This window comes from Clostridium algoriphilum, from assembly GCF_020443705.1.
GTDB lineage: Bacteria > Bacillota > Clostridia > Clostridiales > Clostridiaceae > Clostridium_AD > Clostridium_AD algoriphilum.
In genome coordinates, this window is the sequence record NZ_JAIZZK010000001.1 from 1 (window position 1) to 230686 (window position 230686).

The 230686-nt window shown below is 30.0% G+C and carries 229 protein-coding genes, 2 pseudogenes and 1 riboswitch (1 of these 232 cut by a window edge); of the genes and pseudogenes, 203 read left to right on the forward strand and 28 right to left on the reverse strand.

Annotated elements, in window-relative coordinates:
- From fliK to LGK95_RS00105, 21 genes are all read left to right on the forward strand, one after another.
- Positions 1-1435: flagellar hook-length control protein FliK (gene fliK, locus LGK95_RS00005; protein WP_226120874.1), on the forward strand; the 1435-nt coding region annotated here is incomplete at its 5' end.
- Between the two features lie 40 nt (positions 1436-1475).
- Positions 1476-2138: a flagellar hook capping FlgD N-terminal domain-containing protein gene (locus LGK95_RS00010; protein WP_226120876.1), complete on the forward strand. Its 663-nt coding sequence runs from the start codon at positions 1476-1478 to the stop codon at positions 2136-2138.
- A 37-nt stretch (positions 2139-2175) separates the two neighbouring features.
- A complete protein-coding gene (locus tag LGK95_RS00015; protein ID WP_226120878.1) occupies positions 2176-2595 on the forward strand; it encodes a TIGR02530 family flagellar biosynthesis protein in 420 nt (139 codons plus the stop codon).
- A gap of 110 nt (positions 2596-2705) precedes the next feature.
- A complete protein-coding gene (locus LGK95_RS00020) occupies positions 2706-3704 on the forward strand; it encodes a flagellar hook-basal body complex protein (protein WP_226120888.1) in 999 nt (332 codons plus the stop codon).
- Positions 3705-3816: 112 nt separating this feature from the next.
- A complete protein-coding gene (locus LGK95_RS00025) occupies positions 3817-4008 on the forward strand; it encodes a flagellar FlbD family protein (protein WP_226120890.1) in 192 nt (63 codons plus the stop codon).
- 11 nt (positions 4009-4019) lie between these two features.
- Positions 4020-4832: a motility protein A gene (locus tag LGK95_RS00030; protein WP_226120892.1), complete on the forward strand. Its 813-nt coding sequence runs from the start codon at positions 4020-4022 to the stop codon at positions 4830-4832.
- Positions 4825-5577 (forward strand): flagellar motor protein MotB, encoded by a 753-nt coding sequence (locus LGK95_RS00035; protein ID WP_226120893.1) that lies wholly within the window; start codon positions 4825-4827, stop codon positions 5575-5577. The genes LGK95_RS00030 and LGK95_RS00035 overlap by 8 nt, the downstream gene beginning before the upstream one ends.
- The gene (locus LGK95_RS00040; protein WP_226120895.1) at positions 5574-6026 is read left to right on the forward strand and encodes a flagellar basal body-associated FliL family protein; all 453 of its coding nucleotides are present in this window, start codon (positions 5574-5576) and stop codon (positions 6024-6026) included. Before LGK95_RS00035 ends, LGK95_RS00040 begins: the two co-directional genes overlap by 4 nt.
- A 4-nt stretch (positions 6027-6030) precedes the next feature.
- The gene (gene fliO, locus LGK95_RS00045) at positions 6031-6399 is read left to right on the forward strand and encodes a flagellar biosynthetic protein FliO (RefSeq protein ID WP_226120897.1); all 369 of its coding nucleotides are present in this window, start codon (positions 6031-6033) and stop codon (positions 6397-6399) included.
- Positions 6383-7213, forward strand: coding sequence for a flagellar type III secretion system pore protein FliP (locus LGK95_RS00050; protein ID WP_226120900.1), 831 nt, complete (start codon positions 6383-6385; stop codon positions 7211-7213). Before fliO ends, LGK95_RS00050 begins: the two co-directional genes overlap by 17 nt.
- A gap of 10 nt (positions 7214-7223) precedes the next feature.
- A complete protein-coding gene (gene fliQ / locus LGK95_RS00055) occupies positions 7224-7493 on the forward strand; it encodes a flagellar biosynthesis protein FliQ (RefSeq protein WP_226120902.1) in 270 nt (89 codons plus the stop codon).
- 11 nt (positions 7494-7504) lie between these two features.
- A complete protein-coding gene (locus tag LGK95_RS00060) occupies positions 7505-9343 on the forward strand; it encodes a fused FliR family export protein/FlhB family type III secretion system protein (RefSeq protein WP_226120904.1) in 1839 nt (612 codons plus the stop codon).
- Between the two features lie 3 nt (positions 9344-9346).
- A complete protein-coding gene (gene flhA / locus LGK95_RS00065; protein ID WP_226120906.1) occupies positions 9347-11422 on the forward strand; it encodes a flagellar biosynthesis protein FlhA in 2076 nt (691 codons plus the stop codon).
- On the forward strand, positions 11419-12609 hold the full coding sequence (gene flhF, locus LGK95_RS00070; RefSeq protein WP_226120908.1) for a flagellar biosynthesis protein FlhF: 1191 nt from the start codon (positions 11419-11421) through the stop codon (positions 12607-12609). Before flhA ends, flhF begins: the two co-directional genes overlap by 4 nt.
- Positions 12603-13466: a MinD/ParA family protein gene (locus LGK95_RS00075; protein WP_226120909.1), complete on the forward strand. Its 864-nt coding sequence runs from the start codon at positions 12603-12605 to the stop codon at positions 13464-13466. The genes flhF and LGK95_RS00075 overlap by 7 nt, the downstream gene beginning before the upstream one ends.
- A 13-nt stretch (positions 13467-13479) precedes the next feature.
- Entirely contained in the window at positions 13480-14124 is a 645-nt protein-coding gene (locus LGK95_RS00080) for a flagellar brake protein (protein ID WP_226120911.1), read from the forward strand.
- Positions 14125-14135: 11 nt separating this feature from the next.
- On the forward strand, positions 14136-14867 hold the full coding sequence (locus tag LGK95_RS00085; RefSeq protein WP_226120913.1) for a FliA/WhiG family RNA polymerase sigma factor: 732 nt from the start codon (positions 14136-14138) through the stop codon (positions 14865-14867).
- 48 nt (positions 14868-14915) lie between these two features.
- Entirely contained in the window at positions 14916-15392 is a 477-nt protein-coding gene (locus tag LGK95_RS00090) for a DUF6115 domain-containing protein (RefSeq protein ID WP_226120915.1), read from the forward strand.
- A gap of 196 nt (positions 15393-15588) precedes the next feature.
- On the forward strand, positions 15589-16371 hold the full coding sequence (locus LGK95_RS00095; protein WP_226120917.1) for a flagellar hook-basal body complex protein: 783 nt from the start codon (positions 15589-15591) through the stop codon (positions 16369-16371).
- A gap of 31 nt (positions 16372-16402) precedes the next feature.
- The gene (locus tag LGK95_RS00100; protein ID WP_226120919.1) at positions 16403-17200 is read left to right on the forward strand and encodes a flagellar hook-basal body complex protein; all 798 of its coding nucleotides are present in this window, start codon (positions 16403-16405) and stop codon (positions 17198-17200) included.
- Between the two features lie 151 nt (positions 17201-17351).
- Positions 17352-18113, forward strand: a complete 762-nt coding sequence (locus tag LGK95_RS00105) for a hypothetical protein (protein ID WP_226120921.1) — start codon at positions 17352-17354, stop codon at positions 18111-18113.
- A gap of 93 nt (positions 18114-18206) precedes the next feature.
- Here LGK95_RS00105 and LGK95_RS00110 read toward each other — a convergent pair whose 3' ends face one another.
- Complete coding sequence (locus LGK95_RS00110) at positions 18207-19850, reverse strand: putative manganese-dependent inorganic diphosphatase (RefSeq protein WP_226120923.1); 1644 nt, start codon at positions 19848-19850, stop codon at positions 18207-18209.
- A gap of 299 nt (positions 19851-20149) precedes the next feature.
- Between LGK95_RS00110 and LGK95_RS00115 the strand changes: the two genes are divergently transcribed.
- Entirely contained in the window at positions 20150-22756 is a 2607-nt protein-coding gene (locus LGK95_RS00115) for a calcium-translocating P-type ATPase, PMCA-type (protein WP_226120925.1), read from the forward strand.
- A 49-nt stretch (positions 22757-22805) separates the two neighbouring features.
- Here LGK95_RS00115 and LGK95_RS00120 read toward each other — a convergent pair whose 3' ends face one another.
- Positions 22806-23219, reverse strand: coding sequence for a hypothetical protein (locus LGK95_RS00120; protein WP_226120927.1), 414 nt, complete (start codon positions 23217-23219; stop codon positions 22806-22808).
- 246 nt (positions 23220-23465) lie between these two features.
- On the opposite strand from LGK95_RS00120, the gene LGK95_RS00125 reads away from it, so the two are divergent.
- Positions 23466-25763, forward strand: a complete 2298-nt coding sequence (locus LGK95_RS00125; protein WP_226120929.1) for an AAA family ATPase — start codon at positions 23466-23468, stop codon at positions 25761-25763.
- Between the two features lie 282 nt (positions 25764-26045).
- Here the strand turns inward: LGK95_RS00125 and ychF are convergent, their stop codons facing one another.
- Positions 26046-27143, reverse strand: coding sequence for a redox-regulated ATPase YchF (ychF, locus tag LGK95_RS00130; RefSeq protein ID WP_226120931.1), 1098 nt, complete (start codon positions 27141-27143; stop codon positions 26046-26048).
- A 307-nt stretch (positions 27144-27450) separates the two neighbouring features.
- Between ychF and mraZ the strand changes: the two genes are divergently transcribed.
- From mraZ to LGK95_RS00250, 24 genes are all read left to right on the forward strand, one after another.
- Positions 27451-27879, forward strand: coding sequence for a division/cell wall cluster transcriptional repressor MraZ (mraZ, locus tag LGK95_RS00135; protein WP_226120933.1), 429 nt, complete (start codon positions 27451-27453; stop codon positions 27877-27879).
- 13 nt (positions 27880-27892) lie between these two features.
- Positions 27893-28825 carry a 16S rRNA (cytosine(1402)-N(4))-methyltransferase RsmH gene (gene rsmH, locus LGK95_RS00140; RefSeq protein WP_226120935.1) on the forward strand — a complete coding sequence of 311 codons (933 nt, stop codon included), beginning with the start codon at positions 27893-27895 and terminating at the stop codon, positions 28823-28825.
- Positions 28826-28852: 27 nt separating this feature from the next.
- Entirely contained in the window at positions 28853-29338 is a 486-nt protein-coding gene (locus LGK95_RS00145) for a cell division protein FtsL (RefSeq protein WP_226120937.1), read from the forward strand.
- 54 nt (positions 29339-29392) lie between these two features.
- Entirely contained in the window at positions 29393-31588 is a 2196-nt protein-coding gene (locus LGK95_RS00150) for a stage V sporulation protein D (protein WP_226120939.1), read from the forward strand.
- A gap of 242 nt (positions 31589-31830) precedes the next feature.
- Positions 31831-33276: a UDP-N-acetylmuramoyl-L-alanyl-D-glutamate--2,6-diaminopimelate ligase gene (locus LGK95_RS00155; RefSeq protein WP_226120941.1), complete on the forward strand. Its 1446-nt coding sequence runs from the start codon at positions 31831-31833 to the stop codon at positions 33274-33276.
- Positions 33277-34674, forward strand: coding sequence for a UDP-N-acetylmuramoyl-tripeptide--D-alanyl-D-alanine ligase (locus tag LGK95_RS00160; RefSeq protein ID WP_226120943.1), 1398 nt, complete (start codon positions 33277-33279; stop codon positions 34672-34674).
- A complete protein-coding gene (mraY, locus tag LGK95_RS00165) occupies positions 34671-35627 on the forward strand; it encodes a phospho-N-acetylmuramoyl-pentapeptide-transferase (protein WP_226120945.1) in 957 nt (318 codons plus the stop codon). Before LGK95_RS00160 ends, mraY begins: the two co-directional genes overlap by 4 nt.
- A gap of 17 nt (positions 35628-35644) precedes the next feature.
- Positions 35645-36751: a stage V sporulation protein E gene (gene spoVE / locus LGK95_RS00170; protein WP_226120947.1), complete on the forward strand. Its 1107-nt coding sequence runs from the start codon at positions 35645-35647 to the stop codon at positions 36749-36751.
- A gap of 271 nt (positions 36752-37022) precedes the next feature.
- A complete protein-coding gene (locus LGK95_RS00175; RefSeq protein WP_226120949.1) occupies positions 37023-37832 on the forward strand; it encodes a cell division protein FtsQ/DivIB in 810 nt (269 codons plus the stop codon).
- 51 nt (positions 37833-37883) lie between these two features.
- Positions 37884-38603: a DUF881 domain-containing protein gene (locus tag LGK95_RS00180; RefSeq protein ID WP_226120951.1), complete on the forward strand. Its 720-nt coding sequence runs from the start codon at positions 37884-37886 to the stop codon at positions 38601-38603.
- Positions 38604-38613: 10 nt separating this feature from the next.
- The gene (locus LGK95_RS00185; protein ID WP_226120953.1) at positions 38614-38952 is read left to right on the forward strand and encodes a small basic family protein; all 339 of its coding nucleotides are present in this window, start codon (positions 38614-38616) and stop codon (positions 38950-38952) included.
- A gap of 12 nt (positions 38953-38964) precedes the next feature.
- A complete protein-coding gene (locus LGK95_RS00190; protein ID WP_226120955.1) occupies positions 38965-39675 on the forward strand; it encodes a DUF881 domain-containing protein in 711 nt (236 codons plus the stop codon).
- Positions 39676-39799: 124 nt separating this feature from the next.
- The gene (locus LGK95_RS00195) at positions 39800-40462 is read left to right on the forward strand and encodes a YggS family pyridoxal phosphate-dependent enzyme (RefSeq protein ID WP_226120957.1); all 663 of its coding nucleotides are present in this window, start codon (positions 39800-39802) and stop codon (positions 40460-40462) included.
- An 11-nt stretch (positions 40463-40473) separates the two neighbouring features.
- The gene (locus LGK95_RS00200; RefSeq protein WP_226120959.1) at positions 40474-40920 is read left to right on the forward strand and encodes a cell division protein SepF; all 447 of its coding nucleotides are present in this window, start codon (positions 40474-40476) and stop codon (positions 40918-40920) included.
- Between the two features lie 84 nt (positions 40921-41004).
- Positions 41005-41256, forward strand: coding sequence for a YggT family protein (locus tag LGK95_RS00205; RefSeq protein WP_226120961.1), 252 nt, complete (start codon positions 41005-41007; stop codon positions 41254-41256).
- Between the two features lie 24 nt (positions 41257-41280).
- Positions 41281-42054: a YlmH family RNA-binding protein gene (locus LGK95_RS00210; RefSeq protein WP_226120963.1), complete on the forward strand. Its 774-nt coding sequence runs from the start codon at positions 41281-41283 to the stop codon at positions 42052-42054.
- Between the two features lie 18 nt (positions 42055-42072).
- Positions 42073-42684, forward strand: coding sequence for a DivIVA domain-containing protein (locus tag LGK95_RS00215; RefSeq protein WP_226120965.1), 612 nt, complete (start codon positions 42073-42075; stop codon positions 42682-42684).
- Between the two features lie 111 nt (positions 42685-42795).
- Positions 42796-43491, forward strand: a complete 696-nt coding sequence (locus tag LGK95_RS00220) for a 5'-methylthioadenosine/adenosylhomocysteine nucleosidase (RefSeq protein ID WP_226120967.1) — start codon at positions 42796-42798, stop codon at positions 43489-43491.
- 173 nt (positions 43492-43664) lie between these two features.
- On the forward strand, positions 43665-44264 hold the full coding sequence (locus LGK95_RS00225; protein WP_226120969.1) for a TraR/DksA C4-type zinc finger protein: 600 nt from the start codon (positions 43665-43667) through the stop codon (positions 44262-44264).
- Positions 44265-44459: 195 nt separating this feature from the next.
- On the forward strand, positions 44460-44906 hold the full coding sequence (gene lspA, locus LGK95_RS00230; protein WP_226120971.1) for a signal peptidase II: 447 nt from the start codon (positions 44460-44462) through the stop codon (positions 44904-44906).
- Positions 44907-45818 carry an RluA family pseudouridine synthase gene (locus LGK95_RS00235; RefSeq protein WP_226120973.1) on the forward strand — a complete coding sequence of 304 codons (912 nt, stop codon included), beginning with the start codon at positions 44907-44909 and terminating at the stop codon, positions 45816-45818.
- Between the two features lie 187 nt (positions 45819-46005).
- A complete protein-coding gene (pyrR, locus tag LGK95_RS00240) occupies positions 46006-46542 on the forward strand; it encodes a bifunctional pyr operon transcriptional regulator/uracil phosphoribosyltransferase PyrR (protein WP_226120975.1) in 537 nt (178 codons plus the stop codon).
- 39 nt (positions 46543-46581) lie between these two features.
- Complete coding sequence (gene uraA, locus LGK95_RS00245; RefSeq protein WP_226120977.1) at positions 46582-47865, forward strand: uracil permease; 1284 nt, start codon at positions 46582-46584, stop codon at positions 47863-47865.
- 168 nt (positions 47866-48033) lie between these two features.
- Positions 48034-49173 (forward strand): THUMP domain-containing class I SAM-dependent RNA methyltransferase, encoded by a 1140-nt coding sequence (locus LGK95_RS00250; protein WP_226120978.1) that lies wholly within the window; start codon positions 48034-48036, stop codon positions 49171-49173.
- Between the two features lie 1028 nt (positions 49174-50201).
- On the opposite strand, the gene LGK95_RS00255 is transcribed toward LGK95_RS00250, so the two are convergent.
- Positions 50202-51935: an Rqc2 family fibronectin-binding protein gene (locus LGK95_RS00255; RefSeq protein WP_226120980.1), complete on the reverse strand. Its 1734-nt coding sequence runs from the start codon at positions 51933-51935 to the stop codon at positions 50202-50204.
- Between the two features lie 174 nt (positions 51936-52109).
- Here LGK95_RS00255 and dapF point away from each other — a divergent pair, with 174 nt between their 5' ends.
- The 41 genes and pseudogenes from dapF (at position 52110) to scpB (ending at position 87326) form a co-directional block, all read left to right on the forward strand.
- The gene (gene dapF / locus LGK95_RS00260) at positions 52110-52931 is read left to right on the forward strand and encodes a diaminopimelate epimerase (RefSeq protein WP_226121731.1); all 822 of its coding nucleotides are present in this window, start codon (positions 52110-52112) and stop codon (positions 52929-52931) included.
- A gap of 155 nt (positions 52932-53086) precedes the next feature.
- The gene (locus LGK95_RS00265) at positions 53087-54766 is read left to right on the forward strand and encodes a GspE/PulE family protein (RefSeq protein WP_226120982.1); all 1680 of its coding nucleotides are present in this window, start codon (positions 53087-53089) and stop codon (positions 54764-54766) included.
- Positions 54767-54815: 49 nt separating this feature from the next.
- Positions 54816-56012 carry a type II secretion system F family protein gene (locus LGK95_RS00270; protein WP_226120984.1) on the forward strand — a complete coding sequence of 399 codons (1197 nt, stop codon included), beginning with the start codon at positions 54816-54818 and terminating at the stop codon, positions 56010-56012.
- A 40-nt stretch (positions 56013-56052) separates the two neighbouring features.
- Positions 56053-56112 (forward strand): annotated as a pseudogene (locus tag LGK95_RS22730) (prepilin-type N-terminal cleavage/methylation domain-containing protein); the annotation flags it as partial.
- A gap of 39 nt (positions 56113-56151) precedes the next feature.
- Entirely contained in the window at positions 56152-56496 is a 345-nt protein-coding gene (locus LGK95_RS00280; protein ID WP_226121778.1) for a hypothetical protein, read from the forward strand.
- A complete protein-coding gene (locus LGK95_RS00285; protein ID WP_226120986.1) occupies positions 56477-56923 on the forward strand; it encodes a type II secretion system protein in 447 nt (148 codons plus the stop codon). The genes LGK95_RS00280 and LGK95_RS00285 overlap by 20 nt, the downstream gene beginning before the upstream one ends.
- Positions 56920-57378: a type II secretion system protein gene (locus LGK95_RS00290; protein ID WP_226120988.1), complete on the forward strand. Its 459-nt coding sequence runs from the start codon at positions 56920-56922 to the stop codon at positions 57376-57378. Before LGK95_RS00285 ends, LGK95_RS00290 begins: the two co-directional genes overlap by 4 nt.
- A complete protein-coding gene (locus tag LGK95_RS00295) occupies positions 57368-57799 on the forward strand; it encodes a hypothetical protein (protein WP_226120990.1) in 432 nt (143 codons plus the stop codon). Before LGK95_RS00290 ends, LGK95_RS00295 begins: the two co-directional genes overlap by 11 nt.
- A 26-nt stretch (positions 57800-57825) precedes the next feature.
- Entirely contained in the window at positions 57826-58602 is a 777-nt protein-coding gene (locus LGK95_RS00300) for a type IV pilus biogenesis protein PilM (RefSeq protein ID WP_226120992.1), read from the forward strand.
- An 8-nt stretch (positions 58603-58610) separates the two neighbouring features.
- The gene (locus LGK95_RS00305; protein ID WP_226120994.1) at positions 58611-59072 is read left to right on the forward strand and encodes a hypothetical protein; all 462 of its coding nucleotides are present in this window, start codon (positions 58611-58613) and stop codon (positions 59070-59072) included.
- A gap of 2 nt (positions 59073-59074) precedes the next feature.
- The gene (locus tag LGK95_RS00310) at positions 59075-59515 is read left to right on the forward strand and encodes a hypothetical protein (protein ID WP_226120996.1); all 441 of its coding nucleotides are present in this window, start codon (positions 59075-59077) and stop codon (positions 59513-59515) included.
- A gap of 626 nt (positions 59516-60141) precedes the next feature.
- A complete protein-coding gene (gene efp / locus LGK95_RS00315; RefSeq protein ID WP_226120998.1) occupies positions 60142-60699 on the forward strand; it encodes an elongation factor P in 558 nt (185 codons plus the stop codon).
- A 164-nt stretch (positions 60700-60863) separates the two neighbouring features.
- Complete coding sequence (spoIIIAA, locus tag LGK95_RS00320; protein WP_226121000.1) at positions 60864-61784, forward strand: stage III sporulation protein AA; 921 nt, start codon at positions 60864-60866, stop codon at positions 61782-61784.
- A 1-nt stretch (position 61785) separates the two neighbouring features.
- Positions 61786-62304 carry a stage III sporulation protein SpoIIIAB gene (spoIIIAB, locus tag LGK95_RS00325; RefSeq protein ID WP_226121002.1) on the forward strand — a complete coding sequence of 173 codons (519 nt, stop codon included), beginning with the start codon at positions 61786-61788 and terminating at the stop codon, positions 62302-62304.
- A gap of 13 nt (positions 62305-62317) precedes the next feature.
- Positions 62318-62515: a stage III sporulation protein AC gene (spoIIIAC, locus tag LGK95_RS00330; RefSeq protein ID WP_226121004.1), complete on the forward strand. Its 198-nt coding sequence runs from the start codon at positions 62318-62320 to the stop codon at positions 62513-62515.
- Positions 62516-62590: 75 nt separating this feature from the next.
- Positions 62591-62974 (forward strand): stage III sporulation protein AD, encoded by a 384-nt coding sequence (spoIIIAD, locus tag LGK95_RS00335; RefSeq protein WP_226121006.1) that lies wholly within the window; start codon positions 62591-62593, stop codon positions 62972-62974.
- Between the two features lie 46 nt (positions 62975-63020).
- A complete protein-coding gene (gene spoIIIAE / locus LGK95_RS00340; protein WP_226121008.1) occupies positions 63021-64178 on the forward strand; it encodes a stage III sporulation protein AE in 1158 nt (385 codons plus the stop codon).
- Positions 64179-64245: 67 nt separating this feature from the next.
- Positions 64246-64839, forward strand: a complete 594-nt coding sequence (gene spoIIIAF / locus LGK95_RS00345; RefSeq protein ID WP_226121010.1) for a stage III sporulation protein AF — start codon at positions 64246-64248, stop codon at positions 64837-64839.
- 50 nt (positions 64840-64889) lie between these two features.
- Entirely contained in the window at positions 64890-65540 is a 651-nt protein-coding gene (gene spoIIIAG, locus LGK95_RS00350) for a stage III sporulation protein AG (protein WP_226121012.1), read from the forward strand.
- Between the two features lie 38 nt (positions 65541-65578).
- A complete protein-coding gene (locus tag LGK95_RS00355; protein WP_226121014.1) occupies positions 65579-66091 on the forward strand; it encodes a SpoIIIAH-like family protein in 513 nt (170 codons plus the stop codon).
- 81 nt (positions 66092-66172) lie between these two features.
- Positions 66173-66562: an Asp23/Gls24 family envelope stress response protein gene (locus tag LGK95_RS00360; protein WP_226121016.1), complete on the forward strand. Its 390-nt coding sequence runs from the start codon at positions 66173-66175 to the stop codon at positions 66560-66562.
- Between the two features lie 97 nt (positions 66563-66659).
- A complete protein-coding gene (nusB, locus tag LGK95_RS00365; protein WP_226121018.1) occupies positions 66660-67055 on the forward strand; it encodes a transcription antitermination factor NusB in 396 nt (131 codons plus the stop codon).
- A 225-nt stretch (positions 67056-67280) separates the two neighbouring features.
- Complete coding sequence (locus tag LGK95_RS00370; RefSeq protein ID WP_226121020.1) at positions 67281-68129, forward strand: bifunctional 5,10-methylenetetrahydrofolate dehydrogenase/5,10-methenyltetrahydrofolate cyclohydrolase; 849 nt, start codon at positions 67281-67283, stop codon at positions 68127-68129.
- Positions 68119-69324 carry an exodeoxyribonuclease VII large subunit gene (gene xseA / locus LGK95_RS00375; protein WP_226121022.1) on the forward strand — a complete coding sequence of 402 codons (1206 nt, stop codon included), beginning with the start codon at positions 68119-68121 and terminating at the stop codon, positions 69322-69324. The genes LGK95_RS00370 and xseA overlap by 11 nt, the downstream gene beginning before the upstream one ends.
- Positions 69324-69557, forward strand: coding sequence for an exodeoxyribonuclease VII small subunit (locus tag LGK95_RS00380; protein ID WP_226121024.1), 234 nt, complete (start codon positions 69324-69326; stop codon positions 69555-69557). Before xseA ends, LGK95_RS00380 begins: the two co-directional genes overlap by 1 nt.
- 29 nt (positions 69558-69586) lie before the next feature.
- Entirely contained in the window at positions 69587-70456 is an 870-nt protein-coding gene (locus LGK95_RS00385) for a polyprenyl synthetase family protein (protein WP_226121026.1), read from the forward strand.
- 158 nt (positions 70457-70614) lie between these two features.
- Positions 70615-72477 carry a 1-deoxy-D-xylulose-5-phosphate synthase gene (gene dxs, locus LGK95_RS00390; RefSeq protein ID WP_226121028.1) on the forward strand — a complete coding sequence of 621 codons (1863 nt, stop codon included), beginning with the start codon at positions 70615-70617 and terminating at the stop codon, positions 72475-72477.
- Positions 72478-72510: 33 nt separating this feature from the next.
- Positions 72511-73320 carry a TlyA family RNA methyltransferase gene (locus LGK95_RS00395; protein ID WP_226121733.1) on the forward strand — a complete coding sequence of 270 codons (810 nt, stop codon included), beginning with the start codon at positions 72511-72513 and terminating at the stop codon, positions 73318-73320.
- A gap of 61 nt (positions 73321-73381) precedes the next feature.
- The gene (locus tag LGK95_RS00400; protein WP_226121030.1) at positions 73382-74263 is read left to right on the forward strand and encodes an NAD(+)/NADH kinase; all 882 of its coding nucleotides are present in this window, start codon (positions 73382-73384) and stop codon (positions 74261-74263) included.
- Positions 74232-74684, forward strand: coding sequence for an arginine repressor (locus tag LGK95_RS00405; protein ID WP_226121032.1), 453 nt, complete (start codon positions 74232-74234; stop codon positions 74682-74684). The genes LGK95_RS00400 and LGK95_RS00405 overlap by 32 nt, the downstream gene beginning before the upstream one ends.
- Positions 74685-74695: 11 nt before the next feature.
- A complete protein-coding gene (gene recN, locus LGK95_RS00410) occupies positions 74696-76384 on the forward strand; it encodes a DNA repair protein RecN (RefSeq protein ID WP_226121034.1) in 1689 nt (562 codons plus the stop codon).
- 418 nt (positions 76385-76802) lie between these two features.
- Positions 76803-78029, forward strand: coding sequence for a SpoIVB peptidase (gene spoIVB / locus LGK95_RS00415; protein ID WP_226121036.1), 1227 nt, complete (start codon positions 76803-76805; stop codon positions 78027-78029).
- A 204-nt stretch (positions 78030-78233) separates the two neighbouring features.
- Positions 78234-79052, forward strand: coding sequence for a sporulation transcription factor Spo0A (gene spo0A / locus LGK95_RS00420; protein WP_226121038.1), 819 nt, complete (start codon positions 78234-78236; stop codon positions 79050-79052).
- A 137-nt stretch (positions 79053-79189) separates the two neighbouring features.
- Entirely contained in the window at positions 79190-79927 is a 738-nt protein-coding gene (locus LGK95_RS00425) for a tyrosine-type recombinase/integrase (RefSeq protein WP_226121040.1), read from the forward strand.
- Between the two features lie 228 nt (positions 79928-80155).
- Entirely contained in the window at positions 80156-81052 is an 897-nt protein-coding gene (locus LGK95_RS00430; protein ID WP_226121042.1) for a GNAT family N-acetyltransferase, read from the forward strand.
- A 416-nt stretch (positions 81053-81468) separates the two neighbouring features.
- On the forward strand, positions 81469-81678 hold the full coding sequence (locus LGK95_RS00435) for a hypothetical protein (RefSeq protein WP_226121044.1): 210 nt from the start codon (positions 81469-81471) through the stop codon (positions 81676-81678).
- 799 nt (positions 81679-82477) lie between these two features.
- Positions 82478-83128 (forward strand): stage II sporulation protein M, encoded by a 651-nt coding sequence (gene spoIIM, locus LGK95_RS00440; RefSeq protein WP_226121046.1) that lies wholly within the window; start codon positions 82478-82480, stop codon positions 83126-83128.
- A 269-nt stretch (positions 83129-83397) separates the two neighbouring features.
- Positions 83398-84276: a tyrosine recombinase gene (locus tag LGK95_RS00445; RefSeq protein WP_226121048.1), complete on the forward strand. Its 879-nt coding sequence runs from the start codon at positions 83398-83400 to the stop codon at positions 84274-84276.
- Positions 84277-84550: 274 nt separating this feature from the next.
- On the forward strand, positions 84551-85732 hold the full coding sequence (locus LGK95_RS00450; RefSeq protein WP_404814383.1) for a D-alanyl-D-alanine carboxypeptidase family protein: 1182 nt from the start codon (positions 84551-84553) through the stop codon (positions 85730-85732).
- A gap of 249 nt (positions 85733-85981) precedes the next feature.
- Positions 85982-86722, forward strand: coding sequence for a segregation/condensation protein A (locus tag LGK95_RS00455; protein WP_226121050.1), 741 nt, complete (start codon positions 85982-85984; stop codon positions 86720-86722).
- Between the two features lies 1 nt (position 86723).
- Positions 86724-87326 (forward strand): SMC-Scp complex subunit ScpB, encoded by a 603-nt coding sequence (scpB, locus tag LGK95_RS00460; RefSeq protein ID WP_226121052.1) that lies wholly within the window; start codon positions 86724-86726, stop codon positions 87324-87326.
- 118 nt (positions 87327-87444) lie between these two features.
- Here the strand turns inward: scpB and ytfJ are convergent, their stop codons facing one another.
- Both ytfJ and LGK95_RS00470 read right to left on the reverse strand, forming a co-directional pair.
- Positions 87445-87885, reverse strand: coding sequence for a GerW family sporulation protein (gene ytfJ, locus LGK95_RS00465; protein ID WP_226121054.1), 441 nt, complete (start codon positions 87883-87885; stop codon positions 87445-87447).
- Positions 87878-88450 carry a DUF2953 domain-containing protein gene (locus tag LGK95_RS00470; protein ID WP_226121056.1) on the reverse strand — a complete coding sequence of 191 codons (573 nt, stop codon included), beginning with the start codon at positions 88448-88450 and terminating at the stop codon, positions 87878-87880. Before LGK95_RS00470 ends, ytfJ begins: the two co-directional genes overlap by 8 nt.
- A gap of 142 nt (positions 88451-88592) precedes the next feature.
- Here LGK95_RS00470 and LGK95_RS00475 point away from each other — a divergent pair, with 142 nt between their 5' ends.
- Positions 88593-89720 carry a D-alanyl-D-alanine carboxypeptidase family protein gene (locus LGK95_RS00475; protein WP_226121058.1) on the forward strand — a complete coding sequence of 376 codons (1128 nt, stop codon included), beginning with the start codon at positions 88593-88595 and terminating at the stop codon, positions 89718-89720.
- A 303-nt stretch (positions 89721-90023) separates the two neighbouring features.
- Here LGK95_RS00475 and LGK95_RS00480 read toward each other — a convergent pair whose 3' ends face one another.
- Positions 90024-91622: a recombinase family protein gene (locus tag LGK95_RS00480; protein ID WP_226121060.1), complete on the reverse strand. Its 1599-nt coding sequence runs from the start codon at positions 91620-91622 to the stop codon at positions 90024-90026.
- A 233-nt stretch (positions 91623-91855) separates the two neighbouring features.
- Here LGK95_RS00480 and LGK95_RS00485 point away from each other — a divergent pair, with 233 nt between their 5' ends.
- Positions 91856-92008 carry a hypothetical protein gene (locus tag LGK95_RS00485; protein WP_226121061.1) on the forward strand — a complete coding sequence of 51 codons (153 nt, stop codon included), beginning with the start codon at positions 91856-91858 and terminating at the stop codon, positions 92006-92008.
- 208 nt (positions 92009-92216) lie between these two features.
- Positions 92217-94535 carry an ATP-dependent Clp protease ATP-binding subunit gene (locus LGK95_RS00490; protein ID WP_226121064.1) on the forward strand — a complete coding sequence of 773 codons (2319 nt, stop codon included), beginning with the start codon at positions 92217-92219 and terminating at the stop codon, positions 94533-94535.
- A 50-nt stretch (positions 94536-94585) separates the two neighbouring features.
- Here LGK95_RS00490 and LGK95_RS00495 read toward each other — a convergent pair whose 3' ends face one another.
- Positions 94586-95245, reverse strand: coding sequence for a phosphatase PAP2 family protein (locus LGK95_RS00495; RefSeq protein ID WP_226121066.1), 660 nt, complete (start codon positions 95243-95245; stop codon positions 94586-94588).
- A 130-nt stretch (positions 95246-95375) separates the two neighbouring features.
- Here LGK95_RS00495 and LGK95_RS00500 point away from each other — a divergent pair, with 130 nt between their 5' ends.
- Genes LGK95_RS00500 through LGK95_RS00510 form a run of 3 tightly spaced genes read left to right on the forward strand, consistent with a single transcriptional unit; the run spans position 95376 to position 98106 of the window.
- Positions 95376-96359: a sulfide/dihydroorotate dehydrogenase-like FAD/NAD-binding protein gene (locus tag LGK95_RS00500; protein WP_226121068.1), complete on the forward strand. Its 984-nt coding sequence runs from the start codon at positions 95376-95378 to the stop codon at positions 96357-96359.
- Positions 96356-97633, forward strand: a complete 1278-nt coding sequence (locus LGK95_RS00505; protein ID WP_226121070.1) for an FAD-dependent oxidoreductase — start codon at positions 96356-96358, stop codon at positions 97631-97633. Before LGK95_RS00500 ends, LGK95_RS00505 begins: the two co-directional genes overlap by 4 nt.
- A 50-nt stretch (positions 97634-97683) precedes the next feature.
- Complete coding sequence (locus tag LGK95_RS00510; protein WP_226121071.1) at positions 97684-98106, forward strand: putative ABC transporter permease; 423 nt, start codon at positions 97684-97686, stop codon at positions 98104-98106.
- Between the two features lie 185 nt (positions 98107-98291).
- Here LGK95_RS00510 and LGK95_RS00515 read toward each other — a convergent pair whose 3' ends face one another.
- Positions 98292-98477: a hypothetical protein gene (locus LGK95_RS00515; RefSeq protein ID WP_226121073.1), complete on the reverse strand. Its 186-nt coding sequence runs from the start codon at positions 98475-98477 to the stop codon at positions 98292-98294.
- A gap of 150 nt (positions 98478-98627) precedes the next feature.
- On the opposite strand from LGK95_RS00515, the gene LGK95_RS00520 reads away from it, so the two are divergent.
- From LGK95_RS00520 to LGK95_RS00620, 21 genes are all read left to right on the forward strand, one after another.
- Entirely contained in the window at positions 98628-98789 is a 162-nt protein-coding gene (locus tag LGK95_RS00520) for a hypothetical protein (RefSeq protein ID WP_226121075.1), read from the forward strand.
- Positions 98790-99023: 234 nt separating this feature from the next.
- Positions 99024-99224 (forward strand): hypothetical protein, encoded by a 201-nt coding sequence (locus LGK95_RS00525; protein WP_226121077.1) that lies wholly within the window; start codon positions 99024-99026, stop codon positions 99222-99224.
- Positions 99225-99409: 185 nt separating this feature from the next.
- Positions 99410-100408 carry an asparaginase gene (locus LGK95_RS00530; protein ID WP_226121079.1) on the forward strand — a complete coding sequence of 333 codons (999 nt, stop codon included), beginning with the start codon at positions 99410-99412 and terminating at the stop codon, positions 100406-100408.
- A gap of 157 nt (positions 100409-100565) precedes the next feature.
- On the forward strand, positions 100566-101987 hold the full coding sequence (locus tag LGK95_RS00535) for an NCS2 family permease (RefSeq protein WP_226121081.1): 1422 nt from the start codon (positions 100566-100568) through the stop codon (positions 101985-101987).
- Positions 101988-102149: 162 nt separating this feature from the next.
- Positions 102150-103304 (forward strand): aminotransferase class I/II-fold pyridoxal phosphate-dependent enzyme, encoded by a 1155-nt coding sequence (locus tag LGK95_RS00540; RefSeq protein WP_226121083.1) that lies wholly within the window; start codon positions 102150-102152, stop codon positions 103302-103304.
- A gap of 382 nt (positions 103305-103686) precedes the next feature.
- The gene (locus tag LGK95_RS00545; protein WP_226121085.1) at positions 103687-104565 is read left to right on the forward strand and encodes a YicC/YloC family endoribonuclease; all 879 of its coding nucleotides are present in this window, start codon (positions 103687-103689) and stop codon (positions 104563-104565) included.
- A 14-nt stretch (positions 104566-104579) separates the two neighbouring features.
- On the forward strand, positions 104580-104852 hold the full coding sequence (remA, locus tag LGK95_RS00550) for an extracellular matrix/biofilm regulator RemA (RefSeq protein WP_216305432.1): 273 nt from the start codon (positions 104580-104582) through the stop codon (positions 104850-104852).
- Positions 104852-105463: a guanylate kinase gene (gene gmk / locus LGK95_RS00555; RefSeq protein ID WP_226121087.1), complete on the forward strand. Its 612-nt coding sequence runs from the start codon at positions 104852-104854 to the stop codon at positions 105461-105463. Before remA ends, gmk begins: the two co-directional genes overlap by 1 nt.
- A complete protein-coding gene (gene rpoZ, locus LGK95_RS00560) occupies positions 105456-105674 on the forward strand; it encodes a DNA-directed RNA polymerase subunit omega (protein WP_226121089.1) in 219 nt (72 codons plus the stop codon). The genes gmk and rpoZ overlap by 8 nt, the downstream gene beginning before the upstream one ends.
- Before the next feature lies 1 nt (position 105675).
- Positions 105676-106866: a bifunctional phosphopantothenoylcysteine decarboxylase/phosphopantothenate--cysteine ligase CoaBC gene (gene coaBC, locus LGK95_RS00565; RefSeq protein ID WP_226121091.1), complete on the forward strand. Its 1191-nt coding sequence runs from the start codon at positions 105676-105678 to the stop codon at positions 106864-106866.
- A gap of 49 nt (positions 106867-106915) precedes the next feature.
- Positions 106916-109117 (forward strand): primosomal protein N', encoded by a 2202-nt coding sequence (gene priA / locus LGK95_RS00570; protein WP_226121093.1) that lies wholly within the window; start codon positions 106916-106918, stop codon positions 109115-109117.
- Positions 109118-109175: 58 nt separating this feature from the next.
- Entirely contained in the window at positions 109176-109628 is a 453-nt protein-coding gene (gene def, locus LGK95_RS00575) for a peptide deformylase (RefSeq protein WP_226121095.1), read from the forward strand.
- 1 nt (position 109629) lies between these two features.
- The gene (fmt, locus tag LGK95_RS00580) at positions 109630-110559 is read left to right on the forward strand and encodes a methionyl-tRNA formyltransferase (RefSeq protein ID WP_226121097.1); all 930 of its coding nucleotides are present in this window, start codon (positions 109630-109632) and stop codon (positions 110557-110559) included.
- 30 nt (positions 110560-110589) lie between these two features.
- Positions 110590-111918, forward strand: a complete 1329-nt coding sequence (gene rsmB / locus LGK95_RS00585) for a 16S rRNA (cytosine(967)-C(5))-methyltransferase RsmB (RefSeq protein ID WP_226121099.1) — start codon at positions 110590-110592, stop codon at positions 111916-111918.
- Between the two features lie 30 nt (positions 111919-111948).
- A complete protein-coding gene (rlmN, locus tag LGK95_RS00590) occupies positions 111949-112995 on the forward strand; it encodes a 23S rRNA (adenine(2503)-C(2))-methyltransferase RlmN (RefSeq protein ID WP_226121101.1) in 1047 nt (348 codons plus the stop codon).
- A 2-nt stretch (positions 112996-112997) separates the two neighbouring features.
- Positions 112998-113744: a Stp1/IreP family PP2C-type Ser/Thr phosphatase gene (locus LGK95_RS00595; protein WP_226121103.1), complete on the forward strand. Its 747-nt coding sequence runs from the start codon at positions 112998-113000 to the stop codon at positions 113742-113744.
- Positions 113719-115782 (forward strand): Stk1 family PASTA domain-containing Ser/Thr kinase, encoded by a 2064-nt coding sequence (pknB, locus tag LGK95_RS00600; protein ID WP_226121105.1) that lies wholly within the window; start codon positions 113719-113721, stop codon positions 115780-115782. The genes LGK95_RS00595 and pknB overlap by 26 nt, the downstream gene beginning before the upstream one ends.
- A 59-nt stretch (positions 115783-115841) precedes the next feature.
- Positions 115842-116711, forward strand: coding sequence for a ribosome small subunit-dependent GTPase A (gene rsgA / locus LGK95_RS00605; RefSeq protein WP_226121107.1), 870 nt, complete (start codon positions 115842-115844; stop codon positions 116709-116711).
- Positions 116708-117358, forward strand: coding sequence for a ribulose-phosphate 3-epimerase (rpe, locus tag LGK95_RS00610; RefSeq protein ID WP_226121109.1), 651 nt, complete (start codon positions 116708-116710; stop codon positions 117356-117358). The genes rsgA and rpe overlap by 4 nt, the downstream gene beginning before the upstream one ends.
- 1 nt (position 117359) lies before the next feature.
- Positions 117360-117995, forward strand: coding sequence for a thiamine diphosphokinase (locus tag LGK95_RS00615; RefSeq protein ID WP_226121111.1), 636 nt, complete (start codon positions 117360-117362; stop codon positions 117993-117995).
- A gap of 120 nt (positions 117996-118115) precedes the next feature.
- Positions 118116-118286, forward strand: coding sequence for a hypothetical protein (locus tag LGK95_RS00620; protein WP_226121113.1), 171 nt, complete (start codon positions 118116-118118; stop codon positions 118284-118286).
- A 478-nt stretch (positions 118287-118764) separates the two neighbouring features.
- Here LGK95_RS00620 and rpmB read toward each other — a convergent pair whose 3' ends face one another.
- A complete protein-coding gene (gene rpmB / locus LGK95_RS00625; protein ID WP_216149825.1) occupies positions 118765-118956 on the reverse strand; it encodes a 50S ribosomal protein L28 in 192 nt (63 codons plus the stop codon).
- Between the two features lie 196 nt (positions 118957-119152).
- Between rpmB and LGK95_RS00630 the strand changes: the two genes are divergently transcribed.
- The 6 genes from LGK95_RS00630 (at position 119153) to LGK95_RS00655 (ending at position 125000) form a co-directional block, all read left to right on the forward strand.
- Positions 119153-119503 (forward strand): Asp23/Gls24 family envelope stress response protein, encoded by a 351-nt coding sequence (locus tag LGK95_RS00630; RefSeq protein WP_226121115.1) that lies wholly within the window; start codon positions 119153-119155, stop codon positions 119501-119503.
- A 13-nt stretch (positions 119504-119516) separates the two neighbouring features.
- Complete coding sequence (locus LGK95_RS00635; protein WP_226121116.1) at positions 119517-121169, forward strand: DAK2 domain-containing protein; 1653 nt, start codon at positions 119517-119519, stop codon at positions 121167-121169.
- A 77-nt stretch (positions 121170-121246) separates the two neighbouring features.
- Positions 121247-123301: an ATP-dependent DNA helicase RecG gene (gene recG, locus LGK95_RS00640; protein WP_226121118.1), complete on the forward strand. Its 2055-nt coding sequence runs from the start codon at positions 121247-121249 to the stop codon at positions 123299-123301.
- A gap of 76 nt (positions 123302-123377) precedes the next feature.
- Positions 123378-123941, forward strand: a complete 564-nt coding sequence (gene rsmD / locus LGK95_RS00645) for a 16S rRNA (guanine(966)-N(2))-methyltransferase RsmD (protein ID WP_226121120.1) — start codon at positions 123378-123380, stop codon at positions 123939-123941.
- A 39-nt stretch (positions 123942-123980) separates the two neighbouring features.
- Complete coding sequence (gene coaD, locus LGK95_RS00650) at positions 123981-124463, forward strand: pantetheine-phosphate adenylyltransferase (protein ID WP_226121122.1); 483 nt, start codon at positions 123981-123983, stop codon at positions 124461-124463.
- A 12-nt stretch (positions 124464-124475) separates the two neighbouring features.
- Positions 124476-125000 carry an ATPase gene (locus LGK95_RS00655; RefSeq protein ID WP_226121124.1) on the forward strand — a complete coding sequence of 175 codons (525 nt, stop codon included), beginning with the start codon at positions 124476-124478 and terminating at the stop codon, positions 124998-125000.
- On the opposite strand, the gene ylbJ is transcribed toward LGK95_RS00655, so the two are convergent.
- Together ylbJ and LGK95_RS00665 are read right to left on the reverse strand one after the other, a co-directional pair.
- Positions 124983-126158, reverse strand: a complete 1176-nt coding sequence (gene ylbJ / locus LGK95_RS00660; protein WP_226121126.1) for a sporulation integral membrane protein YlbJ — start codon at positions 126156-126158, stop codon at positions 124983-124985. The genes LGK95_RS00655 and ylbJ overlap by 18 nt on opposite strands.
- 126 nt (positions 126159-126284) lie before the next feature.
- Complete coding sequence (locus tag LGK95_RS00665; protein ID WP_226121128.1) at positions 126285-127508, reverse strand: nucleotidyltransferase; 1224 nt, start codon at positions 127506-127508, stop codon at positions 126285-126287.
- Positions 127509-127791: 283 nt separating this feature from the next.
- Here LGK95_RS00665 and pta point away from each other — a divergent pair, with 283 nt between their 5' ends.
- The 20 genes from pta (at position 127792) to LGK95_RS00765 (ending at position 145861) form a co-directional block, all read left to right on the forward strand.
- Positions 127792-128793 (forward strand): phosphate acetyltransferase, encoded by a 1002-nt coding sequence (gene pta / locus LGK95_RS00670; protein WP_226121130.1) that lies wholly within the window; start codon positions 127792-127794, stop codon positions 128791-128793.
- 46 nt (positions 128794-128839) lie between these two features.
- Positions 128840-130033, forward strand: a complete 1194-nt coding sequence (locus LGK95_RS00675) for an acetate/propionate family kinase (protein ID WP_226121132.1) — start codon at positions 128840-128842, stop codon at positions 130031-130033.
- Positions 130034-130240: 207 nt separating this feature from the next.
- Positions 130241-130741 carry a YceD family protein gene (locus LGK95_RS00680; RefSeq protein WP_226121135.1) on the forward strand — a complete coding sequence of 167 codons (501 nt, stop codon included), beginning with the start codon at positions 130241-130243 and terminating at the stop codon, positions 130739-130741.
- A gap of 12 nt (positions 130742-130753) precedes the next feature.
- Positions 130754-130939 (forward strand): 50S ribosomal protein L32, encoded by a 186-nt coding sequence (rpmF, locus tag LGK95_RS00685; protein ID WP_071613246.1) that lies wholly within the window; start codon positions 130754-130756, stop codon positions 130937-130939.
- A gap of 188 nt (positions 130940-131127) precedes the next feature.
- Positions 131128-132135 (forward strand): phosphate acyltransferase PlsX, encoded by a 1008-nt coding sequence (plsX, locus tag LGK95_RS00690; protein WP_226121137.1) that lies wholly within the window; start codon positions 131128-131130, stop codon positions 132133-132135.
- A 56-nt stretch (positions 132136-132191) separates the two neighbouring features.
- Entirely contained in the window at positions 132192-132425 is a 234-nt protein-coding gene (acpP, locus tag LGK95_RS00695; RefSeq protein ID WP_226121737.1) for an acyl carrier protein, read from the forward strand.
- Positions 132426-132648: 223 nt separating this feature from the next.
- Positions 132649-133350, forward strand: a complete 702-nt coding sequence (rnc, locus tag LGK95_RS00700; RefSeq protein ID WP_404814385.1) for a ribonuclease III — start codon at positions 132649-132651, stop codon at positions 133348-133350.
- The gene (locus LGK95_RS00705) at positions 133343-134434 is read left to right on the forward strand and encodes an elongator complex protein 3 (RefSeq protein ID WP_226121140.1); all 1092 of its coding nucleotides are present in this window, start codon (positions 133343-133345) and stop codon (positions 134432-134434) included. The genes rnc and LGK95_RS00705 overlap by 8 nt, the downstream gene beginning before the upstream one ends.
- Positions 134435-134676: 242 nt before the next feature.
- Positions 134677-138231 (forward strand): chromosome segregation protein SMC, encoded by a 3555-nt coding sequence (gene smc, locus LGK95_RS00710; protein ID WP_226121141.1) that lies wholly within the window; start codon positions 134677-134679, stop codon positions 138229-138231.
- Between the two features lie 53 nt (positions 138232-138284).
- Positions 138285-139196 (forward strand): signal recognition particle-docking protein FtsY, encoded by a 912-nt coding sequence (ftsY, locus tag LGK95_RS00715; RefSeq protein ID WP_226121143.1) that lies wholly within the window; start codon positions 138285-138287, stop codon positions 139194-139196.
- Positions 139197-139306: 110 nt separating this feature from the next.
- Complete coding sequence (locus tag LGK95_RS00720; RefSeq protein WP_226121145.1) at positions 139307-139654, forward strand: putative DNA-binding protein; 348 nt, start codon at positions 139307-139309, stop codon at positions 139652-139654.
- A gap of 10 nt (positions 139655-139664) precedes the next feature.
- Positions 139665-141014, forward strand: coding sequence for a signal recognition particle protein (ffh, locus tag LGK95_RS00725; protein WP_226121147.1), 1350 nt, complete (start codon positions 139665-139667; stop codon positions 141012-141014).
- Positions 141015-141063: 49 nt separating this feature from the next.
- Complete coding sequence (gene rpsP, locus LGK95_RS00730) at positions 141064-141306, forward strand: 30S ribosomal protein S16 (protein ID WP_226121149.1); 243 nt, start codon at positions 141064-141066, stop codon at positions 141304-141306.
- Between the two features lie 33 nt (positions 141307-141339).
- Positions 141340-141567 carry a KH domain-containing protein gene (locus LGK95_RS00735; RefSeq protein ID WP_226121152.1) on the forward strand — a complete coding sequence of 76 codons (228 nt, stop codon included), beginning with the start codon at positions 141340-141342 and terminating at the stop codon, positions 141565-141567.
- Positions 141568-141649: 82 nt separating this feature from the next.
- Complete coding sequence (gene rimM, locus LGK95_RS00740) at positions 141650-142141, forward strand: ribosome maturation factor RimM (RefSeq protein ID WP_226121154.1); 492 nt, start codon at positions 141650-141652, stop codon at positions 142139-142141.
- Positions 142138-142899, forward strand: a complete 762-nt coding sequence (gene trmD, locus LGK95_RS00745; RefSeq protein WP_226121739.1) for a tRNA (guanosine(37)-N1)-methyltransferase TrmD — start codon at positions 142138-142140, stop codon at positions 142897-142899. Before rimM ends, trmD begins: the two co-directional genes overlap by 4 nt.
- 135 nt (positions 142900-143034) lie before the next feature.
- The gene (gene rplS / locus LGK95_RS00750; protein ID WP_226121156.1) at positions 143035-143382 is read left to right on the forward strand and encodes a 50S ribosomal protein L19; all 348 of its coding nucleotides are present in this window, start codon (positions 143035-143037) and stop codon (positions 143380-143382) included.
- Positions 143383-143529: 147 nt separating this feature from the next.
- The gene (lepB, locus tag LGK95_RS00755; protein WP_226121158.1) at positions 143530-144042 is read left to right on the forward strand and encodes a signal peptidase I; all 513 of its coding nucleotides are present in this window, start codon (positions 143530-143532) and stop codon (positions 144040-144042) included.
- Between the two features lie 7 nt (positions 144043-144049).
- Complete coding sequence (gene ylqF / locus LGK95_RS00760; RefSeq protein ID WP_226121742.1) at positions 144050-144901, forward strand: ribosome biogenesis GTPase YlqF; 852 nt, start codon at positions 144050-144052, stop codon at positions 144899-144901.
- A 180-nt stretch (positions 144902-145081) separates the two neighbouring features.
- On the forward strand, positions 145082-145861 hold the full coding sequence (locus tag LGK95_RS00765) for a ribonuclease HII (protein ID WP_226121744.1): 780 nt from the start codon (positions 145082-145084) through the stop codon (positions 145859-145861).
- A 68-nt stretch (positions 145862-145929) separates the two neighbouring features.
- On the opposite strand, the gene LGK95_RS00770 is transcribed toward LGK95_RS00765, so the two are convergent.
- Positions 145930-146298: a YraN family protein gene (locus LGK95_RS00770; RefSeq protein WP_226121160.1), complete on the reverse strand. Its 369-nt coding sequence runs from the start codon at positions 146296-146298 to the stop codon at positions 145930-145932.
- Between the two features lie 182 nt (positions 146299-146480).
- Here LGK95_RS00770 and LGK95_RS00775 point away from each other — a divergent pair, with 182 nt between their 5' ends.
- The 41 genes from LGK95_RS00775 (at position 146481) to msrA (ending at position 193119) form a co-directional block, all read left to right on the forward strand.
- Complete coding sequence (locus tag LGK95_RS00775; RefSeq protein ID WP_226121746.1) at positions 146481-148061, forward strand: YifB family Mg chelatase-like AAA ATPase; 1581 nt, start codon at positions 146481-146483, stop codon at positions 148059-148061.
- A 42-nt stretch (positions 148062-148103) separates the two neighbouring features.
- A complete protein-coding gene (locus LGK95_RS22620) occupies positions 148104-148307 on the forward strand; it encodes a hypothetical protein (RefSeq protein ID WP_319001878.1) in 204 nt (67 codons plus the stop codon).
- 21 nt (positions 148308-148328) lie between these two features.
- Complete coding sequence (gene dprA / locus LGK95_RS00780) at positions 148329-149186, forward strand: DNA-processing protein DprA (RefSeq protein ID WP_404814391.1); 858 nt, start codon at positions 148329-148331, stop codon at positions 149184-149186.
- A 46-nt stretch (positions 149187-149232) separates the two neighbouring features.
- On the forward strand, positions 149233-151332 hold the full coding sequence (gene topA, locus LGK95_RS00785) for a type I DNA topoisomerase (RefSeq protein WP_226121163.1): 2100 nt from the start codon (positions 149233-149235) through the stop codon (positions 151330-151332).
- A gap of 225 nt (positions 151333-151557) precedes the next feature.
- On the forward strand, positions 151558-152334 hold the full coding sequence (gene codY / locus LGK95_RS00790) for a GTP-sensing pleiotropic transcriptional regulator CodY (RefSeq protein WP_226121756.1): 777 nt from the start codon (positions 151558-151560) through the stop codon (positions 152332-152334).
- Positions 152335-152603: 269 nt separating this feature from the next.
- Positions 152604-153305: a 30S ribosomal protein S2 gene (rpsB, locus tag LGK95_RS00795; protein ID WP_226121165.1), complete on the forward strand. Its 702-nt coding sequence runs from the start codon at positions 152604-152606 to the stop codon at positions 153303-153305.
- A 120-nt stretch (positions 153306-153425) separates the two neighbouring features.
- Positions 153426-154346, forward strand: coding sequence for a translation elongation factor Ts (gene tsf, locus LGK95_RS00800; RefSeq protein WP_226121167.1), 921 nt, complete (start codon positions 153426-153428; stop codon positions 154344-154346).
- 87 nt (positions 154347-154433) lie between these two features.
- Positions 154434-155153, forward strand: a complete 720-nt coding sequence (gene pyrH, locus LGK95_RS00805; protein WP_226121169.1) for a UMP kinase — start codon at positions 154434-154436, stop codon at positions 155151-155153.
- A gap of 24 nt (positions 155154-155177) precedes the next feature.
- Positions 155178-155735 (forward strand): ribosome recycling factor, encoded by a 558-nt coding sequence (gene frr, locus LGK95_RS00810; protein WP_226121171.1) that lies wholly within the window; start codon positions 155178-155180, stop codon positions 155733-155735.
- 144 nt (positions 155736-155879) lie between these two features.
- Positions 155880-156584 carry an isoprenyl transferase gene (locus LGK95_RS00815; protein ID WP_404814392.1) on the forward strand — a complete coding sequence of 235 codons (705 nt, stop codon included), beginning with the start codon at positions 155880-155882 and terminating at the stop codon, positions 156582-156584.
- Between the two features lie 11 nt (positions 156585-156595).
- Positions 156596-157402, forward strand: a complete 807-nt coding sequence (locus tag LGK95_RS00820) for a phosphatidate cytidylyltransferase (protein ID WP_226121175.1) — start codon at positions 156596-156598, stop codon at positions 157400-157402.
- Between the two features lie 459 nt (positions 157403-157861).
- Positions 157862-159022, forward strand: coding sequence for a 1-deoxy-D-xylulose-5-phosphate reductoisomerase (locus LGK95_RS00825; RefSeq protein ID WP_226121177.1), 1161 nt, complete (start codon positions 157862-157864; stop codon positions 159020-159022).
- A 14-nt stretch (positions 159023-159036) separates the two neighbouring features.
- The gene (rseP, locus tag LGK95_RS00830) at positions 159037-160086 is read left to right on the forward strand and encodes an RIP metalloprotease RseP (protein ID WP_226121179.1); all 1050 of its coding nucleotides are present in this window, start codon (positions 159037-159039) and stop codon (positions 160084-160086) included.
- Between the two features lie 12 nt (positions 160087-160098).
- Positions 160099-161157: a flavodoxin-dependent (E)-4-hydroxy-3-methylbut-2-enyl-diphosphate synthase gene (gene ispG, locus LGK95_RS00835; RefSeq protein WP_226121181.1), complete on the forward strand. Its 1059-nt coding sequence runs from the start codon at positions 160099-160101 to the stop codon at positions 161155-161157.
- A gap of 23 nt (positions 161158-161180) precedes the next feature.
- Positions 161181-165515: a PolC-type DNA polymerase III gene (locus tag LGK95_RS00840; RefSeq protein ID WP_404814387.1), complete on the forward strand. Its 4335-nt coding sequence runs from the start codon at positions 161181-161183 to the stop codon at positions 165513-165515.
- Between the two features lie 204 nt (positions 165516-165719).
- Positions 165720-166181 (forward strand): ribosome maturation factor RimP, encoded by a 462-nt coding sequence (rimP, locus tag LGK95_RS00845; RefSeq protein ID WP_226121183.1) that lies wholly within the window; start codon positions 165720-165722, stop codon positions 166179-166181.
- A gap of 14 nt (positions 166182-166195) precedes the next feature.
- Positions 166196-167347 carry a transcription termination factor NusA gene (nusA, locus tag LGK95_RS00850; RefSeq protein ID WP_226121185.1) on the forward strand — a complete coding sequence of 384 codons (1152 nt, stop codon included), beginning with the start codon at positions 166196-166198 and terminating at the stop codon, positions 167345-167347.
- 10 nt (positions 167348-167357) lie between these two features.
- Entirely contained in the window at positions 167358-167642 is a 285-nt protein-coding gene (rnpM, locus tag LGK95_RS00855; RefSeq protein ID WP_226121188.1) for an RNase P modulator RnpM, read from the forward strand.
- Positions 167632-167946 carry a ribosomal L7Ae/L30e/S12e/Gadd45 family protein gene (locus LGK95_RS00860; RefSeq protein ID WP_226121758.1) on the forward strand — a complete coding sequence of 105 codons (315 nt, stop codon included), beginning with the start codon at positions 167632-167634 and terminating at the stop codon, positions 167944-167946. Before rnpM ends, LGK95_RS00860 begins: the two co-directional genes overlap by 11 nt.
- Before the next feature lie 23 nt (positions 167947-167969).
- A complete protein-coding gene (infB, locus tag LGK95_RS00865; protein ID WP_226121190.1) occupies positions 167970-170045 on the forward strand; it encodes a translation initiation factor IF-2 in 2076 nt (691 codons plus the stop codon).
- A gap of 21 nt (positions 170046-170066) precedes the next feature.
- Positions 170067-170474 (forward strand): 30S ribosome-binding factor RbfA, encoded by a 408-nt coding sequence (rbfA, locus tag LGK95_RS00870; protein ID WP_226121192.1) that lies wholly within the window; start codon positions 170067-170069, stop codon positions 170472-170474.
- Positions 170464-171426, forward strand: coding sequence for a DHH family phosphoesterase (locus LGK95_RS00875; protein WP_226121760.1), 963 nt, complete (start codon positions 170464-170466; stop codon positions 171424-171426). The genes rbfA and LGK95_RS00875 overlap by 11 nt, the downstream gene beginning before the upstream one ends.
- Positions 171423-172292, forward strand: coding sequence for a tRNA pseudouridine(55) synthase TruB (gene truB, locus LGK95_RS00880; RefSeq protein ID WP_226121194.1), 870 nt, complete (start codon positions 171423-171425; stop codon positions 172290-172292). The genes LGK95_RS00875 and truB overlap by 4 nt, the downstream gene beginning before the upstream one ends.
- A 13-nt stretch (positions 172293-172305) precedes the next feature.
- Entirely contained in the window at positions 172306-173223 is a 918-nt protein-coding gene (locus tag LGK95_RS00885) for a bifunctional riboflavin kinase/FAD synthetase (protein WP_226121197.1), read from the forward strand.
- A 138-nt stretch (positions 173224-173361) separates the two neighbouring features.
- Positions 173362-173625, forward strand: a complete 264-nt coding sequence (gene rpsO, locus LGK95_RS00890) for a 30S ribosomal protein S15 (protein ID WP_226121199.1) — start codon at positions 173362-173364, stop codon at positions 173623-173625.
- 94 nt (positions 173626-173719) lie between these two features.
- Positions 173720-175840: a polyribonucleotide nucleotidyltransferase gene (locus LGK95_RS00895; protein ID WP_226121201.1), complete on the forward strand. Its 2121-nt coding sequence runs from the start codon at positions 173720-173722 to the stop codon at positions 175838-175840.
- A gap of 95 nt (positions 175841-175935) precedes the next feature.
- Positions 175936-177210, forward strand: coding sequence for a M16 family metallopeptidase (locus LGK95_RS00900; RefSeq protein WP_226121203.1), 1275 nt, complete (start codon positions 175936-175938; stop codon positions 177208-177210).
- An 85-nt stretch (positions 177211-177295) separates the two neighbouring features.
- Positions 177296-177571 (forward strand): YlmC/YmxH family sporulation protein, encoded by a 276-nt coding sequence (locus LGK95_RS00905; RefSeq protein WP_226121205.1) that lies wholly within the window; start codon positions 177296-177298, stop codon positions 177569-177571.
- Positions 177572-177586: 15 nt separating this feature from the next.
- Positions 177587-178777 (forward strand): aspartate kinase, encoded by a 1191-nt coding sequence (gene dapG, locus LGK95_RS00910; protein ID WP_226121207.1) that lies wholly within the window; start codon positions 177587-177589, stop codon positions 178775-178777.
- A gap of 50 nt (positions 178778-178827) precedes the next feature.
- Positions 178828-179541, forward strand: a complete 714-nt coding sequence (locus LGK95_RS00915) for a ClpP family protease (RefSeq protein ID WP_404814389.1) — start codon at positions 178828-178830, stop codon at positions 179539-179541.
- A 182-nt stretch (positions 179542-179723) separates the two neighbouring features.
- Complete coding sequence (locus LGK95_RS00920; RefSeq protein ID WP_226121211.1) at positions 179724-182039, forward strand: FtsK/SpoIIIE family DNA translocase; 2316 nt, start codon at positions 179724-179726, stop codon at positions 182037-182039.
- A gap of 189 nt (positions 182040-182228) precedes the next feature.
- The gene (rimO, locus tag LGK95_RS00925) at positions 182229-183566 is read left to right on the forward strand and encodes a 30S ribosomal protein S12 methylthiotransferase RimO (protein WP_226121213.1); all 1338 of its coding nucleotides are present in this window, start codon (positions 182229-182231) and stop codon (positions 183564-183566) included.
- Positions 183550-184095: a CDP-diacylglycerol--glycerol-3-phosphate 3-phosphatidyltransferase gene (gene pgsA / locus LGK95_RS00930; protein WP_226121216.1), complete on the forward strand. Its 546-nt coding sequence runs from the start codon at positions 183550-183552 to the stop codon at positions 184093-184095. Before rimO ends, pgsA begins: the two co-directional genes overlap by 17 nt.
- 158 nt (positions 184096-184253) lie before the next feature.
- On the forward strand, positions 184254-185309 hold the full coding sequence (gene recA, locus LGK95_RS00935; RefSeq protein ID WP_226121218.1) for a recombinase RecA: 1056 nt from the start codon (positions 184254-184256) through the stop codon (positions 185307-185309).
- Between the two features lie 363 nt (positions 185310-185672).
- Complete coding sequence (gene rny / locus LGK95_RS00940) at positions 185673-187229, forward strand: ribonuclease Y (protein ID WP_226121220.1); 1557 nt, start codon at positions 185673-185675, stop codon at positions 187227-187229.
- Positions 187230-187475: 246 nt separating this feature from the next.
- The gene (locus LGK95_RS00945; RefSeq protein WP_226121222.1) at positions 187476-188666 is read left to right on the forward strand and encodes a pyridoxal phosphate-dependent aminotransferase; all 1191 of its coding nucleotides are present in this window, start codon (positions 187476-187478) and stop codon (positions 188664-188666) included.
- 95 nt (positions 188667-188761) lie between these two features.
- Positions 188762-189022: an HPr family phosphocarrier protein gene (locus tag LGK95_RS00950; RefSeq protein WP_226121224.1), complete on the forward strand. Its 261-nt coding sequence runs from the start codon at positions 188762-188764 to the stop codon at positions 189020-189022.
- 104 nt (positions 189023-189126) lie between these two features.
- Positions 189127-190104 carry a tyrosine-type recombinase/integrase gene (locus tag LGK95_RS00955; protein WP_226121226.1) on the forward strand — a complete coding sequence of 326 codons (978 nt, stop codon included), beginning with the start codon at positions 189127-189129 and terminating at the stop codon, positions 190102-190104.
- 512 nt (positions 190105-190616) lie between these two features.
- Positions 190617-191861 (forward strand): UV DNA damage repair endonuclease UvsE, encoded by a 1245-nt coding sequence (uvsE, locus tag LGK95_RS00960; protein WP_226121228.1) that lies wholly within the window; start codon positions 190617-190619, stop codon positions 191859-191861.
- Positions 191862-192171: 310 nt separating this feature from the next.
- Complete coding sequence (locus LGK95_RS00965; protein ID WP_226121230.1) at positions 192172-192501, forward strand: single-stranded DNA-binding protein; 330 nt, start codon at positions 192172-192174, stop codon at positions 192499-192501.
- 141 nt (positions 192502-192642) lie between these two features.
- Complete coding sequence (msrA, locus tag LGK95_RS00970) at positions 192643-193119, forward strand: peptide-methionine (S)-S-oxide reductase MsrA (protein ID WP_226121232.1); 477 nt, start codon at positions 192643-192645, stop codon at positions 193117-193119.
- Positions 193120-193207: 88 nt separating this feature from the next.
- On the opposite strand, the gene LGK95_RS00975 is transcribed toward msrA, so the two are convergent.
- Positions 193208-194308 carry an iron-containing alcohol dehydrogenase family protein gene (locus LGK95_RS00975; RefSeq protein WP_226121234.1) on the reverse strand — a complete coding sequence of 367 codons (1101 nt, stop codon included), beginning with the start codon at positions 194306-194308 and terminating at the stop codon, positions 193208-193210.
- A 373-nt stretch (positions 194309-194681) separates the two neighbouring features.
- Here LGK95_RS00975 and LGK95_RS00980 point away from each other — a divergent pair, with 373 nt between their 5' ends.
- From LGK95_RS00980 to LGK95_RS01010, 7 genes and pseudogenes are all read left to right on the forward strand, one after another.
- Positions 194682-195392: a pseudouridine synthase gene (locus LGK95_RS00980; RefSeq protein WP_226121236.1), complete on the forward strand. Its 711-nt coding sequence runs from the start codon at positions 194682-194684 to the stop codon at positions 195390-195392.
- A 200-nt stretch (positions 195393-195592) separates the two neighbouring features.
- Complete coding sequence (locus LGK95_RS00985) at positions 195593-196474, forward strand: MurR/RpiR family transcriptional regulator (protein WP_226121238.1); 882 nt, start codon at positions 195593-195595, stop codon at positions 196472-196474.
- Between the two features lie 382 nt (positions 196475-196856).
- Positions 196857-198083, forward strand: coding sequence for a BaiN/RdsA family NAD(P)/FAD-dependent oxidoreductase (locus LGK95_RS00990; RefSeq protein ID WP_226121240.1), 1227 nt, complete (start codon positions 196857-196859; stop codon positions 198081-198083).
- 42 nt (positions 198084-198125) lie between these two features.
- A complete protein-coding gene (cmk, locus tag LGK95_RS00995) occupies positions 198126-198800 on the forward strand; it encodes a (d)CMP kinase (protein WP_226121242.1) in 675 nt (224 codons plus the stop codon).
- A gap of 28 nt (positions 198801-198828) precedes the next feature.
- Positions 198829-199665 (forward strand): annotated as a pseudogene (locus LGK95_RS01000) (4-hydroxy-3-methylbut-2-enyl diphosphate reductase); the annotation flags it as partial.
- Positions 199666-199913: 248 nt separating this feature from the next.
- On the forward strand, positions 199914-200972 hold the full coding sequence (locus tag LGK95_RS01005; protein ID WP_226121244.1) for a CotS family spore coat protein: 1059 nt from the start codon (positions 199914-199916) through the stop codon (positions 200970-200972).
- A 109-nt stretch (positions 200973-201081) separates the two neighbouring features.
- On the forward strand, positions 201082-201951 hold the full coding sequence (locus LGK95_RS01010; protein WP_226121246.1) for a GNAT family N-acetyltransferase: 870 nt from the start codon (positions 201082-201084) through the stop codon (positions 201949-201951).
- Between the two features lie 48 nt (positions 201952-201999).
- On the opposite strand, the gene LGK95_RS01015 is transcribed toward LGK95_RS01010, so the two are convergent.
- Both LGK95_RS01015 and LGK95_RS01020 read right to left on the reverse strand, forming a co-directional pair.
- Entirely contained in the window at positions 202000-203199 is a 1200-nt protein-coding gene (locus tag LGK95_RS01015) for a pyridoxal phosphate-dependent aminotransferase (RefSeq protein ID WP_226121248.1), read from the reverse strand.
- Between the two features lie 29 nt (positions 203200-203228).
- Positions 203229-203387 carry a hypothetical protein gene (locus tag LGK95_RS01020; protein WP_226121250.1) on the reverse strand — a complete coding sequence of 53 codons (159 nt, stop codon included), beginning with the start codon at positions 203385-203387 and terminating at the stop codon, positions 203229-203231.
- 287 nt (positions 203388-203674) lie between these two features.
- On the opposite strand from LGK95_RS01020, the gene miaB reads away from it, so the two are divergent.
- From miaB to LGK95_RS01075, 11 genes are all read left to right on the forward strand, one after another.
- A complete protein-coding gene (gene miaB, locus LGK95_RS01025) occupies positions 203675-205012 on the forward strand; it encodes a tRNA (N6-isopentenyl adenosine(37)-C2)-methylthiotransferase MiaB (RefSeq protein ID WP_226121252.1) in 1338 nt (445 codons plus the stop codon).
- A 74-nt stretch (positions 205013-205086) separates the two neighbouring features.
- Complete coding sequence (gene mutS / locus LGK95_RS01030; RefSeq protein WP_226121254.1) at positions 205087-207777, forward strand: DNA mismatch repair protein MutS; 2691 nt, start codon at positions 205087-205089, stop codon at positions 207775-207777.
- 64 nt (positions 207778-207841) lie between these two features.
- Positions 207842-209770, forward strand: coding sequence for a DNA mismatch repair endonuclease MutL (gene mutL, locus LGK95_RS01035; protein ID WP_226121256.1), 1929 nt, complete (start codon positions 207842-207844; stop codon positions 209768-209770).
- Between the two features lie 14 nt (positions 209771-209784).
- Positions 209785-210735 (forward strand): tRNA (adenosine(37)-N6)-dimethylallyltransferase MiaA, encoded by a 951-nt coding sequence (gene miaA / locus LGK95_RS01040; protein WP_226121258.1) that lies wholly within the window; start codon positions 209785-209787, stop codon positions 210733-210735.
- Positions 210736-210763: 28 nt separating this feature from the next.
- Positions 210764-210997 (forward strand): RNA chaperone Hfq, encoded by a 234-nt coding sequence (hfq, locus tag LGK95_RS01045; protein ID WP_226121260.1) that lies wholly within the window; start codon positions 210764-210766, stop codon positions 210995-210997.
- 463 nt (positions 210998-211460) lie between these two features.
- Positions 211461-212354: an MYG1 family protein gene (locus tag LGK95_RS01050; protein WP_226121262.1), complete on the forward strand. Its 894-nt coding sequence runs from the start codon at positions 211461-211463 to the stop codon at positions 212352-212354.
- 701 nt (positions 212355-213055) lie between these two features.
- A complete protein-coding gene (locus tag LGK95_RS01055; protein WP_226121264.1) occupies positions 213056-214279 on the forward strand; it encodes a Zn-dependent hydrolase in 1224 nt (407 codons plus the stop codon).
- A gap of 71 nt (positions 214280-214350) precedes the next feature.
- Positions 214351-214995, forward strand: coding sequence for an SLC5/6 family protein (locus LGK95_RS01060; protein WP_226121267.1), 645 nt, complete (start codon positions 214351-214353; stop codon positions 214993-214995).
- A gap of 362 nt (positions 214996-215357) precedes the next feature.
- On the forward strand, positions 215358-216533 hold the full coding sequence (locus LGK95_RS01065) for an ATP-binding protein (RefSeq protein ID WP_226121269.1): 1176 nt from the start codon (positions 215358-215360) through the stop codon (positions 216531-216533).
- Entirely contained in the window at positions 216523-218142 is a 1620-nt protein-coding gene (locus LGK95_RS01070; protein WP_226121271.1) for an ORC-CDC6 family AAA ATPase, read from the forward strand. Before LGK95_RS01065 ends, LGK95_RS01070 begins: the two co-directional genes overlap by 11 nt.
- 151 nt (positions 218143-218293) lie before the next feature.
- Positions 218294-219574, forward strand: coding sequence for a methionine gamma-lyase family protein (locus LGK95_RS01075; RefSeq protein WP_226121273.1), 1281 nt, complete (start codon positions 218294-218296; stop codon positions 219572-219574).
- Positions 219575-219706: 132 nt separating this feature from the next.
- On the opposite strand, the gene lexA is transcribed toward LGK95_RS01075, so the two are convergent.
- Positions 219707-220315, reverse strand: coding sequence for a transcriptional repressor LexA (gene lexA / locus LGK95_RS01080; protein ID WP_226121275.1), 609 nt, complete (start codon positions 220313-220315; stop codon positions 219707-219709).
- Positions 220316-220521: 206 nt separating this feature from the next.
- Here lexA and LGK95_RS01085 point away from each other — a divergent pair, with 206 nt between their 5' ends.
- The gene (locus tag LGK95_RS01085; RefSeq protein WP_226121277.1) at positions 220522-220989 is read left to right on the forward strand and encodes a hypothetical protein; all 468 of its coding nucleotides are present in this window, start codon (positions 220522-220524) and stop codon (positions 220987-220989) included.
- A gap of 75 nt (positions 220990-221064) precedes the next feature.
- Here the strand turns inward: LGK95_RS01085 and LGK95_RS01090 are convergent, their stop codons facing one another.
- The gene (locus LGK95_RS01090; RefSeq protein WP_226121279.1) at positions 221065-222066 is read right to left on the reverse strand and encodes a tyrosine recombinase XerC; all 1002 of its coding nucleotides are present in this window, start codon (positions 222064-222066) and stop codon (positions 221065-221067) included.
- A 240-nt stretch (positions 222067-222306) separates the two neighbouring features.
- The gene (gene purB / locus LGK95_RS01095; protein ID WP_226121281.1) at positions 222307-223737 is read right to left on the reverse strand and encodes an adenylosuccinate lyase; all 1431 of its coding nucleotides are present in this window, start codon (positions 223735-223737) and stop codon (positions 222307-222309) included.
- A gap of 245 nt (positions 223738-223982) precedes the next feature.
- Here purB and LGK95_RS01100 point away from each other — a divergent pair, with 245 nt between their 5' ends.
- Positions 223983-224189 carry a DUF378 domain-containing protein gene (locus tag LGK95_RS01100; protein WP_226121284.1) on the forward strand — a complete coding sequence of 69 codons (207 nt, stop codon included), beginning with the start codon at positions 223983-223985 and terminating at the stop codon, positions 224187-224189.
- A gap of 90 nt (positions 224190-224279) precedes the next feature.
- On the opposite strand, the gene LGK95_RS01105 is transcribed toward LGK95_RS01100, so the two are convergent.
- From LGK95_RS01105 to LGK95_RS01130, 6 genes are all read right to left on the reverse strand, one after another.
- On the reverse strand, positions 224280-224618 hold the full coding sequence (locus tag LGK95_RS01105; protein ID WP_226121286.1) for an MGMT family protein: 339 nt from the start codon (positions 224616-224618) through the stop codon (positions 224280-224282).
- 60 nt (positions 224619-224678) lie between these two features.
- On the reverse strand, positions 224679-225194 hold the full coding sequence (locus LGK95_RS01110; RefSeq protein ID WP_226121288.1) for an NUDIX hydrolase: 516 nt from the start codon (positions 225192-225194) through the stop codon (positions 224679-224681).
- A 50-nt stretch (positions 225195-225244) separates the two neighbouring features.
- Positions 225245-225757 carry a GNAT family N-acetyltransferase gene (locus tag LGK95_RS01115; RefSeq protein ID WP_226121290.1) on the reverse strand — a complete coding sequence of 171 codons (513 nt, stop codon included), beginning with the start codon at positions 225755-225757 and terminating at the stop codon, positions 225245-225247.
- 95 nt (positions 225758-225852) lie between these two features.
- Positions 225853-226413: a recombinase family protein gene (locus LGK95_RS01120; RefSeq protein WP_226121292.1), complete on the reverse strand. Its 561-nt coding sequence runs from the start codon at positions 226411-226413 to the stop codon at positions 225853-225855.
- A 441-nt stretch (positions 226414-226854) separates the two neighbouring features.
- Positions 226855-227319, reverse strand: coding sequence for a HEAT repeat domain-containing protein (locus tag LGK95_RS01125; RefSeq protein WP_226121294.1), 465 nt, complete (start codon positions 227317-227319; stop codon positions 226855-226857).
- Between the two features lie 318 nt (positions 227320-227637).
- On the reverse strand, positions 227638-227832 hold the full coding sequence (locus LGK95_RS01130; RefSeq protein WP_226121296.1) for a helix-turn-helix domain-containing protein: 195 nt from the start codon (positions 227830-227832) through the stop codon (positions 227638-227640).
- 212 nt (positions 227833-228044) lie between these two features.
- A riboswitch (guanidine-I (ykkC/yxkD leader) is annotated at positions 228045-228140 on the reverse strand.
- 122 nt (positions 228141-228262) lie between these two features.
- Between LGK95_RS01130 and LGK95_RS22285 the strand changes: the two genes are divergently transcribed.
- On the forward strand, positions 228263-228394 hold the full coding sequence (locus tag LGK95_RS22285) for a hypothetical protein (RefSeq protein ID WP_264174434.1): 132 nt from the start codon (positions 228263-228265) through the stop codon (positions 228392-228394).
- A gap of 143 nt (positions 228395-228537) precedes the next feature.
- Here LGK95_RS22285 and LGK95_RS01135 read toward each other — a convergent pair whose 3' ends face one another.
- From LGK95_RS01135 to LGK95_RS01145, 3 genes are all read right to left on the reverse strand, one after another.
- The gene (locus tag LGK95_RS01135) at positions 228538-229347 is read right to left on the reverse strand and encodes a nitroreductase family protein (RefSeq protein WP_226121298.1); all 810 of its coding nucleotides are present in this window, start codon (positions 229345-229347) and stop codon (positions 228538-228540) included.
- Positions 229348-229665: 318 nt separating this feature from the next.
- Positions 229666-229866 carry a hypothetical protein gene (locus tag LGK95_RS01140; protein WP_226121301.1) on the reverse strand — a complete coding sequence of 67 codons (201 nt, stop codon included), beginning with the start codon at positions 229864-229866 and terminating at the stop codon, positions 229666-229668.
- A gap of 514 nt (positions 229867-230380) precedes the next feature.
- Positions 230381-230686 carry the 3' end of a carbohydrate-binding protein gene (locus LGK95_RS01145; protein ID WP_226121303.1) on the reverse strand. The gene runs 1665 nt beyond the window's last position, so only the last 306 of its 1971 coding nucleotides appear in the window; the start codon falls outside the window, past its right edge; its stop codon occupies positions 230381-230383.

Sequence of the window (230686 nt, forward strand, 5' to 3'; positions counted from 1 at the left end):
AGAAAGAGCAACCACCACTAATAATGGCAAAAATGAACTTGATTCTATTAACTTGGAACAATTGGTAGGAGTAGAAAAATTACAACCTGAGACGAAAACCTTGCTAAAAAACAACCTTAATGAAATAGTAGATTTAATTGAAAAATCAAAAAATAATAATGAGACTTCGCCAAAAATACTTGATGTACTACAGAAACTAACTACTCAAGTTAATGAGGTAAAGGGAGAATTAAGCTTATTAAAAGTAGTTAATGAAAACCCCACAGTGGAAGATAAACCCTCTGTAGATTTGAATAAATCTTTAGATAACAATAAATTAAGATCCAAGGTAATAAATTTTGTAGAGGTAGCTAATGATGTTTTAAAACAAAATACAGAGAAACCGTCAGAACAATTGGTAGGAAATGATAAATCTATTGAAGAAGTGGTGCAAATTCAGAAAGTATTACAAGCTTTGAGCTTTATGCTTCAAAGTGTAGAAAAAGCGATCATTACTAATAATGGCAAAAACAAACTTAATTTAATTAATTTGGAGCAATTGGTAGGAGTAGAAAAGTTACCACCTGAGACGAAAACATTGCTGAACAATAGAATTATTGAAATAGTAAATTTGGTTCAAAAATCGAGAGGTAATGATGGTTCTTCTACTCAAATAATTGATGTGATACAGAATTTAACTACTGAAGTACAGGATGTAAAAGGTGATTTGAAATCATTAAAAGTTATCAATTATCAAACTTTTAGTGGAAGTAATGATGATAAATCGATAAAGCATAGAACAAAGACGATCTCTGAAATTACTCCTATAAATCTAAAACAGAGCTCAAGTGATGCACGGCAAGATAACAAATCTTCAGGAAATAAATCTTTCGAGGATAAATTTCTTAATAATTTGATTGGTCAAGATAAAGATGAAACGAAAATATCAAAAGTAGTTAATTTTATGAGTCAATTTGAAGTTGTAAAGACTGTAGATACAACTAAAGTAGGAATGTCTAATATAACAATTAATAAAAACAATTTTGAAGTAGACGTAATTAAAAATATAGAATTTATGGAAATTAATAATATTAAGGATTTAATAGTAAAAATGAATCCTAAGGAACTTGGAGAAATAACAATTAAGCTTACTATGGAAAGTGGAATCATGAAGGCCAATATTTCTGCTCAAAATAAGGACACCTATAATTTGCTAAATCATAATATTCAAGATATAAGTGATAGGTTGAAAAATATGGATATTAAAATCCATAGCTTAGATGTAAATATATATGAGGATTCAACATTTTTTAGTAAGGATTCCAGTGGGAGAAATAACAATTCCAGACAAAATAATAACTCAAAAACAAATACTGATTTAACTGATTTAGAAGAAGATATTTCTATAACTAATAAGTATGTTATAGAGGAAAATCAGGTGAATAAATTTGTTTAATTATCTACAAATACAAATAAGAGTTTAAGGGGTGATAAAAATGGCAACTGCTGTGACGACCGCTTCAAATGCAGAACAGGCAAGTTTAGCTAGGGCAACTAGCAGAGGAACCGCTATTGTAAAGAAAGGGGATGGACTGGACCAAAATTCATTTTTAAAAATACTTTCATCGGAACTTTCAAACCAAGATCCAACTAATGCTAAGGACGGTACAGAATTTGTAGCTCAAATGGCACAATTTGCATCTATGGAACAAATGAGCAATTTAAATAGCACCATGACTTTCGCAAGCTCATCATCTTTAGTGGGTAAGTTGGTAGCTTTTAGTAGTTATGATGATAAAGGAGTACAATATGGAGGCACTGTCCAGGCAGTTTATAAAGATTCAGGGGCAACCTATATAGCTGTAAAATTGGCAGATGGGAGTACAAAAGATTTCCCGGCTGATACTTTATCAGATGTTATAGATGTGCCTGATACTAAATTAGAGTCTTCAAGTGTTAATACTGCATTCGCGGCGGCTATAGGTTTAATGAGTAAACAAGTTGAGACTTCAGCTTTAACTGATGGCAAAAAATATTCAGGAACTGTTAAGAGTATATCAAAAGACGCTAATGGGATTAAGTTAACTATTTCTTATCAAGAAAATGACGCAGAGGTCACTAAGGATATAAGTTATGATGACATTTCAAAAGTAAGTTGAAAAAGTAATTAATTAAGATGGTAAGGTGATGCTAAATATGTCTTATAGAGTGGTGAACGGTAAACTATACTCAACTGGCGACTTTATTGAGTATTCGAATGTAGACTCTCAAAATAAAAGGGATAAAGTTAATAAAGAAGAAACCGCTAATAAGGAAAAAAGTACCTTTAACAAAATTTTAGATATAAAGATAAGAAAAGAAGAATGTTTTACCATATCTTCTCATGCAGCGCAAAGGCTTAATAGTCGTAACATTGATTTTAATGATGATGATATGAAAAAGATTAATGAAGGAATAAATATGGCAGATAGTAAAGGTGTGAAACAATCTTTAATATTATATAAGGATGTGGCCTTGATTACCAGTATTAAAAATAGAACTGTAATCACCGCGATGGACAAAAACGAAAGGCAAGGAAAAATAATAACAAATATAGATAGTGTAGTTATGATATAGGCCGGACCTTTATAGGGAGCCTAACTTTGTGGAAGGATAGAAGCAAAGTGATAAATAAAAAATTATAATTACAGTTTAGCTATAGTAAATAAAAAAATGGAGGTTTTATTATGTTAAGATCATTTTATTCTGGGGTAAGTGGATTGAAGGTAAATCAGGTGAAATTGGATGTTATAGGAAATAATATCGCTAATGTAGGAACTACAGCATTTAAAAGTTCAAGAGTTAGATTTAAAGATATGGTAAGTCAAAATGTTAATGAAGCTGGAGCTCCAGGAACAAGTTTAGGTGGAGTGAACGCAAAGCAAGTAGGGCTTGGAGTACAAGTTTCAGGAATAGATACTATGGTAGGGCAAGGTATGATGCAACCAACATCTAGAAATCTCGATGTTGCTATGGATGGTCAAGGGTATTTAATGGTTGCTAGGGGTCCTCTAAATGGTGAAGTAACTCTAAAGGATGATACAATTGATACAACTGCAGCCAGTACACTTGATGTTTCATATACAAGAGATGGAGCGTTAATACGAGATGATGCTGGTCACTTATTAACTTCAGATGGAGCTAGGGTTATGGGGTATTCTATAGCTGGCAATACATCATATGATGTCACTACTGGTTTACCTACTATAACATTTGTAGATGCAAATGGTACCATTGTTCCAGCGGCAGATACGGATAAACTTATTCCATTATCAATACCTGATTCAATAGAACTTGCTGATGGTTCATTACAGAGAATAACAACTTTTTCTATAGAAAAGAATGGAGAAATTAAAGCTAATTTACAGAATGGTTCTGTAGCTGTAATTGGACAGATTGCTATGGCATCATTCAGTAATCCCGAAGGCCTAAAAAAAATAGGTAATAACTTATTTGAAAATACGGCTAATTCAGGAGTGCCTGTTGTTAGATCAGGAACTGGAGCAACCACTGATAATAGCAGTGGATACGGTGATATGCTTCAAGGAATGCTTGAAATGTCAAATGTTGATCTTGCTGAGCAGTTTACAGATATGATAATTGCACAAAGAGCTTTCCAGGCATCAGGTAAATCAATTACTACAGGAGATGAAATATTACAGGAACTTATAGGCCTAAAGAGATAGTATAAAAATCAATATATAATTGAAATTTGTAGTAAGTTTCAAATGCCTTAAGTATTTGAGACTTACCAAATTTTTTCAACCTTAAACTACATAGCAAATCATAGGAGGGCCCATGATAAGACTTACAGGTTTTAACAAAAAAGAATTTATCTTAAATGCTGAAGTTATAGAAAAAATAGAAATGATGCCAGAAACATTAATAACTTTAGTAAATGGGAAGAAATATATTGTCATCGAGGATACAGAAGAAGTAATTGAAAAAGTAGTAAGGTATAAAAAGAGGATATTTACTGGTGAGTTTTAGGGGGTAGCAATATGAAAAAGCATGATTTTTTGACCACTATTGGGATTGTAGTAGGGACTGGTTTAACGGTATGGGGAATGGCATCTGGTGGAACTAATTTAAAAATCTTTTATGATTTTGCTTCAATCCTAATTACTGTAGGTGGATCCTTTGCAGCACTGCTTATAGCTTACCCGATTTCAGCCATGAAGAGAATAACAAATGTTATTTTTCAGTCATTTAAAGAAAGTACATCATCTAGTACAGAGATTATTGAAACCTTTAAAAATTTATCCCAAAAGGCAAGAAAAGAGGGACTTTTATCTCTTGAAGATGAAATGGATGTATTAACTAATGAATTTTTAAAAAAAGGGCTTCAAATGGTGGTTGATGGATTAGAACCTGAAATAATAAAGGAAATTATGGAACTTGAAATTGATGAAATGGAAAGGCGTCATACGGATGGAGCCAACATGTTAAAAGCATGGGCAGCTTATGCTCCTGCATTTGGAATGATTGGAACCCTTGTAGGACTTATTCAAATGCTTGCAAATTTAAGTGACTCATCAGCATTAGCTTCTGGTATGGGCAAGGCATTAATAACCACTTTCTACGGTGCATTACTTGCAAACTTAGTATTAGTTCCTATGGCACAAAATCTAAATTATAAATCAAGCATTGAAGTAAATAGTTGTGAAATGATAATTAATGGAATACTTGCAATTCAATTAGGAGTAAATCCAAGAATTATTGAAGAAAAATTGACATCTTATTTATCTCCTCCTGAGCGACTTAAATTTATTGAAAATAAAGTCAAGGAGGCTGAGGTGACAGAGAATGTCTAGGAAAAAAAAAGTTAAAGAAGAGATGAGAACGGATGCTTGGATTGCTACATTTGCTGATACCATGACACTGCTTCTAACTTTCTTTGTATTATTATATTCTTTTTCCACAGTTGATGCAGCTAAGTTTAAGCAAATTGCATCCTCACTTCAATCGGTATTAACTGGTGAGAGTGGAAAGAGTGTTTTGGAGACAAGTGTTAAGAGTGGAGAAACACCACTAGTGGGTGAGGGTGTAACAACTACAACTACAACTACAACTACAACCTCAAACACTAATACTGAGGACATTTATAAAAAGGTGCAAAATTTTATAAAAAACAAAAAACTTGAAGCTACAGTAATAATAAAAAGTGATGATAGGGGAGTTATTATTCAACTTAGAGAAAATATTATATTTAAAAGTGGAAATGCAGAAATTATAGATAAGAGTAAATCGGTGCTAAGTTCAATAAATGCTTTAATAGCTACTTTTCCAAATGATATTGTAATAGAGGGTCATACAGATAACATACCAATTAGTAATGCAAAGTATAAAAATAATTGGCAATTATCTTCTGATAGAGCACTTTCAGTACTTGAATATTTTGTAACAAGTAAAGGTCAAACTCATCCTGAACGATTTAAATCAATTGCGTACGGTCAATACCAACCTATTGTGGCTAATAATAGTGATAAAAACAGAGCTTTAAATAGAAGAGTAAATATTTTAATTGTTGCAGATCAAAAGGGGGACAATACAAAATGAGTGAAAAACCAAAAAAAAAGAATAGTTTTAAATTAGTTATTATAGTCCTATTATTATTAATTGTAGTTGGTGGTGGAGCCTTCGCTGGCATGTATATTCTTGGTAACAAGTCGGAAGCTGCAACCACAAAAACTGTGGCAGTTACTGAGTCTAATTATTCCTTAGATGAATTCGTAGTAAATCTTTTAGACGACGGTGGATTACTGTATATAAAAGTTACTGTTTATATTGGATATGAAGAAAATGAAAAACTAGCTGTAGAACTTGAGACAGAAAAGCCAGTTATTAGAGATATAGTTAATAGCTATCTTAGGACAAAGAAAAATGCAGACTTTACTTCAACGGGTCTTGTTACAATAAAGAGTGATTTAATAACTAGAATAAATCCAGTTTTAACAAAAGGAAAAATATCGCATATATATTTTAATAATATAGTAATTAGCAGGTGATAAAATGATAGATGGACAATTTCTGATATTGATGTTTAAAATAATAATATTTTTACCTTTTACGTTATTTATATTATATTTATCTTTAAGGTATGGTGGCAGTAAGCTCCGTAAATTACAAGATGGTAGATATATGAAGGTACTAGATAGAATTTCTTTATCTAAGGAAAATAGTATTGTAGTTGTAAAAATTGGTGATAAAGCATATGCAATGTCATCAAGTACAAAGGAAATTAAGACCTTGTTTGAATTACCTAAAGAAGAAATTCTTCATATTGAGAGCATTAAAGAGCTACCTCAGTATGAAGATATGAAGGAACTATTTAAAAAACATATTTTGAAAAAGGAAGTTAAAGATGAAAAGAAAAAATAAAAACTTGTTTATTTTTGCTTTGGTTATGGTAATTATGGGGATAGCTACATTAAGGGTAGTAAATGCGGCTCCACAGACACTACCAATACCTAAAATTAATATCTCAGTTGATAATGCAAATACGCCAAAAGAATATGTTGATAATATTAAGCTATTAATGCTTCTTACAGTACTTACTCTATTACCATCAATACTTATAATGACAACAAGTTTTGTAAGAATAATTATAGTGTTATCACTATTTAAAAATGCTATAGGTGTTCAGCAAGCGATACCTAAAGAAGTTATAATTGGACTTGCCTTATTTCTAACATTTTTTACTATGGCGCCAACATTTGCAAAAGTTAACAGTGAGGCATTAACTCCTTATATGAACAATAAAATAACTCAGCAGGTAGCCATCGATAAAGGGTCCAAGCCCATGAGAGATTTTATGTTAAGGCAGACCAGGGCAAAGGATTTAAAACTTTTTTTGGATGTGGGAAAACTACAAGATACAGTTAAAAATGAAGTTGATTCAAAGGGTAAAGTAGTACTTACAAATGGAAAACCTAAACTTACCTACGATAAGGTGCCTTTATATGCGGTTGTTCCGTCTTTTATAATAAGTGAGCTAAGGCGAGCTTTTGAAATGGGATTTTTGCTATTTATTCCTTTTATTATAATAGATATAGTTACAGGTAGTATTCTTATGGCTATGGGAATGATGATGTTACCACCAGTTATGATTTCGCTTCCATTTAAATTATTATTATTCATTATGGTTGATGGTTGGAATCTATTGGTAAAATCTTTAATTATGAGTTTTAGTTGAGGTGAAATAAATGACAGAGAATATTGTATTAACCGTAGTAAAAGATGCTATTTCAACTGCATTGTTAGTATCAGCTCCTGTTTTACTAGTAGTGACTGTTGTAGGACTAATAATAAGTATATTTCAAGCTACTACTCAAATTCAAGAGCAAACACTGACCTTTGTGCCGAAATTAGTCGCCGCAGCACTAATTGGCTTATTAATGGGAAGTTGGATGCTCCACTTAATGGTTGATTTTACAACTAGAATTTTTGAACTTATTGCTAATATGGGAGGTTAGGTGGAATTGCATTGACTAATGCTACTTATTATTTAGGATTTATAATGGTATTTTTAAGAATATCATCATTCTTTATAGGTATACCAGTTTTCTTTCCTAAGTCTGCTCCTGCAATGGTTAAAGTTGGATTTTGCTTTTTATTCACTTTTATTATTTTACCAGGAGTTAATTATGGGAATGTAAATTTAATTGCAAATAACGCAACCCTCATTATATTTTGTATATCGGAGGTTGTGACAGGTCTAACACTTGGATATATAACTAAATTTTGCTTTTACTCAGCACAAATGGCTGGGCAACTTATGGATTTTCAAATTGGATTTTCTATGATGAGCATGTTTGATCCAATATCTAATGAGAATGTTACTTTGCTTGGAACATTGCTTTACAGAATTAGTCTAGTAATGTTCTTAGTTGTAGATGGTCATCATATGTTAATTAGGGCTATTATAGATTCATTTAATTCTGTTGAAATTGGAAAGTTTATACTTAGTCAACAAACAGCTATGATGATGCTGAAAATTTTTATAGAATTCTTTACACTTGGATTAAAAATAGCAATACCTATTATATTAATAATTATAATAACAGATTTAAGTATAGGGTTAGTATCAAGAACTGTACCACAGTTAAATGTTATGATTTTAGGTATGCCAATAAAAATATTAATAGGACTCAGTTGCTTCTCTTTAGTATTGCCAGCTGTTTTAAATTTAATAGTAAATTCTTTTTATACTATTCCAGATATAATTAAAGGATTTTACAAAGTAATACCTTTACTAATTTTTATTTCAGCAGATAGTGGAGAGAAGACAGAAGATGCTACTCCTAAGAAGAAAAGTGAATCAAAGAAAAAAGGGCAAGTAGCAAAAAGTAAGGAGTTATCGTCTACTGTTACATTGTTAACAGTAACAATGCTTATGATTACGTTAGGTGCGTATACTCTAGATAATTTAAAAAGCGTTTTAATTCTTTTCTTAAATAACTATTTAAATTTTACGCTTACAGAGTATACTTTTAAAACTGTGCTTCTTGTATCACTCATGAAATTCGGACTTATAATTTTACCAATCATGGTTCCTATTATGATAATGGGAGTTGTTGCAAGTTTAATGCAATCTGGTTTTATATTTACAAATGATCCACTAAAACCTGATTTGAAAAAACTAGATCCTATTAGTGGATTTAAGAAAATTTTTTCTATGAGATCAGTAGTTGATCTAATAAAAAATTTAGCTATAGTTACTACTATATCAATTATTGCTTATAACTTCATTAAGAGTAATTATTTAGATATTATGACATATGGAAGTTTAAAGATAGAAGCAATACTCGGAGTATTTGGAAGTTTAGTTGTAGATATATTTTTTAAGATTAGTATAGTTATGCTTATAATATCTATAATTGATTTTGCGTATCAGAAGTACAAGCATAACAAAGAACTAAAAATGAGTATGCAAGAAATCAAAGAAGAATACAAGCAACAAGAAGGAGACCCGCAAATCAAATCAAAAATCAGGCAAAAACAAAGAGAAATGGCATCGAGTAGAATGATGCAGGATGTACCTGATGCAACGGTTGTCATTACCAATCCGACTCATATAGCTATTGCTATAAAATATGAGCAGGGAGGGGAAGGAGCCCCTATTGTTGTCGCTATTGGTGCAGATAATGTGGCTATACGAATTAAAGAGATAGCAAGTGGAAATGATATCCCAATTATTGAAAACAAACCTTTAGCTAGGTTAATATATAAGGAATTAGATATAGGATCCGAAATTCCAGCAGATATGTATCAAGTCGTAGCAGAAATACTAGCATTGGTATATAAGCTTAAGAAAAAAAAGTAAAGGATGATATTTGTGGCTGAAAAAGCAAAGTTTAACATAAAAAGTAATTTAGATGTTTTAGTTGCATTTGGTGTAATAGCGATAGTTTTAATGATTATAATTCCATTACCACCAGCACTTCTTGATGTAATAATTGCATTTAACATTACACTCGCAGTTATAATTTTATTATTAACAATGTTTACAACAGAAGTTTTGCAATTTTCAGTTTTCCCAACATTGTTGCTTATCACAACACTTTTAAGATTAGCATTAAATATATCATCTACAAGGCTAGTATTAACACAGGCTTATGCAGGTGATATAATTGAGGCTTTTGGTGAATTTGTTGTTGGAGGTAATTACGTTGTTGGAATAATTATTTTTTTAATAATAATCATTATACAATTTGTAGTTATTACGAATGGTGCTGGTAGAGTTTCAGAGGTTTCTGCTAGATTTACACTAGACGCGATGCCTGGTAAGCAGATGAGTATTGATGCTGATCTGAATGCAGGTGTTATAACTGAAGAACAGGCAAGAGAGAGAAGAACGAAACTACAGGATGAAGCAAGTTTTTATGGAGCTATGGATGGAGCGTCCAAGTTCGTAAAGGGAGATGCAATAGCGGGCATTATTATTACTATGATTAATATTTTTGGTGGAATAATTATAGGAGCTGTAATGCTTAAAATGCCAATTGCAACAGCTGCAACTACTTATGTTAGGTTAACAGTAGGAGACGGTCTTGTAAGTCAGATTCCAGCACTTTTAATATCAACTGCATCTGGTATTTTAGTTACTAGATCTGGTAGCAATGTAAATTTAGGAAGTCAAATAACAAGTCAGCTTACAGCATTTCCAAAAGTTATTGCTTTAGCATCAGTTGTATTATTAGTTTTGGCTGCAATACCAGGTATGCCTCATGTAGTTTTTATAATGTTATCGCTTGGAATGGCAACTAGTGCTTATTTCTTAAATAAAGATGAGAAAGATCAAAAGATACTACAAACAGAAAGTGAAGAACAAGAATCTTATGAAACAGAAAATAGGGAACCTGAGAACGTAATGAATTTAATTTCTGTAGAGCCTATGGAAATAGAAATAGGATATGGATTAATACCACTTGCAGATGAAGCTACAGGAGGAGATTTATTACAAAGAATTGCTTCTGTAAGAAGACAATGTGCTTTAGAGATGGGAATTGTTGTTCAGCCAATTAGAATCAAAGATAACTTGCAACTTAAAACAAATGAGTATGTAGTTAAAATTCGTGGTACTGTAATAATTAAGGGTGAGTTAATGCCAAGTATGCTCCTATGCATTGACCCAAGTTCTGAGGATATAACTATTCAAGGTATTAATACTATTGAACCAACATTTGGATTACCTGCAGTTTGGATAAATAATGATCAAAGAGAAGATGCTGAAATCAAGGGGTTAACAGTGGTAGACCCAACTACAGTAATGGTAACTCATTTAACAGAAACTATTAAAAATCATGCTTTTGAGTTATTAGGTAGACAGGAAACTAAGATACTTATAGATTCGGTAAAAGAGAAATATGATACCGTAGTGGATGAACTAGTACCAGATCTTATGACTATCGGTGAAGTTCAGAAGGTTCTCCAGAGTTTGCTTAAAGAAAAAGTAGCTATAAAGGACATGGTGACAATACTCGAGTCTCTAGCAGATAATGCTAGAATAACTAAGGATACAGAAGTACTAACAGAATATGTGCGTTTTTCATTGGGACGAAGTATTTGTAATGGACTAGTTGATGAGAATGGTAGCATGACTATCATTACTTTGTCACCAGATGTTGAAAATGTTATTTCAAGCAACATTCAAAAATCCATACAAGGTTCTTTTCCAGCAGTAGATCCAGAAACTACAGGAAAGATACTTAACTCTATCAAGAGTAACATTAACACGATTTATTTTCATAATAACCAACCAGTCATTTTAGTTTCTCCGAAAATAAGACCAGCGTTTAGACGATTAATTGAAATGGTATTCCCTAGCGTTTGCGTACTTTCTCTTAATGAAATACCAAATGAGGTTGAGATTAAAACTGAAGGAGTTGTGACTCTACAATGATTATAAAGAGATATATAGTCAATGGCATGAACGAAGCCATGACTAGGATAAGGTATGAACTAGGTGTTGATGCTGTTATTATAAGTCAAAGAAAAATCCGTAGACCAGGAATAAAAGGTTTATTTACAAGTAAGATTATTGAAGTAACAGCTGCGGTTGAAAATGAAATAGTTAACCAAGAGCAAAATGTCGTAAGTCGTGGAGTAGTGAGTAGTATAGAAGCAATTAACAAAGTTGTAGAACATGAAAATACAATTAAAGATAACGAGAGAAAATCTCAAGAACAAAACAAGGTAGTACATAGCGAGTCTGAAAATGTGAAGCAAAAAAGTGAAACACAAAGTAATAATTGCTCAGAAAGCATAATGAGTGAAATGATGAAAATGAAAACTATGATTAGCGAGCTTGCAGATGTTAATAGGCCTGATAAACTTAAAAGCGATATAGAAAAAATATTAGAAGAAAATGATGTTGATAGTGAAAATATAAAAAACATAATAAACAAGGTTAAAAACATTGACTTAGAGGTCAGTGAATTGGAAAAGTTGAAAATGGTATTAAAAGATATGATAAATGTTAGTAGCCCAAAATTAGAAGGTAGAATAGTGCTTGTTGGTCCAACAGGTGTAGGGAAAACTACAACCATAGCAAAACTTGCTGGAAAGCTAGCTCTAGTTGAGAAAAAGAAAGTAGGACTTATAACTGTAGATACTTACAGGATTGGTGCAGTAGAGCAGTTAAAAACTTATGCAGACATTATGAACATTCCTTTCAAAGTTGTATATAATATGAATGATATGGAAAATGCAATAGAGAGCATGAGTGAATGCGAAGTAGTATTAATTGATACTACAGGAAGAAGTAGTAAAAATAGAATGCAAATTGCTGAACTTAGAACATTTGTGGAAAAGGCTGACACGAAAAATATTCAATTAGTGCTAAGTGCTACAACGAAAAATAGTGACATTAAATATATTATTGAAGGATATCAGATTTTACATTATAATAGTATAATAGTAACTAAATTAGATGAAACTTCCACATATGGTTCCATTCTTAACATATTAGAAAGTGCTAAAATACCGATTAGTTTTGTATCAACTGGTCAAAATGTACCCGATGATATTAAAGAGTTGTCTGCAGATAGAATTGTTAGTCTTATATTAGGAGAGGATGCTATATGTTAGATCAAGCACAAAGATTAAGGCAAATGGCAGTGGAAAATGCTGATAACATAGTACCTAATAAGCCTAGAATAATAACTGTTACTTCTGGTAAAGGTGGGGTAGGTAAAAGCAATATAGTTGTTAATTTATCTATAGCACTACAAAAGATGGGTAAGAAAGTTATGATTTTTGATGCAGATATAGGAATGGGAAATGATGATATTCTAATGGGATGTTCGTCGAAATATAATGTATTTGATGTTATATGTAAAGGGAAAGAAATTGAGGAAGTTGTTTTAACTGGACCTTTTGGTGTTAAACTTCTTCCAGGTGGATCAGCCCTTACACAAGTTGAAGATTTAACAGAAATTCAAAGAGATATATTTTTAAATAAGCTTACAGCTTTAACGGGGCTTGATTATATAATAATGGACACTGGGGCTGGTGTAAATAAAAGCGTTTTGGGATTCATCGCTTGTTGTGAGGATTTAGTAATAGTAACAACACCAGAACCTACGTCACTCACCGATGCGTATAGTTTACTCAAGGCTGTTAACCATTTTAATATTAAAAATTCTGCGAAAGTTATAATAAATAGATCCTTAGATAACAATGAAGCTAATTTAACTTTTAATAAATTTAATAATGTTGTTACTAAATTTCTAAATATGAAATTAGAATATTTAGGTAAGATCGGTGAGGATAAGAAACTAGCTTATGCAGTAAGAGCGCAACAACCTGTAATTGTAAGTTATCCTAATTCTGAGGCAGCGAAGGACATAAACAGTATAGCAGGTAAAATTGAAGGAATGAAAGATGAATATAGTGGCATGGGAGTAGAGGGGTTATTTAAAAGAATTTTCAGCATCTTTTCATAAGGGGTTGGGGAAATTGATTAAAGTTGATTTTAAGGTAAATAAAAAATTAGAAATATTAATTGACGAAAGATATTTTAATAGCAACATACAAGATGAAACAGAGAGCTATATAGCAATTAGTATCCCTATTAATTCAGGAGAATATCTTCCATTGTCAAATGGCGTTATTATAGATGTAATTTATTATGAGGAAGAAAATCTATATAAATTTAAGTCAACAGTTATAGGACGTAAATTTGAAAATATACCTATGTTACTTATATCAAAACCAAAGGAAATTAAAAAAATACAGAGAAGAAAATATGTTAGAGTACCATTAATAAAAACTGTTAAGTACAAAAATATTAAGCGCGAGCAAAAAACTAATCCTAAAACAATAGATGTGAGTCAATATTTAAAAGCTGTACTAGTTGACTTAAGTGGTAGTGGTATGAAGGTAAAGATATCTGAAGAGATAAAGCTTAATGATTTTCTTGTGGTCTCATTATTAGTTAATGATGAAGACATAATTATAGTGGGTAAGGTAATGAGAATTATAAAAGATATTGATAGTAGGTTTATTTGTGGCCTGAGCCTTGATTCTATAGATAACTCAACTAGGGAAAAAATTATTAAATATATTTTTAAGCTTATGAGAGAGCAATTGAAAAAAGTATAGGGAGGCGTCATATGTCCATAGCTAAACCAACTGATCTACACGAGAAAATTGTAAAAAAACATATACCTTTAGTTAAATATATTGCATCTAGGGTAATAATTGGTAAAACTAAATATGTTGAATATGAAGATTTAATTAGTTATGGCATGCTAGGACTTATGGATGCTTTAGGAAAATTTGATTCAACTAAAGGTATGAAATTTTCAAGTTACGCATCAATAAGAATAAAAGGTGCTATGATTGATGAACTAAGGCGTAATAGCCCTATTTCAAAGGGCGCTATGGATAAACTTAATAGGTACAATGAGGCTATAGAGAGACTTCAGAAACGTCTCTATAAAGAACCAACAACTATTGAAATCGCAAAAGAATTGGGAATTACACTTGCTGAAGTAAGTGATATTGAGAACAATATAAATTATATATCCATAGTTTCACTTGAAGATTTAATATTTTCTGACGACGATGACATGCCACTTAGCGGCACAATTAAAGATGACAGGAGTCCAAGTCCAGAAAAGGCCCTCGAGGAAAAAGAGCAAATAGAGTATTTGGTTTTGGGGCTTGAAAACCTTAAGGAGAAGGACAAGTTGGTTTTAACCCTATACTATTATGAAGGTCTTACATTAAAGGAAATAGGAAGCATTTTAAGTGTGTCTGAATCACGAGTTTGTCAACTACACAGCAGGGCCCTTGTAAACCTAAGGAAAGCCCTAGTAAAACTTAAATATGATTTAGATTAAAATCATCTAATAAGGATGATGCAATTTATAAAATTTGGAGTGGATTATATGACCGGTTTGTTAATTTTTATTGGATTAATTCTTATAATACTTAATGTCTTAGCAATAAAAAAGCAGAATAAGTCCTTTAATGGAGTGCTTGGGAATGCTATGGGAAATATACATGATAATGATATTATAATAGGAGAACTTAGACGAGAGTTTTCTGAAAACATCTTGGAACTTCAAAGTGAACTAATGAAATTAAAAGAGGACATAGAAAGAAATAATAAAACAATTAAAAGAGCTGAACTGACCCAGGATAAAGGTGAAAATAAAATTATTATAGAAGAAAATAATGATGATATAATTATGGATAAGCCTAGTATTATAAGTCCTATTGAAGAACCACGAAATGCTACTAGCCAAAAGGTTGATGAGATAAAAAGGCTATTTTGTGAGGGCTTATCATTAGATGAAATTTCAGAAATATTGCATTTGGGTAAGGGGGAAGTACTATTAATAAAGAATTTATACATAAAATAAAAAATTTAATAGACTTTCTAAGTGATAGAAAACTTCTAATAGGTATAGGAATAGGGTTAATTTTGGCTTGTATTATATTAAGCGGTGCCAAGATAAATTATGAAATGAGTAAAGGTAAAACTGAGATTAAGGCTAGGGGATATGGCATGCGCTATCCTGATGAAATGCCAATAATAACTAATAAGGACGTGGGGAAATGATTAGAGGTCTTTATACTGCAGTAACTGGAATGATAACTGGAGAAGCTAAACAAAGTATAGTAACTAACAATATAGCAAATGCAAATACAAACGGTTTTAAAAGCGATAACCTTTCTATTAAAAAATTTGATGATGTGTTGATACAAAACTATGATAAAATCGTAAATGGTAAAAATACTAAGAATACTATTGGATCATTAAGTATGGGAAGTAAAATAGATGACTTAAACACGTATTTTGGTCAAGGCCTTCTTCAAGCAACGGATAAAACTACGGATTTTGCAATAGATGGAAGTGGTTTTTTTACAGTGCAAAGAAATGATGGCATTACTACAAAAGATTATTATACTAGAAGTGGTGATTTTCATGTTGATGGAAGTGGATATTTAGTAACTGATAGCGGAGACAAGGTTTTAGGTAAAGATAAAGCAACAAATGCATTAGGACCCATTTATGTTGGTGATGGTAAACTCCAAGTAGATAATAGCGGAAATGTATCGGTTAACGGTGTGAGTCAATATAAATTCGCAACAGTAGATTTTAGTGATTATAAGACCATTAAAAAAGTTGGAGATAATTTGTATGATGCAGCGAGTCCTATGCAAAACCAAAATATTACTGTTAAACAAAATTCATTAGAAAAATCTAATGTTAATGTTTCAGCTGAGATGGTAAATATGATGACAATTACAAGAAACTTTGAAAGTAATCAAAAAGTTATACAGGCTATTGATGAGACTTTAGGAAAAGCAGTAAATGAAGTAGGCACGGTGAAATAAAACATATAAATGAAGGAGGGGAAGCATTAAAATGTTAAGACTTTTATGGAATACTCAAAGTTCTATGGCAGCCCAACAGGAAAAGTTAGATGCTATATCAAATAATATTGCTAATGCAAATACTAATGGATACAAGAAACTTGATGCAAATTTTAAAGATCTTGTTTACGAGACACTTGATAGAAAAGGATATCCAGTAACTTCTAGTGCTGCAAGTAAAACGGCATTGCAAAATGGTACTGGAACTCGCATAGGTGAATGGACAAGAGATACTACGCAAGGTCAGCTCACACAGTCAAGCCTTCCAACTGATTTAGCTATAGACGGCAGCGGATATTTTGAAGTAATTCAGGCGGATAATAGCAAGGCTTATACAAGAGCAGGTAATTTTCTTACAGATGCAAGTGGAACTATAGTTGATGATAAGGGAAATAGATTAAGCATACTTGATGGTCAGGGTAATAATATTAATAAGGTGAATGGATCTTATAAATTTGATAAGAACAATTTTCAAGTTGATGTAGATGGGATCGTATCTATAAAACAAGGTAATACGTCAATGTCTGTTGGAAAAATAAAAATATCAAATGCTATAGGAGATAATTCAATGATATCTATAGGAGATAATTTATTTGCGCCCAAGTTAGGTGCGACTATGGTACAAAGTAAAGATTATTCAGTCATGCAAGGGTACTTAGAGCAATCCAATGTTGATATTGCAACAGAGATGACAGAGATGCTAGTAACTCAGAGAGCTTTTCAGCTTAGTTCAACTACTCTAAAAACTGCAGACGAAATGTGGCAAATGGCGAATAATCTACAAAAATAGATTTATTGTTCTCTATTCTTAAGATAGATGTACTTATATTGGTATGTCTATTTTATATTGTAAAATAATAATCAAAAATAGTTTTAATTAAAGAGTATTTCTCATATATTATTAGTAAAGTACATAATAATATGATCTAGGAGGAATAAAAATGGGGATAGGATATTTAGTTGGATGTTTACTTAGTATATTACTTTGGAAATTAGATAGGCAAAGATTATTTAACATTATTAATTTAAAAATAAAGAAGAAAATTGAAAATATATATGTGTTACAATTTTTATATTTTTTCGTAGCAATTTTTATATATATTGGGCTTGTTTTAATAAAAGATAATCAAGTATATAATGCAATCACCGCTTTTATGGTAATAGATATAAGTAATACAGAGAGAAAAAATCTAAATCACACTGAGAAAAAGCATTTTTATGATACTATATCAACTATATCTAGAGCACTCATATGCGGGTTCATTACTCCATTATTCTATATTGCAATACTTGGTAATGGTGCAGGAATTATATTTACATTGCTCTACAATTTAGGGATGGATGAGGATTTAAATATAATAAGTAAAATTGTATCTATTGCCAGCATAATTCCATCAGTAATTGCAGAATTATTTCTATATACAATTTATATCTTTAGAAATCGAAATTTAAGGGTGAAATTTAAAGGGGATTACATAAGTAATCTATGGAGAATACCTCTTCTTAACGTAGATATCTTAGCTGCTTATACAGAGTCTGTTAACTTTTACTCCTATTATAATGGGGATAATATGCATCATCTAAAGAGTTATGGTGATTACAGCAATAAAATTGATGATGTATGTATTAAGGATTATTTAAGTATAAGTTACTCTATTTGTTTTATAGTTTTCACTATATTTGTAGTCTTACAATTATTATAAAAAATTGATATAGTTGTATTAATAGCAATAAGAGTAATAAAAAAACAAAGCATATACTCCTGGGATGTATATGCTCTGTTTTATATAAAAAAATTATTTTATTTTGTTCATTGCAACTGTAATAGGTGGTATAACTTGTTTTTTTCTTGAAACAAGACCTGGAACATATACACCACTATTAGTTAGAGTAACATTAAAGGCTTTTGATATAATCTCTTTATGTTCCCCTGCAGCTATTAATACTGAACCTCCATTTAATATATCAGTTAGCATTAATAAAACCAATGCAAAACCATTTTCTTTGGCTTTTTTATTCATTAAATCTATCATGTCTTCTTTTAGTGAGTCGAAGCCTTCAATATACATTGTACCAACTTGTGATACTCCTACTTTAAAATTATTAAGGGTAAAAGTCTTAAAGTCTTGATAGAAAATTTCCTCAGCAGTTTTACCTTCTAAAGAGGTACCAGCTTTAAACATTTCCTTAGCAAACTCTTCCACATTTAAATCAGCAATTTGAGCTAATCTTTTTAATGTAAGTTCATCGACTAAAGTGGAGGTAGGAGATTTTAAAAGTAATGTATCAGATATAATTGCTGCACATAAAAGACCAGCAACACTTTTAGAAGGCCTAATACCATTTTCAAAGAATATGGTAGCGACTATTGTTGAAGTGCTTCCTACAGGTTCATTTCTAAAATATATAGGTTGTCCAGTTTGCACATCTGCAATTCTGTGATGGTCTATTATTTCTAATACATCAGAGTCTTCAAGCCCTTCCACAGATTGGGCTTTTTCATTATGATCAACTAGTATTACTTTTTTTCTGTTTTCTGATATTAAGTGGAATCTTGATATACTTCCAATAACTTTATTATCTTGATCAAGAACTGGATAACTTCTATATCTTGTCTCAATCATAATATGTTTTATGTCCTCAACAAAATCTTCTGAATTAAAACTAACAAGGTTTTTTGTGGTCATAACATAATGGATAGGGATGCTCTGAGTTATTAATCTAGAAGCTGTAAAAGTGTCAAAAGGGGTTAATATTATTGTGCATTTATTAGTTTTTGCAAGCTTAATAATTTCATCTGTTGGAGTATGATTACCTGTAATTATTAAAAGAGAAACCTTAGAACTAATTAACAAGTTTTGAGTATCGTCTCTATCCCCACAAATAGAAATATCACCAGCTTCAATTACAGATTTTGTACTATCAGGATGCATAGCAGCTACAACAATCTTTCCAGTTGTTTTAAAATCTCCTTCTGGTGTGTACAAGCATTTAGCTGATAGAGTATCTAGAATATTCTCAATTGGTGTATTACTTTTGGCAAGAATAGAATTATCCCAAATATCTAAATAGTTTGAAGCAAGATTTGAAACTGAAACAACGCCAGCCAATCTATTGTTTTCATCAATTACAGGTAGAGTTTTAATATTATTCCTTTTCATAATGGACCATGCCATTTTCAAAGAAATTTGTGGTGAAATAGGGGCCACAATGTCAATGTCTAAATCAGAAATTTGAGTTTTAACCGTAGTTATAAGCTCTGGTTCCTCTACATTAAAGTAATTAAGAATAAATTGTGTTTCACGATTAACTTCACCAAGTCTTATAGGTACAGCACAAATTTTTCCAGTCTTATTTTTAAACTCTGCATAGGAAATAGCAGCGCAAATAGAATCAGTATCTGGATTTCTATGCCCAGTAATATAAATAATGTTTTTCAAGTATAAGCCTCCTAATATTCATCTGGGGTAGACAACAATTATTAATTATTATTATCTTTGTCATTTTCACTAACAATCATTATAGTATTAGTTTATATTCAAACTCCCATATTGTAAAGAAAAAACCAATGTTATTTAAAAAAATATACCATAAATAAAATAATATGCTATATTTTTTTCATATGTAAGGAGGCAAACACATATATTAGAAGAGTATAAAAATATAGCAACTTGAAAGAATCTGTACCACTTAAAAAAAGTTACTTATTCTTAGAAAAGTAAGGGGGGACATGTAAGTGATGAATGAACAAGTTTCAAATGATAATAAAAAGGATAAAAACAAGTCAAGGGGATTTGGGTATGACAGTAAGAACTCATCAAGAGGACTCACCAGTGCAGATGCCGAAAGTAGATTAAAAAAATATGGATTTAATAAACTAGAAAATAAAAAGAAAATAACTGCTATTCAAATATTTATTTCACAATTTAATGACTTTATTACATGGATATTAATTGCAGCGACTGTGCTTTCAGGCTTTATGGGAGAGAAAGCGGATGCTATAACTATATTTATTATAGTTATAATGAATGGAATATTAGGTTTTATTCAAGAATATAGAACTGAGCGCTCACTAGAGGCTCTTAGTAAACTAGCAGCACCAACTGCTAAAGTATTTAGAAATGATGGTGTACTTGTTATAAATGCAATATATTTGGTGCCAGGTGATTTAGTAATCTTAGAAAGTGGAGATAGAGTTCCTGCAGATTGCATTTTGACTGATGATAATAATGTAATGCTGGATGAATCATTACTTACTGGAGAATCTGCTGGAGTAAATAAAAGCGCTAAATCCAAGGATAACAACATTTTTATGGGAACCATAATCCTTACAGGTAAAGCTAAAGCAAAGGTTATTGCCACAGGCATGAGCACAGAAATGGGAAAAATAGCAGATATGCTTCATAGTATAGATAATGAGAAGTCTCCATTAAAAGAAAGATTGGCGCATCTTGGAAAGATACTGGTTATACTTTGTATAATAATTTGCTTAGTTGTAACTTTCATGGGTATTTGGCGTGGACAAGATAAGTATGAAATGTTCCTATTAGGAGTTAGCCTTGCAGTAGCTGCAATACCAGAGGGATTGACTGCTATCGTTACAGTAGCTTTAGCATTAGGAGTATCTAGAATGCTTAAAAGGAATGCATTAGTAAGAAAGTTACCAGCCGTTGAAACTTTAGGTTGTACTTCTGTAATATGTACTGATAAAACAGGTACTCTAACTGAAAACAATATGACAGTAAAAGCATTCTATTTTAATGGACAGGGTTACAATGTTGATAGTGATAAAATTCCATCAAATCTAGTGATGAAAAAAGCCTATACATATTGTAATGATTGTAATTACGATTTCAATGAAAAAAATATGGTGAAATGCTTATTTGGTGATCCTACGGAAACTGCATTAATTAAAGGACTTTTTAAGAACACAAAAGAACTTCAAGATTTTTTAAACAAATCTAGAAGGGTATATGAAATACCCTTTAATTCAACAAGAAAAATTATGTCAGTGGTTGTTAAAGAAAATGATAAGGAAACTTGCTATGTAAAGGGAGCTCCTGAGCGAGTTATAGAGAGTTGTAATTATATATTGGTTGATGGAGTGGTGCAGCCAATGCTTCCTAATTATAAAAGCAGACTCATAAGGGCTGTAGAGTCTATGTCTTATAAGGCATTAAGGTGTATTGCTTGTGCATATAAAGTGACTGGCATAGTGCATAATGATAGTCTGGAGAGTAATTTAATATTTATAGGCGTAGCGGGTATTATTGATCCTCCAAGAAAAGAAGTAAAAGAGGCAGTAATAAAGTGCAAAATCGCAGGAATAAAACCTGTAATGATAACAGGTGACCACAAAAATACAGCTTATGCTATTGGGAAAGATTTAGATATATGCAAATACCAAGAGGAAGTTATAACTGGAGATGAACTAGATAAATTAAGTGATAAGCAATTAGATAAAAAAATTGATGATTTAAGAATATTTGCAAGGGTAAGTCCAAAACACAAGTTAAGGATAGTTAAAGCTTTTAAGCATAAGAAACATATTGTTGCTATGACTGGAGATGGTGTAAATGATGCTCCAGCAATTAAAGAAGCAGATATTGGAATTGCTATGGGCATATCAGGAACAGATGTAACTAAGGAAGCGGCTTCTATGATTCTTTTAGATGACAATTTTGCAACTATTGTTTCAGCAGTTGAAGAAGGTCGAGTAATATATAATAATATAAGAAAGTTTATAAGGTATCTATTATCTTGTAACTTAGGTGAAGTACTTACCATGTTTTTAGCTTCACTGTTCTACTTAGATAATCCACTTCTTCCAATACAAATATTATTCGTAAATTTAGTTACTGATGGACTTCCAGCTATTGCTTTGGGTGTTGATCCTGCTGATACTGATATTATGCTAGAAAAACCTAGAGGAAAGAATGAGAGTGTATTTTCAAGAGGACTTACAGAAAAAATTATTATTAGGGGCTGCTTAATCGGTATTTGTACAATTCTAGCATTTATCGGTGGCAAATATTATGGTATGAGTATTGAAGCATGTAGAACACTAGCTCTTGGAACTTTAGTTTTATCTCAACTTATACATGTTTTTGAATGTAGATCAGAAAAACACTCTTTATTTGAAATTAACCCTTTTACAAATTTGTATTTAATTGGGGCAGTAGGTATATCCGTAATTATGTTACTTTGCATAGTGTATATTCCTTTTATGCAAAATGTATTTCACACTATACCACTTAATGCTGGTCAATGGTTAATAATTTTATTTTTCTCAGGTATTATCTCATTTATAAATAGTTTGTATTTATATCTAATGCACAAGCACTAGGAATTAATGTAAATAATAAAAGCTATATGACTAAGTCATATAGCTTTTATTATTTAAAACGTTTATCAGCTCTTACTCTTTGCACCTTTGGAGCATCGCCCTTCATTGGTACCAAGTCTTTTTTAGTAGTCATATTTCTAATGTTTACAATTTGAATTTGTTCTCTGTGTTCTTTACCTTTTTTGCCTTTCATACCTTGTATTATAACGGAATGACCTTGAAGCACAGATATAAAGTTAACTTTTTTAAACCAACGTTTTTTCTTAAATACACATCTAGCAATTGATTTGCTTCCGTCAGCCTTTACTAGGATAGTTACCAGTAATTTATAAAAAATTCCAAAATAATTTTTTTCCTCTACTTTGACGGATAGAACCCTACCTTGTGCTTGAGTAAGTCTATCACCATATCTTTTTAAATAAGCTTGTGTGTAACTATTGGTTAATTTATCTTTTAATCCCATCAGTATTACTCCTTTACAATAGAAATTATTAAATATAAAAATTCAATAAACCTATTATATCTTATGTAGTAATTTAACTCAAGTATTAATAAATGTATATTTTAATATTTATTAATAAAATTGTGTATAAAAAAATATTATACACAACTAATTTTATAAAATATTATTAACTCATAGCGATAATATTTGTACCCAATGTGTAATTTGAGAATATTAATATAATAAAGAATTGAAAGGAGGCGGAGTATGAATAGGGAATTAACTCTGAAGGATATTATATATGAATTTGATATTGAAAATATGGATAGGGTAGAATCGTTAGATTCTATGCCACAGTATTCTGATGTGATAGAAAATATTAAAACTGCCATGAGTATAGATGAAGAGGGTTTTAATGTATATTTAATAGACGATTTTTCAAAAGAATCACTTAAAGATATTATGAAATATGTAAATAAAATATTTGAGAATAAGAGCAAGCCTAAGGACATTTGTTATGTGTTATATGAGAATGAAAAATTTCCTAAGCCAATATTCGTAAGCAATGGGGGAGGCAATAAGCTAAAAGAGGCACTCGAGGATCTGCAGAACGAATATTTAGAGTGCACATTTCAATTTTATAATAATTCTACAAATATGGAAAAGGAAGAAATTCAGGAAAGCATCCAAAGGGAAAGAAATGAGCTAATAGGTAGTCTAATAGATACAGCAAAGGAAAAAGGTTTTGATATAAAATCCAATAATAGTGGATTTACCTTCATACCTTTAAGTAATGGCAAGGAAATGTCTGAGAACGAATATGACACATTAAATAAAGAAAGAAAAGAAAGTATTTTATTTACAGCAAGAATGTTAAAAGGTAAAGCTAAGGAAATATTAGAGCAGCTAAAAGATATCGAAGTTATGGATCTACAAAAAATAAAACAAATAATGGAAGAGTACTATACGAATGAAATGTATGATTTAAAACAAGAATATAAAAATATGTTTATAGAGGATAAAGTTGTACAAGATTATTTTGATATAGTATGTAGTGATATAGAAAACAAACTAGTTGACAATTATTCTTTAAGTTACGACGATGATGAGGAAAAGATAAATGATATTATCTGCAAATATATTGTAAATGTTATTGTAGACAATAGCAAAAATCAAATTCCACCAGTTATTTTTGAACAGGACCCAAATTTAGCAAACTTAATTGGTAATATAGAATATGAAAATCATAAAGGAGTTTATTCCACAGATATTGGGTTTATAAAGAGTGGTAGTTTGCTCAAAGCGAATGAAGGGTGTTTGGTAATTAGAATGAGTAATTTAATAAGTAATCCTTTAGCATACTATAACTTAAAAAAATCATTATTAACTGGTGAGGTAGATGTTGCGTGTACAAGTAGCCATTATGAGCTCATTGCCTTAAGCAACACATTAAAGCCAGAGCCTATACCAATTAAATCAAAAATAATTCTCATTGGTGATTATGAGACATACGATCTTCTTTATAACTATGACGAAGACTTTAGAAAAATTTTCACTATAAAAGCTGAATGTAACCAAGTACAGGATATAGATAATGAATTAAAGAGTTCTTTGGTGTTTGAAATAGATAAAATTTGTAGCGAAAACAATTTTAAGTTCCTTACAAAGGGAGCTATAAGAGAAGTTGCAAAGATTATGTCTAGGAAGACTCAGAGCAGAAAGAAAATATACTATGATATTCATGAAATAAACAAGTTATTAATATTAGCTAGCAATAAGGTTAATAAAGAAAATAAAGAAGAGATTAGTTTCGATGATATAATTGAAGTAGGTTATAAAAAAGACATTATGGAAAAGGAAATTCTAAACCACTATACTGAAAAGAAAATGCTTATTGACGTTACAAGTAGTAAAATTGGGCAAGTGAATGGACTTTCAGTAATTGATACAGGATATTTTAGCTTTGGTAAGCCAATAAAAATAACTTGCTGTTGTTACAAGGGAGCAGGTAACATTATAGATGTTCAGCAAGAGAGTAATATGAGTGGTAGTATCCATAGTAAATCTATTAATATACTAAAGGGTTATATGAGTACTATAAATGGTGGATTCACTAGGCTACCAGTTGATTTCCATTTAAGCTTTGAACAGATTTATGGTAAAATAGATGGGGACAGTGCATCGGTTGCAGAAATATTATGTATGCTATCAGCCCTAAGTAAAATTCCTATAAAGCAAAATATTGCCATGACAGGCTCAGTAAACCAATTTGGTGATGTTCAACCTATAGGAGGAGTAAATGATAAGATAGAAGGCTTCTTTGCAGCATGTAAAGCCATAGACACTATAAATGGCAAGGGAGTATTGATACCTTTATCTAATGCAGAAGATTTGGTTTTAAGTGAAGAAGTTGAAAGGGAAATACAAAATGGAAACTTTCATATATATACAATGACATCTATAGATGATGCAATCGGAGTATTAATGGGAGAGTCTGAATATAACTTTGAATCATTGATGGTAGTTATTACTAAGGAATTGAAAAAATATAGTAGTAGAAAATAATTAATAAGAATAATAAAATTGTTTTCATAGTATGTTAACAAAATTATATATTGTGTAAAATGCGTTTGAACAAACCTTAGCAATTCTTAATTTATTATATTTATGGATGCGTAAGAAAACCAAATGTTTGAGCGAGAGCGAGTTTGTAGGTTTTAGCATCTATAAATATAATAAATTTTAGAATTGCTTGGTGAAGTGAAAGCATTGGAGCAATATATAATTTTTGTTAACAAAGAATGAGAAAAAGCACAGATACTAATTTTATAGTATCTGTGCTTTTTTTTATACATTAAATCTAAAGTTAACTACATCACCATCTTGCATGATATATTCTTTTCCTTCAAGTCTATATTGTCCCTTTTCCTTAGCAACAGCTTCACTTTTGCATTCAACTAAATTATCATAAGAAACTATTTCAGCCCTTATAAAACCTCTTTCTATATCTGAGTGGATTTTACCTGCAGCTGCAGGGGCTTTGGTTCCAATGTGTATAGTCCATGCTCTTATTTCTTGAGGACCTGCAGTTAGGAAACTCATAAGTCCAAGTAGTTTATAGCTTGAGTGAATAAGTTTATCAAGGCCTGTTTCAGTAAGGCCATATTCTTGTAGAAGCTCCATTTTTTCATCATCCTCTAAAGCGGATAATTCTTCTTCGAGTCTTGCGCAAACTACAATTACTTCTGAATTTTCTCCAGCGGCAAAGTCAATAACCTTTTTAACCATATCATTTTCAGTATTACCAGACATTAGGTCATCTTCGCTAATGTTTGCAGCATATAATACTGGTTTCGATGTAATAAGGAAAAGACTGTTCACAAAAATAGTTTCTTCTTCGTTAAACTCTAGTGTCCTTGCTGGAAGGTTTGCTTCAAGGTGCTCCTTTATTTTTTCCATAAGTTCATATTCCATTTTAGCTATTTTGTCTCCAGAGCGTACAAGTTTTACTGACCTTTCCATTCTTCTTTCTAATACATCAAGGTCAGAAAAAATAAGCTCTAAGTTAATAGTATCTATATCCCTTAAAGGATCAACATTGCCATCTACATGTATGACATTTTCATCATCAAAACATCTTACAACATGAACAATAGACTCTACTTCCCTGATGTGAGCTAGAAACTTATTACCTAAGCCCTCTCCTTTACTTGCCCCTTTTACAAGACCAGCTATATCATAAAATTCAATTGCAGTATGAATTATCTTTTTACTATTATAAATAGCTTTAAGTACATCCAATCTTTTGTCAGGTACACTAACAACACCTATATTTGGTTCGATAGTACAAAATGGATAATTAGCAGATTCTGCGCCTGCTTTTGTTATTGCGTTAAATAATGTGCTTTTTCCTACGTTCGGTAAACCTACAATTCCTAGTTTCATATATATGTACATTCCTTTCATGCGTTTTAGATTATTAATCACTCCAAAATTATACCCTACATCTTATTGCATTTCAAGAAAGTAAATTAGAACAATGGTTTAGGTTTGAAACGTAGTGGATAATAATTGAATATTAGTAAATAAATTTAAATTTAGCGTTGTATTGATTGAATTAATTTAAAAAAATTTTGAAATTGGAGGAAAATAAGAAGGAATTTTCATTTTTCTATAGAATATTACTTAATAGTGGTTTAAAATGGATTAAAGTGGTTCAAAGTGGAGTGAATTTATAAGGTGGGGGAATATTATGTTTATTGGTGAATACCAACATGCCATTGATAGTAAAAACAGAATGATTATCCCCACCAAATTCAGAGATGGATTAGGCAGTGATTTTATATTGACTAAAGGTCTTGATGGATGCTTATACATATATACAAAGGCGGAATGGACGATAATGGAAGAAAAATTAAAAAAACTTCCATTAACTAGTAAAGATGCCAGAGCATTTGTTCGTTTTTTCTTCTCTGGAGCTAATGAAATAACCATTGATAAGCAGGGAAGAGCTTTAATACCACAAAATTTATGTGAATATGCTTCAATACAAAAGGAAATAGTAAGCATAGGAGTATCAACTAGAATAGAAATATGGGCTAAGGATAAATGGGATAAATATAATGAATCGGATATCGATTTTGACGAGATAGCAGAAAAAATGAGTGAATTAGGTATATAGAAGGAGAGAAAGTATGGAATTTAAACATGTATCAGTTTTGTTAAACGAGTGCCTTGATGCACTAGATATTAAAGAAGATGGAATTTATGTTGATTGTACACTAGGTGGTGCAGGGCATTCTTTAGAAATTTTAAAAAGATTATCCACTAAAGGACGGTTAATTGGAATCGACCAAGACGAGGACGCATTAAAAGCTGCCAAGGAAAAAATCAAAGAATATAACAATGTTACATATGTTCATGATAATTTTTATAACATTGATGTTATACTCGACAAATTAGGGATAGGTAAGGTTGATGGTATCTTTATGGATTTAGGGGTATCGTCATATCAGCTAGATAATGCAGAACGTGGCTTTAGCTACATGAGGGACGCCAATCTTGACATGAGAATGGATAGAAGTAAAGGTATAACTGCATATGATGTGGTAAATAACTACGAAGAGCAGCAGATAGCAGATGTTTTAAGAAACTATGGCGAAGAAAAATTTTCTAAAAGAATTGCTGGTTTCATAGTAGATAGAAGAAAAATTGAACCAATTAATACTACTTTGCAATTAGTGGATGTTATAGATGCAGCGATTCCTGCAAAGTTTAAGAGGGATGGGGGTCATCCAGCTAAAAGAACTTTCCAAGGAATAAGAATTGAAGTTAACGGAGAATTAAAAATCCTCAATAAAGCAATTGAGGATGGAATTCATAGACTTAATAGTGGTGGAAGAATGGCAATAATTACATTCCAGTCACTTGAAGATAGAATTGTTAAAGTTAAGTTTAAAGACTTAGAAGATCCATGTAAATGTCCGAAAGAGTTACCTATGTGTGTGTGTGGTAAAACACCGATTGTAAAACTTATAAGTAGAAAGCCGATAAGGGCAACAGAAGAAGAAGTGGAGATAAATTCAAGGAGTAGAAGTGCAAAATTGAGAGTGGCTGAAAAGATTTAGTTCTAAATTATGGGTGGGGTGAATAAAGTGATAATAGAAAAAAACAAGTTTCGAATGGATGGAAATACCGTTTTAGTGCCAGATGAACCATATAAAAAACGAAAGTATGAGGACTTAGAAAAATCACGATCACAGGTTGCGGACAGTAAAAAGCTTAGGCAAATAAAAAAGAAGAAAAGTGTTCTTACAAATATCGTTTTAGGTTTTGTTGTTGGCATAATTATTGTTGCTAGGTATTGTATAATTTACAATTATCAACAGGTAAATTCTAAAGCTAAAAATGAAATAGAAGTACTAAACAAAGAAAATGACTCATATGCAGTAGATCTAATCAAGTTTAGAAATATAAGCTATATAGAAGAAACAGCAACTAAAAGACTTCACATGGTTAAACCAAAGGTTAGTGATATACAATACCTAAATTTGAGTAAAAACAATTTACAATCAAAAGAAGACGACGGAGTGAAAACAAGTAACGATGTAGTCACTAAAATTAAAAATATTATATTTTAGGTAGTAATCAGTCCTACTATCTAATTTAGAGAGGACCATTAAGGGGGAACCATATTGGCAAGAGGAGAGTATAGAGACAAGGTATTAGTTAAACGTAGAATGTTGGTTGTCTTTTTCATACTTTTTCTTTTGTTTATTCTATTAGTTAGTAGGCTAAGCTACGTAATGATAGCTAAAGGAAAAGAGTATAAAGAAAAAGCTGTTTTGCAGTGGACAAGTGATGTTCGGATTGCACCCAAACGGGGACGAATATTAGATCGAAATGGAAAAGAATTAGCCATAAGTGCAAATGTCTTTAGAGTTGATTTAGATCTTAACTCATTACGAGAAACTATTAAAAAGAATAAGTTAACTATGAATGACATTGCGCCAGAACTCGCCACAATACTTGGAATGAAATCGAGTGAAGTTTTACCTATTTTAACTAAGACTAATTCAAAAGGAAAAGCAATTGGAGCAGCCATATTAAAGAGAAGAATAGATAAGGCTACATCTGATAAAATTAATGATTTCTCAAAAAAACATAATCTTCGTGGTATTGTTATTACTGGAGATACAAAAAGGTATTATCCTAATAATAATTTTTTAGCAAGTGTTCTAGGACATACTAATTCTGATGGAAATGGACTCACAGGTGTTGAACTTTATTACAATAAATTTCTATCGGGAGTACCTGGAATAAAGATCTCAGAAACTGACAGAAAAAGTGAAGAACTTCCTTATACAATATCTGATTATACAAAACCTATAGAGGGTAAAGATGTTGTGCTCACTATTGATGAGATGATTCAATATTTTTGTGAAAAGGCAGCATCGCAAGCTATGATTGATAATAAGGCAAATGCAGTTAGTATAATTGCAATGAATCCTAAAAATGGAGAAATATTAGGCATGGCTAACAAACCAGACTATAATCCTAATGATCCTTGGGATCTTAGTAAAACTTATGACGAAAATCAGAAGGTATGGAGAAACAGGGCAGTAAGTGATACTTTTGAGCCCGGGTCTATATTTAAAGTATTTACGTCAATAGCTGCTATGGAAGAAGGAGTAGTTAAGGAAGATGATAAATTCAACTGTACTGGAAGCACTGTAGTTGCAGGTAGAACAATTAAATGTTGGAAAACAACAGGGCATGGAGCTGAAAACTTTATAGACATACTAAAGAATTCATGTAATGTTGGATTTATGGAGTTAGGTAGAAGACTAGGACCGGAAAAACTAAATAAATATATTTCTCTGTTTGGGTTTGGTAAAAAAACTGGTATTGATTTAAATGGAGAAGCACTCGGGATAATTAGAAAAACTAAGGATATGACGGCACTAGATGTAGCAGTAACTTCATTTGGTCAAAGTAATACGCTGTCTTGCGTGCAGTATTTAACAGGCTTTAATGCTATAGCAAACGGAGGAAAACTTATTACTCCTCATGTCATGAAAGAGATAGTTGATTATGGAGATTCAAATACTAAAACCGTTCTACAAAAATATTCTAAATACAATGAGAAGCAAATAGTAGACGCGAAAACTTCAAAGCAACTGCGCAGTTACCTTGAACAAGTTGTAGAAAATGGTGGTGGCAAGAAGGCATTTATTGCAGGATACCATATTGCTGGAAAGACAGGAACTGCTCAAAAAATCAGTACAACAGGGCCTGGTTATGCACCACAAAAATATGTTTCATCATTCGCAGGAATGGCGCCTGCAAATGATCCCCAAATAACATTACTAATTAACATTGATGAACCAGACCCTTCTAATTACTATGGTGGCCAGATTGCAACAGTAGTTGGAAAACAAGTTTTTAATGATATTTTTAATTACTTAGCATTAAAATCTGATGCTTCTAGTGAGGAAGTTGGTAAAAGTTTACTTAAGGATATTATTGTACCAGAGGTAAGAGGTCTTAAAAAAATAGATGCAGAAAAATTATTAAAAGAAAACAGTCTAAAGTCAAAATTAAGTGCACAGGGAGAGACTATTACTGATATGACTCCAAAACCTGGATACACAGTTAAAGAAGGTAGTGAAATAATTTTGCACACTGGTGCGGTAAAGGAAGCCAGTAATATGGTCGTGGTTCCAAACATTAAAGGTAATAGTTCTGAAAATGCCAGTAAACTTTTAAATAGTCTTGGGCTAAAAGTTCAATTTATTGGTAGTGGAATAGTATCAGAACAAAGCTTAGAAGGAAAAGAAGTTAAAAAAGGAACTACGGTTACAGTTAATCTAGATGTTATAGCTGACTAGCTATTCATCATCACCTGCGGTGCTCAATATTAATGGCTTCAGCAGGAAATTTATATTCTTACTGAATGCTCAATTTTATTACAGGTTGTAGTACCTACTTTTAGAAATAAATGATATTCCTTCTGAAATGTAATTAAATATAGTGTATAATTATAAATTATGCACGTGATAATAAAAACCGACAGGACTCAGCATTTCTGAGCTGTCGGATTTATCATGTAAAAGGGTAAGGGAGTGATAATATGAAGTTAAGAAAAATAATGGAGAATATTAACTTTAATTTAATAAAGGGTGATATTGATATAGATGTAGAAAACATTCAATATGATTCAAGAAAGATTAAAAAAGGGGATATATTTTTCTGCATAGAAGGATATAATCTTGATGGGCATAAATACATACAAAATGCAATTGACAATGGTGCTGTTGCCATTGTATGCCAAAAGGGCATAGAAAACCACATAAATGCTACGGTGCTTAAGGTAGAAGAAAGCAGAAAGGCATTAGCTATAAGTGCATCTAATTACTATGAAAATCCAAGTCGAGGCATGAAAATGATAGGGGTTACAGGTACTAATGGTAAAACAACTTCAGTTTTTATGATTAAAGCTATTTTGGAAGAGCAAGGGTACAAGGTTGGGCTTATAGGAACTATAGCAAATTTTATTGGTGAAAAGAAAATTCATACAGAAAGAACAACTCCAGAATCACTTGAATTACATGAACTTTTTAAAGAAATGGTAGATTCTAAGGTGGATTATTGTGTTATGGAGGTCTCTTCTCACTCCCTAAGTTTAGACAGAGTCTATGGGATAGAATTTTGTGAAAGCATTTTTACAAATTTGACTCAAGATCATTTAGATTTTCATAAAACATTTGAGAATTATTTTAATGCAAAATTAAAGCTATTTAAGTATAGTAAAAGTTCTATAATTAACATAGATGATACATATGGTGTAAAAGCCTATAATTTAATTACAAAGAGTAAATTAAGCTATGGACTAAATAACAATGCAGATATTATGGCAACTGATATAAAAATGCATTCTAGGGGTAGCGAATTTATCGTGCAGTATAAAGACAACTCTTTTGAAATTAAATTAAACATACCAGGGAATTATAATATATACAATGCACTTGGATCTATTGCAGTTTGCCTAAATCAAGGCGTAGAAATATCTGCAATTAAAAAAGCTCTACAAAAGGTGCAAGTACTTGGACGTTGTGAACTTGTTGAGAATAACCATAACTTGGGATTTGAAATAATTTTAGACTATGCACATACTCCTGACGGACTAGAAAACATATTAAAAACTGTCAGGGAATTTACAAAGGGTAAACTTATATCCGTTTTTGGGTGTGGAGGAGATAGAGACAAAACAAAAAGAGCTATAATGGGCAAAATTGGAACTGATTTAAGTGATATTTCATTGATAACCTCTGACAATCCAAGAACAGAGGAACCAATGGAAATAATAAATGATGTAGTAAAAGGAATAGTAAGGCATAATTTTGAAATTATAGAGAATAGACGCGCAGCTATAAAAAGATCAATTGAGATTGCAAAAACAGGTGATGTAATTGTAATTGCAGGAAAAGGTCATGAGGACTATCAGGTGCTTAAAGAGAAAACAATACATTTTGATGAGCGAGAAGTTATTTCAGAAATAATAAAGGAGCAATTTTAAATGGAGTATATAAGTCTTGACGAGATACTTGAGGCAACTGGGGGAAAAATACTAATTGATGGTGAACAAACTTTATATAACAATGTATGTATAGATACGAGGATTATAAAAGATAAGGATATATTTATAGCAATTCAAGGTGAAAATTTTAATGCGAATGATTTCATAGTTGAAGCTAGTAATAAAGGAGCTTCAATTTGCATTATTGATGAAATAAAATATGATAAGGCGAAACTTAATACAAAAACATCTGTAATTAAGGTAGTGGACACTAAAAAGGCATTACTCAATCTTGCTAAATATTATATAAATAAACTAAACTTAAAAGTAGTAGGTATTACTGGCTCAACTGGCAAAACATCCACGAAAGATCTTGTTGCTGCAGTGCTTAGTGAAAAATTTAAAGTATTTAAAACATTAGGTAATTTTAATAATGAAATAGGACTTCCTATGATGATATTTAAGTTAGATAAAAGTTACGATGTTGCTGTACTTGAGATGGGTATGAGTGATTTTGGAGAAATTCATAACTTATGTGAGACTTCAAAACCTGATATTGCTATTATTACTAATATTGGAATGTCTCACCTTGAAAATCTTAAGACTAGAGAAAATATTTTAAAGGCTAAAATGGAGATAACTGATTATTTTAATAAAGACAAAGTTTTAATTGTAAATTCCGATAATGATTTATTAAAAGATATAAGTACATCAGACTATAAACTTATAAAAACAGGAATTGATTCAGAAGCAGATTTATTAGCATGCAATTTAAAGATTGACGAAAATAAAATAAACTTCAATGTACTTGACAAGAAAAGTTTAATAAAAGATATTATTGAGGTAAATATACCAGGACGTCATAACATATTGAATTCAATGCTTGCAGTAGCTTGCGCAAGAGAAATGGGTATGGAATATAATGAGATTGCTAAAGGATTTATAAGATTAGAAGCTACATCTATGCGCCTAGATATAACAAAAGGCGAAAAGTTTATAGTAATTAACGATTGTTATAACGCTAGTCCAGATTCAATGATAGCTGCAATAGACGTACTTTGTAATACTCATGGAAGTTCTAAAATCGCAATTCTTGGTACTATGAAGGAACTAGGAGATGGCGAATATAATGCACACAAACAAGTTGGCAAATATGCAAAATTTAAAAATATTGATCTATTAATTGCTCTAGGTGAATTTAATCAGGCATATAAAGAAGGATTTAACGATATAGATAAATATAGGAGTTTTAAAACCTATAAGGAGGTAGTTTCTTTTCTAGATGCGAAGATTGGAAAAAATGATGTTGTTTTAGTTAAAGCTTCAAGATATATGAAGCTTGAGAGTATAGTTAAACAATTAGAAAATTTAAATGCTAAAGAGGTGATAGAAAAATGAGTTTAATTATATATGCAGTTTTAATTGCATTTTTTTTATCGATTATACAAGGACCCTTTTTAATACCTATGTTACATAAGCTTAAGTTTGGTCAAAATATAAGAGCAGAAGGGCCTAAAAGTCATCTCAAAAAAGCGGGAACACCTACTATGGGTGGTATAATATTCATGATTTCAACAATAATTACTATGCTAATTATTGTAAGACATACTAGTGATGAAGCTATGATTGCAGTATATTGTTTTATTGCGTTTGGAATTATAGGGCTTATTGATGATATGCTAAAAACAGCACATAAAAAAAATGAAGGTCTTTCCTCTAAACATAAGATGCTGCTTTTAGTTATAGTAGCTGGTTTAATTGGTTATTATTATTCACTTAAGGCAGGAACGGACATAATGATACCATTTTCTAATAAGAGCATAGATTTAGGCATTTGGTATGTTCCTTTAGCTATTTTTTATTTTGCAGCAACAACAAATGCGGTTAATTTAACAGATGGTTTAGATGGATTGGCTACTTGTGTTACGATAGTAGTTATGACATTCTTTGCATTGGTTAGTAATATGATGTTTCATACTACTCTTGCAATATTCTGTGCTGCGCTTGCAGGTGCATTACTCGGATTTTTGAAATTTAATTCTTATAAAGCGCAAATTTTTATGGGAGATATGGGGTCCCTTGCACTTGGGGGTGCTGTAGCCGCAGTTGGTATGATACTAAAATCACCGATACTTGTTGCAATCGTTGGAGGGATATATGTTTTAGAGGCTCTATCTGTGATCATTCAAGTTTTAGGGTTTAAGGCTACAGGTAAGAGAGTATTTAAAATGGCTCCAATTCATCATCATTTTGAATTGAGTGGATGGAATGAAACTAAGATTGTCGCAGTATTCTCAATTGTAACAGTAATATTCTGTTTAATTGGATTTTTATCATTTACCTATAAGTGATGTAAGGAGGATGTAATATGAAAAAATACAAGGTTAAAATGGGACAATTAGATTTTGTATTATTCGCGACAATAATACTGCTTGTGTCCATTGGAGTAGTAATGGTCTATAGTGCCAGTTCATATTATGCTGCTTTCAAATTTAATGATCCAGAATTTTTTTTGAAAAAGCAATTATTGTGGGCATGTATTGGATGTATATTTATGGTCACAGCTATTAAAATTGATTACCATAGTATAAAAAAATATACTGGACTCATTATGCTAATTACTATAATATTATTATTGGCTGTGTTTGCATTCCCAGCAATTAACGGAGCTAAGAGATGGATTCAGTTAGGATCCGCATCCTTTCAACCATCAGAAATTGCAAAATATACTGTAGTATTGTTTATGGCTAAAAGTTTGGATAAAAAAGGTGAAAAAGTTAAAGAATTTTTAAAAGGGGTATGTCCATACTTATTAGTTTCAGGATTTTATGCAGGTTTAATCTTAGTTGGGAGAAATTTAAGTATTGCAGCGGTTATAATGATTGTAACTATGATTATTCTATTTGCTGTTGGAGCAAAATTCATGCATATTTTTGGTATAGGGGCAACGCTTGTTGCGGCAGTTGGTGCTGCAACAATACTTGAGCCTTATCGAATGGCGAGACTAATGAATTTCACAAATCCATTTAAGGATAGTCAGGGAGATGGGTATCAACTAGTTCAATCACTTCTCGCACTTGGGTCAGGAGGGATTACTGGGGCAGGTATTGGACAATCAAGACAAAAATGCCTTTATATACCTGAACCCCACACTGACTTTATCTTTGCAATAATTGGTGAAGAATTAGGACTAATCGGATGCGCCTTTATAATGTTATTATTTATAATTTTTGTATGGCGTGGTATTAAAACAGCAGTTACTGCTAAAGATATGTACGGTACCATTTTAGCTATTGGAATTACATCTGTTATAGCTATTCAAGCAGTTATAAATATCGCAGTAGTAACTGGATCAATGCCAGTAACAGGTGTGCCGTTACCATTCATAAGTTATGGTGGGTCTGCTCTGGTGTTCAATATGTTTGCAATGGGAATACTTTTAAATGTGTCAAGGCAAACCGTAAATAAAAATTAAAATTAAAGGCATGCATATATGCATGCCTATTTTTATGCTCTAATTTGAATTTTTATATTAAATTTTAATAATTTATAAAAAATACACTGAAATTGAGATGAAAATAATTAAATTAAGTGTTATTATATATAAGAAGCTAGTTTAAAACTAAATTGTATAAATAATGTGTGAATTTGTTTTACAGTAATATACATAATATGCAATATATATATATTACGTATATTAATATATAAACTGTGAATAATTAATTTTAATGAATGCGGGGAAGTGAATGAAGAAAAAAGGCGAGGATCTTATAAAAGGTAACTATATTATACAAAATAAAGAAAAGTTATTACATAAAAGAAAAAAAAATAAAAAAATAAGGGTTTTGATGTTATTAGTAATCATAATGATATCTACATTAATTACATTATGCATTAAGTTGCCTTATTTTAATATTACAAGCATTGAAATAACAGGAAATAATAATTCTTCTAAGGATGAAATATATGATACGGCGAAAGTTCACTTAGGAAGTAATATTTTATATGAAAATTTTAATGACAGTAAAAAGCAAATCATGAAAAATCCGTATATTGTAGGTGTAAAAGTTAAAAAAGGTCTTCCGAGTAAAATTACAATACAAGTACAGGAAAAAGTAGCAGTGTTTTATGGAAAAGTAAATAATGATTATTATATTTTAGATAACAATGGAATTCTACTTGAAAAAAGATCTAATATAAAAAACATGAATTTAGTGAAATTGATAGGCTTTAATTATCAAAAAACTGAAGTAGGCCAATTGGTTGGATCAAAGAATGATCGAAGAATTAATATTATAAAAGACATAACAAATATTATTAATGAATATAGGAAAGCTAATAGAGATAGTGATATAACAATGGTAGATGTAAGTAATGTGATAGATGTCAAGGTTTTCACAGGGGAGATGTGTATTAAGTTTGGAACAACTGATGATTTAAAAGACAAATTTAATAAAGCAATAAATATTATTACGCAACTTAAATATCAGGGTGCAAAGGGATATGTAGATGTTAGTTTTACAGGAAATCCAGTTGTCATTATAGAAAAAAAATAGAAGAAGATTTAACAATAATAATATCCCCGGATTTTAGCAAGGAGGAAATCTATGAAGAAGTTTAAATCCCAAGTATCCATTGGTATAATATGCGTATTGTTAGGGTTTATGTTATCTTACCAGTTTAAAATGATAAATAAACAAAGTTCAGCTGTTGAGCCTGATACAAATACGCCTGAAATTATAACTGAAAATGAGCAACTAAAAACAAGTAAGCAAGAAATGCAGAAAAAGATTGATGAGCTTGATGCTAAAACAAAAGAATATGAAAGTACTTCTGCTGGAAAAGATGAACAAAGTGGGGTAATATATAAAGAACTACAAGAGACAAGAATACTTACTGGAGGTACAGAAGTAGAAGGCCAAGGTATGACTATATATATTACTCCTAAGAGTAATATTTTTGGTAGTAGCTCTGAAGATCAGCTAATAAACGATACAGATTTAGTTCATATAGTAAATGAATTAAATGCGGCAGATGCTGAAGCAATTTCAATTAATGACATTAGGTTAACTTCTCGTAGTGGTATAAGAAATGCTGGAAATGCAATTATAATAAATGATGAAAAAATTTCTTATAACAAGAGAATTACTATTAAAGCAATTGGTAAAAATGACATATTGGAAAGTGCTATTAATTTTCCAGGGGCAATTTCACAAAGCCTCACTCAGACTTGCGATATAACTATGGAAAAATCGGACAAAGTTGTAATTCCTAAATACAACAAAACATACAATTTTGAGTTTGCTAAACCAATAGAAAAGAAATAGAGGTGATTAAATGGTTGCTTTTGTAGGATTGTTAATAGGTGTTATATTAGGGATTGTATGGAATGTTAATATTCCAGTTAAATTTTCTCCGTATATCTCTGTTGCAATTTTTGCGTGTCTAGATTCTGTTTTTGGCGCATTAAGAGGTTCAATATCTCATAATTTTCGCGCAGATATTTTTATATCAGGTTTTTTTGGAAACGCAGCGCTTGCCGTAGCAATGGTTTATTTAGGTGATAAATTAGGAATCCCAATTTATTTAGCTGCTGTTATTGTTTTCGGAGGAAGAATATTTAATAATTTTGCAATTATTAGACGCCTCCTAATAGACAAAACCAAGTCTCATTAATGAGGTGATTAAATGAAAAATAATGAAGCCACCATATTTGTTTTTATAGCTTCAATAATCATAGGGCTTCTTATAGCTATGAATATTGGGTTTGAAGGGAAAAAAAACTTTTTAGATGTAAAACAGTATGATGAAGCCTATAATGAGAGATCAAAGTTATATTCTGAACTGAACAATTTAAAAGAGCAATATTATACTACTAATGAAAAATTAACTAAATATACTAGTGGAGATGAAAAAAAATTACAAGTGGCCGAAGAAATTAAGAAAGAGATTAGTGACAATAACCTACTTCTAGGAAAAAGTGATGTGCAAGGCCCGGGTGTTAAAATAACATTAGAGGATGGTACAGACAATTTTGATGATTATCCTACTATGGATAGGTTAATTCATGATAATGATATTGTTCAAGTGATTAATGATCTTCGGAATGCTGGAGCAGAAGCAATTTCCATCAACGGTCAAAGGGTTGTTTACAATAATTATGGATTATGTGTGGGGTCTAATATTGATTTAAATGGTGTTAAAATAGTGCCTCCGTTCTACATTACTGCCGTAGGAAATGAAGATGTATTATATAATTATTTAACACTAGAACAAAATTATATAACTCAATTAAAGAGCAGACATGTTAAAATTAATATTGTAAAGGAAGCAAACATAAAAGTATTGGCGTATAATAGTGAATTTAGTAATAAGTACCTTAATTTAACTGGTAAATAGACTAATTTAATTAAAAATATATAAAAATTACGAAATAATGAAGGACTTTTATGGTTGATGAAGAATTAAAATATAAATGAATATAATAATTTGTAATTGATTTATACTAAGGAGGGACGGATAGTTGGCGATCGGTGAAGTTTATAATAATATAAAAAATAAAATTCCAGAAAACGTAACATTAATATGCGTTTCTAAGACTAGACAAATACATGAAATAAAAGAAGCATATGCATCTGGAGCCAGAGACTTTGGAGAGAACAAGGTTCAAGAATTAATGGAAAAGTATGATAACTTAAGTGGTGATATAAGATGGCACTTTATAGGACATTTACAAACAAATAAGGTGAAATATATAGTTGGTAAAGTTCATCTTATTCATTCTTTAGATAGTATACATTTATTGAAAGAAATAGAAAAACGTTATGCCGCTAAAGATGAAATTGCAAATGTATTAATTCAAATCAATATAGGAAAAGAAGCTACAAAAACCGGTATAGCTGTTGAAGACATAAGTCTTCTAATAGAAGCTTGTGAGGAATGCAACAATATAAAAATTAAAGGTCTAATGGCTACAATTCCAATTGGTAATGAGGAAAGCTGTAGAAAATACTTTACAGAGATGAAATCTATATTTGATAATTTAAAAACTTTTGAATATAAGAATGTTTCCATGGAATTTCTATCATTAGGTATGAGCAAAGATTATAAAATTGCTTTAGAAGCTGGAGCTAATATGATAAGACTTGGTGAGAGCATATTTGGGAATAGAGATTATAAGAAATAGGAGGTACTAAAATGGCTAGTAAAGTGTTAAACAAGGTTATGGGTTTTTTAGGAATGGCAGAAGAGGAAGAGGATGAAGTTAAAGAAATGGAGAATGATGATGAAAACATGGATATAGAATCATTAATGACCGCTAATAAAAAACAAAGTAAAGTAGTAAATATACATACATCAGCATCTACAAAGGTGGTAATAATAAAGCCAGACGATTTTGATGAGGCAACTACAATTAGTGATAACTTAAAATCTAGAAAAATAGTAGTAGTTAACACTACAGGACTAGATCCTACAACTGGGCAAAGATTATTAGATTTTGTCGGAGGAGTATGTTACGCATTATGTGGTGATCTTCAGCAAATAGAAAAAGGGGTATATATAATATCTCCATCGAATATAGAAGTAAATAATGATTTGAAAAATGAACTTAGCTCAAAAGGGATTTTTAACTGGAATAAATAATATATGTGTGGTTAAACGGAATTAGTATTAAAGTAAGGACAACTGTTTGGAATATAGCTTATTGAAATTTGGGAGGTAAAAAATTTGATTAGTTTAATTAACATGATTTTTAGTGTGCTTGAGTATGCAATAATTATTGAAGTGATTTTATCTTGGGTTTATGCTAACCGTACAAATCAATATATAGAACTATTACATAAAGTAACTAATCCACTTCTACAACCAGGTAGAAAGATTCAAGAAAGATATTTTAATAATACAATGGTAGATTTTTCACCAATCATAGCACTTGTTATTATAATGGTTTTAAGAAAAATTGTGTTTAGTATATTATAAACACTTAATTAAGGTAGGATTCAAATGAATAAAAATCAATTTTTAAATAGTGTGAATATTGAAGACAAAAATTTAATTTCAAACATATACAATAAAATACAAATAGCTGAAAATACAAATAAAATTATATATACTAATGATTTTTTACCTCCCGCTATATGGAATCAAGTATCAACTATATGCAAAAATTATGGAGTTGAATTATTTACAAACGGTGTATTTAAAGATGCAGACAGAAGAATGTTATCATTTTCTTCTGAAGGTGAACCTACAATATATCCTATAAATTTATTAAAGATTAGTAATAAATCTAAATTTAGCAAGGTAGATCACAAGGATTATTTAGGTTCAATAATGTCACTGGGAATTAAAAGAGAGAAATTAGGTGACCTAATAATTCAAGGTTCAACATGTTATGCACCAGTTTGTAATGATATTAGTAATTATATAATTGATAATTTAAACAAAATAAAGAATTGTCCATGCGAAGTAAGTCAATATGATTATACATTAAATGAAATTCCAGAAAGAAAATTTCTGGAAAAAATAGTGATATCTACATCATTTAGACTTGATAGCATGGTTTCAGCTGTTTGTAATATTTCAAGAAGCAATTCAGTCCAACTAATCTCTTCAGGTAAAATTTTAATAAATTATTTTCAATGTGAAAAAAAAGATAAAGTTATAAATAATAATGATATATTAACAATTAGAGGCTATGGGAAATTTATGGTTGCAGATATTATAGGAAGTACTCAAAAGGGTCGACTAAAAGTAATAATAAAGCAATACATTTAGGTAAGGGTGGGGGACAAAATGAGAATAACATCTATGGATATTAATAACAAAGAGTTTAAAAAAGGATTAAGGGGCTACAATGCTGATGAGGTTGATGAGTTTTTAGATAAGGTAGCTGAAGAATATGAAATTTTATACAAAGAAAACTCAACACTCAGAGAAAAAGCAAGTTTCTTAGAAGAAAAATTAGAACATCACGTTAAAATTGAAGCTACTATACAAAGTACATTAGTACTCGCTCAAAATGCAGCAGAACAGGCAAAATCCAGTGCTCAAAAGGAATCAGAACTTATTATTAAAAATGCAAATGATTCTTCTCAAAAATTATTAGATAAGTCTCATAATGATGTACTTAAAGTAAATGATGAATATGATAAAACTAAACAGGAATTTGCAAAATTTAGAACTAAGTTTAGAAATTTTATGAATTGCCAAATAGAGATGTTTGATGGTCTTGAAAATGATTATCTTAAAAGTAACAATGTTGGTAATGAAATTATTGAAAACACAATTGAGGGCGAAGCTGCTATTGATTTAGAGTATTCTGATTTAACACTCAAAAACATTGATGAAAAAGAATTTCATAACAATGATCTAGAAGGAATAAAAAGTTTTTTTGCAAAAGGGTAGAAACATAGAAATCTCACTCATTGGGTGAGATTTTTTATGCTGCAAACCTCGGATATTTAAACTAACAAACTAATAAATATTTTATAGAGCAGAGTAATTAGGAGGAAAAAAATGAACATAGGTATTATTGGAGCAATGGAAGAGGAAGTTGAATTTTTAACTAAAGCAATGGCTTTTGAAAGAAAAGAAATAAAGGCTAAAATGGAATTTAGTTTAGGAGTTATACATAATAAAAATATAATTATAGTTACTAGCGGCATTGGTAAAGTTAATGCAGCCATTTGTGCTCAAATATTAATTGATGATTTTAATGTTGACTACATTATAAATGTAGGTATTGCAGGTGGAACTAAGGAAAATATATACCCAGGAGATATTGTGATAGGTGATAATTTAGTGCAACATGATATAGATACTTCTGCATTTGGTTATAAATTGGGTCAGATTCCAAGATTAGATACATTTGAATTCAAATGTGATAAAAAACTAATTGAATACGCAAAAGAGTCATGTAAGGATATAAAAGGACACAATTATTTTTCGGGTAGAATAGTTTCAGGTGACCAATTCATTGCTAATAAAGAGAAAATAAAATGGCTTAATGATGAGTTTGATTGTTTAGCTTGTGAAATGGAAGGCGCAAGTATTGCACAAGTATGTTATTTAAACGAAACGCCATTTATTGTTATTAGATCAATATCTGATAATGCTAACAACGGGGCTGAAATGGATTATGAAAAATTCAAAGATATAGCTGTTACGAATTCTACAAATATATTAAACAATATGTTGAAATTAATTAAATAGTCCTTTAAATAGGTATAAAAATAACTATTTAAAGTTAGACATAATATTTTAAAATAAATTTTTTAATATTATTAAATAAGTGTAATAATATTCTTTCCATGAGAAAACATATTCATATAGAAGTTTTATTTGTTTAATATTACTACTATATTAAATATGGAGGAGTTGTTATCATGGAAAAGGAAAAAATACAATATTTTAAACAAAAATTGATAAATGAACAGATACGAGTACGTAATCTTATTAACCAAATGAAACAAAATGGAGTTATAGATTCTAACAGTGAAATGGCAACAGAATTATCCTTTTATGACAATCATCCGTCTGATTCTGCTACTGAACTATTTGACAAGGAAAAGGGAATTGCATTAAAAGGTAATGAGAAGTCAATGTTAAACAAGATTGAAGATGCCTTAAAAAGTATAGAAGATAATAGCTATGGTAAATGTAAGAGTTGTGGTAAAAGTATTAACGAGGATAGATTAGAATTTACACCTTATGCAGAAAACTGTATACAATGTCAAAAATCAATAGATGATTGTATACCAGCAGAGCATAATAACAGATGCGCAGAAGAAGATGTACTTGGTACATTTTTTAAATATAATGATGGCGATGTAGGTGTTGATCAAGAAGATACTTATCAGGCAGTAGAACGGTTTAATAAATTAGATGACATAGTTGAATTTTATGATGATGATGACAATGGCGGCTATGTTGAACCTATTGAGAAAATAAGTAATGAGCAATATAAAAATCAGTTACCAGATTAATAATGAAGCATCAAACATAATGAACAGTTCTACAAGTAATGTTTTAATTTAGTTAGACTAAGCAAAGTATATATTGCATAAAATTTTTAATTGAACTACAAATTATAGCAATATATACTTTGCTTATTTGGCATATTAAGATTTTAGCATATCTAGTTGTTATTTTTTTAATGTGCCTTAAACAGGAGGAAGGGTATGGAATTTTTAATTATATTTTTAGGCCTTATAGTAGATAGAGTAACTAAAATTTGGGCGCTGAGTTCTTTGCAGGAAACAAATGGAGTTATATTGATTAAAGACATTTTTAAATTAGAATATTTGGAGAATAGAGGAGCAGCTTTTGGAATATTACAAAACAAGTTGATATTGCTAGCTTTAGTTACGCTTCTAGTTATTGCGGGTATGATATATTATATTATTAAGTATAGGCCAAAATCAAAGTTTCTAAGGATAAGTTTTGCTTTAATTATAAGTGGAGCATTAGGAAATTTATATGATAGATTATTTTATAAATATGTTGTAGATTTTATTTTACTTCATTATAAGGAAATATATTATTTCCCCACATTTAACATAGCCGATAGCCTAGTAGTTGTGGGAACATTGATTTTGGCAATTTCTATAGTAAAGGATGAGATATAAATGGAAAATTTTGAATTTAAAGTTAATGAAAGTTCAGTTGGTACAAGATTAGATGTTTTTATAGCAAATGAGTTTGAAAACAAATCTCGAGCATATATTCAGAAAATAATTGAAGGTGAAACTGCTGCTGTAAATGGCAAATGTAGAAAAAGCAATTATAAATTAAAATTAGAGGATATAATTATATTACAAATTCCAGATCCTGTAGAGTTAAACGTAAAAGCAGAAGATATCCCATTAGACATTATATATGAAGATAGTGACGTAATTGTAATTAATAAACCACAGGATATGGTGGTTCACCCAGCTCCAGGGAATTATAGTGGAACATTAGTTAATGCACTCTTAAATCATTGCACAGACCTATCAGGCATCAATGGTGTACTTAGACCAGGCATAGTGCATAGAATTGATAAAGATACGTCTGGAGCCTTAGTTGTTGCTAAAAATGATATAGCACATAATTCACTTGCGGCGCAACTTAAAGATCATTCGATGACAAGAAGTTATTTAGCTCTTGTAGAAGGTATTATTAAAGATGATGAAGGTACAATTAATGAACCCATAGGAAGGCATCCTAAGGATAGGATAAAAATGGCAATAGTTGAAAGCGGTAAAAAAGCTATTACACACTTTAAAGTAATAGAACGATTTGATAAATATACATTAGTAGAATGTAACTTAGAAACAGGTCGGACTCATCAAATAAGAGTACATATGGCAAAGATAGGACACCCTTTAGTAGGTGATTTAATATATGGTTATAAAAAACAGAGTTTTAATTTGAAAGGTCAGGCTTTGCATGCAAAAAAGCTTGGATTTATACATCCAACTACTAATCAATATATGGAATTTGTATCACCATTACCAGCTTATTTTGAAAAATTATTAATTAAGTTGAAAATTAGTTGAGTAGGCGCACAATATGTGCTATTATGTTAGAAATATAATATTTATGCCTTTAAATGTTCCAGAGAGATCATAAGGATAAAGATAGCAATACTATGATAAATGTATAGTAAGCCTTTACCTTTTTGGTAAAGGCTTTTTAATATTCAGTCATTAAAATAAATAATTCTATTAATTAGGAGGTGAGAATATGGAATTCAAATCAGTGTTATTAGATGAAAAAGCAATAAAAAGAACACTTACACGAGTAGCACATGAAATTATTGAGAAGAATAAAGGAATAGAAAACATTATTTTTGTAGGAATAAAAAGAAGAGGGGTACCAATTGCTGAAAGAATAGCTCTTTTGATAGAAGAGATTGAGGGAATTAAGGTTCCAGTAAGTAGTGTAGACATTACTCTATATAGAGATGACCTTACATCATTAGACGATCAGCCAGTTATAAATAATATAAATCTAGGCATAGATGTGCGGGGTAAAAAAATAATTCTAGTTGACGATGTATTATATACTGGAAGAACTGCAAGGGCTGCAATTGACGCTATAATAGATAAGGGTAGACCTCAAATGATACAATTAGCTGTTCTAGTAGATAGAGGACACAGAGAGCTGCCAATTAGAGCTGATTATGTAGGTAAAAACATACCTACTTCAGGTAAAGAGATGATTTCTGTTGAACTTTCAGAAATAGATGAAAAAGATTCAGTAAGTATATATGAACTATGATCTTTTAATGTAGTCCAGAGAGACTAAAAGGAGGAACTAATGAAAAATTTTATAGATGTTGATGAAAAATTACCGATATTAAAGACCCTCCCATTAAGCTTCCAGCACTTATTTGCTATGGTGGGGGCCACAATACTAGTCCCAATGCTTACAGGTCTTAGTCCATCAATTGCGCTATTTTGTAGTGGTGTTGGAACTTTATTGTATATATTATGTACAAAAGCGAAGCTGCCAGCTTATGTGGGCTCATCCTTTGCGTTTATTGGACCAATGGGTGTTGCTACAAAGGCATATGGACAAAGTTCTATGCTATCAGGTATTATTGCTGCAGGATGTGTATATGTAATTGTAGCTTTAATTATAAAACTTATAGGGATTAAGTGGCTTGATAGACTTTTGCCACCAGTAGTTGTAGGTTCTGTTGTAATTGTAATAGGACTTAGTTTAGCAAGTGTTGCTATTAATTGGTCAGGTTTAAATGCTGAATTTACAACTCCAGCATTAGATGGTGTATCAAGAGCCACATGGATAATTATATCCATGACAACTTTAGTAACAGCAATAATTGGTACTATGTATTTTAAAGGATTCTTCGGAGTAGTACCAATTTTGATTGCGATGGTAGTTGGGTATGTGCTTTCTATAGTTTTGGGAGTAATTTCACCAGAAGTTCTAAGCAAGATAGGGTCCGCACAATTTATTAGATTGCCAAGTTTTGTTCTGCCTACTTTTAACATAAATGCTATTATGCTTATGGCACCAATAGCTTTCGTAACACTCGCTGAACATGTTGGACATGTATATGTTACAAGTAATGTAGTTGGTAAAGACTTTACAAAAGATCCAGGACTTCATAGATCAATTCTTGGAGACGGTATTGCAACAATGTTTGCGGGTTTAGTTGGTGGTCCACCGAATACAACTTATGGTGAAAACATTGGAGTTATGGCAATTACTAAGGTTTACAGTGTTTGGGTAATTGGAGGAGCAGCTATTATAGCAATTTTATTATCTTTTATTGGACCAGTTTCAGAGGTTATAGGTAATATTCCTTTACCTGTAATTGGAGGAGTAAGTGTTATGTTATTTGGAATAATTGCATCCTCTGGTTTTAGAATTTTTGTAGAAGATAAGGTTGATTTTAGTAAAAAAAGAAATTTAATAATTGCTTCAGTAATAATAGTTTTAGGAATTGGTGGAGGCGGTATTAAGTTCAAATTCGCAGGTGCACCAGTAGAGATTGCAGGGCTTGCTTTAGCGACCTTGGTTGGTATTATATTAAACTTAGTTTTACCACAATACAGTAAGTCGGGAGATAATTAATAAGTGATTTATAAATAAAATTATGATTTTAAGTGTCAGATGATTTCTGGCACTTTTTATTTGTTTTAAAGAAGTGTTATTTAATAATCCTAGACAATAATAACAAATAGAGATATTATAATATAAGTAATGTTTGTTATAAACATAAGAGAAATGGGAGAGATATATATGATGTATACTTTAATTGCCACTACGACATTTGGTTTAGAAGCGATTACAGCTAAAGAACTAAAAGCACTAGGGTATGAAAATTTAATTGTAGAAAATGGGAGTGTAACATTTGACGGAGACGAAATGGATATTGCTATATGTAATATTTGGTTAAGAACTGCAGAAAGGCTGTTTATCAAAATGGCTGAATTTACTGCTTTGTCTTTTGAAGAATTATTTCAAGGTACAAAAGCCGTAAATTGGGGTGATTTAATACCTGAAGATGGTAATATGCATATTATAGGTAAATCTGTAAAATCACAACTTCATAGTGTGCCAGATTGTCAAGGTATAGTAAAAAAGGCTGTAGTAGAGTCTATGAAGAAAAAATACGATAAAGAGTGGTTTTCAGAAGAAGGACCTGAGTATAAGATAGAAGTTGCAATTTTAAGAGACTTAGTGACCTTATCAATTGATACATCAGGTGTTGGACTACATAAGAGAGGATATAGAGAATATGCCGGCGAGGCACCACTTAAGGAAACTTTAGCTGCAGCCCTTGTCCTTATAAGTAAATGGGATAGCACAAGAGTTTTAGCAGATCCGCTTTGTGGTTCTGGAACAATAGCTATAGAAGCAGCTCTTATAGCTAAAAATATGGCTCCAGGAATAAATAGAAAGTTTGCAGCAGAGTCTTGGCCATCTATGGATAAAGACATTTGGGATCAAGTTCGAGAGGGTGCAAGACAAACTGTAAACAATAAAGAAGTTGAAATACTAGCTTCAGATATTGATGGAAGATTATTAAAGGTAGCAATAGATAATGCAGAAAAAGCAGGAGTTAAAGATTTTATAAAGTTTCAGAAAATACCAATGCAAACTTTTGAATCTAGGCAGAAATATGGAGTTATAATTACAAACCCACCTTATGGAGAAAGATTAGGAGAGGCAGAAGAAGTAAAAAAACTACATGTTGATCTTGGAGTAATGTATTCAAGCTTAAATGAATGGTCTTGCTTTGTTATAACATCGAACCGTGAATTTCAAAAAGAATTTGGAAAGAAAGCAGATAAAAACAGAAAGTTATATAATGGAAGATTATTATGTTATTATTACCAATATGTAAAAGAAATACCTAGGAAAAAGAAGGAAGACTAAAAGTGCATATGTGTGAAGGTTCTCCTTGACGTTACTTGCAATAAGAACTCGAGACGTGAAATTCAATTAATAAATTCTAATCTTTTTCCAATATAAATTTCTCTAGCACTCACATTCGCCTTCCTAGCTCAGGTTCGCTAGCCTGCCATCCTAGCAGGCTTACGAGAATTTTATATTGGAAAAAGAAGGATTTATAATTTGAATTTCAATGTTCCTTCGCTACTTATTGCAAGCAACTTCGGAGAAATCTCATACTATCATGCATGTGATTGTGGAAGGTCAAGGGATAGGGAGTTGCTATCCATCGGTTGGAAGGGTTATGAGAATTTCTCAATAAAGATAAGACAGGGGATATGTGTATAATACATATATCCCTTGTCTTATTTTTGGTTTATATTTCGGTGAATGAATTAGAAAAATAATTATATATTTTGATGAAAATAAGTCGCTAATATTTCTACTTTATATTTTGTATTGATAAATTTAATTTGTAATTTCCATATTTAAATATTTCATCTAAGAAGTCTACAATTTTAGCTTGAGTAGAGGCAGTTAATTTTAGCATATAGCAACCATCTCCGCTTATTCTATGAGATTCAGTTACTAATGAATTATTATTTATACCGTTTTTATTTGTATTTTAAATAATATATTTAAAGGAGTATAGAGATATTTGTAGAATAATTATTCAAATATGTTATGTAGTACTGGTATTTTATAGCGGGAAATAGAGAAATGGGAAAAATAGCACTATTAGTATAACTACATAATAGTATGACTTTCTCCAGAAGTGACTTGAAATAAGAAGAGCAGAAAAAATTGAAATTCCATTTAGAAATTCTTGTTTTGTAAATGGAAAATTCTCGTGAACCTGACAGGAAGTCAGGTTAGCGAACCCGAGACAGGACGTCGAGTGTGAGTGCCAAAGAATTTTTCATGAACAAAACACTAGAATTTCTTAATGAAATTTCATATTTAAGCTCTTATTTGAAGTCGCGCAGGAGAAAGTTATACAGATGCACTCTTTTTTATTCTATTCTTTCTAAAGTACTTTCGCTAGGAGTTATATACATAGTTTTGTTTGTTGAGTATATAACCATTCCGGGCTTAGCACCTGTTGGTTTCTTTACATTTCTAACCTGTGTATAGTCAACAGGTACACTAGAAGAGTTTTGTGACTTGCTATAAAATGCTGATAGGTTTCCAGCCTCGAGTAGCGTGCTTTCAGGTATATCACCTATATTTTTAATTATAACATGAGAGCCAGGTATATCCTTTGTGTGTAGCCACATATCATTTTTATTGGCAAGTTTTAGAGTTAACAAATCATTTTGAATATTATTTCTACCAACATAAATGTCTATTCCATCACTTGAAATAAAGTGCATTGGTTTAGTTGGCTTTGGTTTTTTCATTTTATTGTGTTTTTTTATTGTAATATATTCAGTTACTATTAATTCATTTTTAATATCTTCAATTCCATTATAGTTTTCTACATTTATTATGTTAGTGAGAACAGAATGGAGGTATTTTAACTCGTTTTTAGTAAGATTCATTTGAATTAATGCCATTTCTTCTGCTATCTTAAACTTATTATATTTTTTATAATAATATTGAACATTTTGTGAGGGCGTTTTATTTTCGTCAAGTTTAATTTTAACGTATTCACCATTTTCACTATAATAATTAACAACACTTGCAAATTTATCACCTTTTTTAAGTGAGTATATATTGGCAGTTAGGAGTTCACCGTTTAACTTAAAAGCACCTTTAGTGGTACAATCTTTTAAGGTTTGGGTAAGTATTCTAACTTTTTTATCACAACGATTTATATTGTTATTAACTATCTTTTGAAGGTTTGAGCTTTTAGCATTTAATCTATCATGTTTATCTTTGCGAAAATAGAAAGTTTCTATTAGTTTAGAGGGTGAATCATATTTTTCACAATCATAATCGTTTAAAGAGGTAAGCTTTATACAATGAAAATCTTTTAATTTATCATTCATAGCATAGGAAGCTAAAAAAACATTATCATGCATGTTTTTAAACGTGTCTACGGTAAATTCATAAATATTTTTAGCATGTTCTAAATCAAATTCAGTATTTTGCGCATTATATCTATAAACAAGTTCTGATGATAAGTTAGAACTTACTCCTGTGAATGTGCCCGTGAAAAACTTTTCACCAAATTGTATGTCTTTATCAGTTAGGTATTTATAAAATTCATCATAACTGAAATTAAAAGCATCTAGTTTTGTTGAAGCAGGAGGATATATATATTCTACGCCGGTATATAAAACACGATAACTGTTAACGTCTGAGCTAACATGCTTAATGCTATCCATAATTAAGTTATCACGAGTTCGAACTAAGCTAATGTTACTATGTCTACCCATTATTTCAATTATTAGCGAATATACACTGTCAAATCCTAATTCATCACTACTTTTAAAATCGATAACTAACAATCTGTCTGAATTTAGTTGCTTAACGTCTAAGACGGTGGCAGTATTTAAATATTTTCTTAGTACCATGCAGAATTTAGGTGCTTGTATTGGGTTTTGTTTATTAAACTCTGTCAAATGAATTCTTGGATAATTCGAGCTAGAACTTATTAATAACTTATAGACTATCCTATTCTTTTTAAAACTTAATATAACTTCATCTTTTTCTGGCTGGGTTACTTTATCTACTCTACAACCTACGATTATATCTTTTATTTCCCCAACGAGGCTAGATAAATAAATTCCATCTAATGCCATATTTATCATCCTTTCATTATGTTTAATCTTTATAAATCTTATTTATGCTTTGTAAATAAGACATTATATACTATACTACTATTAAGATGTATTATCATTAACAGTATACCATTAAAGAAAATTATTGAAAAGTCGAGGTATGCTGAAGCAAAGAGGAGGAGTTTTGTGGAAATTATAAATTTTACGAAAATGCAGGGAACGGGAAACGATTTTATTATTATTGATGATTTCGAGGAAAAATATAATAATTTAAAGGAATTAGCTAGCAAACTATGTGATAGGCATTTCGGAATAGGTGCTGATGGAATTTTAATGATAAGAAAAAGTAATATAGCAGATATACAGATGATTATTATTAATGCTGACGGTTCTTATGCATCTATGTGTGGTAATGGCATAAGGTGTTTTGCTAAATATGTATGGACGAAAAAATATGTATTAGGTGATAGTATGAAAATTGAAACTGGCGATGGTGTAAAGCTTGCTACTATTTGCGTTAAAGATGGAGTCGCTCAGGGTGTAACTATAAATATGGGGAAATACAGTTTTAATCCTTTAAGCATACCAGCACTCTCCACAACAGAAATAATAAATAGAAAACTAGAGAGTGATAATAGGGATTACTATATTACTTCCTTACTTATGGGGGTTCCACATACTATTGTTTTTGGAAAACTTAATGATTATGAAGTTTCTGAAGGGAAATTTATTGAGCGTCACGAGTTGTTTCCTGAAAATACAAATGTAAACTTTTGTGAAGTAGTAGATAAAAACATGATTAAGGTTAAAACCTGGGAAAGAGGTGCAGGGCCGACCTTAGCTTGTGGAACTGGTAGTTGCGCCTGCGTGGCAGCAGCCAATAGACTAGGGTACATAGGTGGAAAAGCAACAGTACAAGTTCCAGGTGGATTACTTAATATACAAATTGTTAAAGAAGAGGTTTTGATGGAAGGCCCAGCAGAAATTACGTTTGAGGGACAATTTTATATAAATTAAACTAAAGCAACTGTCTATTATAAATAGTACAGTTGCTTTTTTTATGCACTTTTTTTGCATAAATTGATTTAAAATGAATAAAATTTTTATTTTTGACAATGCTTACAAGTAGGATATCCATTGTATATTACACATATTAAGAAAGGTAAAATGATATGAAAAAAAAGTTACTCCAAGTATTATTAAATAAGAATTTAATTACATTGAAGAATTATAACGAAGTAAAAGAACTTTCACTTAAGAGAAGTTGCAGTGAAGAGCAAATAATTTTGCATGATACAAAAGTAGATGTATTTGAGCTTATAGAAATATTAGACAAAGATTTTAACATACCGTATATTGATCTAGAATCTATCTGCGTAAAAGATGAGGCATTTAATTTAATATCAAAAGAGGTAGCTAACAAATATAGCTTAATACCTTTTTATGATATGAATAATGAAGTACATGTGGCTTTTTCAAATCCATTTGAGGTAAGGGTTATTGATGAGCTGAAGTTTATAACAAACAGAAAGGTTAAAGTGTTCTTTGCTTTAGAGAGTCATATCTCAGAAGTTATTAAAAATTGCTATGGAAAACAAATTGTAAATGTGGCAGTTGAAGAAATGAAAAAGGAATATATGCTAGAGGATAAACAAAAAAATGAAGAGGTGCATTCAGTATTTTCTAGTGAAAATGCACCTGTAATAAGGATAACGAACTCCTTATTAAAACAGGCTGTAGATGCAGAAGCTAGTGACATTCACCTAGAGCCTTTTAAGCATTTTGCTATAATAAGAATGAGAGTAGACGGGATACTTAGCGAAATAAATCAAATTCCTAGTAATGTATATAAGTCCTTATGTACTAGGCTGAAAATTATGGCTAATATGGATATAGCAACTAAGTTAGTTCCTCTAGATGGAAAGATAACTGAAAATATAGATGGAATAGACTATGATTTCAGAGTTTCTTCGCTACCAACAATGTATGGAGAAAAAATAGTTATAAGAGTTTTATACAAAGTAGAGAGATTTATTAATTTAGATTCTTTAGGGTTTAGTTCTGATAAAGTTAATCTCTTAAGGGACATATTAAAGCTTTCGCATGGGATGATACTAGTCGCAGGACCTACAGGAAGTGGTAAATCAACAACATTATATGCTTTGTTAAACGAAATTAATAGCAAATGTAAGAACATTATTACTATAGAGGATCCAATTGAATATAATATGCCAAGAGTCAATCAGGTAAATGTTAATAACAAAGCGGGTCTTACATTCTCAAATGGATTAAGGAGCATTTTAAGGCAAGATCCTGATGTAATAATGATAGGAGAGATACGAGATGAGGAAACAGCACATATAGCGGTGAGAGCATCAATAACTGGCCATTTAGTCCTATCAACTCTTCATACTAATGGTGCAACTGCGTCTATTTCTAGGCTCATAGACATGGGTATTCCATCATATTTAGTTGCAGATTCTTTAGTTGTTGTATTAGCTCAGAGATTAGTAAGAAGATTATGCTCTTATTGTAAAACCGAATATAACATTACTCATGATAAGTTTGAGCATCTAGGATTTAAGAGGGGAGAAAAAACATATAAAGCATCGGGATGTAATAAGTGTAACGAAACTGGATATAAAGGTAGAACTGTGATATATGAATTATTAAAATTGGACGGGAATCATAAATCTATTATTGCAAGGAGTGGGATAAGTGACGAGCTGTGGAATTATTGCAATGAAAAGAAATCAAATCCCTTTATGGAGAGTTGTAGGGCTTCAGTGCTTAATGGTGTAACATCAATACAAGAATTTGAAAATGCTACTTATAGTTATAATATCAAATAAGGTGTCTAAAACATTAAGTTAATATGGCTAGGGATAGGTGAAATGTAACATGAGATATAAATATATAGCTAAAACATCGAATGGAGCTTCAATAAAGGGTAATTCTGAGAGCGATAGTATTGAAGAATTGGCATTAAAGTTACGTGAAAAAGAAATATACCTGCTAAAAGTAAAAAGTGAAAAAAACAGAACAGAGTTTTCCAGTAAACCTAGTCTAAAGACAATATCTATATTTTGCAAGCAATTTTCATTATGTATAAAATCGGGTATACCAATATGCGATATACTTGATTTGCTTTATGAGCAAATGTTACATAAATCTATAAGAAAGAGTCTGATTAGTATTAAAGAAAACGTACAAAAAGGTAATTCATTGTTTGCAAGTATGAAGAAGACTATAAATGTATATCCTGAGTTTATGATAAATATGATTTATTTGGGTGAAGAGAGCGGAAAACTTGATATAATCCTGGAAGAAATGTCTAAGTATTATGAAAAAGAACATAAACTATTAAAAAAATTTACTAATTCATTGATTTATCCTTGCACAGTATTTATAACATTAATGGTAGTATCATTGTTTTTGCTTATAAAGGTAATCCCTATATTCATAGAAAATTTAAATTCGATGGATGCAGATATTCCATTAATAACTAAACTTGTCTTAGGAAGTAGTAACTTTCTACGTAATAATTTGTTGTGGATTGCAATAATTTTTATAATTTCAGTGTTAGTTATTATAGAATATATTAAAACAGAAAGTGGGAAAATTGTATTTGATAAATTCAAATTTAAGTGTCCAATATTAGGTCAAGTATACAAACGTCTTATTTACACAAGGTTTTCTAGAGGACTCAATATATTACTAGGTAGTGGAGTAGGCCTTCTGAAAGCCTTTGAAATAATCAATGATGTTATTGGTGATAAATATTTTAAGTTAAAGCTTAAATCAGTTTTTAGTGATATAAAAAAAGGAGAGGATTTATCAAGTTCTATAAATGCAATGAACCTATTTCCACAATTTTTTGTAGCTATGATAAAAATAGGAGAAGAAACTGGTAATTTGGAAGGGATGTTTTTAACTGCAGCAGATATATTTTATGAAGATGCTCAGGAAAATGTGGAAAAAGCGACAGTACTATTAGAGCCAATACTGATAATATTTTTAGGAATTATGATTGGGACGATTATATTGGCAGTTATGCTACCTATGCTAAATGTTATGGATTCTGCAGGTAAGTTTTAATAAATTAAAGTGCAGTTAAATAAATAAGAAAGGTGAATATATGCGCAAAGGTTTTACATTAATTGAAATTGTTTTAGCTTTATCTATTATCAGTATAATAGGGGGATGCAGCGTTATTTCACTCAAGTATTATAAAACAGTGAAAAACAGGCTAGATGCAGATTATTATTGCAATGCTACGGTTAGTTTCATTAATAATTCCAAAGTGTATTGTAGAGAAAAGTCTCTTAGTGCAGTTGTAATTTTTGATACATCTAGGAATGAAATGAGACTAAAGTATGGAATGGATACTGTAAGTACACTATCATTTTTTAATAAAGTATCATTAGATCAAGTTTCAGGTAGACGAACTAATGGGGATATTGTTATAGATAATAAGGGGTATAGTAATGATGCATGCACAATAATTTTAAAGGATAATAATTCAGTAGATCATAAAATTACAATGAGAGTAGGTTCAGAATTTGTCAAAATCATTAAATAAAAAAGGATTTACATTAATAGAAGTGTTATGTAGTCTTGGAGTATTTTCAATTATTTTCATTTGCATAATGTCCTTTGATATAACGTCTTTAAATATGAAAAAAGATATTAAAACTACAAATAATAATGTATTAATAATGGAAGCTATAAAAAACAACATTATATATACTATGACATATGCAGAATTAGAAGGGTTAATAAAGGAAGAAAAAATTTATATAAACAGAGAATATATGACTTTTGATAAGATTAAAATTGGTGTTATGGATGCATTTTCAAGTCAGATGCCTGTGGCAAATCAGTATATTAAACTGAGCTTTGTAAAAGATGAGTTTATGGTTTATAAGTTAACACTTTCCTTATTTTCTGGAATACTAAATGATAAATCAGAATTACAGTGTAATTTCTATAAAGGTGACCATAAATGAAGAAGAAGGGTTTTACACTTATAGAAATAGTAATAGCCATGGGATTGGTATTTTTAATGGTTGGGATAGTAAATAGTTTGCTAAACTCTTATGTCAAAAGCTATAAAAATAGTGTAGTACAAAATAATGGGTTTAATTATTTAAATGAAGCTATATCAATAATAGAAAAAGAGCTTAATCAACATTCAGCTTCAGTAAAAACTGAAAACAATGTTATTAAAATAAATTATTTTGATGGAGAGAAAATAAACAATATAAAATGTATAAACAGTAATCTATATATTTTATATGGAACAAAATATGCACCACCCCTTGATAAGGGCACAAAGAGCGTAATTATAGATGATGTGAAAGAATTTGTAGCTATAAAAGAAGGGAAAATTATTTATATTAAGGTTGCTTGGTATAATGGTCAAAGTATTGAGAGGTGTTTGGTGATAGAAAATGCAAACTAAAAAGGGCTTTATATTAATTTATACTATTTTAGTAGGGCTTATCTGTTTAATTATTATGATGTATATATTTGATATACAAGTGTCAGAGATGAAATACTCTACCAGTACTAAAAAATATGTTTTAAATGAGGATAATTATCAAAAATACAAAGAATATCTAATGACTTTATTTTTTGATTACCTTAAAGAAAATAAGGAGCAAATAAAAGAAGGGGATACAAATAAGTTTTTTTATAATTCAACAGGCAATATCGTAAATTATGGAACATCAAATGTGGTTTATTCTAATAAAACCGAAGAGTTTATTTTTAAAACACCTGACGAAACCAGATTAACTAGAAATGATTATTACAAGTTAGAAGTTGTTGGTGAAAGCTTTAAGTTGATATTTGTAAAAACTGATTATACTTATAGTATTTGATTATGATTATAAATTAGGAGGTAAAAATGAAATTTAGAAAAAATATGCTTCTTGAGGTATCACCCCAAAGAATTGAAGGTATAGAATTCTCTAAGCAAACAATGTTAAGCAAAACCATAAATTTCCTTCAAAAAAATAAATATTACAAAGATATTTTGGATATAAAAGATTTTAAATTAGATATAAAAAATAAAAACTTATATATTCTTGTAGAAGGTGAAACAGTATATATTAAAATGGTAACATTGCCATTAGTTAAAAAATATCAAATTAATGATATCATTAAAAATGAATTAAGATATTATTACAAAGATATAGATCACATGGCATTTACCTATAAGTTAATAAAAGAGGATAAAATTAATATGGAGTTATTAGTTTTTTGCCTAAAGGGAAATAACTTAGATATTTTAGAAAATAGCATTGAAAATAACATTAATTTAAGAAAAATAAATCTAATTCAGTTTTGTTTTAAGGAGTATTGTTCTACTAAAATCAATGTAAAAAGCTATATATTAGTATTTTATTATAATAGTAATTTGTATTTTTTAATATGCAACAACAATGAAATTGTAGCTAATAATATTGTGAACATTGAGGAATTACATCAATTTGAATTCTCATACCTAATGAATAATTTTCTAGAACAGTATAATGATTATGTGAAATTGAGCGAAAAAATATATTATGTAAACATTAATGCACTAAATATTGATGAATTAGAGTATGTATCATTACCTCATCAAATATTAGATGAGGTAAGTCGGAAAGAATTGCTAAAATATATAATAATAAAAGGGTAGGGGATATGATGAAAAAAGCATTCATTCCTAATTGGTATATAGATAAAAAAAATCAACTAAGATATAAAAAATTTAAGATATGTATTGTAATAATGCTTATAGTAAATATTTTGTTGATGAGTTTTATATTAAATACATCCAATAAAGTAAAAAATATTGAAAGCGATATTGCACTTCAAAAAAAGAAGATTAATGTTGTAGAAGGTATTAAAAAAAGTAACATTGTTAAACAAGATGTTGTTATTATTGAAAGATATAATGAGCTCAGCAATTTTATGAAGCAAAACAATATAAATTACAATAATATTATTATAACAAAGACTGATTTAGAAATGGATATTGAAGCTAAAAATTATGAAGAATATATTACTGCAATAGGATGCATAGAAAATAACTATTCAATAAAAATACTAACTCCAAATAATAAAAATAAAGGTAACTTTAACTTTAAAGTTACAATAGGTGTATAAGAATGATTAAAAACAAAAATATTGTTTGGATATTAAGTATACTTATTATGTTTATTGCCATTTTATCAGTTAAACTTGTTTTTGTTAATAATAAGTTTATTACTTATAAAAATCAAGTCGTAATCAATGGTAATAATGCAAATAGTGTTACAGCAAGTAAGAGTCATAAGGTAAGTAAAAGTTTTGCTAGTGTAGATAAATATGGATATAGCGATATTTTAAAATGCATAAGTAGAATTAAAGGTTTTGAAGTTAATTCAATTAATATGTTGGAGAATGAGAAATGTAATGTTGGGATCAATTATAATGGAGATATAAAATTATTGTATACTTCTTTATGTTCGTTAAGTGAAGAGAGTAATTTTATAAACATAGATAAAATTGGTATTAGTAAAGATAGCAAAATTACTAATATGAGTATCAACTTTAAAAAGAATAAGTGATTTATAAAGATGTCTGCCTTTTGATAAAAAGCTGGACATCTTATTATTAATTATCAAGAAGTATGTATTATTTTGAGTATATAGTTAATAAATATACAAAATTATAGAAAAAATATATAATATTATTTGCAAAAATCATTAAGTTTTGATAAAATAACATTGTTCCACTGTAATGTTTATATTTAGTGTGGTTATAAAATATTTTTATTGTAAGCGATTCATTTGAAAATTTTAATCATAAATGGGCCAAGTTTAAGAATTCTTGGTAAAAAATAAAATAATATTATGGGAAGTTTACATTAAAAGAAGTAAACAATAAATATTGATGTAATTTGAAGTGCATCTTTTAAATATTTATGCAATAGAACATTTATAAAGATCAGTGTTATTAAAAAGTTGCATGGTCGTAATTAACGGTTTAAGTTTTCATGAGTATATTATAGTTATGAATGCTATAAAGAGTGAAATATAGCTTTATAAGGTTATTGCTACGCGTATTTACAAATTAACTCTAAATATATAACTAGATATGTAGTATATGTTTAGAAATTGGTATTAATTTACCAAGTAAGGTTATAATATAAATGGGTTAATTGAATTATTAATGAATTTTGGAGGGATACAAAATGATATCAGCGGGAGACATAAGAAAAGGAACTACATTTGATGAAGGTGGACAAGTTTACACCGTAATAGATTTTTTGCACGTAAAACCTGGTAAGGGTGCTGCATTTGTTAGAACTAAATTAAGAAACGTTATAAACTCAGGGGTTACAGAAAAAACATTTAACCCAACTACAAAATTACAAGAGGCAGTTATAGAAAGAAAAGAAATGCAATATTTATATGCAGCTGACGGACTATACTACTTCATGGATCAAGAAACTTTTGAACAAATACCACTTAACTACGAAAAAGTTGAAGATGCAATAAAATACTTAAAAGAAAATATGTTTGCTATAATAAAATTTTATAAGGATGAGGCTTTCTCAGTAGAAGCTCCAAACTTTGTAGAATTACTTATAACTAGTACTGAACCAGGTGTTAGAGGTAATACATCTTCAAGTGTAACAAAACCTGCAACTGTAGAAACAGGAGCAATAATTCAGGTTCCAATGTTTGTTAATGAAGGCGAAACCATAAGAATAGACACTAGAAATGGTGACTACATGCTAAGAGTATAAATTTTACAATTAAGAAGAACCGATATGGTTCTTTTTTTTTGTTCTTTTTTTGAGAAAAATACATATATTATGGAAATGAATCTGATTTAAATTAATATAATTTCGATTATATGGAATATTTCATGAGGTTGTAAAATACAAATTATATATGGGAGTGTGAAAAAATGTTAGTTACAAAAGATTTATTTGAAATACTACCTAAGGTTATTAGAAATAAATTGGAGCAGGTTGATAATTTACAACAACTTGAAGAGATTAGGATAAAAGTAAACAAGCCTATGTTTATTCACATTGGAAGTAGGGAGGAAATCTGGGACTATATTGCTTCGCCAGAGGATATAAAATACATAATGCAGAGGATTAGCAATTACTCAATATATGCGTTTGAAGACGAGATTAGACAGGGGTATATAACTATAAAAGGTGGACACAGAGTTGGATTATGTGGAATTTGTGTTATTGAAAACAATAGCATAAAAACTATTAAAGATATTTCATCTATAAACATAAGGGCATGTAAAGAAATCATTGGTTGTGCTGATAAAGTAATGCCTTATATTACTAATAATAATTCAGTTTACAATACAATAATTATATCGCCTCCGAAATGTGGCAAAACTACTTTGCTTAGAGATATATCGAGGCAAATATCTCAGGGAAATAAAAACAAAAATTTCCATGGCAAGAATGTTTCTGTAATTGATGAGAGGTCCGAAATCGCTGGTTCTTTTAAAGGGATACCTCAAATGGACGTGGGCATTCGCACTGATGTATTAGATAATTGCCCTAAGAGCCAGGGGATTATGATGGCAATTAGAAGCATGTCGCCTGATGTGATAGTTTGTGATGAAATTGGTACTCAAAAGGATATGGAAAGTGTACTAATGGCATTAAATTCTGGAATTAGTTTAATTACAACTATTCATGGCTTTGGAATTGAAGACTTGTATAAAAGAAATGTTTTTAAAGAAATTGTAGATAATTTCGTATTTACGAGGGGAATAGTGCTTAGCAATAAAAAAGGAATTGGAACAATAGAGTGTATTTATGATTTTACTAAAGGCATAGATGTGTGGAGGTCATAATATGATTAAAATAATCGGATGTATTGTGATATTAGGTGCATCAACTATGGCTGGATTTATATATAGTGAAAGATTAAAGTATAGAGTTTTTCAACTTAATGAAATCCAACGAGCAATATATCAGCTTCAAAATGAAATAACTTATGTACATTCTCTTTTGCCAGATGCTTTTAAAAGTATAGCAGATAAAAGCAAAGAGCCTATAAATGAACTTTTTGCCAAAACTAGTGAATTATTATCTGACAATGAATACGAAAATGTATATCAGGCTATGAATAGTGCAGTGGAGTTTGTAAAAAACAAATTATATTTAAACGCTGATGATATAAATGTTATTTTGGATTTATCTAAAACACTCGGAGAATCTGATATTCAAGGTCAAAATAGTATGTTTACACTTACCATAGCTAATTTAAAGAAGCAAATTAAAATATCAGAAGAATATATGATTAAAAACATAAAAATGTACAGATATTTAGGTTTTTCCTTTGGGGCAATGATTGTTATAGCATTAATTTAGGGGAGGTTTTCAAGTGTTAGATGTTAGTTTGCTATTTAAAATAGGGGCAACAGGTATTTTAATTATTATTATTGATAAAGTTTTAAAAAGTGGTGGCAAAGATGATATAGCTGTGGTTGCAAATTTAGCAGGAGTAATACTACTTCTTATGATGGTTATAAATTTAGTAAACAAGCTGTTTACTTCTGTGAAAACACTTTTTCAGTTTTAAGGCGAGTAAGATAACGATCCAAGAAGTGTTATCTTACTTTTAAAGATAATCACAGATGCAATCGAGGAGGAAATTATGGAAATAATTAAAATTGTTGCATTTGCTTTCATAGCATTATTTATTGTACTTATATTTAAAGGTAAAAGAGATGATCTAGCTATTCAAGTTAGTATTGTAGCAGGAATATTAATCTTTTTATTTATGGTAAACAAACTTACATTAATAATGAGCTTTTTACAGACACTAGCGAATAAAGCCAACATTGATGTTATATATTTAAACACAGTCTTTAAGATACTTGGCATTGCATATTTAGCTTCCTTTTGCAGTGAGATATGTAGGGATGCTGGCGAGAATAGTATTGCGGCTAAAGTTGAATTCTCTGGAAAAATATTAATACTAGCTTTAGCGATACCTATCTTAATGGCAGTTATGCAATCTATTTTAAAGATAATGTAGATGGTTAATATGAAAAAATATTACAAATCTAAATGTGAGGTATAATATGAAAAAAATAGGACTGATTTTAATATTTTTAATATGTTTAATATGTGTTCCTATGAGTGTACAAGCTACAGAAACAGGGAAAATAGGAGAAAAGCAGCAACAGGAAATAAGCAATTTATATGACTACATATCAAACGTGAAAACAAAGTATGAAATATTTAACGATATGGAACCAAAAACTTTTGTAGAACAATTTATAAAAACTGGACAAGGTGGGTTTAGTTTTAAGAATATCTCAAGTTATATTATCAAATACACATTTAAAGAAGTCATTGCATCTATGGAATTAATTGGAAGTCTCATGATTGTTGCTATTATCTGTGCACTGCTTAATAATCTTCAGAGTGCTTTTAGTAAAGAGAACTTGTCGAATATTGCTTATTTCGCATGTTATGGTGTGATGATTGTGATGATAACTAAAAGCTTTTATATAGTAGTAGAGCTTGCTAAAAATACTATTGTTAATATGTCTGATTTTATGGTAGCACTTATACCAGTACTCATGATGCTCCTAGCGAGTGTAGGAGGGTTTGCAGAAGCAACTTTACTGGACCCTGTAATAATGGGTTTTGCCACAGTAAGTTCCAAATTGTATGTAGATATTATTATACCTATAATATTTATGAGTTTCGTACTACAATTTGTTTCAAATATATCTAGTGATTATAAAATAAAAAATTTAACAAAGCTTTTAAAACAAGCTGCCCTTTGGATCCAGGGGATAGTTATGACGGTGTTTATTGCTGTAATTACATTAAGAAGCATAGCAGCAAAAACCCTAGATCAAGTTACTATAAAAACAGCAAAATTTGCAGTAGATACATTTGTTCCTGTAGTTGGAAAATGTTTATCTGATGCTATTTCAACTGTCGCGGGATACTCACTTCTTCTAAAAAATGCAATAAGTGGACTTGGGTTAATTATTCTTATAGTAATAGTATTACTTCCGATTATAAAACTGCTAATTATGGCTTTTTTATATAAAGCTACAGCTGCACTAATTGAACCGATAAGTGATAGCCGTACAGTAGATTGTATAAACTCAGTAGGAGATTCTATTTTACTTTTAATGTCATGTGTAATATCAGTAAGCGTAATGTTTTTTATAATGGTTGCAATAGTAGCCTCAACTGGAAAAGGAATAATATCAGGCTAGGAACTTAAAATGTTATTCACACTTAGCTTTAAAGCACTCGATTAATCATAAAGGAGGTGGTGATAATTTGATAGAACTATTGAAAGTATGGGTAACAAACATTACCATTGCTATATTTTTTATTACTGCAGTGGAGATGATTTTACCTGATAATAGTATTAAAAAATATGCAAAATTTGTGCTAGGATTAATGTTAATTGTGGTCATCATAAACCCTATAATGAAAATCTTTGATAAGAATTTTAATTTAAACACTTATTCAAGTAAAGCAACAAGCTACATGGAAGGAAGTAATTCTAAAGCAAATATTAAAGAGTATAAAAATATTAATATACAAAATACAACACAAAATTTTAAAAAGAATTTAGAGGCTCAGTGCATTACAAACTTAGAAGATGTATACCCAGATAATAAGTATAATGCCGAAATAAAAATTGTTTATGATAGTAAAAAGGGAGTATTTAATATTAATACTGTTGATATTGGAGTAGTGGACAAAGGGGTTAAAAGCATAAAAAATATAGATATTAATACATCAAGTGTAAGTACATCTAATAAGGAAATTTTACGCGATGAACAAGGAAACAAAATAAAGAATCTTTTAAGTACCAAATTAAAAATATCTAATGATGCGATTACTGTTTATAAATTATATTCATAAAACTTATGATTTATAGTTAGTATAAAAAATAAGAAAAGAGGGGGATTTTTATGAACAGTGATAATTTGCTCAGTAAACTTACTGAGTATATTAAGATAAAATTAAATGGTGGTAAGGAAAAGAATAAAACCGACAAAAGCAAAAAATCTGATAAGATACTAGGAAACTTGGTTTTAATGATATTGGTGGCAGTTGTGATAGTTTTAGCAAGTAGTTTCTTTAAAACACCCAAGGCAACGCCAACTGTCGCAACTGATACACAAAAGGCTACAGTCGCTACGAAAAGTACATCAACACAGACAAGTGATTATGAAACGGAGTTAGAAAACAACCTCAAAACAACACTAGAAGGAATAGACGGAGTTGGAAAGGTACAACTTATGATCTATTTTGCCAGTGGAGAAGAAAGTGTTCCTGCAGTAAATGTAAATGATTCTAAAAGTGTTACAGTAGAAAATGATACCACAGGAGGAAAAAGAAACATCTCACAAGATAATAACGGAAGTACCGTTGTTATGACGAATAATGGAACACAGAATGAACCATTAATTGTAAAAAAATACAAGCCTACTATTACTGGTGTATGTGTTGTTGCGCAGGGATCAGGTGAAAAAATTACTGAACTAAGGATTAGACAGGCAGTAATTGACTTATTTAATTTGTCTGAAGATAAAGTAAATGTATATCCTATGAATAAGTAGCATATAATTTCTGAGAAAGGTAGATGGGGGGAAATATTATGAATAAAAAACAGTCTGGTATAATTGTTACGTTGGTAGTACTTATTGTGTTTGCGGGGTATCTTGCAACAAAGGTGAATGGGCCATTGTATGTTAATGATGGTGACTTTAGTAGTGAGAAGAGTGCAATATCTTTAAAGGAAACCAAAACTGCTTCAACTGCTTCAACTTATTTTGTAGAAGCTAAATTATCAAGGGATCAAGAAAGTCAAAGAACTCTTCAAACAATTAAAACTTTAATTGACGATACGAACACTCCAAAAGCACAAAAAGCAACTGCTGCTACTCAATACTTAAACATATCAATGGCCTCACAAAATGAAACAGACATTGAACTTGCATTAAAAGCGCTAGGGTATAATGAAGCAATGTGCAGTATAGTAAATGACAAGGTACAAATATTAGTTAAATCTGATAAAAAACAACTTACAGAAGAACAGCTTCGGAGCATTAACGATGTTGTAATGAGCAAAACAAAATTAGAAAAAATTGAAGTTAAGATAAAAGAATAATATTTGTAAATAAAATATTTATCTGCTATACTAGATTTAGCATTGTCATGTTTTACCTAAGTTAAATAAGGGGGTACTAATATGGAAGATAAAATTTTAAACGAAACAGAAATCGGTGTTGTTAAGATATCTGAGGATGTGGTTAGTGTTATAGCGGGACTCGCTGTTGCTGAAATACAAGGAATCGTTGGAATGAGCGCTAGTCTAGTTGGTGGAATAACTCAAATATTAAGTGGAAAGAAGAATTTATCTAAAGGCGTTAAAGTCAATGTAGGAGAAAATAGTGCAATAATTGACTTACACGTTGTAGTTGAATATGGTGTTCAGATCCCAGAAGTAACAGAAAAGGCACAAATAAATGTAAAAAGATCTGTAGAGCTAATGACAGGCCTTACAGTATCAGCAGTAAATGTATATGTACAAAATGTTGTATTACCTAAAACAGAAAAGCTAGAGGAAATAGAAGCATAACAATAAACACCCTCTGTAATAGAGGGTGTTTATTGTTATGCTTGTTATTCTTATTTAAAATGTATGGATTATGATATGAAAATTAGGAGGATTACTAATGAATAGAAGAAAGTCAAGAGAAACAGCAATGAAATTACTTTTTGAAATGTCAATAAATAAAGAAAATTATGAGGATATAATTGAGAATTTTAAAGAGAACACAGATGTTGAGTTAAAAGATATTGATATGTCATATATTACTAAAGTGTTAGCAGGAGTTCATGATAATGGTAAGGAAATTGATAATAATATTGAAAAGCACTTAATTAAGTGGAAATTAGCTAGATTATCAAAAATGAATTTAGCTATCTTGAGAATATGTACATATGAAATATTGTTTGAGGAAGAAATACCAGGTAAAGTTTCTGTAAATGAGGGAATAGAACTTGCTAAGAAATATGGAGAAGATAGTTCACCGGCATTCATAAATGGTATTTTAGCGAAGATGATTTAAAAGTAATAGCTTAAGCAAATAACAATAAAATAACTAGTCAGTATGCTAGTCATTTTGCGTCATACTTCGTATAATGGAGACTCTTTAGTATAAACTATTAGGGAAACCTGACCCTTAGTCTGACGCAAGATGAAATAGCATCTTTGACTAGTTATTTTAGTTAAATTAAAGAGTGATTTTAGAAACACGTTAGTATATTATAATTGGTTAAAAGGAGAGATTAATTTGGGCATTAAAGTTAATGGTAAGGTAATAGTTGAAACATATAGAAATGAAATTAAATCATTTATAAAAGATGGGGTTAGTAAGGGACTTAGAGTGCCATCAATTAAAACTATATTAGTTGGTGAGGATGGTGGATCTTTGTCATATGTGAAAAGTCAAAACAACCTATGCAATAAACTAGGCATTTCTTATACTTGTATTCATTTGGATAAACATGCTAATCAAAAGGATATTGTAGATATAATAGAAAAATTTAATGAAGATGATAGTGTAGATGGGATAATTCTTCAATTACCACTTCCTAAAAACCTTGATGAAAAAGAAATTACTTCTAAAATTGCATATAATAAGGATATTGATGGATTAACTGATGTAAATTTGGGTAGATTTTATAAGGGAGAGAAAAGTTTTATTCCCTGCACTGCTTTAGGAGTCATTGAAATGATTAAAAATACTGGATGCGTAATTAAAGGTAAACACGCTGTTGTTATTGGTAGAAGCAATATTGTAGGAAAACCATCAGCGCAATTGCTGCTTAATGAGGATGCAACAGTTACTATATGTCACTCTAAAACTCTTAATTTAAAGGAAATTTGTAAAACAGCAGATATATTAGTTGCAGCAATAGGCAAACCAGGTTTTGTTAAGAGTGACTTTATTAAAGAGGGAGCAGTTGTTATAGATGTTGGGACTACAATGATTAATGATAAGGTTACTGGGGATGTATGTTTTGATGAGGTTATTGAGCATGCAAGTTATGTCACCCCAGTTCCAGGAGGAACGGGACTCATGACTACGACAATGTTAATTAAGAATGCTTGCTCCGCTTGGAGAGATAATGTTTATTAAAATACTTACAGTAACTGCTCTTAATGGGTACATAAAAAAAGTAATAGATAGTGACTTCATATTAAACAATGCTAACGTTAAAGGTGAATTATCTAATGTGAAATTACATTCTAGTGGACACATATACTTTTCATTAAAAGATGCTTTTGGAAAAATAAATTGCATAATGTTTAAATCACAAGCTCAAAAACTTACAATTACACCTAGAGATGGAATGAATGTTATCATTCGAGGAAAGGTTTCTGTTTATGAAAAGGGAGGAGCATATCAAATTTATTGTAACTCCATGGAGACGGATGGGGAAGGCCAATTATACTTAGCTTTTCAAAAATTGAAAGAGAAATTAGAAAAGGAAGGGCTATTTGATGGAGCTCATAAGAAGGAAATACCATTATTTCCAAAGAGAATAGGAATAATAACATCACAAACAGGGGCTGCAGTAAAAGATATTATCAATGTGGCTACAAGGCGCAATGCAAATGTCAACATGCTGATATACCCAGCACTTGTTCAAGGGATAAATGCTAGCGACGACGTTGCAAAAGGCATAAAATATTTTAATACATCAAAAAATGTAGATTTAATTATTATTGCAAGAGGTGGAGGCTCAATAGAAGAATTATGGGCATTCAATGAAGAAAGCTTAGCAAATGTAATATATTCTTCTAATATACCTATCATTACCGGAATCGGTCATGAAACAGATTTTACTATAGCAGATTTTGTAAGTGATCATAGAGCACCAACTCCTTCAGCTGCAGCAGAAATTGCTGTTAGAAATTTAAAGGACTTAAATAATGAAATAAGGTCGTTTAGAGAATTACTTTTAAGATCCATAAAATTTAAGGTAACTAAAGAATATAATAAAATTGAGTTACTAAATAAAACTCTTAAAATAAATAACCCTTTAAACTATGTAGTTAATCAATATACTTACATAGATAATTTGAAAGAAAACCTAAATTATAAATTTAATGCAATGATTTTACTTGAAAAGCAAAAATTATCAAAATTAAATGCTCTAATGCATGCACATAACCCTTTAAATGTATTAAATAAGGGGTACGCAGTATTGCAAAACAATGAAAATGAGGTTATTAGTGAAATAGAAACTTTAAAAAATATAAAAGAGATAAAAATCACATTAAAAGATGGTTGCGTGGGATTTAAATTGAGTGATTTGGAGGAATTTTAATGGCAAAGAAAAAAGAAACTTATGAAAACATGATGGTAAGGCTTGAAGAAATTGTAAACCTTATGGATGGAAATGAAGTTACACTAGAACAAACTATGATTAATTACGAAGAGGGTATAAAAATTTGTAATAGTTTATATAAAATTCTAAATGTTGCAGAAGGTAAAATAAAAATATTAACAGATGAAGGCGAAAAAGATTTCATGGCACTGACAGATGATGTTAAAAGTTAGTTAATATTATAGTGAAAAGAAGGGGTAAAGTGGATATAAAATTACTTAAAGAATCAGTAGAACAATGGATTATTAATTACTTTGATAATAAGTCAGAAATCAATAATAGAAATTTTGAAGCAATGATTTACAGTATAAATGTAGGAGGAAAAAGAGTTAGACCTATTTTAATGCTTCTTACATATGCTATGTACATGGAAGATTACAATGAGATAATGCCGTTTGCAGCAGCACTTGAAATGATTCATACGTATTCACTTATTCATGATGATCTGCCTTGCATGGACAATGATGATCTGCGACGTGGAAAACCTACAAATCACAAAATATACGGCGAGGCAATTGCAGTCCTTGCAGGAGATGGATTGTTAAATGAAGCAATGATAATAATGCTAAATCAATGTTCAGATGGGAACTTAAACAAAATCAAGGCAAGTGCTCTCATAGCCGAAGCTTCTGGAGCAGAGGGGATGATAGCAGGTCAAATTTGTGACATTTTAAGCGAAGGCATCATAATATCTGAGGAAGAACTTCTATATATGCATAGAAATAAAACAGGACAACTAATTAAATCGGCAATAGTATGTGGTGCTATACTAGGAAATGCCAATAATGATGATTTAGAAAAATTAAAACAGTATGGTGACAAATTAGGGTTAGCTTTTCAAATAAAGGATGATATATTAGATGTAGTTGGTGACGTTTCTGTTTTAGGTAAAAATGTGAAAAGTGACGAATGTAATAATAAAACAACTTTTATAACTATGTACGGGCTTGAAAAGTGCAAAAAAAAATGTAATGAATTAACGCAGGAGTGTTCCAATATATTAAATGAATTAAACTTAAATACAAAATACCTAGAAGAAATAACAGAATTTTTATTGAAAAGGGAATATTGAAAATAAGCTAGTATTATACAAGTTATATGTTGCCTCTAAAGTGCCATTAACTTGTTTCCGTAACAAAAATAGCTTTTGAATTAAATATTATTATATGATATAATATCCCCATAAATGTGGGTAAAAATAATATATTTAATAAAAGAGGATAGATATATATGAGTAAAATTATAGATGATTTCAATGATATAAATAAAGTGAAAAAAATGACGATAGAGGAATTGTATGAATTTTCAAAAGAAATTAGAGAGTTTCTAATTGACAAGGTGTCTAAAACTGGAGGTCACTTAGCTTCTAATTTAGGTGTAGTAGAATTAACATTAAGTTTATACAATGTGTTTAATTTAGATAAAGATAAAATAATTTGGGATGTAGGACATCAATCTTATGTACATAAAATTCTTACAGGTAGAAAAGATAAATTTGATTCGCTAAGAAGTTACGGTGGGTTAAGTGGTTTTCCTAAAAGAGAAGAAAGTAAATATGATATTTTTGAAGCAGGACATAGTAGCACTTCAATTTCAGCTGGACTCGGCATTGCTAGAGCCCGCGATTTACAAAAGGAAGATTATAATGTAATTTCAGTAATAGGTGATGGTGCACTTACAGGTGGCATGTCATTTGAAGCCTTAAATGATGTAGGATTTAGAAAAACAAAAATGATTATTGTTCTTAATGATAATCAAATGTCTATCTCTAAAAATGTTGGAGGTATATCTAAATATTTAAGCCAGTTTAGAATTGATCCAACTTATAATAGAATTAAAAAAGAAATAAATTCTACACTTAGAAAAATACCTAGTGTAGGTGGCGGAATGGTTACTTCAATTCAGAAACTCAAAAACGGAATTAAGCAGGTTGTTGTTCCAGGGATGTTGTTTGAGCATATGGGTATAAAATACTTAGGTCCTATAGATGGACATGATATTAAAGAAGTAAGCAAGGTTTTAAAACTAGCTAAACAAATAGATGGACCAGTAATTATTCATGTTATAACTAAAAAGGGAAAAGGATATAAATTTGCTGAAAAAGAACCTAATAAATTTCATGGGCCAGGACCATTTAATCCTTTAACTGGAGAGTTACGTGGTGCTCATAAAGCAAGTTACTCTGAAGCATTTGGGCAACAAATTATGAAACTTGCAAAGGAAAACAAGAATATAGTAGCAATTACAGCGGCTATGCCTCAAGGTACTGGGCTAGAAACGTTTTCGAAAGAGTTTCGTAATAGATTTTTTGATGTAGGAATTGCAGAGCAACATGCAGTTACTATGGCTGCAGGAATGGCATCGCAAGGATTGAAACCTATTTTTGCGGTTTACTCTACTTTTCTTCAACGAGCATATGATCAAATTTTACATGATGTTTGTCTACAAAAATTACCTGTTGTTTTTGCCATAGATAGGGCTGGCATAGTTGGTCAGGATGGGGAAACTCATCAAGGAGTATTTGACTTATCGTATTTGTCACATATACCTAATATGACGATTATGGCTCCAAAATGTATAAATGAACTTAAGACTATGCTAACTTTCGCAGTGGATCAAGATTACCCTATTGCTATTAGATACCCTAGGGGTGGGGATAATCCTAACGTTAAAATGACCCCAATTGAAAACTTTAAAAGAGGTAAATGGGAAACTCTATATAGTGGTGGTAAAATAGCATTTATAGCTACAGGTAAAATGGTTCAAAATGCTATTTTAGTTAGAGAAAGATTAAACAATATGGGAGTAGAAGCTACTGTAATTAATGCGTGTTTTATTAAACCAATTGATACATCACTAATTTCAGAGCTAGTTCATAAAAAGTATTCATTAGTAACCATAGAAGATAATCTTGTGCATGGAGGATTAGGTTCTTTAGTACTCGAATATGTAAATACACTCGAGGAAAGCTCAAAGGTTATTAACTTAGGATATAAAGATGAATTTATTCCAAACGGATCGGTTGACATATTATATAGATTACATAAGTTGGATGTAGATGGTATTTTTGAAAGTATTCTTAAATTAGTTTAGATAGTACATTGTAATGAATGTTGAGGAGTTTTTATATTGGAAAATAAAGAAAGATTAGATGTTATTGTAGTTAAAAAAGGAATAATATTTTCTAGAGAAAGAGCAAAAGAAAATATTATTTCTGGAAATATATTGGTTGATGGTATTGTGACTACTAAGTGTGGAAAAAAAGTAGACTCATTGTCTAAGATCGAATTTATTGGAGAAGATATCCCTTATGTAAGTAGGGGTGGTTTAAAGCTTGATAAAGCTATTAATCTATTTGGTATTGATCTTAAAGCAAAAACATGTATAGATATAGGAGCATCTACAGGTGGATTTACAGATTGCATGCTTCAACATGGAGCGTGTAGGGTATACTCTATAGATGTTGGAAAGAATCAATTAGATGCTAAGCTGAGAGGCGACCCACGGGTAGTGTCAATGGAAAAGACAAACATAAGGTATTTATGTGTAGATAGTATAGGAGAACTTGCCGACTTTGCTAGTATAGATGTATCATTTATATCACTTGAAAAAGTTATTCCAAATTTGCTTAACCTATTAAAAAATGAAGGTAGCGCCGTTGCTTTATTAAAGCCACAATTTGAAGTAGGCAAAGGTAAAGTGAATAAACAAGGTGTGGTTAAAAAACCTAGTGAACATGTTGAGGTAATAAATAAGGTCTTAAGCCTTCTAAAATGTCTTAATGTAAAGGTTGTTAATGTGAATTACTCATCACTAAAAGGACCTAATGGTAACATTGAATATTTGATTTATTTTACAAAATCTAAAGAGCAACATAAAGATTATAATGATGATATAAAAGAATTAGTTAGTGAAGCCCATTATAATTTAAATTAGGATTAGGGGGATATAACAATTAATAGTTGATATATGCTTTAGAAAGCGGCAAGGAGGAAATATGAAAAAGATTGGCATTAACATAAATACCACTAAAGATAAAGATGGAAAAACAATTAAGTATATAAAGAATATTGTTAATAAATATATTGATAATAATAATATATTCGTATTTAAAGATGCATTTGGCCTAGAAAATATTAAGTATAATGATTTAGATATTATTATTGCTTTAGGTGGAGATGGAACTATTTTAAGAACATCAAGAAATTTAAATAACTCCAATATACCAATTTTAGGAGTAAATATAGGTAATTTAGGTTTTCTTTCTAGTATTGAGCTATTAGAATTTGAAAACTCTATGAAAAGATTCATTGAAGATGATTATTATGTAGAAGATAGAATGATGATCAAATGTACTTTACCATGTCGAGGTGAAACTGAAGAATATACAGCTTTAAATGATATAGTTGTATCAAAAGGGACCCTTGCAAGAGTAGTTAAATATGAACTACACATAGATAATAAGTTTTACATCGATTTTACTGGTGATGGACTTATAATAGCTACGCCGACAGGTTCTACTGCATATTCATTATCAGCAGGTGGACCCATAATTTACCCTAATTTGGATGTTATAGCTTTAACACCTATATGTCCATTATCTTTATCTATGAGAACTATAGTTTTGGACGGTAAAAGTGATATATCTGTAAGTATAAAATGTGAACATGAGAGCATATTTTTGACGTTAGATGGTCAACGAGCAATAAAGCTAAATAGTTATGAAAAAATATTAGTAAGTGTCTCAAATAAAAAATGTAGATTGGTTAAATTCAATGATTATAATTATTTTGGCATTTTAAGACGAAAAATAATTTCTAGAACAACAGATTGTGAGGGAGAAAAAGATGAAAATTGCACGTCATGCAAAAATAATTGAGATTATTCAATCTAAGGAGGTTGAAACTCAAGAACAGTTAGCAGATGAACTAAAAAATAAGGGATTTCATATTACTCAAGCAACTGTGTCTAGAGACATAAAAGAACTAAAGTTAATTAAGGTTATGAATGCATACGGGACTCACAAGTATGCTACTAGTTCTCCAGGGGATACTTTCTTATCAAACAAATTAGTTAATATATTTTCTCAAACAGTTCTTTATGTTGACCATGTAGATAATTTTATAGTTTTAAAAACTATATCTGGAGCTGGAGCGGCAGCGGCAGAGGCTTTAGATTCCTTAAAATTCAATGGAATTGTAGGAACAATAGCTGGGGATAATACTGTTTTTATTTTAGTTAGAAAAGAAGAAGATACAAAGGAAATAATACAAAAAATAAAAAAAATGATTAATGAATAGGAGGAATAAGTATGCTCCTACAGTTAAATATTATGAATTTTGCCTTAATTGAAAAATTAAATATTAATTTCGAGCAGGGATTTAATGTACTTTCTGGTGAAACTGGAGCAGGAAAGTCAATTCTAATTGATGCGATAAATTATGTATTAGGAGGGAAATTCAATAAGAACTTAATTAGAACAGGGGAAGATAAAACTTATGTTGAGGCCATATTTACCATTGATACTACAAAAAATAAAAGTGTTTTAGATGAAATGGATATTGACTATGAAGATACGGTGATTATAAGTCGAGAAACATTTCAATCCGGTAAAAGCATTGCTAAAGTTAATGGTAAATCATTGCTTTTATCAAAAGTTAAACATATTAGTAAAAATTTATTAGATATTCATGGTCAACATGATAATCATAATTTATTAGATAAAGTTAATCATATATTTTATGTTGATTCATTTGGTACAAATAGGATACAAAAGGTTCTTGTGGGATATAATAAAAAATACACAAAGATGCTTATTATTAAAAATAGGATTATTAAATTAGAAGGCAATGAAGGTGAGAGAGAAAAAAGAATTGATTTTTTAAATTACCAGTTAGAAGAAATTAAAACTGTTAATCTTAAAATCGGTGAAGATGAAGAACTTTTGGAAAAATATGCGATAGTTAGTAATGCAGAAAATTTAGAAAAGCATTTATCAAAAAGTTATCAATTATTATATACTAGTGACGAAGAAAATACTTCAGTTTTTTATAATTTAGCTATGGCAATAAAAGAACTCAGAGGTATAGAAAAGCATATGGAAAAAATAAAGATAATTACAGATTCACTAGAAGAAAGTTATTTTAATATTGAGGAAAACATAGCAGATCTAAGAGATTTAAAAGAAACAATATATTATGATGAAAAAGAACTTGAACATATGAATAGTAGAATAAGTCTAATTAATAGTTGTAAAAAAAAATATGCTCCAACTATTGAAGAAATATATGAATATAAAGACAAAATTCAAATTGAATATGAAGAGTTAACTAATAGCACTGAAATAATTACCCGTTTAAAAAAAGAAAAGATAGAACTTGAGCTTGAGATGAAAATTATAGGAGATGAAATACACGAAATTAGATGCCTCACAGCAAAAAAGTTACAAGCTAAAATAAAAGAGGAACTAAATTACATCGGACTTGAAAAAAGTAAATTTTACATAGAAGTAAAACTTGAGGATCAATTTTACGAAAATGGTTGTGATAAAGTTCAATTTTGTATATCTACAAACCCAGGAGAACCGTTAAACCCATTAGAAGACATTGTGTCTGGAGGTGAGCTATCACGTATAATGCTTGCGCTTAAGACCGTATTTGTTGATAAGGATGAAATACCTACTGTTATATTTGATGAGATAGACACGGGTATTAGCGGTAGAATCGCTCAATGCGTTGCAGAGAAAATGTATTCGATATCGTTAAACCATCAAATTTTTTGTGTAACTCATTTACCTCAAATAGCTAGCATGGCGGATACAAATTATTTGATATCTAAGAATGTATTAAATGATAAGACATTTACAAACATTATAAAAATGAATGAAGAGGAAAAACAACATGAAATAGCAAGAATGATAGGTGGGGCACAAGTTACTAAATTAACCTTGGAAAATTCTAAAGAGATGATAAATATGGCAAAGAAACAGAAGAAAAGTTAATTTTTGTTTTTAGTATATTATAGTAATAAAAATATGTTTCATAGGGGAAAGTAAAGTCATCAATAAATTATTGATGGCTTTATTCTTTTGCCTTTTAAAAAAAAGAATTTGTGATAATTAAATATTTCTATAATTTATTAGTACATTACAGAAACAATTAAACAAAGTAAACTAAAAATAATTTTCTGAAATCAATTGTACATAACTTCAAGTTTGTAAAATCTATTATATATAATTTTAGAGTTTAAATTTATAAAAAAGTGAAAAATAATTGAGATATAGAAGAATTTTTTTAATTTATCATAATTTAGTTTTACATCTATATCTTTTACTTTTTTTGAATTATTGTTATAGCATAGTATGAGGAATTACGGGGTAAATTAAGGTCGTAACTATAAGAGAAAAGGAGGTAAAGCTTATGAAGAAGAAATTAAATATAATCTGTTGGATTACGACACCTCTGGTAATAATTGCTTTAAGTGCCTATTTTAAGGTAGAAAATAAATTCATCGGAATATTTGATAGAACAACGAAAAGTATATATTCTAGCAATTTTACAAAGGTAAAAGATGATAAAGTTAATATTCCCAACAAATCATATTTAATTAAAGAGAATAAAAGTGTAAAAGTTAATTTAAAAGGATTATTAGCAGTTCAATCAATACCACTTGCGAAAAATGATACAAAAATAATGGTTTATCCAGGAGGGCAACCGGTTGGCGTTAAACTTAATACTAAGGGTGTTTTAGTAGTAGCTTTATCTGATATTGAAGGTCTTAATGGTAAAACACCGAGTCCTGCTGCAAGTGGAGGAGTACAAATAGGGGATAGTATATTAAAAATTAATGATGTAGAAATAAATCATGCAGAGGATGTAACGAGGTCTATAAGTAAAAAGAAAAATTCAGAATTAATCCTGAAAGTTCAACGTAAAAATAATCCTAATTTTATAGATATAAAGGTTAAACCAACGATTGATTCTTCTGATGGAAAACCAAAAATCGGACTATGGGTACGTGATTCAACTGCGGGTGTTGGCACATTAACTTTATATGATGATAAAACTAAAAAATTTGCAGCTCTTGGGCATCCTATTACAGATGCAGATACTGGAACAACTCTTAATGTTAATAATGGAGTAATTATATCTTCTAATATTGTATCCATAAAAAAGGGAACAAGAGGATGTCCAGGAGAGTTAAGAGGTCTTTTTATAGATGAAAATAAAATAAAAGGACAGATAATTAAAAATACGGAATGTGGTATATTTGGAGATGGAACAAAGAGTCTAATTAATACTAGATTTAATAAGCCAATAGAAATAGGTCTACGAAATGAAATTAAAGAGGGGAAAGCGCAAATTTTAACTACAGTGAATGGTAGTGAACCAGAGTTATTTCAGATAGAAATACAAAAATTATTACCTCAAACCTCTTCTGGGTCAAAAAGTATGGTAATTAAAATTACAGATCCTAGGCTTTTAAAAATTACTGGAGGTATAGTTCAAGGGATGAGTGGTAGTCCGATAATTCAAAATAATAAAATTATTGGGGCAGTTACTCATGTTTTAATCAACAAACCAGATGTAGGATATGGAATATATATAGAATGGATGTTAAAAGATGCAGGTATTTTATCAAAATAACTAGTATTATTTAAAAAAAAGAGTTAAAATAGATATTAAGAGATAAGGATAGCATAAGCTATCCTTTATTTTATAAAAAATGATAAAAAATGATAAATAAATATTTATTTGTAATTTTTTTTTATATAAGAAGGAATTATTATTCTTTTGTCGAATTAATATATGTTAAGATATGGGAATTTATTTATAAAGGGGAGTTAATATATGGAAGAAGCTAGAATTAGTGTGCTCATTGCAGATGATAATAAAGAATTTTGCAATATATTGAATGATTATTTGTTAAGTCAAAGGGATATTATGGTTACAGGCATTGCAAAAGATGGAATAGAGGCTCTTAAGTTAATAAAAGAGAGAAAACCTGATTTAGTAGTATTAGATATAATAATGCCACATTTAGATGGCCTTGGAGTATTAGAAAGATTGGGAAGTATGGACCTTGATCCAATACCTAAAATTATAGTATTATCTGCAGTAGGGCAAGATAAAATAACTCAAAGGGCTATTGCTTTGGGAGCAGATTATTACGTAGTAAAACCCTTCGATATGGAGGTTTTTACAAAAAGAATAAGACAAATGTTTAACAATACAATTTCTAGTGATAGTAGTAAAAAATCAATTTCTTTTATTGATACAACTGAACCTAGAAAAAGTAATCGTAATGAACCAATGGACCTAGAAGCTGAAATTACAAACATAATTCATGAAATTGGAGTTCCAGCTCATATAAAGGGTTATATGTATCTTAGAGAGGCAATTACTATGGTAGTAAATGATATTGAACTTTTATCTGCAGTAACAAAAGAATTATATCCATCAATTGCTAAAAAATTCAATACTACTGCTAGTAGAGTTGAAAGAGCAATTAGGCATGCTATTGAAGTAGCATGGGGACGTGGCCAAGTTGAAACTATAAATAAAATTTTTGGTTATACTGTACATAATGCTAAAGGTAAACCAACTAATAGTGAATTTATAGCAATGGTTGCTGATAAGTTAAGATTACAAAATAGAGGGGCTTGTTAGCACTATCAATGGGTTGACGTGTATATACATCATACCATAAAACCAATAAATATCTTTTCAAATCAATAAACATATTATTTGTAATGCTACTAATCCTCCTTATTTGTTGAGTAAACATTTAAGGAGGATTTTTAATTATGTTTGAAATTGATTATCAAATTAGTGACTTCATGTCAAACTGTCAAATGAAAAATTTAACACAAAAGACTATGGCAACATATGAGGCGACTTTAAAACTTTTTGCAAGATACTTACAAGATAATTATATAATAACTGATGGTAAACTAGTTAAAGATGAAATGGTTAAGAAATACGTTTTATTTATTCTAGAGAGAGGAAAATATACTGTTTGTGCTAATGATAGCACTAAGGATAAAAGTAGACCATACAACAGAACGGATTACAAAAATAAAGTTTCAGCATCTACAATAAATAATTATTTAAGAAACCTAAAAGTGTTTTTCGATTACCTTAAGGAAGAAAAGGTAATCAAGAAAAGTCCAATGAATAATGTTAAATATTTAAAGAATGGGAGGAAACCTGTAGGGTTCATAACTGATGATGAATTTATTAGATTGCTCTTACTAATGGACACGTCCAAGTATCACGAATATAGAGATTATATTGTAATACAAATTTTATTTGATACTGGAATGAGAATAGGAGAGTGTCTGATGATTGACGTTTGTGATGTAGATGTTATAAAAAGGTCAATACTTTTACAGGAAGATAATACAAAAGGAAGAAAGAGTAGATATGTTTTCTTTTCTCCGAAAATGCAACAGGACATTAAGGCTTGGATAAAATATAAGGATAGATATGTAGAAAGCGACTTTTTGTTTCCAACCCATAGGGGAAGTGGCCTTCGTGGGTAAGGTATCTTCTTAAAATAGTGGTAATAGCACCATGGTTTGCGAATATTTATTTCAGTTTACAGAAGCAAGACACACAATGATTTAAAATTCAAAGATAAACATATATTTGACATATATGTTTATTTTGATTACATTATAAATTAATGGTACAATCTATGCATGTGTTGTTTCTCGCTCGTATTTAATTTGCGAAATAAAGGTTATTTATAATATGAAAGGAATAAAACTATGGAATATATGAATATTAATGGTGAAAAATATAATTTTATTATTGGAACTAGTGAAAACGATAAATATAGAATGAGCTTTAATGCTTTAACTCAGAAAACATTTGGATTTAGTTTTGAAGAATGGTTTCAAGACGGATACTGGAAAAATCAATACATACCCTATTCACTCATGGATGGAGATGTGGTTGTTTCCAATGTATCAGTTAATATAATGGATTTTGAAGTTTTTGGAAAAATAAAACGATATATTCAGTTAGGAACGGTGATGACTGATATTGCTTATAGAGATAAGGGATTGCTTCGAGTAATCCTGGAAAAAGTCATTGTGGAATGGCAAGATAAATGTGATTTGCTTTATCTATTTGCCAATGACTCTGTCCTTAATTTTTATCCCAAATTTGGTTTTACTAAATTGAACCAATATCAATGTACAAAATTAATAAGTAAAAAGGATAAAGACGGATTTGTGAAAAAATTAAATATGTCTGATGAATGCGACAGAGCGTTAGTGTATGATAAAGCAAATGTTCTATCTTCATTAGCCAAAATTTTTATATGTGGTAACGCAGAATTGATTATGTTTTACTGTACTTTGTTATTGAATGACAGTGTTTATTACATTCAAGATTATGATGCAGTTGTAATCGCAAATTTTGTTGAGGATACAATAGACGTATTAGGCGTTTTTTGCACAGAAGAAGTTTCTTTAGATAAAATACTCAATTATTTGGTAAATGAAAACATAAAAAGAGTGAAACTTTATTTTACACCAAAAGAAATAGATTCTTATATAATTACGCTACTAGAGGGAGAAGATACTTTATTTGTTCTAGGAAAGGATACAATGTTACTTGCAGATAATCAATTTATGTTTCCAAAGTTATCCCACACTTAATGGATAAATATTGAGCATAATGTGTTGTTATGTTAATTCTCTATCTTCTTATATTGTTCTACAACTACCCAAAATAATAACTACCAAGTTTATTATTTTGGGTAGTTATGTTTTGTAAAATAAGTGTAAAATATTATACATGGATATTGACACCTTCTTATATCATAAGTATATTTTAAATAATATTTTCTTATCATTATAATCTGTCATACTCCCATATTCTCATATCAGTATCTTGAACGCCTATATTAAGTTCTTCAGCATATTTTCTTATTATTTGACAAGTATGTCTAATGAAATTCCAATGGTGAAACAATGACCATTTATTTAGTATTATTGTATCAAGTAAAGAACAGATGATTTAAGATATTGCATCTATAGGGATTTAATATATTAGCAACAACATCAAACACGATATGCATAAAGCGAAAGATGAACTTGTTTGGGTTAAAGTTGTTAGTATTTTTCCAATTGCTACAAACAACACTAAAACTACACATGTAGTAAAATATTATAAAACTGAAGCTAATGAAGAGTATTGTTTATTTGAGTACGTTATGGATTGGAATAATGGCGGTACAGTAAATAATTTTTATGGAAATGAAACAAATTTACTTTTCAAATAGTTGTTATATTTATGCTCAAGATGTTACGGATTTAAATCGTTTTATATTATTTACAATGGGAAAAACAATTAAGATAAAAGTTGAAGAATTTATAAGCGAGCAGGAACAAAAGAATTATGAGGAGAACAAAATTTCAAGTAGATAAATAATGTATTATATAAATTAGTGAGGGGCTATATTTAAGAGTATCTATTAAGTTAGGTGCTTTTTTATGCTTAGAAATATTTGAGGATGATAATTTTCTAATGCAACATCTTCGTTTACTGCAACGTAGACCGCTTTTAAATCTTTTGCAATAGGATATACATTGCCTATTGCTTCCTTAATAAATAGATATTAGAACAATCAATTGATACCCTTTAAATCATTAACACATTCCCCTGAACCGTGGGTAGTATGGCTCCAATAAGCCTAATAACAATCAATGAGGAGTAACTCATACAATTGTGTGGAGGTATTTGCAAGCTGATCATCTGTAGCAGTTATGTATGATAACTACTAGTTGTAAGGTTGGATATAGACATTGTATCTTGTAGAATGTCTTGTGTATTATATAATTTACAAAAATATGAAAGTATCTAAAAAACTATGTGTTCATTAATGTTTAACTAAATGTGCATATAGCCATCGTTTTTATCATAAGTATGAATTAAGTTATAATATTTTTGTCATCATTATGTATGCTAAATTTTAACTCATATAAGATAAAGTTTAGCATATATATATTGTAGGTGATTTATTTAACATATTATGATTAGTTACTAAGAAAACAAAGGGATAAACAAAGGGGGATAAACTTATGTCATCTAATACATTAATAAGCAATATAAATAAACATATACAAGAAAATTTTTGGTTATATATTATAAGTATTCTTTGTGTATTTACAGGTATAATTTTAGGAATTTACAGTGTAAAATATATGGGACAGTCTGAAAGAAATGATTTGGTGAATTACTTGACAAATTTTGTTGATCCTTCAAATACAAGTGGAATTAGTTATAAATTAATATTCTTACAATCAATTAAGAATAATCTACCTGTGATCATTTTACTTTGGTTTTTAGGTTTAACTATAGTTGGGATACCAATAGTTATAATCATAGATTTATTAAAAGGATTTACTGTCGGATTTACATTTAGCTTCATGATAAGTGGGCTAGGGAAAAGTGGTATAGGAATTGCAATACTAGGGGTTCTTCCTCAAAACATAATTTATATTCCATGCATTGTTTTTGCATCTGTGGTCTCAATGGAATTTTCTATAATGCTGCTTAAAAACAAGTTTAATAAACAATGGACAAGTAGTACTTCTGGTAGAATATTATATTATAGTGTAATATTTATTATAATAATAGTTGTATTATTCATAGGGATTATTATAGAATCGTATATTGCACCATATTTTGTTAAAAATCTTATTAATAGTATGGGAAGCGTAAGTAAATGAAGAACAAGGATTTATTGCATTTTCTAATGCTAACAATAAAATGTTTTATTATTTTACTGGTAATTGGTATTTTAATGCCAAAAACAGTAGATTACTTGCTACAAAATTTAATTAGTAACACAAGAATTTACAAGAATAGTGTTCTAGTTTACAAATTAGTTGATAATAATTATAATTTAGTTTATAATTATATTCTTACATTCTATTTATTTTTTAGAGTATAACATATGTATAAATATTAAAATTCTCTATAATATAGGAGAAAAATTATGAATAAATTACTGACAATCTATATAGAAAATTTAACAGCTAATAAGTTAACCAAAAATACAGTTGAAGCATATACAAGGGATGTTAAACGTTTCATTAAGTTTTTGGAATGTAGAAATGAAAGTGTAGAACTCGCTGATTCTATAACAATTATGGCATATTCAGAGCAACTTAGAAAAGAAGGTTGTGCAAATAGTTCTATAGCAAGAAATATTGTTTCTGTTAGAAACTACTACAAATATCTTATAAAAAACGATTTTGCACAACATGACCCAACTGCCTATTTTTCTATTCCCAAAATCAAACGGAATATACCTCAAATTCTAACTATTAAAGAAATAGATGAGTTATTAAATCAACCCGATGGGATAACTGATAAAGGATGTAGAGACAAAGCAATGCTAGAACTAATGTATGCCACTGGCATAAAGGTTTCAGAACTCTTAAGTCTAACAATCTATGATATAAATTTAGAATTGCTATACATAAGGTGTAACAATGGTAAAAAAAATGAAAGAGTAATTCCTATAGGAACTCATGCGGTTAGTTGTCTGTCATTTTACTTAAAAATTAGAGCCAATATGAATGTACATAATCTAAGCTTGCTCTTTCTAAATATAAAAGGCGATAAGATGACAAGGCAAGGATTTTGGAAAATAATAAAAGAGTATGCTAAAATGACTAATATTCAAAAAACGATAAATTCATATACACTAAGACATTCGTTTGCCGTTCATTTATTGCAAAATGGTGCTGGTATATCTTCAGTTCAACAATTATTAGGTCACAATAGTATGTCTACAACCCAGATTTATTCTTCTGTAGTTAAAAAAAGTAAAATAGCAGAAATCTATAAGAATACTCATCCTAGAGCATAAGCTTATTTTATAGAAAGTCTTGTTATAGTGTTAGTTAGATATAAAAACATAAAAGTACTAAATATCAATAAAATATAAAAATAAAAATCCGCTTTCATTGATAATGAAAGCGGATTTTTATTTGTATTTTATGAATATAATAATTTTTTTATTTAATATAAATAAATAGTGATAATATTAATCTTTATTGGTAAAAATAATGTTATAAATTTTAAGCAATGCAGATAACATTAAAAATTGTTGTCTAGCGGAAAGGAAAACGAGGAGGATTTATATGAAAAGAAATTTTAAAAATGTGTTATGCTTAATTTTATCATTAATTTTTGCAACGCAGCTTTTTGGAATGACAGCTAAAGCAGAGGGAGAAACTAAGGATGATAAAGGGATTGTAGTAGATGCGAAATCAGCATTATTAATGGAGCCATCTAGTGGTAAAATAATATATGAAAAAAATTCCCATGAGAGATTTGCACCAGCATCAGTAACTAAAATAATGACTATGTTATTAGCAATGGAGGCTATAGATTCAGGTAAAATCAAATTACAAGACAAAATAACTGTAAGTGAAAATTCAAAGAAAATGGGTGGAAGCAGTATGATACTTGATACTGGAGAGGTTAGAACAGTGGAAGAAATCTTAAAAGGAATTGCAATTGCATCAGGAAATGATGCTGCAGTTGCAATGGCAGAATATTTAGGAGGTAGTGAAAGTAGTTTTGTAAATATGATGAATGAAAAATCAAAAAGCCTTAATATGAAAGATACTAATTTTAAAAACTGTACTGGGTTGCCTGCTGAAGGACATTATTCATCAGCGTATGATATATCAATTATGTCTAGAGAGTTACTAAAACATACTAAAATATTAAAGTATTCATCAACTTACATGGAAACTATATCAGAGGGTAGGAAAGCTCCAATAGGCCTTGTAAATCATAATAAGCTTGTCAGATTTTTTAATGGATGTGATGGACTTAAAACTGGTTTTACAAATGAGGCAAAATATTGTATATCTGCTACTGCAATGCGAAGCAATGTAAGAATGCTTGCAATAGTTATGGGTTCACCAACATATAAAATAAGAAATAACGATGCCAGTATGTTAATGAACTACGGGTTTTCTAAATTTGAAACTAAAAAATTAATAGTAAAAAATCAAGATTTAGAAAAAATAACTTTAAACAAAAAAGGTGATAAATTCCTTATAGCTAAAGCACAAGAAGATTTTCTTATAACTATTGAAAGAGGTAAAAAAAATAAAATAACTAAGAAGTTTGTTATAGCGCAGAATTTGAAAGAATATAAAAAGGATGCAACAATTGGATTTTGTGAAATATATAATGATAATAAATTATGTGGAAAGATAAGTATCTACAGTGATAGAAATATTAAAAAATCCGGGGTATGGGATAATTTAAAAAATAATTTTACAGAATTATTTGATAAAGCTATATAAAACCATAGCTTCTTTGCAAAAAAAATTGCTTAGAAGCTTTTTTTTTGTTGTTTTAAATATATAGAAAAATATACTTAATTAGTATAATTATCAAAACAACGGATTTAAACAATTATGTAAGTAACAAAACAACCTAAAATACTAACTAGTTATTTTTTAAAAGATGCATTATACTTAAAATAAGATAAATATAAAAAAACAAGATAATATAATATTTGCTTATAATTAATTGTTTAGGAGAGAGTGTACATGCCATTAAGTATAAAAGTAACTAATTTTGAAGGCCCATTTGATTTGTTATTACATCTTATTAAAAAAAATGAGATGAACATTTATGATATTAATATTGTAGAAATTACAAATCAGTATCTTGAATATCTTAAAAATATGAAGGAAATGGATTTAGAGGTGACGTCAGAATTTATTGTTATAGCTGCAACTTTAATTGAAATTAAATCAAAATATTTGTTGCCTAAACATAAAGAAGAGCATAACGAGGATGAAGAAAACGATGTGGAAAAGGAGTTATTAAATAAATTAATAGAATATAGAAAATATAAAGTCATAGCTGAAAATTTAAAGATGCTAGAGCAGGATGCAGGTATAATGATTAGTAAAAAACCTGAAATAATTGAAGAAGATAATAAAATCATAAAAGAAATAGATTTTCTTAAAAACATTACAATGATTGATTTGTATAATTCATATAATAATTTAATGCAAGAATACATAAATAAAATGAATACTAATAATATTATAGACAAGAAAATATTATTAGATGAATTCAAGATTGAAGATAAAATGGTTGAACTAAAGCATACTTTGGATTGTTTTGGTAAAGTACATTTTACAAAGTTAATTTATGGATATTCATCAAAGATAGAAGTTATTGTTACGTTCTTAGCATTACTTGAGTTAATTAAAATAAGGGGTGTAAGAGTAATTCAAGAAAGTAATTTTAAAGATATATATCTAGAAAGGGTAGATTAATATGAACGAATTTAATTTTAAGCAATTAGAGAGTGAAAAAGAATCAACTAAAATAAAATATTTTTCTATTATTGAATCCTTGTTGTTTGTTGCGGGAGACTTATTAAAGTTAACTGATATTGCAAGTATATTAGAGTGTAGCACTCCATTTACAAAAAAACTAATAAATGAGTTAAAAGAAAAGTATGAAGAAGAGTGTAGAGGAATTAAAATTATAGTAACAAATGATCAATATCAATTTGTTACAAAACCTTGCAATAGTGAATTTGTTCAAAAACTATTAAAGACAAATACTAGGCAATCGTTGTCTCAGGCTTCGCTTGAAACTTTGGCGATTATTGCATATAAACAACCAATTACGAGGGTTGAAATCGAGAATATAAGAGGTGTTAAAAGTGATAGGGCAGTTTATACCTTGTCAGAAAAAAAATTGATCGAAGAAAGTGGACGAAAAAATGTTCCAGGAAGGCCAATTATTTATGTTACCACAAATGAATTTCTTAAGCATTTTGACTTCCATAGTTTAGATGAAATGCCTTCTTTTGAAGAGTTCAATAAGACCAAATTACAACCGAATGTTGTTGATATCAATCAAACTGATTAATTGTTTTGAAAATCCATTACATATATATAACTATTAACCTCACTATAATAAAGGGTTTGTTAAAAACTCTCGTATGGTGGGGTTAATAGTTTTATTTTGAATTATTTAATTAGAAAAATTACTCGTCGCAATTTTCTTTTCCTTCACAATTTTCTTTTTCATCAGATGATGTATCTTTATTGGATTTATCTTTAAACATACCTTTAAGGATATCGAAAATTTGTGGTACAGTATCAACAATTTTATCATATGTATTTTGCTGATCTACAGACAATAATCTTATTGAATCATTTTTAACAACTAAAAATGCAACAGGTTTTACTGTGACTCCAGCTCCAGAACCACCACCAAAAGGATATTTATCACTTGAGTCAGAAGTTTTAATACTATTGAACTCACTACCACCTGATGCGAAACCAAAACATACTTTTGAAATAGGAATAATTGTAGTCCCGTCTACTGATTTTACAGGGTCCCCTACAATGGTGTTCACATCTATCATATCTTTTATACTTTCCATTGTGCTTTTCATTAAGTTTTCAATTGGATGATTATCCATGTACATTTCCTCCTTTATATTTCTTAAGATTAACTTTGTTATGTTTTATTTTTATAAGACAAAGACAGATTACAAATGTTATATTAATAATTTTTGCTAAATTGATGTAAATTATACTTGAAATTCCCATATTGAAATGATTTTTTTCAAAATGGGGGATAACTCTAAAATCCATGTTTTTAACTTTTACAAAATTTATTAAAATTTGATACAAAAGGCTATAAGTCGAGTGGATTAAGCCGTATAAGATTGCCACAAAGGCTGCATCATCAAATCCATATTCTAATTTAGTATTTAAAATTATTATTGGTTTAAATTTTAAATTCTTAATCTTATAAATAATCGATTCGATATCATTTAAAGACATAGATTCTAGAAAATTATATTTTGGCTCTGATACTAGATTATTTTTTAAGCCCAAGTTTAAAGGTTTCTTTTTCTTTAACTTTTTATTATATATGTAAATTTCCAAAACTTTGTTTGAGTATTTAAGAGTTATTTTAATAGGAATTGGAAATAATATAATTATTAGAGCTAAAAGAAACATGATAATATATTTAAACATCTTAACCTCCAAATCTATCTAATAATTGGTATTATACCCAAGTATTTATAAAAAAACCAACGAATTGGTATAATACTTGTTATTTGTATGTAATAAGAGGTTAAACTCAACAATTTAACAAAATTTTAAGAGAGGTGAAAATATGACAAAAAAATTCAAGGTATATTTATCATTATTTTTAGGTATGTTTTTGTTATTTACATCTTTAGTTCAAAATGTGTATGCTGATGATTTATATGTTAATGCAGTTAGTGCTATAGCATTAGATTGTGATTCAAAAATTGTATTGTATGAAAAAAATGCGTATACTCCAATTGAGATTGCAAGCACTACAAAAATAATTACGGCTCTTGTGGCAATTAAATGTGGAGATTTAAACAAAAAAATAACTATTTCAAAAAGAGCTGCAACTATACGTGGTTCAGAAATAGGATTGAAAGAAGGGGAAGTAATAACTCTCAGAGAGTTACTATACGGACTTTTGTTAAGGTCTGGAAATGATGCTGCAATTGCTATTGCGGAAGGAATTAGCGGGAGTGTAGATGAGTTTTTAAAGCTCATGAATGAATATGCTCTGGAAGTGGGGTTGTTAAATAGCCATTTTGAATCTCCTCATGGATTAGATAGTAGCAAACATTATTCCACAGCATATGATCTAGCTTTAATTACTGCTAAAGCTAAAGAAGTTAAATTTTTCAATGATATAGTAAGTTCTAAGGATATTAGTGCTACAGAAAATAACTTTAGTAGAAGTTATCATAATATAAATAAAATCTTATATCTTCTACCAAATTCAACAGGTGTAAAAACTGGGTTTACCGGAAAGGCAGGCAAATGTCTAGTAACTTCTGTTAAAATACAAAATAGGGATGTAATTATAATAACTTTAAACTGTACCCCTAGATGGAAGGAAACTGAGAAAATTAATAAGTATATTGAAAAAAATTATAAATATAAAAAATTAATAAGTAAAGGAGATGTTTTAGGCGAATTTAGTGTGAAAAATGGAATAGGTAATGTTGAAATGGTAAGCAAAAGAGATATTATAGTGCCTATAAAAAACAATCAAAAGATTGAAGTTAAAATTAAGAAACCTTTATATGAGGTTTATGCTCCTATAGATGACGGAGAAAACATAGGTAGGGCAGATATATATGCGAACAATAAACTTTTATTTACAGAAGCTCTGGTAACTAAAAAGAGGGTTAATAAGAAAAATAACTTTAGAATGAATTTTGATAAAATTAAAAATTTATTTGTTAAATACTAATAAAATATTATTCATTCTTATTTGAGTCATTAAGATATTTGAGATTACATCTCTTTTAAAAAAAGCATTTTAGTAACTCATTAAAATAGATTAATATATTAATCGTTATCCATAACATATGAAAGTATTAAATAAGATTTAAAGTATTATAACTAATTTGTAACAATATTGATATTTTGAAATATTTTAATAGTATAGTACTTTAGGAGGATAGGTTGATGAGTTATGAACCATACGATTGTATTGATGTAGGAAGTGAATTTTGTCCAAGATACACTAAACTGCGATAAGCAGTTTAGTGTTTTATTTTAAGGATAATAAATTAATATTTACTATCCCTTTATATCCATCCCAATAAATTTTGTCTACAACACTATTAATTATTAAACGTTTATCATTGAAATCTAAGAGATTAATTACTGATGAAAAACTATTTAAGGAATATAAAAATTTATTTACATTTGTTTTATTGTTTTTATATTTAAGGGAAATAGATTTTAAACTTTCATACTTAATTTTTAAATCCTCTAATTCAATTCCTAATTTGGAAATTTGAGGCCTTATATACTTTGATATTTCATTGTCTAATGATAACTGACTTACTAAAATATCTATCTGGGATTGTTTTATAGTAATTTGATCTGGTAAGTTATCTATTTCAGTTAACATTAAAGTATTTGTAGCTGTTTCCGATTTTATTTTATATAGTTCTTCGAGTAGAATGTGTTTGTCTATAGTAATACCTTTTAAATTATCTATAATTATCTTTTCAAGCTCATCTACTCGTATGTTAGGGTTTGTACATCGCAAGCCTTTTGAATAATCTTTTGTACTACAAACATAGTATTGAATTTTTTTATTGGTTTTTGCACTAATATGACCGTGTTTAACAATCATACTTTTACCACACTTAGAGCATTTTAAGGTTCCAGTTAGTAATGCGGCAGCTGAAGTTCCAAGCCTTGGAGCCTTGTTTTTATTAGCATCTAGTATCTTTTGAACATTAAGCCAACAAGAAGCATCAATAATGCCCTCATGAGTGGAAACCGCAGCTATCCATTCTGTTATGTCACGCCTAATTCTAGCACCCTTACTTTTATTATAAGTTAAGATACCATGTTTATCATCAGCTGTTCCCATTACATTCATACCAATAAAGCTAAGATGATTCAAAACATTATCATTTGCTCTAACATAGAGAGGATTTCTTAATATAAGCTGAATTCTTTTTTTATTAAAATCTACTCCATTTTTTGTTTTAATATTTTTACTGAAAATAAAAATAAAAACTTGACTGATAGATTTATATTGTAGATATTTGTTGTATATTAGTTTTACTACATCTAATTCATCTTTTACCTGCGATAGTGTGTACATAGTTTTCTCTTTGAACTGCGCATCTAAATAGGGTAACTTTTTACTTTCATAGCCCAGAGGGGTTTGACCACCTAGCCATCTTCCATTTTTGGCGAGTTCTAGCATATTGTCGCGAACTCGCTCACCGATAGTTTCTCTTTCAAGTTGAGCAAAAACAGAGGCAATATACATCATAGCGCGTCCCATAGGCGTTGAAGTATCAAATTGTTCATTAACACTTATAAAGCTTATATGCAGACTATCTAGTTCATTTATTAACGAAGTGAAATCAGAAATATTTCTACTAATTCTATCTAATCTATAACAGATAAGAACGTCAAATTTTTTTTGTTTTGCATCACTTAGCATTTTTTGGAATTGTGGTCTTTTTATATTTTTACCTGAGAAACCTTCATCTTCATATATTATAAATTTTTCAATGTTTAAATGACTCCCTTCACGTTTACATAACTCAATTTGATTAATTATAGATTCACCTTTTCCTGTAAATTTTGATTTTCTGGAGTATATAGCGGCAATTTTCAATTTATCTACTCCTTAATAATTAATGTTGAAGTCTATATATATCGTTTAAACTAATAAAAAATAGAAGTGTATATGTTATAAACTATAATATCTATTCCAATAAATATATGTATTTTGAAAAAAAAATATTACGCAAAATTTGTATATAACTAAATATAATGGCTGTATAAAAGTTTGGAACACTAAGTTTAAAGATGCATACTATAAAATAATAGCTGATTGGAGGACTATAAATGAAGGTAAACTCTATAATCCTTTTGAAATTAAATAAAAAAGAAGTAGAACTTTTAAATGAGCAATATACAAGGGATGTTGCAAAAATAATGTCTTCAGAGCTTTCACTGCAGGAAATAAACCAATTAATTGAACAGTTAACAATTAACTAAGGTTTATATAATATTAAATGTAGCACTATTATTCAAAATGGAATAAATGCACTACAGCAGAATAAAATATAAAGGGAAAGCTAAAAGATGATAACAAAATATATTTCAATAATCAAAAATGAACAATCTGAATATATTGGAACAAATCCTATTAAAAAATGATATACTATTATAATATTCAATACAACATTAAATGGAGATGATTTATATGAAGTTATGCGAAATATGTAAAAAAAATATAGCAATGATATTAACATCTAAAATTGAGAATGGAAAAACTGAAACTATAGGTTTATGTATAGAATGTGCCAAAAAGAGGGGAATCCCAGTTATGGATCAATTAATGCAGCAAGCTGGATTATCCTCAGAAGATATTGAAAGTTTAAATGAACAAATGGGAAATATGTTTAAAGACATGAATTTAGAAGATATGAATCTTGAAGAGCTAAATACAACAGACACAAATGTAGAAAATAGTGATGGAAAAAATATTATTGGTAATATTTTCAATGGATTATTTTCTGCTGAAGATAAAAATAGTGATTTTATAGAAGATGATATTGAGACTTCCTCAAAGATAAAAGAAACAAAAGAAGATAAATCAAAAAAGAACTGGTTTAAAAAGAAGAGAAAAAACTTAGATACATATGGAATAAACTTAACAGAAAAAGCTAACAAAAATGGTGTAGACAAGGTTGTTGGGAGATATAAAGAAATTGATCGTGTGGTACAGATTTTAAATAGAAGAAGTAAAAATAACCCTATATTAATTGGTGAAGCTGGTGTAGGTAAAACAGCTATCGCAGAGGGCCTTGCTGTAAGAATTGTAGAAAAACAAGTCCCAGAAAAATTATTTAATGCGGAAGTTTATCTACTTGACCTTACTGCAGTGGTTGCTGGCACACAATTCAGAGGACAATTTGAAAGCCGTATGAAGTCAATTATTGAAGAAGCTAAGGAAAGCGGAAATATTATATTAGTTATTGACGAGGTGCACAATATTATGGGCGCTGGTGAAGTTCAAGGTGGTGCAATGAATGCAGCTAATATATTAAAACCTGCTTTGTCAAAAGGGGAAATACAAGTTATTGGTGTAACAACCCTTGAGGAATATAGAAAATATATAGAAAAAGATGCTGCACTTGAGAGAAGATTTCAACCAGTCCTAGTTGAAGAACCTAGTATTGCTGAGACAATAGAAATATTAAAAGGAATACGAGGTTATTATGAAGAATATCATAAAGTTAAAATATCTGATGAAGTAATTGAGGAAGTTGTAAATTTATCGGAAAGATATATAACTGATAGATTTTTGCCAGATAAAGCAATTGATGTAATTGATGAAGCCGGTTCTAGAGCTAATTTAAAAAATAAAGGCCTGGTAGAACTTGCAGGATTAAAAGAGGAGTCAGTAAAAATTCAAACTGAGAAGAATGAGGCAGAGGATACTGGGAATTTTGAAAAAGCTGCTGAATATAGGACGAAGTTATGTAAAGTAAAAGAAGATATTAGTAAAACACAAAAAAAATGTAGTGATGTTCAAATTACTATAGAGGATATTGCTTTTGTAATTGAAACATGGACCAAAATCCCTATACAAAAGATTACAGAGAAAGAAGCAAAAAAATTATTAAATCTGGAAAGCAGGCTCCATAAACGAGTTATAGGTCAAAATGAAGCGATTAGGAGTTTGTCTAGAGCAATAAGGCGTAATCGTTCAGGGTTTAGAAAAAAGAAAAAACCATCTTCTTTTATATTTGTAGGACCAACAGGAGTTGGAAAAACAGAGCTAGTTAAAGCACTTTCTTGTGAGCTTTTTGGAAGTGAGGAAGCGCTAATTCGTATCGATATGTCTGAATATATGGAAAAGCATACAGTATCAAAATTAATTGGTGCACCACCAGGCTATATAGGGTATGATCAGGGTGGACAATTAACTGAAAAAGTACGAAGAAAGCCATACTCAGTAATTCTTTTAGATGAAATAGAGAAGGCTCATCCAGATGTATTTAACATGTTACTTCAGATTCTTGAAGATGGAATACTAACAGATAGTCAAGGTAGAACTGTTTTCTTTGAAAACACTGTAATTATTATGACATCTAATGCAGGCACTACGTTTAAAGCAAGTAGTATTGGTTTTGTACAAGGCGATTATGACATATTAGAGGCGCGTGTAAAGGATGCATTAAAAGAAGCATTTAAGCCTGAATTTTTGAATAGAGTAGACGAAATTATTGTGTTTACACCTCTTGAAAAGTTAGAACTTCGAAAAATAGTAGATTTAATGATTATGGAAGTAGTAGACGAGGTAAAAGAAAAGAAAATTACGTTGAATGTTTCAAAAGAAGTAGCTGACTTTATATTGAAAAAAGGATATGACGAGAAATATGGAGCAAGACCACTCAGAAGAACTATTCAAAAATATATTGAAGATGAGATTGCAGAGCATTATCTCCAAAATGAATTTAGCGAAGGGGCAGAGATATCTGTAGAACTAAAAGATAATAAAATAGTTATAATATAAAGTTCAAAAGCTGCTGAAGATTATTCAGCAGCTTTTGAACTTTATTTGTATCACTGTTCTATATTCTGTTTACTTACAGAATAGGATTTTTTGGAACTATAAAGTTTGTACTGCAGTTCAACATGGATGACTGAGTTGAGAATAACATCACATAAGAACATTGCAAATAAGATATCCATTATTACGTGCTGTTTAACAAATTCTGTAGATATAATAATAAGAAATCCTAGGATATTAACTGGAATTTTAATTGATTTTCTAGCATTAGTTGCATTAATGCCCTTAATAGCTAGGTATGCAGTTATAACATGTATGCTTGGAAAACAATTATATGGTTCATCGGAGTTATAAGTAAATAAGATTAGCTTTGAGAATATATCATTCCCTGTAACTATAGGCCTTGGAACAGTGGTTTGAAAAAAGTAATAAGTAATAAAAGCAGCAACATAACATAGGCATAAAGTAAGCATAATCTTATAATAAATTTTTCTGTTTTTAAAGCACAAATAAACAAAACAGAAGGCTAAGAAAAACCATAAAGTCATATATGGTATTATAAAAATCTTTATAAGTGGTAAAGATTTATCTAAATCGGTAGTAACATTATAAACTCCTCTTTGAGTATTATTTAGTGTCCAATAAAATAAATTAGAAAAAGGAATAGAACCAATAAGTATTAGCGGTAATAGTTTTTTAAATATATTTTTCAAGTCATCAGTCCTTTCTTCAAAGACTATTTTAACGGAAAATTACAATAGATACAATCATTTTTATAAAATATATTTATGATTATTATGTAATTATAACAAAAATTTAACAAATATCATAAACAATATACATATGCTTATCAAATATCGCAGTTTGGTGTCTCAATCATGTCCTTGCCATCTGGCAGAAACAGGAGACTGTATATTATGTTCACAGCTTGCAGGTGAAAATTTCTGCGATTGTGGTAATTGGAATGGAGTATGCATATATCAAGAATATGCTTCAAACAACTACAAAGCTAAAGAAAGTAGGAAATATTACAATTGCAAAATATTAGAGAAAAATAGATTTGAGGACAATGTTATTATATTTAAAGTAGAAGCAAGTGATAAATTGGTAAGTGAATTGGTTCAACCAGGAAGTTATATTTTTGCACGAAGGCCAGATACTGATACGAGGTTTGATACGCCAATATCAATAATGGATACTGATACGAAAAATAATACTATAACTATTGCTATAGAACTAAAAGGATCTAAAACAAAAGCATTAGATGTGTTAAAGTCAGGCGATGAACTGCTCGTAAAAGCACCATTTTGGAATGGCATTTTAGGACTGAAAAACATATCTACAATTAAGAATAGTAAATGCATAGTTGTAGCAAGAGGAATAGGGCAGGCACCAATGATACCACCGCTTAAGCATTTGCATGCAAATAACAATGAGATTATAGTTGTACTTGATAACTCCCCTTATAAAAACAGTTTTGTTAATGATTTTCTACAGAAATATGCATCAAAAATTATAGAGTGTAATACTATATGCCGTGGCATAATCACAGATGAATTTAAAAATACGTTGAATGATTTAATTAGTAATAATGATATTAGCTTAGTGCATTGTGATGCTACAGATATTTTAAATTATGAATTGATGAAGGTCGTAGAAGAGATAGATAAAAATATTAAATATTCTTGTTGTAATAATGCGAAAATGTGTTGTGGAGAAGGTATATGCGGATGTTGCACAAGAAAAAATAATGACCGTAAATTAAGGCGGCTCTGTAAAATGCAGACAGAACCTAAATATGTTTTAGAAGGGAGGAGAATATTTTGAAGGTTATCGTAATTGGTGGTGGATGGTCTGGTTGCAGCGCAGCAATCATAGCAAAAAAGGCTGGGGCAGAGGTTGTATTATATGAAAAAACAGATATGCTTTTAGGGCTTGGCAATGTAGGTGGTATCATGAGAAATAACGGAAGATATACTGCATCAGAAGAAATGATAGCACTCGGGGCAGGAGATTTAATACATTTGACTGACGAAAATAGTAGACATAAAAATATTGATTTTCCGGGGCATAAACATGCCTGGCTTTACGATGTAAACAAAATTGAACCAGCAGTAACAAATTATTTAAAAGCCATGGATATAGAAGTGAAAATTATTACAAGAGTAGTAGACGTTGAAAAAGAAGGTAATAAAATAAAAGGAATATATCTTTCAGATGGGGAGTATGTTGAAGCAGATGTATTCATAGAAACCACAGGTTCAACAGGTCCAATGGGTAACTGCTTAAAATATGGAAATGGATGTTCAATGTGTATTTTAAGATGTCCAGCGTTTGGGCCAAGAGTAAGCATAAGCTACAGAGCAGGAATTGAAGATCTAAAAGGAGAAAGAGAAGAAGATGTATATGGAGCTTTTAGCGGTTCTTGTAAATTAGCTAAGGATTCTTTAGCTGATGATGTTATAAAACAACTGGATGAAATAGGAGTAGTTGTATTAAAGGTTCCAAAAGAAGATGTAAATTTAGATAAACTTAAACTAAAGGTATGTCAGCAGTATGCTCTTAAAGAGTTTGCTGAAAATATGATCCTATTAGATACAGGTCATGCTAAATTAATGACTTCATATTACCCATTAGAAAAGTTGAGGAAAATTAAAGGGCTTGAAAATGCAAAATATATAGATCCGTATGCAGGGGGAAAGGGAAACTCCATAAGATACTTATCTGTAGCTCCAAGAGCAAACAATATGAAGGTTATAGGACTAGATAATTTGTTCTGTGCAGGTGAGAAGGCTGGTTTATTTGTAGGCCACACAGAAGCCATATTAACAGGGGCTTTGGCAGGTCACAATGCAATAAGAAACTATCTAGGAATGACTCTTTTGATATTACCAAGGTCACTAGCCGTTGGAGATATAATAGCTTATGCAAATGAAAAAATGAACTCTAAAAAAGGGCGAACAAACAGATATACCTTTGCGGGAGCGGAGTATTTTAAGAGAATGCAGGAACTAGGACTTTATACTTTGGATATAGATGAGATTAATGGAAAAGTGGAGAAATTAAATTTAACTAATATATTTAGTGAAAAACTTATATAGATTAAGAAAGTTAGTAGTATATTTTACAAGGTAATACACACAATACTCTTATGTGGAAAAGATTTATTATATATGGACTTTTAGGTCTATTGGCAGAAGTTTTGTGGAATGGTTTTGGAGCTATGCTTAAGGGTGATGTATTACTTAGGGGTACTACCTGTATCTGGATGTTTCCTATATATGGGCTTGCTATATTTCTTGAGCCTGTGCATTATAGGATAAAACATCTTCCGCTTATAGTTAGGGGAGGCATATATATGGTTCTTATATTTGCAGTAGAATTAATTAGCGGACTACTGCTTAGGTTGATCTTAGGTGAATGCCCTTGGAATTATGTAAATAATACATTGTCAATAGGCGGAATAATTACATTGAGTTATGCACCAGTATGGATTGCCTATGGGATTATGTTCGAAAAAATACACGATGTAATAATGCGAATTGAGAACAGTCTTAATGGTAATGTTAATTAGGGTTAGACTTTATACCCAATCTATAAAAACTCGATGTAATAAATTCAATGTAACAGTTACATTGAATTTATTACATCGAGTTTCATTTACTTATAATAATAATAAAAAAAGGTCAAACACTTATTATTTTTATTATAAGTACATTTCAAAATTATATATACATTAAATTATGATGTAAAAGTAAGTTAAAAGTAACCATATAACATTTTATAAGCATAGTAAAGTAATAATATAGCTAGAAAACCGACAATAATCCAAAAAAACATTAATTTATGATTGGATCTTTTCGGCTTTGGAGTGAAAATATCAACAATTTTATTAAGTGGTTCATTTATTTCTGAATGTATTATTTTTTCGAATTCTTTATTCATTCAATTCACCTCATCAATTATTTATTAATATATATATATTATTTATACATAAATTAATATACCATATATATATAAATTATAAGTGAAGATGATAGGTATAATAAATATTACATGTAGGGAAAATAATAAGGTGCAACAAAATAATTTAATTTGAAGGGAGTTTTAAAGATGCCGGATCATCAACATATTGGAGGTAGCAAAAATAGTAATATCGATGTTAAACGTGACAATAAAAGTAAACCTAAAAAAAGTAATGGAGATAAGAAAAACCCACCTTTGTATAAAAACTTTAATGGGGAAACACTTGATTAAATAATAAAATTATTGGCTAGTATTATATGTGTAAATAGTGTTTTCAAGAAGGACATTAGTTAAAGGAGGGATAAGTATATGCAAAAAGGTAAAAAAAGTGAAGTTAATAGTCAAGAAGTTAATATTGGAACTAAAAGAACAGTTGCTAGCGATAATCAAAAAGATATGAAAAAAAGAAAAAAATAAAATAAATTTTAAAAGTATACATCTATATATAGAAAAGGAGGTAATTTGATGGCAAATCAGGGAGAAAATTTTATGAATGAAGGTTATAAGATAATGAAGTTTGAACGTGATATTGATAAAGTTACTGGCCAGGAGATAGGAAAAATTGAAGTAAAGGCTTTAGATGGCCAAAGGAAGTATATAACTTTAGATGATAATGCTGCAGATGAGATAGAAAAAAACTTGTTCAAATATCTAAAAAGCAAATAATGCCAATAGATATTCTGTTGCATTCATAAACAATAATGTTGAATTAGTTATGATATAATAACAATAAAAAGTATTACAATTTTAAAAATAAGATATACTTATAACAATAGGTATATCTCATTTTTCGTTAATTTTAGTATAAGATATTATTTAACCGCATGATCGAGTTTTAGGAGGAATTATAAATGAAAAAAGTTGTGGTCATTTTTAATGGAGGCACTATTTCCATGACAGTTGATCCAAGAATAAGGGCAGCTGTACCAACTTTAAATGGAGAAGAAATAATGTCTATGGTTACAGGTATTGAAAATTATGCTGAGATAGAATCACATACATTTTCAAGTCTGCCAGGACCTCATGTGACACCTGAACTAATGATGGATTTGTCTAAGTATGTGCAAAGTTTTTTAAGTAGAGAGGATATATGCGGCGTTGTAGTAACCCATGGAACAGATAATCTTGAAGAAACAGCATATTTATTAGATATAACTATCAACAACCCAAAGCCTGTGATAGTTACAGGTTCAATGAGAAATAGTTCGGAACTAGGGTATGATGGACCAGCAAATTTATCAGCATCTATTTGTACTGCTATTTCAATGGAGGCACGTAATAGGGGGGTACTCGTGTGCTTAAATGATGAGCTTAATTGTGCTGGTGAGGTTACTAAATCACATTCAATGCACTTAAATACTTTTCAAAGCCCCGAGTTTGGCCCTATAGGGATTATAGATAATAATGAAGCAATATTCTATAGAGATAACTTAAAGAAAGGGCATATAATAACAGATATAATAGAAACTAGAGTAGATTTAATAAAAGTTTGTTCCGGTATGGATTCAAAATTAATTGATTTTTGCGTGAAGGAAGGCGCTAGAGGCATTGTTATTGAAGCTATGGGAAGAGGTAATATTCCACCTGAAATGGCAGAGGGGGTAAAAATAGCTATAAAAAAAGGTGTTGTGGTTGTTATGGTATCTAGATGCTTTGAAGGAAGAGTATTGGATTCTTATGGGTATCCTGGGGGAGGAAAAGAACTTAGAAATGCTGGAGTGATTTTTGGAGATAGCCTGCCAGGTCAAAAGGCTAGAATTAAACTTATGCTTGCACTCGCTAGTACAACAAATAAAGAAGAAATTGAATATATGTTTGAATGTGGAAGATATAAAAACCGAATTTCATAAGATGAATAGTAATAAATATTCGTGCTGATATTGACGTGAATGACGATTTAAGATATTATGTTTGTATAAAATTAAATGTCTATAATGGGTTTTCTAAAACCTAGTGCATTATTTTTGTATAACCAAGCTATCATAAAATACATAATTGGGGGTAAATATGAAATCATCAAAAGACAAAAAGAAAGATTCGATATTTGAGAGACTTTTTAAACTAAAAGAGAACAAAACGACAATTAAGACAGAAATACTTGCGGGTATAACAACATTTATAACCATGGCATATATTATATTTGTAAACCCTAATATCCTTAAATTTGCTGGTATGAATTTACCTGGGATAAAGGGAGATGGGGCAGCAGCTTTTAATGCCTTAAATGATCCAGTTGTAGCATCAGTTTTTGCAGCTACATGTCTTGCAGCGGCTGTAGGTACATTTGTAATGGCTTTCTATGCTAATTTGCCATTTGCACAGGCACCAGGTATGGGATTAAATGCATTCTTTACTTATAGTGTATGTTTAACACTCGGATATACATGGCAACAAGCATTGGCAGCAGTTCTTTTGTCGGGAATATTATTTATAATAATAACTCTTACATCAATTCGAGAAAAAATAGTAGATGCATTACCACAAAATTTAAAACTTGCTATTTCAGGTGGTATTGGTCTGTTTATAGCACTTATCGGTTTTAAAAGTGGTGGAATCATTGTAGGAAGTAAAGAAACTTTAGTAACATTCGGTAATCTTACAACTCCAAGCGCAATAGTAACTTTAATAGGCATAACTGTTACAGCAATACTTATGGCTAGGAAAGTAAAGGGATCTATCTTAATCGGAATTGTTATAACTGCAATGGTAGGGATTCCGTTAGGAATTACAAAACTTTCAGGCGTTCATGTATTTAGTGCGCCACCATCTCTTGCACCGACATTTATGCAGTTCGATTTTGCAGGTCTTTTAGGAGTAGGTGCTGCTAAGGGGATTTTTTCAGCAGTTATGAGTGTAGTAATGGTTGTAATAACCTTTAGTTTAGTAGATTTATTTGATACTATTGGAACACTTGTAGGAACAGCAACAAAAGCTAAGATGCTTGACGAGAATGGACGAGTATTACATATGAACAAGGCACTAATGTCAGATGCGTTAGCAACTACAGCAGGAGCAATTATGGGAACAAGTACTGTAGTAACCTATGTTGAATCTACAGCAGGAGTTTCTGAAGGTGGAAGAACAGGACTAACCTCCGCCACCGTAGGAGTGCTATTTTTATGTTCATTATTTTTCAGTGGACTTGTAGGAATAGTACCCCCTGAAGCTACTGCACCAGCACTTGTAATAGTTGGAGTGCTTATGATGAGTTCAGTAACAAAAATAAATTTTGAGGATTTTACAGAGGCACTTCCAGCATTCTTTACAATAGCAATAATGCCTTTTAGCTATAGTATAGCAAATGGAATAGCAGCAGGAATTATTTTTTATCCTATAGTAAAAATTGCAACGGGAAGGCGCAAGGAAGTAAGTCCTATAGTGTATGTATTAGCAGCATTATTTATTATTAGATTTATAATATTGCCTTAAATCACTAAATGTTTATGATACAATACAAGAATTAAACTAGCATCTATTTAATAGATATTTACAATATCTATTAAATAGATGTTTTTGTTTTTCTATAAAAAGTGTAACAAAGTTAATATTACTCGAATAAGATAATATAAAAATTATAAAAAGGGTGATATCATGAAAATAAATAATAGACTATCCAATATCGATGAATATCATTTTAAAAGTATTGATGACATAAAAAATAAAGCCATACTTTCTGGTAAAAAAATTATTGACTTAAGCATAGGAGATCCAGATTTAAGCGTTGATTCAAAAATAACAGATGCATTAATAGATGCGTTAAAAAACGAAAAATATCACAATTACCCTCCATATGATGGAATAATTGAACTAAAAGAAGCGGTTATAAAGTACTATAATGAGGTTTATTCTGTAAGCTTAAATTTAGATGAAGTAATAATCCTTATAGGGTCCAAAGAAGGTATAAGCAATGTAATCCCAGCTGTTTGTGATATAGGCGATTGTGTAATAGTGCCTGAACCTGCATACCCTGTTTACAGTATTTGTTCAAAGCTTTGGGGATGTATACCTTATACCGTCCCTTTAACGCAAAGCAATGGATATATGCCTAATCTTGATATTATTCCTGAAAATATAGTTAATAAATGCAAGCTGATGTTTATAAATTATCCCAATAATCCAACAGGGGCGGTAGCGAGTTGTGAGTTCTATAAGCGTATTATAAAGTTTTCTTATGATAATAATATTGTTTTATGTAATGATTCAGCATATAATGAAATAATTAAGGTAGATAAGAAAGCTATTAGCCTTATGCAATACGATGTAAAAAGGCAATGTGTGGAGTTTGGAACTTTATCTAAAACTTACAATATGACAGGATATAGAATAGGGTATGCTGTAGGTAATGCTAAAGTAATAAATGCTCTTTTAAAAATAAAAAGTAATTGTGACTCTGGTCAATTTATTCCAGTTCAAAAGGCCGCAATTGCTGCTCTTAATTTAGAACGTGATTATGTTCAGAATATAAGAAAAACATATGATGAAAGACGTGAAGTTGCTAAAAGTATTCTACTAGAAAAAAATATTGATTTTTTTGATACTGAGGCTACTTTTTATTTGTGGTGCAAAACACCTAAAAACTATACTACAAAGGAGTTTTGTGAAGAATTATTAATTAATAATGGAATTGTGGTTACTCCTGGAAATGTATTTGGGAAACTTGGATACGATTATTTCCGTATAGCATTGACTAAAGATAAGCTTATTATTGAAGAAGCTTTAAAATCTTTGAAAAAATGTGGTGATTAGTATTATTATTGGTATAATATAAACTATATAGGAAATATTTTATTATAAGTATAAATTTTTTTAAAATACATGGAATTAGAGTTTAACGACAGTTTAGAAGGAAAGTCTCCTACTTCTATAAGCGGGGGGATAACAATTGACAATTGTTATCCCCCCAGAGACATACAAGGAGGATACATACTATAACAAAGATAAAACTTCAGTAGGAGTATAAATCTTATTTTAAAGTCGTTAATATTGAGCAACTGTAGATTATAATTATACATTATTCTAAAAATAATCGTAATAAAAATGGAAACTTATAGTTTTAGCTTGAAACTTGGGTAATAGTTTATGTATAATTAATAGGGATTCACAATGAACATTGGAAGGATGCGATGTTATGATTAGGAGTATGACTGGGTTTGGGAGAGGAAACTCTGAAAAAGATGGTAAAAGCTTTACAATTGAAATTAAAAGTGTTAATCATAGATATTTTGAAACTAATATAAGAATGCCTAGAGTATTAATAGCTTTTGAAGACAAAATCAGAAAAATAATTGGTGAAAAAGTAAAAAGAGGGAAGCTTGATGTTTTTGTAACTCAAGGCAATTATGAAAAAGAAAATGTTGCAGCATATTTAAATGAAAAGTTAGCTGAGAGTTATATAAGTTGCTTTCAAATTTTAAGAGATAAATATAATCTAGCAGATGATATATCAGTTGGTACAATAGCTAGATTGCCTGAGGTAATAACGCTTAAACAAAAGGAAGAAGATGTTTCAGAAACCTTTGATCAGATTGAATTATCACTAACAAAGGCGCTTGAAGCTCTTCTTTTTATGAGAGAAAGAGAAGGCAAAAAATTACTAGAGGATGTAATGCACAAATGTGACTTAATTCATAGCTTGGTTGACAAAGTTAAAGAAAGAGCACCACTCGTTGTTTTTGAGTATAAGGCAAAACTAACTCAAAGGTTAAATACTCTGCATAAGGAAATTGATTTTGATGAAAGTAGAGTTGCTATGGAAATTGCAATATTTGCTGATAAAGTTGGAATAGATGAAGAAATTGTAAGATTAAATAGCCATATAGTTCAGATGAGGGAAACTTTAATATTAAATGAACCTGTTGGACGGAAACTTGATTTTATTATTCAAGAGATGAATCGAGAAACTAATACTATAGCCTCAAAAGCAAATGATTTAGAAATTTTAAATACAGTAATAAATATGAAAAGTGAAATAGAAAAAATTAGAGAACAAATACAAAACATAGAATAAACAGGAGGCAAATGATGAGTATAAAGTTGATAAACATAGGTTTTGGAAATATTGTTTCAGCAAATAGATTGGTAGCTATAGTCAGCCCTGAATCAGCTCCTATAAAAAGAATAATTCAAGAAGCAAGAGATAGAGGTATGCTAATTGATGCTACTTATGGAAGAAGAACCAGAGCAGTTATTATCACTGATAGTGATCATGTCATTTTATCAGCTGTTCAGCCTGAAACTGTTGCACATAGATTATCTGTTAAAGATGAGGAACATTTAGATGAGGTTGAAGAATAATGAAAAATAAAGGACAGCTAATTGTTATTTCAGGACCTTCCGGTGCCGGTAAAGGAACTGTATGTAAGGCACTTCTTGAAAAAAACGATTTTTGGATTTCGGTCTCCGCAACTACAAGAAGTCCAAGGAAAGCTGAAATAGACGGAATGAATTATTACTTTATAACTAAAGAAGAATTCCGAGAAAAAATTGAATCGAAAGATTTTCTTGAATACGCAGAGGTTTATGGAAACTGTTACGGTACTCCTAAATCTCAAGTTTTAAAAGTATTAGATGGTGGCCGCGATGTAATACTTGAAATAGATATCCAAGGTGCTCTTAATGTGAAAATGGCTTATCCAAGTGGTTTGTTTATTTTTATTCTTCCACCATCTATGGAGGAATTAAGAAATAGAATTACAAATAGGGGCAGTGAAACACCAGAGTCCCTAATTACAAGATTTACATCTGCTCATAAAGAAATTAGTTTTGTTTCAAAATATGATTATGCTGTTGTAAATGATACTGTAGATAATGCTTGTGACAAAATTCAAAGTATTATAATTGCAGAAAGATGTAGAGTAGATAGAATGAATGGAGATTTTCTAAAGGAGGAAATTAGTAATGAATAATGAAATGATTAGTCCATCAATAGTAAATTTATTAGAAAAAGTAGATAATAGGTATTCGTTGGTAGTAGCAACATCCAAAAGAGCAAGACAAATAATAGAGGGTCAAAGTCCACTTGTACATGTGGATTCTACGAAACCTGTTACAATAGCTATACATGAAATTTATGAAGGAGCTATTGTTGCAATTACTACAAAAGAGGGAATAAAATAGTATGGAAAATAGAAAGACAGTAGTTATTGGTGTAACAGGTGGAATTGCAGTATATAAGGCTCTAGATGTTATTAGTAAATTAAAAAAAGAAAATATTGAAGTGCATGTTATTATGACAAAGGCAGCTATTGAGTTTGTAAATCCAATAAGTTTTCAATCTCTTAGTCAAAACATTGTAATTCATGATATGTTTGAAGAGCCTAAAGCATGGGAAATACAACATATAGTGCTTGCAAAAAAAGCTGATTTATTTGTTATAGTTCCAGCGACTGCTAATGTAATTGGTAAAGTTGCAAATGGTATTGCAGACGATATGTTAACTACTACTATAATGGCAACAAAGGCACCAGTGATTTTTGCACCAGCAATGAATGTCAATATGTACAATAATCCTATACTCCAAAGTAATATCCAAAAGCTTAAGGAGTTTGGATATAATTTTATTAATCCAACATCCGGAAGACTCGCCTGTGGTGATATAGGAGAAGGAAAATTAGCACAAACAGAAGATATTTTTGAAATAATTATGAGTAATTTGTATTCAATAAAAGATATGATTGGAACTAAGGTTTTAGTTACGGCTGGGCCAACAATTGCACCTATTGACCCCGTAAGATATATAACAAATAGGTCTTCTGGAAAAATGGGATATGCAATCGCGAGAGAAGCAAGAGACCGTGGAGCAGTTGTAACTTTAATATCGGGTCCATGCAATGAAAAAGTACCTATTGGTGTAAGTATCATAAGAATAAATACTAATGAAGAGATGAGGGCAGCTGTATTAAACAATTATGAAGATACTAATATTGTTATAAAAGCAGCAGCTGTATCTGACTATAAGCCTAAAGTGTACAGTAATAATAAAATTAAAAAAAGTGAAAATGGTCTAAATTTAGAGTTTATACGAGATAATGACATTTTGAAAGAGTTAGGATTACATAAAAAGAATCAAATTTTAGTAGGCTTTGCAGCTGAAAGTAATGATCTACTGCAAAATGCTAAAGGTAAACTACTTAAGAAGAATTTGGATTATATAGTTGCTAATGACATAACAAAAGCAGACATTGGTTTTGGAACTGATGAGAATAAAGTGATTATTTTAAGCAAAGATAACGATCCAATAGCAATAGACAAAATGTCGAAGAAACAAATTGCTAGGGAGTTGTTTAATTTAATAAATAAAAAGCGCTAATGCGCTTTTTATTTATTAAAGAAAATTACAAAATTAAAAGGGTGATTAAGTGTATCAGTATGCTGGAGTTGTGGTGAATAACGATTCGGTTCAAGTGGATAAGGTTTTCACATATAAAATACCTATTAGTTTAATAGGCAGCGTTCTTTTAGGATTTAGAGTTAAAGTGCCGTTTGGTAGAGGAAACAGGACGATTGATGCTTTTGTTTTAGAATTGCGTGAGCAATGTGATAATGTGAATAATATTAAGGAAATAACAAGCATTTGTGATGATATGCCACTCCTTAAAATTACTGATATTGAACTTATTAAAATTATGAAAAAAAAGTATCTTTGTACATACTTAGAATGCATTAAAGTTATTATTCCAAGAGGAATAACAAAAGGTATAAAAAAGAAGACTGCTCAGGTATTGACAACACTAAAACAGCTAGAGGGAAAGTTTTTAAATGAACCTTATAAAAACATTTATGAGCTAATACAACAAAATAGTATGAAGTATAATAAAAATGAATTTAGCAAAATGTTTAATCAGTCATTGTCATCAACAAATACAATGATTAAATATGGATTTTTGGAGACCAAAGAGGTAATAATTAATAGGTATAGTGATAAAAACTATTCTAGCTATGAAGAAAAGATATTAAATGAGAATCAACAAAAATCAGTAGATATTATAATGAATTCTAAGTTAAAAAAATTTTTAATTTATGGAGTTACAGGTAGTGGAAAGACTGAGATATATATGAATTTGGTTAGTTATATGTTAAAAGACAATAAACAGTCTATAATTCTTATACCCGAAATATCTTTAACACCTCAAATGGTTGAAAGGTTTAAAGGCCGATTTGGACGTGACATAGCAGTTTTTCATAGTAGACTATCAGATGGTGAACGTTTTGACGAATGGATGAGAGTAAAGCTTGGAAATGTTAAAATTGCAATTGGGGCAAGATCAGCTATATTTTTACCTTTTGAAAATCTAGGATTAATTGTTATAGATGAGGAACATGAAGCAAGTTATAAGTCGGATAGGGACCCCAAATTTGATGCACGTGAAATAGCTTACATGAAATGTGAGCTAGAAAGTTGCAAACTAATATTGGGGTCAGCGACGCCCTCTATAGAAAGCTATTATAAAGCTAGTATAAATGAACTAAAGTTAATTACAATTAATGAGAGAGCTGATGGTGCAGCCATGCCTAAGGTAGAGATCGTTGATATGCGAGAAGAGCTTATGAATAACAATCGTTCTATATTTAGCAAGTCATTACATGAGGGTATAACTGAATCTCTAAGAAAAAACGAGCAAGTAATATTGTTTTTAAACAGAAGAGGTTTTTCAACCTTTGTCTCTTGCAGAAAATGTGGATACGTTTTTAAATGCAAAAAATGCGATATTTCACTAACTTATCACAATACATCTGAATACCTAACTTGTCATTATTGTGGTGAGAAAGAAAGAATAAGCAAAGTCTGCCCTAGTTGTGGCAGTAGTTATGTGAAATATTTTGGAGTCGGAACAGAAAAGATCGAGCAAGAAATTAATAGAATCTTTCCTAGTGCAAAAACTCTAAGAATGGATTTTGATACAACTCGAAAAAAAAATTCTTATGAATATATATATAATACTTTTAAAAACAAACAGGCAGATATCTTAATTGGAACTCAGATGGTTGCGAAAGGATTAGATTTTAAAAATGTTACTTTAGTAGGAGTAATTGCCGCAGATTTATCACTTAATTTACCAGATTATAGGGCCTTTGAACGGACATTTCAACTACTTACGCAAGTCTCAGGAAGGGCTGGTAGAGGCAGTAAGGAAGGGAATGTTGTCATTCAAACATATAGTGCAGATAATTTAACTATACAATATGCAGCACATAATGATTATGATAGTTTTTATAAAAATGAAATTATGATGAGAAAAGCTATGGATTATCCACCTTTTACAAGTATTTTAGTTATTAACATGAGTTCTGAAGATGAAAAATTGTTAATAAAAAGTATACAGAATGTTGGCGAAAATTTAAAATATAAGATTCAAAATGATGATAATATTACATTACTTGGGCCATGTCCTTGTGGGATTTCTAAGATTAAAAATTTCTACAGATGGCAAATTATCATTAAAGGAAATATTGAAGAAATAATTGCAGGCGAAATAAAGAATTTTGTTTATGAATCAGTTAAAAATGTTTATAATAGTATAAGGGTTAGCTTGGATATTAATCCTAGCAGCATGATTTAAAAGTATCGTAATAATTTAATACAGTAAAAATATTTATTTAATAACAGGGGGTTATGGTATGGCTATAAGAACAATTAGAATTTATGGAGATGACTTATTAAGAAAGAAAAGTAGAGTGGTAGACGATATTAACCAAAGAATTTTACTATTAATAAAAGATATGAAAGAAACTATGTATAATTCTAAGGGAATAGGACTTGCGGCACCACAGGTTGGAATTTTAAAAAGAATAGTAGTCATTGATATTGGAGAGGGAATAATAGCATTAATTAATCCAGAGATTGTAGAAATGCAAGGTTCACAAATTGCAAGTGAAGGTTGCTTAAGTATACCAGGAATGCAAAAGTCCGTAGATAGGCCTAATAATGTGAAAGTTAAGGCCCTGAACGAAAGTGGAGAAGAAATAGTTATCGACGGAGAAGGTCTTCTTGCAAGGGCGATTTGCCATGAAATTGATCATTTAGATGGCGTATTATTTATTGATAAAGCTATAGAGAGTGAGGAAGAATAATATGAATATAGTTTTTATGGGCACACCAGAATTTTCAGTACCTTCACTTTTAAAACTAATAAATGAATTTAATGTATCTGCTGTTTTTACTCAGCCTGATAGGCCAAAAGGAAGAGGAAAAAATTTAGCTATGTCGCCAGTTAAACAACTTGCAGTCACCCATAATATACCAGTATATCAACCCTTAAAACTTAGAAATAATGAGGAAATGATAGAAACAATTAAAGATTTAAAACCGGATTTTATTGTAGTGGTAGCCTTTGGTCAAATTCTTCCGAAAGAAGTATTGGATATTCCGAAATGTGGATGTGTAAATTTGCATGCATCACTCTTGCCTAAATATAGGGGTGCTGCTCCTATAGCTTGGTGTATAATTAATGGGGAAAGCAAAAGTGGTAATACAACAATGTTTATGGATGTAGGCCTTGATACAGGGGATATATTGTTAACAGAAGAAGTGAAGATTTCAAGTAGTATTACAGCGGGGGATTTGCACGATACTCTAATGACTAGCGGTGCGGAGCTTTTAGTTAAAACAATAAATGGAATAGTGAATAATGAAATAAAACCAATTAAACAAGAAAACAACTTAAGTACATATGCGTCTAAACTAGGAAAAGAAATGGCTAATATTAATTGGGAAAGTAGTAATGTTGATATTCACAATTTTATAAGAGGGTTAAATCCATCACCAATTGCATATACTCATTATAAGAATACTGTAATGAAAATATTTAAGTCAAGAGTTATAAATGAGCAATCAGATAAACAGATAGGAAGCATAATAGAAGTTTCAAAAGATGGAATTAAGGTAGCAACTGGTAATGGTGTTTTACTTATTGAAGAAATACAATTTCCAGGAAAAAAACCTTTAAAAGTGAAGAATTATATTATCGGGAATAAGATAAACGAAGGTGAAATTCTTATATAAATAAATCTAATGAAAAATTGAGGTTATATCATGAATAATAGTAGACTAGTAGCAATTATAGTTATAGAAAAAGTGTTGAATGAAAATGCATATTCGAATATTGTTTTAGGACTTGAACTTAACAAATCAGAATTAAGCGATAAAGATAAAGCACTAGTTACAGAAATAGTTTATGGTACGCTAAAATATAAATATACTATAGATAAAATATTGTGTAACTTTATTAAAAAGGGTATAGATAAATTAGATAGCTTTGTTTTAAATATACTAAGAATATCAGTTTATCAAATTAGATTTCTAGATAAAGTTCCGAGTTTTGCAGTGGTTAATGAGGCTGTAAATCTGACCAAAAAGAAAAGCAATATAGGAGCATCAAAACTTGTTAATGGTGTGCTTAGGAGTTATCTAAGAGACAATACCACAAAGTATTATAATGAAAAGGATAATATTGAAAGATTATGTTTTGAGTATTCATTTACTAAGGCTTTAGTTAAACTCTTCATAAAGCAATATGGACCTGAAATTGCTGAAAAAATTCTTGTGGGATTAAACTATAAACCTGATGTTACAGTTAGAGTTAATACTCTAAAATTAAGTTATAAAGAAATATGGGAAAAACTTATACAAAATGGGTATAATATAGAAGAAGGGTATGCATGTCCTGATGCAATTCGAATTATTAAAGGTAAAAATATAGAGAATAACCTTTTATTCAATGAAGGAAAAATAACAGTTCAGGATGAGAGCGCAATGCTTACAGCACATTCTATGAACCTTACGCCAAATTTATATGTCTTAGATCTTTGCAGTGCCCCAGGGGGGAAAACAACGCACATTGCAGAAATTATGGAGAATACAGGACATATTTCCGCATTTGATGTACATAAAAATAAATTATCATTAATTAAAGAAAATTTGAAGAGAATAGGAATTACAAATACTACTTGTGATGTTCGAGATGCTACGATTTATGATCCGAATTTATTTGAATGTGCAGATAGAGTTCTTATAGATGTACCTTGTTCTGGTCTTGGAATTATAAGAAAAAAACCTGAGATAAAGTGGAGCAAGCACATAAAGGACGTAGAAACTATAGTTGGTGTACAAAGGAAGATAATGGAGAATGCTTCTAAATACGTAAAAAAGGGTGGAGTGCTTGTATATTCAACGTGCACCCTTAATAAGGAAGAGAACGAAAAGAATATTGAATGGTTTATAGAGACTCATCCGGATTTTAAGATTGAGCCAGTATTTTATGGAGAACTAGATAATATAAACTATAATGATAGAGGATATGTTACTATATTTCCAAATGAATACATGGATGGATTTTTTATAACCAAAATTATAAAGTCATAGTGGTGTATAAAATGATAGTAGGTGTATAAAATGATTAATATATTAGATTTAGATTTAGTCGAATTAAAGCAATGGATGAAAGATAATGGTGAAAGCGAATTTAGAGCTAAGCAAGTATCGGACTGGATTTATAAGAACGTCTGGGAATTTGAAAATATGAACAATATTCCGAGGAGCATAAAAGAAAAGCTACAAAGTAATTTTTACATAGGAATACCTAAACTTATTGAAGAATATTCGTCAAAATTAAACGATACAAGGAAGTACTTATTTGAATTAGATGATGGTAATTTAATTGAATGCGTTATTATGAAATATAAACATGGGAATTCTATATGTATATCTACTCAAGTTGGGTGTAGAATGGGATGCAAGTTTTGCGCATCTACCATTGGAGGAATGATTAGAAACCTTACGACCGGAGAAATGCTATCTCAAATAATTAAATCACAGCAACTAATAGGGGAAAGAATTTCAAATGTAGTACTCATGGGAAGTGGGGAACCATTTGATAATTTTTATAATGTTATAAAATTTCTTGAACTAGTAAATTCACAAAATGGATTAAACATTGGTCAAAGGCATATAACTATTTCTACTTGTGGTATAGTACCGAAAATCAAAGAATTCGCTGATATTAATTTGCAAACGACACTTGCTATTTCACTTCATGCAGCTACAGATGAAATAAGAATGCAAAGTATGCCAATTGCAAATAAGTATTCTATTGCAGAAATTATGGATGCATCTAGGTACTATATAAATAAAACTAATAGGCGAATAACTTTTGAATATGCTCTTGTGAAGGGTCTTAATGACAGTTTGCAGGATGCAGAAAAGTTAAGTGTTCTATTAAAGGATATGTTATGCCATGTTAATTTAATTCCAGTTAATGAGATAAAAGAAAATGAATTAAAAAGGTCCTCGAATGAAGATGTTGCAGAGTTTAAGAGGGTACTTGAAACGAATAATATTCAGACAACAATAAGGCGAGAGATGGGACTAGATATTAATGCAGCGTGTGGTCAACTTAGGAGAAGCTACATTAAAAGTGGAAATTCAAATGAGGGGGTATAACAATGCTTGGGGTTTTATCAGATGTTGGAAATGTTAGAAAAACAAATGAAGACTCTGTTGGTTATTTTGAAAGTAGTGATTTCGATATTTATGCTGTAGCAGATGGTATGGGGGGGCATAATGCAGGAGAGGTTGCAAGTCAATTAGCTATTAAGGTTATAATAGAATATATAAAGAAAAATCACAATGACTTAGATTTAAAAAAAATACTTTCTGATGGAATAAAATGTGCCAATAAAGAGATTTTTGAGATGTCGAGTCAGAGTGATGCACTTAAAGGAATGGGTACAACTATAACAATTTGTTTTAAAAAACAAAACGAAATGGTTGTTGCTAATGTGGGTGACAGTAGTTGTTTTATTATTGATCAGAACAGAGAATTATTAAAAGTTACAAGAGACCATTCTTTAGTACAACAGCTTTTAGATAATGGTTCTATAACTGAAGAAAATGCTAGAACTCATCCAAATAAAAATATTATTACAAGGGCACTTGGAACAAATGAATTAGTAGAAGTTGACCTTTTTGATGTTGATTTGACTAATATAATTAAATGTATTTTATGCACAGATGGTCTTTCTAATGATGTGACTTATTCTGAGATGTATGATATTATTATTAAAAATGACAATGAAGCAAGTTGCAAAATGTTAGTGGATTTAAGCAAATCAAAGGGTGGACGCGATAACATATCAGTTATCGTATTTGAAGGAGAGTGCAGAGATGATAGGAACCATATTAGGGAGTAGATATGAACTCCTTGAAAAAATTGGAGAGGGCGGAATGGCAATAGTTTATAAAGCTAAATGTCGTTTGCTCAATCGTTATGTTGCTGTAAAAATTCTAAAAGAAGAATTCTCAAATAATATAACGTTTATGGATAAATTTAAAAAAGAAGCGTCATCTGTTGCTAGTCTTTCATCAAATAATATAGTTAATATATATGATGTTGGACATGAGGGAGATATTAATTATATTGTAATGGAATATATAGAAGGTAAAACTCTAAAGCAAATTATTGTTGAGAATGGTAGCATGGATTATGACCTCGTAATAGACTATGGTATGCAGATTGCAAAAGCACTTGAATGTGCTCATAAGAACAACATTATACATAGAGATATAAAACCACACAATATCTTAGTAACAGAAGATGGAACAGTTAAAGTTACGGATTTTGGTATAGCAAAAGCTGCAAGTTCTGTAACTATAACTAATACCAGCACAGTAATGGGCTCAGCTCATTATTTTTCTCCAGAACAAGCAAAAGCAAGTTTTGTAGATTGTAGAACTGATATATATTCTTTTGGAATAGTGCTTTATGAGATGGTTACAGGGAGAGTGCCTTATGATGCAGAAAGTCCTGTATCGGTAGCTTTAAAACATATACAAGAACCAGTTGTTCCACCTAAGCAAATAGATCCCAATGTGCCTGAAAATTTAAATAAATTAATATTAAAAGCAATAGAGAAAGAACCTATAAAAAGGTATCAAACAGCAAAAGAAATGTTTTTAGATTTACAGAGAATACAAAATAATAGTTCATATACTATAGCTTCAAACAGTAGTATGGATAATGAATACACGAGAGTTATGGCACCTGTAAATGTAGCTGATTATGAAAAAGAAAAAAAAGTAGAAGAAGTGGAAGAAGTGATCAAAACTCCAAAGACTAGAGCTAATAAAAAAAATAACAAATCGAAGATAATAGGTGCTGTTGCAATTATTTTGTTTATTGTTTTAGCTACTGCTTTAGGATTTATGGTTAAAAATTATTTATCAAGTAATAATAATGCCGCAGTTGCAGATAAAATATTGGTTCCTAAAATTATTGGTTTGGATAAGGCGAATGCAGAGGAACTAGTAGTGGAAAAAGGCTTAAATTTTGTCGTGGTTGCAGAAGAAGATAGCGATAAACCAAAAGGAGAAGTCATATTATGTTTCCCTGATGAGGGAACAGAAATAAAAGCTAATGGAGAAGTAAGAGTCAGAGTTAGCAAAGGACCAGCAAGCTTCAAAAATCCTTCTGTTAAAGGGCTTGATAAAGCTTCAGCTAGCGCTATTATAGAACAAAATGGATTAGTACTTGGTAGTGTTACTGAGGAGTACAGTGAATCCATTGCTAGTGGCATAGTTATAAGCCAAGATCCAGGTCAAGATGACTTGGTTCAAAAAGGTGATAAGGTAAATTTAGTAATAAGTAAAGGCGTAGAAATCAAGTATGCAAAGGTTCCAAATTTATATGGTCTATCTTTAAATGAAGCAGAACGAGTATTGCAAAGTACAAATTTAAAGTTAGGTAATCAAAAGAAAGTAGTAACTAGTGATAACTCACTGGAGGGTAAAATTTTCAATCAAAGCAATGCTGCAAATACGGAACTTCAAGAAGGTACTTCAGTAGGTGTCAGTTATTATACTTACGTTGAGCCAGCAAAAGAAACATTTAATGTTCCAAACTTTATAGGAATGACCGTTAAACAAGCAAAGGCCTCAGCGGTACAATCTGATGTAACCATATCAGTATCTGGTAGTGATAATGATATCATTGAATCACAAAGTAAGGCGTCAGGGACTAAAGCTGATGTCGGAGATACTATAACTTTAACATCTAAGTCTGTGGTAGCACCGACAACACCTGGAACTGGAACTGGAACTGGAACTGGTACTGGTACTGGAACTGGTACTGGAACTGGTACTGGAACTGGTACTGGTACTGATACTGATACTGATACTGATACTGGGACTAAAGTTCAAACCACTCCAACAACAGACGTAAAAAACAAATAATTATAACTTTTAAAATATGTTAACAAATATTAAGTCAAAGGTAAATGAAGGAGGAATCTATGCAAGGAGTAATCATAAAAGGTGTAGGCGGACTATATTTTGTAAAAGTTGAAGATAGGGTTATAGAATGTAAGGCTAGAGGAAAGTTCAGGTATACTGGGCTTGTCCCCGTTATTGGTGACAGAGTGGAAATAATGCTCGAGACGGATGTTAACAAAGGGGTAATTGAAAAGATTTTCACAAGGGATACAGAAATGGTACGACCAGCAGTTGCTAATGTTACTCAAGCTTTCGTAGTTTTCGCCTTTAAAAAACCTGACTTGAATATGGATTTGCTCAATAAATTTTTAGTGCTTTGTGAACACTATGGGTTAAAGATAGTCCTTTGTTTAAATAAATTAGATTTAGTTGATAAAATTGATGAGGACCTTATAAAAGAATTAAAAAGCGTTGGGTGTGATATAGTTTTCTTAAAAGCAAAAGAAGGTGATGGTCTTTGTGAGCTTAAGACAAAAATAAAAGATAATATTACAGTTTTTTGTGGACCCTCAGGAGTTGGAAAGTCAACTATACTCAATAGTTTACTTGGAAGAGAAGCTATGAAAACTGGAGATATAAGTAAAAAGTCACAGAAAGGTAAGCATACGACTAGGCATAGTGAGCTTATTGAATATGAGGAAGGTTTTTTGCTAGATACTCCAGGGTTTTCAGCGTTAAGTCTAGACTTTATAGAGAAAGAGAAACTACAAGATTGTTTTCCTGAATTTGAAAAACATAGATGTGAATGTAGATTTTCTAATTGTATGCATTATAAAGAACCTAATTGTAGCGTTAAGGAAGCAGTAGAAGCTAATGAAATTTATACTGACAGGTACAATTTTTATGTAAAAACATTAGAAGAAATTATTGCTAGGGGGAATAAAAAATGATAAAAATAGCACCATCTATACTTTCAGCAGATTTTTCAAGGTTAGGTGAACATATAAAAGAACTAGAGGCTTATGGCGCTGATATGATTCATATAGATGTTATGGATGGTATGTTTGTACCTAATATTTCTTTTGGTATTCCGGTTATTAAGAGCATTAGAAAACTTACAAAGTTGCCATTTGATGTACACCTTATGATAGAAGAACCATCAAGATATATTGAAGATTTTGTAAAAGCAGGAGCTGATATTATAACTGTTCATTATGAAACCGATAGGCATATTGACAGAACTATTAATTACATAAAAAGTTTTGGAGTTAAAGCAGCAGTTGCATTAAACCCGGCTACTCCTGTAGCATTAATAAAACATCTGATAAGTAATCTTGATATGGTACTTATTATGACAGTAAACCCTGGATTTGGGGGTCAAAAGTATATTGAATACTGCCTTGATAAAGTTAAAGAAGTAAGAACTCTTTCAGACAAATATAATAAGAAACTCTTAATTCAAGTAGATGGTGGAATCGATGAAGTAAATATCCGAGAAGTTGTTAGTGGTGGTGCTAATGTAATTGTAGCCGGATCAGCAGTATTTAAGAATGGAGAAATCGAAAAAAATATGAAAGCTTTAAGAGCTGCTATTTAGCATGAAGGTAATAATAATATCAGGAGGAAATCCGCCATCAAAGGAGCTACTCATAAGTGAAATTACAAAGGATACATTTATAATAGGAGCAGATAGTGGGGCTAATTGCTTATATTGCTATAATATAACGCCTAACTTGCTTGTTGGGGATTTTGATTCTATTGATACAAAGGTATTAGATTATTTCAAAATAAACAATTGTATCATAGATGTATATCCTACAGAAAAAGATTTTACTGATACTGAGATTGCAGTTAGAAAGGCTATAAGCATGAAGCCAAAAGAAATAGTACTCCTAGGGTGTACTGGTACTAGAGTTGATCATTTGCTCGGGAATATTGGTATGCTAAAGATATGCTTAGAAAACAGCCTTAATGCGTGCATGAAGGATGCAAATAATAATATTAGGTTAATTGACTCATCAACCTCTTTAAATGGCGTAGTGGGTGAGACATTCTCGGTACAATCATATGGTGATGAAATTATTGGATTAACAATTGTGGGTGCTAAATATCCTTTAGATAATTACAATTTAAAAATCGGGCAGAGTATATCTATTTCAAATGAGTTCTCAGTGCCGCTGGTTGAGCTTAAATTCGAATCTGGAACGCTTATGATAATATTACCATCAGATTAAAATTCATAAAAACTATTTTTTTATTGAGATTTTCAATAAAAAAATAGTTTTTTATTTTGGCAACATTATTGATATTCAATCATATAATAATATTGGAATACTTTTAGAGGGGAATAACTTATGAAAAGGTATTATAAGTTTTTTGGAAGGCAGTTTGGAATAATTATAGCGTGCTTAGGTATTGGAATTATAACCGTAGTGATAGTTCCATTTTGGTGGTGGATAATTGTTGTGGGAGGGGGAGTTGTTTATTTAGGTTTTACTATAATGAATCATAACAATCATTGTTAGCTGTATGCAGATAGATAGGGCGGGTTGAATAACAGTTTTTGAATTATAAGTAACGCTTATTTGGTAGGTCTTGTAATAATTTAATTATATATGAAGAATACTTAAATAGTTTAAATACATTATGTTTGGGAGGTATGTGAGATGAAAATTGTGGCTATTAAATTACCGAGATTTATGTCTCGAATAATTAGATTCTTTTTAAGAAAATAACATAGAAAAGCTCAAATTAGTTTATTATTTTTGCGAAATGTTAGAGTTTACACTCTAGTGTATTTATGTAAAAGGCATTTATAAAGAAATGATTTAAATAAAAAAATTAGCTTTTACAGCTGGATTTAAATAAAAAATGTAGCGTTTACAGCTGAATTTAAGTAAAAAATGCAGCGTTTATAGCTGAATTTAAATAAAAAATGTAGCTGGTTACAGCTGAATTTAAATAAAAAATGCAGCTGGTTACAGCTGCATCTTTATTTCTTAATTATATAGCACGTTGAACTTTACCTGAACGAAGACATCTAGTACATACATGTATAGATTTAGGCGTTCCGCTAACTATAGCTTTAACTTTTTGAATATTTGGAGCCCATTTTCTCTTTGATTCACGGTGTGAGTGACTATATTGACTACCTGAAACAACACCTTTATTGCATATCTCGCATTTTCTTGACAATGAAAACACCTCCTTAAGACTATGAAGAACAAAATCTTCTCAATTGAAACACGCATTATTGTAACATACATATTACTACTCTTGCAAGTCTATTGAGCAATTATAAGTACATAAAGCAATTATATAATAAAATTTCTTGAATAAATTAGTGTTATAATATAAAATAATCTATATAGCATTATAAGGAGGAATTACAATGAAAGGTAAGATTACAACCGAGAATGGTACTATATATTATTCAGAGGAAGCTTTAGCCAATATAGTTGGCATTTCTACAACGGAGTGTTATGGAGTTGTAGGCATGGCACTAAAAGATGCCAAGGATGGATTTTGGCAATTAATTAAGAGTGATGGATTAAATAAAGGGGTTAAAATTAACTCTAAAGAAAACAAACTATTTATTGAATTATATATAATAGTTGAATATGGAACCAAAATATCTATAATAGCAAATAATATAATACAAAAGATAAGATACAATGTTGAAAATTATACAGGACTAAAAGTTACAACAATAACAGTAAACGTCCAAGGTGTAAGGGTCTAAGGAGGTATATGCAGTGGAATACTTAAAAATAAACGGACAACACTTCCGTAATATGGTTATAAATGCATCGAATAGATTAGAATATGAAAAAGAATATGTAAATTCTCTAAATGTATTTCCAGTCCCAGATGGAGATACAGGCACTAATATGTCAATGACATTTAAGGCAGCAGTACTAGAAATTGAAAGCATGTCAACGGAGTCCATTGCTGAGATATCACAAAAATTAGCTAGAGGCGCGCTAATGGGTGCAAGAGGTAATTCAGGCGTTATATTATCACAAATATTTAGAGGCATTGGAAAAGGGTTAGAAGGCAAAGTAGAAGCTACTTCAGATGAATTCGCTAAAAGTATCCTAGAAGGTGCGAAGTTTGCATATAAGGCTGTTATGAGACCTACTGAAGGAACTATTTTAACTATTATTAAAGCGGCTGGTGAGAGTGCAGTAAAAAGCAGGGCGGCAAATGTAGTTACACTTATGCAGGAGGTTTGCAAACGTAGTGAGAGTATGCTTAATAAAACTCCAGATATGCTTCCAGCATTAAAACAGGCAAAAGTAGTTGATGCGGGTGGCATGGGCCTTTTAATATTATTTAAAGGAATGTATGAAGCCTTAAGCAATAATATGGAGGCTACAATTAATAAACTGGATAATAAAAGTACTAAAACAGAAACAACGTCATCTTCAATTTCAGATATACCGATAGATATAAAGTTTGGTTATTGTACTGAATTGTTAGTTATTGCTAAAAACGTTGATATAAATAAATTAAAGAAATATTTAGAAAAGCAAGGAGACTCAATGGTTGTGGTATCACAAGATGAGTTTCTTAAAATTCATATACACACAAATGACCCAGGGCTAGTGCTTTCAAAAGCAGTAACACTAGGCGAATTATTTAAAGTGAAGATAGAAAACATGAGAGAACAACATAGAAACCTATTAGGTATAGCTGACGAGGAAACTGAGAAAATCGAGGAAACGGTAAAGGAAAGTACTATTGAACCTAAAAAGTATGGATTTATATCTGTTGCACTTGGAGAAGGAATTAAGAATATTTTTGAAGATTTAGGTGTGGATGTTGTAATAGAGGGTGGGCAAACTATGAACCCTAGTATACAAGACATAGTAGATAGTGTTAATAAGATTAATGCTGAAAACATATTTATATTACCTAATAATAAAAATATACTTATGGCGGCGCTTCAGGCCGTTGAGTTGTCTGATAAAAATGTAATTGTTATTCCTTCTAAAACTATCCCACAAGGTATAACCGCTGTAACAATGTTTAATGCAGAAGTCAGTGTAGATGAAAATGAGAATATATTAAAAGAAGCAATAAAAAATGTTGCAACAGCTTCTGTAACATTTGCTGTTAAAGATACTGAATCTGATGGTAATATAATAAAGGAAGGAAATATACTAGGTTTAGTTGAACAGGATATTAAAGAAGTTGGAACAGATATTTATAAAGTTTGCGATGATATTATTGGCAGTATGATAACTAAGGACAGTGAGCTTATCACCATTTTCTATGGTGAAGATTGTATTTCAAGTAAAGTAGAAGAGTTTATCTCTACTTTGGTAAGTAAATATCCAGATATAGACATTCAATGTTATAATGGAAAACAACCATTATATTATTTTATTGCGTCAGTTGAATAAAAGCCTTAGGGCTTTTTTTCTTATATATTAATAATGAATAGAACTATTGTTAAAATATTTTTCTTGGAGTGGTATTTGTGAATACTTATAGTGATATAAAATATATAAAGGGTGTTGGGCCTAAAATGGCAGAAAACTTGAATAAGTGTGGAATTTTTAATGTATTAGATTTACTTTTATATTTTCCACGAGATTATGAGAATGTATCTGCTAATAAAAGCATTCTAGAATGCGCAGAAAGTGAAAAAATCATTGTAGAATGTTCGGTTTTAAATATACTAAAAGATGCTAGATTAAAAAACAATAAGACTCTTTCTACTATAGTTTTCTGCCAAGGAGATAACAAATTTAAAGGTAAATGGTTTAATCAAACATATGCAAAAAATAGCTTTAAAATCTCAAGTAATTATATTATTACAGGCAAAGTTAACATATTTAAGAATGAAATAACAATCATGAATCCTAAAATAGTAAAAAATACTTCTATGGATGCCAATACTTTTATGGATACAAATAAAATCATTGCTAAATATCCTATCAAAAACAATATTACAAATAACTTTTTTAACAAGATTATATCTGATGTGCTTTGTAATATTGAAATAACAGATAATTTGCCTAAATGGCTTGTGGAAAAGTACTGTTTTTGTTCTTTAAGTGATGCTACTCGTAATATACATAGTCCTAAGAGTACAGAACTCCTTAATGAAGCAAAGAAAAGACTTAAATTTCAGGAATTATTTACTTATTCATTAAAGATATTAATGTTAAAAGAGTTTATGAAAGATCATAATAATGGAATTCAATTTAAAATAGCTCCAGAACTTATAATTTTAAAGAAACAACTTCCATTTGAGCTAACAAAGGCACAAAGTAAAGTTGTAAGAGAAATCTTAATAGATCAAAAGAAAAATAAAGGAATGAATAGGTTGCTACAAGGTGATGTTGGAAGTGGTAAAACTATAGTTGCTATAATTACCATGTTTAATGTGGTAAAAAACGGTTATCAAGCAGCTATGATGGCACCAACTGAAATTCTAGCAAAGCAACATTATGAGGAAATTCAAAATGTATTAAGGGATTTCCAATTAAATATACAAATATTAAGTGGAAGCACAACAGCTAAAAACAAGCAATTAATTAAACAAGAGTTAAAAAATGGAACAATCGATATTATTGTTGGTACCCATGCACTTATTGAAGATAATGTAGAATTTAAAAACTTAGGCATGATTGTTACTGATGAGCAGCATAGATTTGGAGTATCACAAAGAAATAGATTTTCTAATAAAGGCAAAAATATTGATATTCTTGTAATGACAGCAACACCTATTCCAAGGACACTATCGTTATATTTATATGGTGATTTAGATGTATCTATTATAGATGAATTGCCACCTGGCAGGCAAATAATTGATACATCCTATGAAAGCTTGGCCTCTAGTAAAAAAGTCTATAAATTTGCTTTAGCCGAAATTATGAAGGGACGACAAGTGTATATTGTTTGTCCACTTGTGGAAGAAAATGAAGAAATGAAGTTAAGCTCAGTTGAAATGCTTTATGAGAAGTTAAAAAAAGATCAATTTAAATCAATAGAAATAGCAATGGTATATGGTAAAATGCCTAGCAAACTTAAAAATGAAATCATGGATAAATTTAAAGCCGGTGTAATAAAGGCATTAATTTCTACTACAGTAATTGAGGTTGGAGTAAATGTACCAAACGCAACTGTTATGATAATTGAAAACTCAGAAAGATTTGGCCTTGCACAACTCCATCAGCTTAGAGGAAGAGTAGGAAGGGGAAAGCATAAGTCTTATTGTATACTATTAGCTAACATCACAAACAATATAGTGAGAAGAAGATTAGAAATACTTATAAAAAGTAATGACGGCTTTTATATTGCTGAAGAAGATTTAAAAACCAGAGGTGCAGGAGAATTATTTGGAATAAAGCAGCATGGTGAATCAGGTCTAATTTTAGCAGATGTAATTGAAGACATTGATATTTTAAAACTGGCTAATAGCGAAGCAAAAAAGTTAATACAAAGTAAAAATATAGAAGACATGCGGCTAAAGAACGAAATAATAGAAAAAATCGAGCAAAGTTCTAGCTATATTTGTTTTAATTAAGAAAAAATATCTTTGTATAAATTATATATATATGTTAAAATATTATCGAAACTTGCTTAAATGGAGGAATATACATATGAGAATTATTGCAGGAAATGCAAAGGGAAGAAAGATATTGTCACCTGTGGGTATGGGAACAAGGCCTACACTTGATAGAATAAAAGAATCTATATTTAATATAATTCAAGATAGAACGCGTAATGCAGTAGTAGTAGATATGTTCTCAGGCACTGGTAGCTTGGGTCTTGAGGCAGCAAGCAGGGGTGCATCTATTAGCTATTTAATTGATATGGGTGATACAACTTTTGAGATGTTACAACAAAATGTGGATAATCTAAAGTTTAATGATAAATGTAAATGTTTAAAAGGTGACACATATAAATACATGCAACAGTTTGCAAATGAAGGGATTGTTTTTGATATAATTTTTATAGATCCACCATATGCAAAGGATATGATTCCACCTGCTATTGAAATTATTGCTAGCAATAATCTTTTAGACAAAGACGGAATAATTGTTTGTAAAATAGACTCTTCAGAAGAATTATACGAAGGGAATAGTATTATTCATCTTTCTGATTCAAGAAAATATGGTAACACTACGGTATTGTTTTATAAATACACAGAAGCTAATAATTAAATTTTATTAACTACCCTTAGAAAAATGTGGAGGCATAACATGAGAAAAGCAATTTGCCCTGGAAGTTTTGATCCGATAACAAATGGACATTTAGACATCATTAAGAGGGCGTCTAAAGTTTTTGAAGAATTAATAGTAGGAGTACTTGTTAATCCCGAGAAAAGATCTTTATTTACTGTTGATGAGAGAGTGGAACAAATAAAAAATGTATTAAAACATTTACCTAATGTACGCGTGAAGAAATTTAGTGGTTTACTTATTGAACTAATGAATAAAGAGGGTGCTGGGGTAATTCTGAAAGGACTCAGAAGTACATCAGATTTTGAATATGAGTTTCAAATGGCATCGCTCAATAACAAATTGGATCCAAGTAAGGAAACTGTATTTATGATGACAAATGCAAAATATTCCTATCTAAGTTCTTCTTCAGTTAAACAGGTAGCAATGCTTGGTGGATGTATTAAAGGGTTGGTGCCTGATGAGATTATTCCAGATATAGTTAGAAAAATTAATTCTAAATAGGGGGTGTGAAATATGGATGTTATTAAGCTTTTAGAATACCTTCAAGGGATTATTGAGAGCTCGTCTAAAATACCTGTTACAGGTAAGGCAGTTATAAATAAGAAAGAAATATTAGACATAATTGATCAAGTTATGAATCACTTGCCAGATGAGTTTAAGAAAGCACAGTGGATTAGTGATGAAAAAGAAAGAATTCTAGTTGATGCCAAAAAACAAGCTAAGATATTTGAAGAAGAGACAATTGATAAAATAAGAAGAAGAGTTGAAAAGCAAGACCTAGTTAAAGAAGCACAAACAAGGTCGGAAGAAATAATTGCCTCAGCTCAGAGAGATGCTAAAATTATGAGGCTCGGGGCTAAAGACTATGCGGATGAAATATTATCCCAATTAGACAAAGAAATTGAATTAAAAGGTCAAAAAATGGTTCATAAAATTAAAGGCGATGTTCAAGAATTTCTAATATCGTTACAAGGAGAAGTTACTGATACCACAACTTCAATTAGAGAGAATGTAAAAGAATTAAGAGGTATGAAATAGTTTAATTATTTTTATAAGAAATAGTGGGATAAATAAAATTATTAATATTAATATGTACAAATTGCTACTTTTATATGTGCTCATATTATTAAAAGTAAAAACAGATGAGGTATGTAGTAAAATATAATATAAAATTATTGTTATAATTGAAGAAATTATGGCTTGAATAAATTTTCTAGCAATGTATTTTTTTATAGAAACATTATATTTATAGGTATAGCTGTAAACTTGAGAAATGATAGATAGACCACTAAAAGCAATTAAAAAACTTAAAACTGGAAGTTTTACATATAGATTCGAGTTACTAGAGGATATTAAATAACATCCATTCGTCATCTCTAACATCCCGAGTAATATACCTTCTATAAAATTACCAGAAGATCCTAAAATTAAAGCTAATTTGTTAAGGACAATGTGAAATATTACATTGTCTTTAATCATTCCTGTTATAACAGAGAACACAACAATAAAACCACCTATATTTAAGGAATTTTTCATTGCGTCCTCAATACTGCTTTTTAAGACCTTTCCAATATTAGTACTTATTGGTTTGTTAGAAACATTACTACTTCTAAAATTCATTTTAAAAATAGAATTCTTTGAAGGAATAATAAAACCCATAAACATGCAAGAAAGAATATTCGATAGCAATAAAATATAACCAATTTTGCTACTAAACATCATAGATGTACCTATTGAACCTATAATAAACAGGGGGCTTGCATTAGAGGCAATATTTAGTAAACGTTCGCAGGTATTTAAATTGATTATGTTTTTTTCGTATAAATCGCAAGTGTATCGTGCCCCCAAAGGATAACCGCATAATATACTAACTAAAAGGGCAAAGTTACATTCTTTTGGTAGTTTTAATGGTCTACAAATTATATTTCCTAGTAATTTGGAATAAATATGAATGCCATTGTAGTTTATTATAATGTTTATGACGACTAAAAACGGGAAAAGTGAAGGAAAAATTGCATTGAAAAACAACTTTGCACCAGAAATAGTATATTTGATACACACATTTGGTGTTAATATTATCTGAAGAATTATAAGAGAACAAATTAATGTTATCGATAGATTTATCTTTAAAGTTTTGAATAGTTTAAACAATAATAATATTATAAAAATTAATGATATAACTAATAGAAATTTCAATGTTAAACCCCTTTCTAAAGCATTACTATATAAATATATTTGAATTTTTATAAACTTATGTATTGGAAACACTAATTTAAAATAAAAGTAAATACTACTATCATTTTATAATAGTAGTATTTATTTTTAATCCATAATTATAGGAGATATCAGATAATCACTATTATGATCTATATAACTATTTATAATGCTGTAAGCCCTTGTAGACTGCAAATCTAGCTGTAGAGTCTCACTGGATTCTTTAGGCATTTTAGTATAAAGTGGTATGTTACTGTTTGATTTTATAGATTTTAAAATTGATTTACCTTTTGAGTTAAAGCCTAGAACCCTAGCATAAGGACAAGGCAAAGATCTTAATTTTTTAGTATTAAAGCCATCAAATCCAATAAAGTATTGGCATAATATTCTGCTGATTCGGGTATAGGTATATCGTTTGCTTTTAATATCTTCAAGAGCACTTGAGTAGTTCAAATTATTTTGTAAGGATTTAATAATTCTATTATCAAGCCCCTCAGTAGCGTCCGGTAGATTTACTAAAGTGTTTTTGGATGTAGCTGATTTATATTTAATGTATGGGAACATAGATTCTTCAAATGTACATTTGCAATTTCTTGAATATAAATTTTGAATATCTGTTAACACCGAGTTTGGGATATGACCAATAAGTCTAGATAAAGAACCATTTTCTTTCAAAAATTTTCTTATAGCTGTAGAGCTTGAAAATTCATCATTTAAAATATTACCCTTATAAGAATCGCCTTTTCTTTTTAAGGTGTAGGGTCTAATAGAACTATGTAACTTGATTAAGCTTTTACAATACTCTATACCTAATATATTATTGGAAGAGTTTAAAAAATCACCCGACAGAAGGTTTGATATGTTCATGTTTGAATTATTTACATAATCATAAAGTGCTTTAGCTCTTGCTAAGGGATAAACAATGCCAACGGATAAATAATTTTTTAATAGAGATTTAAATTCAAATGGTTCATTAAGTAGTATATTGGCAATATTATAAATATCATTAATACCTCCATGTTCACTACCAAAACAAATATTATTAACTACTCCTAAGCTGTTTAGAAGACTCACAGCGCCACCTGAGAAAAATTCTGCAGAAGATACGCTGTAAACAGATGGTAACTCTATTACTAAATCTACTCCGTTGTTTATTGCCATTTTAGTTTTCGTCCATTTGTCTATACTTGATGGAATTCCTCGTTGAGCAAAATTACCACTCATAACGCCAATTAACACATCACAATTTGTAAGCTCTTTGGTTTTATTGATATGATACACATGACCGTTATGTAGTGGGTTATATTCGACAATTATACCGGTTATATTCATTTAATCACCTCATGAAGACTCATATTATTATATTTGTTTATGTATATTATATAATATAGAGCTAACTAATAAAAGTATATATATTTATTAAAAATGAAAAGAATATGTTTACTAAAAAACAAATATAATGTAAAGTGATAATATATATTATATAATACATAATATACATTAGAAAATATATATTATGTATAAATATCTTTTTTGTATTATGTTGAAATGTATTGGAAAGAAGTATATATTGTGAATATGTAAAATCTGGTATGAACTGAAAGGAGAAATAAACATGACATTTATAGAAAAAATATGTAAAAAGGCACAAGCAGATAAAAAGATAATAATACTTCCAGAAGGTGAGGAAGATAGAACTATAAAAGCTAGTGAAATCATTAAAAATAATTCATTAGCTGAAATTATATTAATAGGAGATTTAGGTATAATAAAAACAAAAGCAGCTAAATTGGGAGTTAATATTGAGGGTATAGAGATTGTAGATCCAAAAACCTCTAAGAAAACTGATGTTTATGCAAAAGAATTTTATGAGCTAAGAAAAAAGAAAGGAATGACCTTGGAAAAAGCTGTAGAGACAATGCAAGATTGTGTGTATTTTGCAACTATGATGCTTAAAATGGGGGAAGCCGATGGAATGGTATCAGGAGCAATACATTATACAGGAGATTTACTTAGGCCAGGAATGCAAATAATTAAAACCACACCAGGAATTAAAGTAGTTTCAAGTTTTTTTATAATGGAATTGCCCCACAATGAATATGGAGAAAATGGATTGCTTTTATTTGCAGATTCAGCTGTAAATATAAACCCTAATGCGGAAGAATTAGCAGCTATTGCAATAAGCACTGCAGATAATGCAAAAATGTTATGTGATTTTGAACCAAAGGTTGCAATGTTATCTTTTTCAACTATGGGAAGTGCAAAGCATGAACTGGTAGATAAAGTAGTAGAAGCTACTAAAATTGCAAAGAGTGTTAGACCTGATTTACAAATTGATGGAGAGCTTCAGTTAGATGCAGCAATAGTTGCAAGCGTTGCAAAACAAAAGGCGCCAGACAGTAAAGTAGCCGGAAATGCAAATGTTTTAGTGTTTCCTGACTTACAATCTGGAAATATTGGTTACAAATTGGTGCAAAGATTTGCTAACGCAAAGGCAATTGGACCAGTTTGTCAAGGATTTGCTAAACCTATAAATGATTTATCAAGAGGATGCAGTATTGAAGATATTGTTAATGTTGTTGCCGTGACTGCAGTTCAAGCTCAAATGCAGAAATAGTTTTATTTATTATAATAAATAACATATAATTAGGGGGCTAAATTTAGTGAAAGTATTAGTTGTAAATTGTGGAAGTTCATCGCTTAAGTATAGGTTAATAAACATGGAAAATGAGGAATCATTAGCACAAGGGCTAGTAGAACGAATATCAATAGATGGATCGAGCTTAACTCATAGTGCTAAGGGGCATAAATATGTAATTGAAGAGCCAATAAAAGATCATAAAGATGCAATTAAATTAATAATTGAAGCACTTTTAGATAAAGGGCATGGTGTTATCAAAGATTTATCGGAAATAGGTGCTGTTGGGCATAGAGTAGTTCATGGTGGAGAAAAGTACGCCAAATCAGTTATACTTAATGTAGAGGTAATGAAGGGCTTACAAGAATGTACAAAACTTGCACCTCTTCACAATCCAGCTAATTTGGATGGAATAAATGCTTGTAGTTTGTTAATGCCAAATACTCCAATGGTTGCAGTATTTGATACTGCATTCCACCAAACAATGCCAGAAGCTGCATATATATACCCACTTCCATATTATCTTTATACAGACTTAGGTATTAGAAAATATGGATTCCATGGAATGTCTCACAAATTTGTTTCAGCTAAAGCTGCAGACATGATGGGTAAAGACATAAAAAGTTTAAAATTGATTTCTTGCCATTTAGGAAATGGAGCAAGCGTCTGTGCTATAAAAAATGGCGAATCAATAGAAACAAGTATGGGATTTACTCCACTTGAAGGAATTGCTATGGGAACTAGATGTGGAAGTATAGATCCTGCTATATTAACTTATATAATGAAAGAACTGAACTTAACAATTGATGAAGCAAATGATATAATGAATAAAAAATCAGGTATTTTAGGTGTATCAGGAGTGAGCAATGATTTTAGGGATGTTGAAGCAGCTGCAATGAAAGATGGAAATAAAAGAGCACAACTCGCAATTGATATATTTTGCTATAAAGTTAAAACATTTATAGGGGCTTATGCTGCAGCAATGGGTGGGGTAGATGCAATAATATTTACTGCCGGCCTTGGTGAAAATTCTCCGCGTACAAGAGAAAGGATTTGTAATGGGCTCGAATTTTTGGGAGCACATATAGATAAGTCTAAGAATAATGTAGCGGGGAAAGATGCAGAATTAAGCAAGAAGGATTCAAAAATTAAGATATTAGTTATACTAACAAATGAAGAATTAGTAATTGCAAGAGACACAATGGAGCTTATAAAATAAATAAATGCTAATTTTTATGAGAAATAATTCTTGACTTTTTAGTGGATTGTTTATATAATAGTCTGTGTTTGATGTAAGTAAAAAACAATTTAGTTAGGAGGGACGCAGAAGCTTTGCTCGAGCTGTATAATATATTTATACAAGGTATAAAGATTTTCTTTATATGAGAAAAAACTAAATAATATTTGGTTTTTCAGAGTGGATAGTATGGTAATAGACGTTTCAGAATTATTTAGTGATAAAAAAAGAAGAAAAGAAATTCATTTAGATTTAGAAAAAGCTAAGTTTGGCTATGATAATGAATTTATTCAATTTTCTAAACCAGTTAAAATTAATTTAGTTTTAAAGTCTAATGGTGATGAAATAGATTTAACTGGAAATATTGATACAGAACTATTACTTGCTTGTTCTAGGTGTCTTGAGACCTTTTCTTATTCAATAAATATTGAATTACATGAAAGACTGTCTAAAACTCTAAAGAGTGAAGATGATGATATTATTTTTATTGAAAATGATAGATTAGATTTAAATGAAATTGTGGAAAATAATATCATTTCTATTCTGCCTATAAAAAGACTTTGTAATGAAGATTGTAAAGGCTTATGCCATCAGTGCGGTATCAATTTGAATCAAAGTACATGTAAATGTAAATTTGATGATATTGATCCAAGGTTGGCAAAATTAAAAAACTTGTTTTCAACTGATTAAGGAGGTGTTACAATGGGAAATCCTGCTAGAAAATTTTCTAAAGGTAGAAGAGATTCTCGAAGAGCGCAAACATTTAAACTTGGTTTACCAGGTATAGTTGAGTGTCCTCAATGCCACGATATGAAGCTTGCTCACAGAGTATGTAAAAACTGTGGATATTACAAAAATAGAGAAGTTGTTTCAATGGAACAAAAATAAAAAAAGAAAGTCGAAAGACTTTCTTTTTTTTATTTTTAAATGCATTTATAAACTTAAAATATAATTATATTTGTATTCTAGCATTATTAATACTAGAGATTTGTGTAATATGGTATATAATATAAATAAGATAAAATAAATGAAGATAAAATAATATATATAGGGCACATTTAAAGTGAGGGTTTAAGATGGTAGTTGTTGTAGATGGAATGGGTGGGGATTTTTCTCCAAATGCTGTTGTTGAAGGTTGTATTGCAGCTATAAAAGAATATGATATAAATATATTAATAACTGGACCTGAAGATTTAATTGGAGAAGAGTTAAAAAAATATAATTATGATAGTAACAAAATAAAAATTGTGGATGCTAAAGAAACTATTAGTCTAAGTGAACATCCTGTAATTGCCATTAAACGCAAGAAGGATTCTAGTTTAGTAAAAGCTTTAAATCTTGTGAAAAGTGGAGATGCAGATGCTATAATTTCAGCAGGAAGTACTGGTGCTTTTTTAGCAGGATGTACACTAATAGTAGGAAGAATAAAAGGTATTGATAGACCCGCCTTAGCACCGGTAGTTCCAGGTAAAAATAGGCCTTTTATGATAATTGATTGTGGTGCAAACTCAGAATGTAAACCTAATTATTTACTTCAGTTTGGAATAATGGGAAAAATATATTTTGAAAACATTCTAAAAATAGATAACCCATCTGTAGGTCTTGTGAATATAGGAGCTGAAGAAGAAAAGGGCAATGAACTTGCAAAATCAACACATAAATTACTAAAGCAGGCAAATTTAAATTTTGTAGGAAACGTGGAGGCTAGAGATATACCAACTGGAGACGTTAATGTTTTAGTTTGTGATGGATTTACAGGAAATGTAATTCTGAAATTATATGAAGGCACAGTTGCAAATATATTTGATTCATTAAAAATGGGAATAATGGGCTCTTTCAGGACTAAAATTGGAGGTGTCTTATTAAAACCAGTTTTTAGAAAATTTAAAAAGGACTTTGATTATAAAGAATATGGTGGAGCTGCTTTTTTAGGAGTAAATGGTATTTGTATAAAAGCTCATGGAAGTTCAGATGCGAAAGCTTTTAAAAATGCAATTAAACAGGCTACTATATTTTATGACAACAAGGTTGTAGAGAAATTAAAAAAGGAAATAGAGAAACTATCTGTGCAAGAAAAATCATAAAGTGATTATTTGTAATAAATATTATATATAATATGCAAATGTAGGGAGGTGAAAATATTATGTTTGAAAAAATTAGAGAATGTATAGCATTGCAACTAGGCATAGATGAAGAAGAAATAAAAATGGAATCATCTTTTATGAATGATTTAGGCGCTGACTCTCTTGATATTGTAGAACTAATTATGGCACTCGAGGAGAAGTATGACATAGAAATTCCTGATGAAGATGTTGAGAAAATTGTGAATGTTGGAGATATAGTTGAATATGTTAAAGCGCATTCTGAAGAATAATATAAGGCTCCACAGAACATGCGGGCCTTAGCTTTTCAAACTTATTTTTGAATTTACTATAAAAAAGCTGAAAAACAACTGCTATATAAATTGTGTTATAAGAAAAATCCAAGTAAATTGAAGAATAAACTTGAAGAATTATTCCAATATACATGAACATAATGACAAAAAAATATTGTGAAATAAACGTATTTAAATAAACTTCCGAAAAGGAGTATTGATTATGAAAAGTGATATAAAATTACAAGATCTTGAGAAAAAACTAGAATTAAATTTTAGTGATAAGGAACTATTAAAAAATGCAATAACTCATAGTTCATATGCAAATCAGAAAAAAAAGGTTGTTTTTAATGAGAGGCTTGAGTTTTTGGGTGATTCTGTGTTACAACTTGTAATATCCGAATATTTATATAGTCGGTTTAATGAAAAACCTGAAGGATATTTAACTAAAATTAGATCTCTTATTGTCTGTGAAAATTCTCTATGCGATATTGCATGCAGTTGGGAACTAGGAATGTACATGAACATGAGTAAAGGTGAAGAAATTACTGGCGGTAGAAATAGAGTTTCAATTTTGGCTGATTGTGTTGAAGCAGTTATTGCTGCTATATATTTGGATAAGGGAATAGAATATTCTAAATTGTTTATATTAAATAACTTTAAAGCAACAATTGAGAAAGCAATTAGTAATGAGATAATTTTGGATTATAAGACTAAACTTCAAGAAATATTTCAGCAAAATGGAGAAGTGAATATTCGATATGAACTTGTAAAATTTGAAGGACCACCTCATAGAAGAATTTTTTTCGTTAATGTATTAGTAAATAATTCTATAAAAGGATCAGGCCAAGGATTCAGTAAAAAAGAAGCAGAGCAAAATGCAGCCAAAGAGGTTATGGTTAATCAGGTGGATTTGCATGAGTAACGCACATTATATTATTCCCATTTTTGTTCCGCATGAAGGTTGTCCACATGAGTGTGTTTTCTGCAATCAAAATAGCATAACAGGTGCATCAACAAAAGTCGATGCAATGTACGTTGAGCAAACAGTAAATCAGTATTTGCAAACAATAAATAATGAAGATGCTGTTATAGAGGTATCATTTTTTGGAGGAACATTCACAGCTATAAAAACAGAAAAACAGATAGAACTTTTAACTGTTGCAAAAATGTTTAAAGATAATAACAAAATAAAATTCATTAGATTATCTACAAGACCAGATTATATAGATGATAATGTATTACAAAATTTAAAAAATTACTCTGTAGATATTATAGAACTCGGAGTACAATCGATGGATGAAGAGGTGTTACTAAAATCTGGTAGGGGGCATACTGCAATTGATGTAGAGAATGCATCAAATCTAATAAAGCAGTATGGTTTTACATTAGGGCATCAAATCATGATAGGTCTCCCAGGAGATAATATAAATAAAGATATTGAGACGGCTAAAAGAGCTATAGACCTTAAGCCAGATATTTGTCGAATATATCCGGCTCTTGTAATTAAAGATACACATATGGAAAAAATGTATATAGAGCATAAATTTAAGCCTTATTCATTAAGTGAAGCAGTAAATATAAGTAAAATTATTTACATTATGATGGTTGCAAATCAAATAGATGTTATCAGGATAGGATTACAGCCCACTGAGGAGATCTCAGAAGGTCACGATTTGGTTGCAGGACCATTTCATCCCGCATTTGGGGAACTAGTTGAAGGTAGTATATATAATGAGCTATTATATGATGTTATCAATAAAAATTTTAAAAAGGTCATTCCTTTTAATGAATTTCTAGTTAAAATAAATCCAAAGGATATTTCAAAGCTTTATGCTAATGGTAAAAGTTTTTTTAATGACATGAAAAAGCAGATAGGAAAAGTTTCAATAGAGGTATTACAAGATACTACAATTAATCGTGGAAGTATTAGTATATGTTTAAAAGAAAAATGTATTACCATGACTATATATGAATATGTGTACATAAAATATATAGAAAAGTTTTAATTTATTATATAAAATAAAATTTATATCCTTAACATCTTAAATGAGTATATATTACGTTGATCGAGTTGGAGTAATATATACTTTATTTATATTAAAGTATATAAAAATAATAATATGAGGTGAATTATGAAAAGGAAAAAAAGAGATAAGTATACAAGAATATTAATTTATAGTATAATCGTTATTTTTACTTTAAGTTTTGTATTACCAATGTTATTGGGGTAAAATAGGAGAGTGTTTCAATGTTCTTAAAATCTATTGAAATAAGAGGATTTAAATCCTTTGCAGATAAAACAGAATTAACCTTTAAAAAGGGTATTACAGCAGTAGTAGGCCCTAATGGAAGTGGTAAAAGCAATATATCTGATGCTGTTAGATGGGTGCTTGGAGAACAAAGTGCACGAAGTCTAAGAGGAGATAAAATGGAGGATGTTATATTTGCAGGCACACAGTTTAGAAAGCCAGTGAGCTTGGCTCAGGTTTCTCTTACTTTAGATAATAGTGAATGCGAACTGGATATAGATTATTCTAATGTTACGATATCAAGAAGATTATATCGTTCAGGTGAAAGTGAATATTTAATAAACAATACAAGCTGCAGGTTAAAGGATGTTCAACAGCTTTTTATGGATACAGGCATAGGAAAAGAAGGTTACTCAATCATTGGTCAAGGGAAAATAGATGCTATATTAAGTGGAAAAGCGGAAGAAAGAAGAAAATTATTTGAAGAGGCCGCGGGAATTGTAAAGTTTAAGACTAGAAAAGAAGAAGCAGAAAAGAGATTAGATAGTACTGATCAGAACTTAATTAGAATAAAAGATATCTTAAGTACTTATGAGGAAAGACTAGAGCCATTAATGAACGAAAGTCTAAAGGCAAAAAAGTTTATAACATTATTTGAAGAACTCAAGAGTAAAGAAGTTAGCATAATTATTGATTCCATATATAAAGTTGAAGAAAAAAATAAAAGATTACATAACGAAGGTGTCAAACTAAAAGATGAAGTTATAAAAAGCACTGAAGGGAAAAATCAGCTAAAGAAAGATGCTCTAGACTGGAATAGTAAATTTGAAAAGTTTGAGAATAAGAACCAGGAAGAAAAACAAGTATATTACGATAATAAGTTAATTTATCAAAATACTAATTCTGAAATAAATATTCTAAATGAAAGAATTGAGAATTTAGATAGAACAATTAGTAAAACATCAAATGAGAGCGATGTTATTCATAAAAATGTTCAAGAATTTAAAAGTAATCTTGATAAAACAGAGAATTCTTTAAATATTATAATAAAAACTCAAATTGAAATAGTAGAAAAAATTCAATCAGGAGAAATAAAGATTGAAAGTATTCAAAATAATATAGCAATTGATAGTTCTGAAGCTAAAACTTTTAAGGAAAAGCAGCAAAGCAATATTACATTAACTAACAATGCTACGAATAGTTTATTAATTTTAAATAATAATATAAATATATCTAATACAAGAGTTCATACACTTAAAAATAATATTGAAGATTTTTGTAGTTCAATAAAAAATAATGCTACTACAAATACAATGTTTGAAAAACAGATGGAAGAATTCAAAGACTTAATAGTTAGTTATCAAAGTAAGGTTAAAGAAAATAAAAACAGAAATATAAAGCTTCAAAGCCTTTTATATAATGATGAAAGTTCAATGAAAAACTGTAATTTTAAAATTAATAAAAATGAAGCTAATTTCAATGTATTAACTACTTTAGAAAAAAAACATGAGGGTTATAACAGATCGGTAAAAAATTTAATGCAAAATGTTAATGAAGGCCGAGTAGGCAGTATTCATGAATGTTTTGTAGTTGGAGAAATCATAAAGGTTGAAAAGAGCTTAGAAGTGGCTGTAGAAATTGCTTTAGGCGGTAATATATCACACATAATAACTAAAGATGAGAGTGTAGCAAAAACCTTAATTAGTTATTTAAAAACAAACAATCTTGGTAGAGCTACATTTTTGCCTTTAAACATTATAAAGGGTAAGAAGCTTACAATGGATAATAAAACTAAAAATAATCTTGGTTATATTGGAATTGCTAGTGAACTAATAGGTTATGATGAAAAGTTTAGTGAAGTTATAACATTTATTCTAGGAAGGACAATTATATGTAAAGATATGGACTCGGCCCTAGAAATAGCTAAAATTAATAGTTTCCGTTTCAGAATTGTTACATTAACTGGAGAAATTATAAATGTGGGTGGGTCATTAACTGGTGGAAGCGTGTATTCAAAAACTTCAAGTATAATTGGAAGAAAAAGAGAAATAAAAGAGCTGGCTAAGAATTTAACCATTTTAAAGCATGAATTGTCTAATGAGTTAGATAAAATAAAAAGGAGCAAATTTTCAATTGAAAAATTAGATGAAGAAAATATAAATATAATGAATAAGGTTCATTCACAAAATATTGAAGTTACTAAGATGGAAGCTAAAATAAATGCAATAAAAACTGAAACTCAAAGATTAAAAAACAATATGGAGAGATTACAAACAGAAAAAAGCTTGGAAGATAATAAAATTATACAAGCCAATAAGGAAATTAAAGATAAGAATATAGCTGTTTCTAAATATACAGTTGAAATACAAGAAATACAACAAAACATTAATAAAGTTGATTATAAATTGAAAGATAAATTGTTAGAAATCGAGAATATAAAAGAAATAATTATTAATGCTAAAATAAAAAAAGCTAAAATTGATGAAACAATAAATAATAAACGAACTGAAATTCAAAGACTAAATGATGAAATATTTGTATATAATAAAAAGATAATTATATGTTCTAAAGAAGTAGAAGAAGCAATGAAAAATAAAAACACAAGTACATTATCAATTCGAGATTGTCATAAAAAAATAAATGAGATAAAAACTATATTAGAAAAGATGGAGAAAAATTTTGAAGATAATGAAATTCAAAGAATTAAAATTAAAGAGTATATTAGAATAACTGGTGAAAAATTAGACGATGTATCACTAACCCTTGAAAAAAACGAGAAAAATTTATATAAATGTGAACTATCTCTTGCGAAAGTTGAGATGGAAAAGGAAACTTATTATGAAAAGTTGAATAAGGATTTTGAGTTAACATTCGCAGAAGCGTTGCAATTTAAAAATGAGATTAAAGATATTGATAAGCTAAAAAAGGAAATAATAGCATTAAAAGGTGAAATATCTATGCTTGGAAAGATAAATGTAAGTGCAATAGAAGAATATAAAGAAGTTAAAGATAAATTTACCTTTATGGATGGTCAAAAAGAGGATTTGGTGTTAGCTAAAAACGAATTATTAACTGTTATACATGAAATGACTGAAAGAATGAAAAAAATATTCGCAGAGAACTTCGTCATATTAAGGCAAAACTTTAATGAGACATTCACCGAATTGTTTAAAGGGGGAAGTGCAGATTTAATCCTTACAGAAGGAGATGAACTTACAGCAAAAATTGATATTAATGTGCAACCACCAGGAAAAAAACTTCAAAATATAAATTTAATGTCTGGTGGAGAAAAAGTTCTATCAGCAATTGCATTGTTATTTGCTATATTAAAAATGAAACCAACACCATTTTGTATTTTAGATGAGATAGAGGCAGCACTTGACGATGCAAATGTAGTTAGATATGCAGAATTTTTAAAAAGATTTTCTGATAATGTTCAGTTTATTATAATAACCCACAGAAAAGGAACGATGGAAGCTGGAGATGTTTTGTATGGCGTTACCATGGAGGAAAAAGGAGTGTCAAAAATAGTATCTGTAGATTTTAACAAGTAAGTAATTCATAACAACTGATTTATGTCACAAAATGCAAACAAGGAGGAGTATTGATGTTTGGAGGATTTTTTGATAAATTAAAAGGTGGACTTGCAAAGACTAGAAATAGTATTAATCAAAAAGTTAGTGAAGTACTGAATTTGGCTATTATAATTGATGACGATTTATATGAAGAATTAGAAGAAATATTAATTACATCAGATATTGGTGTGGAAACTTCCATTTATGTTATTGAAAAACTCAAAATAAGGGTAAAAGATAATAAAATAAAGGACCCAGCACAAATAATACCCTGTTTAAAGGAAGTCATAATTGATATATTAGGTGAGAATGAAAATCAGGTAAAACCACAAGAATTCCCGAAGGTGATTTTAGTAATTGGTGTTAATGGAGTAGGAAAAACTACGTCCATTGGTAAAATTGCAGCAACGCTAAAAGATGAAAAATATAAAGTTCTTATTGCTGCAGCAGATACATTTAGAGCTGCAGCAATTGATCAGTTAGAAATTTGGAGTAAAAGAGCAGGCGTGGCATTAATAAAACATCAAGAGGGGTCGGATCCCGCAGCTGTAGTTTTCGATGCTGTTCAAGCAGCCAAAGCAAGGAAAGTAGATGTTTTAATATGTGATACGGCAGGTAGACTTCATAACAAAAAAAATCTTATGGATGAATTAGCAAAAATAACTAGAGTGATTAAGCGCGAGTATAGCGAAGCACTTATGGAAACTTTACTGGTAATTGATGCTACAACAGGGCAAAACGGGGTACAGCAAGCTAAACAATTTATGGATATATGCCCAATTGATGGCATAATATTGACTAAATTAGATGGTACAGCTAAAGGTGGAGTTGTTATATCAATAAAAAAACAACTTAATATACCTGTTAAATATATAGGCGTAGGTGAAGGTGTAGATGATTTACAAGTGTTTAATTCTAAAGATTTTGTAGAGGCATTATTATAAAATATAAATTTTAGATGGTAAGTTTTTATAAAAACATTTACCTGTTAAGTAAAACTACTTGACACCTCATTTAAATTCTGATATTATATTATTTGTGAGTCGGTGATGAAATGGAAAAAAGATTTGAAATTTCCCTATTACTAGATTTTTATGGTGTATTGCTTACTGAAAAGCAAAGAAACATAATGGATTTATATTTTAATAATGATTTGTCTCTATCAGAAATAGCAGAGATAAATAATACTAGCAGGCAAGCTATTCATGATACTATTAAAAGATCTGATAATTTGCTTTTAGTATATGAAGAAAAATTAAAATTATTAAATAAAGACTATAAATTAAAAGACACATTAAAAAACATTATATTGAAATTAGATGATTTACAGATAAATATAAAAGATGAAAAAACAAATCAGTTTATATGTGATATCAAAGCCCAGATTATTGAAAATATTTAGGAGGTTTATTATGGCATTTGAAGGGTTATCTTCTAAGTTACAGGATACCATAAAAAAATTAAAAGGTAAGGGTAAGCTTTCCGAAAAAGATATTAAAGATGCTATGAGAGAAGTAAAATTAGCATTGCTTGAAGCGGATGTTAATTATAAAGTAGTTAAAGATTTTGTGAAAAAAGTTAGTGAAAAATGTTTAGGTAATGGAGTGTTAGAAAGCCTAACACCTGGTCAACAAGTTATAAAAATAGTTAATGATGAGCTAACAGACCTTATGGGTAATTCAGAAAGTAAGTTAGAGTTTTCAACTACGGGCTTAACAGTTATTATGTTAGTTGGACTACAAGGTGCAGGTAAAACCACAATGGGTGGGAAACTTGCTCTTTCACTTAAAAGAAAAAATAAAAAGCCATTATTAGTTGCTTGTGATGTATATAGGCCAGCTGCAATTAAACAATTAGAGGTAGTAGGTAAGCAAATTGATGTTCCAGTATTTACTATGGGAGATAAAGTTAGTCCTGTAGATATAGCAAAAGCATCAGTAGCATTTGCAAAAGAAAATGGAAATAATGTAGTAATTATAGATACAGCAGGAAGACTTCATATAGACGAAATTTTAATGAATGAACTTCAAGATATAAAATCTAATGTCGAGCCAAATGAAATAATGTTAGTTGTAGATTCCATGACAGGTCAGGATGCAGTAAATGTAGCAGAGAGTTTTAATTCACAGCTAGATATAACTGGTGTAATTTTGACTAAGTTAGATGGAGATACAAGAGGTGGAGCAGCACTATCTATTAAAGCAATAACTGGAAAAACCATAAAATTTGTTGGCGCTGGCGAAAAAATGAATGATCTGGAAGTTTTCTATCCGGATAGAATGGCATCAAGAATACTTGGTATGGGTGATGTGCTTTCATTAATAGAAAAAGCACAACAATCTATTGATGAAAATGAAGCCAAAGAACTTGGAAGCAGAATGATGTCTCAAGAGTTTAATTTAGATGATTTTTTAGCATCGATGCAACAAATGAAAAAACTTGGACCATTGAACAAATTGGTTGAAATGATGCCTGGTGTAAATAAAAAAGAATTAAAAGGTGTAGATTTATCTAAAAGTGAAAAAGATATGGGGAAAGTCGAAGCTATCATAAGGTCAATGACTGTCTCGGAAAGAAAACATCCTAATATAGTTAGTGGATCTTCTTCTAGAAAAAAAAGAATTGCCAATGGTTCAGGTACTTTAGTACAACAAGTTAATAAGTTGTTAAAAGACTTTGAGATGATGAAAAAATTTATGAAACAAGCAAAAGGTTTCCAAAAACCCGGTAAAAAAGGTTTGTTTGGTAAAATGCCTTTTTAATAAAATACTTAGAATAATAGACAAATTTACATTTAAGGAGGTGATATACGTGGCAGTTAAAATAAGATTAAAAAGAATGGGTGCTAAACATGCTCCATTTTATAGAGTGGTAGTTGCAGATTCAAGAGCTCCTAGAGATGGAAAATTTATTGAAGAAATAGGATATTATAACCCAACAACAGAGCCAACTACTATTAAAATAGATGTTGAAAAAGCAACTAAGTGGATGAAGAATGGTGCACAACCATCTGATACAGTTAAAAGGTTACTTAGCAAAATAGCAGTCAACTAGAAAAGTTGTAAGTAATGAATGGAGGAGTTTTCCATGAAACAGTTACTTGAAGTATTGGCAAAATATTTAGTTGATAAACCAGAAATGGTGGTAGTAAACGAAGTAGAACATGAGCATATGGTACTTCTTGAATTATCTGTAGCACATGTAGATATGGGGAAAGTTATAGGAAAGCAAGGAAGAATAGCTAAAGCTATTCGAACTGTTGTAAAGGCAGCCGCTGTTAAGGAAAATAAAAAAGTGGTTGTTGAAATAAAGTAAGAGTTAGGTTCTGCCTAACTCTTATTTTAATTAAATTTTTATTTTATATATAATATAAGTAATTTTGAAAGGAGGATTTTGTATGAAAGATTTTATGAGTGTAGGACAGATTGGTAAAACACATGGGTTAAAGGGTGAAGTTAAAGTTTTTTCATTAACTGATAGTCTTGAACGGTTTAAAAAAATAAAAAATGTGTATATTGATGGTGAAATTAGAAAAGTTGAAGGTTGTAAACTTCAAGCAGATAAAGTAATACTTAAAATTGAAGGCATAGATAGCATAGAACAAGCAGAAACATACAGAAACAAGTACTTGATGGTTAAAAGAGAAGATGCAGTTAAATTATCAGAGGGAAGCTATTATGTGGCTGATATATTAGAGTGTAGCGTTTTCGAAGAAGGCGGAGAAGAACTTGGAAAAGTATTTGATGTTCTTAATACACCAGGTAATGATGTATATTGGGTTAAGGGAAAAAAAGAAGTGCTTATTCCAGTGCTTAAGGATATCATAGTTAGCATAGATATTGATAAGCACATAATAATAATTAAGCCAGTAAAAGAATGGCAAGAATGAAAATAGATATATTAACGTTATTCCCTGAAATGTTTGAAGTATTTAATTATAGTATGATAGGCAAAGCAATAGAAAACAATATAATAAATATTTCATCACATAATATTCGCGATTATTCTTTAAACAAACATAAAAAAGTAGATGATTCTCCATATGGTGGTGGCGCAGGTATGGTTATGCTAACTCAACCATTAGTTGATAGTATTAAGGATATTAAGCTACACAATGGTGGAAAGGTGATATTTTTGGGACCAAGGGGTAAAACTTTTACTCAAGATATTGCAAAAAAACTATGCATGGAAAAAGAATTAATATTTGTATGCGGTCATTATGAAGGAATTGATGAGAGAAACTATGATTATATAGATATGGAAATTTCACTTGGAGATTATGTTTTGACAGGCGGAGAAATGGCATGTATACCTATAGTTGATAGTATATGTAGGTTAATTCCAGGGGTATTATCCTGCACTGAGAGCTACACGGAAGAGTCTTTTTATGATGGAGTATTAGAATATCCACATTATACAAGACCAGAATGTTTTGAGGGTAAAAAGGTTCCTGAGGTATTAATTTCGGGTCATCATGAAAATATACGAAAATGGAGAAGACTACAATCATTACTAATAACTAAAGAAAAAAGGCCGGATTTATTTCAGAAACTTAATCTTTCAAAGGAAGATAAAAAACTATTAAGTAATGTAGACACAAAATCTGATATAACATCAGATTTAATTAAATATAAAAATATCTTGTAATTAGGTATAAAAGATATTTTTATATTGATATATATATTTTTTTATGTTAAAATATAGTTTGTGCTAGTACGGACGGTCCTCTGTCATATCATAATGAGCAAGAACGTCACAATAAAATTTTAGGAGGGAATGCACATGTTAGATATTATAAGAGCAATTGAACAAGAACAAATTAGAACTGATTTACCAGATTTTCACGTAGGTGATACTGTTAAGGTTCACATTAAAATCAGTGAAGGTAACAAGGAAAGAATTCAAGTATTTGAGGGAACCGTTCTTAAAAGACAGAATGGTGGCTTAAGAGAATCTTTCACAGTAAGAAGAGTAGCATCTGGTGTTGGTGTTGAAAAAACATTCCCAGTAAACGCTCCAGTAATAGAAAAGATTGAAATTGTAAGACTAGGTAAAGTTAGAAGAGCTAAACTATTTTACTTAAGAGATAGAGTTGGTAAGTCTGCAAAGGTTAAAGAAAAAATGAGATAAAATTGGGGCTGAAAAGTCCCTTTTTACATTTACACATATTTCATTTAGATAGACATAATATTTTGATATACATAACTTTTTAAAAATCTCAATTATGCAATTTAAGTAGTTGAAGCTACATAGTAGATTAATAAGTAGGTGCATGTATTGATAAGAAAAACTTTTAGATTAGCAAAATATACAGCAATTTTACTTTTGATAGCTGTATTTATTATAAATTTCACATTTCAAATAGTAACTGTAAGTGGCGAATCCATGATTCCTACGATGCAAAACAATGACAAATTGTTACTTGAAACAAAATCTAATCAATTAAAAGATGTTAAGAAAAATGAAATTGTGGTTATAAAATATCCTGCTGATATAAGCCAAAGACTAATAAAAAGGGTTATAGCAGTTGCTGGTGATAAAGTTAAAATTAGCGATAATGTATTGTACATAAATGGTAAGATTATTAATGAGTATTATAAAAATGAACGTGTTATGAAAGACTATGATGAAGCTCTAGTGCCACAAGACTCAATTTTTGTTCTTGGTGATAATAGAAATTATAGTAAAGATAGTCGAAGTAGCGATATCGGGTTTGTAAAACTCAATCTTTTGGAAGGAAAAGTAATTATAAGACTTTATCCATTCAATAAAATGGGGAGGATTAGATAAAATGGCTATGAAAATAAATTGGTTTCCAGGTCATATGGCGAAAACAAGAAGACAAATTCAGGAGAGTTTAAAACTCGTTGATGCTGTAATAGAAATTAGAGATGCAAGGATAGTTAAGTCGAGTGCAAATCCACAAATCGATGAAATATGCAAAGATAAGCCTAGAGTTATTTTGTTAAATAAGAGTGATCTAGCTGAAGACAAAGTTACTAAACAATGGATAGAAAAGCTTACAACTGATACTGTAAGGCCACTCGCCGTTAATTGTATTACAGGTCAAGGGTTAAAAAGTATAAAAATCACTCTTGATGAGTTATTGAAACAAAAGCATGATAGACAAAGAAAAAAAGGGTTAGTTAATATAGTTACGAGAGTCATGGTAGTTGGTATACCTAATGTTGGTAAATCTTCTTTTATAAACAAATTAGGGAAAAATAACATTACTAAAACTGGAGATAGACCAGGGGTTACCAAAACTAAGCAATGGGTAAAAACTAGCTTAGGAATAGAGCTAATGGATACTCCAGGGGTATTATGGCCTAGATTTGAAGATGAGACAGTTGGACTTAATTTGGCATTTACAGGTGCAGTAAAAGATGAGGTTATAGATATAGAAGAATTAGCACTTAGATTAGTAGAAAGACTTCAAACTAATAATGCACAACGGTTAATGGAAAGATATAAACTTTCGGAAATCATGGAAAATCCTTTAGATAATTTAGATAATATAGGTAAAAAAAGGGGAGCTGTAATTTCTGGAGGTAATATTGACTATAATAGAGTAGCCGTTATGCTTCTAGATGAATTTAGAGGTGGAAAATTGGGGCCTATATCGTTAGAACGAGTAGACTTAGAGTAGATTTATTTATAATATTAATAGATTGTTTAGATTTAGGTGGCATCTAGAAAAATAAATAGTCAGATTTATATTTATTTTTTAAGATGTCTTATTAAGATAATTTAAAATTACTAAGGAGAGAATACCATGACGTTTAATATTGATTTTTCTAAAATGACTTACAAAGAAATATGTGCAAATATGTTAGACATAGAGAATACTGTAAACGATTGCAATAATAATTATAGTGAAAATATATTAAATATGCTTTTACGAGACGATAGGAAAACTGTTCAAAAGTTAGGTAGTAAAATGTCCAAAAGGTTAGAGCTAAAAGCAAAAGAAATTCAGAGAGTAAGAAAAATGTATAAATTCGACAGAAGTTTTGGAAACCACAAATATATAGCTGGGGTAGATGAGGTTGGGCGGGGGCCTTTAGCTGGACCAATAGTTGCTGCAGCAGTAATATTAGACCTGGAATCGGATGAGGATAAGGATCTAATTTTAAGAGCAAATGATTCTAAAAAATTATCAATAGATTGCAGAAAAGAATTATCTTATATCATTAAAGAGAAAGCCTTAGCCTATAAAATTACTGCTATTGATAATAAACAAATTGATGAAAAAGGCATTGCTTGGTGTAATAATCAAGTATTTATTGAATCCTGTAATGGACTTAGTATCAAACCAGATTTAGTTTTAAGTGATGGATATAAAATAAAAAATTATTCAGATCTAAATGAGTTTGTAATAAAAGGGGATACATTAAGTATAAGTATAGCATGTGCGTCTATTATTGCAAAAGTGTATAGGGATGAATTGATGTTACAGTATCACAATGAATATCCAAACTATGGATTCAATAAAAATGTTGGTTACGGTACAAAGGAACATGTGAGTGCAATAAAAGAACACGGAATTATTGCATTACATAGAAAAAGTTTTCTGAAAAACATATTAGGTGAAGAAAATAATAATTAATATAAAATTTACAAATTCACTCCGAATTTAAAAGGTGGATTTGTAAATTTTGTTTTATAGTCTAATAATTAAGCCTGGAAAGCGTCCTTAATATGGTTGATGTTGAAATCATTATTAGCATTATTTAGGATAACTTCAATAACATCAAATCTAAAATTCGAGTTATTTAATTTTTTTTGTAAAATATAAAACTGCGCTGTTTTATAAATTTTATGTTGTTTAGTAGAAGTAACTGCTTCAGCTGGTGTACCAAAATTTATTCCATACCTACTTTTCACTTCTATAAAGCAGATAAAACCTTTATATTTTGCTATTAAATCTATTTCACCACATTTGCACCTGAAGTTTTTATCTAAAATTTTATAATCTAAATCTCTTAAATAGTTTTCGGATATATCTTCACCAAGTGCACCGATATCTTTATTGAAAGCCTTCATTGAAAACATCCTTTCTTAAATTTATATTATACCTATAGTAAGTTATAAAAGCTTGAAAATCAACACAATATTTGTAACTTAATCAAATATTAGTTATTTGGTTTACATATTAAAAATTATGTTAAGTACCTAAAAAGTAAACATAATTAAATTCAATAAAAATTATTAATGAAAGTTATTTTATTTGTAATTATGTCAATAATCATGAAATAAGAATTAATAAAGGTAAGGGTGATAAAATGGCAATACAAATTATGTCAGCTGCATTTACAGGAATTAATGGCGTTTTAGTTACAGTCGAAATCGATATTACTCGAGGACTACCTGCTTTAAACATTGTTGGACTTGCAGATGTTTCAGTTAAAGAATCAAAGGAGAGAGTACGGTCTGCAATATTAAACTCAGGCTTTGATTTCCCCGTAAGTAGAATAACAATAAATTTAGCACCAGCTGATATTAAAAAAGAAGGTTCTCTATTTGATTTACCAATAGCTGTAGGGATCCTCCTTGCAACTAAACAAATAAACATTAATGATATTAGTGATTACCTTTTTATAGGAGAATTATCTTTATCCGGTAAATTAAAAAAAGTAAGGGGCTCATTACCTGTAGTTATGGAAGGAGTAGAAAATGAAATTGAAAACTTTATAGTCCCTACAGATAATGCAGAGGAATGTAGTCTTGTTAAATCTGCAAAGATATATGCTTTAGATAATTTAAAGCAAGTAGTAGATTATTTTAATTATAAGGATTTAATGCCTTATGAGAGATCCAATAATGAGGAGATACTAATAAATGGGGAGTTAGATTATGAAGATGTTTTTGGACAGGAAAGTTCAAAACGTGCTATAGAAGTAGCGGCTGCAGGAGGTCATAATTTGCTTATGTATGGACCACCAGGTTCTGGCAAATCAATGATGGCTAAGAGGATTCCAACTATATTGCCTCCCTTAAGTCAAGCAGAGTCATTAGAAGTTACAAAAATTTATAGTGTCTCTGGAAAGCTTGGTGATGGAGAAAGAATTATTTTACAAAGACCTTTTAGGAGTCCGCATCATACTATATCACGGATTGCATTTGTTGGGGGTGGGAATAAAATAATACCTGGAGAAATTTCGCTAGCACACAAAGGTGTATTATTTTTAGATGAAATATTAGAGTTCAGAAAAAATGTATTAGAAATATTAAGGCAGCCTTTAGAAGAGAGAAAAATTAGCATCTCAAGAATTAATGGAACAATAGAATACCCATCAAACTTCATGTTTGTAAGTGCATTAAACCCATGTCCTTGTGGATATTATGGATCTTATGAGAGGCAATGTAGCTGTAGTGATTATGAAAGGCGAAGATATTTGAGCAAACTATCGGGACCACTACTAGATCGAATTGATATATTTACTGCAGTAAATTTTCTTCCTTATAAAAAAATAGTTAGTGGTGAAAAAAGTGAAAAGTCTAAGGTTATTAAAAAAAGAGTAGAACAAGCAAGACATATTCAAGAAACAAGATTTAGTACGGAAGGAATTCACTGCAATGCAGAGATGAGTCAAAAGCAAATTAAAAAATATTGTAATTTAGATGACATGGCTAATAAAATTATGGAATTAATGTATGATAAATTTACGCTGAGTACAAGGGCTTATTCTAGAATTCTTAAGGTAGCTAGGACTATAGCAGATCTAGATGGATGCAAAAATATTTTAGATAAACATATAATTGAAGCGGCTGAGTATAGAAAGTTTATTGATGAGAGAATAGTTTGATTATAAATAATAAATAAATAAATAAAGTAGTGGAGGTAAAAAATGAATGACTATGATATATGGTTTTCTTTAGTTAAATTATCACCTAAAAATAAACTTAAATTAATAAATGATTTCCATTGTACACAACAAATATGGTATTATGGTGTACATAATAAAAAAACAGAATATTTTAATAAAAACTTAATTGACGTCCTGACAAAAGCTTGGAGCCAAATTGAAATTGATAACGTACGAAAAAACTGAGAGGTTAATGAAATAAATTCAATTGCGTATTATGAAGATGCATATCCGAAAAAACTTAAAAATTATGATGATGCACCATATACGTTATTTTATAAAGGAAATATCTCACCATTAAATAAGGGCTATAATATTTCAATAGTAGGATCAAGAAAATATTCGAATTACGGTAAGGATGTTACTAAAATTATATGCTCAGATTTATGTTTAAATAATATTAATATTATTAGCGGAATGGCCAAGGGCATTGATACATTTGCTCATGAGAGCAGTTTGGAAAATCAATCATATACTTGTGCAGTTTTAGGCTCAGGATTAGATATAGTATATCCTAAACAAAATTTAAAAGTTTTTAATGAAATAGTTGAAAAAGGCGCTGTTATTTCAGAATTTCTGCCAGGAACACCACCATATGCATACAATTTTCCTTTAAGAAATAGAATAATAAGTGCTCTAAGTGATATTATTATTGTAGTAGAGGCTGGTGAAAAAAGTGGATCATTAATTACAGCAAACTTAGCACTTGAACAAGGTAAAGATGTAATGGCTGTACCAGGATCTATATTTTCCTGTGAGAGTAAAGGAACTAATAAATTAATTAAAGATGGGGCATACCCCCTTACATGTTCAGGTGATATATTTGATTTAATGGGAATAGAAATGAGAGAACAAAATAAAACCATAGTAAAATCCGATAGCAGCCATGTTAACAAACAAGTATATAGCATTATAAATGATAGTCCATTACATATTAACGACATTATTAGAGTAACTAACATTGACATAAAACAATTATATGGGGTATTATTTGAAATGCAGATTAAAAATGAAATATTATGTCTAGCAGGGAATTATTATGTAAAAGTAAATTACAAAATATAAGTAAATATATATAAGTATATTAGAATACATTGATGGAGGGGATAAGATGGGACAAAAACTCGTTATAGTTGAGTCACCTGCAAAAGCTAAAACTATAAAAAAATATTTAGGGAGCAGTTATATAGTAGAAGCGTCCATGGGACACGTTAGAGATTTACCAAAAAGTCAATTAGGTGTTGACATAGAAAATAATTACGAACCAAAGTATATAACTATTCGTGGCAAGGGTGAATTACTTGATAAGCTAAGAAAAGCGGCTAAAAAAAGCGATAAAATTTATCTCGCAACAGATCCTGATAGAGAAGGCGAAGCTATAGCCTGGCATTTAGCAAAAGCTCTAAAAATAGATGAGAAAGACAAATGTAGGATAGAGTTTAATGAGATAACTAAAACAGCTGTTAAAAAAGCAATAAAATCTCCAAGAGTAATAAACGGAACTCTTGTGGATGCTCAACAAGCAAGGCGTATACTTGATAGATTAGTTGGATATGAGATTAGCCCTATACTTTGGAGAAAAGTTAAATGGGGACTTAGTGCAGGACGAGTTCAATCAGTTACACTTAAAATAATTTGTGATAGACAAAAGGAAATAGACAAGTTTATTACTAAAGAGTATTGGACTATAGAATGTGAGTTACTCAAAGAAGGAGAAACTCAGAAGTTAAGTGTTAAATTACTTTCAAAGGGCGGCGTCAAAATTGAAATGAATTCTAAAGAAGAAAGTGATAATGTTATTAACCAGCTTAATGATAAAGAGTTTATTGTAAGTAAAATAAAGAAATCATCAAAGAGTAAAAATCCATTACCACCATTTATAACAAGTACGCTTCAGCAAGATGCATATAGAAAACTTAATTTTGCAACAAAAAGAACTATGTCTATTGCACAACAATTGTATGAAGGTATGGAGGTAGAGGGGTATGGAACAGTAGGGCTAATTACATACATGAGAACAGATTCTACTAGAATAGCTGAGGAAGCTCAAATAAATGCAAAAGAGTTTATTTGTAATAGATATGGAGAAAAATATTATCCTGCTACTCCTAGAATATTTAAAAGTAAAAAAAATATACAGGACGGTCATGAAGCTATTAGACCTTCTGATATTGAAATAACACCAGAACTTGCTAAAAAAACTTTAAAAGCTCCACAATATAAATTATATACATTAATTTGGAATAGATTTGTAGCAAGTCAAATGGAATCATGTTTACTTGATACTATATCTATGGATATAGCAAATGGTGACTATATGTTTAAGGCATCAGGGTCTAAAGTAGCTTTTGATGGATTCAAAAAAATATATGATGAAGAGCTAGATGAAGAAGAAAATACTTTAAAACTTCCAGAATTGAGTAAAGGAGATATTTTATATAGTGAAAAAACAGAGGGGAAACAGCATTTTACATTGCCACCTGCTAAATTTTCAGAGGCATCTCTTGTAAAGACATTGGAAGAAAATGGTATAGGGAGACCAAGTACTTATGCACCAATTATTACAACCCTTCTAAGTAGAAAGTACATACAGAAAGATAAAAAAACTTTGGAAGTAACGGAACTTGGAAATATAGTCAATAATATTGTAAGTGAATATTTTAAACAAATAGTGGATATTGAATTTACAGCACAAATGGAGAATAACTTAGATTTTATAGAAGAAGGACAGGAAAAATGGCAAAGTATAGTCAATGATTTTTTTACACCGCTGAAAGTGGATATTGAAATTGCTGAGAAAGAGATAGCAAAAATTACAATTGAAGATGAAGTTACAGAAGTGAAATGTGATAAATGTGGCAAGTTCATGGTAATAAAACATGGCAGATTTGGTGATTTTATGGCATGTCCTGGTTATCCAGAATGCAAAAATACAAAAGCAATAACTAAAGAATTGGATCTTCCTTGTCCTAAATGTGGTGGAACAATTCTAGAAAGAAGAAGTAAAAAAGGTACTAAATTCTACGGATGCAGCAATTACCCACAATGTGATTTTGTAAGTTGGTTTGAACCAACTGAAATAAAATGCCCTGTATGTAATACATATATGGTTAAAAGATATAGTAAAACTAAAAGCGACTATATGGAATGTTCTAATAAAGAATGTAAACATAAGGAATATAAAGAGGAAGAAAATAGTGAAGAAAAGTAAAATCTAAATATTAATTAAGTCGATTCATTATAGTATATAAATATTATGTCGAAATTTATGAAAATACTGTTGATATAGCATTAATGTTGTGCTATTATTAATTAGAGAAAGAACGATTCTAAAAATTTTAAATATTTTGAATTCAATATATTCTAAAGAAAAATAACTTTATGAATTGTCTTAATAATATAAGTTTTGTAGTTTTTAACATAAATGAGGAGGAATATTGTGTCACTATTAGATAAAACAAGAATGTTGAATAAGATATTGCAAAAATCAGGAACAGAACCAGTAGTTTTTGATGACATTTGTAATTTATTAAGCGATGTATTGCAATGTAATGTATATATTGTTAGTAGAAAAGGAAAGATATTAGGTTATAATTTATCCAGTGGATTTGAATGTGATGTTGTAAAGGATGAAATTTTAAAGAATATGAGATTTCCAGAAAATTACAATAACAGTTTGCTTAATATTAATGAAACAAAGGCGAATCTTACAAATGAAAATGGTTGTGTATTTGAAGATACTAGAGAATGTGCAATAGAACATAAAATGTCCACCATAGTACCAATAAACGGAAACAGAGAAAGATTAGGTACACTTTTACTTGCAAGATTTGATAAAGATTTTACTGAGGATGATTTAGTTTTAGTTGAATATAGTGCCACTATAGTGGGTCTTGAAATTTTAAGAGCTAAGAATGATTTAATAGAAGAAGAAGCAAGGAAAAAAGCAGTAGTACAACTTGCTATTGGAACTTTATCTTATTCTGAGCTAGAAGCTGTGCAACATATTTTCAATGAATTGGATGGTAGCGAAGGATTGCTCGTAGCATCTAGAATAGCAGATAAAGTTGGAATAACTAGATCTGTTATAGTTAATGCATTAAGAAAATTTGAAAGTGCAGGAGTAATAGAATCAAGATCCCTCGGTATGAAGGGTACTCATATTAAAATATTAAATGAAAAGTTAATTGACGAATTAAAAAAAATAAAATAAACGAAGGCAGAACATTTTTGTTCTGCCTTAAGTTATTTTATTTAAAAAGTATAAATATGTATTAAATGAGAATACTAATAATTGTATTATACTCAAAGTTTTACTAAAAACTTTGATATTCAATAAAATTTTTATTGAATACATTCTTAGCTTGTGATATACTACACAAGTGAGAAAATACACACATTACTTGATTATGGGAGGGTTCCAATACTTGGACTTCAATAAGATGATAGTAATGGAGGTAAAAACCAAGGAGGTTATTATTAATGGCAGTTATATCAATGAAGCAATTATTAGAGGCAGGTGTTCATTTTGGACATCAAACTAGAAGATGGAATCCTAAAATGGCACCATACATATTTACAGAAAGAAACGGTATATACATTATTGATTTACAGAAAACAGTTAGAAAAATCGATGAGGCATATGACTTTATTAAATCTGTATCTGAAGAAGGTAAGGATGTCCTATTTGTAGGAACAAAAAAACAAGCTCAAGAAGCTATTAAATTTGAATCAGTAAGAGCAGGAATGCATTTTGTAAATAATAGATGGTTAGGCGGAATGTTAACTAACTTTAAAACAATTAAAACAAGAATACAAAGATTAGAAGCATTATATAAAATGGAAGAAGATGGAATATTCGAAGTTCTTCCTAAAAAAGAAGTTAGTCATCTTTTAAATGAAAGAGAAAAACTAGAAAAGAATTTAGGCGGAATTAGAAGCATGGATGCAAACAAAATTGGAGCTTTATTTGTTGTAGATCCAAGAAAAGAAAAAAATGCAATCTCTGAAGCTAAAATTCTTGGAATTCCTGTAATTGCAATAGTCGACACAAACTGTGATCCAGACGAAGTTGATTATGTAATCCCAGGAAATGATGATGCTATAAGAGCAGTTAAATTAATAACTGAAAGATTAGCTGATGCTATTATTGAAGGAAAACAGGGTGAACAATTAGCTGAATAATAGTAACTATATTTATCTAATAAAATAATAAGATGATTATTGGCAGGAAAGTTGAGGGGTAGGTGGAAGTTAATTCTTTCATTTACCTTTAAAATTAGATAGGAATAGGAGGAAATAATAATGATTAGTGCAAGCATGGTTAAAGAGTTAAGAGAAAAAACTGGTGCTGGAATGATGGACTGTAAAAGAGCTCTTAGTGAAACAGATGGTGATATGGAAAAAGCCATTGAACTCCTAAGAGAAAAAGGCTTAGCAGCAGCTGCAAAAAAATCTGGAAGAATAGCTGCAGAAGGATTGGTTCGTGCATATATTTCAGAAGGTATGAAATCTGGGTCTCTTGTAGAAGTTAATTGTGAAACAGATTTCGTAGCTGATAATGAAGAGTTTATTACCCTAACAAAAAACATAGCAATGCAAGCAGTTCAAACTAATTCTACTACTATTGGTGAATTCAGTGATGAAAAATACATAACTGATGCAGCAATGACTGTTAATGATGCTGTTACAGCTTTAATAGCAAAATTGGGTGAGAACATGTCTGTAAGAAGATTTCAAAAGTTCTCCATTGAAAATGGTATAGTTCAAAGCTACATTCATGGTGGTGGAAGAATAGGCGTTTTAGTAGAATTATCTTGTGAAAAACAGGATGATGTGTTAATTCAAATTGCTAAAGATATTGCAATGCAAATTGCAGCAGCTAGTCCATTATTCTTAGATAATACTTGTGTTGACAATGAAACTTTAGAAAAAGAAAAAGAAATATACAGGGTTCAAGCATTAAACGAAGGAAAACCTGAAAAAATCGTTGAAAAAATGGTTATGGGTAGAGTAAATAAATATTATAAAGAAGTTTGTTTACTTGAACAAATATGGGTTAAAAATGCTGACTATACTATTAAAAAATATCTTCAAGAAGAATCTAAAAAACTTGGTGCTGATATAAAGGTAACAAGATATGTAAGATTTGAAAGAGGAGAGGGCATAGAAAAGAAAGAAGAAAATTTTGCTGAAGAAGTTCAAAGACAAGTTCAGGGTAAATAATAATTAAAGGGAACACTGGGTGTTCTCTTTTTTAAAATAAGTAATACTTTAAAATAGTAGTACTTAAAATCAGGAGGTATAATGTTTATGGAGGTTGCTAAGTATAAAAGAATTATGTTAAAGATTTCTGGAGAAGCTTTAGCTGGTGAAAAAGGATTTGGAATAGACTTTGAAATTACAAATGTGATAGCACTTCAAATAAAAGAATTGGTTGAGTTAGGTGTTGAAATAGGAATAGTTGTCGGAGGCGGAAATATATGGCGTGGTAGAAGTGGTGAAGGTATGGACAGGACTACTGCGGATTATATGGGAATGATGGCAACTTGTATTAATGCATTAGCTCTTCAAGATTCTTTGGAAAATATAGGCGTAAATACTAGAGTACAAACTGCCATTGAAATGAAAGCTGTAGCAGAACCGTTTATAAGAAGAAGAGCAATGAGGCATTTAGAAAAAGGTAGAGTTGTTATATTCGCAGCGGGCACAGGTAATCCATATTTCTCAACAGATACAACAGCAGCTCTTAGGGCGGCAGAAATAGAAGCAGAAGTGATTTTGCTTGCTAAAAAGGTTGATGGAGTTTACGATAAGGATCCTCATATATATGATGATGCAAAGAAATTTGATCATCTTAGTTATCTTAATGTGCTTGAGAAAGGACTTCAAGTTATGGATTCCACTGCTACATCATTATGTATGGATAATAATATACCAATATTAGTTTTTGGACTTGACAAGCCTGAAAATATAAAAAAAGCAATTTTAGGAGAAAAAATTGGTACTTTGGTATCTGATTCTGCTAAATAGTCAGTATAAAATGGAGGGAATTCTATGATTAAAGAAATTATTAGTATTGCTGATGAAAAAATGAATAAATCTATTACTGTTTTAAAACACGAACTTGCAAGTTTGAAGGCAGGAAGAGCAAATGTTTCAATGTTAGATAGAATTCGTGTTGAATCTTATGGAAGTCTTGTGCCAGTAAGTCAAGTAGCGAACGTTTCCTCACCGGAACCTAGAGTGTTACTAATTCAGCCATGGGATAAAGCTTCTATGAAAGATATAGAAAAAGCCATATTAAAATCTGATTTAGGATTAAACCCATCTAATGATGGATCCGCAATTAGATTAATTATCCCTGAACTTACTGAAGAAACAAGAAAGAATTTAATTAAAGTAGTAAAGAAAACAGGAGAAGAAGCTAAAGTTGCTATAAGATCTATAAGACGAGATGCTAATGATAAAATTAAAGGTCTTAAAAAAAGCAGTGAAATTACTGATGATGAAGCTAAAAAGTCAGAAGACATCATACAAAAAGAAACAGACAAATTTATAAAAGAACTAGATAAATTGATTGATATTAAAGAAAAAGAAATAATGTTAGTTTAATTTATAATTTTAAATAGAACCTGCATAACTGCAGGTTCTATTTAAAATTATGCAATAACTAGTAAAAAGGAGAGAATTTTATTGAAAAAATTATTCGCTTTTTTTAAAAGAGACAAAGAAATAAGTAATAATTTAGATTTAGATATGTCAAAAATACCTAAGCATATTGCAATTATAATGGATGGAAATGGTAGATGGGCCAAGGAACGTAATTTACCGAGAGCACTTGGACATAAGGCTGGAGTAGAAGCAATTAGAAGAATTGTTAAAGAATGCAACAAATTGGGAGTTGGATATTTGACATTGTATGCATTTTCAACTGAGAATTGGAATAGGCCTTTAAAAGAAGTTGATTCTCTGATGAAATTGTTGGTAGAGTACTTAAAAAATGAATTTGAAGAATTAAATGCTAATGATGTAGTAATTAATTCTATAGGTAACATATCAAAATTACCACAGATATGTAGGACAGAATTGAATAATGCTTATGAAAAAACAAAGAATAATAAGGGGTTAACTTTAAATTTAGCTTTAAATTATGGTGGAAGAAACGAAATAGTAGATGCCGTAAAAGGAATATATATAGATTTAAGAAGCGGAAAGATATCTAAAGATGAAATAACTGAGAATATATTGTCAAAATATATGTACACTGGAAAAATTCCAGACCCGGATTTAATAATAAGGCCTAGTGGTGAATTAAGATTAAGTAACTTTTTACTGTGGCAAAGTGCATACTCTGAACTTTGGTTTTCAGATATTAATTGGCCGGATTTTCATGAAAAACAGCTGAGACTTGCAATATCGGACTATCAAAAGAGAGATAGAAGATTTGGAAAGGTTAGATAGGGGAGAAAATTATGAATAATAGATATATAGGAGCACTGATTCTAGCTCCATTAATAATATTTATATTTTTAGGAGGAGAGTACTTAAAATATATTGTAATGATACTTTCACTTTTGGGTATGTATGAGTTCTACAAAGTTTCTAGAAAAAAAAATTATAAGCCTATTGGGCTAGTAGGTTATATCTTATGTATAGTATATTACCTAAATATGGGGAGTGATTTTTTATCAAGCTTTAATATATACATATTAATAGCTACAATTTTTTTACTATTATGCATTCCTGTGGTCTATACAACTTATAATGTTATAGACGTTGCCCTCACCATATTCGGATTTTTGTATGTGGCAGTATTTTTTAGTTTCATAGTGTTTATAGATAATAAAACTTATGGTCAATATTTAGTTTGGATTATATTTATCTGTTCATGGGGATGTGATACGTCAGCTTACTATTCAGGAAGAATTTTAGGAAAAGGTGGTAAACATAAGCTATGCCCTAAAGTAAGCCCCAATAAAACAATTGAGGGCTCGATAGGTGGACTTTTGGGAAGTACTATAGGATGCACAATTTATGGATATGCTATATCAAGATATGGGGTGCCTATTCAATTACATCATTACGCTATAATTGGTGTACTTTGTGGTGTTTTTGGACAATTTGGAGATTTAATTGCGTCTTCAATAAAAAGATTTGTTGGAGCAAAAGATTATAGTAGTCTTATACCTGGACATGGTGGAATCTTAGATCGATTTGACAGTATTTTATTTGTGTCTGTTGTAACATTTTATTATATTACATTTATATTGCAATTATAAAAATATGTTCAACAAATATATAGAAATTATAAACTTGTTCTTATCATTTATTGTTTAAAAAAATCATATATTGTGCAGAATGCAAAAAAGTTTTTGGTGAATTGGCATTCTTTACAATATATGATTTTGTTATTATGTAAATAATTCTAGAGTACTAACTATGTTAAAAATTTACATTGATATCTGCATGAATTATTGAATATAATAATATAATTACTAGTTTTATTATAAAAAGAGAATCATACACTATATATTGAATAATTATTTTGCGTTTACAAAAATTACTACTTACTTTATTTTAATAAATAAATATGTTATATTATATGCTGTAGAACATTTAATTAATATGTAAATACTAAGTGATAAGTATGAGATTGAGAAAATAAACAAGAATTTAATAATAAATATTGAAACCATATAAATTATAAAACATAGCTTTAAACGAATGGAGAGATTTACATGAAGAAACTTACTGTTTTAGGAGTTACCGGGTCCATAGGAACTCAAACGTTAGATGTTATTCGAAAGGAGATTGACAACTTTACTATTGTGGGAATTTCGGCTAATACTAATTGGGAAAAGGTTATACCGATAATTGAGGAATTTGGACCAGAATATGTTGCCATGATGGACGAGGGAGCTTCATTAAAACTTAAAAAACATTGCAGCAAAAAAAATTATTCAACTAAAATTTTGCATGGGTTAGACGGCTTAAATTATATAAGTACTTTATCAGAAGTTGATATTGTAGTAACATCGGTTGTAGGTATGATAGGTTTGATTCCTACTATGAAAGCTATTAATGCAGGAAAAGATATTGCTTTAGCAAATAAAGAAACACTAGTTGCAGCAGGTAAATTAGTCATGGATGCTGCTAGAAAACATCATGTAAATATTTTACCTGTTGATTCAGAACATGGAGCTATTTTTCAATGTTTACAGGGGAATAAAATAGATACTGTTAGTAAATTAATAGTAACTGCATCTGGTGGACCATTTAGAGGTAAAAGCAGACAACAATTAATAGATATAAAACCGGAAGAGGCAATTAAACACCCTAAATGGAATATGGGTAGGAAGATATCAGTTGATTCATCTACGCTTATGAATAAAGGGCTAGAGGTTATAGAGGCGCACTGGTTATTTGGTATTGATTACGAGAATATACAGGTTGTAGTTCACCCTCAAAGCATAATACATTCTATGGTTGAGTATATTGACGGAAGCGTAATAGCACAAATGAGCTCTCCCGACATGAGACTTCCTATTCAGTATGCTATAAACTACCCCAAAAGAAACAAAAATGTCATTAAAGAATTGGATTTTTATAATATGGGTAATTTAACTTTTGAAAAACCAGATATGAATACGTTCAAATGTCTAAAATTAGCATATAAAGCAGGAAAAGCGGGTGGGAATATGCCTGCTATTATGAATTCAGCGAATGAAGTAGCTGTTGAACTTTTTCTAGATCATAAAATTAAGTTTCTTCAAATAGAAGACATTATAGAAAATTGCATGAGTAAATTTGAGCATAATGTTAATCCAAGTTTAGAAGATATTTTAGAAGTAGATTTAAAGGTTAGAGAATATGTAAGAAATAGTTATGATAAAAGATAGGGAGGGGAATTGTTATGTTTAATAATCTTACAAGCATTATAACAAACATACCATATATTATTATGGCTCTATTAGCATTTAGTCTCTTGGTTATAATACATGAATTAGGTCATTTTATGTTATGCAAGTTAAACGGAGTGAAGGTAAGCGAGTTTTCTTTAGGGATGGGTCCTAAACTTTTTGGAATTAAAGGAAAAGAAACGGAATATTTAATTAAAGCATTTCCTGTTGGTGGGTATGTTAAGATGGAGGGTGAAGAAGGTGGAAGTACTGATCCAAGATCTTTCACTAATAAAACACCACTTCAAAAACTAAGCATAGTTTCTGCTGGTGCAATTATGAATTTAATATTAGCAGTAGTTTTATTTATTTTCGTAGGTGCTGCAAAAGGGTATATACTACCAATTATTGGAGAAGTAAGTTCTAATAGTCCTGCTATGAAAGCAGGAATACAAGCTGGAGACGAAATTACTAAGGTTAATAAGGTTAATATAGATAGATGGGATGAATTTTTAAATGAGATTTATACATCAAAAGGCGAAAGTATGAACATTGAAATAGTTAGAGATTCTAAAGTAAAAGAAATATCCCTAAAACCTGTTAAAGATGCGAAAGAAAATAGATTTTTAGTAGGTATACGTGTTTCTGGTGTAGAAAAAAAATTGAACTTTAGTGAATCTGTAGCTTATGGATTCGATCAAACTGTTAGTACGGCAAAACAGACTTTTGGATTTTTCGGTAACCTATTCCACGGTAAAGTTACTGCTAATGATGTAGGTGGACCAATAAGTATAATAAGAATTTCAACTATGTCTGCGCAAGCTGGATTAACAACGTTAATGTACTTTACTGCATTAATGAGTGTACAACTAGGAATATTCAACATAATACCTTTCCCGGCTTTGGATGGAGGATGGATTTTTATGTTGTTATTTGAAATAATAACAGGTAAAAAATTAGATGATAATAAAGTTGGAGTTATAAATTATATTGGATTTATGATTTTAATGGCATTAATGGTGTTAGTTGTGGTAAAGGATATAATTAATCCGTTAAAATTCTAGGAGATGAAGAATATGAAGGTTACACGAGTGAAAGAAACAAAGAAAATAAAAATTGGAAATATATATATAGGTGGAGATTCGAAGGTTGCAGTGCAATCAATGACAAATACAGACACAAGAGATGTAGAGGCCACAATAAAGCAAATTCTTGAGCTGGAAAAACAAGGGTGTGACATTGTACGTTGTGCTGTGCCGGACATGGTGGCAGCTGATGCTATTAAAAGTATAATCAAAGGAATTCACATACCACTCGTGGCGGATATTCATTTTGACTATAATTTAGCTCTAAAATCTATTGAGAATGGGATATCAAAATTAAGGATTAACCCAGGTAATATTGGTAGTATTGATAGAATAAAGTTAGTAGCAGATGCTGCTAAAGAAAAGCAGATCCCGATAAGAATTGGTGTAAATTCAGGATCACTAGAAAAAGATATACTTAAAAAATACGGGCATGTATGCTCGCAGGCTTTAGTCGAAAGCGCATTAAGGCATGTTAAAATACTTGAAGGTTTAGACTTTTATGATATAGTTATTTCCATAAAATCCTCAGATGTAATGATGATGATTGAAAGTTATAAATTGTTATCAAGTAAAGTAAATTATCCATTGCATCTTGGTGTTACGGAAGCTGGGACTACATGGAGAGGAACAATAAAATCAAGTATAGGTATTGGAGCACTTTTAGCTGAAGGTATTGGAGATACTATAAGAGTATCATTAACGGGGGATGTAGTAGACGAGGTTAAGGTTGGCACAGAAATTCTAAAATCATTAGGTTATATAGATGGTGGTGTTAAATTTGTATCATGCCCAACCTGTGGAAGAACTCAAATTAATCTTATAAAAATTGCAAATGAAGTAGAAGAAAAATTAAAGTTATGCGATAAAAACATTAAGATTGCAATAATGGGATGCGCAGTTAATGGTCCAGGAGAGGCAAGAGAAGCTGATATTGGCATCGCAGGAGGAAATGGGATTGGTCTCATATTTAAAAAGGGTGAAATAATTAAGACTGTTAAGGAAGAAAATTTAGTGGAAGAACTTATTCGCGAGATAGATAAACTATAAATGTCTTATCAGGAGGAATACTAATGAATGCCAGTCTAGCTGAAATGTTGAAAAATGATTTCAATTTAAATGAAGAAACATTAGTAGATGATATTAAGGTATTGAGAGTTCAATACCTTAAAAAAAGCAATAAATTGAGAGTGTTAATTAAATCTTTTGAGGATATAGATGATAATAAAAAGCTGGTAATTAAAAATATTATATCAAAACGATTGTGCAGCTTTAAAGATATACAGTTAATTTGCTATCGTGATGTGTCAGATGCTACTATAGAAGATGTAAAAGATAAATTCTGGTCAGAAGTTGTAAATGTTATAGCTACTTCAGAGCCGTCAAGTAAGGATAGTTTGCTAAAATCTTCTAGGATAATAGAAAAAGGTATTCTTAAAATTCAGTGTGGTAATGATTTTATGTGTAAAATTTTAAGGGATAAGAACATAGAAGTTCTTATAAAAAATACAATAAATGATATGTTTGGAGTTAACTCAATAGTTAAATTAGAGCATAATAGTGAGCTCTCTAAAGAAAACTATTTTGAAAAGAAAGAAAAGGAAAATGAAACTATAATAAAGGAAATAGTAAAAAATATTAATGTTGAAAAGAAAGATAAACCCCAAAATAATAGTCAAAATAAGGATAGCAATGGGTACAAATCAAATAAGTATAGTAGGCCAGGCTATAAAAAAGGTGAAGCCGCTGATGCAAACACTATAATGGGGAGAAACATAAATGATGAGACAACAGAAATAAAAGAGATAAATGAAACTTCCGGAATAATATGTGCAAGTGGAGATATATTTAAAGTAAATATAATTGAAACAAAAACAGGGAGAATAATTATTACATTCTTTATTACAGATTATACAAGTTCAATTACAGTAAAATGTTTTCCTAAACCAAAAGATGTTGAGAAGATAATGGATGAGGTTAAAGTAGGACTTTTTTGTAAGATACGTGGAGAAGCAAGTTATGATACTTATGCAAGAGAAGTTGTTGTAATGGCTAGGGATATAGTAAAACTTAAAAAAATAGAAAGAATGGATACTGCACAAGAGAAAAGAGTTGAACTTCATTTGCATACTCAAATGAGTGCTATGGATGGGATAAGTCCTGCATCTAAACTTGTTGAAAGAGCTGCTAAATGGGGACATGCTGCAGTAGCAATAACTGACCATGGTGTGGTACAAGCTTTTCCAGAAGCCATGGACGCTGCTAAAAAGAACAAGATTAAGGTTATATATGGTGTAGAGGGGTATCTAGTAGATGATGGAGTTCCAATTGTTATTAACAACAAAAGAGAAAGTTTAGATGACTGTTATGTAGTTTTTGATATAGAAACAACTGGGCTTTCTAGTGAAAATGATAGTATAATTGAAATTGGTGCATTAAGAATAGAAAACGGAAAAATAGTAGATAGATTTAGTGAGTTTGTTGACCCAGGAATAGATATACCTTATAAAATTATCGAACTAACTGGAATAACAAATGACACTGTTTCCGGTGCAGCATCTATAAAAGAAATACTTCCTAGATTTTTAGAATTCGCAAAAAACAGTGTAGTTGTAGCCCATAATGCTGACTTTGATGCATCTTTTATTAAAAAAAATTCAGAAAGGTTAAATTTGAAGTTTGAGAATGCAATTATGGATACAATTCCTTTAGCTAAATATTTATTTAAAGACCTTAAGACATTTAAACTAAACAATGTAGCAAAGCATTTAGGGATATCACTCGAAAATCATCATAGAGCGATAGATGATGCTAAAGCTACTGCAGATATATTAGTACATTGTTTTAGTTTACTTAAAGAAAAAAATATTTTTGATTTAGAAACATTAAACAAAGAATTTTTAGGTGACTTTAATGTGAAGAAGGCCAATTCTTATCATGTAATTATTTTGGTAAAGGATCTAGTTGGTCTTAAGAATCTCTATAAGCTTATTTCAATTTCAAATTTAGAATATTTCCATAGAAGGCCTAGGCTTCCTAAAACCTTAATTGAGAAATATAGAGAGGGGCTTATAGTTGGATCAGCCTGCGAAGCTGGACAAGTGTATAAGGAAGTGCTTCAAGGAAAATCAGAAGAAGACATTAAAAAAGTAGTAGAATTTTATAATTACTTAGAAATACAACCTCTTTTAAACAATAAGTTCATGATTAAGAATGGTATTGTTAAAGATGAAAATGAATTAATGGATATTAATAGGAAAATATGTGCTATTGGAGAGAAAAATAATTTGCCTGTAGTTGCTACAGGAGATGTACATTTTTTAGAACCTTCTGATGAAGTTTTTAGAAAAATATTAATGGCTGGTAAAGGTTTTTCAGATGCAGATGATCAACCACCACTATATTTTAAAACTACTAATGAGATGTTAAAAGAGTTTTCATACCTAGGAGAAAAAAAATGCAGAGAAGTTGTAATTTATAATCCAAATAAAATTGCTGAAATGATAGAAGTTTTAAAACCAATACCAGATGGAACTTATACACCTAAAATACCAGGTGCAGAAGAGGATATTCGCAAGATGACATCAGATAAAGTTCATTCTATATATGGTGAAAACTTACCTGAGATTGTTGAAAAAAGATTGGATAAGGAACTTAACTCTATTATAGGTAACGGATATGCTGTGCTTTACCTAATAGCTGAAAAATTAGTAGCAAAATCACTTGCTGACGGCTATTTAGTAGGATCGAGAGGTTCAGTTGGATCTTCTTTTGCAGCTAATATGTCTAATATAACAGAAGTAAATGGACTTCCACCTCATTATGTATGCCCTGATTGCCAAAAGAGTGAATTCATTTTGGATGGCTCTATTGGTTCTGGTGCTGATTTACCTGATAAAAAGTGTCCCAATTGTGGTGCGCAATATATAAAAGATGGTCATGATATTCCGTTTGAAACATTCTTAGGATTTGAGGGAGATAAAGAACCTGATATAGATTTAAACTTTTCAGGAGAAAATCAAGCAGACATACATAGGTATACAGAGGTGCTGTTTGGAAAAGGGCATACTTTTAAAGCAGGGACAATTGGAACTATTGCTGACAAGACTGCTTATGGATATGTAAAAAAATATTTAGGTGAGAAAGACGTTAGGGTACCCCAAGCGGAAATAGAAAGACTTGTAATAGGATGTACTGGTGTTAAAAGGACATCAGGACAACATCCAGGTGGTATAATGGTTGTTCCAAGTGACAATGAAATATATAATTTTTGCCCAGTACAACACCCAGCGGATGACCCAAATTCAGATATTATTACAACACATTTTGATTACCATTCCATAAGTGGTAGGCTATTAAAGCTTGATATACTTGGACATGATGATCCTACAATGCTTAGGATGCTTCAAGATTTAACAGGACTTAACCCCATAACTATCCCACTCTCAGATTCAAAGGTTATAAGTTTATTTACATCACCTGAGGCATTAGGACTTACTGTCAAAGAGTTGGGTTGTGAAGTAGGAAGTTATGGCGTACCAGAATTTGGTACAAAATTTGTTAGACAAATGCTTTTAGATACGCAACCTAAATCTTTTTCGGACTTAGTTAGAATTTCTGGACTATCTCATGGTACGGACGTATGGATTAACAATGCACAATATTATATTAAAGAAGGGTTTACAACACTTAAAGAATGTATTTCTACAAGAGATGATATAATGGTTTATCTAATGCAGAAAGGGCTTCCACCTAAGACTGCTTTTACTATTATGGAGAAAGTAAGAAAAGGTAAGGGTCTTACAGAAGAGCATGAGCTAGTTATGAAAGAACATGATGTTCCAGATTGGTATATAGGTTCATGTAAGAAAATAAAGTACATGTTTCCTAAAGGCCATGCTGTAGCATACGTAATGATGGCAGTTAGAATAGCATATTATAAAGTTTATTATCCAAAAGAATATTATGCTACTTTCTTTACTATAAGAGCAGATGATTTTGATGCTAATCTTATTGTAAAAGGCGATAGTGCTATAAAAGTAAAAATGGATGAGCTAACTGCTTTGGGTAAAGATATAGGAATGAAAGAAAAAGGACTTCTAACTGCACTTGAGTTATCGTTTGAGATGTATAAACGAGGAATTAAATTATTAAATGTAGATCTTTATAAATCTGAGGCCGTTAAATTTACTATTGAAGATGAATCAATAAGACCTCCGCTAAGCGCCCTTGAAGGTGTAGGAGAAAATGCTGCTAAAAGTATAGTTTTGGTAAGAGTGCAGGGCGAGTTTATATCAAAAGAAGATTTGAGAATCCGTTGCAAAGTTTCTAAAACTGTGATTGAAGCACTAAACAATCATGGATGCTTAAAGGAGCTTCCTGAAACAAATCAGCTATCGTTTTTTTAAGGAAATGTAATAAAACCTTGAATTAGCATATTTTATATGATAGAATGAGATATATTAGTTACCGCTGGTAATTTTATTGCATGAGAGTAGGCCCGCCTACTCTCTATTTATTGAAACGCAACTATTGGTTGCGTTTTAATTATAATGCTTTGATTAATTATGTTAATAAATGTATAAAATATTAATAAAAGGAGGGTGTTTAAAGTGAAAAATGATACCTTGTTACAAAAGCTTAGAAAAATAATTGATCCAATAGTTGAAAAAAATAATTGTGAATTATATCATTTGGAATATGTAAAAGAATCAGGACAAAATTTCCTGAGGATATATATAGATAGCGCTAATGGAATATCTTTAGAAGATTGTGAAAAAACAAGTAGAGCAGTAAGTGAAATATTAGATGTAGAAGATCCAATAAAAGATGCTTACTGTTTAGAGGTATCCTCTCCAGGAATTGAGAGGATTTTATATAATGATAGTCATCTAAAAAAATACATAGACCAGAATATACTAATAAATTTAAATAGTCTATATGAGGGAAAGAAAAAACTTGAGGGCAATTTATTAGGATTTTCTGATGTACAAATAGAAATTCAGTATGATGGGAATAATATATCTATTCCAAAAGAAAAGATATCCATTGTAAGTTTAAAACCGGTGCTGTAAGGAGGAAAATTAAAATGAATCAGGAATTTATTGAAGCATTGAGAGAAATTGTGGATCAAAAAGGAATCAGTGAGGATTTACTTTTTGAAACTATTGAAGACGCATTAGTAGCAGCATATAAGAAAAATTTTGCTACGCTGTCTAGCAATAGCCAAAATGTAAAGGTGACAATGAATAGAGAAACAGGTGAAATACACGTTTATGGTCAAAAAACAGTTGTAGAAGAAGTAGTTGAGGATGTTACTGAAATATCACTAGAAGAAGCTAAAGAGTATAGCCCTAAATATCAAATTGATGATGTCGTTGATATTGAAGTTACTCCAAGGAAATTTGGAAGAATAGCAGCACAATCTGCAAAACAAGTAGTTATTCAAAGAATTAAAGAAGCTGAGAGAAACATTATATACAATGAATTTATAACCAAAGAATTTGATATTATTACAGGAAGTGTTATAAGAAAAGATAGAGGTAATGTATTTATAGATTTAGGTAAAATTGAAGCTGTGCTTGGAGCTAATGAACAGATGCCTGGCGAAGAATATAATTTCAACGAAAAATTAAAACTATATATTGTTGAGGTTAAAAACACTACCAAAGGTGCTCAAATAGGAGTATCAAGAACTCATCCAGGTCTTGTGAAACGTTTATTTGAATTAGAAGTGCCAGAAGTTTTTGGTGGTGTTGTTGAAATAAAAAGTATTTCGAGAGAAGCAGGTTCAAGAACTAAGATTGCAGTATATTCAAATGATGAAAATGTTGATGCTATGGGGGCTTGCGTTGGACCCAAAGGCACTAGAGTTCAAAACATAGTTAATGAATTAAGAAATGAGAAAATTGATATTATTAAGTGGAGTAAGAAATCTGAAGAGTATATATCAAACGCTTTAAGCCCTGCAAAGGTATTAAATGTAGAGGTTGAAGAAAATTCTAAATCAGCAAAGGTCATAGTGGAAGATAATCAATTATCTTTAGCGATTGGCAAAGAAGGTCAAAATGTTAGATTGGCAGCAAGACTCACAGGTTGGAAAATTGATATTAAATCTAGAACTCAAGCTAAATATAACATGGATGAAACTGAAGAAACTGGAAACCAAGAAAGTGAAACTGAAGAAGTAGAAAATGAAGAAGTGGAAAATGAAGTAATTGAAACCATTACTGAAGAGTAGGTGATGCTTTATGAAAGTTAAAAAAATACCTCAGCGCATGTGTACAGGTTGCATGGAAATGAAATCTAAAAAAGAATTATTGCGCATAGTTCATAGCAAAGAAGGCGAAATCTCTATAGATTTAACAGGGAAAAAACCAGGCAGAGGTGCATATATTTGTAATAGTATAGATTGCTTTGAAAAATCTTATAAGACAAAAAGATTAGAGCGAAATTTAGGCGGGAAAATAAGCGAAGAAATTTATGGGAAACTAAAGGATAAGATAAATTATGAGGACGAGATAAATCATGAATAATAAATTTTTTCAGTTTTTAGGTTTAACTAAAAAAGCAGGTAAACTTATTGAAGGGTACAATCAATGTGAAGACGCACTAGCACATGGAAGAGGAACTCTTATAATTTTGTCAGAAGAAAGTGCTACAAACACTAAAGACAAATTTAAAAGATTAGGTATAAAAAACGTTATACCTCTTATAGAAGGAGTTCCAAGTGAGATTTTAGGTAAGTGTTTAGGCAGAGCAGAAATCAATGTTTTATGCGTAAATGATAAAAGAATGAGCAGTAAGCTATTAAGCTTATGGAATGAAAATGATGAATAAATTAAATTTCGGGGGTGAATGATTTGGCAAAAGTCAGAATATATGAATTAGCAAAAGAGTTAGAAGTGTCAAGTAAAGAATTAATTAATGTACTATTCGAAGAGTTTAGTATAAAGGCCAAAAATCATATGAGTGTGATTGAGGAAGAGGATGCTGAGTTAATCAAAGAACTTTATAGTGATGAAAATTCAGGACTTAAGGATAGTAAAAATGAAACAGTGGAACACTATGAAAACTTAGCTAATGAAGATGCTAACAAAGTTATTATTAGAAAAAGAGGTAGAAAAGGTAGAGACGAATTAGGCAGTGGTAACAATAGCGTTGAGGCAATAGATGATGAAGTTGTAGTAATTGATAGTACCATTACGGTTAAAGACTTAGCTGATACGTTAAAACGACCTTATGTTGAAGTAATAAAACAACTTATTTTTATAGGCGTTATGGCTGGAATGAATCAAGAAATTGATTTTGCAACAGCTGAAAAAGTAATAGAAAAATATGGTGCACTTGCAGTACTCAAAGATGCAGAAGAAGGCAAAATAGCTGAAGATGAAGACATTGAAGAAAATGAAACTGAAATAGCTACAGATAAAAAACCAGCTGTTGTTACAGTTATGGGTCACGTTGATCACGGCAAGACATCATTACTTGACTGCATTAGAAAATCTAAGGTTACAGAAACAGAAGCAGGTGGAATAACACAACACATTGGTGCATATACTGTTGATGTTAATGGCGAAAAAATTACATTTTTAGATACACCAGGACATGAAGCTTTCACAGCAATGAGAGCAAGAGGTGCTCAAATAACAGATATAGTTATACTTGTTGTAGCTGCAGATGATGGTATTATGCCACAAACTGAAGAGGCAATAAATCACTGTAAGGCAGCTAAGGTGCCAATTATAGTTGCTATAAACAAAATAGATAGACCAGGAGCTAATGTAGATAAAGTTAAGCAAGAATTAACAGAATATGGTCTTGTAGCAGAAGATTGGGGTGGAGACACAATTTGTGTTCCAGTATCGGCTCATACTAAAGAGGGAATTGATACTTTGCTTGAAATGGTAGTAATTACAGCAGAAATGTTAGAATTAAAAGCAAACGCTAGTAGGAAAGCTAAAGGAACTGTTATAGAAGGAAAACTTGATAAAGGTAGAGGCCCACTTGCCACTTTACTAATACAAAATGGTACACTACACACTGGTGATTCTATAATAGTTGGTTCAACTTACGGAAGAATAAGAGCGATGTTTGATGATAAGGGTAAAAAGATAAAGACTGCAGGTCCTTCTATTCCAGTAGAAATACTTGGATTATCTGAAGTGCCAGCAGCAGGAGATAGATTTAATGTAGTTAAAGACGAGAAAACTGCGAGAAATATGGCTGAAACTAGAAAAACTAATTTAAGAGAAGAACATTTTGAGACTAGTAATAGAGTTTCTATGGAAAACTTATATAATCAAATACAAGAAGGATCTGTTAAAGAACTTGGTGTAATTGTTAAAGCTGATGTCCAAGGATCGGTAGAGGCTGTAAGACAATCACTAGAAAAATTATCTACTGATAATGTTAAGGTAAGAGTTATTCATTCTGGAGTTGGAGCTATTACAGAAACAGATGTTGTTTTAGCAGCTGCATCAAATGCAATAATTATAGGTTTTAATGTAAGACCTGATAATAATGCAGCAACAATTGGAGAACAAGAGAAAGTAGAAATTAAGACATATAGAATAATTTATGATGCTCTTGATGATATTAAGGCCGCAATGATTGGAATGCTTGATCCTGTATATAAAGAAGTTGTTTTAGGTAGAGTTGAAATAAGACAAATATATAAAGTTTCAAATGTAGGAACAATAGCAGGATCTTATGTATTGAATGGTAAAATTACGAGAAATAGTAGTGTTCGTGTTCTTAGAAATGGAATAGTAATTACAGAATCAGTATTAGCTTCCTTAAAAAGATTTAAAGATGATGCAAAAGAGGTTGCTGCTGGATTTGAATGTGGATTAAGTGTTGAAAAATTCAATGACATTAAAGAAGGAGACATCATTGAAGCATTCATAATGGAAGAAATAAAACCAAAACTAATATAAGTATAAGGAGTAGTGAATTGTATGGTTAGTTATAGAAATGGTAGAATAAATGAAGAAATTAAAAAAGATGTAAGCAATACAATTCAAAATAAAATAAAAGACCCAAGGTTAAGTGCTATGGTAAGTGTAACAAAAGTAGATACTACAAAGGATTTAAGTTATACAAAGGTTTATGTTAGTGTATTTGGAAATGAGATTGCTAAAAAAGAAACAATTCAAGCACTTAAAAGTTCAACTGGTCTTATTAGAAAAGAAATAGGAATTCATGTTAAGCTAAGACATGTTCCTCAAGTTATTATAGAGATAGATGAAACTATTGAAAAGGCAATGCATCTGGAAGGTATTTTTAATCAGATAAAGGAAAAAGATAAGAATGAAGAAGAAAAGATAAAAGAAGGTATAACTCAAGAAGATAGTGATGATAATTAATGAGATTATTAATAAAATAAAGCTTTTTAAAAAAATTGCTATAACTTTTCACACATCGCCAGACGGCGATTGCCTAGGTAGCGCATTGGCTTTACTTATTGGACTTAGAAAACTAAATAAAGAAGTATATATAATTTCAAAAGAAGTTATTTCTAAAACTTTTTTATTTTTACCTTGCTCTAATGAAATAAGTGGCGAAATGTGTGAATTATTAAAGGGTACAGAATGTGTAATAGTTCTAGATTGTGGTGATTTTAAAAGAATTAATGCGAATCTTAGCATGAAAAATAAGAAGTTCGAATTAATTAATATAGATCACCACTTATCTAATGATTTATACGGAGATATAAATTTTATTGATATAAAAGCTTCTGCAGTTGGAGAAATTGTGTATAACGTGCTTAAACATCTTAATGTAGATATAGACAAAGAAATAGGTACATGTTTGTACACATCTATACTTACAGATACGGGTTGTTTTAGGCATTCTAATACCACAGCAGTAACTCATGATATTGCAGGTGAGCTAATAAATACTGGTATAGATTTTAGTAAGATCCATAGAATAGTATTTGAAAGTAAGAAATTAGATGAAATTAAATTTTGTGGAGAGATTATTAGTAATATTACAGTGGAACTCTATGGTAAAGTATGTTTTATGTATATATCTAAAGATATTTTAGAAAAATATAATATGGAATCCTCAGATACATCGGATATTATTAATAGTGGTACATCAATAGACACTGTTGAGGTTTCAATTCTTATAAAAGAATCTGAAAATGGTGTTAAAGTAAGTTTAAGATCTAAATCTTTCGTAGATGTTAGTAAAATTGCACAAGTTTTTAAAGGTGGAGGTCATGTTAGAGCTTCAGGATTTTTTACAGAAGCAAATTTTCATGATACTAAAGTTAAATTGATTGAAATTTTAGAAAAAGAGTTGATTAAATGAATGGTATATTAAATGTATTTAAACCTACAGGAATGACTTCCTTTGATGTAGTACGTAAAATAAGAAAAATTAGCAATGTGAAAAAAGTAGGCCACGCTGGCACTCTAGACCCGGAGGCTAGCGGGGTTTTACCTGTTTGTATAGGGAAAGCAACAAAGGCTATTGACTATATAATGGCAGACTTTAAAGTTTATGAAACTGAATTAAAATTAGGCGTTACTACAGATACTTATGATAGAGAGGGAAAAATCATAAAAGAGAGCGAAGTAAATTGGAGCGATGAAGAAATTACACGCGTTATTAACTCGTTTATTGGAGAAATAAAACAAGTTCCTCCAATGTACTCTGCTCTAAAGGTTAATGGGAAAAAACTATATGAATTAGCAAGAGCTGGAATAGAAATAGAGAGAGAAGCAAGAGCGATAGTAATTTATAGCATAGATATTAAGGAAATTAATTCGCCTTACGTAAAGTTTAGAGTGAAATGCTCTAAGGGAACATATATTAGAAGTTTGTGCTATGATATTGGAGAAGCATTAAAATGTGGCGGAATGATGTGGAATTTACAAAGAACTGCTACAGGTCAATTTGATATTGAGGATGCTATAAATGTTAATGAATTAAATGAAGAAAATATAAACAAATACATTATTCCTATAGAAAAAATATTTCAAAATAATACTAAAATCACTATAGAGGATAGGTTCGTTAAGTTTTTATTAAATGGTGTTATAGTAAAGGATAAAGCACTAACGTGTAAATTTGAAGTTAACAGTATGTATAGTATATATAATAATGATAATGAGTTTATTGGAATTGCAGATAAGAGTAATGACGGTGTTAGGCTAATAAAATCATTTATATAGGAGCATAAGTGGAATGTTAATTATAAAAGATAATTTTAAAACAAAATTAGAATATTCAACATACATAGCACTCGGAAGTTTTGATGGGCTTCATTTAGGGCACATGCATCTTATTAATAGAACCGTAGAATTAGCAAAAAAAAATAATGTAAAAAGTATGATTTGTACTTTTGAAAATCATCCATTGTCGGTTATAAATAAAGAAATTTGCCCGAAAATAATAATGGATAATAAAACAAAAATAAGTTTATTAGAAAATACGGGTATTGACATAGTTAATTTAGCTAAATTTGATAAGAAATTTATGAACATAACTCCTGAGAATTTCATAAAAAACATGGTGAAATGCTATAATGCAAAGGGAATAGTTGTTGGTTTTAATTATAGATTTGGTTATAAAAACTTAGGTGATGTAGAAATGCTACAGAAATATAGTTCTATACTAGGATATAAACTATATGTTTGTGAAGCAATTAGTACTAATGAGGAAGTTGTGAGCAGTTCAAAAATACGACATCTAATCGCCGAGGGCAATATTATTAAAGCAAATGAGCTTTTAGGACGTCCACACACTATTATTGGTAAAGTAATAAAGGGAAAACAACTTGGGAGAACTATTGGATTTCCAACTGTAAATTTAAATTACAATAAAGAATATATTCTTCCTAAGGGAGGGGTGTATTATACTGTAGTTGAATATAATAATTACCTTTATAAGGCTATAACTAATATAGGATATAATCCTACAGTAGAGGGTGGAAAACTGTCAGTAGAAACTCATATTTTGAATTTTGATAAACAAATTTACAGTGAATTAGTTAAAATAAACTTTATTAATAGAATAAGAGATGAGGTTAAATTTAATACTATAGGTGAATTAAAGCAGCAACTTGAAAAGGATAATGACTATGCTAATATGCAAGAGATATAACAATTAGTGTTATTATGTAAAAAAATAATTTACAATTTAATCTTAGTTTGTTATAATTGATATGAACCTTATGCTAAGTTCACCGAATCACCAACGGTGTACTTGGAATATGGGGATTATATTCGGAGGTGTTGTAAAATGCAAAAGACTACAAAACAAGAAATAATGGTAAAACATGCAAGACATGAAGGAGATACAGGTTCTCCAGAAGTACAAATCGCACTACTTACTGAAAGAATTACAGAGTTAAATGAACATTTGAAAATTCATAAAAAAGATCACCATTCAAGAAGAGGTCTTCTCATGATGGTTGGACAAAGAAAAGGAATGTTAGGTTACTTAAAGAATCAAGATATTGAAAGATATCGTGCAATTCTTGCAGAACTTGGACTAAGAAAGTAATTCAGAGCGGCTTTGCCGCTCTGTTATTTTAGGTTAGGAAAAAATATATACAATTAGCTAATAATGTTAGTATAAATTGAAGGGAGGCAAATATATGATTCATATTATGGAAACTACTGTAGCAGGCAGAACTCTTAAAGTTGAATATGGTAAGGTTGGAATGTTATCAAACTGTGCGATATTCATGAGCTATGGAGAAACAGTAGTTCTAGTTAATGCAAATGCATCAGAAAAACCAAGAGATGGTATTGATTTCTTTCCACTAAGTGTAGAATATGAAGAAAAACTTTATGCCGTTGGTAAAATTCCTGGTGGTTTCATAAAAAGAGAAGCAAGGCCATCAGAAAGAGCAATTTTAACTGCAAGAGGTATTGATAGGCCATTAAGACCGTTATTCCCTAAAGGTTATAAAAATGATGTGCAAATTGTTTGTACTGTACTATCAGTTGAACAAGATAATTCACCTGAAATACTTGCTATGAACGCAGCTTCACTAGCATTATGTGTATCAAGTATACCGTTTACTGACGCTGTTGGAACAGTTTCAGTTGGTCTTATCGATGGTAACTTCATATTAAGCCCTACTGTAGAAGAGAGAAAAGCAAGTTCTATGAAGCTTACAGTTTGTGCAACAAAAGACAACGTAACAATGATAGAAGCAAATGGAGACGAAATAGCTGAAGATGTAATGATAGCTGCAATCGACTTTGCTTTTGAGGAATGTAAAAAAATAGTAGCTTTCCAAGAAGAAGCTGTAGCTAAATTTGGAAAGAAAAAAAACATTCCTGAATTTCAAAAAATTGATGAAACTCTACAAAGTGAAGTTAGAAAATTCTCATTTGATATGGTGAAGACAGCAATGTACATAACAGATAAAGATGAGAGAAATTTAATGGTTGATGAAATAAAAGAAAAGATAAAGGTTCAATTTAATGAAAAGTATGCTGATAAAAAATCAGATATAGGTGAAGTTTTCTATAATATTCAAAAAGAAATAGTTAGAAATATGATGTTAAATGAAAATAGACGACCAGACGGAAGAGCTTTTGATGAAGTTAGACAAATAAGTTGTGAAGTAGGAGTACTTCCAAGAACTCATGGAACAGGTCTTTTCACAAGGGGACTTACCCAAGTACTTGGAGTTGCAACTCTTGGAGCATTAAAAGAAGCCCAGATACTAGACGGAATAGGTGATGAAGATACTAAAAGATACATGCATCATTATAATTTTCCAGCTTATAGCGTAGGAGAAACTAAACCAATGCGTGGACCTGGAAGACGTGAAATCGGTCATGGTGCACTATCAGAAAAAGCAGTAGAACCACTTTTACCATCTGTAGAAGAATTTCCATATGCAATTCGTGTGGTATCAGAAGTATTAAGTTCTAATGGCTCAACATCTCAAGCTAGTGTAAGTGCCAGTATTTTAGCACTATTAGATGCGGGTGTTCCAATTAAGAGACCTGCAGCGGGCATTGCAATGGGACTAATTACAAGTGATGACTTATCAAAAGAAAAAGTATTAACTGATATTCAGGGAATAGAAGATTTCTTTGGTGATATGGATTTTAAAGTAGCTGGAACTGTTCAAGGAATTACGGCTATACAAGTTGATACAAAGCTTCATGGATTATCTAAATATTGCATTAAAACTGCAATTATAGATGCTAAGAAAGCTAGACTTCATATAATAGAAAAAATGAACGAATGTATACCACAGCCAAGAAGTGAAATGTCAGCATATGCTCCTAGAATGTATGTTCTAAATGTAGCACCTGACAAGATTAGAGACGTAATAGGTAAAGGCGGAATAACTATAAAGAAAATTATAGCAGAAACCGGCGTTAAAATAGACACTAGTGATGATGGAAAAATCGTAATTATGTCAAGCGACGGCGTTAGTGCAAATAAAGCAGTGAAAATCATTGAAGAGTTAACTAAATCTGTTAAAGTAGGAGAAATATATTTAGGGAAAGTAACAAAGATTGCTGCTTTTGGAGCTTTTGTTGCAATTCTTCCTAACAAGGAAGGTCTAGTACATATTTCTAAACTTGATTTTGCTAGAGTCAATAAAGTAGAAGATATTGTTTCAGTTGGTGATGAAATACTAGTAAAAGTAATGGAAATAGATGGCCAGGGAAGAGTAAATCTTTCAAGAAGAGATGCTATTAAAGATAGTGAAAATAAAGATAGCGAAAAAAAAGTCAATGAATAATAATAGAAGGGCTTAGATGCCTTTTTATTTTTTTTAAATAATATTACCGAAATATGCACATATTAAATATAAATTCTCATTAAGGAGAGGCGCATATGTATAATTTGTTTAAGTTAGATAATGGGTTAAGAGTTGTAGTTGAAGACATTGAATATGTGAATTCTGTCAGCGTAGGTTTATGGGTAGAAAATGGATCGAGAAATGAAAATACAAGCAACAATGGAATATCACATTTCATTGAACATATGCTTTTTAAAGGAACTCATGATAGAACTGCTAAACAAATTGCTGAATCTATTGAAGATGTAGGTGGCCAATTAAATGCCTTTACAGGTAGGGAAGCTACATGTTTTTATATAAAAGCATTAGATACTTATTTGGAATTATCATTAGATATTCTATCAGATATGCTTTTTAATAGTAACTTTCTAGAAGATGATATTGAAAAAGAAAAAGGTGTAATTTTTGAAGAAATAAACATGAGTGAAGATTCGCCAGAGGATGTTTTAGCAGATTTACACACAAAAGCAATTTGGGATACAGATTCTATCTCGTTACCCATTTTAGGAACTATGGATACTGTAAAATCTTTTAGTAAAAAAATGTTAGTAGATTATATAGACTCATATTACATACCAGAGAATTCAGTTATATCTATATCAGGTAAATTTGATATGAAAACTATAGAAAGTCTTGTTCAAAAATATTTCGGTAAATGGAGCTGTAAAAATAAAAAAATTACTGAATATAGTAGTCCTGAGATATTAAATAAACATTATTTCAGAAAAAAAGATATTGAACAGCTTCATGTAAGCTTAGGAATTCCCGGTGTAGAACTTGGAAATGACGATACCTATGCTCTAATATTATTAAGTAATATTTTAGGTGGAGGATCATCCTCACTATTATTTCAAAAAATCCGTGAGGAACTAGGTGTATGTTATTCAATTTATTGTTATATATCTGCTTTTAAGAACACTGGAATTGTAAGCATTTATGCAGGGCTTAGTCCCACGAACGCTGAGGTTGCAATAAAAGCAATAAAAGAAGAAGTTAGAAAATTCGCTACAATAGGAATTGATAATGACAGATTGTTTAAAGCTAAAGAGCAGTTAAAGGGTAGTTATATTCTAGGGCTTGAAAGCACAAGTAGTAGAATGTTTAGTAATGGCAGATCAGTAATGTTTATGAATAAAATTAATACCCCTGAAGACGTAATTAGAAAAATAAATGATATTGATATGTCTAAGGTAAATGCAGTTATGGATAAGACTTTTAAAAGGGGTATAATTAATTCGACATATGTAGGCAAAGAAAATGAAATGCTTAAAGAGGTTTTCGAAGGTAAAATTATTTCTGTGGATAAGTAAATTTATTAATAAATATATATAAATTATGCATATCTCCTTAATAAATTTCATATTATTTTATGAGAATTGTTAAGGAGATGTTTATATGGAAGATAATATAAAGCTATACAGCGAAATGGAAAGATATGAAATTATTAACATTAATGATGGTGATAAATATAGTAATTTAGGTAGTAATGATGTAGTTATTGATGACAATGGACTTTTAAAATTCCTAATTATAAATGAGGGGAGCTCTAAGTTTAGCTTTTTTCGCAATAATGATATCATTGAAGTACCTTGGGATTACGTTAAAAAAATTGGTTCTAGAACTATAATAATTGATGTTGATAATGAATTTTTAAAAAAGTCTCATATTTAATTTTGGAGGACATAAATGAAAATAGTGGTGCAAAAGTTTGGGGGTACATCTGTCTCTACCAAGGAAAAAAGAATGCTCGTAGTAAAAAAAGTTTTAAATGCAAAAGCTCAAGGATATTTACCTGTAGTAGTAGTATCTGCTATGGGAAGAAAAGGTGAGCCTTATGCTACTGACACATTACTATCTTTGGTAGATGATAGTTTAAAAGTTGTAAATCCATTAGCGATAGACTTGCTAATGAGTTGTGGTGAAACTATAAGCACTGTAATAATGTGTAATGAACTGAATAGTAATGGAATTAATTCTGTTCCTTTAACTGGGGGACAAGCAGGTATAATTACAGATTCTAACTATACTAATGCTGAAATACTTAATGTTGATACAAAAAAAATATTGAATCTTTTAGAAAAAGGGAAAATCCCTGTTGTAGCAGGATTTCAAGGTATGGATGGAAAAGGCTTTGTTACGACGATTGGGAGAGGCGGAAGTGATGTTACTGCTGCAGTGCTAGGCGCAGCGCTTAGTGCTGTAGAGACTCAAATATACACCGATGTAGATGGAATTATGACAGCTGATCCAAGAATAGTTTCTGAGGCAACATTAATTAAACAAATAAGTTATGATGAGATATTTCAGTTTGCAGATCAAGGAGCAAAGGTTATACATCCAAGGGCAGTTGAAATACTAAGAAAATATAATATCCCATTTGTAATAAAAAATACTATGAACGAATGCCCTGGGACAGTAATTAGTAATTTTGAAAGTGAAAATCTTGAAAATATCATTACAGGTATTACACATATGAATAATAGAGTGCAAATAAAAATATGTAAAAATATTGGTTGTAATTATGATGATCTTTTTGATATTTTAGCTGAAAATTTTATAAGTATAGATCTTATAAATGTTTTTCCTAAAGAAAAAATATTTACAATTGATGAAAAAGATTTTACGAAATTCTCTAATTTAATAAAAGATCTTAATATGTCTTACTCTTTTGTGAAGGATTGTAGCAAGCTTTCAATTATAGGTTCAAAAATGTGCGGTACACCTGGTGTTATGGCAAGAATATTAAAAGCTTTAACTAGAGAAAACATTGAAGTACTGCAAACAGCAGATTCTCATATGACTATATGGTGTCTTGTAGAAACAGGATATGTAAAAAAAGCAATTAATGCACTACACAGAGAATTTAAATTAGGTTGAAAAATGTATATAGTTTCTCTTAATGCACAAAATAAAATGGATTAGGAGGAATGCAAATGTTAAAAACTGAAAGTAATAAAAAAGTGAAGAATAAAGAAGGTAAGAATAAAGATTCTAATGAACAGGTTGAAAATATTAAAGAAATAGGTACAACTAATATACCGACTCAGGATGATAAAATTCAAGTTTTGCCCATTATAGGTCAAATAGAGGGACACATGATGTTATCACCTCAAACTAAAGCTACTAAGTATGAACATGTTATTCCCCAATTAATTGCTATGGAGAGGGATGAAAAAGTAAAGGGTATCCTTATTGTTTTAAATACAGTTGGCGGGGATGTAGAAGCTGGCCTTGCAATAGCAGAGATGATTAGAAGTGTTAGTAAACCTACTGTATCACTTGTAGTCGGAGGAGGCCATTCAATAGGCATTCCACTTGCAACAGCTGCTGAATACTCATTCATTTCCCCATCTGCAACTATGATAATTCATCCGATAAGAATGAATGGGTTAATAATAGGTGTACCTCAAACTTTTGAATACTTTAATAAAATGCAAGAGAGAATAACTGAATTTATTATTAGGACTTCTAAAATTGATAAGGAAACGGTAAATAGGTTGATGATTCAAACTGACGAGCTTTTAAACGATATGGGTACAATACTCATAGGAAAACAAGCAGTTGATAATGGCCTAATAGACGAGGTTGGTGGCATTAGTGAAGCTTTATCAAAATTAAACGAAATGATAGATAAAGCATAAAAATAGATATAAATAGGTCAAAATGACCTATTTATATCTATTTTTATTAATGTTTACTATAAATAATATGGTTTTTATATGGTTATTCTGAAATTCATTTATAAATCTGTAGAAAGTTAGAGGGAATTTATAAATTTTGTAGAAATAATAAAGATAGAACTAATAAAGATAGAGGTGATACTTTGGCTAGAAAAAAAACTAAATCTAAAGTTGTGAGGAGTATAAATGCTGACAGTGAAATATTTGGAATTATACTAATAACTATAGGTATATTAATTTTATTAAGTATATTCTCAACTATATTTTCAAGTTCTCACTCTATATCAGGTATGATAGGTGAGTTTGTTAATCATGTACTTTTTGCAATTTTAGGATTGGGCGCATATCTTTCACCATTTTTTATAATATTTATTGGTGTTTGCATAATTGTTAAGAAGGGTAAGATAAATTTTAGTAAGAAGTTTTATGGAATTGTGCTTTTAATAGTAAATACATTACTGTTTATACAAATATTATCATTAGATAAATATTATTCTAAAGGAAAATTTTTGCTCGGAGTAAAGAAGATATATAATTCAGAAAGTGCATTACACGGTGGGATTATAAGTTATTCAATTGATGTACCAATGTATACACTATTCGGGGCTGCAGGAAGTTGTATAATATTTATAGCTATTTATGTTATATGTTTAATATTAATATTAAACATATCGCTTCATGATATCTTTATATACATAAAAGATAGGTTATATATTAAAAAGACTACTACCAAAAATGATAGTAAGGATTTATACATAGAAAACAATGACAAGCAGGAGGAATTAGTTGTTCCAAATGACGAAAAAAATAGCTTCATTAAAAATATTAGCAATAAGATTAAGATAATTGATTTTATTAAATCAAATGAAATTTCTGATGAAGCGATTGATGCTAAGGTAACAAATAGTGAAGAAGTGGTTAACAATATTAATACTGGTAGTGTACGAGTATCAAAAGTAAAACACATAGATAATTCTATTAAGCAAGAATTGGAGCAAGAAATTCAATTAAATAGTGTTCAAACAAAGCCAAACTATAAATATGAATATCCCACTCTAGAATTATTAAATGAAAATAATACTTCTAAGATGAATAAGAATGATAAGAAGGAATTGCTTAACAATGCCAATAAGCTACAAGAAACATTAAGTAGTTTTGGAGTTGAAGCAAAAGTTATTCAAGTTACCAAAGGTCCTTCAGTGACAAGATTTGAACTTCAACCTAATGCCGGTGTTAAGGTTAGTAAAATTGTAAATTTAGCAGATGATATTGCGCTTAATTTAGCTTCGTCAGGAGTACGAATTGAAGCGCCAATACCTGGTAAGGCGGCTGTTGGTATAGAAGTACCAAATAAAGAGTTAAGCGCAGTATATTTAAGGGAAGTAATAGAGTCTAATGAGTTTTCTGCAACAAACAAAAATTTATCATTTAGTTTAGGAAAAGATATAGGAGGTAATTGTGTTGTTTCAGATTTAACTAAAATGCCACATTTGCTAGTAGCAGGGGCTACTGGGTCTGGAAAAAGTGTTTGTATAAATTCATTAATAATAAGTTTACTTTATAAATATTCTCCAGAGGATGTTAAGTTGCTTTTAATTGATCCTAAAGTTGTTGAATTAAATATTTATAATGGCATACCTCATTTATTAATACCGGTTGTAACAGATCCCAAAAAATCTGCCGGTGCTTTGAATTGGGCTGTAAATGAAATGTCAAGAAGGTACAAGAGTTTTGCTGAAAACAATGTGCGAAGTATCGAAGGGTATAATGAATTAGTTAATAAAGGCATTGTCGAAGATAAGTTACCTTGGATTGTAATTATAATTGATGAGTTAGCTGACCTTATGACCGTTTGTGCTAATGATGTAGAGGAGTATATTGGAAGACTTGCACAAATGGCAAGAGCTGCCGGAATGCATTTAGTAATTGCAACACAAAGGCCTTCAGTTGATGTTATCACAGGTGTAATAAAAGCCAATATACCTTCAAGAATATCGTTTGCAGTTTCAAGTCAGATAGATTCAAGAACAATTTTGGATTCCTCTGGTGCAGAGAAATTATTGGGTAAAGGCGATATGCTATTTTACCCAGTCGGAGAAGCTAAACCAATAAGAATACAAGGAGCTTTTGTATCAGAAGAAGAAGTTGAGCGAGTTGTTACTTTTATAAAAGATCAGAAGACAGAAGTTAACTATGAAAAAGAAATAATAGATGAAATAGAAAGCAGTTCAAGTATTAAAAATGATGCTGATAATATTGATGAACTGTTAAATGAAGCAATTAGAATAGTTGTTGAAAATGGTCAAGCCTCCACTTCCTTATTGCAACGCAAGCTAAAAATAGGGTATAATAGAGCAGCGAGAATTATAGAACAAATGGAGGAAAGAAACATTATTTCAGGTAGAAATGGAAGCAAACCTAGAGAAATATTATTAAGTAATGCTGAGTTAAAAAATTAATTAATAAATAAATGAAAGAAAAATTGTAAATACCCTTGTTTAATTTGTAAATCACATTTACAATAATTTATGTATACAAATGTAGAAAGATAATAAGTTAATATCTATTATCTACTTGCAGAACCAAACAAAGAGGATAACAGTTTATAAATGGGATTTACCCGCAGAGACAAACAAGGAGGATGACAGGTGGAAAAATTAAAAGTTGGAGTTATAAATCTAGGTTGTGATAAAAATAGAATTGATAGTGAGATTATAATAAGTAGTTTAAGTGAAAGATATAATATGACCAATGATCCTAAGCTAGCAGATATAATTTTAGTAAATACTTGTGGATTCATAGAATCTTCAAAACAAGAATCAATAGATACTATTTTAGAAATGTCTAAATACAAAGAAAAATATAAGTGTGAAGTATTAATTGCAACGGGGTGCCTTACTCAGCGTTATGGCAATGAACTGCTAGAATTAATGCCAGAACTTGATATTATGCTTGGAGTTAACGATTATAACAAATTATTAAGTAGTATAGAAGAGGTTCTTTTAAAAAAAATAAAAGTGCAATATTGTAGTTATAGCGATGAAAATATCAATGAAGGTAAGAGAGTCTTAACTACAGGAACGTACTCCGCTTATATTAGAATCTCTGAAGGGTGTGACAATGCTTGTACATATTGCGCTATACCTAATATTAGAGGAAAGTATAGAAGCAGAAAGATAGAAAATATAGTACAAGAAGCTAAAGAATTAAGTGAACATGGGTGCAAAGAAATTATTTTAGTCGCTCAAGATACCACTAGATATGGAATTGACTTATATGGTAAAAAAAACTTACATACGTTAATTAATAAGATTTCTAAAATAAGCGGAATTGAATGGATTAGAGTACTTTACTGCTATGCAGAAGAAATTACTGATGAAATTATTAATGAAATATCTATAAATGATAAAGTATGCAAATATGTTGATATACCAATTCAACATATAAGTGATGATATTCTTAGATCCATGAAAAGAAAAGGAAGAAAAAATATTATTACAGAGAATATAAATAAGATGAGAAAGAATATTAAAGATTTGATATTAAGAACTACACTGATTGTTGGATTTCCAGGAGAAACACAAGAAAATTTTGAGGAATTAAAACAATTTATTAAAGAAACAAAATTTGATAAATTGGGAGTTTTTAAATATTCAATGGAAGATGGAACAGAAGCTGCAGAAATGAAAGATCAGATATCAGAAGAAATAAAAGTACAGCGTGAAGAAGAATTGATGATGCTACAACAAAACATATCTAAAGAAATAAATAGTAAAAAAGTAGGAAAAGTATATAGAGTTTTAGTAGAGGGCTTTAATGGAAAAACTTACTATGGTAGAAATTATGAAATGGCGCCGGAAGTAGATGGAACTGTTTTCTTTGAATCTGATAAAGTTCATAATAAGGGAGAATTTATTAAACTTAAGGTTACCAAAGCTTTAGAATACGATTTAATAGGAGTTGTGTACTATGAATCTTGCGAATAAACTTACAATGATACGAATTTTTTTAGTGCCTATATTTTTGCTGTTTATAGCAGCTAAGGGTATACCTTATGGAAGAGAATTGGCTACTATCATTTTTATAGTGGCTTCTCTTACCGATAAGTTGGATGGTTATATAGCTAGAAGTAGAAACCAAATAACTAACTTCGGAAAATTTATGGATCCACTGGCAGATAAGTTGTTAGTGACTGCGGCACTTGTATCATTAGTGGAACTTCAGATTGTGCATGGTTGGGTAGCTATGATTATAATTGCTAGAGAGTTTGCAGTTTCAGGACTTCGAACAATAGCTGCATCAGATGGGAAAGTAATTGCTGCTAGTAAATGGGGAAAATTGAAAACTGTTATTCAGATAGTAGCTATAATTACAGCATTAATAAATTTATCTTACGTAAATACAACTTTAAATTTGTTAACAAATATTTTAATGGCTGCAGCAGTAGTTATTACAATAATATCTGGTGTTGACTATTTTGTAAAAAACAAAGGTACAATTAGAGTTGATAAGTGATTAAAATTTTAAAGGTTGTTAATAATACAAATAAAGGGTCCTGTTGTATAAAAATGGAATATTTTATTTTGTATGTTGACCATGTATTATAAATAGTGTATACTTAAATTAGAACAAATGTTCGTTAATGAAGGATGGTGAACCCTAAGGGGAAATTTATGAATAATGAAAAATTAAAAGCATTAGAAGTTGCTATGGGTCAAATAGAAAAACAATTTGGAAAAGGTTCGGTAATGAAACTGGGAGAAAATAGTAAATTAAATGTAGAAGCTATTTCTACTGGCTGTTTAGGACTTGATATAGGACTTGGCATAGGTGGAGTACCTAGAGGAAGAATGATTGAAGTTTTTGGACCAGAATCTTCAGGTAAAACTACAGTTGCACTTCATATAGTTGCAGAAGCTCAAAAAAATGGTGGCACAGCTGCATTTATAGATGCAGAGAATGCATTAGATCCTGAATATGCTAAAGCACTAGGAATAGATATAGAAAATCTAATAGTTTCCCAACCAGACACTGGTGAGCAGGCGTTAGAGATTACAGAGGCACTAGTTCGTTCTGGGGCTATAGATGTTATAGTCGTGGATTCAGTAGCAGCCTTAGTACCTAAAGCTGAAATTGAAGGCGAAATGGGAGACTCTCATGTAGGACTCCAAGCAAGACTTATGTCTCAAGCTTTAAGAAAACTTGCTGGTTCTATAAATAAATCTCAATGTGTTCTTGTATTTATAAATCAATTAAGAGAAAAAGTAGGAGTAATGTTTGGAAATCCAGAAGTAACTCCTGGTGGAAGAGCATTGAAATTTTATGCGTCTGTTAGATTAGATATTAGAAGAATAGATACTATTAAACAAGGCGACGAATTTATGGGGAATAGAACAAGAATAAAGATAGTTAAAAACAAAGTAGCTCCTCCATTTAAAAAAGCTGAATTTGATATTATGTATGGTCATGGTATATCTCGAGAAGGAGATGTTCTAGATATCGGAGTTGTAGAAGAAATTGTACAAAAAAGTGGTGCATGGTTCTCTTATGGAGATATTCGTCTTGGACAGGGAAGAGAAAATTCAAAACAATATTTTAAAGAAAACCCTTTGGTTATGTTGGAAATAGAAAATAAAATTAGAGGAAAACATAATCTTCCATTATGTAAAAGTCCTGAAATTAGTAAAAAAGAAGTTTCAAAAAAAGAAGCTAGTAAAAAGGGAGCATAAAAGCAAGTTTATACTTGCTTTTTTCTTTAATTAAATATTAATATTATTGTTTATGAACTTTATATGTTATTATATTGAACTACATGAAGCAAATATATTTATGAATGTTATTATGCAAATAGTATATGATTTTTTTTATGCATTCTGATAACGATTTACATAGTTACTGTAGAATAGTAAAAGTAAAACAACTTATTTAAATGCTTTAATCTTGACATTAATTGAAAAGTAATATAAAATAAATACAAATACTGGTTTAGCATATTTTATTTGCTACCATATTAATAAGTATGACACCTTTTCTAGCTTTCATATTTACTCTTAAATAAATTTGAAAATAAGCAAAGGAGGTGTTGATAATCAATGGATACTAAAAGTCAAACAATGCTCATAGTAGTTTGTGCTATTGTGGTTGTTGTTTTAGTAGGTATTTTTGTTGTAATTTATATTAGAAAAAATATATCTCAAGCAAGTATTTCCAAGGCAGAAAAAGAAGCTAAAAAAATTCTTGACGAAAGTGTAAAAGAATCTGAAACAAGAAAGAAGGAAGCAATCTTAGAAGCCAAAGAAGAAGTTCACAGACTTAGAACTGATTTAGAAAAAGAATCAAGAGAAAGACGTAATGAAGTTCAAAGGTTAGAAAGAAGAAATATCCAAAGAGAAGAATCTTTAGATAAAAAAAGTGATGTGCTGGAGAGAAAAGAAGAAAATCTTAATAAAAAACAACAAGATATTGAGATGGTAGAAGCAAGTGTACAAGATTTATACACAAAGCAAAGAGGAGAATTAGAAAGATTATCAGGATTAACAGCAGAAGAAGCAAAACAAGTTTTGTTAGATGAAATTAAAAAAGAAATTAAACACGATGCTGCAATTATGATAAAAGAAATTGAAACTAAGGCAAAAGAAGAAGCTGATAAAAAAGCAAGAGAAATTATTACTTATGCTATTCAAAGATGTGCAGCTGATCATGTTGCAGAAACAACAGTTCATGTTGTATCTCTTCCTAATGATGAGATGAAAGGAAGAATAATAGGCAGAGAGGGTAGAAATATTCGAACGCTAGAAACACTTACAGGCGTAGATTTAATAATAGATGATACACCTGAAGCAGTAATTCTTTCAGCCTTTGATCCTATAAGAAGAGAAGTTGCTAGAATAGCACTTGAGAAACTCATAGTAGATGGAAGGATACATCCCGCTAGAATTGAAGAAATGGTAGAAAAAGCTAAAAAAGAAGTTGATAGCGACATAAGAGAAGAAGGAGAACAAGCAACTTTTGAAACGGGAGTGCACGGGCTTCATTCTGAAATTATTAGACTACTTGGAAGACTTAAATACAGAACTAGTTATGGTCAAAATGTATTAAAGCATTCTATAGAAGTTTCATATTTGGCTGGCCTTATGGCTTCTGAACTTGGAATTGATCCAACACTCGCTAAAAGATGTGGACTACTACATGATATTGGTAAAGCTGTAGACCATGAGGTTGAAGGACCACATGCGCTTATAGGTTCAGAAATAGCAAAGAAACACCATGAAGCACCTATTGTAGTAAATGCTATTGCAGCACATCATGGTGACGTTGAGTTACAATCTCTTGAAGCAATATTAGTCCAAGCGGCAGATGCTATATCAGCTGCTAGACCAGGTGCAAGAAGAGAAACTTTAGAAGCATACATTAAAAGGTTAGAAAAATTAGAAGAAATCGCAAATTCTTATGAAGGTGTTGAAAAGTCATATGCTATTCAAGCTGGAAGAGAAGTTCGAATTATGATTAAACCTGATGTAATTGATGATGCAGGAGCTGTTGAGATGGCAAGAAATCTCGTTAAAAGAATTGAAAATGAATTAGAATATCCTGGTCAAATTAAGGTGAATGTAATTAGAGAAACAAGAGCTATCGATTATGCTAAATAATCAAACATAATATTAAATCCTCTTAAAATTTAGAAAGTTTCTAAATTTTAAGAGGATTTTCTTTGTATTTAGAAAATTATAGTTAGGAAAAATAAGTTATTCCATTTACACGGCAAAAAAATAATGCTATATTGGTAGCATACGATTTAAAGTATTAATTTTCTAAAGTTAACTTAATAATCTAGTTAATTCATTTCATTTAACTAATATAATCATACAAGTAATATAATCATGGGGGGTAAAAAAATGGTATTATCTAAAAAAGCTGGACAAATATCAGCATCTTTAACATTGTCCATAACTGCTAAAGCAAAAAAAATGAAGGCTGAGGGCCTAGATGTTATAGGATTTGGCGCCGGTGAACCAGATTTTAATACACCGAAAAATATTCAAGAAGCGGCCATAAGAGCAATTAAAGAAGGAATGACAAAATATACAGCTGCTTCTGGTATTATTGAGTTAAAGCAGGCAATAATTAAAAAATTGAAGACAGAAAATAAATTAACTTACATACCAGCTCAAATTATAGTTTCGACCGGAGCAAAACAATGTCTAGCTAACGTTTTTCAAGCTATTTTAAATCCAGGAGATGAAGTTATTATTGGATCTCCATATTGGGTTAGCTATCCAGAATTAGTCAAATTAGCAGATGGACAACCTGTCTATGTAGAAACTAAAGAGAGTAATGAATTTAAATTAACCATTGAAAACCTTAATCAAATAGTAACTCCTAAATCTAAAGCAATAGTGATAAACAGTCCAAACAATCCCACAGGAACAGTATATTCAAAAAATGAACTTATAGATATTGCTGAGTTTGCAAAGGAAAATAATTTAATCATAATATCAGATGAAATTTATGAAAAGTTATTGTATGGAAATAATGATCACATTAGTATAGCAAGCCTTTCAGAGGATGCATACAAAAGAACTATTGTAATTAATGGTGTTTCTAAAGCTTATGCTATGACAGGATGGAGAATAGGATATGCTGCTGGCAGTGCGGATATAGTATCATTAATGTCTAATATTCAGAGTCATACTACTTCTAATCCAAACTCAATTGCCCAATATGCATCAGTTGAAGCTTTAAATGGTAATCAAGATGATGTATGTAAAATGATTGAGCAATTTAAAGTAAGAAGAGATTATATGGTAGAAAGAATCAATTGTATTAATAATTTATCTTGCATAAAACCAGAAGGAGCTTTTTATGTTATGGTAAATATAGAAGATATTTTAAATAAATCAATCAACGGAAAGCTTATAAAAAATTCTATTACTTTTTCTGATTTGTTATTAGAAAAAGAAAAAGTTGCAGTTATACCAGGGATAGCATTTGGTGTAGATAATTATATTAGATTATCTTATGCTACATCTATGGAGAATATAAAAAATGGACTTGATAGAATAGCAAGGTTTGTTGATAGTATTTAAAATTGATTTACATATCTTTTAATGATATTATAATAACATGAACTAATAGTAAATTATTAGCTCATGTTATTATAAAAGTATTGAGGTGAAGTGAAGTGGTATCAAAAGAAGTTAAAGTTAATAATCCTAAGGGATTACATGCTAGACCAGCCACATTATTAGTAAGAAAAGCGGCTTCTTTCAAATCGGATATAGGTATAGAATTTTTGGGTAAGAAAGCTAATATTAAGAGTTTAATAGGTATTTTATCTCTAGGTGTGGGTTCAAATACAATTGTAAACGTTATAGCAAATGGTGTTGATGAAAAATTAGCCTTAGAAGAAATAGTAACACTGATTAATTCTTTAGAGGAATAATTATAAGGCTATACATTTTAAAAAGCTGCTAACTTACTGTTTGCAGCTTTTTAAAATGTATATAAATAGAAATAAATAGAAATAAATCAAAGGAGAATATATATATGATAGATAATGTTGTAGAAATCAATTGTAATTCAGACATAAAAATTAATAATAAACATTTTATATTGTTTTTTCTTGAAACAAAATCTAGGAAAAGTATTTATACTTCTAAAAGTTATGAACGTGATATAAAAGATTTTTTTAGTGTGAGTAGTATAACGGATATTAGCATTGAAGATATTAAAAAGGTATCTATAGTACATACACAAAATTTTATAATGAAATTAATGGATAAAAATATGTCTTCAGCTACTATAAATAGAAAAATATCATCATTGAGTGCTCTCTACAAATGGTTATTAAAATACCAAGACAATTCTACAGGTATTGAAATAATAAAATATAATCCTTTTGGAAATTTAAAGGAAGAAAAACCTGTAATAAACAATAAAGAAACTGAATTTTTAACAAAACAAGAGTGTAAAGTTTTATTAGAAAGCATAGATACATCTACAATATTGGGTCATAGAAATAAAACTATATTAGTACTTGCTTTGACAACTGCTTTAAGAAAATCTGAGATTATCAACATAAAAATAAAGCACATAACTACATACACGGGTTATAATGTAGTAAAAGTAAGGCGAAAAGGTGGAAAAGATGATATAGTAAAACTTCAAGGAAATGTTCTTACTATGATAAATAGATATATTAAGATGACTAAAAGAGATAAGTTAACTAGCGGCGAGGAATATTTATTTATTGGGCACTCAACTAATGGCAGAAATAAAGAAAAGTTAAATGCAAGTACTTTAAATTACATGATAAAAAGGGTATGCATAAACGCAGGTATACATAAAAATTTAAAAGTTCATTCTACTAGGCATACAGCAATAACACTAGCAATTTTAGCAGGGGCTACAGCAGAAAAAGTAAGAGATTTTGCTGCACACAAAAATCTGGCAACTACTAATAGATATATTCATTCAGTAGATAAGTTGAAAAATAATGCTGGAGATTTAATTGATGTGTTTTAAAGGGACAATAGGTCTTAGTTAAGGTATTCAAGTATCCCTTATTTTAAATTAGTATGGTGTAAAGAGTTAGGAGTTATTAAAATTAATGATTGATGAGGCTATGTAGATAAATAAGGACATAGGGCTAACAAAACTCCTTTGACTAACTATATGGCTTTTGAGAAGCTGTAGGGGCTCTTATAATGGATGACAAGATAAGAGCATAAATGAATTATTCCTGCTAGGAATATTCAAGATAAATATGTTATGATAATCACATTATATAACTTGATATTAGTATACAATATAATATATAAATGTCTTAAATTTATTAGAATTTGGATTAGTGTATCGTGCTGAAAGGGTTAAGAAAGTTATATATACTTTCGTGACCCTTTATTACTTTTACAAGTATTTAAAAACTAAATGTGGAAAAATGTATATTGTAAAGATAAGATATATGTACAGCTAGTGATATAAACGTGTTTAAATACAGAAACAAAGAATCATTAAAATATGAATAGGAGATAATTATGAAAATAGGTTATGCGTGCATTCCGCTTACAATGAATGAAAGAACAAATAGAAAATTAACTGTAGCAAAGTTTTCAGAAAAAATGTTTTTAGAGGTACTAGAGCAAAATATATTAGATTTAAGAAGAATACTAGAAAATAATAAAAAGTTTAACATAAGTTTATTTAGAATAAGCTCAGATATAGTTCCATTAGGAAGTCATAGTATTAATGAAATCCAATGGCACAAACATTTTCGAAATGAGTTGAATGAGATAGGAGAATTTATAAAAAAATGTGGTATGAGAGTCTCTATGCATCCAGGTCAATATACAGTTCTTAATGCAGAAAAAGAAGAGATTGTAGAAAATGCAATTAAAGATTTAGAATACCACACTAGATTACTTGATTCTCTGGGTGTGGACTCAAGTAATAAGATTATACTTCACATTGGTGGAGGGTATGGAGATAAAACTGCTTCTATGGATAGGTTTATCAAAAATTTTAGAAGGTTGTCACAAGCAGTGAAAAACAGACTTGTAATTGAAAATGACCATAAAATATTTAATATTGAGGATGTACTTTTCGTAAGTAGGGAAATTAATATCCCAGTAATATTTGATAATCTTCACCACGAATGTAATCATGAAAAGGATGAGTCGGTAAAAGCTATAATGGCGAAGGTTGCTAAAACATGGCAGGAAAAAGATGGTCATATGAAGGTTCATTATAGCCAGCAAAATCTACATAAACAAATAGGGGCACATTCAGATACTATAATAGTTAAAATTTTTTTGAAATACTATGATGAAGTTAAAGAGTTTAATCCTGATATTATGCTTGAAGTAAAAGATAAGGATATTTCCGCTATAAAATGTAATGTAATAGTTCATAATATAGATAAGAAACCAAATGCTACAATCATAGAAAAACAATGGGCGAAATATAAATATGTGTTGATGGAGAGAAATTATAAATACTATAAAACTTGCAGTAATTTGGTAAAAAACAAATGCAGTTATGCAAACTTTTATGAGTACATTGATGAAATAATAAACCTTGATGTAGACAATGGAAGTTTTATAAATACTGCAGAGCATGTTTGGGGATACGTTAAAAATGATGTTACCGATAAAGAAAAAAACCATTTTAATAAACTTATGTTAGATATAGAACATAAAGGGAAGGTTAAACTCTATTTGAAAAAATCATGTGATAGATATAATGCTGAATATATGATCAATTCATATTATTTCTGTTATTAAAGATAAAAGTTAGTAAGAAATTAAAAACACATATTGTAAATTAAAAACACCATATAATAGAATATGGTGTTTTTAATTATATATTAGAATATAGTTAACATAATACGAATTATGTTAACTATTACTAAAATGTAAACTAAAAATGTAAGTTTTAACCTTGAAATAATAAAAATAAATATCGAACATTTGTTTGTATAAGATTTCTTTTTCTTGTCAATAATCTTAAAAGTTATTTAATTACATTTTAAAGGTTAAATACTTTTATGTGTTTGAATAATCCATGATTTTCAACAAAAAGGAGAGATATTATATGAATACTGTATCAATAATAGGAAGAATAACAAAAGATTTAGAACTTAAAAGTTTTAATGAGGGAAAAGGGTTTTATACTAGATTTACAATAGCTATTAATAGGGTATCACATAAAGATTCACAACCTGAAGCTGATTTTATAAATATCGTAGCATGGAGCGGCTTAGCAGAAACAATATGTAAACACTTAAAAAAAGGAAGCCAATTGGCAGTAACAGGTAGACTCTCCAGTAGTAGCTACACAGATAAAGATGGAAATAAAAGATATAGCACAGAGGTTGTCGCTGAGGACTTCAAATTTTTAGATAATAAACAGCAAGTCGTATAGTATTCATAAAATTATTCCTGTGGTATAATTTAGAATAGTTAATAATAAATTTGTATTTAATATCATCTGGAATAGAATAATTATTGAGTTAAATTGTCTAATTTATTTCAGTACAATAAATACAAAAGGGGGGGTGTTCAAATGAAAACTATTGTTGTAGCAGGCGGTTGTTTTTGGGGTGTAGAAGCGTATATGTCAAAAATAAATGGTATTGTTGAAACTAAGGTGGGGTATGCTAATGGCAAAAAGAAAGACCCATCATACGATGAGGTTTGTCTTGGAGACACTGGCCATGCGGAAGCTTGTTTAATAACATATGATGAAGCCAAGATAACTCTAGAAAAAATATTGAATAAATTTTGGGGAATAATAGATCCTACGGTCTCAAATAAGCAGGGAAATGATATAGGGCATCAATACAGAAGTGGTATATATTACACAGATGTGGAAGATTTAGATATTATAATAAAAACAAAGAATGAAGTAAAGGGTAGATATGATAAACCTATAGTTACAGAGGTGCAGCCTCTATCTTGTTTTTATGACGCTGAAGATAATCATCAAAAATATTTACAGAAAAATCCTGGAGGTTACTGTCACATTAATTTAGATGATTAAATTAATACCATAAAACAAGGAAGTGTAAAATCTACACTTCCTTGTTTTATAATTTCGTCACGTAATTTAATGGTTAATATAAAATAAACTATATTTTTAAGGAGTCATTATATATTTTTAATATATCCTCTCTTGTTACTGGTGTGGGATGATTTTTTAATTTGATCTTATTCAAGAACACTTGGTCAGCATAAGAACATATGTCTTTATAATTAACACTATCTACGTATCCGAGAATATTATTTATAAAATTACCAAGTTCGTCTAAGTTTTCTAGGGTTAATAAATATAATATTTTTCTTACTTTATTTTTGTCTTCACAAAACTCTAAATATGACTTTAAAAATATTCCATTTGCTTTACCGTGTGGTATATTATGAAAATATGTAAGAGCATAACCCATTCGATGTGGAAGAGATGTACCAGATTGTGCTATAACCATACCAGCTATTGTAGAAGCAAGCATTAACTTTTCTCTCACTAAACAATTAAAATCTTTTTCTCTTATCATAATTAAACATTCCCCAAACAACTTTAAACCCTTTTCTGCTAAGGCATCACTCATAATATTTGATTTTGAAGATAAATACCCCTCTATTAAATGCGACAATGCATCAATTGAAGTATTGATAGTTATTTTCTCTGGCAAAAACATTAAATACTTTACATCCAGCAGAGCTATTTCAGGAAATACCTTCTGGCATATACCATGTTTTGTTTGTAGTTCATTATCAGTAACTATAGAGTAGGGTGTTGTTTCAGTTCCTGTCCCAGCGGTTGTTGGTATGGCAATTACAGGTAAAGATTTTAACTCCGGACTGTTAAATAAATTGTATCTTGTAGCAATTGGGTTGTTTATTAATACACCAGCTGCTTTTGAAGCATCAATAGGAGACCCACCTCCGATACCTATCATAAAATTAGACTTTTGTGATATGCCAAGTTTTGCAATGTTTTCTACAGTTTCTAAAGATGGATTTTCTTCTACATCATTAAAAACATCGTATAAAATTCCTTCTTTGTCCAATGCTTTAGTAACATCTTTTAATGAACCATTTACGATTGACGAGGTCTTACCAGTTACAATTAAAGCTTTATCTCCATAAGTATGAAATAAATTACTGTTATTTAGTATTACGTCTTCTTCAAGTAATATTTTTGTTGGCATGTAGTAATTAACAAAATTCATAATATGTCCTCCCTTATAATAGTATATTATGTATTTATTATAACATTATCCAGATTAAATTATAGGATATATCAATTAAATTAGCACGCTTGTTTTTTATTTGTTTAGTGTGTATTAAAGGAAATTTTTAAGATTAATATCTTATTGTTTAATTACTTTTCATACATTTCCTTGGAAATATGTTACATATCTATGAGAAACCTTAGGTATTAAAATGAAAAATAATATTACAACAATTGATTTTTTATTGATATACTTATATAATTCTTCGTGAAGACTTATATAAATATATATTTTATATTATATTTTTGCATCGCAATAGATTAAAATTTGTATTTATTTAGTAACTAAAATAATATTAGGAAGTGGTATAGTGGAAGAACGTTTGCAAAAATTCATGGCAAGCTGTGGTGTTGCTTCACGTAGAAAATGTGAGGAGATAATTACTAGCGGAAGAGTAAAGGTAAATAATATCGAGGTAACAGAACTTGGACATAAAATTGATCCTGAAGAAGATAGTGTATGTGTAGATAATAAAATTATTAACATAGAAGAAAATAAGGTTTACATTGCATTAAACAAACCAGAAGGAGTAGTATCTACTGTAAAGGATGAAAAAGATAGGGAAACTATTCTAGATTTAGTTAAGGTAAAAGAAAGAATATATCCGATAGGTCGTTTAGATTATGATACATGCGGGCTAATTATATTAACAAATGATGGGGATATCTATAATAAAGTAATTCATCCTAGACAAGAAATCAATAAAATTTATTTAGCAATACTTGAAGGATGCCCATCCCAGGAAGAAATAGACAAGTTTTGTAACGGGATTGATATTGACGGATACATAACAGCACATGCAGATTTTGAAATAACTAAGAGAATTGGATTTAACTGCAGAGCTAAAATTACGATACATGAAGGAAAAAATCGCCAGATTAGGAAAATGTGTGATGTGATAGGCCATTCAGTTATTGCATTAAAGAGGATTTCTGTAGGTGATATTACACTCGGAAATATGGAGAAGGGATCATGGAGAAATTTAACCGAAGATGAAATAAAATATTTGAAGAATTTATAATTAAAAGATTCATTATTAATTATAAATAAAAGTGCTTTCTAGCTTTATATAACAAGAAACACAAAAGAATTATATAAAATGAACTATTCGTTGAAACTATGTTCAATAGATGATAAAATGAAATAAAAGCTTCATTTTATCATCTATTGAAATTTTTATTTCATTTAGTTGGAATTAACATAGAAAGGATTGAGTTGATTATGGAAAATAATAAACAAGATTTGATGAGATCTATTCAAATCAAGTTTCCACGTTTAAGTAAAGGTCAAAAACTGATAGCTGAGTATATCTTAAAACACTATGATAAAGCAGCATTCATGACAGCAGCTAAATTAGGTATTAGTGTAGGAGTAAGTGAATCAACTGTTGTAAGATTTGCCAATGAGCTTGGATTTAGTGGTTATCCAAAGCTACAAAAAGCACTTCAAGAATTAATTAAGAATAAGTTAACTACCGTACAAAGGATTGAATTATCAAACGACTTCATGACTCAAGAAAATGCATTAAAGGGTGTATTAAAAGCTGATATGGAAAACATTAGAGCGACTCTCGAAAAAATAAATCATCAAACTTTCGAGGATATAGTTAATTCACTATTTAAAGCTAGAAAAATATATATAATTGGACTTAGAAGCTCATCTGCATTAGCAGAATTTTTAGCTTTTTATCTAAATCTTATTTTAGATAATGTTAAGGTAGTTGCCTATGGTGTTAGTGACATATTTGAACAGATGCTTAATGTTGATGAAAAAGACATAGTGATTGGAATAGGATTTCCTAGGTATACCACAAGAACAATTGAAGCTTTAGCTTTCGCTAAAAGCAAAAACGCTAATGTTGTAGCAATTACAGATAGTTTATTATCTCCATTAGCAGCTAAAGCTGATTATACATTAATAGCACAAAGTAATATGGCTTCCTTTGTTGATTCTTTAGTAGCACCACTTAGTGTAATAAATGCATTAATTATTGCTGTAGGTTTAAGAGAAAAAGAAAAAATTTCAAGAACATTTTCTACTTTAGAGGACATATGGGAAGAATATCAAGTTTATTCTTTAAGGGATAGGGATGAAAGAGATTGATCTAAGATAAGTACATATAAATGTTTATTTTAAAGGATAGTTTAAACTTTTTACTCAAAGAAGAATTGTACATAGTATACAGAATCTAATAAATGTAAAGTAATTTGTTATTCTTATATACATTATAGTTGTAAAAATGTTTTAGAAGCTAATATTTCTGTGGATGTAATACTTCATACGATATGAGGCACAAGGAAGTTATTAATTCTTGAGTAAATAGTTCGAAGAGAATCCTTTATTGGGGGGGTTCTCTTTTAATTTTGTTTTTATAATGTAAAAAAACTATAATAATGCATGAATTGTTGCATTGATTTTAAAATAAGGTTGAATATATTAATGGATTATATTAAATTATAAGTAAATATTAAAAGGGAGTGATTTAGTGTCAAAAGTAATTATTATTGGAGGAGGACCATCAGGCATGATGGCAGCTGTTACGGCTTCATCAAAACACGATGTGGTACTCATTGAAAAAAATGAAAAGTTAGGAAGAAAGCTTTATATAACTGGTAAGGGTAGATGCAATATTACTAATGCTAAAGATATAGGTGATTTCTTTGAACATATACCATGCAATCCCCATTTTTTATATAGTTCTTTATATTCATTTACAAATGTTGATACAATGAATTTTTTTAAAGAATTTGGGGTTAATTTAAAAGTTGAAAGAGGGGATAGAGTATTTCCTGAATCAGATAAGTCTTCAGACATTATAAAAGTTTTTAATAATGAATTAAAAAATAAGAATGTCAAAGTACTATTGAATTCAAAAGTAAAAAAGTTAATTAGAGATAATCAGAAAGTTGTTGGAGTTGAACTTGCAGATGGAACTAATGTATTTGGCGATTATTTCATATTATGTACAGGTGGTTTATCATATCCACAAACTGGGTCATCTGGCGAAGGTCTAACTTATGCTCGTGTTTTAGGTCACAATATAATCAAACCTAAAGCTTCACTTGTACCAATTGTGGTTTATGAGGAGTGGGTTAAAGATTTACAAGGCCTTTCTTTAAAAAATGTAGAATTAAATATTATTAATAGTAAAAATAAGAGTATATACAAAGAATTTGGAGAAATGATTTTTACTCATTATGGAATTTCAGGACCCATAGTTTTAAGCGGCAGTAGCTTTGTAAAAGAAGGAGAGAACTTAAAGGCTTTAATAAATTTGAAACCGGCTTTAAGTGAAGTAGAACTTGATAAAAGAATTCGTAGTGATTTCTTAAAGTATGCAAACAAAGATTTTAAGAATTCATTGAATGATTTACTTCCAAGCAAACTAATAAATACCGTAATACAACTATCTAATATCGATGAAAATAAAAAAGTTAATTCTATTACTAAAGAAGAAAGAAAGATTTTAGTTAATTTACTTCAAAATTTACCGCTTAGCATTAAAGGTCTTCGTCCAATAGAAGAAGCAATTATAACTAGTGGGGGAGTGGATACTTTAGATATAGATGCATCTACAATGAAATCAAAGAAAATTGATAATCTTTATTTCGCAGGTGAAATGATAGATGTAGATGGATTTACAGGAGGTTATAATCTTCAGATAGCCTTATCAACAGGGTATTTAGCTGGAAATAATGTAGGGATAGAGTAAATTGTTAAAAGTGTAAATTTAATATATGAAGGGTGGATAATAATGGATATATCCGTTGCCATAGATGGGCCTGCAGGTGCAGGAAAAAGTACAATAGCGAAAATTATAGGTGAAAAATTCAATCTTATGTATATTAATACCGGAGCGATGTATAGAGCGGTTACGTTAAAGGCTATGAACGCAAATATAACAGAAAAGAATGTAGATGATTTAGTTAAACTAGTGGAGTCTCTAGAAATGCATTTTGAAGAGGAACGTTTATTTGTTAATAATGAAGATTTAACAGACATGATAAATATGCCTATTATAAGCAATAATGTTTCAAAGTATGCAACCGTCGCTGAAATAAGAGAAATTCTTGTTAAATTACAACAAAATATTGCCAAAAAGTTTAATGTTATTATGGACGGCAGAGATATTGGAACGGTAGTACTTAAAGATGCTACTTTTAAATTCTACTTAACTGCTAGTAATGATCAGAGAGCTAGAAGAAGATATGATGAATTACTTTCAAAGGCAATAGATGTTGATTATGATACTATCTTAAATGACATTATAAAAAGAGATTATATAGATACACACAGAGAGGTTAATCCATTAACAAAAGCAAAAGATGCTATAGAAATAGATTCTTCTGCCTTAAGTATTAACGGAGTAGTTGAAACTATATCAACATATATTAATTCAAATACTAAAAATATTCAGCATAGCCTTTAGTATATTATTTATTTAAGGACGTGAAAGAATGAAGATAATAACACTTGCAGATTCAGCAGGTTTTTGTTTTGGGGTAAAAAGAGCTGTAGATACAGCTCTAAAAATGAAACAGGAATATAATAATGAAATTTATACGCTAGGACCACTTATACATAATAATGATGTTGTAAGTTTTTTAAAAGATAACTTAATATATCCTATAGAACTTAATGAAATTTCTAATTTAAAAGATAATGATACACTTATAATAAGATCACATGGAGTATCTGAAGAAATATTAAATGAGTTAAATAAAACCAATCTTAATATAATAGATGCTACATGTCCACACGTAGGGAATATTCACAAGAAGGTAAAGGAACACTACGATTTAGGATATAATATAATTATTGTAGGAGATAAAAACCATCCTGAAGTTATCGGAATAAATGGATGGTGTAATAATTCTGCAGTTATCTTAAAGGATGATACTGAGTATCATCTTATTCCAAACAAAGTATGTGTAGTATCCCAAACAACAGAAAGACAAGCTACTTGGGAAAATGTATTAGGAAAAATTATAAAAACTAGTAAGGAAATTGTTGCATTCAATACTATTTGTAGTGCAACAGAAGTGAGGCAAAAATCTGCAGAAGAACTTTCAAAAAAAGTTGATGCAATGGTTGTAATTGGAGGACTTAATAGTTCCAATACTACAAAGCTTTATGAAATATGCAAAATCAATTGTGAAAACACAATATATGTAGAAAATATGTCAGCTATTCCAGATGAATTTATTAAAAATGAAAATGTAAAAAGTGTAGGAGTAACAGCAGGTGCTTCAACACCAGATTGGATTATTAAAGAGGTTATTACAAAAATGAGTTAATTATGCTTTAGAATAAAAATATACTAGCACCTATTAAATAAACATTTATAAAATGTTTATTTAATAGGTGCTTTTTTATAATTTTAAAATTATTAGGATTAAGGCGTTGCATAGGCCTAGTTTAATAATATGCTGTTTATTTGAATGTATATTATAAGCTATATGATTATATTTTTACTGATTATTGAATACTAAATAAACTTAAATAATATAATTTAATAGTACTATAATGGGGAGAGAGAAAATTGAAGGGTAATTCAATAATACTTGAGCGTTCTAAAGAAATTAGTAGTAAAGAGATGCAAATATTGATATCTGTAATTCATAAGTATAACTTAGAGTTAATAAGCGCTGAAAAAGTTAGAAATTCCTATATGATTATAACAAACAATGGAAAATTTTGTTTGAAAAGAAGAAAACACGGAAAAACTAGAATTAGAAACGAGTGTATTTTAACACAAGAGTTATTATTGAACGATTTTACAAATATAGCTAAATATTTCAAAACAAATGACGCATCTTTCTCGGTAAGCTATAAAAAGAGTATATATTTCTTAAAAGAATGGATAGAAGGATCTGAATGTGATTTAACAAATATTGATGAAGCTGTAAATTGTATAAAGCTCTTAGCACAATTTCATAATATATCAAAAAAAGTAGATCATAATAAAATTTATATATCAAAAAAAATAAAAAATTTGCCAAAGTCTTTTTCGCATAACTTAAGTAATATGGAAAAATTGGAAAGAATAATTGTTAGTAAAAGAATAAAAAACGAATTTGATATACTTTATTTAGAGAATGCTAATGATTTTTATTATAGGGGTATCGCGGCAATTGATATTCTAAATAAATCGCAATATTACAAATTATTAAAATCATCAATAGATAATAAATTAATCTGTCACAACAGCTTTTATTATCAGAACATAATTAAAAAGGATGGCAAGTACTTTATAATTGACCTTGACAGTATTTCAATAGATTTACAAATATGTGATTTAGGAAAACTTATTAGAAGATTGATGTTCAAAAAAGCTTATGTGTGGAATTTTTATTTTGCTAAAGCATTAATTGAAGCTTACAGTTCTATTAATAAATTAAGCAAAGAAGATTTAAATATAATCCTTGCATTAATAACATTTCCTTATAGTTTCTTTAAATTAGGCAGGAAAAGATACATTAAACATAAGAAATGGTCTGAAACTAAATATTTGCACAAACTTAGTAAAATAACAAAATATAATGAAATTCAACAAAAATTTTTTAATGATTATTCAGCTTACGTAAAAGAATATATCTGAATTTTAATAAGTTACTTGTAAAAGTATCGGCAATAGATTTATAATTAGATTTATATTACACTTATAAAAAAATTCGTCCCCAAAATAAGAAAAAATGGAGTAAGGCTAAATGTACAAATCAATAAGTTTAAGTTTAAAAAACATTGATAGTTTTAGAAAAATCAATAAATTTAATACTAATTTTAGTTCATCAAATAAAAATTTTTTTGAGCAGTATGATAATAGTAATATTATTCAAAGATTATTCTTGAGGAAAAATGTAAATTTATTACTGAAAGAAAATAATTATATAGGCTATATATGGTTTCAAAAGCATAATAAATATCACAGTTCTATTAATTCAATTAATGTATTTGGGAATAATAACTTAATGAATTTCTATAAGATATTAATTAGTTCTCTAACTAATAACGATTTAATAACTTATGAATGTGAAAACAATAAAATAAACATAGATATATTAAAAAAACTAGGGTTTAATAGAATTAAGGGATTCATGGAACTTGAAAAGGAATGCATCGAACACTTTAATATCTTTGTTCCTAAGAAAATTACTTTTTCTATAGTTGAAAAAAATAAAGATGAAAAAGCACGATGTTTAATACAAAATGAAATATTTAAAAACGATGATAGAATTCCTATAAATATAGAAGATATATATTATGATGAAGCACAGGAATATTATTTTGATAAGGGTGCAATATTTATTAAATGTGATAATATACTTGTAGGATATGGTCAAATTATAGTTGAAAATAATATAGCAAACATAGTGAATTTTGGAATAATAGAGAAATATAGAAAAGAAGGATATGGAAAGGTGCTTTTAAGATACTTGCTTGATATAGCGCTTGATAATGAATTTTCTAAAGTCTCACTAAGGGTAGACTCAAATAATATTATTGCTTTTAAATTATATCTTTCGATGGGTTTTAACGTAAAAAAAGAAATATATACTTGGCAAAAAACTAATGTATAAAAGTATAAAAGGAAATAGATGATGTGCCATCTATTTCCTTTTATATTTTTATACTTTAGTTAATGACATATATGTTTCAAGCGCTATTCCTAAGATTTCCATAGCATCTTTTAGCGCATCGGCATTTAAACAGTAGGATAATCTAATTTCATTTATGCCAAGTCCATGAGTTGCATAAAATCCTTCTGCGGGTGCAACCATAACTGTCTTATTGTTATAATTAAAATCTGTTAATAACCATTTTGCAAATTTTTCTCCATTTTCGATTGGAAGTTTAGCGATTACATAAAAAGCACCCTTTGGCTTTTCACAAACCACACCTGGTATTTTCGATAAGTATTTATGTAGAATATTTCTTCTTTCCTCGTATTCTTTTTTGACTTTTACAAAATATGATTTTGGAGTATTAATTAAATTAGCCGCAGCTAATTGTTCAATAGTAGGAACACATAATCTGGTTTGTCCTAACTTAAGAATTTCACTCATAAAGTCTTTATTTTTTGAGGCAACCAACCCAATTCTAGCACCACAGGCACTGTAACGTTTTGATATACTATCAACTAATATTATTTTATCTAGAGTATCTGTCATATAAAGGGCCGAGGTGTATTTTAAATCATCGTAAACAAATTCCCTATATACTTCATCAGCAATTAAGAATAATTCATTTTCGTTTACAATATCAGAAAGCATTCGTACTTCTGCTTCGGTATATACAACACCTGTTGGGTTTCCTGGGTTTGATACCAATATTGCTCTAGTTTTGCTGGTAATCTTACTTGTGATTTCTTCTTTAGCAGGTAAGTGAAAGCCATTTTCTGCTCTTGTAATAAATGGAACAATCTTAACCGATGCTACATCAGCAAATCCACTGTAATTTGTGTAAAATGGTTCAGGAACTATAATCTCATCGCCGGGGTCACAAATAGCCATAAGTGCAAACATAATAGCTTCTGAACCACCATTTGTTATCATAATTTCCTCTTTAGCAAAATCTATATCCCATTCTTTGTAATATTTTATAAAACTTTCAATTAAAGAATTTATACCTTGAGAATTACCATACTTAAGTACCTTATCCGTGTATTTGTTCATTCCTTCTGCAAATGTATAAGGAGTATGTATATCTGGTTGGCCTATATTAAGATGATATACACTAATGCCTCTTTTTTTAGCCTCATCAGCATAAGGAACCAGCTTACGAATTGGTGAAAATTGCATTGCTTGAATCCTGTTAGATAATTTCATAATGTTTCCCCCCATCATTAATCTAAAAACTAAGTAAATTCTTTTAATATAACTTCAACAGGCACAGATGATACTCTCATATCTACCATATTATTAAAATTACACGTACAGTAATAATTTCTTTCACCTATGCAATCATATTGTAAATGTTTATCTCTAATATTTTCTTCTTTTTTTGCATCATACATATAAATCACTCCTTTTAGATAGGTTATCCTAAAAGAAAGAATTTATTTTGAAATGTTTATTTTAAAATAAATATTAGTGATAGTTAATAGTAACATGTATATACGTATATTGTTCTTGATATTACAAAAAAATTATCTATTAATATTATAATATACCTGCTACATATATTTCAAGTAAATTAATTAAATGATTAAATATATCCAAATAGTAAAAATAACTTTAAAAAATCATGAAAATTATATATAATGATAGATAGTAATACTTTTTAATAAAGGAGAATGCACTAATGAATGAAATACTTAAATACTATATAGAAACATGGGGTTGTCAAATGAATGAGGAGGATTCCGAGAAATTATCTGGTATGCTAATACCGGTAGGATATAAAAGAACTACAGATAAGGGAAATGCTGACATAATTATATTTAATACTTGTTGTGTTAGAGAGAATGCAGAGCAAAAGGTTGATGGGAATATAGGTGCTTTAAAAACAATGAAGAAGGAAAATCCTAAGCTAATAATTGCGGTTATCGGATGTATGATGCAACAAGATGGTATGGCAAAACATATAATCACTAAGTTTCCATTTGTGGATATAATTATTGGAACACATAACGCTCATAAATTCCCAGAATACCTAAAAAGGATACAAGCAGGAAATTCATCTATCGTTGAAATATGGGATAAGGAAGAAACCATTATAGAAGGAATTCCAATTGACAGAGAAAATAATATAAAAGGATTTGTTACAATTATGTATGGCTGCAATAATTTCTGCACTTACTGCATAGTACCTTATGTACGAGGACGCGAGAGAAGTAGAAAACCAGAAGATATTATTAACGAAATAAGATCTATGGTTGCAAAAGGTTATAAAGAAATAACTTTACTTGGTCAAAATGTTAACTCTTATGGAAAAGGATTAAGTCCTGAAATAAATTTTTCACAGCTACTTATGAGAATTAATGATATTGAAAACTTAGAGAGAATAAGATTTTTAACATCTCATCCAAAGGATTTATCTAGTGACGTAATAGAGGTAATTGCTGAAGGAGATAAAATTTGTGAGCAAGTTCATTTACCAGTACAATCAGGTTCATCTAATATTCTAAATAAAATGAATAGACATTATGACAGAGAGAAATATTTAGAATTAGTTAAAAATATTAGAAATACAATACCTAATGTAGGATTAAGTACTGATATTATAGTGGGATTCCCTGGGGAAACAGAAGAAGATTTCGCAGAGACTCTAAGCCTTATGGAAGAGGTGAAATTTAATTTAGCTTTTACATACCTTTATTCTAAAAGAAAAGGAACTCCTGCAGATGAAATGCTAGAACAAGTACCAGATAAAGTTAAACATGAAAGATTTAATAGATTAGTTGAGGTTGTTAATAGAAACTGTGCAGAAAGAAATAAAGAATGTAGAGGCAAAATTGTAGAAGTGCTAGTAGAAGGTCATAGCAAAAATGATAAAAGTAAATTAACTGGTAGGACAAGAAATGGGAAAGTAGTAAATTTTGAGGGAAACAACAAAGCTATTGGAACTCTCGTGTCAGTTTTGATAACTGATGCACACTCTTTCTCACTTATTGGTGAAGAAATATTAGTTAGTATTTAATCTTTAGTAATTTAATTTCTGTGAGTAGACATTAATTAATATTTACTCACAGATAAAAGCAAGGTGGAATAAAAATGGCATTAACTCCAATGATGATACAATACTTTGAAATAAAAGAAACATGCAAGGACTGTATATTATTTTTTAGGTTAGGGGACTTTTATGAAATGTTCTTTACAGATGCAGAGGTTGCAGCAAAAGAACTTGAACTTGTACTTACAGGGCGTGACTGTGGACTTGAAAAAAGAGCGCCTATGTGTGGAATTCCTTATCATGCTGCAAATACCTATGTAGGTAGATTAATTGCAAAAGGATTTAAAGTTGCTATATGCGAACAAGTTGAAGATCCAGCACTAGCAAAAGGTATTGTTAAAAGAGATATTATTAAAATAATTACGCCTGGAACATATACTGATTCCAGTTTTTTAGAAGAAACTAAAAATAACTATATTATGAGTATTTATATAAACAATGAAATTAACTTTTGTGGAATGTGTTTTTGCGATGTATCAACTGGTGAATTTAGTTGCACAGAAACTAAAATTAACGTTGTTACCATACTAGATGAAATCTCAAAGTTTACTCCAAAAGAAATTATTATCTCGGATGTTATCTCTGAGGAAGTATTAAAGGCTATAAAAGAAAGATTTAATGTTTCTTATTCAGCTTACCCTAATGAATACTTTATTGTGAAAGATGATAGTTTAATAAATAACCAGTTTCATAATTTTTGTGAAAATACCTTTTCGCAAACTTTAATTAGAAGTATTTCAGGACTGCTTAGTTACATTATAGATACACAAAAAAATTCACTTTCTCATATTGATATTATAGAGTATTATGATATTTTAGATTATGTAAGTTTAGATGCAAATTCTAGGAGAAACTTAGAACTCACTGAAACTTTAAGAGATAAAACCAAGAAAGGTTCTTTGCTTTGGGTATTAGATAGAACAAATACGGCTATGGGAGCTAGAAGACTTCGTAAATGGTTAGATCAACCTTTAATAAATAAGAACTCAATAGAGGAAAGATTAGAGGCCGTAGAGGAACTTAAGAATAATACTGCCTTCCATGAAGATTTAAAAGATGTGCTGGTGGATATATATGATATAGAAAGACTTGTAGGAAAGATCTCTTCGAGGAATGTTAATGCAAAGGAACTAATTTCTTTAAAGAATTCTATTGAGAAAATACCTAAGGTTAAGGAAATTTTATCAGAGCTTAATAGCAAATTAATGAGAAGAATTTATTCGGATTTAGATGATTTATTAGACATATATAATACTTTAGATAATTCTATTATTGAAAGTCCATCTATTTCTATTAAAGAAGGGAACATTATAAAGGGTGGCTTTAATAGTGAAATAGATGAGCTAAGACTTGCAAAGGCTCATGGTAAACAGTGGATAGCTACTTTAGAAACTGATGAAAAAAGCATAACTGGGATAAAGTCACTAAAAGTAGGATACAATCGAGTATTCGGTTATTATATTGAAGTAACCAAATTAAACATACCTTTAATTCCAGAGGGCAGATATATAAGAAAACAAACTTTGTCTAATGCAGAAAGGTATATTACTCCTGAACTTAAAGAAATGGAAAACAAGATTTTAGGTGCAGACGAAAAATTAGTTAATTTAGAATATGATATATTTACAGGTATAAGAGAAGATATCGAAAAACATATAGAGCGAATGAAAAATACTGCAAAACTAATATCAGAAATTGATTGTTTGAGTTCCTTAAGTACAATAGCACTTGAAAATAATTATACTAAACCTAAGATGAATACAAAGGGTATTTTTAATATAAAAGGGGGAAGGCACCCTGTAGTTGAAAAGATGATGCCTACAAATACGTTTATTGAAAATGATACGTATATGGATGCAAAGGATAATCAACTTCTATTAATAACTGGACCTAATATGGCAGGTAAATCTACCTATATGCGTCAAGTAGCATTAATAACTATTATGGCTCAAATGGGAAGTTTTGTTCCTTGCTCAGATGCTGATATATCAATTTGTGATAAGGTGTTTACGAGAATAGGAGCATCTGACGATCTTGCCGCTGGTAAAAGTACCTTTATGGTAGAGATGTGGGAAGTATCTAATATATTAGAAAATGCAACTAATAAGAGTTTAGTTTTACTTGATGAGGTAGGTAGAGGAACAAGTACTTATGATGGACTTAGTATTGCTTGGTCAGTAATTGAGTATATTTGTAAAACTTCCAGTCTAAGGAGTAAAACATTATTTGCTACGCATTATCATGAGTTAACAAAACTTGAGGGTATGATAAAGGGTGTAAAAAATTATTCTGTAGCGGTAAAAAAAATTAAAAATGAAATAGTATTTCTAAGGAAAATTGTACCTGGTGGAGCCGATGAATCTTATGGAATAGAGGTTGCAAAATTAGCAGGACTACCCAAAAATGTAATTGACAGAGCAAATGAAATTTTAGCGTCACTAGAAAGTTTAAATAATACAACGGAAATTGACTTAATTAACAAGAAAATTAAAAATAATGCGGCCTATGATAATTCTAATGATAAAAAGAGTATTTCTAACATTCAGGAGAAAGAAACGGCTGTAACTTATGAATCTAACATGTTAGAAGATGAAGTAACTCAAATAAGCTTTACAGATATTGAAAAGGATAATATATTAAAAGAAATTAAAAATATAAATATTCTTAATCTAACACCTATGGATGGATTCAATAAGCTGTACGATTTAGTTGAAAGAGCTAAATTAATATAGGGGTAGCCAAGCGCCCATAGATATAACCAAGTTGCTATAAAAGTAGCAAAGGATGTGAGGTATTATGAGAATTAACATATTGGAGGTTGAAACTTCTAATAAAATTGCTGCAGGTGAGGTTGTAGAACGTCCATCATCTGTAGTAAAAGAGCTAGTTGAAAATAGTATAGATGCTGGTGCTAAAAACATCAACATAGAAATTCTCGATGGTGGTCAAACAAATATAAAGGTAATTGATGATGGCGTAGGAATTCATATAGATGATATAGAAAAAGCATTTTTGCCTCATGCCACTAGTAAGATAAAATGTGTTGAAGACATATATAAAATACATACTTTAGGTTTTAGAGGAGAAGCATTACCTAGTATAGCATCAGTATCTCGTACTATACTAAGTAGTAGGACCAAAGAATCCTCAATTGGTAAAGAAATATCTCAGTCCTCAGGGGAGATAACATATATAAATGAAATAGGATGTAATGTTGGTACAACAATAGAGGTTAAGGACTTATTTTTTAATGTCCCAGCAAGACAAAAGTTTTTAAAATCACCTCAAAGAGAATCAGCTTTAATATCAGACATTATTGGAAGACTTGCATTAGCTAACAATGAAATATCTTTTAAACTTTCAAATAATAACAAAAAGGTTTTTTCTACCTTTAGCTCTGAAAATCTTAGCGACACTATAAGGTATATATACGGCAAAGAGGTTGTTAATAACATCACAAGTTTTGAAGAGTATAATGACATTATGTCTGTTCACGGATATATTGGTAATGCAGATATAAGTCGGGGAAGTCGTAATAGGCAAAGTATATTTGTTAATAAAAGGTATATAAAAAGTGGTCTAATTACTGCAGCCGTTGAAAATGCATTTAAATCATTTTTGACTATTAACAAATTCCCATTCTTTGTTATATTTTTAGATATATTTCCTGAGTATATAGATATAAATGTTCACCCACAAAAAACGGAAATTAAATTCCAACAGGATAAAGCTATATTTAAGATTGTTTTTGATGCTGTGCATACAGCAATTGCTAATAGTTTAAGAGGCAATTTCGATATACCAGAGGAAGATAATAAAAACAATAGTGATAATGAAACCCAAAAACATACTTTAAGAAATGAAATTTATGACTTTAACAAGATAGTTATAGATGAAAAAGACAAAGCAGAAATAGAAAAGAATGTTCAAATTCCAATTGATTTTAAATATAAAACATTAAACAATGAAATAAATAATTTTATGGAAACACCTTATGAACATGCGGGTATCATAAATATTACAAATGATTCAAGTAGTAAAACTAATAATGAATTAGCTGATGGAAACTTAGGTAGAAATGCTAATGATAGCAATGTAACAAATAATAATTCGAGTAATGTCACACGGACTAATAATAATTCGAAATTCCCTGAATTAAGAATTATAGGTCAATTTAATAAAACCTATATAATAGGTGAAGTATATGATGAACTCTACCTAATTGACCAACATGCGGCCCATGAAAAAGTATTATTTGAGAAATTCAAAAAAGATATTATGAATTGCGAAGTCGTATCTCAAATTTTATTAGTACCAACTGTAATAGAGCTAAGCCAGGAAGATTACGCATACTACATTGAAAATGAAGCCGTTTTTAGTAATACTGGTTTTAATATCATTGAGTTTGGAGAAAATACAATAAGTATAAAAGAAGTACCAATAATTCTTGGAAAACCAGATATTAAAAATCTCTTTAATGATATATTAGATAATCTTAAAAACATGGGCACAGGTAAAACTGCGGAAATTAAATATAATAAGATAGCGTCCCTTGCTTGTAAAGCAGCTGTTAAAGCTAATAATCAGTTAACAGAATTAGAAATGATTAAATTAATTAACGATTTAAGATATATAGATGAACCGTTTACTTGTCCCCACGGAAGACCCACAATAATAAAAATAACACTTAATGAATTAGAAAAAAAATTTAAAAGAATACAATAGAAAAAGGTGGAAATATGAAAGATTTATTTATTTTAGCAGGTCCTACAGCGGTAGGCAAAACAGAAATTTCGATAAAACTTTCGCAAAAGCTAAATGGGGAGATTATATCAGCTGATTCAATGCAGATATATAAATATATGAATATTGGCTCTGCTAAGATCTCAAAACAAGAGATGAGGGGAGTTCCTCATCATCTAGTAGACATAATAGAACCAAGTGAAGAATTTAGCGTAGCTGAGTTTAAAGAAAGAGCTGAAAGTGCTATTGAAGAAATAACTAATAAAAATAAACTTCCAATGATAGTTGGTGGAACTGGTTTTTATATAAATTCTTTAATATATAATTATAGCTTTGCAGATACCAATAAAGATGAGATATATAGAGAATATCTTACGAAACTTGCAGATGAAAAAGGAAAAGAATATGTACACAATTTGCTAAAAGAGATTGATGAAGAAGCTTTTAACAAATTATATCCTAATGATTTAAAAAGAGTTATCAGAGCATTAGAAGTGTACAAAGTTAGTGGTAAGCCCATGAGTGGATTTTCACAAGAACAAAACATATTAGATATTCCTTATAATGTGCATTATTTTGTACTAAATATGGATAGGCAAAAATTATATAACAGAATAAATCGCCGCGTAGATATTATGATGGAACACAATTTAATTGATGAAGTTATAAAATTAAAAGAAATGGGCTATACTTCAGATATGCAGTCGATGAAAGGGATAGGATATAAAGAAATATTATATTATTTAAATGATGAAATATCCTTAACTGAGGCCGTGGAAATGATTAAACAAGGGAGCAGAAATTACGCTAAAAGGCAGCTCACTTGGTTTAGAAAAGATTCGAGAGTAAATTGGGTTAACAAAGATGAATTTAACAATGAAGATGAAATTGTAGAATATATTACAAGTCAATTATCTTCAAAAAAAATTAAAATAGTTTATTTTTAAACGAAATATTAACTTTGGAGGTGTATATATGAATAAACCTACTAATAATTTGCAGGATATATTTTTAAATGGAGCTAGAAAAAATAAAATACTAGTTACATTATATTTGGTAAATGGTTTTCAATTAAAGGGTAATGTAACAGGTTTTGATAGTTTTACGGTTGTACTAAATTGTGATGGGAAACAAATGATGATATACAAACATGCTATTTCTACTATATCTCCATTAAAACCGATTTTGTTAAACAATGATGAAATTTAAAATTTTATTATGTAACCTTTAGTAGTAATAGTAGTAATAGTAGTAATAGTAATATTATTTTGCACTATATTAAAAGGACACTTCATTAAATCGACAAGTAAATAGTAGCTGAGTAAATAGTAGAGCGAAGTTAATAATTTAAGGTCTAAAGTTAGAGTCAACTAGCTTGAGACTTTTTTTACGTAGGTTACAATATAATATAATTTTAAAAACCTCTCTATTTTAGGATTAAAAAAACTAAATTTATAACCTTTTAATAAAAGGTATTATAAAAATAAGAACTAGAGTATTTAGATAAATACTCTAGTTCTATGATATACTAATAAATTAATGTGTGTAGGATTAATAGTTACTAGGCCACAGAAAATGAAGGGTGTTATCTAAGAATTTGTTAATTTAGAAAATAAACTGCTTAATTATATCTTATTAGATATAGTTAAAAAAAATATGAAAGAGGTATATGATGATTAATGAAAAAAATATTAAAACTTTAGGAACACATAGCGGAAAATTTCATGCAGATGATGTTATGGCAACGTCTATACTTAGGCTATTACTAGGTGATGTAACGGTAACAAGAACAAGGGATGAAGATGTCCTTAGCAAATTAGATTTTGTATATGATATATCTTTTGGAGAATTTGACCATCATCAATTAGACAAAGAAATAAGAGAAAATGATATTCCGTATGCAGCTTGTGGTTTAGTTTGGAGAGAGTTTGGGTCAAGAGTAATTCAAAAGTTTAATTCTCAATTTGATGAAATTGATATAACTTCAATTTTCGATTATGTTGATAAAAATTTAGTGCAGGGAATAGACGCTACAGATAATGGCGTAGATATAAAATCAGAAATTAAAGTAACTTCAATTAGTGATATTATTCAAAGTTTTAATCCTACATGGGATTCTGATGATTCTAAAGATGATGCCTTTGAAGAAGCTGTTGGATGCGCAAATCAGGTTATAAAAAGAATAATAAGTAGACAAGTCTCCGTTGTAAATGCAAAGACAATAGTAGATGACGCTTTTCAAAATAGAAAAATTAATGAAATAATGGTTTTAAAAAAAGGTTGCCCATGGCTTCAACAGTTACTTAAAATAGATATAAATAATGAGGTATTGTTTGTTATTTCACCAGATGATAATAATGTAGAGTATAAGATTCTGACTGTAAAGAAAACAGTTGGTACTTTTGAAGCGAGAAGGGATATATTAGAATCAATTAGAGGAAAATCAAGGGAAGAAATAAATGCTATAATAAAAATAGACGACGCTGTATTTTGTCACAAAGCGGGGTTTATAGCATCAACTATAAGCATGGAGAGTGCTTTGAAAATAGCGAATCTATCAATTTAAAACTTAATTAACAGATAAATATATACAATATTCAATTCTGAATATAACATGTATTGTTTATTAAATACAACTCTTCATAGTTATGTTAATTCTAAGAAGTATCTCAAAACGAACCCGTTGATAGTTGCCGACGGGTTTATTTTTTATATTTAAGTTAGTTAATGGATTAATAAAACTTTAAAAATGTAATAATTAAGGGATAAGAATAACTTTTTTAAAACAGCTAAGCATGTAAACGATTTTATAGTAGTGAAATGAATAATATGTAAGTTTATTTTCGGAATCACATTATAAACACTTGACTTAATGGTAAAGAAAAAGTAATATAAATTGCAATTAAACAAATATAAATAGGTAGTTATGACTAATTAATTAAATAAACGATTCAATTTTAAAACATTATCGATGAATATGAGCTATAATCCAGACCTAATTGTTTTTAAAAGTGAATAATTATATTTAACACATTCATTTTTTACCGAAATGAAGAATATTATTATATAATATTATTTATAAGTTAAATGATTTAATTATATTATTTTATTTCATTTTTAATTTGATTTTGATAAACACTATATTAAATAATATTGCTAAATGATTATATATATAAGAAAGACTTTTAATGAGCTAAGTAGAAATTTACGTAAAAGGTGGTATTGTAATTTATTTAAAAAATGATTTATAAAATGGAGGTTAGTAATATGTTAACTTGTAACAAAGAAAGAATACAAAACAAAATTGAAACGTTTTCCACATTCGGCGATGCCGGACATGGAGGTATCACAAGATTTTCATTGTCGGAAGAAGCACTCAATGCAAGAACAGAGTTCGTTAAGAGAATGAGGGAAGTTGGTGTTGAAACCGTAACTGATGACATGGCGAATATGTATGCAACTCTTCATGGAACAGAAGCTAATCTTCCTAGTATTGTAATGGCATCACATTGTGATTCTGTTAGGAATGGTGGTAATTACGATGGCATCCTGGGAGTTATAACAGCAATGGAAGTAGTTGAAACGATTGCTACAGAAAAGATTCCTCATAGGCATCCAATTACAGCTATGATCTGGACTAATGAAGAAGGTTCACTTTATGCACCTGCAATGATGTCCTCGGGTGTTGTTTGCGGTAAGTTTGAGAAGGCTAAGATGCTCGCTTCAAAGAGTCCTGAAGGAAAGACCTTTGGTGAAGCTTTAAAGCAGAGTGGATATGTAGGAGACGAAGCGAACAGACTCACTCCTAAAGATTATATGGCAATGCTCGAGCTGCACATTGAACAAGGTCCTGTACTTGAAGCTGAAAAGAAGCAAATTGGCGTTGTAGAGGGAGTTGTAGGAATGGTTAACTACAGAATTAGGACTTATGGACAGTCTGACCACGCCGGAACGACGCCAATGCCATACAGAAAAGATGCCCTTTTAGCTGCAGCCTCTGCTCTTAAGTATTTACATGCAGAACTTGATAAGCTTGATAGTGACCTTGTATACACAACAGGAGAAATACTTTGCCATCCATGTGTACATACTGTTATTCCTGACTTCGTTGATTTTTCATTAGATGCAAGACATCAGAATCCAGAAGTCATTAAACAGGTTGTTAAAATAATCAAGAACATGCCTAAGGAATTTGATAAGTGCGAAGTGAAGTATGAGGAAGCATGGGCACGTAGTACAATTGAATTCAATGAAGAATTAGTGAGTTTAGTTCAGAAGAGTGCAGATGCATATGGTTATACAAGTAAAAGAATGTACAGTGGTGCAGGACATGATGCACAGTATGTTGCTAACTTAATGCCTACCACTATGATATTCGTTCCAAGTAAAGATGGACACAGTCATTGTGAACCGGAATTCACATCTGTTGACGAGTGCTTGCGAGGCATAAACGTAGTTCTACAGACAGTTTTGGAAATCGATAAGAATTAGGAATATACCAGCCCCAATGGGGCTCATTAGCCTATGTTCGGAAGAAAATATTAAGAAAGAACTCAATATTAATGCCATTATATATGGTTATGATGCCATTTCTTATAATAGCGGCTTACTATGCAGTTAATAATTTTAAAGGTATTGCTAATCCCGATAATGCTCTGCTTACGGTAGCTATTAATACTCTACCAGGCTGGGCAGTAGGTTTAATTGCAGGTGGCGGTGCACTAACTGCAATTTTGGTTATGTCTTTTGTGGCTCTTACTGTTGGTGGGTTGTTCTCGAAAAATATTCTTGGAGTATTAAAACCTGACATAAGTGAAGGATCAATGACTTTATGGACACGTATTATAACTGGAATATTCTTAGTTAGTAGTGCTTTTTTATCATTATATTACCCAATGCTTATGTTAGGAGTTGTAGCACTTTCATACTCTGGACTAACACAAGCTTTCGTTTCGGTGATTTTTGCATTTACATGGAAAAGGGCAACGAAATGGGGAATTTTATCTGGGCTAGTTGTAAGTGTAGTTTCATTATTTTTTATGACTACACTTCCTTATGGAGTAAGTAAAGGTTTTGTGGCATTAATAATTAATTTTGCAATAACTATTATTGTTAGCTTACTTACAAAACCAGATGACGAAACAATACTACGATATGAACAGTTGACAAATAATGAATTGGTTAAATCCAATTCTACAGTTAATTAGGAATTCCTATTGTTAGTCAGTACTTTAGCTTCTGTAACACAAAAACATCAATTTCATTGGTATTCACATTAGTTTAAAAGGGTATTATATAATACTGAGAAAATCAATATCAGCAAAGAACCCCTTACTAAGTAATTAGTTTAGGATTTTCTGTTAATATTGATTTATTTTATTTAGATTTTCAGAGAATATAAAACATGCAGAAGGTAATTAGAAAATAGAAAGAAGCAGTTGGAAATGCATTTTAAGCACTATTATTGTTCTTAACAACACTTTGACAAAAAAAAAAATGTCATAATACTTGACAAATTATTTTTTGTCAAGTATTATTGTAAATATAAGGAATGTAGGAGGTGCTAATTATGAAAATTACAACAGGGCAAGCTGCGCGAGGAGAAAATTTTTTTAAAAGGCCTATTTTAATAAATAAATTATGGAGAAAAATTGATTCAGAAAGTAGCATTATAATTTCAGCGCCAAGAAGGGTTGGGAAAACATCTTTAATGAGGTACATAGAAGATAACCCAAAGGATAAATACTATATAGTCTATGTTATTACTGAGTCAGTATATAACGAAAATATGTATTATAAGGATATTGTAAAGGCTATTTTAAATTGTGATTCAATAAAGAAAAGAGACAAAGTAATAAATTCAATTAAAGATTTAGCTAAAAACATTTTCAAAAGCATTGATGAGGTAGGCATAGATTCCGTTAAGCTTAGTAAAAATATTGAGTTGAATTACTTTGAAAAGTTTATAGAAATTATGAGATTTATTGATTTAGAAGGGCACAAATTAATTATTATGATAGATGAATTCGCTCAAGCAATAGAAAACATTCAACAAAGGCAAGGTACTACGTATGCAGTTCATCTTCTTCAAAGTAATAGATCATTAAGACAAAATAGTGATATAAATAATAAATTTCAATTCATATATACCGGTTCCATAAGCTTAGAGGGCATTGCAAGACGAATGGATTCTTCAAAGTTTATAAATGATCTGGATATATTAAAAGTAACTCCACTAAGTGAAGCAGAAGGGAAAAGCCTTATAAATGAATTACTTAAAGGGCTTGATTTTACAATGGATGATGATACTATAAAACATATGCTTAATGAAATTAAGTGGTTAATTCCTTTTTATATTCAACTTGCTATGGATAAAATTCAGGATATTTATGATGAAAAGAACATACGTTTTATATATAGTGAATCAGTTGATATAGCAATTAAATGTATGATAGAAGAAAATAATAAATTTAGCAGCTGGCATGAAAGGCTTAAGGTGTACAAAAATGATGACTATAAGTTCATTATAGAAGTATTAAACATAATATCTATAACAGCTGCTAAGGAGATAACCTATAATGAAATACATGATTTAGCTGTGAGATATAAGCTTAAAGAAACCTATAAAAATCTCTTAAATACTCTTATAGACGATGGATATATAAATAATGATGATAATAAAAAAATATATACATTTACTTCTCCTATATTAAGAATGTGGTGGTGTAAAAAAAATGCAAACTAGTAGTTTAAGTCTTTATAATCCCAATAATCTAACACAGGAAGAATTAGTTGATAGATTTGTAATAAGAAAAAAAGAATTTGAAAAAATTTTTAAGGATATAAAAAATTCTGATATGAAATATCCAGAGCAGCATTATATTATAGAGGGTCAAAGAGGGTTCGGTAAAACAACCTTGTTAAAAAGATTATACTTTGAAATAAAAGGAGATAAGGAATTAAAAACAAGTATCATTCCTATTATATTCCCGGAGGAACAGTACAATATACGTAGACTATTTAAACTTTGGGAAGAAACGGCAGAGCATCTTGAAATGGAAAACGTTGAATTTAAAGGGCTTTATGATGAGATGGATAAATATTCAGAGTGCGATGACTACGAAGATATATGCTTTAAAATCCTTGAGGGAAAACTTAAAGAAAAAAATAAAAAGTTAATACTTTTAATAGACAGTATTGAAGGTATTTTAAAGAAATTCAAGACTTATGAGCAGCAAAAACTTAGAGAAATTCTCTTAACTTCTGCAGAAATTCGAATTATAGGTGCATCTTCAGATGTTTCAGAATTTACTTTTGATTATAATAAGCCCTTCTATGACTTCTTTAAGCTGATAAAATTAAAAGGCTTAAACTTAGAAGAAACTAACGAATTTCTTGAAAAGTTAGGTGGGATTTTTAATAAGAAAGATATAAATGAGATACTTAAAAGTAATAAAGGGAAAATAGAGGCCTTAAGGCGGTTAACAGGTGGGGTGCCAAGAATCATGGCATTGCTTTTCGATATTTTTAATGACGACAAGGGACCTGAATTCAAAGAATTAGATACATTATTAGATAGAGTAACACCTCTTTATAAATACACAATGGATTGGTTATCGCCAGTGCAACAAGAAATTATTGATATTATAGCGCTAAGATGGGATGCTACAACGACAAAAGAAGTAGCAGACAAAATAAGGATGCAAAGTAAAAAAGTATCTGCTCAGTTAAATCAATTAGAAAAAAACGGAGTAATAAATAAAATTCCTGTAAATAAAAAAAACTACATGTACCAAATCAAAGAACGATTTTTTAACATATGGTATCTGATGAGGTTTGGAGGAGACAAAGAAAAACATCAGGTGCAATGGCTTGTGAATTTTTTTGAAAACTGGTGCAGCAGAGAAGAACTAATTAACAAAAGCGAAAATAAAGAACAAGATTTATATTCTGTTAAAAAAAACTTTGATAAACAAAGTAATGATTTTAACACTATTTATGTTTTATCGAAAACATTACTTTGGAACGGTCTAATAGAAGAATCCTTAGAAAAGGCTCATTTGTTTTTACAAGTAGATAATAATACAGATAAATATAATAAGGCTATCAATGAGTATTTAATATTTTTAATGGCTAAAAAACAATATAACTCCTTATTTAAACTGTTTGATGAAAATGAATTTAGGCTAAGGGATAAATTTAAGCCTACTTATTATGCGTTAATGTACTTTATGAAAAATCAAAATGAAAAATTTGAAATTGAGTTTAAAAAAGTGGGTGAAGAATTAAAGGAAACTGTTGAAGAGATTATTGAAGAAGTTAATAAAATTAGTAAAAAAGAGACAATTAAATAATCAATACTATACTAAAATGTTCTACATTGGTATTATATATGTTACTATTACAAAGGTAGTTAAATAAAATAGCTAGATAGTAGGATAGTCAATTCTATTAATTTGGCTTAGATGTAGATTAAAATACATAATACAAAGGGGAACTGGAATAATGCTCGATATAACAAAAGAATACCTTCAAAAGAAGTATAAGATAAGTCCGAAAACGCTAGGACTCTATGATATAGCAATACAAGATGTGCAAGGGGAGTTTAATAAGCTTGATGAGATAAGAGAGTTTAATCAACTTAAAGTTTTGACTGCACTTCAAGATGAACGAATCAGTGAATCTCATTTTACAAACTCTTCTGGATATGGTTATGGTGATATAGGACGAGATTCATTAGATAAAGTTTACGCAAGAATTTTCAATTGTGAGAGTGCACTTGTTAGGCCACATTTTGTAAATGGAACTCACGCAATTGGGGCAGCATTGTTTGGTAATTTAAGACCTAATGATACCATGCTTTCTGTATGTGGAACGCCATACGATACGCTTCATAACATAATAGGTATAAGTAATTCAAAAGATATAGGTTCTTTAAAAGATTATGGCGTAAAATATACACAATTAGAATTAAATGATAAATCTAAAGTTGATATTGACCTAATGAAAAAGACATTGATAGCGGATAAATCAATAAAGTTACTTCATATACAAAGATCTACTGGGTATGGGTGGAGAAATGCTTTATTAATTTGTGAGATAGAAGAGATTATAAAAGCTGCAAAAGATATAAATCCAAATGTGATTTGTTTTGTAGATAACTGTTATGGAGAATTTATTGAAACTACGGAGCCGACAGATGTGGGTGCAGACTTAGTTGCTGGTTCACTAATAAAAAATATTGGTGGTGGAATTGCACCTACTGGCGGATATATAGCAGGTAAAGAAGAATATGTACTTCAAGCTTCGTATAGATTAACAATTCCAGGCATAGGTGGAGAATGCGGTTCTACATTTGGAGTTATGCGTTCGTTATATCAAGGACTATTCCTAGCACCACATGTTACTATGGAGGCATTAAAGGGTGCTATTTTTTGTGCAAGGATTATGGAGCTTGCAGGCTTTGAAGTTCTTCCTAAATACACTGATAAAAGAAGCGATATAATTCAAGCTATAAAATTTGGTGATAAGGAAATGCTAATTAATTTCATTAAGGGTATACAAGCAGGGTCACCAATTGATTCTTTTGTTGAATGCGAGCCATGGGATATGCCAGGATATGAAGATAAGGTTATAATGGCAGCCGGTGCATTTATTCAAGGTTCATCTATAGAACTATCTGCTGATGCTCCAATAAGAGAGCCATATATAGCATATTTACAGGGTGGGTTAACTTTTGATCATGCTAAAATCGGAATACTAATAGCTCTTTCAAAAGTTATATAAATTTATGTGAACATTAATGCAAAATTATTTTATTTAATATATGTTTTAGTTATATAAGAGTGTATAATAGCAAAAAAAGACTGCAAATGATATAATCATTTGCAGTCTTTTTGCATATTTAAAAGGGGACATTTAATATTTTCTGTAAATACCCACAAGTATACCCAGAATTGAACAGTCCTTAACTATGATAGGGGACATAGATGAATTTTCAGGTTGAAGTCTTATATGTCCTTTTTCCTTAAAAAATCTTTTTATAGTTGCTTCATTATCAATAAGAGCTACAACTATGTCGCCATTTTTAGCAGAATTAATTTTTTCGATTATTGCAAGATCTCCATCTAATATTCCAGCTTCAATCATGCTGCTACCAGAAACTTTAAGCATGAATAACTCATTATTAGTTTTGGTAAAATTTAACGGTATAGTAAAAGTATCTTCAACATTCTCAACCGCGAGGATAGGAACACCAGCAGTAATTTTTCCTATAATAGGTATATCTATAAGTTCTTTTCTTATAACAGAATCCTTTAACAATTCAATTGCGCGAGGCTTGGTAGGGTCTCTACGTATAAATCCTTTTTTTTCTAATCTTTCTAAATGACCATGAACAGTAGAGGTGGATTTTAATCCTACAGCTAAACATATTTCTCTTACTGAGGGTGGATATCCTTTTGATTGAACTTGATCCTTTATAAAGTTATATATTTCGCTTTGCTTATCTTTTTTTTGAGTTAACATAGAAACACCTCTCATTCGTAGTAGAATTATACCATATAATTGTAAAAACATCAAACTTATGTTCTATTTTAGGTAACAATCATCCGTAATATCTGTATAAATATACATAATATTTCATTAAAAGTACCACTGTTTGATTTATTAAATATTCTTTGTTATAATAGAACATTATGAAAGTATTTGAAATAAAAGTAGTGGGGTGTTGTATGTCCAAAAACTGTATATTTAATAATAAAAAAATTTGTAATGACTGTGGTGAATGTGAAGTCTGCGAATTAAATTCAAATAAAAAATGTGATAATTGTGGAAAATGCTTAGAACTTGAAGGATTTGATGTTAAAGCTATAAAAATTGATGAAGTCTTTGAAGATGCAGGGACTGAAAAGTTACAAGATGATATTTATAAAACTGACGAAATCGATGAAAATGATGCCGAGGAAGATAATACAGAGAATAAGAACGATGAAGTAGCAAAAATTGAAGATTATGAATCATTTTTGGCAGAGGAAGAACTTGAAAAATTAAATAAAGATGATTATATTGCTCAAAATAACGAAGTTTGGGAATTTATAGAGGATATAGATGGAGTTAAAGCATTACTCGAAGATGAAGAGGATAACTCAGAATTCCTTAAAGAGGAATTCCCTGGACTTATAAGACTAAAAAATATGTAAGTAATAATATGTAATTTACATGCTTAATAGGGTTAAAAAGTATATATTACCACAGTTGTGGTAATATATACTTTTTTATTGTTCATCAGAAAGGGGGTTTGACTTAACCGCATTTCTTAATTTTTCATCATCTGCATGAGTATATATTTGTGTAGTAGATATATTTTCATGTCCTAAAATATCTTGTAGACTTCTAATATCTACGTTCCCATATTTATACATAAGAGTGGCTGAAGTATGCCTTAATTTATGAGGCGTATACTTATTTTTATTAAGTCCTGCATCTCCTATGTATTTTTTTACAATCCTTTCTACAGTTCTTTTATTAATTCTTCCAAATTTCCCGCTGATAAAAAGGGCATCCTTATCCTCGACATGAATTTTATTTATATTGGTATATCTAATAGGCAAATACTTATGAATAGCTCTAAATGAAGCTTTGTTTAAATAAATGGTTCGCTCTTTATTTCCTTTTCCAATAACAGATAATGTATCACCTTTAATATCAGATATATTGATACTACATAGTTCTGACAGCCTGAGACCACAGTTTAAAAATAATGTTATAATACTATGGTCGCGAACAGAATGCTTATCACGAGATATTGTAGCCTCGAGTAGAGTCTTACTTTCATCTAAAGTTAAAAAAACGGGACTACGCTTGCCGAGTTTTGGAGATTCTAAATCTATTGTAGGGTCTAGTGTTAGCACTTTAGCCTTAGTAGTTAAATACTTAAAAAGGGACTTAATAGATGCTATTTTTCTTGCTTTTGCATAGTTACCATTAGCTCTATACTTACCAAGATAGGAGACAAATGCATATAGATCTTGCAAGTTAATAGTTTTTAATGTATCTAAGGTTAGGTCACTTATAATAATCTTCTCAAGTGGTAGGGCCTCATCTGATGCTACTAAACCTTTATACATTTTTATAAACTTTAATAGTAATGACAAATCTGCTGTATAAGCAATTATAGTGTTAATAGAACAGCCTTTAATTGTAGATAAATAATTAAAATAATCATTTAAGAACTTTGGGATTTCATTATTATAAATACCATTTATATTTGATTTCATGACTACCTCCAAAATACGTAATAATGTCGTGAAACTTACATTTCACGACATTATTATACTACAAAAGAGGGGGTAAAATCCTGATTATTTTAAATGTTTTTTATTTTTCTCTTTTTTTTTATTTTAATTATTTTAATTATTTTTAACTATTATACTACCAATAATATTGTAAACTTAAAAAGCTATCAGTTTAGCATCACTGATAGCTTTTTAAACTTAGTTTATATCAAATATCAAATATTACACATTTATGGAGGTTTCAACTCCCAAGGCATCTTTGTTAGCCTCAATTATTGGGCTTACATATTCATCTATAAAATCTACTACTTGACTTGGAGCTCTACCCACAAATTTAATTGGGTCAATTACAGCTATAATTTCTTCTTTTGACATCTTAAAGCTTGCATCATTTATAATTCTTTCTATAAGATCATTACTTAATCCTTCTTCTTTAACACGTCTTGCTGCAGCCATAGAATGAACTCTAATGCTTTCATGAAGCTCTTGTCTGTCCCCGCCCCTTTTAACGGATTCCATAAGGATGTTTTCAGTAGCCATAAATGGTAGCTCATTATTTACATGAGCAGTAATTACTTTTTCATATACTACCATGTTTCCAGCTATATTCATATATAAATTTAAGACTCCATCAAGTGCTAAGAAAGCCTCAGCTACAGATATTCTCTTATTAGCTGAGTCATCCAATGTTCTTTCAAACCATTGTGTTGCAGCTGTTATAGCAGGATTTAGTGAATCCACTATAATATATCTAGATAGCGAACTAATTCTCTCAGAACGCATTGGATTTCTTTTGTATGCCATTGCAGAGGATCCAATTTGTTTTTTTTCAAATGGTTCTTCTACTTCTTTCATGCTTTGAAGTATTCTTAAATCATTACTAAATTTATATGCACTTTGAGCGATTTCTGAAAGTGTATTTAGTATTATAGAGTCTACTTTTCTAGAATAAGTTTGACCAGTAACTGGATATGTATTAACAAATCCCATTTTATTAGCAACATATTTATCTAAGTCTTTTACTTTTTTTTCATCATTTTCAAATAGGTTCATAAAACTAGCTTGAGTTCCTGTAGTTCCTTTTACTCCTAGTAACTTAATACTATCAATTACGAAGTCTAAATTCTCTAAATCCATTACTAGATCCTGAATCCAAAGAGTTGCTCTTTTACCTACAGTAGTTAATTGTGCTGGCTGCAGATGAGTATAACCCAAAGTAGGAATATCTTTATACTTTAATGCAAATTTAGAAGATTTACTAATTACATTAACTAATTTCTTCTTGATTAATAGTAAAGCTTTTTTCATTATTATTAAATCAGTATTATCGCCTACATAGCAGCTAGTTGCTCCTAGATGAATTATTCCCTTTGCGCTGGGACATTGGACACCATATGCATATACGTGGCTCATAACATCGTGTCTTATTTCTTTTTCTTTTTCTTCAGCCACCTCATAATTCACATTATCTACATTGGATTTAAGCTCATTTATTTGAGCTTCTGTTATATTAAGTCCTAATAATTTTTCACCTTCAGCTAAAGCAACCCATAGCTTTCTCCAAGTTTTAAATTTCATGTCATCTGAAAATAAATGACTCATTTCTTTTGATGCATATCTACTGTTTAATGGTGTATTATAAGTATTTCTCATATTTTGCCTCCAGACGTACATATTAAGATATTAAACAAATATCATTCATATTATAACATACAATATTACTAATAGTAACGAAAATGTTCGTATATCTGACTTGTACTTTATATAATGTTTTTAGTCTTAGATAGATCTGCTTTAAATAATATTCGCATTATAAAAAATATTAAATAGTTCTAAAATATTATATTTTTAATATAATTTATACAAACAGAATAATTATAATAGTCTAGGGGGTAATTATGTATAAACTTAATAATATAGACAAACTATCATTCGTATTAGTTTTGATTGGCGCTTTAAATTGGGGACTTTTAGGGTTATTGAATTTTAATCTAGTTAACGTTATCTTTGGTGGTATTCCATTCCTCGCTAGAGTAATATACATACTAGTAGGCTTATCTGCAGTTAATATCATTGTTTTTATATTTAGAAGTAAAAAAGACTAGCTCCTATACTCTATTAATACTATCTAATAGAACACTATTAGTATTTAAAGTACTCCATATATTGTTATGGAGTATTTTTAACTTAAGCAATTATAATCCGAATTGATTCTCACTAAAATTATTGCATTGATGAAATTGGTACTTATTTAGATTTATAGTATCATTTTTAGAGAATATAATACCTTCACTCTCGAGAAACAACTTCTGCATATTACGAGATTCGTAATCCGTTATACTAATCAACCCTTTTGAATTTATAACTCTGTGCCAAGGAAGGTTACACTTTCTACTTAATGTATGAAGAACTCTGGATACTTGCCTAGCTCCTCTTCTATTTCCAGCCAACGTTGCAATTTGACCGTATGTCATTACTTTACCTTTAGGTATTCCTTTTATAATTTCTATAACGTTTTCTGTAAAAGGCTCCAAATAAATCACTCCCATTGTTAAAAACACTGAATTTTAAGTGCATTAAAACTAACCTTAAAGTTATACTTCCCTTATCAATTTGTAGTTATTAATAAATTTAATTACATATGGTAATTCCTCATACTTAAAGAATGATTTATCTTCAATCATATGTTCTAATTGATCAAGTGACACCCACTGTATATCACTAACTTCTTCTGCCTGTAATACAGCTGATGAGACATCAAATTCTTGCACAATTATATAGCTATCCATAATAAAGTTTTCAATTGTAAGTCTAGTTAAGGGTTTTATATCTTTAGTTTTAAACACAATTCCAATTTCCTCGTAGGCTTCTCTTATACAACCATTTAAACTAGTTTCACCTGCACCCACACATCCACCATGGGTTGCCCAGATATTTGGAGAAATCGCTTTAGTTTCTGATCTTTTTTGAATCAATATTTTAAAATTATTGTTAATAATCCAAATATTTGTGACTAGCTGGTACTCTCCTTCTCTCAAAGAATTACCCCTCGCAAAGACTTCTCCAGTTTTCTTACCACTAATATTATAAATATCACATAATTCAGCCATCCTATATCCCTACTTTCTATGTAAATGTATAGTATAAAACAAACAATTACTTAGCCATCGATTGGGTTTTTAGGCCCTTCAAGCTCTAATTGATAAAAAACGAGATTGAGCCACTTTCCAAATTTAAATCCTGCCTTATCTATCCTACCTGTATATTTAAATCCTAACTTTTCATGCAGTTGTATACTTTTTTTATTAGACTCATCAATTCCAGCCACCATAGTTGCATATTCTCTTTCATTAGTAATTCGTATTAGCTCTTTAGCAAGTAGTGTTCCTGTGCCTTTGTTTCTGTATTTACCATCAACATAAATTGAGTGCTCGACAGTGTACTTATATGCAGGCCATGCTCTGAAAGGTCCATATGTAGCAAATCCAATAACCTTATTGTTTTCTTCAACAACTAATATAGGATATCCCTCTTCTTTCTTCTTTTTATACCATTGTTTTCTATCATCAATGGTGTGAGCTTTATAATCATATATTGCTGTAGTATTTATAATAGCATCATTAAAAATTTCTAGAATATTACCTAAATCATTTTCTACTGCTTCTCTTATCACTTTTATACCCCCTTCACTACTGAAATTGATTCAACCATTGTTTTATATCAATTCTTCTGAATAACATTATACAACAAATTAGCTCTTTTTATAAACTATTTTGTCCTTTTATATTCATCCACCAATTTGTAAAAAGTATTCCTTTTAAGTTTCAATAACTCCATTGCGCTTGTTCCTGTTAATTCTCTATCCTTATATTTACCATAAATTTCTTCCCAATTTAATGGATAATTAATTTTTTTGCGTCCTTTATACTTACCTTTCGCTTTTGCAATGGCAATGCCTTCTTTTTGATGCTCTAATAAAGTTGCCCTCTGAAATTCTTTTATAGCCTTTATCATTGTAAACATAAGTTTACCTGTGGCAGTACTTGTATCTAAATTTTCATTTATACATATTAGATTAATTTCTTTACTTTCTAACTGCTCACCTATAATCAACAACTCTTCTGTTGATCTTGCAAGACAACTAAAATCCCACACATAGACTGTATCTCCACACCTTATAAAATCCATCATTGCATTTAATTGAGGTCGAACTTCTTCTGCACTTAGTTTATCATTAAACCACTTTTCTATGTTGTAGTTTTTAAGTTCTGTAAATTGTCTATCCTTATTATGCTGATTTGAACTTACTCGAGTATAAGCAATGTTCATACAAACAACTCCTTTACCTATATATTAACATATTTTCCGTTTAAAGTGTACTTAACACAACAACTGTTTGTTAGTTTTATAGGTGATTTCAAACAAACAGTTTCTGTAAAATCATCCCGTGTTGGTTTGTTGTATAGTCTAAGTAAACAGTTGTTCAAACAAAGAAAAAGGTAACCATGTCGAATGTATTTCGACACGATTACCTCTATAGAGTAGGTTTGCTGACACCAGTTGCTTTCGCAATTTCAGATATGCTATAGTTCTTGCTTTCACTTCCATATTATTTACAACAGGTGCTTTCTCCTTAATTATATTTTGAATCATTAAATTTCTTCATAAATCTCTGCTTTTCGGCGGTATAGGAAAAAACACCCAAAATAAAAGCTTATCGAACAGATTGCTATTTGTTCGATAAGCTTTTATAGATTTTCTTCTTGAAAATTATCTAATTAATGCATTATATACATTTCCTATCCAAGTCTCAAATTTATTTCCTTTTTCATACAACATAACATCATACATTTCAGGTTGAGCTTGAAGAAACTTGTTTTTTAAAACTTGTATATCCAATTGTTTTAAATTACCTTCTCTTTTTATTCGTAAAAAAGCTTTTTTAAAATCACCGGAATTATAACCAATATCTTTTTTTCCTAAATACATTGGTTTACCGTTTTTAGTAGTTATGCCGATTGCTTGCGCAGCACTAAAAGCCTCTTCCATTACTTTATAAATTCTATCGTGTACTGCCAATCTTATTAGTACATCTCGCGATTGTTGACAATCCGATTTTTTTAACTCGTTTATTGCTTCCAGCCTTTTTCTCCAATTCGTTTTAACACTTGCCATTTTAACTAAATCATCAATATTTGTAGGAGTTTGTTTTTTAATTTCATAATCTATTACCATATTTACCACATCCTTCATTACTTTAATTTCTATATAAGTAATCAATATCCTTTATTTGTTAAAATGTTGCGAACTAATCTGCTAATATCTCTTAAATAAATTGACAAAGACCATCCATGATAATTTATAATTATATTTAATGGCTTTTAATTTTAGAAAACACTATTCATTTTATACCCCTATTTAAAACCTTGTAGCGGCTTTATTAACTGTACTAGATATAATCCTATACTTAATAGTTAAAGCATCACTACACGTCTTATTTTTAAGTTTAAATAGTTATATCTAACAGTATTACATACTGTGGCAAAAATATTATTATAGACATATCAATTTGTGGACTGGAGTTTCTAATGCTTCTGATATTTTAATTAATACATTTAAACTAGGATTACTTTTGGCTTCACCCTCTATATAAGATATATACTGACCAATTTTTCCAATTCTTCTACCTAACTCTCTTTGGCTTATATTTAACCTTTCTCTGTTTTTATTTATGTTTTCACTTAACATTATTTCACCACCTAAATATATTTAATATTATTATGGTATGCAAGATAATATTAAAATATTTCTATGGATATAGTTGTTGTATCATCATTTTTTGAAAAGTTAATAAATATAAATTAAGAACTAATTTTTTTAACATATTTTATCTCATCCTTTCCTTGGTATAATAATAAAATAAATAAAAAGGATAAAGGCCTGGGATATATTATAATAATATCTCCCAGGCTTTTATCCTTCCGTGTACACAGTTACTGTGCGCTTTCTCTCGGACCTGCCAGTAAAGTATAGACTGCGGAACCCTAGTCTAAAATGCGGTAGCAGCAGGTAGTGAATTTAAGAATTGACTGATGAAGAAATATCAATAAGGAGTTAGTATAATATAATTTAAAAATATTGTAAGTGATAACCTATAGTAAAAAGGGAGAATGAAAATATGGAATTAAATACATTAGAAAGTGAGATGTTAATCGATATTTATGATTCTGATATGATGCCAGAACTGCCATTTGAAATCGAAAATTATAGATTAACAGAAATTACCGAAAAATATATAATAAATGATTAGCAGAGACAGTAAACTTTATAATTATTAAGGGATGCTTAATATATCCAATTTATTTATTTACTTAATTATATTATTATAAACAGATGTCGTGAAAGTTCTTTTCACGACATTTGTCTTTTAAATATATAATTTTGTATATAGGATTAAATCCAAGTAATATCTAATGGGTCACGATCTACCAATCGTTTATAACCATATTGGGGATACCCGACCATAACTGCACCTGTTAACACCTTGTTTTCAGGAATGTTAAACAATTCTAGTAATGGATAATAATTATCAAATGCACACATTTCAAAGAGCCCAGCCCAACAACTACCTAATCCTAAAGTAGTTGCAAACAGTTCCAAGTAGGCAAAGGAAAAAATCGTATTCTCTCTACCATTTTTAATTTCTCTGGGAGCCATTGCTAAAATTAAATTTGGAGCATCACGTAATATTTTATCTATTCCAGTTTCTCTGTAAGCACGAATATGATAAGGAAAACTCCAATGATGCAAAGGATTTTTAATTTGTGCTTCCATCCACTCTATGACAACCTCTGTAGCTTTTTTTAGTATTTTCTTATCTTCTACAATTATATATGATATTCCTTGCTGATTACTGGCAGTAGGTGCAAAACGTGCAATATTAACTAATTCAATTAATTGCTCTCGTTGCACTGTCATATCTTTGTAACATCGGATTGATCGTCGAGACCTAAGAAACTGTTTAGCAGTTTCTTTATTTATAACTGGGAACTTTTTTAAAATGGTCTGATTGTTTAAAGGTGTTTTGATATTGTCAATTGCACTGTTAGGGCATACAGCAACACATTGACCACAGGCTATACATGCTTGTGGCTCAATTGCTATAGGGCCATTTTCGCCCATACCCAAAACTTTTGGTGAGCATACTTTCGTACAAATTCCACATTTAATACACTTTGATTGGTTTACTTTAATTAAGTTCATTGGTGTTCACCCCTATTTTGTATATTCTTAATTCCCAAAATATACTTCTAATGGTGTAATAATAGATGATAGTGCTATGTTTTGCAAGTACATACTTATTTGTACCATAGTATCTAAATACATACTAATGTATTTAAATCAATCAAATTTAATGTATTATAAAAAATAAAATATGTCATGAAATTATGATTTCACGACATTTGTTCTTAGCAGACTTATTATATTAAATGGATTTTATCGTATTATTAGCAAACACTAGCAACATCATTTGCATTAAGTAGTGATTTAGTTGCTGGCGTGTAAACGTTACCCTTGATGTTATTTTATCTTTTCAGCATTATGACCATAATCTATTGCTTTCTTGAACAGATCTGCGACTAATTGATTCTTCGCTTCATCGGAATAACATTCATGTATAAAATAAAAATTTTCTTTGGCAGCTCTGTCATCATTTTTGATTAAGTTTTTAACTTCTTCTTCAGTAATTTCACCAACGTAACGTTTTTTTTCATCAGGCACTTAAATCATCCCTCCTTTAATAAATTTAATAAAATTCAACACAATCGATATTATGAGATAAAATAAGCTTTTTAATAATTTTATTATGTTTTTCCTTATAGAGGTAAATAGAAGTTGTCTTTGTGACATGTTTCATGTAATACAATTCCCGTGGAGGAAAACTTCCACGGGACCATATATCATTTTAATATTTTTTCTATATATATATTCAATTATAAAACTCTTTTTTTCTTCGATAGTTATAATTACTAAAATACAGTTTAATGTTTGAAGTCAATGTATTTAACGAACTATTTCGGACCATTTTCATCACCATATAATGCCACTTTGAGGACTATTAGTTCGCGTTCCTCTTCCTCTAATTGGCCTATACTGGGAATATATCGAAAGACAAATATATATATTATAACTGTGCAACAAGAAGGTAATTGTTATTAGCAGTTACCTTCTTGTATCCGGTTATTTAGTTGAAACTCTCATATTCGATTTTGTTCTTAGGTTAGATCAATTATATTTATTGTGTTGAAGAGTAGTTATAATTTGTAGAGTTATTGCTATCCCATGTATGTGCATTATTCTGGAAGGTCATATTAAGCATGTAACTTGCAGAAGGCATTGTTATAGTTGCTGCCCATTGTCCATTAGATTGCTTGGTCATTGTTGCGTCAGTTGGAGCTGTAAAATTACTATATCCCCAATGTAACGTCATGGATGTAGCATTGGCCGCCAAGCTTCCATTATAGTACACTGTGACTGGTTGGTTAGCTGTAGGTGCTGGACTTACATTAGCGGGTACAGATAATGGCCATATTTGAAGGTG

Excerpts from the sequence above, each read along its gene's own strand:
- LGK95_RS00010 (WP_226120876.1), top strand. The coding sequence starts at position 1,476 with ATGGCAACTGCTGTGACGACCGCTTCAAATGCAGAACAGGCAAGTTTA.
- LGK95_RS00015 (WP_226120878.1), top strand. The coding sequence starts at position 2,176 with ATGTCTTATAGAGTGGTGAACGGTAAACTATACTCAACTGGCGACTTT.
- LGK95_RS00020 (WP_226120888.1), top strand. The coding sequence starts at position 2,706 with ATGTTAAGATCATTTTATTCTGGGGTAAGTGGATTGAAGGTAAATCAG.
- LGK95_RS00025 (WP_226120890.1), top strand. The coding sequence starts at position 3,817 with ATGATAAGACTTACAGGTTTTAACAAAAAAGAATTTATCTTAAATGCT.
- LGK95_RS00030 (WP_226120892.1), top strand. The coding sequence starts at position 4,020 with ATGAAAAAGCATGATTTTTTGACCACTATTGGGATTGTAGTAGGGACT.
- LGK95_RS00035 (WP_226120893.1), top strand. The coding sequence starts at position 4,825 with ATGTCTAGGAAAAAAAAAGTTAAAGAAGAGATGAGAACGGATGCTTGG.
- LGK95_RS00040 (WP_226120895.1), top strand. The coding sequence starts at position 5,574 with ATGAGTGAAAAACCAAAAAAAAAGAATAGTTTTAAATTAGTTATTATA.
- fliO (WP_226120897.1), top strand. The coding sequence starts at position 6,031 with ATGATAGATGGACAATTTCTGATATTGATGTTTAAAATAATAATATTT.
- LGK95_RS00050 (WP_226120900.1), top strand. The coding sequence starts at position 6,383 with ATGAAAAGAAAAAATAAAAACTTGTTTATTTTTGCTTTGGTTATGGTA.
- fliQ (WP_226120902.1), top strand. The coding sequence starts at position 7,224 with ATGACAGAGAATATTGTATTAACCGTAGTAAAAGATGCTATTTCAACT.
- flhA (WP_226120906.1), top strand. The coding sequence starts at position 9,347 with ATGATATTTGTGGCTGAAAAAGCAAAGTTTAACATAAAAAGTAATTTA.
- flhF (WP_226120908.1), top strand. The coding sequence starts at position 11,419 with ATGATTATAAAGAGATATATAGTCAATGGCATGAACGAAGCCATGACT.
- LGK95_RS00075 (WP_226120909.1), top strand. The coding sequence starts at position 12,603 with ATGTTAGATCAAGCACAAAGATTAAGGCAAATGGCAGTGGAAAATGCT.
- LGK95_RS00085 (WP_226120913.1), top strand. The coding sequence starts at position 14,136 with ATGTCCATAGCTAAACCAACTGATCTACACGAGAAAATTGTAAAAAAA.
- LGK95_RS00090 (WP_226120915.1), top strand. The coding sequence starts at position 14,916 with ATGACCGGTTTGTTAATTTTTATTGGATTAATTCTTATAATACTTAAT.
- LGK95_RS00095 (WP_226120917.1), top strand. The coding sequence starts at position 15,589 with ATGATTAGAGGTCTTTATACTGCAGTAACTGGAATGATAACTGGAGAA.
- LGK95_RS00100 (WP_226120919.1), top strand. The coding sequence starts at position 16,403 with ATGTTAAGACTTTTATGGAATACTCAAAGTTCTATGGCAGCCCAACAG.
- LGK95_RS00105 (WP_226120921.1), top strand. The coding sequence starts at position 17,352 with ATGGGGATAGGATATTTAGTTGGATGTTTACTTAGTATATTACTTTGG.
- LGK95_RS00115 (WP_226120925.1), top strand. The coding sequence starts at position 20,150 with ATGAATGAACAAGTTTCAAATGATAATAAAAAGGATAAAAACAAGTCA.
- LGK95_RS00120 (WP_226120927.1), bottom strand. The coding sequence starts at position 23,219 with ATGGGATTAAAAGATAAATTAACCAATAGTTACACACAAGCTTATTTA.
- LGK95_RS00125 (WP_226120929.1), top strand. The coding sequence starts at position 23,466 with ATGAATAGGGAATTAACTCTGAAGGATATTATATATGAATTTGATATT.
- ychF (WP_226120931.1), bottom strand. The coding sequence starts at position 27,143 with ATGAAACTAGGAATTGTAGGTTTACCGAACGTAGGAAAAAGCACATTA.
- mraZ (WP_226120933.1), top strand. The coding sequence starts at position 27,451 with ATGTTTATTGGTGAATACCAACATGCCATTGATAGTAAAAACAGAATG.
- rsmH (WP_226120935.1), top strand. The coding sequence starts at position 27,893 with ATGGAATTTAAACATGTATCAGTTTTGTTAAACGAGTGCCTTGATGCA.
- LGK95_RS00155 (WP_226120941.1), top strand. The coding sequence starts at position 31,831 with ATGAAGTTAAGAAAAATAATGGAGAATATTAACTTTAATTTAATAAAG.
- LGK95_RS00160 (WP_226120943.1), top strand. The coding sequence starts at position 33,277 with ATGGAGTATATAAGTCTTGACGAGATACTTGAGGCAACTGGGGGAAAA.
- mraY (WP_226120945.1), top strand. The coding sequence starts at position 34,671 with ATGAGTTTAATTATATATGCAGTTTTAATTGCATTTTTTTTATCGATT.
- spoVE (WP_226120947.1), top strand. The coding sequence starts at position 35,645 with ATGAAAAAATACAAGGTTAAAATGGGACAATTAGATTTTGTATTATTC.
- LGK95_RS00175 (WP_226120949.1), top strand. The coding sequence starts at position 37,023 with ATGAAGAAAAAAGGCGAGGATCTTATAAAAGGTAACTATATTATACAA.
- LGK95_RS00180 (WP_226120951.1), top strand. The coding sequence starts at position 37,884 with ATGAAGAAGTTTAAATCCCAAGTATCCATTGGTATAATATGCGTATTG.
- LGK95_RS00185 (WP_226120953.1), top strand. The coding sequence starts at position 38,614 with ATGGTTGCTTTTGTAGGATTGTTAATAGGTGTTATATTAGGGATTGTA.
- LGK95_RS00190 (WP_226120955.1), top strand. The coding sequence starts at position 38,965 with ATGAAAAATAATGAAGCCACCATATTTGTTTTTATAGCTTCAATAATC.
- LGK95_RS00200 (WP_226120959.1), top strand. The coding sequence starts at position 40,474 with ATGGCTAGTAAAGTGTTAAACAAGGTTATGGGTTTTTTAGGAATGGCA.
- LGK95_RS00210 (WP_226120963.1), top strand. The coding sequence starts at position 41,281 with ATGAATAAAAATCAATTTTTAAATAGTGTGAATATTGAAGACAAAAAT.
- LGK95_RS00215 (WP_226120965.1), top strand. The coding sequence starts at position 42,073 with ATGAGAATAACATCTATGGATATTAATAACAAAGAGTTTAAAAAAGGA.
- LGK95_RS00220 (WP_226120967.1), top strand. The coding sequence starts at position 42,796 with ATGAACATAGGTATTATTGGAGCAATGGAAGAGGAAGTTGAATTTTTA.
- LGK95_RS00225 (WP_226120969.1), top strand. The coding sequence starts at position 43,665 with ATGGAAAAGGAAAAAATACAATATTTTAAACAAAAATTGATAAATGAA.
- lspA (WP_226120971.1), top strand. The coding sequence starts at position 44,460 with ATGGAATTTTTAATTATATTTTTAGGCCTTATAGTAGATAGAGTAACT.
- LGK95_RS00235 (WP_226120973.1), top strand. The coding sequence starts at position 44,907 with ATGGAAAATTTTGAATTTAAAGTTAATGAAAGTTCAGTTGGTACAAGA.
- pyrR (WP_226120975.1), top strand. The coding sequence starts at position 46,006 with ATGGAATTCAAATCAGTGTTATTAGATGAAAAAGCAATAAAAAGAACA.
- uraA (WP_226120977.1), top strand. The coding sequence starts at position 46,582 with ATGAAAAATTTTATAGATGTTGATGAAAAATTACCGATATTAAAGACC.
- LGK95_RS00250 (WP_226120978.1), top strand. The coding sequence starts at position 48,034 with ATGATGTATACTTTAATTGCCACTACGACATTTGGTTTAGAAGCGATT.
- LGK95_RS00255 (WP_226120980.1), bottom strand. The coding sequence starts at position 51,935 with ATGGCATTAGATGGAATTTATTTATCTAGCCTCGTTGGGGAAATAAAA.
- LGK95_RS00265 (WP_226120982.1), top strand. The coding sequence starts at position 53,087 with ATGAAAAAAAAGTTACTCCAAGTATTATTAAATAAGAATTTAATTACA.
- LGK95_RS00270 (WP_226120984.1), top strand. The coding sequence starts at position 54,816 with ATGAGATATAAATATATAGCTAAAACATCGAATGGAGCTTCAATAAAG.
- LGK95_RS00290 (WP_226120988.1), top strand. The coding sequence starts at position 56,920 with ATGAAGAAGAAGGGTTTTACACTTATAGAAATAGTAATAGCCATGGGA.
- LGK95_RS00295 (WP_226120990.1), top strand. The coding sequence starts at position 57,368 with ATGCAAACTAAAAAGGGCTTTATATTAATTTATACTATTTTAGTAGGG.
- LGK95_RS00300 (WP_226120992.1), top strand. The coding sequence starts at position 57,826 with ATGAAATTTAGAAAAAATATGCTTCTTGAGGTATCACCCCAAAGAATT.
- LGK95_RS00305 (WP_226120994.1), top strand. The coding sequence starts at position 58,611 with ATGAAAAAAGCATTCATTCCTAATTGGTATATAGATAAAAAAAATCAA.
- LGK95_RS00310 (WP_226120996.1), top strand. The coding sequence starts at position 59,075 with ATGATTAAAAACAAAAATATTGTTTGGATATTAAGTATACTTATTATG.
- efp (WP_226120998.1), top strand. The coding sequence starts at position 60,142 with ATGATATCAGCGGGAGACATAAGAAAAGGAACTACATTTGATGAAGGT.
- spoIIIAA (WP_226121000.1), top strand. The coding sequence starts at position 60,864 with ATGTTAGTTACAAAAGATTTATTTGAAATACTACCTAAGGTTATTAGA.
- spoIIIAB (WP_226121002.1), top strand. The coding sequence starts at position 61,786 with ATGATTAAAATAATCGGATGTATTGTGATATTAGGTGCATCAACTATG.
- spoIIIAD (WP_226121006.1), top strand. The coding sequence starts at position 62,591 with ATGGAAATAATTAAAATTGTTGCATTTGCTTTCATAGCATTATTTATT.
- spoIIIAE (WP_226121008.1), top strand. The coding sequence starts at position 63,021 with ATGAAAAAAATAGGACTGATTTTAATATTTTTAATATGTTTAATATGT.
- spoIIIAG (WP_226121012.1), top strand. The coding sequence starts at position 64,890 with ATGAACAGTGATAATTTGCTCAGTAAACTTACTGAGTATATTAAGATA.
- LGK95_RS00355 (WP_226121014.1), top strand. The coding sequence starts at position 65,579 with ATGAATAAAAAACAGTCTGGTATAATTGTTACGTTGGTAGTACTTATT.
- LGK95_RS00360 (WP_226121016.1), top strand. The coding sequence starts at position 66,173 with ATGGAAGATAAAATTTTAAACGAAACAGAAATCGGTGTTGTTAAGATA.
- nusB (WP_226121018.1), top strand. The coding sequence starts at position 66,660 with ATGAATAGAAGAAAGTCAAGAGAAACAGCAATGAAATTACTTTTTGAA.
- xseA (WP_226121022.1), top strand. The coding sequence starts at position 68,119 with ATGTTTATTAAAATACTTACAGTAACTGCTCTTAATGGGTACATAAAA.
- LGK95_RS00380 (WP_226121024.1), top strand. The coding sequence starts at position 69,324 with ATGGCAAAGAAAAAAGAAACTTATGAAAACATGATGGTAAGGCTTGAA.
- dxs (WP_226121028.1), top strand. The coding sequence starts at position 70,615 with ATGAGTAAAATTATAGATGATTTCAATGATATAAATAAAGTGAAAAAA.
- LGK95_RS00400 (WP_226121030.1), top strand. The coding sequence starts at position 73,382 with ATGAAAAAGATTGGCATTAACATAAATACCACTAAAGATAAAGATGGA.
- LGK95_RS00405 (WP_226121032.1), top strand. The coding sequence starts at position 74,232 with ATGAAAATTGCACGTCATGCAAAAATAATTGAGATTATTCAATCTAAG.
- recN (WP_226121034.1), top strand. The coding sequence starts at position 74,696 with ATGCTCCTACAGTTAAATATTATGAATTTTGCCTTAATTGAAAAATTA.
- spoIVB (WP_226121036.1), top strand. The coding sequence starts at position 76,803 with ATGAAGAAGAAATTAAATATAATCTGTTGGATTACGACACCTCTGGTA.
- spo0A (WP_226121038.1), top strand. The coding sequence starts at position 78,234 with ATGGAAGAAGCTAGAATTAGTGTGCTCATTGCAGATGATAATAAAGAA.
- LGK95_RS00425 (WP_226121040.1), top strand. The coding sequence starts at position 79,190 with ATGTTTGAAATTGATTATCAAATTAGTGACTTCATGTCAAACTGTCAA.
- LGK95_RS00430 (WP_226121042.1), top strand. The coding sequence starts at position 80,156 with ATGGAATATATGAATATTAATGGTGAAAAATATAATTTTATTATTGGA.
- LGK95_RS00435 (WP_226121044.1), top strand. The coding sequence starts at position 81,469 with ATGCATAAAGCGAAAGATGAACTTGTTTGGGTTAAAGTTGTTAGTATT.
- spoIIM (WP_226121046.1), top strand. The coding sequence starts at position 82,478 with ATGTCATCTAATACATTAATAAGCAATATAAATAAACATATACAAGAA.
- LGK95_RS00445 (WP_226121048.1), top strand. The coding sequence starts at position 83,398 with ATGAATAAATTACTGACAATCTATATAGAAAATTTAACAGCTAATAAG.
- LGK95_RS00450 (WP_404814383.1), top strand. The coding sequence starts at position 84,551 with ATGAAAAGAAATTTTAAAAATGTGTTATGCTTAATTTTATCATTAATT.
- LGK95_RS00455 (WP_226121050.1), top strand. The coding sequence starts at position 85,982 with ATGCCATTAAGTATAAAAGTAACTAATTTTGAAGGCCCATTTGATTTG.
- scpB (WP_226121052.1), top strand. The coding sequence starts at position 86,724 with ATGAACGAATTTAATTTTAAGCAATTAGAGAGTGAAAAAGAATCAACT.
- ytfJ (WP_226121054.1), bottom strand. The coding sequence starts at position 87,885 with ATGGATAATCATCCAATTGAAAACTTAATGAAAAGCACAATGGAAAGT.
- LGK95_RS00470 (WP_226121056.1), bottom strand. The coding sequence starts at position 88,450 with ATGTTTAAATATATTATCATGTTTCTTTTAGCTCTAATAATTATATTA.
- LGK95_RS00475 (WP_226121058.1), top strand. The coding sequence starts at position 88,593 with ATGACAAAAAAATTCAAGGTATATTTATCATTATTTTTAGGTATGTTT.
- LGK95_RS00485 (WP_226121061.1), top strand. The coding sequence starts at position 91,856 with ATGAAGGTAAACTCTATAATCCTTTTGAAATTAAATAAAAAAGAAGTA.
- LGK95_RS00490 (WP_226121064.1), top strand. The coding sequence starts at position 92,217 with ATGAAGTTATGCGAAATATGTAAAAAAAATATAGCAATGATATTAACA.
- LGK95_RS00500 (WP_226121068.1), top strand. The coding sequence starts at position 95,376 with ATGCTTATCAAATATCGCAGTTTGGTGTCTCAATCATGTCCTTGCCAT.
- LGK95_RS00510 (WP_226121071.1), top strand. The coding sequence starts at position 97,684 with ATGTGGAAAAGATTTATTATATATGGACTTTTAGGTCTATTGGCAGAA.
- LGK95_RS00515 (WP_226121073.1), bottom strand. The coding sequence starts at position 98,477 with ATGAATAAAGAATTCGAAAAAATAATACATTCAGAAATAAATGAACCA.
- LGK95_RS00525 (WP_226121077.1), top strand. The coding sequence starts at position 99,024 with ATGGCAAATCAGGGAGAAAATTTTATGAATGAAGGTTATAAGATAATG.
- LGK95_RS00530 (WP_226121079.1), top strand. The coding sequence starts at position 99,410 with ATGAAAAAAGTTGTGGTCATTTTTAATGGAGGCACTATTTCCATGACA.
- LGK95_RS00535 (WP_226121081.1), top strand. The coding sequence starts at position 100,566 with ATGAAATCATCAAAAGACAAAAAGAAAGATTCGATATTTGAGAGACTT.
- LGK95_RS00540 (WP_226121083.1), top strand. The coding sequence starts at position 102,150 with ATGAAAATAAATAATAGACTATCCAATATCGATGAATATCATTTTAAA.
- LGK95_RS00545 (WP_226121085.1), top strand. The coding sequence starts at position 103,687 with ATGATTAGGAGTATGACTGGGTTTGGGAGAGGAAACTCTGAAAAAGAT.
- remA (WP_216305432.1), top strand. The coding sequence starts at position 104,580 with ATGAGTATAAAGTTGATAAACATAGGTTTTGGAAATATTGTTTCAGCA.
- gmk (WP_226121087.1), top strand. The coding sequence starts at position 104,852 with ATGAAAAATAAAGGACAGCTAATTGTTATTTCAGGACCTTCCGGTGCC.
- rpoZ (WP_226121089.1), top strand. The coding sequence starts at position 105,456 with ATGAATAATGAAATGATTAGTCCATCAATAGTAAATTTATTAGAAAAA.
- coaBC (WP_226121091.1), top strand. The coding sequence starts at position 105,676 with ATGGAAAATAGAAAGACAGTAGTTATTGGTGTAACAGGTGGAATTGCA.
- def (WP_226121095.1), top strand. The coding sequence starts at position 109,176 with ATGGCTATAAGAACAATTAGAATTTATGGAGATGACTTATTAAGAAAG.
- fmt (WP_226121097.1), top strand. The coding sequence starts at position 109,630 with ATGAATATAGTTTTTATGGGCACACCAGAATTTTCAGTACCTTCACTT.
- rsmB (WP_226121099.1), top strand. The coding sequence starts at position 110,590 with ATGAATAATAGTAGACTAGTAGCAATTATAGTTATAGAAAAAGTGTTG.
- rlmN (WP_226121101.1), top strand. The coding sequence starts at position 111,949 with ATGATTAATATATTAGATTTAGATTTAGTCGAATTAAAGCAATGGATG.
- LGK95_RS00595 (WP_226121103.1), top strand. The coding sequence starts at position 112,998 with ATGCTTGGGGTTTTATCAGATGTTGGAAATGTTAGAAAAACAAATGAA.
- pknB (WP_226121105.1), top strand. The coding sequence starts at position 113,719 with ATGATAGGAACCATATTAGGGAGTAGATATGAACTCCTTGAAAAAATT.
- rsgA (WP_226121107.1), top strand. The coding sequence starts at position 115,842 with ATGCAAGGAGTAATCATAAAAGGTGTAGGCGGACTATATTTTGTAAAA.
- rpe (WP_226121109.1), top strand. The coding sequence starts at position 116,708 with ATGATAAAAATAGCACCATCTATACTTTCAGCAGATTTTTCAAGGTTA.
- LGK95_RS00615 (WP_226121111.1), top strand. The coding sequence starts at position 117,360 with ATGAAGGTAATAATAATATCAGGAGGAAATCCGCCATCAAAGGAGCTA.
- LGK95_RS00620 (WP_226121113.1), top strand. The coding sequence starts at position 118,116 with ATGAAAAGGTATTATAAGTTTTTTGGAAGGCAGTTTGGAATAATTATA.
- LGK95_RS00630 (WP_226121115.1), top strand. The coding sequence starts at position 119,153 with ATGAAAGGTAAGATTACAACCGAGAATGGTACTATATATTATTCAGAG.
- rsmD (WP_226121120.1), top strand. The coding sequence starts at position 123,378 with ATGAGAATTATTGCAGGAAATGCAAAGGGAAGAAAGATATTGTCACCT.
- coaD (WP_226121122.1), top strand. The coding sequence starts at position 123,981 with ATGAGAAAAGCAATTTGCCCTGGAAGTTTTGATCCGATAACAAATGGA.
- LGK95_RS00655 (WP_226121124.1), top strand. The coding sequence starts at position 124,476 with ATGGATGTTATTAAGCTTTTAGAATACCTTCAAGGGATTATTGAGAGC.
- LGK95_RS00665 (WP_226121128.1), bottom strand. The coding sequence starts at position 127,508 with ATGAATATAACCGGTATAATTGTCGAATATAACCCACTACATAACGGT.
- pta (WP_226121130.1), top strand. The coding sequence starts at position 127,792 with ATGACATTTATAGAAAAAATATGTAAAAAGGCACAAGCAGATAAAAAG.
- LGK95_RS00680 (WP_226121135.1), top strand. The coding sequence starts at position 130,241 with ATGGTAATAGACGTTTCAGAATTATTTAGTGATAAAAAAAGAAGAAAA.
- rpmF (WP_071613246.1), top strand. The coding sequence starts at position 130,754 with ATGGGAAATCCTGCTAGAAAATTTTCTAAAGGTAGAAGAGATTCTCGA.
- plsX (WP_226121137.1), top strand. The coding sequence starts at position 131,128 with ATGGTAGTTGTTGTAGATGGAATGGGTGGGGATTTTTCTCCAAATGCT.
- rnc (WP_404814385.1), top strand. The coding sequence starts at position 132,649 with ATGAAAAGTGATATAAAATTACAAGATCTTGAGAAAAAACTAGAATTA.
- LGK95_RS00705 (WP_226121140.1), top strand. The coding sequence starts at position 133,343 with ATGAGTAACGCACATTATATTATTCCCATTTTTGTTCCGCATGAAGGT.
- smc (WP_226121141.1), top strand. The coding sequence starts at position 134,677 with ATGTTCTTAAAATCTATTGAAATAAGAGGATTTAAATCCTTTGCAGAT.
- ftsY (WP_226121143.1), top strand. The coding sequence starts at position 138,285 with ATGTTTGGAGGATTTTTTGATAAATTAAAAGGTGGACTTGCAAAGACT.
- LGK95_RS00720 (WP_226121145.1), top strand. The coding sequence starts at position 139,307 with ATGGAAAAAAGATTTGAAATTTCCCTATTACTAGATTTTTATGGTGTA.
- ffh (WP_226121147.1), top strand. The coding sequence starts at position 139,665 with ATGGCATTTGAAGGGTTATCTTCTAAGTTACAGGATACCATAAAAAAA.
- LGK95_RS00735 (WP_226121152.1), top strand. The coding sequence starts at position 141,340 with ATGAAACAGTTACTTGAAGTATTGGCAAAATATTTAGTTGATAAACCA.
- rimM (WP_226121154.1), top strand. The coding sequence starts at position 141,650 with ATGAAAGATTTTATGAGTGTAGGACAGATTGGTAAAACACATGGGTTA.
- trmD (WP_226121739.1), top strand. The coding sequence starts at position 142,138 with ATGAAAATAGATATATTAACGTTATTCCCTGAAATGTTTGAAGTATTT.
- rplS (WP_226121156.1), top strand. The coding sequence starts at position 143,035 with ATGTTAGATATTATAAGAGCAATTGAACAAGAACAAATTAGAACTGAT.
- ylqF (WP_226121742.1), top strand. The coding sequence starts at position 144,050 with ATGAAAATAAATTGGTTTCCAGGTCATATGGCGAAAACAAGAAGACAA.
- LGK95_RS00765 (WP_226121744.1), top strand. The coding sequence starts at position 145,082 with ATGTTAGACATAGAGAATACTGTAAACGATTGCAATAATAATTATAGT.
- LGK95_RS00770 (WP_226121160.1), bottom strand. The coding sequence starts at position 146,298 with ATGAAGGCTTTCAATAAAGATATCGGTGCACTTGGTGAAGATATATCC.
- LGK95_RS22620 (WP_319001878.1), top strand. The coding sequence starts at position 148,104 with ATGAATGACTATGATATATGGTTTTCTTTAGTTAAATTATCACCTAAA.
- topA (WP_226121163.1), top strand. The coding sequence starts at position 149,233 with ATGGGACAAAAACTCGTTATAGTTGAGTCACCTGCAAAAGCTAAAACT.
- rpsB (WP_226121165.1), top strand. The coding sequence starts at position 152,604 with ATGGCAGTTATATCAATGAAGCAATTATTAGAGGCAGGTGTTCATTTT.
- tsf (WP_226121167.1), top strand. The coding sequence starts at position 153,426 with ATGATTAGTGCAAGCATGGTTAAAGAGTTAAGAGAAAAAACTGGTGCT.
- pyrH (WP_226121169.1), top strand. The coding sequence starts at position 154,434 with ATGGAGGTTGCTAAGTATAAAAGAATTATGTTAAAGATTTCTGGAGAA.
- frr (WP_226121171.1), top strand. The coding sequence starts at position 155,178 with ATGATTAAAGAAATTATTAGTATTGCTGATGAAAAAATGAATAAATCT.
- LGK95_RS00815 (WP_404814392.1), top strand. The coding sequence starts at position 155,880 with ATGTCAAAAATACCTAAGCATATTGCAATTATAATGGATGGAAATGGT.
- LGK95_RS00820 (WP_226121175.1), top strand. The coding sequence starts at position 156,596 with ATGAATAATAGATATATAGGAGCACTGATTCTAGCTCCATTAATAATA.
- LGK95_RS00825 (WP_226121177.1), top strand. The coding sequence starts at position 157,862 with ATGAAGAAACTTACTGTTTTAGGAGTTACCGGGTCCATAGGAACTCAA.
- rseP (WP_226121179.1), top strand. The coding sequence starts at position 159,037 with ATGTTTAATAATCTTACAAGCATTATAACAAACATACCATATATTATT.
- ispG (WP_226121181.1), top strand. The coding sequence starts at position 160,099 with ATGAAGGTTACACGAGTGAAAGAAACAAAGAAAATAAAAATTGGAAAT.
- LGK95_RS00840 (WP_404814387.1), top strand. The coding sequence starts at position 161,181 with ATGAATGCCAGTCTAGCTGAAATGTTGAAAAATGATTTCAATTTAAAT.
- nusA (WP_226121185.1), top strand. The coding sequence starts at position 166,196 with ATGAATCAGGAATTTATTGAAGCATTGAGAGAAATTGTGGATCAAAAA.
- rnpM (WP_226121188.1), top strand. The coding sequence starts at position 167,358 with ATGAAAGTTAAAAAAATACCTCAGCGCATGTGTACAGGTTGCATGGAA.
- rbfA (WP_226121192.1), top strand. The coding sequence starts at position 170,067 with ATGGTTAGTTATAGAAATGGTAGAATAAATGAAGAAATTAAAAAAGAT.
- LGK95_RS00875 (WP_226121760.1), top strand. The coding sequence starts at position 170,464 with ATGATAATTAATGAGATTATTAATAAAATAAAGCTTTTTAAAAAAATT.
- truB (WP_226121194.1), top strand. The coding sequence starts at position 171,423 with ATGAATGGTATATTAAATGTATTTAAACCTACAGGAATGACTTCCTTT.
- LGK95_RS00885 (WP_226121197.1), top strand. The coding sequence starts at position 172,306 with ATGTTAATTATAAAAGATAATTTTAAAACAAAATTAGAATATTCAACA.
- rpsO (WP_226121199.1), top strand. The coding sequence starts at position 173,362 with ATGCAAAAGACTACAAAACAAGAAATAATGGTAAAACATGCAAGACAT.
- LGK95_RS00895 (WP_226121201.1), top strand. The coding sequence starts at position 173,720 with ATGATTCATATTATGGAAACTACTGTAGCAGGCAGAACTCTTAAAGTT.
- LGK95_RS00900 (WP_226121203.1), top strand. The coding sequence starts at position 175,936 with ATGTATAATTTGTTTAAGTTAGATAATGGGTTAAGAGTTGTAGTTGAA.
- LGK95_RS00905 (WP_226121205.1), top strand. The coding sequence starts at position 177,296 with ATGGAAGATAATATAAAGCTATACAGCGAAATGGAAAGATATGAAATT.
- dapG (WP_226121207.1), top strand. The coding sequence starts at position 177,587 with ATGAAAATAGTGGTGCAAAAGTTTGGGGGTACATCTGTCTCTACCAAG.
- LGK95_RS00915 (WP_404814389.1), top strand. The coding sequence starts at position 178,828 with ATGCAAATGTTAAAAACTGAAAGTAATAAAAAAGTGAAGAATAAAGAA.
- pgsA (WP_226121216.1), top strand. The coding sequence starts at position 183,550 with ATGAATCTTGCGAATAAACTTACAATGATACGAATTTTTTTAGTGCCT.
- recA (WP_226121218.1), top strand. The coding sequence starts at position 184,254 with ATGAATAATGAAAAATTAAAAGCATTAGAAGTTGCTATGGGTCAAATA.
- rny (WP_226121220.1), top strand. The coding sequence starts at position 185,673 with ATGGATACTAAAAGTCAAACAATGCTCATAGTAGTTTGTGCTATTGTG.
- LGK95_RS00945 (WP_226121222.1), top strand. The coding sequence starts at position 187,476 with ATGGTATTATCTAAAAAAGCTGGACAAATATCAGCATCTTTAACATTG.
- LGK95_RS00955 (WP_226121226.1), top strand. The coding sequence starts at position 189,127 with ATGATAGATAATGTTGTAGAAATCAATTGTAATTCAGACATAAAAATT.
- uvsE (WP_226121228.1), top strand. The coding sequence starts at position 190,617 with ATGAAAATAGGTTATGCGTGCATTCCGCTTACAATGAATGAAAGAACA.
- LGK95_RS00965 (WP_226121230.1), top strand. The coding sequence starts at position 192,172 with ATGAATACTGTATCAATAATAGGAAGAATAACAAAAGATTTAGAACTT.
- msrA (WP_226121232.1), top strand. The coding sequence starts at position 192,643 with ATGAAAACTATTGTTGTAGCAGGCGGTTGTTTTTGGGGTGTAGAAGCG.
- LGK95_RS00975 (WP_226121234.1), bottom strand. The coding sequence starts at position 194,308 with ATGAATTTTGTTAATTACTACATGCCAACAAAAATATTACTTGAAGAA.
- LGK95_RS00985 (WP_226121238.1), top strand. The coding sequence starts at position 195,593 with ATGGAAAATAATAAACAAGATTTGATGAGATCTATTCAAATCAAGTTT.
- cmk (WP_226121242.1), top strand. The coding sequence starts at position 198,126 with ATGGATATATCCGTTGCCATAGATGGGCCTGCAGGTGCAGGAAAAAGT.
- LGK95_RS01010 (WP_226121246.1), top strand. The coding sequence starts at position 201,082 with ATGTACAAATCAATAAGTTTAAGTTTAAAAAACATTGATAGTTTTAGA.
- LGK95_RS01015 (WP_226121248.1), bottom strand. The coding sequence starts at position 203,199 with ATGAAATTATCTAACAGGATTCAAGCAATGCAATTTTCACCAATTCGT.
- LGK95_RS01020 (WP_226121250.1), bottom strand. The coding sequence starts at position 203,387 with ATGTATGATGCAAAAAAAGAAGAAAATATTAGAGATAAACATTTACAA.
- miaB (WP_226121252.1), top strand. The coding sequence starts at position 203,675 with ATGAATGAAATACTTAAATACTATATAGAAACATGGGGTTGTCAAATG.
- mutS (WP_226121254.1), top strand. The coding sequence starts at position 205,087 with ATGGCATTAACTCCAATGATGATACAATACTTTGAAATAAAAGAAACA.
- mutL (WP_226121256.1), top strand. The coding sequence starts at position 207,842 with ATGAGAATTAACATATTGGAGGTTGAAACTTCTAATAAAATTGCTGCA.
- miaA (WP_226121258.1), top strand. The coding sequence starts at position 209,785 with ATGAAAGATTTATTTATTTTAGCAGGTCCTACAGCGGTAGGCAAAACA.
- hfq (WP_226121260.1), top strand. The coding sequence starts at position 210,764 with ATGAATAAACCTACTAATAATTTGCAGGATATATTTTTAAATGGAGCT.
- LGK95_RS01050 (WP_226121262.1), top strand. The coding sequence starts at position 211,461 with ATGATTAATGAAAAAAATATTAAAACTTTAGGAACACATAGCGGAAAA.
- LGK95_RS01055 (WP_226121264.1), top strand. The coding sequence starts at position 213,056 with ATGTTAACTTGTAACAAAGAAAGAATACAAAACAAAATTGAAACGTTT.
- LGK95_RS01060 (WP_226121267.1), top strand. The coding sequence starts at position 214,351 with ATGCCATTATATATGGTTATGATGCCATTTCTTATAATAGCGGCTTAC.
- LGK95_RS01065 (WP_226121269.1), top strand. The coding sequence starts at position 215,358 with ATGAAAATTACAACAGGGCAAGCTGCGCGAGGAGAAAATTTTTTTAAA.
- LGK95_RS01070 (WP_226121271.1), top strand. The coding sequence starts at position 216,523 with ATGCAAACTAGTAGTTTAAGTCTTTATAATCCCAATAATCTAACACAG.
- LGK95_RS01075 (WP_226121273.1), top strand. The coding sequence starts at position 218,294 with ATGCTCGATATAACAAAAGAATACCTTCAAAAGAAGTATAAGATAAGT.
- lexA (WP_226121275.1), bottom strand. The coding sequence starts at position 220,315 with ATGTTAACTCAAAAAAAAGATAAGCAAAGCGAAATATATAACTTTATA.
- LGK95_RS01085 (WP_226121277.1), top strand. The coding sequence starts at position 220,522 with ATGTCCAAAAACTGTATATTTAATAATAAAAAAATTTGTAATGACTGT.
- LGK95_RS01090 (WP_226121279.1), bottom strand. The coding sequence starts at position 222,066 with ATGAAATCAAATATAAATGGTATTTATAATAATGAAATCCCAAAGTTC.
- purB (WP_226121281.1), bottom strand. The coding sequence starts at position 223,737 with ATGAGAAATACTTATAATACACCATTAAACAGTAGATATGCATCAAAA.
- LGK95_RS01100 (WP_226121284.1), top strand. The coding sequence starts at position 223,983 with ATGTATAAACTTAATAATATAGACAAACTATCATTCGTATTAGTTTTG.
- LGK95_RS01110 (WP_226121288.1), bottom strand. The coding sequence starts at position 225,194 with ATGGCTGAATTATGTGATATTTATAATATTAGTGGTAAGAAAACTGGA.
- LGK95_RS01120 (WP_226121292.1), bottom strand. The coding sequence starts at position 226,413 with ATGAACATTGCTTATACTCGAGTAAGTTCAAATCAGCATAATAAGGAT.
- LGK95_RS01125 (WP_226121294.1), bottom strand. The coding sequence starts at position 227,319 with ATGGTAATAGATTATGAAATTAAAAAACAAACTCCTACAAATATTGAT.
- LGK95_RS01130 (WP_226121296.1), bottom strand. The coding sequence starts at position 227,832 with ATGTTAAGTGAAAACATAAATAAAAACAGAGAAAGGTTAAATATAAGC.
- LGK95_RS22285 (WP_264174434.1), top strand. The coding sequence starts at position 228,263 with ATGGAATTAAATACATTAGAAAGTGAGATGTTAATCGATATTTATGAT.
- LGK95_RS01135 (WP_226121298.1), bottom strand. The coding sequence starts at position 229,347 with ATGAACTTAATTAAAGTAAACCAATCAAAGTGTATTAAATGTGGAATT.